180 protein-coding genes, 1 tRNA gene and 7 pseudogenes (1 of these 188 running past the window's edge) are annotated in these 230,686 nt (G+C 68.8%); 98 read left to right on the forward strand and 90 right to left on the reverse strand.

The genetic code is table 11. From position 1 onward, the window contains the following. Positions 1-71 precede the first annotated feature (71 nt). From QH948_RS00310 to QH948_RS00320, 3 genes are all read left to right on the forward strand, one after another. A tRNA-Ala gene (locus QH948_RS00310) sits at positions 72-144 on the forward strand. Positions 145-291: 147 nt separating this feature from the next. Continuing rightward, complete coding sequence (locus QH948_RS00315) at positions 292-1,494, forward strand: tyrosine-type recombinase/integrase (RefSeq protein ID WP_498371059.1); 1,203 nt, start codon at positions 292-294, stop codon at positions 1,492-1,494. A 71-nt stretch (positions 1,495-1,565) separates the two neighbouring features. Then, a complete protein-coding gene (locus QH948_RS00320; RefSeq protein ID WP_281145006.1) occupies positions 1,566-1,796 on the forward strand; it encodes a helix-turn-helix domain-containing protein in 231 nt (76 codons plus the stop codon). Between the two features lie 37 nt (positions 1,797-1,833). Here the strand turns inward: QH948_RS00320 and QH948_RS00325 are convergent, their stop codons facing one another. Genes QH948_RS00325 through mobF form a run of 3 tightly spaced genes read right to left on the reverse strand, consistent with a single transcriptional unit; the run spans position 1,834 to position 3,487 of the window. Beyond that, entirely contained in the window at positions 1,834-2,691 is an 858-nt protein-coding gene (locus tag QH948_RS00325; protein ID WP_281145007.1) for a nucleotidyl transferase AbiEii/AbiGii toxin family protein, read from the reverse strand. Further along, positions 2,688-2,828 (reverse strand): hypothetical protein, encoded by a 141-nt coding sequence (locus QH948_RS00330; RefSeq protein ID WP_281145008.1) that lies wholly within the window; start codon positions 2,826-2,828, stop codon positions 2,688-2,690. Before QH948_RS00330 ends, QH948_RS00325 begins: the two co-directional genes overlap by 4 nt. 5 nt (positions 2,829-2,833) lie before the next feature. Next, positions 2,834-3,487 (reverse strand): MobF family relaxase, encoded by a 654-nt coding sequence (gene mobF / locus QH948_RS00335; protein WP_281145009.1) that lies wholly within the window; start codon positions 3,485-3,487, stop codon positions 2,834-2,836. Between the two features lie 55 nt (positions 3,488-3,542). On the opposite strand from mobF, the pseudogene QH948_RS00340 reads away from it, so the two are divergent. The 3 pseudogenes from QH948_RS00340 to QH948_RS00350 all read left to right on the forward strand — a co-directional run. Next, a pseudogene (locus tag QH948_RS00340) lies at positions 3,543-4,513 on the forward strand (IS3 family transposase); the annotation flags it as partial. A gap of 125 nt (positions 4,514-4,638) precedes the next feature. After that, a pseudogene (locus QH948_RS00345) lies at positions 4,639-5,989 on the forward strand (IS30 family transposase). 1 nt (position 5,990) lies between these two features. Then, positions 5,991-6,308 (forward strand): annotated as a pseudogene (locus QH948_RS00350) (transposase); the annotation flags it as partial. On the opposite strand, the gene QH948_RS00355 reads toward QH948_RS00350, so the two are convergent. The 4 genes and pseudogenes from QH948_RS00355 to QH948_RS00370 all read right to left on the reverse strand — a co-directional run bounded on the left by QH948_RS00355 (position 6,283) and on the right by QH948_RS00370 (position 9,292). Next, a complete protein-coding gene (locus tag QH948_RS00355; RefSeq protein WP_281145010.1) occupies positions 6,283-6,588 on the reverse strand; it encodes a relaxase domain-containing protein in 306 nt (101 codons plus the stop codon). The pseudogene QH948_RS00350 and the gene QH948_RS00355 overlap by 26 nt on opposite strands. Positions 6,589-6,653: 65 nt before the next feature. Further along, a protein-coding gene (locus tag QH948_RS00360; protein WP_438874087.1) for an IS3 family transposase occupies positions 6,654-7,810 on the reverse strand; the annotation gives its coding sequence in 2 pieces (ribosomal slippage) (positions 6,654-7,546 and positions 7,546-7,810; 1,158 coding nt in all). 452 nt (positions 7,811-8,262) lie between these two features. Next, complete coding sequence (locus QH948_RS00365) at positions 8,263-8,811, reverse strand: hypothetical protein (RefSeq protein ID WP_281145011.1); 549 nt, start codon at positions 8,809-8,811, stop codon at positions 8,263-8,265. Between the two features lie 186 nt (positions 8,812-8,997). Next, positions 8,998-9,292 (reverse strand): annotated as a pseudogene (locus tag QH948_RS00370) (type II toxin-antitoxin system HicB family antitoxin). A 550-nt stretch (positions 9,293-9,842) separates the two neighbouring features. Here QH948_RS00370 and QH948_RS00380 point away from each other — a divergent pair. Then, positions 9,843-12,581: an nSTAND1 domain-containing NTPase gene (locus tag QH948_RS00380; protein ID WP_281145012.1), complete on the forward strand. Its 2,739-nt coding sequence runs from the start codon at positions 9,843-9,845 to the stop codon at positions 12,579-12,581. A 406-nt stretch (positions 12,582-12,987) separates the two neighbouring features. On the opposite strand, the gene QH948_RS00385 is transcribed toward QH948_RS00380, so the two are convergent. Further along, positions 12,988-13,611 carry a hypothetical protein gene (locus QH948_RS00385; protein WP_281145013.1) on the reverse strand — a complete coding sequence of 208 codons (624 nt, stop codon included), beginning with the start codon at positions 13,609-13,611 and terminating at the stop codon, positions 12,988-12,990. A gap of 352 nt (positions 13,612-13,963) precedes the next feature. After that, positions 13,964-15,140 (reverse strand): annotated as a pseudogene (locus tag QH948_RS00390) (ISL3 family transposase). Positions 15,141-15,399: 259 nt separating this feature from the next. Here QH948_RS00390 and QH948_RS00395 point away from each other — a divergent pair. Next, positions 15,400-15,651: pseudogene (locus tag QH948_RS00395) on the forward strand (ISL3 family transposase); the annotation flags it as partial. Between the two features lie 203 nt (positions 15,652-15,854). On the opposite strand, the gene QH948_RS00400 reads toward QH948_RS00395, so the two are convergent. The 3 genes from QH948_RS00400 to QH948_RS00410 form a co-directional block, all read right to left on the reverse strand. Then, a complete protein-coding gene (locus QH948_RS00400; RefSeq protein WP_281145014.1) occupies positions 15,855-16,604 on the reverse strand; it encodes a cytochrome P450 in 750 nt (249 codons plus the stop codon). 147 nt (positions 16,605-16,751) lie between these two features. Further along, positions 16,752-17,759 (reverse strand): LacI family DNA-binding transcriptional regulator, encoded by a 1,008-nt coding sequence (locus tag QH948_RS00405; protein WP_281145015.1) that lies wholly within the window; start codon positions 17,757-17,759, stop codon positions 16,752-16,754. A 61-nt stretch (positions 17,760-17,820) separates the two neighbouring features. Further along, positions 17,821-20,082 (reverse strand): alpha-galactosidase, encoded by a 2,262-nt coding sequence (locus QH948_RS00410; protein WP_281145016.1) that lies wholly within the window; start codon positions 20,080-20,082, stop codon positions 17,821-17,823. A 259-nt stretch (positions 20,083-20,341) separates the two neighbouring features. Between QH948_RS00410 and QH948_RS00415 the strand changes: the two genes are divergently transcribed. From QH948_RS00415 to QH948_RS00430, 4 genes are all read left to right on the forward strand, one after another. After that, complete coding sequence (locus tag QH948_RS00415; protein ID WP_281145017.1) at positions 20,342-21,253, forward strand: carbohydrate ABC transporter permease; 912 nt, start codon at positions 20,342-20,344, stop codon at positions 21,251-21,253. A gap of 12 nt (positions 21,254-21,265) precedes the next feature. Beyond that, the gene (locus QH948_RS00420; protein ID WP_281145018.1) at positions 21,266-22,192 is read left to right on the forward strand and encodes a carbohydrate ABC transporter permease; all 927 of its coding nucleotides are present in this window, start codon (positions 21,266-21,268) and stop codon (positions 22,190-22,192) included. Between the two features lie 58 nt (positions 22,193-22,250). Next, a complete protein-coding gene (locus QH948_RS00425) occupies positions 22,251-23,648 on the forward strand; it encodes an ABC transporter substrate-binding protein (protein WP_281145019.1) in 1,398 nt (465 codons plus the stop codon). A 239-nt stretch (positions 23,649-23,887) separates the two neighbouring features. Then, positions 23,888-25,501, forward strand: coding sequence for an alpha-amylase family protein (locus QH948_RS00430; RefSeq protein ID WP_281145020.1), 1,614 nt, complete (start codon positions 23,888-23,890; stop codon positions 25,499-25,501). Positions 25,502-25,625: 124 nt separating this feature from the next. On the opposite strand, the gene QH948_RS00435 is transcribed toward QH948_RS00430, so the two are convergent. The 13 genes from QH948_RS00435 to QH948_RS00495 form a co-directional block, all read right to left on the reverse strand. Beyond that, positions 25,626-25,763, reverse strand: coding sequence for a hypothetical protein (locus QH948_RS00435; RefSeq protein WP_281145021.1), 138 nt, complete (start codon positions 25,761-25,763; stop codon positions 25,626-25,628). 951 nt (positions 25,764-26,714) lie between these two features. Continuing rightward, complete coding sequence (locus QH948_RS00440) at positions 26,715-27,926, reverse strand: McrC family protein (protein ID WP_281145022.1); 1,212 nt, start codon at positions 27,924-27,926, stop codon at positions 26,715-26,717. Further along, positions 27,898-30,240 carry an AAA family ATPase gene (locus QH948_RS00445; protein WP_281145023.1) on the reverse strand — a complete coding sequence of 781 codons (2,343 nt, stop codon included), beginning with the start codon at positions 30,238-30,240 and terminating at the stop codon, positions 27,898-27,900. Before QH948_RS00445 ends, QH948_RS00440 begins: the two co-directional genes overlap by 29 nt. Next, entirely contained in the window at positions 30,237-31,073 is an 837-nt protein-coding gene (locus QH948_RS00450) for a hypothetical protein (RefSeq protein WP_281145024.1), read from the reverse strand. Before QH948_RS00450 ends, QH948_RS00445 begins: the two co-directional genes overlap by 4 nt. Continuing rightward, on the reverse strand, positions 31,070-31,693 hold the full coding sequence (locus tag QH948_RS00455; RefSeq protein WP_281145025.1) for a hypothetical protein: 624 nt from the start codon (positions 31,691-31,693) through the stop codon (positions 31,070-31,072). Before QH948_RS00455 ends, QH948_RS00450 begins: the two co-directional genes overlap by 4 nt. A gap of 131 nt (positions 31,694-31,824) precedes the next feature. After that, the gene (locus QH948_RS00460) at positions 31,825-32,676 is read right to left on the reverse strand and encodes a hypothetical protein (protein WP_281145026.1); all 852 of its coding nucleotides are present in this window, start codon (positions 32,674-32,676) and stop codon (positions 31,825-31,827) included. Continuing rightward, a complete protein-coding gene (locus QH948_RS00465; RefSeq protein WP_281145027.1) occupies positions 32,673-34,994 on the reverse strand; it encodes a DNA methyltransferase in 2,322 nt (773 codons plus the stop codon). The genes QH948_RS00460 and QH948_RS00465 overlap by 4 nt, the downstream gene beginning before the upstream one ends. A 4-nt stretch (positions 34,995-34,998) precedes the next feature. Next, positions 34,999-37,809 carry a DUF8741 domain-containing protein gene (locus tag QH948_RS00470; RefSeq protein ID WP_281145028.1) on the reverse strand — a complete coding sequence of 937 codons (2,811 nt, stop codon included), beginning with the start codon at positions 37,807-37,809 and terminating at the stop codon, positions 34,999-35,001. Next, entirely contained in the window at positions 37,806-42,971 is a 5,166-nt protein-coding gene (locus QH948_RS00475) for a DEAD/DEAH box helicase (protein ID WP_281145029.1), read from the reverse strand. Before QH948_RS00475 ends, QH948_RS00470 begins: the two co-directional genes overlap by 4 nt. A gap of 168 nt (positions 42,972-43,139) precedes the next feature. Continuing rightward, positions 43,140-44,600 (reverse strand): hypothetical protein, encoded by a 1,461-nt coding sequence (locus QH948_RS00480; RefSeq protein ID WP_281145030.1) that lies wholly within the window; start codon positions 44,598-44,600, stop codon positions 43,140-43,142. Then, positions 44,593-45,597 carry a hypothetical protein gene (locus QH948_RS00485; RefSeq protein ID WP_281145031.1) on the reverse strand — a complete coding sequence of 335 codons (1,005 nt, stop codon included), beginning with the start codon at positions 45,595-45,597 and terminating at the stop codon, positions 44,593-44,595. Before QH948_RS00485 ends, QH948_RS00480 begins: the two co-directional genes overlap by 8 nt. 250 nt (positions 45,598-45,847) lie before the next feature. After that, on the reverse strand, positions 45,848-46,570 hold the full coding sequence (locus QH948_RS00490) for an aldo/keto reductase (RefSeq protein WP_281146219.1): 723 nt from the start codon (positions 46,568-46,570) through the stop codon (positions 45,848-45,850). Between the two features lie 6 nt (positions 46,571-46,576). Next, positions 46,577-46,711 (reverse strand): hypothetical protein, encoded by a 135-nt coding sequence (locus QH948_RS00495; protein ID WP_281145032.1) that lies wholly within the window; start codon positions 46,709-46,711, stop codon positions 46,577-46,579. 92 nt (positions 46,712-46,803) lie between these two features. On the opposite strand from QH948_RS00495, the gene QH948_RS00500 reads away from it, so the two are divergent. The 3 genes from QH948_RS00500 to QH948_RS00510 all read left to right on the forward strand — a co-directional run bounded on the left by QH948_RS00500 (position 46,804) and on the right by QH948_RS00510 (position 50,005). Continuing rightward, on the forward strand, positions 46,804-47,754 hold the full coding sequence (locus tag QH948_RS00500; protein ID WP_281145033.1) for a DUF389 domain-containing protein: 951 nt from the start codon (positions 46,804-46,806) through the stop codon (positions 47,752-47,754). A gap of 215 nt (positions 47,755-47,969) precedes the next feature. Continuing rightward, positions 47,970-49,526: an SDR family oxidoreductase gene (locus QH948_RS00505; protein ID WP_281145034.1), complete on the forward strand. Its 1,557-nt coding sequence runs from the start codon at positions 47,970-47,972 to the stop codon at positions 49,524-49,526. Positions 49,527-49,672: 146 nt separating this feature from the next. Beyond that, positions 49,673-50,005, forward strand: coding sequence for a YciI family protein (locus QH948_RS00510; RefSeq protein WP_281145035.1), 333 nt, complete (start codon positions 49,673-49,675; stop codon positions 50,003-50,005). Between the two features lie 350 nt (positions 50,006-50,355). Here QH948_RS00510 and QH948_RS00515 read toward each other — a convergent pair whose 3' ends face one another. From QH948_RS00515 to QH948_RS00540, 6 genes are all read right to left on the reverse strand, one after another. Then, positions 50,356-51,294: a hypothetical protein gene (locus QH948_RS00515; protein WP_281145036.1), complete on the reverse strand. Its 939-nt coding sequence runs from the start codon at positions 51,292-51,294 to the stop codon at positions 50,356-50,358. Between the two features lie 993 nt (positions 51,295-52,287). Further along, positions 52,288-53,484 (reverse strand): MFS transporter, encoded by a 1,197-nt coding sequence (locus QH948_RS00520; RefSeq protein ID WP_281145037.1) that lies wholly within the window; start codon positions 53,482-53,484, stop codon positions 52,288-52,290. Positions 53,485-53,531: 47 nt separating this feature from the next. Beyond that, on the reverse strand, positions 53,532-53,798 hold the full coding sequence (locus QH948_RS00525; RefSeq protein ID WP_348634960.1) for a VOC family protein: 267 nt from the start codon (positions 53,796-53,798) through the stop codon (positions 53,532-53,534). A gap of 228 nt (positions 53,799-54,026) precedes the next feature. After that, positions 54,027-54,239: an anion permease gene (locus QH948_RS00530; RefSeq protein ID WP_281145039.1), complete on the reverse strand. Its 213-nt coding sequence runs from the start codon at positions 54,237-54,239 to the stop codon at positions 54,027-54,029. Positions 54,240-54,290: 51 nt separating this feature from the next. Continuing rightward, positions 54,291-54,719 (reverse strand): SRPBCC family protein, encoded by a 429-nt coding sequence (locus QH948_RS00535; protein WP_281145040.1) that lies wholly within the window; start codon positions 54,717-54,719, stop codon positions 54,291-54,293. Between the two features lie 467 nt (positions 54,720-55,186). Continuing rightward, on the reverse strand, positions 55,187-56,413 hold the full coding sequence (locus QH948_RS00540) for a carbohydrate-binding domain-containing protein (RefSeq protein WP_281145041.1): 1,227 nt from the start codon (positions 56,411-56,413) through the stop codon (positions 55,187-55,189). Positions 56,414-56,710: 297 nt separating this feature from the next. On the opposite strand from QH948_RS00540, the gene QH948_RS00545 reads away from it, so the two are divergent. Continuing rightward, the gene (locus tag QH948_RS00545) at positions 56,711-57,589 is read left to right on the forward strand and encodes a putative ABC transporter permease (RefSeq protein WP_281145042.1); all 879 of its coding nucleotides are present in this window, start codon (positions 56,711-56,713) and stop codon (positions 57,587-57,589) included. A gap of 238 nt (positions 57,590-57,827) precedes the next feature. Here QH948_RS00545 and QH948_RS00550 read toward each other — a convergent pair whose 3' ends face one another. Beyond that, positions 57,828-59,240, reverse strand: coding sequence for a phosphoglucomutase/phosphomannomutase family protein (locus QH948_RS00550; RefSeq protein WP_281145043.1), 1,413 nt, complete (start codon positions 59,238-59,240; stop codon positions 57,828-57,830). Positions 59,241-59,317: 77 nt separating this feature from the next. On the opposite strand from QH948_RS00550, the gene QH948_RS00555 reads away from it, so the two are divergent. From QH948_RS00555 to QH948_RS00565, 3 genes are read left to right on the forward strand one after another with little or no spacing between them, the layout of a single operon-like run. Next, positions 59,318-60,142: a nucleotidyltransferase family protein gene (locus QH948_RS00555; RefSeq protein ID WP_281145044.1), complete on the forward strand. Its 825-nt coding sequence runs from the start codon at positions 59,318-59,320 to the stop codon at positions 60,140-60,142. Then, positions 60,139-61,329 (forward strand): galactokinase family protein, encoded by a 1,191-nt coding sequence (locus QH948_RS00560; protein WP_281145045.1) that lies wholly within the window; start codon positions 60,139-60,141, stop codon positions 61,327-61,329. Before QH948_RS00555 ends, QH948_RS00560 begins: the two co-directional genes overlap by 4 nt. Before the next feature lie 38 nt (positions 61,330-61,367). Continuing rightward, positions 61,368-62,504, forward strand: coding sequence for an ROK family transcriptional regulator (locus QH948_RS00565; protein WP_281145046.1), 1,137 nt, complete (start codon positions 61,368-61,370; stop codon positions 62,502-62,504). A gap of 515 nt (positions 62,505-63,019) precedes the next feature. Here the strand turns inward: QH948_RS00565 and QH948_RS00570 are convergent. From QH948_RS00570 to QH948_RS00585, 4 genes are all read right to left on the reverse strand, one after another. Continuing rightward, positions 63,020-64,240, reverse strand: coding sequence for an NAD(P)/FAD-dependent oxidoreductase (locus QH948_RS00570; RefSeq protein ID WP_281145047.1), 1,221 nt, complete (start codon positions 64,238-64,240; stop codon positions 63,020-63,022). A gap of 346 nt (positions 64,241-64,586) precedes the next feature. Continuing rightward, the gene (iolG, locus tag QH948_RS00575) at positions 64,587-65,582 is read right to left on the reverse strand and encodes an inositol 2-dehydrogenase (protein ID WP_281145048.1); all 996 of its coding nucleotides are present in this window, start codon (positions 65,580-65,582) and stop codon (positions 64,587-64,589) included. A 19-nt stretch (positions 65,583-65,601) separates the two neighbouring features. Continuing rightward, positions 65,602-66,684: a transaldolase family protein gene (locus tag QH948_RS00580; RefSeq protein WP_281145049.1), complete on the reverse strand. Its 1,083-nt coding sequence runs from the start codon at positions 66,682-66,684 to the stop codon at positions 65,602-65,604. A 122-nt stretch (positions 66,685-66,806) separates the two neighbouring features. Further along, positions 66,807-67,550: a GntR family transcriptional regulator gene (locus tag QH948_RS00585; protein WP_281145050.1), complete on the reverse strand. Its 744-nt coding sequence runs from the start codon at positions 67,548-67,550 to the stop codon at positions 66,807-66,809. Positions 67,551-67,707: 157 nt separating this feature from the next. Here QH948_RS00585 and iolC point away from each other — a divergent pair, with 157 nt between their 5' ends. From iolC to QH948_RS00630, 9 genes are all read left to right on the forward strand, one after another. Beyond that, a complete protein-coding gene (iolC, locus tag QH948_RS00590) occupies positions 67,708-68,685 on the forward strand; it encodes a 5-dehydro-2-deoxygluconokinase (RefSeq protein ID WP_281145051.1) in 978 nt (325 codons plus the stop codon). A 31-nt stretch (positions 68,686-68,716) separates the two neighbouring features. After that, on the forward strand, positions 68,717-69,604 hold the full coding sequence (iolB, locus tag QH948_RS00595; protein WP_281145052.1) for a 5-deoxy-glucuronate isomerase: 888 nt from the start codon (positions 68,717-68,719) through the stop codon (positions 69,602-69,604). Between the two features lie 2 nt (positions 69,605-69,606). Further along, positions 69,607-71,493 (forward strand): 3D-(3,5/4)-trihydroxycyclohexane-1,2-dione acylhydrolase (decyclizing), encoded by a 1,887-nt coding sequence (iolD, locus tag QH948_RS00600; protein WP_281145053.1) that lies wholly within the window; start codon positions 69,607-69,609, stop codon positions 71,491-71,493. 89 nt (positions 71,494-71,582) lie between these two features. Beyond that, complete coding sequence (locus tag QH948_RS00605; RefSeq protein WP_281145054.1) at positions 71,583-72,443, forward strand: sugar phosphate isomerase/epimerase family protein; 861 nt, start codon at positions 71,583-71,585, stop codon at positions 72,441-72,443. 219 nt (positions 72,444-72,662) lie between these two features. Continuing rightward, positions 72,663-73,634: a sugar ABC transporter substrate-binding protein gene (locus QH948_RS00610; protein WP_281145055.1), complete on the forward strand. Its 972-nt coding sequence runs from the start codon at positions 72,663-72,665 to the stop codon at positions 73,632-73,634. Positions 73,635-73,720: 86 nt separating this feature from the next. Continuing rightward, positions 73,721-75,229 (forward strand): sugar ABC transporter ATP-binding protein, encoded by a 1,509-nt coding sequence (locus QH948_RS00615; protein WP_281145056.1) that lies wholly within the window; start codon positions 73,721-73,723, stop codon positions 75,227-75,229. After that, entirely contained in the window at positions 75,226-76,230 is a 1,005-nt protein-coding gene (locus QH948_RS00620; protein ID WP_281145057.1) for an ABC transporter permease, read from the forward strand. Before QH948_RS00615 ends, QH948_RS00620 begins: the two co-directional genes overlap by 4 nt. Positions 76,231-76,305: 75 nt before the next feature. After that, positions 76,306-77,319 (forward strand): Gfo/Idh/MocA family protein, encoded by a 1,014-nt coding sequence (locus tag QH948_RS00625; RefSeq protein WP_281145058.1) that lies wholly within the window; start codon positions 76,306-76,308, stop codon positions 77,317-77,319. A gap of 1 nt (position 77,320) precedes the next feature. After that, the gene (locus QH948_RS00630; protein ID WP_281145059.1) at positions 77,321-78,286 is read left to right on the forward strand and encodes a sugar phosphate isomerase/epimerase family protein; all 966 of its coding nucleotides are present in this window, start codon (positions 77,321-77,323) and stop codon (positions 78,284-78,286) included. 38 nt (positions 78,287-78,324) lie between these two features. On the opposite strand, the gene QH948_RS00635 is transcribed toward QH948_RS00630, so the two are convergent. Further along, on the reverse strand, positions 78,325-79,353 hold the full coding sequence (locus tag QH948_RS00635; protein ID WP_281145060.1) for a Gfo/Idh/MocA family protein: 1,029 nt from the start codon (positions 79,351-79,353) through the stop codon (positions 78,325-78,327). Positions 79,354-79,559: 206 nt separating this feature from the next. Between QH948_RS00635 and QH948_RS00640 the strand changes: the two genes are divergently transcribed. From QH948_RS00640 to QH948_RS00655, 4 genes are all read left to right on the forward strand, one after another. Further along, positions 79,560-81,077, forward strand: a complete 1,518-nt coding sequence (locus tag QH948_RS00640) for a CoA-acylating methylmalonate-semialdehyde dehydrogenase (protein ID WP_281145061.1) — start codon at positions 79,560-79,562, stop codon at positions 81,075-81,077. A 569-nt stretch (positions 81,078-81,646) separates the two neighbouring features. Further along, positions 81,647-82,597 carry a prolipoprotein diacylglyceryl transferase gene (gene lgt / locus QH948_RS00645; RefSeq protein WP_281145062.1) on the forward strand — a complete coding sequence of 317 codons (951 nt, stop codon included), beginning with the start codon at positions 81,647-81,649 and terminating at the stop codon, positions 82,595-82,597. Between the two features lie 165 nt (positions 82,598-82,762). After that, positions 82,763-83,134, forward strand: a complete 372-nt coding sequence (locus QH948_RS00650; protein ID WP_281145063.1) for a thiol-disulfide oxidoreductase DCC family protein — start codon at positions 82,763-82,765, stop codon at positions 83,132-83,134. Positions 83,135-83,323: 189 nt separating this feature from the next. Continuing rightward, the gene (locus QH948_RS00655) at positions 83,324-84,457 is read left to right on the forward strand and encodes a zinc-binding dehydrogenase (protein WP_281145064.1); all 1,134 of its coding nucleotides are present in this window, start codon (positions 83,324-83,326) and stop codon (positions 84,455-84,457) included. Positions 84,458-84,601: 144 nt separating this feature from the next. Here QH948_RS00655 and QH948_RS00660 read toward each other — a convergent pair whose 3' ends face one another. Further along, positions 84,602-85,792: an ROK family transcriptional regulator gene (locus tag QH948_RS00660; RefSeq protein WP_281145065.1), complete on the reverse strand. Its 1,191-nt coding sequence runs from the start codon at positions 85,790-85,792 to the stop codon at positions 84,602-84,604. Between the two features lie 146 nt (positions 85,793-85,938). On the opposite strand from QH948_RS00660, the gene xylA reads away from it, so the two are divergent. Continuing rightward, positions 85,939-87,114, forward strand: coding sequence for a xylose isomerase (xylA, locus tag QH948_RS00665; protein WP_281145066.1), 1,176 nt, complete (start codon positions 85,939-85,941; stop codon positions 87,112-87,114). A gap of 438 nt (positions 87,115-87,552) precedes the next feature. Here the strand turns inward: xylA and QH948_RS00670 are convergent, their stop codons facing one another. From QH948_RS00670 to QH948_RS00680, 3 genes are all read right to left on the reverse strand, one after another. Next, positions 87,553-87,885, reverse strand: a complete 333-nt coding sequence (locus QH948_RS00670) for an MGMT family protein (RefSeq protein ID WP_281145067.1) — start codon at positions 87,883-87,885, stop codon at positions 87,553-87,555. Positions 87,886-87,980: 95 nt separating this feature from the next. Further along, positions 87,981-88,724, reverse strand: a complete 744-nt coding sequence (locus QH948_RS00675; RefSeq protein WP_281145068.1) for an SIR2 family NAD-dependent protein deacylase — start codon at positions 88,722-88,724, stop codon at positions 87,981-87,983. A 639-nt stretch (positions 88,725-89,363) separates the two neighbouring features. After that, positions 89,364-90,335, reverse strand: coding sequence for a cation diffusion facilitator family transporter (locus tag QH948_RS00680; RefSeq protein ID WP_281145069.1), 972 nt, complete (start codon positions 90,333-90,335; stop codon positions 89,364-89,366). Positions 90,336-90,672: 337 nt separating this feature from the next. On the opposite strand from QH948_RS00680, the gene QH948_RS00685 reads away from it, so the two are divergent. The 3 genes from QH948_RS00685 to QH948_RS00695 are packed head-to-tail and all read left to right on the forward strand — an operon-like array spanning position 90,673 to position 93,465. Continuing rightward, positions 90,673-90,969 carry a FeoA family protein gene (locus QH948_RS00685; RefSeq protein ID WP_281145070.1) on the forward strand — a complete coding sequence of 99 codons (297 nt, stop codon included), beginning with the start codon at positions 90,673-90,675 and terminating at the stop codon, positions 90,967-90,969. Positions 90,970-91,024: 55 nt separating this feature from the next. Beyond that, positions 91,025-92,890: a ferrous iron transporter B gene (gene feoB, locus QH948_RS00690; protein WP_281146220.1), complete on the forward strand. Its 1,866-nt coding sequence runs from the start codon at positions 91,025-91,027 to the stop codon at positions 92,888-92,890. Further along, positions 92,890-93,465, forward strand: coding sequence for a NifU family protein (locus QH948_RS00695; RefSeq protein WP_281145071.1), 576 nt, complete (start codon positions 92,890-92,892; stop codon positions 93,463-93,465). Before feoB ends, QH948_RS00695 begins: the two co-directional genes overlap by 1 nt. 399 nt (positions 93,466-93,864) lie before the next feature. On the opposite strand, the gene QH948_RS00700 is transcribed toward QH948_RS00695, so the two are convergent. Together QH948_RS00700 and QH948_RS00705 are read right to left on the reverse strand one after the other, a co-directional pair. After that, positions 93,865-94,884 (reverse strand): zinc-binding alcohol dehydrogenase family protein, encoded by a 1,020-nt coding sequence (locus QH948_RS00700; protein ID WP_281145072.1) that lies wholly within the window; start codon positions 94,882-94,884, stop codon positions 93,865-93,867. Between the two features lie 230 nt (positions 94,885-95,114). Then, positions 95,115-96,332 carry a YibE/F family protein gene (locus tag QH948_RS00705; protein WP_281145073.1) on the reverse strand — a complete coding sequence of 406 codons (1,218 nt, stop codon included), beginning with the start codon at positions 96,330-96,332 and terminating at the stop codon, positions 95,115-95,117. 97 nt (positions 96,333-96,429) lie between these two features. On the opposite strand from QH948_RS00705, the gene QH948_RS00710 reads away from it, so the two are divergent. Both QH948_RS00710 and QH948_RS00715 read left to right on the forward strand, forming a co-directional pair. After that, positions 96,430-96,612, forward strand: a complete 183-nt coding sequence (locus tag QH948_RS00710) for a DUF6767 domain-containing protein (RefSeq protein WP_281145074.1) — start codon at positions 96,430-96,432, stop codon at positions 96,610-96,612. Between the two features lie 42 nt (positions 96,613-96,654). After that, positions 96,655-97,554, forward strand: coding sequence for a rhomboid family intramembrane serine protease (locus QH948_RS00715; protein WP_281145075.1), 900 nt, complete (start codon positions 96,655-96,657; stop codon positions 97,552-97,554). 1 nt (position 97,555) lies between these two features. On the opposite strand, the gene QH948_RS00720 is transcribed toward QH948_RS00715, so the two are convergent. Then, a complete protein-coding gene (locus QH948_RS00720; RefSeq protein WP_281145076.1) occupies positions 97,556-98,452 on the reverse strand; it encodes a TIGR01777 family oxidoreductase in 897 nt (298 codons plus the stop codon). Positions 98,453-98,582: 130 nt separating this feature from the next. On the opposite strand from QH948_RS00720, the gene QH948_RS00725 reads away from it, so the two are divergent. Next, positions 98,583-99,599, forward strand: coding sequence for a lactonase family protein (locus tag QH948_RS00725; protein ID WP_281145077.1), 1,017 nt, complete (start codon positions 98,583-98,585; stop codon positions 99,597-99,599). 149 nt (positions 99,600-99,748) lie between these two features. On the opposite strand, the gene QH948_RS14110 is transcribed toward QH948_RS00725, so the two are convergent. Both QH948_RS14110 and QH948_RS00735 read right to left on the reverse strand, forming a co-directional pair. Then, on the reverse strand, positions 99,749-100,216 hold the full coding sequence (locus tag QH948_RS14110) for an alcohol dehydrogenase catalytic domain-containing protein (RefSeq protein ID WP_369076709.1): 468 nt from the start codon (positions 100,214-100,216) through the stop codon (positions 99,749-99,751). A 688-nt stretch (positions 100,217-100,904) separates the two neighbouring features. Then, the gene (locus QH948_RS00735; RefSeq protein ID WP_281145079.1) at positions 100,905-102,320 is read right to left on the reverse strand and encodes an MFS transporter; all 1,416 of its coding nucleotides are present in this window, start codon (positions 102,318-102,320) and stop codon (positions 100,905-100,907) included. A gap of 99 nt (positions 102,321-102,419) precedes the next feature. Between QH948_RS00735 and QH948_RS00740 the strand changes: the two genes are divergently transcribed. The 6 genes from QH948_RS00740 (at position 102,420) to QH948_RS00765 (ending at position 110,001) form a co-directional block, all read left to right on the forward strand. Next, positions 102,420-103,313 carry a helix-turn-helix transcriptional regulator gene (locus QH948_RS00740; RefSeq protein WP_281145080.1) on the forward strand — a complete coding sequence of 298 codons (894 nt, stop codon included), beginning with the start codon at positions 102,420-102,422 and terminating at the stop codon, positions 103,311-103,313. A 296-nt stretch (positions 103,314-103,609) separates the two neighbouring features. Then, positions 103,610-105,235, forward strand: a complete 1,626-nt coding sequence (gene glpA, locus QH948_RS00745; RefSeq protein WP_281145081.1) for an anaerobic glycerol-3-phosphate dehydrogenase subunit GlpA — start codon at positions 103,610-103,612, stop codon at positions 105,233-105,235. Then, entirely contained in the window at positions 105,232-106,542 is a 1,311-nt protein-coding gene (gene glpB / locus QH948_RS00750) for a glycerol-3-phosphate dehydrogenase subunit GlpB (protein WP_281145082.1), read from the forward strand. The genes glpA and glpB overlap by 4 nt, the downstream gene beginning before the upstream one ends. Next, positions 106,539-107,915, forward strand: coding sequence for an anaerobic glycerol-3-phosphate dehydrogenase subunit C (locus tag QH948_RS00755; protein WP_281145083.1), 1,377 nt, complete (start codon positions 106,539-106,541; stop codon positions 107,913-107,915). The genes glpB and QH948_RS00755 overlap by 4 nt, the downstream gene beginning before the upstream one ends. A gap of 176 nt (positions 107,916-108,091) precedes the next feature. After that, entirely contained in the window at positions 108,092-109,072 is a 981-nt protein-coding gene (locus QH948_RS00760) for an AraC family transcriptional regulator (protein ID WP_281145084.1), read from the forward strand. Positions 109,073-109,590: 518 nt separating this feature from the next. Next, a complete protein-coding gene (locus QH948_RS00765) occupies positions 109,591-110,001 on the forward strand; it encodes a hypothetical protein (protein WP_281145085.1) in 411 nt (136 codons plus the stop codon). Positions 110,002-110,344: 343 nt separating this feature from the next. On the opposite strand, the gene QH948_RS00770 is transcribed toward QH948_RS00765, so the two are convergent. After that, on the reverse strand, positions 110,345-111,097 hold the full coding sequence (locus QH948_RS00770; protein WP_281145086.1) for a hypothetical protein: 753 nt from the start codon (positions 111,095-111,097) through the stop codon (positions 110,345-110,347). A gap of 137 nt (positions 111,098-111,234) precedes the next feature. On the opposite strand from QH948_RS00770, the gene QH948_RS00775 reads away from it, so the two are divergent. Both QH948_RS00775 and QH948_RS00780 read left to right on the forward strand, forming a co-directional pair. After that, complete coding sequence (locus QH948_RS00775; protein ID WP_281145087.1) at positions 111,235-112,245, forward strand: serine hydrolase domain-containing protein; 1,011 nt, start codon at positions 111,235-111,237, stop codon at positions 112,243-112,245. 28 nt (positions 112,246-112,273) lie between these two features. Further along, positions 112,274-112,897 (forward strand): hypothetical protein, encoded by a 624-nt coding sequence (locus QH948_RS00780; RefSeq protein WP_281145088.1) that lies wholly within the window; start codon positions 112,274-112,276, stop codon positions 112,895-112,897. Positions 112,898-112,900: 3 nt separating this feature from the next. Here the strand turns inward: QH948_RS00780 and QH948_RS00785 are convergent, their stop codons facing one another. Together QH948_RS00785 and QH948_RS00790 are read right to left on the reverse strand one after the other, a co-directional pair. Then, entirely contained in the window at positions 112,901-113,488 is a 588-nt protein-coding gene (locus QH948_RS00785; protein ID WP_281145089.1) for a hypothetical protein, read from the reverse strand. After that, positions 113,485-114,408, reverse strand: a complete 924-nt coding sequence (locus tag QH948_RS00790; RefSeq protein ID WP_281145090.1) for an EamA family transporter — start codon at positions 114,406-114,408, stop codon at positions 113,485-113,487. Before QH948_RS00790 ends, QH948_RS00785 begins: the two co-directional genes overlap by 4 nt. A 68-nt stretch (positions 114,409-114,476) precedes the next feature. Between QH948_RS00790 and QH948_RS00795 the strand changes: the two genes are divergently transcribed. Together QH948_RS00795 and QH948_RS00800 are read left to right on the forward strand one after the other, a co-directional pair. Beyond that, positions 114,477-115,322 carry a LysR family transcriptional regulator gene (locus QH948_RS00795; RefSeq protein ID WP_281145091.1) on the forward strand — a complete coding sequence of 282 codons (846 nt, stop codon included), beginning with the start codon at positions 114,477-114,479 and terminating at the stop codon, positions 115,320-115,322. 55 nt (positions 115,323-115,377) lie between these two features. Further along, positions 115,378-115,968 (forward strand): 3'-5' exonuclease, encoded by a 591-nt coding sequence (locus QH948_RS00800; protein WP_281145092.1) that lies wholly within the window; start codon positions 115,378-115,380, stop codon positions 115,966-115,968. Between the two features lie 15 nt (positions 115,969-115,983). Here QH948_RS00800 and QH948_RS00805 read toward each other — a convergent pair whose 3' ends face one another. Continuing rightward, entirely contained in the window at positions 115,984-116,580 is a 597-nt protein-coding gene (locus QH948_RS00805) for a GyrI-like domain-containing protein (RefSeq protein ID WP_281145093.1), read from the reverse strand. 95 nt (positions 116,581-116,675) lie between these two features. Between QH948_RS00805 and cls the strand changes: the two genes are divergently transcribed. The 4 genes from cls to QH948_RS00825 all read left to right on the forward strand — a co-directional run bounded on the left by cls (position 116,676) and on the right by QH948_RS00825 (position 121,256). After that, on the forward strand, positions 116,676-118,136 hold the full coding sequence (cls, locus tag QH948_RS00810; RefSeq protein WP_281145094.1) for a cardiolipin synthase: 1,461 nt from the start codon (positions 116,676-116,678) through the stop codon (positions 118,134-118,136). Positions 118,137-118,665: 529 nt separating this feature from the next. Then, positions 118,666-120,069, forward strand: a complete 1,404-nt coding sequence (locus QH948_RS00815) for a M15 family metallopeptidase (RefSeq protein WP_281145095.1) — start codon at positions 118,666-118,668, stop codon at positions 120,067-120,069. 2 nt (positions 120,070-120,071) lie between these two features. After that, positions 120,072-120,701 (forward strand): hypothetical protein, encoded by a 630-nt coding sequence (locus QH948_RS00820; protein WP_281145096.1) that lies wholly within the window; start codon positions 120,072-120,074, stop codon positions 120,699-120,701. A gap of 51 nt (positions 120,702-120,752) precedes the next feature. Next, positions 120,753-121,256 (forward strand): GNAT family N-acetyltransferase, encoded by a 504-nt coding sequence (locus tag QH948_RS00825; RefSeq protein ID WP_281145097.1) that lies wholly within the window; start codon positions 120,753-120,755, stop codon positions 121,254-121,256. On the opposite strand, the gene QH948_RS00830 is transcribed toward QH948_RS00825, so the two are convergent. Further along, on the reverse strand, positions 121,257-122,522 hold the full coding sequence (locus QH948_RS00830; protein ID WP_281145098.1) for a chloride channel protein: 1,266 nt from the start codon (positions 122,520-122,522) through the stop codon (positions 121,257-121,259). It abuts the gene before it with no gap. 103 nt (positions 122,523-122,625) lie between these two features. Then, a complete protein-coding gene (locus tag QH948_RS00835; RefSeq protein ID WP_219082018.1) occupies positions 122,626-122,829 on the reverse strand; it encodes a cold-shock protein in 204 nt (67 codons plus the stop codon). A gap of 272 nt (positions 122,830-123,101) precedes the next feature. Here QH948_RS00835 and QH948_RS00840 point away from each other — a divergent pair, with 272 nt between their 5' ends. From QH948_RS00840 to QH948_RS00860, 5 genes are all read left to right on the forward strand, one after another. After that, positions 123,102-123,746 carry a 4a-hydroxytetrahydrobiopterin dehydratase gene (locus QH948_RS00840; protein WP_281145099.1) on the forward strand — a complete coding sequence of 215 codons (645 nt, stop codon included), beginning with the start codon at positions 123,102-123,104 and terminating at the stop codon, positions 123,744-123,746. A 177-nt stretch (positions 123,747-123,923) separates the two neighbouring features. Next, positions 123,924-124,544 (forward strand): helix-turn-helix domain-containing protein, encoded by a 621-nt coding sequence (locus tag QH948_RS00845; RefSeq protein ID WP_281145100.1) that lies wholly within the window; start codon positions 123,924-123,926, stop codon positions 124,542-124,544. Next, positions 124,541-125,254: an AzlC family ABC transporter permease gene (locus QH948_RS00850; protein WP_281145101.1), complete on the forward strand. Its 714-nt coding sequence runs from the start codon at positions 124,541-124,543 to the stop codon at positions 125,252-125,254. Before QH948_RS00845 ends, QH948_RS00850 begins: the two co-directional genes overlap by 4 nt. 2 nt (positions 125,255-125,256) lie before the next feature. Then, positions 125,257-125,562 (forward strand): AzlD domain-containing protein, encoded by a 306-nt coding sequence (locus tag QH948_RS00855; RefSeq protein ID WP_281146221.1) that lies wholly within the window; start codon positions 125,257-125,259, stop codon positions 125,560-125,562. Positions 125,563-125,611: 49 nt separating this feature from the next. Continuing rightward, positions 125,612-126,604: a zinc-binding dehydrogenase gene (locus tag QH948_RS00860; RefSeq protein WP_281145102.1), complete on the forward strand. Its 993-nt coding sequence runs from the start codon at positions 125,612-125,614 to the stop codon at positions 126,602-126,604. A gap of 154 nt (positions 126,605-126,758) precedes the next feature. Here the strand turns inward: QH948_RS00860 and QH948_RS00865 are convergent, their stop codons facing one another. The 3 genes from QH948_RS00865 to QH948_RS00875 form a co-directional block, all read right to left on the reverse strand. After that, the gene (locus QH948_RS00865; protein ID WP_281145103.1) at positions 126,759-128,150 is read right to left on the reverse strand and encodes an MATE family efflux transporter; all 1,392 of its coding nucleotides are present in this window, start codon (positions 128,148-128,150) and stop codon (positions 126,759-126,761) included. Between the two features lie 268 nt (positions 128,151-128,418). After that, positions 128,419-129,351 carry an aldo/keto reductase gene (locus tag QH948_RS00870; protein ID WP_281145104.1) on the reverse strand — a complete coding sequence of 311 codons (933 nt, stop codon included), beginning with the start codon at positions 129,349-129,351 and terminating at the stop codon, positions 128,419-128,421. Positions 129,352-129,689: 338 nt separating this feature from the next. Beyond that, entirely contained in the window at positions 129,690-129,878 is a 189-nt protein-coding gene (locus QH948_RS00875) for a GNAT family N-acetyltransferase (protein ID WP_348634961.1), read from the reverse strand. Between the two features lie 174 nt (positions 129,879-130,052). Between QH948_RS00875 and QH948_RS00880 the strand changes: the two genes are divergently transcribed. The 9 genes from QH948_RS00880 (at position 130,053) to QH948_RS00920 (ending at position 143,151) form a co-directional block, all read left to right on the forward strand. Further along, entirely contained in the window at positions 130,053-131,405 is a 1,353-nt protein-coding gene (locus QH948_RS00880; protein WP_281145105.1) for a hypothetical protein, read from the forward strand. 33 nt (positions 131,406-131,438) lie between these two features. Next, on the forward strand, positions 131,439-132,698 hold the full coding sequence (locus tag QH948_RS00885) for an MFS transporter (RefSeq protein ID WP_281145106.1): 1,260 nt from the start codon (positions 131,439-131,441) through the stop codon (positions 132,696-132,698). Between the two features lie 13 nt (positions 132,699-132,711). Then, on the forward strand, positions 132,712-133,041 hold the full coding sequence (locus tag QH948_RS00890) for an ArsR/SmtB family transcription factor (RefSeq protein ID WP_281145107.1): 330 nt from the start codon (positions 132,712-132,714) through the stop codon (positions 133,039-133,041). 412 nt (positions 133,042-133,453) lie between these two features. Continuing rightward, entirely contained in the window at positions 133,454-133,675 is a 222-nt protein-coding gene (locus tag QH948_RS00895) for a hypothetical protein (RefSeq protein WP_281145108.1), read from the forward strand. A gap of 266 nt (positions 133,676-133,941) precedes the next feature. Beyond that, complete coding sequence (locus tag QH948_RS00900; RefSeq protein WP_281145109.1) at positions 133,942-134,556, forward strand: hypothetical protein; 615 nt, start codon at positions 133,942-133,944, stop codon at positions 134,554-134,556. A 376-nt stretch (positions 134,557-134,932) separates the two neighbouring features. Further along, positions 134,933-136,909 (forward strand): cytochrome c oxidase assembly protein, encoded by a 1,977-nt coding sequence (locus QH948_RS00905; RefSeq protein ID WP_281145110.1) that lies wholly within the window; start codon positions 134,933-134,935, stop codon positions 136,907-136,909. Between the two features lie 44 nt (positions 136,910-136,953). Further along, positions 136,954-139,164, forward strand: coding sequence for a heavy metal translocating P-type ATPase (locus tag QH948_RS00910; RefSeq protein ID WP_281146223.1), 2,211 nt, complete (start codon positions 136,954-136,956; stop codon positions 139,162-139,164). 131 nt (positions 139,165-139,295) lie between these two features. Beyond that, on the forward strand, positions 139,296-141,569 hold the full coding sequence (locus QH948_RS00915) for a glycosyltransferase family 2 protein (RefSeq protein WP_281145111.1): 2,274 nt from the start codon (positions 139,296-139,298) through the stop codon (positions 141,567-141,569). A gap of 16 nt (positions 141,570-141,585) precedes the next feature. Next, the gene (locus QH948_RS00920) at positions 141,586-143,151 is read left to right on the forward strand and encodes a chitinase (RefSeq protein ID WP_281145112.1); all 1,566 of its coding nucleotides are present in this window, start codon (positions 141,586-141,588) and stop codon (positions 143,149-143,151) included. Between the two features lie 3 nt (positions 143,152-143,154). Here the strand turns inward: QH948_RS00920 and QH948_RS00925 are convergent, their stop codons facing one another. After that, the gene (locus QH948_RS00925) at positions 143,155-145,443 is read right to left on the reverse strand and encodes a putative bifunctional diguanylate cyclase/phosphodiesterase (RefSeq protein ID WP_281145113.1); all 2,289 of its coding nucleotides are present in this window, start codon (positions 145,441-145,443) and stop codon (positions 143,155-143,157) included. A 166-nt stretch (positions 145,444-145,609) separates the two neighbouring features. On the opposite strand from QH948_RS00925, the gene QH948_RS00930 reads away from it, so the two are divergent. Then, positions 145,610-146,431 carry a TSUP family transporter gene (locus QH948_RS00930; RefSeq protein ID WP_281145114.1) on the forward strand — a complete coding sequence of 274 codons (822 nt, stop codon included), beginning with the start codon at positions 145,610-145,612 and terminating at the stop codon, positions 146,429-146,431. A gap of 19 nt (positions 146,432-146,450) precedes the next feature. Here QH948_RS00930 and QH948_RS00935 read toward each other — a convergent pair whose 3' ends face one another. Further along, positions 146,451-147,176, reverse strand: a complete 726-nt coding sequence (locus tag QH948_RS00935) for a FadR/GntR family transcriptional regulator (protein ID WP_281145115.1) — start codon at positions 147,174-147,176, stop codon at positions 146,451-146,453. A gap of 144 nt (positions 147,177-147,320) precedes the next feature. On the opposite strand from QH948_RS00935, the gene QH948_RS00940 reads away from it, so the two are divergent. Genes QH948_RS00940 through QH948_RS00955 form a run of 4 tightly spaced genes read left to right on the forward strand, consistent with a single transcriptional unit; the run spans position 147,321 to position 151,633 of the window. After that, a complete protein-coding gene (locus QH948_RS00940; protein ID WP_281145116.1) occupies positions 147,321-148,520 on the forward strand; it encodes an aminotransferase class V-fold PLP-dependent enzyme in 1,200 nt (399 codons plus the stop codon). A 24-nt stretch (positions 148,521-148,544) separates the two neighbouring features. Further along, positions 148,545-149,846: an ABC transporter substrate-binding protein gene (locus tag QH948_RS00945; RefSeq protein ID WP_281145117.1), complete on the forward strand. Its 1,302-nt coding sequence runs from the start codon at positions 148,545-148,547 to the stop codon at positions 149,844-149,846. A gap of 3 nt (positions 149,847-149,849) precedes the next feature. Then, positions 149,850-150,800 carry a carbohydrate ABC transporter permease gene (locus tag QH948_RS00950; protein ID WP_255555989.1) on the forward strand — a complete coding sequence of 317 codons (951 nt, stop codon included), beginning with the start codon at positions 149,850-149,852 and terminating at the stop codon, positions 150,798-150,800. Continuing rightward, positions 150,797-151,633: a carbohydrate ABC transporter permease gene (locus QH948_RS00955; protein WP_281145118.1), complete on the forward strand. Its 837-nt coding sequence runs from the start codon at positions 150,797-150,799 to the stop codon at positions 151,631-151,633. The genes QH948_RS00950 and QH948_RS00955 overlap by 4 nt, the downstream gene beginning before the upstream one ends. A gap of 22 nt (positions 151,634-151,655) precedes the next feature. Here QH948_RS00955 and QH948_RS00960 read toward each other — a convergent pair whose 3' ends face one another. After that, positions 151,656-152,927 carry an MFS transporter gene (locus QH948_RS00960; protein WP_281145119.1) on the reverse strand — a complete coding sequence of 424 codons (1,272 nt, stop codon included), beginning with the start codon at positions 152,925-152,927 and terminating at the stop codon, positions 151,656-151,658. Positions 152,928-152,995: 68 nt separating this feature from the next. On the opposite strand from QH948_RS00960, the gene QH948_RS00965 reads away from it, so the two are divergent. After that, on the forward strand, positions 152,996-153,598 hold the full coding sequence (locus QH948_RS00965; protein WP_281145120.1) for a helix-turn-helix domain-containing protein: 603 nt from the start codon (positions 152,996-152,998) through the stop codon (positions 153,596-153,598). On the opposite strand, the gene QH948_RS00970 is transcribed toward QH948_RS00965, so the two are convergent. Beyond that, positions 153,574-154,203 (reverse strand): GntR family transcriptional regulator, encoded by a 630-nt coding sequence (locus QH948_RS00970; protein WP_281145121.1) that lies wholly within the window; start codon positions 154,201-154,203, stop codon positions 153,574-153,576. The two genes, QH948_RS00965 and QH948_RS00970, sit on opposite strands and share 25 nt — an antisense overlap. 142 nt (positions 154,204-154,345) lie before the next feature. On the opposite strand from QH948_RS00970, the gene QH948_RS00975 reads away from it, so the two are divergent. The 6 genes from QH948_RS00975 to QH948_RS01000 all read left to right on the forward strand — a co-directional run bounded on the left by QH948_RS00975 (position 154,346) and on the right by QH948_RS01000 (position 161,668). Beyond that, complete coding sequence (locus QH948_RS00975; protein ID WP_281145122.1) at positions 154,346-155,599, forward strand: NRAMP family divalent metal transporter; 1,254 nt, start codon at positions 154,346-154,348, stop codon at positions 155,597-155,599. Positions 155,600-155,601: 2 nt separating this feature from the next. Beyond that, positions 155,602-156,372: a LamB/YcsF family protein gene (locus QH948_RS00980; RefSeq protein ID WP_281145123.1), complete on the forward strand. Its 771-nt coding sequence runs from the start codon at positions 155,602-155,604 to the stop codon at positions 156,370-156,372. Then, on the forward strand, positions 156,369-157,166 hold the full coding sequence (locus QH948_RS00985; protein ID WP_281145124.1) for a putative hydro-lyase: 798 nt from the start codon (positions 156,369-156,371) through the stop codon (positions 157,164-157,166). Before QH948_RS00980 ends, QH948_RS00985 begins: the two co-directional genes overlap by 4 nt. Next, a complete protein-coding gene (locus tag QH948_RS00990; RefSeq protein ID WP_281145125.1) occupies positions 157,163-158,761 on the forward strand; it encodes a 5-oxoprolinase subunit B/C family protein in 1,599 nt (532 codons plus the stop codon). The genes QH948_RS00985 and QH948_RS00990 overlap by 4 nt, the downstream gene beginning before the upstream one ends. A 9-nt stretch (positions 158,762-158,770) precedes the next feature. Beyond that, positions 158,771-160,486: an acetyl/propionyl/methylcrotonyl-CoA carboxylase subunit alpha gene (locus QH948_RS00995; RefSeq protein WP_281145126.1), complete on the forward strand. Its 1,716-nt coding sequence runs from the start codon at positions 158,771-158,773 to the stop codon at positions 160,484-160,486. A gap of 291 nt (positions 160,487-160,777) precedes the next feature. Beyond that, positions 160,778-161,668, forward strand: coding sequence for a GRP family sugar transporter (locus QH948_RS01000; protein WP_281145127.1), 891 nt, complete (start codon positions 160,778-160,780; stop codon positions 161,666-161,668). A 1-nt stretch (position 161,669) separates the two neighbouring features. Here the strand turns inward: QH948_RS01000 and QH948_RS01005 are convergent, their stop codons facing one another. The 7 genes from QH948_RS01005 to QH948_RS01035 are packed head-to-tail and all read right to left on the reverse strand — an operon-like array spanning position 161,670 to position 169,099. After that, positions 161,670-164,312: a LysM peptidoglycan-binding domain-containing protein gene (locus QH948_RS01005; RefSeq protein WP_281145128.1), complete on the reverse strand. Its 2,643-nt coding sequence runs from the start codon at positions 164,310-164,312 to the stop codon at positions 161,670-161,672. A 2-nt stretch (positions 164,313-164,314) separates the two neighbouring features. Continuing rightward, the gene (locus QH948_RS01010) at positions 164,315-164,497 is read right to left on the reverse strand and encodes a hypothetical protein (protein ID WP_281146230.1); all 183 of its coding nucleotides are present in this window, start codon (positions 164,495-164,497) and stop codon (positions 164,315-164,317) included. Positions 164,498-164,522: 25 nt separating this feature from the next. Then, positions 164,523-165,398 carry a type II secretion system F family protein gene (locus QH948_RS01015; RefSeq protein WP_281145129.1) on the reverse strand — a complete coding sequence of 292 codons (876 nt, stop codon included), beginning with the start codon at positions 165,396-165,398 and terminating at the stop codon, positions 164,523-164,525. Further along, positions 165,395-166,255, reverse strand: a complete 861-nt coding sequence (locus QH948_RS01020; protein WP_281145130.1) for a type II secretion system F family protein — start codon at positions 166,253-166,255, stop codon at positions 165,395-165,397. The genes QH948_RS01015 and QH948_RS01020 overlap by 4 nt, the downstream gene beginning before the upstream one ends. Further along, positions 166,246-167,679: a TadA family conjugal transfer-associated ATPase gene (locus QH948_RS01025; protein WP_281145131.1), complete on the reverse strand. Its 1,434-nt coding sequence runs from the start codon at positions 167,677-167,679 to the stop codon at positions 166,246-166,248. Before QH948_RS01025 ends, QH948_RS01020 begins: the two co-directional genes overlap by 10 nt. Then, the gene (locus QH948_RS01030) at positions 167,676-168,470 is read right to left on the reverse strand and encodes a CpaE/TadZ family protein (protein WP_281145132.1); all 795 of its coding nucleotides are present in this window, start codon (positions 168,468-168,470) and stop codon (positions 167,676-167,678) included. Before QH948_RS01030 ends, QH948_RS01025 begins: the two co-directional genes overlap by 4 nt. Continuing rightward, positions 168,470-169,099: an SAF domain-containing protein gene (locus QH948_RS01035; RefSeq protein WP_281145133.1), complete on the reverse strand. Its 630-nt coding sequence runs from the start codon at positions 169,097-169,099 to the stop codon at positions 168,470-168,472. The genes QH948_RS01030 and QH948_RS01035 overlap by 1 nt, the downstream gene beginning before the upstream one ends. 356 nt (positions 169,100-169,455) lie before the next feature. Here QH948_RS01035 and QH948_RS01040 point away from each other — a divergent pair, with 356 nt between their 5' ends. The 4 genes from QH948_RS01040 to QH948_RS01055 all read left to right on the forward strand — a co-directional run bounded on the left by QH948_RS01040 (position 169,456) and on the right by QH948_RS01055 (position 175,025). Next, positions 169,456-170,286 (forward strand): hypothetical protein, encoded by an 831-nt coding sequence (locus tag QH948_RS01040; RefSeq protein ID WP_281145134.1) that lies wholly within the window; start codon positions 169,456-169,458, stop codon positions 170,284-170,286. A gap of 77 nt (positions 170,287-170,363) precedes the next feature. Beyond that, the gene (locus QH948_RS01045) at positions 170,364-172,295 is read left to right on the forward strand and encodes a BCCT family transporter (protein WP_281145135.1); all 1,932 of its coding nucleotides are present in this window, start codon (positions 170,364-170,366) and stop codon (positions 172,293-172,295) included. A 75-nt stretch (positions 172,296-172,370) separates the two neighbouring features. Next, positions 172,371-173,420 carry an NAD(P)-dependent alcohol dehydrogenase gene (locus QH948_RS01050; RefSeq protein WP_281145136.1) on the forward strand — a complete coding sequence of 350 codons (1,050 nt, stop codon included), beginning with the start codon at positions 172,371-172,373 and terminating at the stop codon, positions 173,418-173,420. Positions 173,421-173,711: 291 nt separating this feature from the next. Further along, entirely contained in the window at positions 173,712-175,025 is a 1,314-nt protein-coding gene (locus QH948_RS01055) for an MFS transporter (RefSeq protein ID WP_281145137.1), read from the forward strand. A gap of 1 nt (position 175,026) precedes the next feature. Here QH948_RS01055 and QH948_RS01060 read toward each other — a convergent pair whose 3' ends face one another. After that, positions 175,027-176,004 (reverse strand): ribose-phosphate diphosphokinase, encoded by a 978-nt coding sequence (locus QH948_RS01060; protein WP_281145138.1) that lies wholly within the window; start codon positions 176,002-176,004, stop codon positions 175,027-175,029. A gap of 180 nt (positions 176,005-176,184) precedes the next feature. Here QH948_RS01060 and QH948_RS01065 point away from each other — a divergent pair, with 180 nt between their 5' ends. The 3 genes from QH948_RS01065 (at position 176,185) to QH948_RS01075 (ending at position 180,428) form a co-directional block, all read left to right on the forward strand. Next, positions 176,185-177,525 carry a hemolysin family protein gene (locus QH948_RS01065; protein ID WP_281145139.1) on the forward strand — a complete coding sequence of 447 codons (1,341 nt, stop codon included), beginning with the start codon at positions 176,185-176,187 and terminating at the stop codon, positions 177,523-177,525. Further along, positions 177,522-178,562 (forward strand): CNNM domain-containing protein, encoded by a 1,041-nt coding sequence (locus tag QH948_RS01070; protein ID WP_281145140.1) that lies wholly within the window; start codon positions 177,522-177,524, stop codon positions 178,560-178,562. The genes QH948_RS01065 and QH948_RS01070 overlap by 4 nt, the downstream gene beginning before the upstream one ends. A 156-nt stretch (positions 178,563-178,718) precedes the next feature. Further along, positions 178,719-180,428 (forward strand): long-chain-fatty-acid--CoA ligase, encoded by a 1,710-nt coding sequence (locus QH948_RS01075; RefSeq protein WP_281145141.1) that lies wholly within the window; start codon positions 178,719-178,721, stop codon positions 180,426-180,428. A 64-nt stretch (positions 180,429-180,492) separates the two neighbouring features. On the opposite strand, the gene mmsB is transcribed toward QH948_RS01075, so the two are convergent. From mmsB to chvE, 3 genes are all read right to left on the reverse strand, one after another. Further along, complete coding sequence (gene mmsB / locus QH948_RS01080; protein WP_281145142.1) at positions 180,493-181,668, reverse strand: multiple monosaccharide ABC transporter permease; 1,176 nt, start codon at positions 181,666-181,668, stop codon at positions 180,493-180,495. Then, positions 181,669-183,207 carry a multiple monosaccharide ABC transporter ATP-binding protein gene (mmsA, locus tag QH948_RS01085; RefSeq protein ID WP_281145143.1) on the reverse strand — a complete coding sequence of 513 codons (1,539 nt, stop codon included), beginning with the start codon at positions 183,205-183,207 and terminating at the stop codon, positions 181,669-181,671. Between the two features lie 88 nt (positions 183,208-183,295). Further along, positions 183,296-184,462, reverse strand: a complete 1,167-nt coding sequence (gene chvE / locus QH948_RS01090; protein WP_281145144.1) for a multiple monosaccharide ABC transporter substrate-binding protein — start codon at positions 184,460-184,462, stop codon at positions 183,296-183,298. Positions 184,463-185,777: 1,315 nt separating this feature from the next. On the opposite strand from chvE, the gene QH948_RS01095 reads away from it, so the two are divergent. Then, complete coding sequence (locus QH948_RS01095; RefSeq protein WP_281143793.1) at positions 185,778-186,986, forward strand: IS110 family RNA-guided transposase; 1,209 nt, start codon at positions 185,778-185,780, stop codon at positions 186,984-186,986. An 85-nt stretch (positions 186,987-187,071) separates the two neighbouring features. Here QH948_RS01095 and QH948_RS01100 read toward each other — a convergent pair whose 3' ends face one another. Next, entirely contained in the window at positions 187,072-188,406 is a 1,335-nt protein-coding gene (locus QH948_RS01100) for an MFS transporter (RefSeq protein WP_348634936.1), read from the reverse strand. A gap of 215 nt (positions 188,407-188,621) precedes the next feature. On the opposite strand from QH948_RS01100, the gene QH948_RS01105 reads away from it, so the two are divergent. Beyond that, positions 188,622-189,908: a citrate synthase gene (locus QH948_RS01105; RefSeq protein ID WP_281145145.1), complete on the forward strand. Its 1,287-nt coding sequence runs from the start codon at positions 188,622-188,624 to the stop codon at positions 189,906-189,908. Between the two features lie 527 nt (positions 189,909-190,435). On the opposite strand, the gene QH948_RS01110 is transcribed toward QH948_RS01105, so the two are convergent. Continuing rightward, positions 190,436-190,873, reverse strand: a complete 438-nt coding sequence (locus QH948_RS01110) for a hypothetical protein (RefSeq protein WP_281145146.1) — start codon at positions 190,871-190,873, stop codon at positions 190,436-190,438. A gap of 60 nt (positions 190,874-190,933) precedes the next feature. Here QH948_RS01110 and QH948_RS01115 point away from each other — a divergent pair, with 60 nt between their 5' ends. After that, on the forward strand, positions 190,934-192,100 hold the full coding sequence (locus QH948_RS01115; protein ID WP_281145147.1) for a DUF2207 domain-containing protein: 1,167 nt from the start codon (positions 190,934-190,936) through the stop codon (positions 192,098-192,100). A 157-nt stretch (positions 192,101-192,257) separates the two neighbouring features. Here the strand turns inward: QH948_RS01115 and QH948_RS01120 are convergent, their stop codons facing one another. Continuing rightward, on the reverse strand, positions 192,258-193,457 hold the full coding sequence (locus tag QH948_RS01120) for an NAD(P)-binding domain-containing protein (RefSeq protein ID WP_281145148.1): 1,200 nt from the start codon (positions 193,455-193,457) through the stop codon (positions 192,258-192,260). A 304-nt stretch (positions 193,458-193,761) separates the two neighbouring features. On the opposite strand from QH948_RS01120, the gene QH948_RS01125 reads away from it, so the two are divergent. The 4 genes from QH948_RS01125 (at position 193,762) to QH948_RS01140 (ending at position 198,800) form a co-directional block, all read left to right on the forward strand. Continuing rightward, a complete protein-coding gene (locus tag QH948_RS01125) occupies positions 193,762-195,567 on the forward strand; it encodes a glycosyltransferase family 2 protein (RefSeq protein WP_281145149.1) in 1,806 nt (601 codons plus the stop codon). After that, on the forward strand, positions 195,564-196,298 hold the full coding sequence (locus QH948_RS01130) for an HlyD family efflux transporter periplasmic adaptor subunit (RefSeq protein ID WP_281145150.1): 735 nt from the start codon (positions 195,564-195,566) through the stop codon (positions 196,296-196,298). Before QH948_RS01125 ends, QH948_RS01130 begins: the two co-directional genes overlap by 4 nt. A gap of 1 nt (position 196,299) precedes the next feature. Beyond that, positions 196,300-198,297, forward strand: coding sequence for a glycosyl hydrolase (locus tag QH948_RS01135; protein ID WP_281145151.1), 1,998 nt, complete (start codon positions 196,300-196,302; stop codon positions 198,295-198,297). 98 nt (positions 198,298-198,395) lie between these two features. Then, positions 198,396-198,800 carry a hypothetical protein gene (locus QH948_RS01140; RefSeq protein WP_281145152.1) on the forward strand — a complete coding sequence of 135 codons (405 nt, stop codon included), beginning with the start codon at positions 198,396-198,398 and terminating at the stop codon, positions 198,798-198,800. 35 nt (positions 198,801-198,835) lie between these two features. On the opposite strand, the gene QH948_RS01145 is transcribed toward QH948_RS01140, so the two are convergent. Next, positions 198,836-204,346: an ATP-binding protein gene (locus QH948_RS01145; RefSeq protein ID WP_281145153.1), complete on the reverse strand. Its 5,511-nt coding sequence runs from the start codon at positions 204,344-204,346 to the stop codon at positions 198,836-198,838. 185 nt (positions 204,347-204,531) lie between these two features. On the opposite strand from QH948_RS01145, the gene QH948_RS01150 reads away from it, so the two are divergent. The 4 genes and pseudogenes from QH948_RS01150 to QH948_RS01165 all read left to right on the forward strand — a co-directional run. Next, positions 204,532-205,986: a sensor histidine kinase gene (locus QH948_RS01150; RefSeq protein ID WP_281145154.1), complete on the forward strand. Its 1,455-nt coding sequence runs from the start codon at positions 204,532-204,534 to the stop codon at positions 205,984-205,986. Next, positions 205,983-206,645: a response regulator transcription factor gene (locus tag QH948_RS01155; protein ID WP_281145155.1), complete on the forward strand. Its 663-nt coding sequence runs from the start codon at positions 205,983-205,985 to the stop codon at positions 206,643-206,645. The genes QH948_RS01150 and QH948_RS01155 overlap by 4 nt, the downstream gene beginning before the upstream one ends. 80 nt (positions 206,646-206,725) lie before the next feature. Further along, positions 206,726-207,229 carry a macro domain-containing protein gene (locus QH948_RS01160; protein WP_281145156.1) on the forward strand — a complete coding sequence of 168 codons (504 nt, stop codon included), beginning with the start codon at positions 206,726-206,728 and terminating at the stop codon, positions 207,227-207,229. Between the two features lie 8 nt (positions 207,230-207,237). Further along, a pseudogene (locus QH948_RS01165) lies at positions 207,238-208,076 on the forward strand (KUP/HAK/KT family potassium transporter); the annotation flags it as partial. Positions 208,077-208,251: 175 nt separating this feature from the next. Here QH948_RS01165 and QH948_RS01170 read toward each other — a convergent pair. Beyond that, complete coding sequence (locus QH948_RS01170) at positions 208,252-209,490, reverse strand: MFS transporter (RefSeq protein WP_281145157.1); 1,239 nt, start codon at positions 209,488-209,490, stop codon at positions 208,252-208,254. A 414-nt stretch (positions 209,491-209,904) separates the two neighbouring features. On the opposite strand from QH948_RS01170, the gene QH948_RS01175 reads away from it, so the two are divergent. Further along, positions 209,905-211,662 (forward strand): S8 family serine peptidase, encoded by a 1,758-nt coding sequence (locus tag QH948_RS01175; protein WP_281145158.1) that lies wholly within the window; start codon positions 209,905-209,907, stop codon positions 211,660-211,662. A gap of 77 nt (positions 211,663-211,739) precedes the next feature. Here the strand turns inward: QH948_RS01175 and QH948_RS01180 are convergent, their stop codons facing one another. From QH948_RS01180 to QH948_RS01250, 15 genes are all read right to left on the reverse strand, one after another. Further along, entirely contained in the window at positions 211,740-213,440 is a 1,701-nt protein-coding gene (locus QH948_RS01180; RefSeq protein ID WP_281145159.1) for a fumarate hydratase, read from the reverse strand. 734 nt (positions 213,441-214,174) lie between these two features. Then, on the reverse strand, positions 214,175-214,999 hold the full coding sequence (locus QH948_RS01185) for an NAD(P)H-dependent flavin oxidoreductase (protein ID WP_281145160.1): 825 nt from the start codon (positions 214,997-214,999) through the stop codon (positions 214,175-214,177). A 132-nt stretch (positions 215,000-215,131) separates the two neighbouring features. Continuing rightward, positions 215,132-215,695, reverse strand: a complete 564-nt coding sequence (locus QH948_RS01190; RefSeq protein WP_281145161.1) for a type 4a pilus biogenesis protein PilO — start codon at positions 215,693-215,695, stop codon at positions 215,132-215,134. A gap of 1 nt (position 215,696) precedes the next feature. Next, positions 215,697-216,521: a hypothetical protein gene (locus QH948_RS01195; protein ID WP_281145162.1), complete on the reverse strand. Its 825-nt coding sequence runs from the start codon at positions 216,519-216,521 to the stop codon at positions 215,697-215,699. Continuing rightward, the gene (pilM, locus tag QH948_RS01200) at positions 216,518-217,657 is read right to left on the reverse strand and encodes a type IV pilus assembly protein PilM (RefSeq protein WP_281145163.1); all 1,140 of its coding nucleotides are present in this window, start codon (positions 217,655-217,657) and stop codon (positions 216,518-216,520) included. The genes QH948_RS01195 and pilM overlap by 4 nt, the downstream gene beginning before the upstream one ends. A gap of 31 nt (positions 217,658-217,688) precedes the next feature. After that, a complete protein-coding gene (locus QH948_RS01205) occupies positions 217,689-218,501 on the reverse strand; it encodes a prepilin peptidase (protein ID WP_281145164.1) in 813 nt (270 codons plus the stop codon). Beyond that, complete coding sequence (locus QH948_RS01210; protein ID WP_281145165.1) at positions 218,498-220,297, reverse strand: hypothetical protein; 1,800 nt, start codon at positions 220,295-220,297, stop codon at positions 218,498-218,500. Before QH948_RS01210 ends, QH948_RS01205 begins: the two co-directional genes overlap by 4 nt. Further along, positions 220,297-220,986 carry a PilW family protein gene (locus tag QH948_RS01215; protein ID WP_281145166.1) on the reverse strand — a complete coding sequence of 230 codons (690 nt, stop codon included), beginning with the start codon at positions 220,984-220,986 and terminating at the stop codon, positions 220,297-220,299. Before QH948_RS01215 ends, QH948_RS01210 begins: the two co-directional genes overlap by 1 nt. Continuing rightward, positions 220,983-222,329, reverse strand: coding sequence for a carboxypeptidase regulatory-like domain-containing protein (locus tag QH948_RS01220; RefSeq protein WP_281145167.1), 1,347 nt, complete (start codon positions 222,327-222,329; stop codon positions 220,983-220,985). Before QH948_RS01220 ends, QH948_RS01215 begins: the two co-directional genes overlap by 4 nt. 102 nt (positions 222,330-222,431) lie before the next feature. Further along, on the reverse strand, positions 222,432-222,896 hold the full coding sequence (locus QH948_RS01225) for a type IV pilin protein (protein WP_281145168.1): 465 nt from the start codon (positions 222,894-222,896) through the stop codon (positions 222,432-222,434). A gap of 127 nt (positions 222,897-223,023) precedes the next feature. Next, on the reverse strand, positions 223,024-224,262 hold the full coding sequence (locus QH948_RS01230) for a type II secretion system F family protein (protein ID WP_281145169.1): 1,239 nt from the start codon (positions 224,260-224,262) through the stop codon (positions 223,024-223,026). Next, positions 224,259-225,998 carry a type IV pilus twitching motility protein PilT gene (locus QH948_RS01235; protein ID WP_281145170.1) on the reverse strand — a complete coding sequence of 580 codons (1,740 nt, stop codon included), beginning with the start codon at positions 225,996-225,998 and terminating at the stop codon, positions 224,259-224,261. The genes QH948_RS01230 and QH948_RS01235 overlap by 4 nt, the downstream gene beginning before the upstream one ends. A gap of 54 nt (positions 225,999-226,052) precedes the next feature. Further along, complete coding sequence (locus tag QH948_RS01240) at positions 226,053-227,771, reverse strand: GspE/PulE family protein (protein WP_281145171.1); 1,719 nt, start codon at positions 227,769-227,771, stop codon at positions 226,053-226,055. 257 nt (positions 227,772-228,028) lie between these two features. After that, positions 228,029-228,805 carry an amino acid ABC transporter ATP-binding protein gene (locus tag QH948_RS01245; protein ID WP_438874105.1) on the reverse strand — a complete coding sequence of 259 codons (777 nt, stop codon included), beginning with the start codon at positions 228,803-228,805 and terminating at the stop codon, positions 228,029-228,031. Then, positions 228,802-230,686, reverse strand: partial view of an amino acid ABC transporter substrate-binding protein/permease gene (locus tag QH948_RS01250; protein ID WP_281145172.1) — the 3' portion only. Its footprint extends 302 nt past the window's final position; 1,885 of the gene's 2,187 nt are visible here — the last part of the coding sequence; its start codon lies beyond the right edge, outside the window; its stop codon occupies positions 228,802-228,804. The genes QH948_RS01245 and QH948_RS01250 overlap by 4 nt, the downstream gene beginning before the upstream one ends.

Here is a 230,686-nt window from a genome sequence, read left to right on the forward strand (position 1 = left end):
CGCCTTAGCCATGTGGCGCTCGGGCCCGATGTGCCTGGCAGGCGACGTTCCCCTATACTTCAGGGGTCTTCGGGGCATTAACTCAATTGGTAGAGTGCCACCTTTGCAAGGTGGAAGTTAGGGGTTCGAGTCCCCTATGCTCCACGGCTGAACTCCCTAGTCAAACGCCCTTGACTAGGGAGTTTGCATGTTTGACCCTGGACTCCGGTGCCCTCAGGGGGACACTATGGAGCACACTCGTGGAACGTTCGTGGAACGCCGTAGACCGACCGAGGCGGGGTTCCTATGGTCATGAGACGGTTCGGATCAACCAAACGGCTGCCCAGCGGGCGCTATCGGGCAAGCTTCGTCCACCCCCACGATTCCACGCGCAGGGTCGCTGCCCCGGTGACTTTCACGCACAAGGGCGACGCGGAGCATTGGCTCAGGATGCAGGAGCGGGCCATTGAGCGAGGGGAGTGGCTCGCGCCCGAGGAAGTCGAGGCCCGACGGCCGAAGGTGCGAACTCTTCAGGAGACCTACGACCGGTTCCTAGCCCAGCGCCCGCGGCCGCTGGCCCTGTCCACGCTGACCGCGTATGAGCAGGACTGGCGTCTGCGGATCGTTCCCCACTGGGGGGCTGAGCGTGACGTGAAGACCATCACCCACGACGACGTGTGGCAATGGCGCCAGGGCCCGCTGGCCGCTGAGCGCCGCCGCGACCGGTCGTCGTTGGCCTTGTTCAGTGAGTTGCTGGCTAAGGCGGCGCATTGGGGATGGATCGACAAGAACCCCGCCGCCGGCGTGAGCATCCCGCGCCAGACGAAGGCGATGGAGCAGCGTCACGTGTTCGACCTGGACGACGTCCGACGCTACCTGCAAGCCGCCGAACCCCAGCACGTCGCGATGCTGGCCACGGTGGCCCTGGGCGGGTTGAGATCCGGTGAGGTCCGAGGCCTGCGTCGGATGGACCTCGACCTCGAGGGGCGGCGGATCCTCGTGCGCCAGGCGATCGAGCATGGCAAGGACGGCGACGCCTACCGCGTGGGTGTGAAGGTTTCCAAGACGTCGGCCGGCATCCGCTCGCTGCCCATGTCGACCACCTTGGTGACGATCCTGCGGGATCACCTCACGTTGCATCCGAGGTCGCCGGAGCAACTCGTGTTCACCGTCGCGGATGGCAAGCCGATGGGGCCGGCCGAGGCCGACCGGCGGCACAACAGGGCGCTGGCCAACATGGGGTTGCGGACCCCAGAGGCGGAGCGGCGCCGATTATGGAGGAAGGGGCTCCCGGTACCGAAGGAGGACCACATCACGCTGCACGACCTTCGTGCTTCGTACGCCGCGTGGCTCTTCAGCGAGGGATACACGATCGCGGAAGTCATGCTCTTGCTGGGGTGGAGCGATTCCCGCATGGCGCTGGAGGTCTACAGCCGCGTCTTCCCGCGCCGAGTCGAGAGCGTCGGGCCCAAGCAGGACGAAGCCCTCAAGGGCCTCACAGTGGTCGTGACATGAGGCGCGGTCCGTCTCCTCACGGTGGACGTGCCCGGCTGGGGTTCATAGGGGTATGAGCGAGAGGATCCTTGATGAGCACCCGTAACAGCTCTGCGCGTACGTCAAAGGCCGGGGCCCGGCGTTGGGCCTCCCTGAAGGAGGCGGCCGAGTACATCAGCGTCCACCCCAAGACCCTGACCCGACGCTTCAGCGACGGTTCCCTGATCCGGTACCGCGTCGGACGCCGGGTGATGGTCGATTTGGACGAGCTGGACGAACTCGTGGTCGCGAGCGCCGGCGGCCTCAAGACCCTGGCAGGGTGACCGGAATTGCGGGACTCGGCTTCGTGCCACGGACCGGCTAGATCACGGGCGGCTCGGTGGCGAATATGAGATCAAGGAGTGCTGCGACCAAGGCGACCTGATCGTCGAGCAGCGCCTCCGAGACTGCTTCGAGACGCTGTCTGCGTCGCCAGGCGGCCCATTTGACCTGGCCGACAGCGCCGTAGCCCTCAAGGTGCTGGCTGATGGGTTCAAGGGTGACCTGGCGGTACTGGGTGACGGCTTCCGCAGCCCGGCGCAGTTCGGCGACATCCACACCGGCCTGAGCGAGTTGCACAACGTCGATGTAGTCGCGCCAACGAGTGCTGGTGATACCTCTCTCGAGAATGGTCACGCCCTTCTCTGCGATGGATGTCTCGGCCGCGTAGCCCAGCACTTCGATGGGTTCGCCGATGACGCGGGGAATCTTGACGGGCTGGGGTGGGGGAACCACCGGGTCGCCTGTGGAAACGTCCCAGGTGAGGCTTCCAGCCCAGGATGCGATGGATGCTTGGGCTCGGATGCGGAACCCGGGGTAGTCGCCCTCTTCGCGGATCTCCTGGATCGTGATCGTGTCGGGGTGGATCTCGACTCCGTCGGGCACGTCAGCGGCCGCGGCGTCCCTGACGACGGTGGACAGGTGCTCTGCTGTGACGTCGGCGCTGACCGCGTTGGCGTCGATGTCCTTGGTGGGGCGACGCGCGCCATAGGCGGTGAGCAGGATGCCGCCCTTCAGGATGAAGTCTGGAGCGTGCTCGGTCCGGCTGAGCCGGTCGAGGAGTGATTCAAGGAGATGCCGAGTCAGAAGCTCCTGCGTGGGCGCCGACTGGCCAGTCTTGTCCGCCGTCGAACGAGCTGCAGCTCTCAGCTTCCGCAGCACATCTTGGCCGGTGGTCATGTCAGCGTCTCCAAGGCCGCGATGAGGGGGCCCTGCGAGCGGGGGAGTTGCCTCGCGAGTGCGATGAGGCGGTTGGGCTTGCCTCCGCGGCGTAGCCACTCTTTGAGGGCCTCGAGGGGGAGCTCGTAGCCGATCATGCCCCTCAGTCGGAACGCGTCGACGATGGATCGCTCGGGGGTGTAGAGCCCGATCGTCTGGTCTGTGCCGGGGATGGGTACCTCGTCTCGACCACCTTGTTCGCAATCGCGACGTGGGTGTGGAGGTTCGGATCGCCGGCGCGGGAATCGCGATGTGTGAATGAGGCTGCGATGAAGCCGCGGACATCGATCTGCCGCACACCCGCGTGGCCGGCGCGCGAGTACAACGCCTCGTCCTCCAGGAAGCGCAGCGCGTCGTCGACCGCTGCGTCGTGGGCCCGTTCGATCGCCTCGGCAACGTCACGCGGGGCGATCGCCCAGAGTGCCGAGACCGACTTCACCGGAGTGAACGTCATGTCGAATCCGGCGCACGCAGTCGACGGTTGCCGGCTCAACCGGGACACCTCCGCGGCCAGTTCTGGGGCCGTTGGCAGGCGGCCGATGCGCGCCTCGAACGTCTCCCTCGCGACGTGGTTCACGATGTCGGCTCGGACGTCGGTGGGCACCGTTACCGTTGTCGGCACCCCCTCCGAGACGCGCCATGCTGCGGTGCGCTTCTCCACCTCCAGACGGAACTCGTTGACCGCCCCGTGCACAGGAAAGGACTGGCCGAGGCGGGCAGCCTCGGTGACCATCGCCCTCGTCGCGTCGCTCGGCAATGTGAACCGCCTGAGGTTTCGTGCCGGTTCTTTCTGAGTCAGGAAGGATGGCGCTATGCCAAAGAAGATCGATCCCGCGGTCAAGGAGCGGGCGTTGCGGTTGGTGCGTGAGTACCGGGGCCAGTACCCGTCGTTGACGGCGGCGTGCGCGGCAGTTGCCCGGCAGGAACGCGTCGGCGCGGAGACCGTGCGCAGGTGGGCGGTGCAGGCCGAGATCGACGACCGAGCCCGCCCAGGGACCACCAGCGAGGAACACGAGCAGATCAAGAAGCTGAAGGCGGAGAACGCCAGGCTCCGTGAGGACGTGGCGATCCTGAGAGCTGCAACGACTTTCTTCGTGGGGGAACTCGACCCCCGCAACCGCTGATCGCGGGGTTCATCGACACCATGAGAAGCGAAGGTCACGCGGTCGAGTCGATCTGCCGGGTCCTGTCCGACCAGGGCTGCCAGATCGCCGCGCGCACCTACAGGGCCTGGCGCACCAGGCAACCCTCCGCCAGAACGCTCAGCGACGCGACCGTGGTCGAAGCGATCACACAGATCGCCTACACCCTCGACATGCGCGGTCGGCGGCGGTTGACCGCTGAGGGCCTCTACGGGCGACGCAAGATGCTTGCCTGCCTGCGACGCCATGGGGTGGCCGCGACACCCGGTGCGGTCGACCGCGGGATGCGGCATCTGGGCTTGTCGGGCGTGGTGCGCACCAAGCAGGTCCGCACCACCATCCCGGGCAAGGACGGGCATCGAGCCGGGGACCTGCTCAACCGCAACTTCCGGGCCGCGGCCCCGAACAAGGTGTGGGTCAGCGACTTCACCTACGTGCGCAGCTGGGCCGGGTTCGTCTACACCGCCTTCATCGTCGACGTGTTCTCCCAAAGGATCGTGGCCTGGCACTGCGCTACCACCAAGCACGTCGAGCTGGTCGCCACCCCGCTTCGGATCGCGTTGTGGGACCGTGACCGGCAAGGCCACCCCGTCGGCCCCGACGAGCTGATCTGCCACTCCGACGCCGGCTCCCAGGGCGGAATCAAGTGGTCGTCGCAACACCTCGATGACGGAGGTGTGTGTTGGGTAGTTCCAGGAAGCCGTGGCCACAGCGGCCGGCGGGTGCTCGTCGACAGTGGGGAGCGGACCGGGCGTTGCGGCCGGCGATGCGTTCCCCGGGGCGGCCGGAGCCCTCGCGTGCGGTGCAGCGTGAGTTCTGGAGACTGATCGCCGCCGGCGTCTCGACGGAGGAGGCGGCTGAGCGGGTCGGCGTGTCGACGCCCGTGGGGTCCCGGTGGTTTCGCCACGCTGGCGGGATGAGCCCGATCAGTCTGGCCGAGCCCACCGGCCGCTACCTGTCCTTCGCCGAGCGGGAGGAGATCGCCCTGCTGAAGGTGGAGGGCTACGGCGTGCGTGAGATCGCCTGGGCGATCGGGCGGGACCCGGGGACGATCTCACGGGAGCTGCGCCGTAACGCGGCCACGCGGGCCGGGAAGCATGCCTACCGGGCGAGCGTGGCGCAGTGGAAGGCGCAGCAGGCCGCGAAGCGCCCCAAACCTGCGAAGTTGGCGACCAACCCGCGGTTGCGCGCCTACGTGGAAGACAAGCTCTCCGGGGCGGTCACCGACGCCGACGGGCGACCGATCGCCGGCCCGGACGTACCCTGGGCCGGTCGCCGGCACGGGCGTCGGCAGGACCGCCGTTGGGGCACCGCGTGGTCCCCAGAGCAGATCAGCAACCGGCTCAAGGTCGACTTCCCCGACGATGAGTCCATGCGGGTCAGCCACGAGACCATCTACCAGTCGCTGTACGTCCAGGGCCGCGGCGCGCTGAAGCGGGAGCTGACCGCGTGCCTGCGCACCGGCCGCGCGTTGCGCGAGCCACGCGCCAGGACTGGCCGCAGCGGCCGCACCTTCGTCACCGACGAGGTCAAGATCTCCGCCCGGCCTGCCGAGGCGGACGACCGGGCGGTACCCGGTCACTGGGAGGGCGACCTGATCATCGGGCTGGACAAGTCAGCGATCGGGACGCTTGTGGAGCGCACCAGCAGATACACGATGCTGCTGCACCTGCCCAGGATGGGGGGGGGGCTTCGGCGAGGTCCCGTACGTCAAGAACGGGCCACCCCTGGCAGGTCACGGCGCCCAGGCCGTCCGGGACACGATCACCGCCCAGCTGGGCGACCTGCCCCAGCAGCTGCGCCGGTCGCTGACCTGGGACCAGGGCGGGGAGATGGCCCAGCACGTCCAGCTCAAGATAGACGCTGGCGTCGCGGTCTACTTCTGCGATCCGCACTCACCATGGCAGCGTCCGAGCAACGAGAACACCAACGGCCTGCTGCGCCAGTACTTCCCCAAGGGAACCGACCTATCACGATGGTCCGCCGAGGAGGTTGCAGCCATCGCCCTCACCCTCAACAGACGACCCCGCAAGGTCCTCGGATGGCGAACTCCTGCCGAGGTCTACGCCGAGCAGCTATCCTCCCCACCACAGGCCGGTGTTGCATCGACCCCCTGAACCTGCCCAGTACACCGCGATCCGGTTCACCGAGCATCTGGCCCTGGAGGGGATCTCCCCATCGATCAGCAGCGTCGGCGACGCCTACGATAACGCGCTCATGGAGACCACCAACGGCCTCTACAAGGCCGAGTGCATTCGCACCACGGTGTTCCGCGACGGGCCTTACAAGACCCTCGCGGACGTCGAGTACGCCACCGCCGGCTGGGTCGACTGGTACAACCAGCGACGCCTCCACTCCACCCTCGGCTACCTCACCCCAGCAGAGTACGAGGACACCCATTACGCTGCTCTCAACCAAGAGCTGCTCCCCACATGAGAGCGGCACGAAACCTGGGGCGGTTCAATGCGGACAGGCGGGCCTGCATGTTCGGGTGGAAGCCGGCGCCGAACAGGGCACTCATCTGCTCCGCTGTGACGACGTCACCGACGGAAAGGTCGCCGAGACCCGCGAGCCCACGGCCCCGCCACGACCCAGGCGCCTCGCCGCGTTCCGAGTAGTAGGAGGCCAGCGTCGCGTGGCCCTTCTCCGTCGTGTCGTGCGCAGCAACTTGCCGGGTCAGGTAGTCATACCCCGACCCAGCGGTGAGCTTGTGCAACGACACAACCATGCCCACTAGAACGGGACTGCCCCCAGTTTGCTTGACAGATTTCTAGGGGTGGGTCAGGCGGCCTGTGTGGTCGTGTGATGGACTGCTTCGAACTCTACTGGGGTGAGTTTGCCGAGACGCCGTTGGCGGCGTCGGCGGTGGTAAGACTTCTCGATCCAGGTGATCATGGCCAGCCGCAGCTCGGCCCGGCTGGTCCACGGGTGGCGGTTGAGGACGTTCTTCTGCAGCAGCGCGAAGAAGCTCTCCATGGCGGCATTGTCGGGACTTGAGGCGACCCTGCCCATGGAACCTGTGAGGTCGTGGACCTTCAACTCGGCCACATAGGTGTGGGCTCGGAATTGGCTGCCTCGGTCCGAGTGGACGATGCAACCAGCAACTGGTCCGCGACGTTGGACGGCCATGCGCAGGGCGTTGATCGCGATCCGCTTCTTCATGCGGGTGTCGATCGAGTACCCCACAATGCGGTTGGACCAGACGTCCTTGACCGCACACAGGTACAGCTTGCCCTCGCTGGTGCGGTGCTCGGTGATGTCGGTCAACCACAACCGGTTAGGCCCCTCGGCATGGAACTGGCGCTGCACCAGGTCATCGTGGACCGCCGGCCCGGGCTTCTTCCATGACCCGTTCTTGACCGAGTGGAACGAACGGATCCGCTGCAGCTTGCAGAGCCGGTGGACTCGGTTCTCACCAGCGGTGATGCCCATCTCGGGCAGGTCATCGGCGATGAGGCGATAACCCAGACCAGGGTCTTCGGCATGCAGGTCGATGGCGGCGTTGATCAGGTGTGCATCGTCCCAGTCGCGCTGCGAGACTGGGCAGGCGAGCCACTGGTAGTAGGCCTGCCGCGAGAAGCCCAGCACCCGGCAGGAGACCGCGACCGGCACCCGGAGCGTCCCCTTGGTCTGGGCCAGGTCGGTGACCAAGGGGAACATCATTTTGGGTTGATGTCGCGGGACAGGTAGGCGGCGGCGCGGCGCAGGACTTCGTTCTCCTGCTCCAGCAGCCGGATGCGCTTGTTGGCTTCCCGTAGTTCGGCTGCGGAGCGGTTGTCTGCGGCGGGGGCATCAACACGATCGGCCTTGGCCAGCCAGTTGCGCAGGCAGGACTCACTGATCCCGAAGTCCTTGGCGATCTGGCCGATCGGGGCCTCGCCCTTGCGGGCGACCGCGATCACATCATCGCGGAACTCTTTCGGATGGGGCTTGGGCATGACATGCATCCTCTCACCAGGCCCTCACGGACCTGAGATGTTGATGTCAACCAAACCCGGGGCAGTCCCAACCCCTGACTCGGCTGCTTAACGCGCACAGACCCTCCGAAGGTGCAGTGGGTGTGTGTGACTTCCCAGTCAGGGGGTAGCTGGCAGGCTTCCGGTATGGGGTACGTCGCGGGTCGAGCGGAGCAGATCGCAGGTTTCTTGGTTGCGGAGAGCGTGGGGGCCGAGGCGATCAGACAGGGACCGTCCTCGGCCATGGACTTCGACCTGCGGTGACCGAACGGGGACCGCGACGGTGCCTGCTTGATGCTGGCTGGAGGCCGACGCTCGTGTCACAGGCCTCAAGCTCAGGTGGTCCGATCAAACGCTGAACGACGACTGATGCTTCGACGCCGTCGAGCGTCCGGGCGTCCGAGGAGCGGCAGTTGCGGATGTTCGGCAATTGCTCAGTTCTCTGCCTCTGCGGCAGGAGACTTCAGGGCGGCGTGGTGGCCCTCATCCTCGGCCCGGCGCCACTCGTGAAATGGGGTCAATGAGACCTTGCCGCGCTTCGTTGACAATTTCCCGCTTGCCAACTGACGCACGACGTAGTCCAAGTAGGTGATGCTGATGTCCCACCAATATGGGTCGTGGGGGGAACGGGGTTCGTCCCTCAGGTGAGGGCTGAGAGCGTAGCCCGCTGCACCACCGAGGTAGTTACCCGCGGCTTCCCGCACGGAGTGGCCGACGGCTCCAAGGGCAGGGATGGTGCCGGCGTACCGCCTGCACTCACGGTCGACGCTAGAGATCCGTTCCGAGATCGCCTCGGGATCCGGATCTTGGCGAGCAGCAGCCCAAACCGCAGTACGCAGGTCTTGGATGGCGTCAACGACTGCATCGGTCGCCTCTGCTGTCCGGTCCAAACGCCTGGCCCAAAGATGCTGGCGCGCGGACACGAAGAGGGCGACGAGAGAAACGACGGCCGAGAAGGCCGAGACGGCTAGTGAGAGATCCACGTCTCTAGCGTGCCCCCGGGGACTGACAATCCTCGCAATCGGGGGGTGCGCTGCGCCTCTAAGGGTGGCATGAGCGCGAGTTGCTCATGGCTCCCGAACTCTTCGTAGGTCGTGGTCCCGCCGACACTGACCATCGGCAGGATCGAACGCGCTGGCTGCGGCAGTTGCGGATGTTCCAGAGGTGGCTCAGGAGGCCTCTAGGCGTTGCACGACGTACTGGTTGAGGCTGAGGTGCTCTTCGGCAGCTTGGCTCGCGAGGCGGCGGTGCAGGCTTTCCCCCACCCGGAGGTTGAACTTGCCGAGTAGCTCCGCTCCGACAGCGGTTCGGGGACGGCCTCACCCTTAGCCACGAGGTCGGCCACGGTGTCCACGACCCGGTCAACCAGCCCCTGCAAGGCAGCAGGCTGAGATTCGGCGAGCCACGACAGTGAGGCGAACTCGGCGCAGCTGGCGACGAACTCGTCGTCTTCGACCACGCCAGGCGGTAGCTGTATCGGGGACACGTCGGCCGTCTCGGTGTGGGACATCACTTCGCCTCCATTTTGCTGATCGCGGCCAGCACCTGCCGTACCTGGTAGGGCTTGGCCTGGCCGTTGATGTTCTGGATGTTCACCCGTGGATCATCGGGCCCAAGGGATCTTGAACATCGCGTGCTCCGCCGGTTCTGCGGGGTGGACCGAAGTAGTGCGCGCAGAAACTTGGTGGAGGTCGTCGTAGCGCACGTTCCGTGGTTTCATACGCATATATGCCACGAGCTTGTCGACGGTCCCATAGTTTTCAGTACCCAGGCAATACCACCGTCGAGCCTATGGCGGTCTGTCTTCACGATCCGGAGCACACCAAGAACGGCAGGACGGGGCGTTCACCGCGCGTGGTTGTGCTGGGTCGGACGGACCCGCTACGCATGCCCACCCAAGGCGCCCCTCCGTCCACCCCTCGCTGTAAAGGTGCTGCCGAGGCGAACTCGGGTCGACTCCGCTAGGCTTGCGAGCAGTCGCGCGGGGAGCAATGGAAGGCTGTGCATAGTAATCATGAGGACCACGGTTCAGGATCCAGCTATTATCCTGCTCTCTGACGCAGACTCACAGTCGGCTCGGAACAATGCCTACGGTCACCTCTTTGAATCATTCATGGCCCAGGTCATGCATCTGTATGGATACGGCAGCCCGCGCGTGAGCAATCTCAACGTAACTGCAGAAGGCGCAGAAGTCGACATTGAATTGCTGCATGAAATGAATCAGCAAACTGCGATTGCCGAATGCAAGGCGTACAGCTCGCCGGTCAACATCGACAAATTGACAAGCTTCTATGGGGAACTCACAATTCGACGAATGACGGACCCCGGCACTCAAGGCTACTTCATCGCGACACCTCGATTGACGTCGAACGCGCAAGAAAAGGCTGGTGCGATCTGCGGGAACGATCCGGCATTCCGGGTAGTAACGGCCTCGGACATTTGGGACCTGTTGATTTCACGGAGACAGATCCAGCCAGTCGACATGTCAGATACGCAGACGAGCGACCCGGCCGTCGTGGTGCATGCGAGTGGCGTGTACGCCGCAGCCCTTCAGATCGACCCTGACACAAAAACAGGCTCGCGCGTTCTCGTGAGGGCTACCTCGGGGTCTGTCCATCGTGAGGCCCTCGACCTCCTGGCGGAGCATAGGTATGCCAACTCCCTGCCCGTGGTTGACGTTTTCGAGCACGCCACCACGAAATCCGCTCCAGCCGCCGCCCCACCCCTGATCGTTGAGGTGGCGGGTTCGAAGTCCGACTTCGAGTACCAACTTCCGGCGTCCCCGCGGTATTTCGTGGGACGCCGGATTGCCATAAATGAGCTCGTGGATCACGTAACCCAACATCCCGGACCCTTCGTGTTGAACGCGAAGTCGGGCTGGGGGAAGAGTTCGCTCGCGCTAAAGATTGTCGATAGTGCAGCCCCGGGAATCGGGCTCGTGATCGACTCTCGGACCGCGGTCTCTGGTGGATTTATTCCCGCAGTCCTTCAGCGGGCCTTCGTCAAAGCACAGGATTCTGGAATCCTGAAACTAACCCCCGATGCCACATGGGCTACACTCGCAGGCTCGATCAAGTCGATGGGTGACGCGTCTTGGTTGGACAAGGGTGACGCCCGAATCGTGGTCGTCTTCGATCAATTCGAGAACACCTTCAGGGACGAGGCGCTGACACGAGAATTTCGTGATCTTGCCTTGTGGAATGCCGATGGAAAAGACCGCGTTTCCATTGGTTTTGCATGGAAGACCGACTTTGTTGATTGGACCGAGAGTCACCCATTTCGCCTTCGAGACGAAATTCGCAACTGCTCAACCGTAGTGCATCTGCAGCCATTCGGATCTCAAGAGGTGGATACAATCCTTGGTCGCCTCGAGAAGAGCCTCGAAGTTAAGCTCAGTCGAGAGATTCGGCAGCGGTTGCGCGAGTATAGTCAGGGATTGCCCTGGTTGCTGAAGAAGCTTGCAGGTCACCTTATCCGAGAGATATCGTCTGGCAAGACTCAGGAACAATTGGTAGCCGAGGCGCTCAATGTGCAGAACCTCTTTGAGTCCGATTTGGCCGCCCTCAGTCCGGCTGAACGGGACGCGCTCCTGTTCGTTGCTAGGTTTGCGCCCATCGAAGCTCAAGAAGTCACCGAGAGGCACTCGGGTGCTTTGGTGCAGTCGTTGCTTGACCAACGGCTCGTGGTCCAAGTAGGTGAGAAGCTGGACACGTATTGGGACACCTTCAGAGATTTTGTTGTTAACGGGCGCGTTCCGATCGAAGAGACATACATCATTCGTCAAACCCCGCGCTCCGTCGGTCGACTTATCTCAGAAGTGCTGAAGCGCGGTGGCGACGCAGCAGTTTCGGAGATTTCGCGGGCCTGGGACACGTCGGAGAACGTAGTCTGGAATCTGGGGCGCGAATTGCGTCAATTTGGGCTTGCCGCTTCGGTGCCAAATCGGATTCAATTGATACCTGAACTCCGTCAAGCGGATGACGTGGAACTCGAACTGCGGGGAAGGATTGCCCGCGTCCTGAAGAGACACCGTGCGCATACTGTCTTCGAGGATGTGTGTGAACGTGGCCAAGGAGTTGCTCAGATTCCCGAGTTTGCGAAGGCCCTACGCGCAGTGTTCCCTGCCGTCGAGGGTACAACCAATACGTGGAGTACCTACGCCCGAACATTCGTTGCTTGGTTCGCGTATGCGGGCCTAGCAAGAAGTATAAACCCCAACACTGCAACGGCGGCCATTGAGAGTTCGCAAGGAACCGGAACGCTGCTTGATGGAGCTGCGCGCCGGAAACTTCGCACGATATTCCCCTCCTCTTCTCCTGGGCCAGTGATCAGGTGGATGACGAGCGAGCTGAGTGACGGCAAGGCGACTCCCTACCCGGCCTCTCCGCGCGAGCGCGAGGTGGCAGGGCAAGCTCTAGCGCTTAAGGCCGTGCACATGGGTAGCGACGAAAATCTGCATGCCGTGGAGGGCCTGATAACAGACGGCAAGCTCGACAGTGTGCGACTTCTGGAGTTGTTGCGAACCGTGCCAGGCGGTCAAGACAGTCTCGCAGCTCTGGAAGGAGATCCAGCAGCGTCACCTGCCTCCATTGGCGAGCTGATCGCTGTCGCAAACGATGCTGAGTGGGCAGCGGGGACGGTTCTGGCCGCAGGCAAGGCCTTCAGGGCGTGGGCCAGAGCCGCTGGCATTCAGACTAAAAGGCGGGGGAAGCCATCCAGATCCGAGGAGGCGGAAGCTCTGCCGCTCGCCTGACCTGACTTCCACAACTGGGCCCACCAGAGTTCGTGCCCCGCCAAGGAGTCGCAGATGAGCCTCGGCTGCTCGCACCTGAACCAGGACGAGCCGCCGAGGCCTTCCGTTGACCACCACGCCGCTGGTGGCGCCCAGCCGCTGGCGCCGCTCCGTACGAACCGCGATAAATCAACGCACTGGTGGCAGGCGAGGCTGTCGGGTCAATCAACATTGAGTCGATTGACCCCACTACTGATACTGAGGATCCGCCGGGGGCTATCGTTGTCCCTACGCCATCTTTGATCGCTCCATCGCCGGTGGGATCGCAGTGGCGCGCAGACAGCAGGCGCCCAGCGCCGCCGGACGTGAGAACCGCAAATCCCGAAGTGCAGCTTCCGAGGACGGTCTGGATGCGGGCGCCGCCTCGCTAAGGAGCGGCATCATCCTGACGAGAGGCATACGTCACGGCTTCCGACTGACCATAGCGGAAGCCGATCTCGGACAGTCCGGTGATCTGTGCGAGAAGCGCCTCATCTTCGGGCGAGATGGGTTCGTGGCCGGCCACTTTGAAGGCCAGTTGCGAATTGTCATCGGAAGCGTCAATTCCGACTACTCCCAAGCGCGTCAGAATGTGTGACTTCGAGGCCTCAGCATTCAGAGCCGCGACGGCTTCATCGAGGCCTTGCCTACTCCGGCCACTGACGACTTCATGGATCACCTGAATCCCTGAATCGGCAGCTCGCATCATCCTTGTCGCCAAATCGGGGGGTTCATTTAGCCACCTAACCGTGATGGACGGATGGTCATAATCGGTTTGGATGCCGACTAAGCCTTGGTCGTATCCATCTACGAAGATGGCTTCACTGAGCGCTGGTAGCAATTCCTCAACGGCTCGCTCTGGGGAAGCGAGAACCTTCTCATATGCCGGCTGAATCTGTCTCTTGTTGGGAGATGAAGCTACTGGTGGGGCATCTCCTGGCGGTAGGGGATTCGGCTCTGCCGCCGCTGTAGCACCGCCCATGAAGACGAACGCGCCGAACGCGACGACCACTCCGCCTCGCCTGACACCAGGCAATCTTCTTCTCGCTCTCGACACAATTCGATCCTCCAGATCTACTCTTCGCACCTTGATGGGGGGCGTTCAACTCTCGATGAATCACTCATCGGCGTATCCGACGGGAGCGGAGGAATTGAGCTGAAACTCAATCTGGGCCACGCCGGTCAACTTCTGTAGAGCATCTAGACCGGCGCCCACTGGAGCTTGACTGCCCGGCAGCCTCACCGTGACCCCGCCGCAATCGAGCCACGGATCCAGCCCCACAATTCCGAACTCCTGGAGCAGACGCGAGTCCAGCAACAGTTGAGCCGCAGTATTGAGTTGGTCCCGAGAGTAAACTGGCTCTTCACAGAAGTGAGTGGATCATGGGTCTGAACCCGCCCGCGTCGAGTAGGCATCGGGCGGTGTAGTTGACGATGTTGCGGAACCCTCTGGCTGTCCCGCGGAGGTGTTCCAGCAGGCCGTTGATCGCTTCGCTGGGGCCGTTGGACGTGCCGGGGTGGTCGAAGATCGCGAGGATGTCGTCGCGTCGGCGGTGCAGGGTTTTGCCCAGTGATCTGAGCTCGTTGAGGCCGGCTGGGACTCCGCTCTGGAGGCTGTCGATGAGCCGGGTCATGATCGCCTTGCCCTCGGTGGGGTCGTCGGCTTGGTAGGCGGAGATGACGTCCTGATAGACGCTCCTGGTGGCTTCGAAGGCGGCGTGACGCTCGTCGGTGAGGACTTTCAGGAGGCGGTGCTGCTGTTTCTCGGTGAGCAGCGCGGCGCGGGTCCGGGCGACGCGTCGGATGCCGTAGAGCGGGTCCCCGAAACGGCCACGTTGCCGCAGGGTCTCGTGTTGGATGCGTTGCCGGCACTGGTCGAGTTTGTCGCCGACCAGTGCCACGACATGGTAGGGATCCATCACGGTGACGACGGTGTCGATCGCTTCGACGGCGGCTGACTTGTAGCCGGTGAACCCGTCCATCGCGACCACCTCCACCGAGTCTCGAAACGCCTGTGTCCGGGCCTCGAGCCAGTCCTTGAGCACCTGCTTGGATCGGCCCTCGATCACGGCCAGTAACCGCGATGGGCCGGTTCCGGTCCAAGGCGCGCGTAAGTTCGATGATCACGGTGACGTACTTGTCGCCGCGGCGGGTATGGCGCCACACGTGCTCATCCACCCCGATCGCGGTGACCCCATCCAGCCGGTCTGGGGTGTCGATGAGCAGCTCGGCGCCGGCGGCCAGGATCGCGTCGCGGGAGAGTTTCCCCTTCGACGGAGCTGCGGCCCGGATGTCGTGTCGCCAGATCCGGCGGCATTCCAGGCAGCGGTAGCGGGGAACGACGATCTCCAGGATTGTGGGCTTCCAGCCGTACGGCACGTGCGCCAGGCGCCGTAGTACCGAGTCGTGGCGGACCCCGCGCTCGCCGCAGCCGAGGCATGGCGCGGGCGCGGTGGTGGGCCGGCAGCGCAGGACCGTGTGGTCGGGTTCGACCCGCTGCGCGGTCACGGTCAGCCCGAGACGGTCGAGCCGGCAGAACATGTCAAGGGAAGGTGGGGTAGCGTTTCGGATAAGGGCCCTTGGGTGATCAGATGAGGCGTAGACACCTTCATCCTGCCAACCCGAGGGCCCCCACCCCACCCCGGCCCCACCAACGCTGCCAGGGCCCCGGGTCAGCAGTCGCTCAAACGCTCCCCTTCAACCCACTGCCTTCTGTGAAGAGCCGAGAAACCATCAACTCCGCTGTCCGAAAACACCGCGGCAGCCCAATCGGAGTTACACCGGAAAACGTACAGTCCCCGTCGGCCAACAGATCGAGCCGAGGCGGGCCGTGTTGGCCTGCCGGGTCGTTGAGCCGGATCAGTGGTGCCGGCGGTGCGGCTGCGAGGGAACGCCACGTGGCACCGTGGTGCGTCGTCTGGCGCACGAGCCGTTCGGCTAGCGGCCGACAGTCTTGCTCGTCACCGTGCGTCGCTACCGGTGTGGCGAGTGCGGGCATGTGTGGCGTCAGGACATGAGCAGAGCAGCCTGGCCGCGGGCGAAGTTGTCCCGACGGGTGCGGGCCGTCGCCGAAGCTCATCACCTCGGGCCCGATGCCGCGGGGGAGTGGCCGCACGGGCACAAATCCAGCGGCGCGTCGCCGACGGTGGTCGGGTCGGCGTTGGCTTGGCGGATGAACAGGTCCAGCAGATCGCCCGGTTCGACGGTGTAGGTGTGGCCGCCGTCGGTGAAGCTGAACCCGCGTTGGGCCCGCCGCTAGAGGTGCCCGACGATGGGCTCCAGTCGCAGGATCTCGTGGAGGATGGCGTACCGCTCGGGCTCGTCCGCCTGGACGTAGCGGGCGCGGAGCGCGTCGTCGCGCAGGAGGTGCAGCGTGGCCATCGAGATCAACTCGCGGGTGGTCGCCATGCCCGCGGCGCCGTAGGTGACGCACTCGATGAGGATGGCGGGGATGCCGTAGCCCTCCTTGAGCAGGCGGCTGATGACGTCCTCCTGCGGCGCCTTGCGGCGCTCACGGATGGCGGGGCGCACGTCCCACAGGTAGAACCAGAGCATGGGGACGCTGCCGCGGAGCTGGCGCACAATGCTCGCGATGCGGCCCTCCGGCTCAGACGAGGCCGGGTCGAAGGACGGCTGGTCGAACAGGCGCTCGAGGTGGCGGGCCATGCGGTCGATGCGCGAGTCGGTGAGCCCGATCACCTTCGCCGCGACCTCCGTCGAGTAGCGCAGAGACACGTCGTCAAGCCGGGCGCGCCCGGCCGCCACCATCTCCGCCACCAGAGCGTCGGCCCGCGATTCCATCAACCCCCGGTACCTCGCCGCCACGGTTTTCGGCGCGAAGTAGCGCGCGATCTTGCTGCGCTGGAGACGATGCGGCTCGCCGTCCATGGAGAGGATGGGCTCGTCGGCCATGGTCCCGTCGGGGATGGACTCGGAGTTGAAACCGGCCTGTGCGGTGGCATCGCGTTCACGCAGGATCTGTCGGACGGCCTCGGTGGAGCGCACCCGCCACACCCCGTCGACGCGTTCGACCGGGGTGCATCGGCCTCCCCGGGCTTGACGGAGATGCGACGGCAGGCTGTCTCGGCACTCATGTCTCCAGGCTAGGGCGGCGCCGCAGATTCGGTCGTGGATCCGTGGGTCCCGAGCCGGTCAGCAGCCGCAGGACGCCCGCACGATCAGCTCCGGCGTGAACACCTGGCCCTTCCCGCCTGGGTGGAGCAGCTGCCGGACCGCGGCTTTCGCCATGGCGGCCATCGGGACGCTCGTCGTCGTCAACGGGGGGATGGTGAATTCGGCCTCCGGGGAACCGTCGAAGGACGTGATCGCGATGTCGTCGGGGACGGACCGGCCGAGTCGGTGCAGGCCGGCGATCAGGCCGATGGCCTGCTGGTCCGACATGGCGAACACCGCCGTGCAGTCGGGGAAGTCGCGCACCAGACGCTCCGCCGCCTGGCGGCCACCGGCCGACGACCAGTTGACCCGGATAATGGCGTCGCGTGGTAGTCCCTTCTCAGCGAGGACGTCGCGCCAGGCGCGCTCGCGATCGTCAACGACGGTGTGGCTGTCCGGGGTGTCCGACCCGGCGACCAGGGCGATCCGCCGATGTCCGTGCACCTCGATGAGGTGCCGCACCGCCTCTCGACCGCCCTCGTAGAAGTCGGGCAGAACGGAGGTCGCGTCGATGTCGGGCGGCACCAGGCTCAACCGGACCATCGTGATCTTGTTGCGCAGGATCACCTCGACGGCGGCGGGCTCGGGCGCGGCCGCGGTGATGATGCCCGCGACCAGGTGTCCGCTGAGCGACTCGACCAGCTCGGCGAGATGCCCCGTCGACCCCTGCGCCAACACGAGGTTGACCCCGGCAGCCCGTGCCTCCACCTCGACCGCCTGCGCCAGCGCCGCGAAGTAGGGGTTGCGGACGTCCGGCACCACGAGCCCGACGAGGTCCGAGCGCCCCATGATGAGCGACCGCGCCGCCGCGTTGGGCCGGTACCCCAGCTTGTCAATGGCGTCCAGCACCCGTTGTCGCGTGGACTCGGCCACCGGCCGCGGCCCGTTGTTGACCACGTAGCTGACGACGGCGGAACTCACGCCGGCGAGGCGGGCGACGTCGTCGCGGGTCGCCCCGCGTGTCGTCCGCACCGCTCCGCTCGACATGCTCTCCTCCTCACAGCTGTGGCCAAGCCTAGGGCCGCGGCCCGCGGCGGACGAAACCGCCTCAGTCGACGGCGTCGACGAGGTAGATCAGCGCGTGGTCGGGGTGCACGGACGCCTCCATGAGGCCCGCGGAGGCGAGCAGGCTTCCGGGCAGGACGACCCCGGCCTCCTCGGCCACAGGCACCAGCTTCGGCGGTCGTCCATGGGTGAGGTCGACGGTCTCGGTGGCCATATCGCGCTTGACGCCCCACCAGGCCGGCGGCCGCAGACCGGACGGCACTCGCCCGACGAGGACGGGCGAGACGCGGTAGCGGCGGGCCGGGTCGAGCCCGGGCATCCGGAGCCGTCCTCGCAGGCTCGTGACGTGGGTCGACACCGCGGCGTACGAGTAGATTGCCCGCGAACGGTCCGGGGCGACGACGCCCGTCGCCGTCAGCGAGTCGTCGGGGAAGTCGAGGCGCACGAGGTCACCGCCGTGCAGGAGGTCGCGGTGAGCCTTGTGAAAGGCGATCCACTCACCCAGCTCGGCCAGTTCGTCGTCGGACGCCTGGCGCAGGTCCCACTCGATGCCGAGGTGCCCGAACAGGGCGGTGGCGGCTCGGAAGTTCAGCTCGTGGGTCCGGCCGGTGGTGTGCGAGGTGAGCGAGGCGATGTGCGAGCCCAGCATCTCCGGCGGCAGAAGCTGCTGCGTCCAGCGCATCATGTCCTGTCGCTCCAGTGGGTCGATGCAGTCGGACACCCACACTCGGTCGGTCCGCTGCAGGACGCCGAGGTCGACGCGGGCGCCGCCCGACGAGCACGACTCGATCTCCAGCCCCGGATGGGCGGCCTTGATCTCGTCGATCAACCGGTACACCGCCTCGGTCTGGGCGTGCACCCCGGCCCGCCCGAGCGGGTGGGTGCCGGCGTCAATGAGGTCGCGGTTGTGGTCCCACTTGATGTAGCTGATGTCGTACTCCGCCAGCATCGCGAAGATCTGGTCGCGGATGTGGGCGTAGCACTCGGGGATGCCGAGGTTGATCACCTGCTGGAACCGCGTCTCGACGGGGGTCCGGCCGCCGGTCGCCATGATCCACTCGGGATGCGCGCGAGCGACGTCGGAGTCCTCGTTGACCATCTCGGGCTCGAACCACAGGCCGAACTGCATGTCGAGCTCCTTGACCCGGTTGACCAGCGGGTGGAGCCCGTTCGGCCAGACGTCGCGGGACACCACCCAGTCGCCGAGACCCGCGTGGTCGTCGCGACGGGCGCCGAACCAGCCGTCGTCGAGCACGTAGCGCTCGACGCCGACGGCGGCGGCCTTCTCGGCGAGCTCCAGCAGCGGCTCCAGCGAGTGATCGAAGTAGACGGCCTCCCAGACGTTGATCGTCACGGGGCGCACCGACGACGGGTGCTGCGGCCGCGACCTCAGATAGCGGTGGAACCGGCGGGCCACCTCGTCGAGGCCGACGCCGTAGGACCCGTAGAGCCAGGGGCTGGTGTAGGACTCGCCCTGGGAGAGGACCATCTCGCCGGGGAGGAGGAGCTCTCCGCCGCCGATGACCTGCTCGCCGGTGAAGTTCCGCTCGGCGAGGTGCGTGTGGTTGCCGGACCAGCCGACGTGCACGCCCCACACCTCGCCGTCGGCGAAGCTGAAGCCGGGCACACCCGCGTGCAGGACTGTCGCGGCGTCGGCGCCGGTGCGGCCCTTGCGGCCTTCGCGGACGTGGGAACCCACCGTGAAGGCGCGGCGCTGCGGCACCCGCTCCTTGGCCCATCGGCCCGCCTGGTCCTGGAGCTCGGACGCGACGGTCGGGACGGGGTAGGCGAGGATGAGGTCGTCGACGCGGTAGTCGTCGTCGCCGGTGTTGACCAGCGCCGCCTGGCTGCGCAGCACGCCGCCCGCGGTGAGTTCGAGGGTGAGGGTGAGTTCGAGGCCGGCCGCGTCGTCGCGGGCCACGACGGTGAGGGTGCCCGTGCCCAGCTCGATCAGCGACGGGGCCTCGTCGGACGCTTCGCGCGGCTCGCCGTCGATGAGGAGGGTGTGCGTCACGAACCGTGGCGACCACGCCGAGCCGTCGGGCCGCGAGCCGCTGAGGCCGGGACGGCCGACCCAGCCGGCCCAGTGCTCGGGAAGGATGGCCAGCCGAGTGGGGTCGTCGACCATGCTGGGGGCCGCGGGCATCACGGCGGTGAGCGCGAGGGTGGCGACGTCGTCGAGGGTGAGCTCACCGGGATCCGCGCCCCAGTGGAGGAGCGCGGGGAGGCGGCCGGCTGCGAGGTCGACGACGACGCCGACCCCCTCGGACCGCAGGGTGACGAAGGCGTTGACGGGGTGGCTCATGGGATCCCTCCTGGATCTGGCCGTGCTGTGTGGAGGAGCGGGCCGGCGAGTTAGCGGCACTCCGTTGGCCGCCGGTCGTCTACTCATGTAGACATCATGGTTGCACTTGCCATGGAACAAAATCAAGCGTGAAAGATCCGTCGATAACGAGTTTGTAACGGGGGGTTGCGCTACGGATGTGACGCGCGTAGATTCCATCATGCAAACCAGCACACCCCCGGGCAGAGTCGCCGGGGCCCATCCCAAAGAGGGGAACGTGGTGAGTACAAGAGCAACCGAGCCGGACCTCGTCCCGAACCGCAAGCGCCGCAGCGACCTGCTCACGGCACTGCTGTTCATCGCGCCTGCCGGCGTCGGATTCGTGGTCTTCTACCTCGTGCCGGCCATCCGCGGCTTCTACTTCAGCTTCACGCAGTACAACATCCTGGGGTCGCCGACCTGGATCGGCACCGACAACTTCGAGAAGATCGCCGTCGACCCGCTGTTCTGGAACGCGATGGCCGTGACCATCTGGTACGTCATCCTCAACATCGGCTTCCAGACAGTCATCGCGATCGTGCTGGCGGTGCTCATGCAGCGCCTCACCAAGTCGATCGTCCTGCGCGGCGCGCTGCTGCTGCCGTGGCTGATCTCCAACGTCATCGCCGCGATGCTGTGGTTCTGGCTGCTCGACTACCAGATCGGCCTGTTCAACCAGGTCATCGAGTGGCTGGGCGCCTCCAGGATCGCGTTCTTCGCCGACGAGAGGTGGGCGATCCCCACCATTGCCTTCGTCAACGTGTGGCGGCACATGGGCTACACCGCGCTGCTCGTCTTCGCCGGTATGCAGACGATCCCGAAGTACGTCTACGAGGCCGCGTCCATCGACGGCGCGTCCGAGTGGACGTCGTTCTGGAAGATGACGCTACCGCTGCTGCGTCCGGTGCTGGCGATGATCCTCGTCATCACGGTCACGGGCTCGTTCCAGGTGTTCGACACCGTCGCAGTGACCACGCGAGGGGGACCGATCAACGTCACCCGCGTGATGCAGTACTACATCTACCAGAAGGCCTTCGGAGAAGGTCAGTTCGGCTACGGCTCGGCGCTCGCCGTGATCCTCTTCATCATCCTCGCCGGCCTGGCCGCCATCCAGCTGCGGATGCTGCGCGCCGGCGAATCGGACCTGGCGTAAGGAGTCTGACCCATGACCAGCCACGCTGACACCACCGTCGACGACGCCCCTCAGACGCGTCGCAAGAAGTGGAGCGCCGGGCGCATCGTCGCCTGGGTCGCGATGATCGCCTTCCTGATCCTCACCCTCTTCCCGTTCTACTGGATGCTCCGCACGGCGCTGTCGACCACCCGGTCGCTGCCGTCGGACCCCTCATCCCTGCTGCCGGTCGACTTCACCTTCGGCGCGTTCGAGCGGGTGCTCGGGCTCGCCACGCAGGAGGAGGCCATCGCCGAGGGCGGCTCGGGCGCCTCAGTGAACTTCTGGCTCTACCTGCGCAACTCGATCGTGTACGCCGCCGCCGTCACCGTCGGCCAGGTGTTCTTCTCCGCGATGGCGGCATACGCCTTCGCCCGCCTGCGCTGGCCCGGCCGCAACATCGTCTTCGGGATCTTCCTCGGGGCGCTGCTCGTGCCGCCGATCTTCACCAGCCTGCCCAACTTCATCCTCATCAAGAACATGGGCCTGCTCAACACCTTCCCGGGCATGATCCTCCCGACGTTCCTCATGACCCCCTTCGCGATCTTCTTCCTGCGCCAGTTCTTCCTGGGCATCAACCGGGAGATCGAGGAGTCCGCGTCGCTCGACGGGGCGGGACCCTGGCGGACCTTCTTCCGGATCATCCTGCCGATGAGCACCGCGCCCATCACCACCCTCGGGATCCTCACCTTCATCACCGCATGGAACGACTACTTCTGGCCACTGCTCGTCGGCAACACGGAGGGCACCCGCGTGCTCACGGTCGCGCTCGGCGTGTTCCGGTCCCAGACCCCCGCCGGCTCGCCGGACTGGGCGGGCCTCATGGCCGCCACCCTGGTGGCCGCCATCCCCGTCCTGGCGCTGTTCTTCGCCTTCGCCCGTCGAATCATCGACTCCATCGGCTACTCGGGCAGCAAGTAACCGCCGCCCGACCCCTAGACCCACCCACTCCTCCCCGTCACGAAAGGACACCACCACCATGGCCCGATTCCAGCTCCGCAAAGCCGGCACGGCCCTCGCGGCCCTCACCGCCCTGACCCTGACGCTCACCGCCTGCGGCGGCGACAACGGCACCACTGAGCCGGGCGCCACCGGCGCCGGCGACGCGCTCGACACGTCGGCCGCCTCCGGCGAGATCGACTACTGGCTCTGGGACAACAACCAGAAGGCCGCCTACCAGCAGTGCGCCGACGACTTCAAGGAGGAGTCCGGCATCACCGTCACCATCACGCAGTACGCCTGGGATGACTACTGGACCGGTGTCACCAACGGCTTCGTGGCCGGCACCGCCCCTGACGTCTTCACCAACCACCTGTCGAAGTACCCCGAGTTCGTGTCCCAGGGCCAGCTGGTCCCGCTGGACGCCACCCTTGAGGCCGACGGCGTCGACGTATCGAACTACCAGGAGGGGCTCGCCGATCTGTGGGTCGGCCAGGACGGCCAGCGTTACGGCCTGCCGAAGGACTTCGACACCGTCGCCATCTTCTACAACAAGGCCCTCATCGAGGAGGCCGGCGTCGACGAGGCCGAGCTCGCTAACCTCGACTGGAACCCCCAGGACGGCGGCAGCTACGAGAAGATGATCGCCCACCTGACCGTCGACACCAACGGCGTGCGCGGTGACGAGCCCGGCTTCGACAAGAACAAGGTCGCGGTCTACGGCCTCGGCCTCGACGGCGGCTCGGGTGGCGGCAACGGCCAGACCCAGTGGTCCATGTACACCGGCACCACCGACTGGACGATCACCGACAAGAACCCGTGGGGCACCAAGTACAACTACGACGCCCCGGAGTTCAAGGACACCATCACCTGGATGGGCTCCCTGGTAGAGAAGGGCTACATGCCCAGCATCGAGGCCGTGACCGGCCAGAGCTCCGCCGACATCTTTGGCGCCGGCAAGTACGCCATGATCACCAACGGTTCCTGGATGATCAACCAGATGTTCTCCTACACCGACGTCGAGACCGGCCTCGCGCCGACGCCCACGGGCCCCTCCGGTGAGCGCGCCTCCATGTACAACGGCCTCGCCGACTCCGTGTGGGCCGGCTCGGACAACAAGGCCGCGGCCGTCAAGTGGGTCGAGTACATGGGCTCCGCCGCCTGCCAGGACATCGTCGGTGAGGCCGGCGTCGTGTTCCCGGCGATCCCCTCGGCGACGGACAAGGCTCAGGCCGCCTTTGCCGATCGCGGCATCGACGTTGAGCCCTTCCTCGTCCACGTGAACGACGGCACGACGTTCCTCTTCCCGATCACCGATTACGCGTCGCAGATCACCAACATCATGCAGCCGGCGGTCGACGCGGTGTTCTCGGGCAAGGCTGAGCCGGAGTCGCTGGACGCCGCCAACGAGCAGGTCAACGCCCTGTTCAACGGCTGATCCACTGACCGACGGGGGGCCGGGCGGGCGACCGTCCGGCCCCCGTCTGGTCTGGGTTGAGCAGATGGCACGTGTCGCGGCCGAGCCCACGCTCAGGCGTGCCGGAGCGCCGGAGCGCCGGAGGTCGTGCCGGAACCGGACGAGCCGGCCTGCCCTGTATTGCTGGCGGTGGCGCACCGCGGGGGGACCTCCGCGACTGGTGCCATCTGCTCAACCCATCCCGCCCCACAGGAGGAGCCATGCCAAGCCTGACCGTCCCGACGCCGGACCTGGTCCGGGTCCAGTCCGGACCCCGCGACGCCTGGCGCGCCCCCGCCGCGGCCGGCGTCGCCGTCGACCTCATCCCAACAGCCGACGGAGGACTGGCCGTCCGGCTCGCCACGGCGGGGACGCCGCTCAGCCGAGTGCATCTCCGCTGGCGCCGCGCGCTTCCCGCGGACGCACTCATCCTGGGCGACGCCTGGGAGCGCACCTACGGCGACACCTGCTGGCAGCCGCTGCGCCCCGACGTCGCGCACCCGTGGATGGTGCTCGTGCACTCGCCAGCTGCCGGGTCCACGTGGGGCGCCGGCGTCGACGTCCGCGCCGGATCGTTCGCCTTCTGGACCGTCGACGACGGGGGCGTCTCGCTCTGGCTCGACGTCCGCGCCGGCTCCGCCGCGGTCTTTCTGGGGGACCGCCAGCTGACCGCCGCCGTCGTCCGGTTCGTCGACGGCGGCGACCCCTTCACGGTCCAAGGCGCGTTGGCCGCCGCGCTCTGCCGCGACCCGCGACCCACCGGCCCGCTCGTCGGTGCCAACAACTGGTACTACGCCTACGGCCGCGGCTTCGACGCCGACGCCGTCGTCCGCGACGCCCGCACCATCGCCGACCTCGTCGGCGACCATCCCGTCCGGCCCTTCGGAGTCGTCGACGACGGGTGGAGCATCGACGGCACCGCCGACGGCCTGCCCGCCTCGGGCGGGCCCTGGGACGTCGGCCGCCCGGGTGAGTTCCCAGACATGGCGGAGGTCGCCGCCCGCATCGCCGCGGAGGGAGTGCGACCGGGGATCTGGTTCCGCCCGCTGCAGCACCGCTGGCGGCCCGAGGCCGGCGGCCTGCGCCCCTGGGAGGGCGGCTGGGCCCTCGACCCCAGCCATCCCGCGACGCTCGAGCGGGTCGCCGCCGACGTCCGACGCATCCGCGACTGGGGCTACGACCTCATCAAGCACGACTTCTCCACCTTCGAGGCGCTCGGTCAGTGGGGGCCGACCATGGGCCCGCGTCCCATCGCCGACGGCGTGCACGTCCACGACCGCACCCGGACCACCGCCGAGGTGCTGGTCGACTTCTACCGAGTGATCCGGGGTGCCGCCGGCGACGACGGTGTCGTGCTCGGCTGTAACGTCGTCGGGCACCTCGCTGCGGGCCTCGTCGAGTCGCAGCGCACCGGCGACGACACCTCCGGCCTGGTCTGGGAGCGCACCCGGCGCGTGGGCGTCAACACGCTGGCGTTCCGGCTGGCCCAGCACGGCCGGTTCTTCGCAGTCGACGCGGACTGCGTTCCCAGCACGCCGGCCACCGACTGGGGCAAGAACCGGCAGTTCCTCGACCTGATCGCCCGATCGGGGACGGTGCTGTTCGTCTCGGTCGACCCGGCCACGCGCACCCAACGGGTCGACGCGGATCTCGCCGTCGCGCTGAGACTGGCCCTCGACGGCGGTGCCCCTGGGGGCGTGCGGCCGCTTGACTGGCTGCACACTGCCACCCCGTCCCGCTGGGAGGCCTGCGACCGCACCGTCCACTACGACTGGCTCGCCGACGACGGCGCCGATCCGTTCGACGCGACCGAGTCCGCTGCCCCGTCCGAGTGAGGGAGACCTGCACTGTTCTCGCTGTGGGGCTTCCTGCGTGCATAGGCACAGGAGAGGCCCCCGGTCAAGTCCTCTTGAGTGGTGTATCGAGGCTTTGTCGGGTTCCTCGTGGTCGCGTGGGTTGTCAGGCGGCGAGTGCCGCGTGGCCGGGGTCGTCACTGGTCTCGGTTGCCCACGCCATGTAGAGCCCGCGTGCTCGCGCGACGTAGCCGGCAGCATCCTGGGGGCTGGAGGTGAAGAGCGAGCGGTACAAAACAGTCACACGTCAAGGCCATCGGCCCGTGGTCGAACCCGAGAGCTATGCGAGACGGTGATGCCGTCCCCTCATGTTGCTCGTGCGGGATGGCTCTCACGGCGCTGGAGCTGACATCTCCCTCGTCTTGACCCAAACGGTGCCACCGTGAAGCCCGAACTGGCGCGCCAGCACGATCACGCTGACGCGCTGCGCGCGGGCTGTTCGCATAGCGTCCACTTCCTCGTCCGTGTGCCGTGTTCGAGGTTGGTTCTTTGGTTCGGCCGACGCGCCGGTCAGTGGTTCATCTGACTCCCCGACAGGGTCGGCATCCTCGCAGATGCCTTGATTCCACGCGGATAACGAGCCCCGCGACCCGGGGTCGCCTGATCCCGCAAAGCTCCATTGCGTCCACAACCGAAACCCCTAGTCAGTAGCGGCTGGCTAGGGGTCTCTCCTTCTTGGCTAGGACTGCGGGTCAGGCCACGGTTACTCTGCTAGCCACGAAAGGCGAGCCATGACCAGAGGAGAAGCCGTCACCAGCCGCTCCACTAACCTGAGAAGCTGCAGCTGGACAACTCTCAGCGCTTCACTGGTCCGCGCGGCGTCCTGTAGTCCGATGACCGATGCCGACTGAGGCTGTCTGGCGGCGAGGGTGGTGAACGAGGGGACGCAACCGCGCTGGGAGCCGCCGATCGTCCGCCCGCTGTACGTCACGTCGCGGCGGGCAGCCGAGCTCCTGGAGGTGCCGTACTCGAAGGTGCGCGGGCTATCCTTCGTCATGGAGATGCGCTACTTCGGAGATGAGGGCGGCGCGCCACGGATTCTGCTGTCGTCGATCGACGAGTTCATTCGCCTCCGAGACGAGGGGCAAGATGCCAGGGCAGTGATGGCCGAGCGGAGCGGTTTTCAGGGTTGGCCGCCGTCCCACCGCCAGGTGTACTGGGCGCCACCCCCTAAGCGGCGGAGGCGGCGCTGGTACTAGGGCTTTGTGGTCCCAAGAGCTGGATGAGAGCTGTTGGCAGGGTGGATGTCACGCACGAGGCCGGCGATCTGGGCGAGGAGGTCGGATGGTGACGCGTCGAGGTCGAGGGTGTGCGCGATGATCCGGACGCCCACCTGCTTCACCACGTGTGTCCGCTCATCCTCCGCCCCCTTCGCGTAGACCAGGTGCCCCTCATCGAGCCCGAGAACGGTGCAGTAGGCGAGCAGCTGGTAGAGGTCCGCCTGGGGGAAGCCGCTGGGCTTCTCCGCCTTGTACTTCGCGTCGACCACGAGCCGCGCAACGCCCTGCTCCAGCCAGACGAAGTCGGGCTTGACGGGGACGGTCTCCGCTTCGTCGAGGAAGGCACCGTATTGCAGCTGCGACCGGCCGCCGAAGGGTCGGATCGCCTCCCGCAAGGCGACCGTCACGAAGTCCTCGAAGATCTTCGCCATGTTGAGCAGGTAGCCGGTGACCACGGTGTCGCCCACGCGCTGCTCGAAGGACCGGCCTCCCAGGATCAGCTCGGCGAGCTCAAGCGCGGGAACGTAGCGGGCATTGAGTCGGCTGGGCGTCCAGCTCGGCTGCACCCCGCTATGCAGGCGCGAGACGTCCGCCAGTTGGAGGCGGAGCCGTTGGAGCCCGCCGCGGTGTCGTCGGCCCACACCGGGCAGGGCCAGCAGACGCTGGGCGGCGGCGAGGATGAGCTGATTCTCAGGGATGTCGACGGTGAAGTCGTCGTAGCGCACCTCCAGCGGCACCTCGCGCCCGAAGCGTCGGCGGAGCTGGTCCGCCTCCCGGATGCGACCCCGCAGCACGGGCAGGCTGTCGTCGACGGTCACGTAGCCCTTGAGCAGCCCCTGGTCCACAGCCCGGCGGGCGAGCGCCAGGAAGGCGTCCGCGAGCGCCTCGGGCAGAGCGACGTCCTGGTCCAGGTGGACCAGATCGTCTCGCCAGTGGCTTGGGCGGCGGGCGAAGCCCATCAGGAACACCAGCCGGTTGATGTCGATCTTGGGACGGAGGATCACCTCAAGCCCAGCCACCTCGATGACACCGACCTGGGTGCCCGCAGCCACCTCCCACCAGCCGGACCGATCGGCCCTTGTCATCGTCAGGGCACCGGACGCCTGCAGAGCCTCGGCGGTGCTCCGGCTCAGGTGGACGAGCTGGGGAGGCTCGCCCTCACGAAGGATCAGCGGCCGCGTCGTCATCGTCCGCCTCGACAGGCTTCTTGGATGCGGCGACGCGCGCCAAGATGGCGTCGAGGCCGTAGCGCTTGCGCACATCGATCCCGTCACCGAAGTGGTGCTCCTCCAGCAGAGGCAGGATCGCGGTGCGCCACGCTCGATCCAACCCGCCGTCGGCGTGCACCGCGTCGCGCATCAGGTACGAGGGACCGATCTTGAAGTCTTCATCCTCGATCCGTCGATTCAGTGCGTCGAGCAGATCGGCCACCGTCTCGTCGCGCCCGGTCGCCACCAGCCAACGACGCAGGACATCGCTGGTGGGAGGCTCCGACGGGTGGAGCGGAACGAACGCGAAGCGGCGGCGCATCGCCGCATCGACCAGCGCGATCGACCGGTCGGCAGTGTTCATCGTCCCGATGATGAACACGTTCTCCGGCAGCGTGAAGCCGCTGTCGTCGTCGGTGGCGTAGAGGAGATCGACGTTCTGGCTGCGGTACTCGAGCAGGAAGTACAGCTCGCCGAAGATCTTGGCGAGGTTGCCGCGGTTGATCTCGTCGATGATGAGAAAGTAGGGCGTCGACGGGTTGTCCCGCGCCGCGTCGACCACCTTCCGCAACGGCCCAGGCTTGAGCTTGAAGCCACCCTCTTCCAGCGGTCGGTAGCCCTCGAAGAAGTCCTCGTACGAGTAGGCGGGATGGAACTGGACCAGGCGGACGTTGTCGCCGGCCAGGTGGGCTGCGAGGTGCTGCGCGATGAACGTCTTGCCGGTGCCGGGAGGGCCGTAGAAGATGAGCTGCGGCCGGTCGCGGAGCAGGTCGATGCACTCCTGCAGCCAGGACTTGTCGACGTGCAGGCGCTCGGCAAGCTCATCGGTGGCGTCGGGGAGCACCAGCTCGCGAACCGTCGGCGACGGTACCGGCTCCTCCACCTGGGTTGGAGTGAGCAGCTCCTCGAGCAGCTCGAGCTGCTGGCTCATCTCGACGACGTCGTACTGCACCTGCAGCCGGGACTTGATCTCGGGGGCGAGGTCGCCGTAGTCATGCCTGTCCGGCGACCAGTCGACGTCGCGACGCAGATTCGACAGGCCCCCGGGTGAGGGGGCGTACTCGGCTGGGCCGGTGATCGTGCCCACGTGGAGCTTGCCCTGGCTCGTGGTGACAATCACGTCGCCCAGGCGCATGCGCGTCAGGAAGGCGTGGAACTCGTCGAGTTTCGCGGCCTTTGCCGCATACGAGGTCTGCGAGTAGTCCTCGTCGACGACCTTCTTCAGCTCCGCTCGGCTGATGCCCGCCTCGACCTCGCGGAGCTTGGCGGCTCGCAGGGACGCGAACCCAGCGCCCAGCCAGGTGGGCACCAGGTCGTGACCGTCGACCGAAGATCCCCGCACCAGCCAGGCGCGCCGTGGGAGAGGTTCGAGAACTCCGATGATCTCCAGATACTCGCGGAGGTCCTCGGCGCGGACCCGCTGGGTCTCGTCGGCGTTCCCGGAGGGGCCGAAGATGACGCCCTCGGCTTCGAGGGCCTCGCGCTGTGTAGGTCGAGAATTGTCGGCCCAGCCGAAGCCGGCGACGGGTCTGCCATCCTTCCCGAGCACGCGGTGAGCGGCCTCGGCGCCGCTCCCGTTGGTGAAGTTGCCAACCTTCTGCGGGTTCGTGGACGCGACTGCTGCCAGGTCGCCGTAGGTCGTCCACGTCCCGGCTTCCACCGCCTCCAGGGCGGCCTCGAGAATCACGTAGTAGGGGGGACGTTCATAGCGGGACGAGTCCTGTGGCTCTCGAGCATCAGAAGGCCCGGGATCGACCAGGCCCTGCGCCAGGGCCTCGAGGCGTTCTGCCGCGCCGTTGCGGTGGGCGCCGAAGACAGTCCGCGCGCCGTTGATCGTGTTCTGCAGGTCCTGCAGGAGAGCGGTACGGGGCACGAACTCCGGCTGCCACCGGACGGGCAGATAGTGACGCCCCATGCCCGTTGCGGTGGGGTCGTAGCCGTAACCCCCCATGCACCGGCCCACTGCGATCATGCCCGGGTGCGTCACGAGCGGCATCACGACGATGTCGCCGAGGGAAATCAGGGAGCGGAAAGCCCACAGTTGGCCTGTGGTGGCAGCACGGCTCGGCCGGGACTTGTCCGGGTAGAGCTTGTCGACGACTCCGCGCACCTGTTCGCGGCTGGTGAGATGTGTCATGTCCGGGACGTCGGACCATCCGATGCTGGCGCGGCCGAGCTGGAGGTTCGAGGCTTCCGCCTCCCCCTTGCTACCGGCCCGGACCACCCAGGCGCGTGCGGGGCCCGCATCGCGAGCCGGGGCATCTTGCTCGGATCCACCACCCTGCAGCGTCATGCCAGCTCCTCTTGGAGCGCGGAGCGGTACGGAGTACCCGTGTCGATCGCGACCTGCATCGCGTCATAGACCTCGAGGATCATGTCTTTCGTGCGGAAGGTGCCGTGTGCCGCGACGTCCTTCCGCTTGACGATCGGGAAGCTCTCCATGATGTAGTCGAGATCGTCGCGGGTCACCCCGAATAGTTGAAACAGGGCCGCATCGAGCTCGGCCATGAGTGAAATCCTCAGTGCAGGGTCCCATGGATTCACTTGGGATACTCCGCGGATTTCCATCGCCATAGGCTTCATGGATTCGCTTGTGCAACTCAAGACGACCACCCGTTGGGCGAACCAGTCCCGTAGGGACTCAAGCACAGTCCATGGACATGGCCCCTCGAATCGAGACGGAGGCAGGAGGGGCAGCTGACGGAGATACGTATAGGTCAAGTGAAGTCCTGCGACCTTTTGTCGAGCCATGAAGTCGACGACGAATGAGTTCCATTGCGCGAGTAGAAGGTGTGGAGCTGAAGCGAAGTAGAGAGGGTAAGTGTGACCAACTCCTGCTCTTGGAAGTGCTGCCGAAATGATAGTTCTCTCATTCGTGCTGCTCGTTACGTCAGAAAAACCAGTAAGCCATTCGGGCAACTCTGAATCGACCAGTTCCTCACGAATCCAAACATTGGGAATCGCCTCGCGTTGCGGGTCGAGGTGTTCTTGGTCAGTCAGGTAGCGAGGCTGGTTTTGGCGCTTCGCAGCGGTTGCACTCTTCACAACGTCTGCATCGCGATGATCGTAGGCGGACAGCATCTTCGCCTCGTAGAGGGGGAGCATGCGCTCGACCTGCTGCGTCATGGGTGGACCTCCTGATTCCAAGGCGCGCAATAGGGGGTGCCGGACGCTTCGGCCTCGGCGAGGGCGTCGTAGGCCGCGAGGATCAGTTCCTTGGTGCGGTAGCTGCCGAATGCCGCCTCGTCCTTGCGCTTCACGATCGGGAACGTATCAAGCACGTACGACACGTCGTTGCGGCCAAGGCCGTAGATGTGGAACATCAAGGCGTCTAGCTCTGCCCTGACCCGTGCGCGCTCGTCAGGATCGGCGATCCAGCCGTTCAGCCGGTCGACTCGTAGGTCGATCCACGACGCGAGCGGCCGGTCGAGCGGGACTTGCTCTCCCATCACATCGCTGGGGGCAGGAATGGGCTGCTGTGAAATAGTCCCGAAGGACATCGAGGTACCGCCGAGCTTCTGGCGAGCCACGTAGTCGAGTGCGAATGATGACCAGTATGCCTGCAGCAACCGGTCGCCTGTCGACGGAAGAGCCAGCATCCACTTGTGGCCGTAGCCCTGGCTTGCGGGCACCATCGTGGTGATGACCGTGCGTGCGTCGGTTGCTCGGCACACGTCCCTCCAACCGACGAACCCGGTCTTGTTCCACCGCCCGGCGAGCTTCCGGTCGATCTCCGACTCGGCCACCCAGTAGCGAGGAAGTGGGGCCAGGTGGCGGGCCTTCTCCTCCTCTGTCATCGCACGAGTAGTCCCGTCCGGCTCGTAGGTAGCCCACCGGGTGTCGTAGAGGTGGAGCATCTTGGCTTCATAGAGCGGCATCATTCGCTCCACTCCGGCCGAGGTGTTCTCTCTCTCTCTCTCTCTCTCTCGGCTGCCGCGACTGGGCGTTCGAAGACGTTGCCGTTCAACGTCCAGCCGTCAGCCTCGAGTTCGTCGCGGGTGTGGAAGAGATGCGAGTCATTCGACATGTCGAACATCCTCATAAAGCTGATGCCCCACGGGTTGCCATTCACTGGGTCGTTCTCGTTGATCAGCACAGGCACGCGGCGGTAGATGCCGAGCGTGATCTCGGCGTCGCGGCGGGTGCGGAAGATCGGGCAGGTTCCGGTGTTGGGGTTGAGGAGCTGGATCTCCTCGGGGGTGAGCTCGAAGCGGGCGTCGTCCTTGAGTAGGTCGGACGGGTCGTGCGCGAAGAACGCGAAGTCCGCCTTGGGCACGCGCTCACCGCGCCCTGCGAGGGTCAGCAGGCAGAACTTGAACGATCGGTGCACGCCATCGAACAGAGGCTTGGCGTTCTCGAAGTCATACAGACTGACGAGGGACGCGCGCCGGACCAGGTCCTTGAAGTAGTACTGCGTCGTGGCGTCGGTGGCGATGCCAGTGGGCAGGATCATCCCCATCCGCCCTCGGTCGGCGATGAGATGCCGGCTGCCTTCGGCGAAAACCGCGTAGGTGTTGATGTCACCCCTGCCCGTCAGCGGGAAGCGGCCTGACAGACGAAGGAAGTGCGACTCGCCCCCCGCCCGGCGAAGGGCAGCGCCGTACTCCTCGAAGAGGGCTGGGTCGGTGTCCGCGAGCTTCTTGATCAATCGCTTCCGGGCGGCGGCGTTGGCCGCCGTGGCGATCTCTGGGTCGCGGGAGGCGAAGAACTCCTGCTCCTGGAGCTTCACACGCTCCCATGGAGGGTTGCCGAGAACGACGTCGAAGCCTCCGGTCCAGCCGAGCGCCTCGTCCTGGCCGCCGGGGCGGAACAGGTGGGGAACTCGACGTGCCAGTGGAAGAACCGGTACTCGGTGGCGAGCGCCTGGATCGTGTCGGCCGTGTCGGCTGGGAGGCTCTCGCCCCGCTCGATGGATCGGACGGTGCTGTCTGTGATCGCCTTCGGTGCGCCGGGCAGCTTGGGCCAGACGAAGCTGGCGCACCAGGCGTCGGCTACGAGTCGGAGTCGCTGGACGGCCGGATCGGATTCGAGGGCATGCAGCTTCTGCTGCCGGGCGTGCACGTCGGCCAGTGACGCTGCACCGATACCGGTGATGAGGCTGGCGAGGTCCTGGGCGAGCGTCGGATCGACCGTGGGAGCCGGCGCTGCGAACAGCTCGTCCTGCCCCGCGCGCTCTGCCTTATTCTGCTTCTTCAGTGCGGCGGTGACCTTCTTGTCGTCGCCCTCTAGGACGGCGAACGCGTCGTCGGGAACTCCGCCCGAGATGAGGCCCGGGGTGGTGCCCATCAGCGAGTTGCCCACCTTGATCTGGGCGTCGAGGAACGCAAGCGGACGGCCGGGGTCGAGGGTCTCCAGCCAGAGCGACACCTTCGCGAGCTCGGCGGCGAGCGGGTTGATGTCGACGCCGTAGATGCACCGGCCCACCACGTCGGAGAGAGCCTCGCGGATCCGCTCAGGCGGGGGCTCAGGGTCGCCGGTGCGGATCGTCGCGACGCGCTTGGCGATGCGGCGGGCGGCGGCGACGAGGAAGTGGCCCGAGCCGCACGCTGGGTCGCACACGGTCAGGGACAGGAGCGCCGACTCCGGGTCGGGCTGGCGTTCCGCCCGGTCGAGGACGGGGTCGAGGGCCGAGTCGAGGAGGCACTCGATGAGGGAGGTGGGCGTGTAGTAGGAGCCCGTGGACTTGCGGTCGTTGCCGGCCGAGTTGAGCAGCTCGAACTTGCGACGACCGGCGTCCCACGAGGGGACGTACTCGAGCAGGGTCTCGTAGATCGAGCCGAGCTCCTCCGCGCCGAGGTTGCGGTAGTCGACCACCCGCCTGACGCGCGACCCCGCCTCCTCGATCAGGCTGAGCTGGCGTACCGCGCGCAGCAGCGCCTCGTTGGAGAGCTCCGCGTTGCGGAAGACGTCGAGCGGGCCGGCGTCGTACAGCCCGCCGATGCCGATGAGTCCAAGCTCAGGGCGCCCGTCGACCGAACCGAGGCCGTCCCAGACGAGGTTCAGGGCCCGCCACTGATCCGTGTGCCGGGTGCCGCGACGACGCCGCGCAATGCGGCGGAGTCGGGCGGTGGAGAAGAATTCGACGTAGCGCTGTCTCGTGCTGGGCGCAGCGTCGGGATCGAGCAGCAGTCCGCGGTCCTCGGCCACGAAGGTGAACAGGAGACGGTAGACCACCCGCAGGAGGGCGTGGTTGACGTCCTCGATGCGCAGGGTCCCGTCGGTCAGGCTGTCGCGCAGCGCACCGTTGGCATGATGGGCGAGGAAGCCGGTTCCGAGGGTGGTGATGGCCTCGCGGACGCCATCGCGGAGCTGGTCGAGGGCCCGGGTGCCGGACTCGAGCGACTCGCCCCGCCATGCCTCCAGCCAACAGGACGCGGCACCCTTCTGTGGATCTCGGATCGCCAGGCGGGACTCGTGGCACACGCTGAACAGGACGAGGAAGTCGGCGAAGAGGTCGCCGTCGAAGATGGCCTCCAGGTCGAACTCGACGTAGGACGAGCCGACGAGCGATGTCGAGTCGCGCAGCAGGCGCAGCGTCACACCGTTGGACAGCACCGCCCAGAGGTGCTCGTCGGACCGGTTGAGGAGCTCCTGCACCATCGACTGCGGCGACTGGGAGGCGGCGCCCGCGACCCCCTGCGTGCGGCGGTCCAGCTCGACGCGATGACCCAGCAGGTGGATGGGCACCTGCTCCCACAGGTGCGAGATGCGTGCGCTCTTGCCCTCGACCTGCAGCCCGCCCGCCGGCGTGGTCGAGACGCGCCCGAACCCGAGCTCGCGCAGCAGGATGAGGAGCCACCGCTCGCGCGTGAGGCTTGTCCCGCGGTCGGACTCCGGGAGGCGCTCGGCGGCCTGCCGGTAGGTGGCCCACACGCCGGTCAGATACGCCCAGGCCCTGTTGGCGGCCTCGCGGACGGACTCGCCCGGAGCGAGATGGTAGTCGGCGGAGGACTGCCCGGGCAGAGCGCCGACAGAGATGCGCGACAGCAGTTCGGCAGGGATGAGGCCACCCTGCACGCGGACACCGACGAAGGATTCACCAGCCATGACTTCAGCCCTTCGGGACCGGGACGAACACGTACACACCCAGGACATCCGGCGGGTTATCCGCCCGGACGCCGAGCCCTCGGACCGTCGAGCCCGACGCGGCGCGGACCCGGCGGTGCGACGCACGGATCCGCTCGGCGAGGTCCGCGCCGTGCTGCTCAAGGTGGGGCTGTAGTTCGGGGAGCTTGGCCAGAGCAGAGTCGAGGAACGGCCGCGGATTGGGGACGTTGCCGGTGGGCTGGGCCTCGAGCAGCTCTTCGACGGCCGACTCGTCGAGCCAGTTCAGCTGCCCGCCCGCGGTGGTGAAGGCGAGGGTGGCGACATCCTCGGCGACCGCCGTGCGGTCCCCGGCGCGCGAGGGCAGGGTGAGGTGGAACCGGTACCGCACGAGCAGCAGGGTGGTTCGGACCTCGACGGCGGTGGTGCGGACGACGGCGCAGCGACGCGCGGGGCGGGCCTCCTCTGGGAGACCCGAGTCGAGGGCGGACTCCAGCACGAAGGTCGCGATGGCCTCCACCGCGTCGTCGGTGCGGTGCAGAACGTTCTCGCCCCGGGCGACCGGGAAGTCGTCGACGAACTGGAGGCCCGCCCCGCGGCCGGGCGGCAGGGCGTCGAGCAGCCCGGCGGGCAGCGGTGCCGTGGTCGCGGTGAAACCGGACTGCTGCGGGGTGAGCGTGGACTTCAGTTCCCGCAGCGCCGTCTCCGTGAACGAGCGGACATCCGCGTGGGTTCCCAGGTGGGCCCGGATCTCCGTGACCTCGGCCTGTACCTCATCGGGGTGGATGGAGCGCTGGGCGAACTTGGTGCGGGAGGCCTTCTCGCGCTCGGCGGCGGACTGCCATTCGCGGTCGAGCTCGTCGGTCTTCTGCTGATACTCGATGTCGAGGGTGTCCTGGCGGTGGTCGTCGCCGCGGAGGATCAGCCCCTCCATCAGCGCCTCGAGGACCGCATCGCTGTTGTCCGGCACCGGCACGGAGACGCCGGTCGCCTTGCGGATCGCCAGGTGCTTGCGGAGCAGGACATCGAGGACGATGCCGTCGATGTGGTTGTCGCGGCCGTAGAGGGTCACGGTGCGCACCACATCCCTGCGCTGCCCGAACCGGTCGACGCGGCCCTCGCGCTGTTCGTGGCGCGTCGGGTTCCAGGCCAGGTCGTAGTGCACGACGGCCTGGAACTGCTCCTGCAGGTTGACACCCTCGGAGAGGCAGTCGGTGGCCACGAGGACCGTGGGTCCCTCGCTCGCGGTCAGTTCGGCGATCCGCGCGACCCGCTCGGCTGGCGGAAGGGTGCCGGTGACGGCTCCGACCGTCGTGCCCTTGCCGAGCTTCTTCCTCAGGTGCTCGGCGACATACTCGGCGGTGTCGATGAAACGGCAGAAGACGATGGGCGCGTAGCCGTCGGCGAGGAGCTCCTTCACCTGCGCGGTGATGGCGTCCAACTTCCGGTCGCCCGTGCCCTCGAGCTTCCGCGCGCGGTCGAGGAATCCGCGGAGCCTGCGCTGCTGTGCCGAGCCGGACCCGGCTGCCTGGTCGGCGCCGGGAGTGACGTCGGCGGATTCGAGCGCCTCATCGTCGGCGGCGTCGAGAACCGTTGCGCGGCCCAGGGCGTCCGCCTCGCCGGCGGACTCGCCGGCGAGGGCAGCCGAGCGGGTGGCCAGCGTCTGGGCGGCGGCCCGGGGGGACGAAGCCAGGGCACGCAGGAGGGCGAGCACCGACCACCAGCTGACGCGACGTTCCAGCGCGCCCTGGGCGTTGCGCACGGTCTCCCGGGCGTACGCGAGGACGTCGTCGAACAGGTCCCGGTAGGCGGGGGACAGGTCGTAGGCAGCTTCCTTGGACAGCCGGTCGGACGGGAAGGGGGTGTTCTCGTCGAGGAACTGCCTGATGTCGGCGCGGCGGCGCTGCACGAAATGGCGCGCGAGGAGCTCGCGCCCGCGGGGCTGCTCGAGGTCGATGTCCGCGAGCTGGGGATCCAGGAGGCCGATGAGATTGCGGAACGTGGCGTCCTTGCCGCTGTGTGGGGTCGCGGTCACCAGCAGAAGGTGACGGTCCGGCCTTGCGGCGAGGTCGCGGACCAGGTCGTAGCGCTGGGTCCGTGCCTTCCCTGCCAGACCGCCGTCGGCGACGCAGGTGTGCGCCTCGTCGACGATGACCAGGTCCGGGCAGGTGCGGAGGAACTCGTTGCGGCGGCGGTCCGACTTGATGAAGTCGGTGGAGACGACCGTGACGGGGAATCGCTCGAAGATCGAGTCGCCCGCGATGCACTGACGCTCCAGTCGGCGGACGGTGCTGGCGAGGACGAGTTCGGCCTCCAGCCCGAACTTGGTGAGCAGCTCGTCGGCCCACTGCTCGGCGAGCGCGGGGCTGCAGAGAACAACGAGGCCGCGGGCGTCACCGACGGTGAGCAGCTCGGTCGCGATCAGGGAGGCCTCGACGGTCTTGCCGATGCCGACGTCGTCGGCGATGAGGAGTCGAACGGTGTCCTGCCGCAGTGCCATGAGGAGGGGGACGAGTTGGTAGGCGCGGGGCTCGACGGCGATCGCGGCGAGCGACCGGAACGGGCCGGCGCTGGACCGGAAGCCGATCTGGAGCGCACTGCGGAGAAGGCGGGCGCTCTGGTGGTCGCCCAGGTCGTCAGGGCTGGGCGCGGGGAAGGTCGCCGGGGTGACGTGCTCGATGGCGGGCAACACCCCGGCGATGTCGTCGTCGGTGCCGCCCAGCGGTCGGAGCACCAGGAAGTCGTCCGAACTGTCCGGCAGCACCACCCACTCTCGTCCTCGCGCAGCGACCAGGCTTCCGGCTGCGAATGCTGTCACGCCGTTCTTCCCTCTCCGAAGACGAAGCCGTTCTCCTCCACCAGTGCTGCCCAGTCTGCGTCATGACTGAACCTGATACAGGTGTAGCCGGCGTCCAGCAGGCGTTCCTGGACGGCATCGTCCTCTGCGGCCTTGTCCGGGCGGTCGTGCACGGGGCCGTCGATGAAGATGACCACCCGCTCGGCGGAGTAGGCGAAGTCTGGGCGGCACCCGGCATCGTTGAGGAGTGGCTGTGCCGAGTCGGGGAGCTTGTACTCGCCTTCGACCAGCAGACGGATCCATCGGCGCTCCAGCTCGGAGTCCGCGGCGTCCATCAGAGCATCGGCGTGCTCCCCGCGGGCCTGTCCGGACGAGGACGAGATGGTCCTGCCTGCGGCGAGGTCGAGGAGCAGATCGCGAATCGTGTGCCTGTCGATGGACGCGTGGTCGCTCTGGTTGCCGTAGGACAGCAGGCAGTCGTAGCAGGCGCGCTCACACCGCTCTTCGTCGGACTCCGGGTAGCTGAGGTCCTCACCGGTGTCGGGGTCGAAGTGGGCGATGCTGAGGGCCGTGCGGGCAGCCAGCGCCATGGCGCCCGGCTCGGCCTGCAGCCGGCGCAGGACGCCCGCCCCTCCTTCTGCGGACTCCATGAACAGCATCCGGCCGCGGTGATCCGGGTCGGGCAGGGCCTCGCTGGCCAGCTCCGAATCCTCGAGCTGGAAGGTGGCCTCGATGCCCCGTTCGAGGGCGTAGCGGAGGGTGGCTGCGGCGTCATCTGGGAGCGCCTCGGCGAGGCGGAGAACCAGGATGTTGCGGTGGTCCCGGACGTAGGGAATGACACGGACTGCCCTGGCAAGGTCGGGGTCGTGCTCGCCGTCGTCGGTCTGGGCGTCGTCACCCTTGGACTCGGAGAGCCACTTTCCCTCGACGGGGTCCAGGTAGAAGCCGACTGTGCTGGGGTCCTTGCGGCGGCGGCGCCCACGGTTGGTGACGCGGAGTTCGGCGGAGTCCCCGTATGCAAGGTCCGCCAGTTGTGCCCCGTCGTCGGAGACGATCGCTGCAGCCAGGCTGCCGGAGCGGTTGCCGCGCTCGCTGAACCGGTAGGAGGTCTGCAGCTCGTAGCCAGCGCGACGTCGCTCCTCCTCGTCGGAGGAGATGCGCTCGCGGCGCCTGGTGTAGACGGTGGTGAGTTCCATCAGGCCGTAGGTGGTGGATCCCAGCTCGTTGCCGCAGTTCTCGCAGACGTCGAGCCCGGGCTTCCGGTCGTGGTGGTATCCGCACTCGCTGCATCGGCGAGCCTCGGTGGTGTCGATCACTCCCTGGCCGGTCGGGGACAGCGGGACCTGGACGCGGGTGACCTCGTACCGGGCGCCCTCGTGGTAGATCAGGGCCCCGGGTCCGAACTCGGCGATCGCCAGGAAGCGCGGACGCTGGATGTAGTCGCCGCCGTCGTACTTCCCGACCGCTCCGCGGACCGCGGGGATGTACGCGGCGAGCGGTAGACGCGGGAAGCTGTAGCCGGGCAGGAAACCCTCCGAGGCCAGGTAGCGGTAGGTGTAGAAGTCGGAGTGGTTCGACTCGTCGTCCTCGTTGCGCAGGAGGCGCAGCTGGCTCTCGGCCTCCCGGCGCCGGGCCTGGGCCGCCCGATGCGCGGCCTGGGAGCGGCTGCTCTCCAGCACGATGCGGTTCTGGGTGGCCTGGTCCGCGAGCGCCGCCCGGTAGAGCTTGCGCCACCGGTCGCAGGCCTTGTCGAGGTTGCTGGGGGCCTTGGTGACGATGTCCTCGACCCAGTTCTCCCGCCACCATGCGGTGGCGCGCAGTTCCTCGAGCATCGGGGCGACGATGCTGTGGGTGTGCGCGATCGCGCGTCGGATGGCGTCGGGATCCGCGAAGGCGTGGGCCTTCTCAGGCTGCATCATGAGTGACGGGGCCTGGCCCTCGGTGTCGAGGAGGTCGGTCATCCTTGAGCCGAGCTTCTCCCCGGTCTCGGCGAGCCACACGGCCTGGACGTGGCTGCGGAGGAGCGCTTCGTTCGTCAGATCGAGTCGGGGTGCGGCCACGGATCCCGCGACCATGTCGGCAGGGCGACGGAAGTAGTACTGGTCGTGCGAGTTGCCGGTGGCGCAGTAGGTCAGCACGAGCGCGGGTTGGCCGGAGCGCCCGGCGCGGCCGGAGCGCTGCGCGTAGTTCGCCGGGGTCGGGGGCACGTTGCGCAGGCCGACGGCGTTGAGGCTGGAGATGTCGACGCCCAGCTCCATCGTCGGGGAGCAGTAGAGCAGCGGAAGCGATCCCTCTCGGAACTCCCGCTCGCGGGTCTCCCGCTCCGCGGGTGGAACCTGTGCGGTGTGCTCTCTGGCGGACATGCCGCGCAGCTCGCGTGCGACTCCGTCGTACAGGGTTCTGAAGAATGCGTTGACCCGTCCGCCGGTGTCGGCCACCAGGGTCTTGCGGATCGGGTCGGCCGCGGCGGTGGTCCCGTCGCCGGCCTTCCAGCGAATGGCGGAGGCTCGGAGCCGGTAGCCCCGTCGTCCGTCGCTGTCCACTTCCGTGAGGATCCCGACGCGGCACAGGACGGAGAGGATGTCCTGGATGACCTGCTGGGCCTCGTCGCTGGTGAGCCGATCAGGCTGGGAGGGGAACTGGTTCGGCCGTCGGAGGTAGCGGCCGAGTGCCGAGCGCCCTGTGAGGTGGAGCCCTTGGCGCGCGCGGCCGGGCTGAGAGGGGAAGGCAAACACGGTGCCCACCGGGGCTATTTGCTCGTTGCCCGGCATGCTCCAGGCCCCGGCGAGCTCCTGGGACGACTGGCGCTTGATCTTCTCGAAGCCCGTCTCGGTGAGGCAGTCGACGTCGACGGCGAGTACCTTGCGGAACTCGTCCACGATGAGTCGGCAGAGCTCCTCGCGGTGACCGTCGGCGGCATCTCGAATCGCGGGGTGCTTCGAGTCCCAGAGGCTCTGGTCGGCGGCCACGTCGTCAAGGGACTCGTAGCTGACACGCAGCAGCCCGGTCTGCTCGAGGTTGGGCATGGTGATGCGCCAGCCGCGTTGCAGGTCCAGGTAGAGGCGGTACTCGACGAGCTCGCGCAGGGCGCGGTCGGTGCGGGCCTTCGCGGCGTAGACGGCCTCGGGTGAGGCCGCATAGTCGGCGAAGTCGAGGCCGAGCGCCTTGACCACGTGCGCGGCGACGTCCTCGTGGGTCAAGCCATCGGGCTGTGCCTTCATGGCGGCGAACAGCGCGCCGCGGACCTGGGCGATCTGGACGAAGTCGTTGAGGTGACCGGCCTGCAGGCTGGCGTCCTGTCGGTTGTCGACGAAGGTGAGGAGCTTGCGCGCCTCCTTCGGCAGCTCGTCCTCGGGCACTTCCCGCAGGGCACGCACCATGCTGGAGGAGAGAACAGAGATGGCGGAGCTCCGGCCCTCGGCGTCGAGGGTGGCGAGCTTCGAGAAGTCGCGGCCGCGGGTCTGTTCGTAGCTGACCTGGCAGGACAGGCAGAACGTGAACGGGGCAGGGATGAACGCGGCCGGTGTGCCGCCCGAGTCGACTGCATGGCCGGCGGTGTCGACGGTGACCCGCTGCGGCAGATACCTCACCTTCGTGGAGAGGGGGTGGTTGTCGACGTCGACCCAGGAGTCCGGGAGCCGTCCCTCGGCGATTGGGTCGACTGGCCAGGGGAGCGTGGTGGAGATGTAGAGGTAGCCGTCCTGCGCGGAGTCTTCGGCCACGTCCCGGGAGGCGCGAGGCTGGTAGCTGGTCTCGCCGGCACGAGTCACGGCGCGGACCACGGCGTACTCCTGACCGCATTCGCGGCAGAAGGCCAGCGGGTAGAGCAGCTTCTCCTTCGCCGACGGCACCGCGACCTGGTACTTCGACGTGATGAAGCGGGTGTCCTCGGGCTCCAGGGACACGTAGAGGGTGTCGCCCTTGGAGATGAACTGGTGCAGCCGGAACGCGAAGAGCGGGCGGCCCGTGCGCAGGTGTCGCACCTCCGACCCCTCGAGGAGGCAGCGCTGAATCGCCTCATGGCAGTTGATCAACGGCTCGTCGGTGAGGTCGGAGAGTGCGGGTGCTGCGTGCTCCCTGAGTCGTCGGGGGCTCTGGCGGACGAGCTGGCCGGTGCCCTCCTCGGTGGCGAGTCCGAACGTGGTCTCGATCCAGGCCGCAAGCGGTGAGGCCGCCAACCCGTCGAAGTCGCCGGGGAGCTGACCGGACCGGACGGCGGCGCGGAGGCCCGCGACGTCGTCGTCGCGCCCGGTGGTTGCCTTGGTGAGAGTCTCGCCGATGACGTGCTCGGGGGCGACAGGGGCGCCGAAGATTCGTGTGGCGACCTCCGCGACGGTGCGGCGTTGATCGAGGGATGAACCTCCGCTGGCCATCGTCGCCGAGGTGCCGATGCACTGGAGGTTCGGTGATGCGCAGGCGTCGCGGACCCGACGCACGAGCATCGAGACGTCGGCACCCTGGCGTCCGCGGTACGTGTGCAACTCGTCGAGGACGAGGAACTGGAGCCCCCGGGCCGCCTTCACCAGGCGAGCCCGCTCGTCCGGGCGCGTGAGAACCAACTCGAGCATGACGTAGTTGGTCAGGAGGATGTCGGGCGGGTCCTTCAGGATGCGATCCCGCTCCTCGCCGGACTCCTGCCCCGTGTAGCGGGCGAAGGTGACGGGCTCGTTGCCCTCCCCGTAGCCGTTGAGGAGGAACTTCTCCAGCTCGCCGCGCTGCGAGTTCGCGAGGGCGTTCATGGGGTAGACGATGATCGCCTTGACCCCGGGGGTCTTCGGCTGGCGCAGGACGTGATCGACGATGGGGATGATGTAGGCCAGCGACTTGCCGGAGCCCGTTCCCGTGGTGAGAACGTAGCTCTGGCCCGATTTGGCGACCTCGATGGCCTCGCGCTGGTGCCTGTGGAGCGTGATGGGAGAGGTGCCACGGTCTTCGAGGTGCTGCTTCACGCGGAAGATGGGATCGCATTCCGGGTGGAGGAGCCCGACTCGGACGAGTTCGTCAATGCCGCCCCCGGAGGCGAATGCTGGGTTGAGGGAGATCCAGGGCTCGGGCCACTGTCGATCCGCGTCAAGCTCCCGCTCGTAGTGTTCCTTGAGGCGAACGTCCTTCACGTCGATGGATGAGGTGGTGAATGCGCGGTAGTCCTCGATGACCGTCTCGCGCACTTTGAAAACGTCCAACGCTACCTCCTCGCCGCGTGCTTGCACCCTAGCGGACGTGGCTCCGTGCTGTTGAGAGGAGGCCGTCGTGGAGGGCCGAGGTGCGCTTCGGAACCTCCCAGCTGACTGGTGCGGCCGTCGCCTCGCGCGCGGTGCTGCGTGACCGAGCAAGATTCGGCACCAAGCTGACTAATCGAGGAAGTAGGCGAGTCTCTTGTCATCGGAGTCGATAACTTCGTCCCCAGCTACGCCGAGCGTGAGCGCGAGCTCGACCGAGCCGAGCAGGGCCGTCTCGGGATCGATCGAGAAGGCCTGCCCGAGAAGTTCGAGGTAATCAGCCATACTCGCGTTGAGCCGATCGATGAGCTCTTGGTAGTCGGCAGTAAGGATATCGTCCAGCGCGCGTTGCTCGTCGAGATAGCGGGTCAGGAGTTCAGCTTCCCGGCGGGACAGGGCCGCTGAGACGGACGTGTACATTACCATGCCGACGCTGTTGCCGATAACGGCGCCGAGTATCGGGATGGGGATGAGTGCCTGGCCAAGGAACGACGACAAGCCGCTGACTGCTACTTCCAGAGCAGCCAGCTCGGAGTTCTCGATGAACTCCAGCTCGCTGATCTCGCCCGTTCGGAGCCGGTGCGCCTGTTCAGCGATACGGAAGGCGGCGGTCACAAGGGAACTGGCTACGGCGGCCGGCGTGGCCGTGAAGTTCGTCAGCGAATAGATGGTTAGGCCACGTACGCCTCCCTTGACGAAGCTGAACCCGGTGCCTGCGGCGATCTCGGTCCAGTCGTCTCGCGTGAACTCCTTGAACTGTTTTCCCCCGCGACGCTTCTCGGCAACGGCAAGCACGAATGCAGTCGTTCCCTCGACGGCTGCCGCGACGATCGTTGCTTTGGCGCCCTCCCCGGACTTTGGACGGCTGGCGTTGTAGGCGTCCTCTCGCACCACTTGGTCGGTGGCCTGAAGCGATTGCCTCTCGGCTTGAAGCGTCGAGTCATATGCGCCGCGCTGGACCTCGGGGTACTTGAGCATGGACGGTTCGAGAGAGTCCATGCTGAGTGAGTCGTCGTCAAAGAAGGCTTGGATGCGCTGCCAGTCACGTAGTGACGGTCCATCGCCGGATCTCGTCAGCAGGCTGGTCGCTTCCTCGGGCGTCATGTCATGGAGTGTTCGAACCATGTTGAAGTGATCTGCAGGGATCTGGTACTTCCCACCGTTGGCCACGAAGTCCGGGTACTTCGCAAGGTGTTCCGTGACCGCAGCCAAGCTGAATCGGCCGCCCGCTGCCACGAACTTCTGCTGGATCTCCGTGCCGCTGCGAATGAGGTCTGCCGGCCCGTTGTCGTTCACCCACTCGTAGACGGAGCCCTTTCCGAGGATCCTGCTACGCGCGTTCCCGACACCCACCTCGGCGACCTCGGCGATGAAGCCGTGCATGCCCTTGTCCCCGCCGCGGTTCCTTGTGACCACCTCGAGGTCGATTCTCCTGATCGCTTCATCGATGCTCGCGAGGGCGTCCTGGAGGTTGACGTCCTGCTGGCGGAGGGTCGTCTCGAACCCGTCCACACGGAGTTGATTCAGGTAGCTCACCCACGAGGCGACTGCCTGTTCCTGATTACTCTTCGCGAGTTCCTCGGGATCAATCATCGACCATTTCCTGCTCGGCGAGTTGGCTCAGCAGCGCCGCAGCGGCCTTCGTGTTGTTGACCAGGGTTGCTAGCCGTGACTGGTCGGCGATCGACAGCGACAGGTAGTCGGCACCGAAGAAGGGAAGCGATGCGCCGTAGCTGGTAGAGAGCATCTCGCGCAGGGATTCGGTCCGCTCCAGCAGATTCCGGATCGACTCGCCTGTGGATCTTGCCTGCACTGTCCTGGCTCGTAGCTTTGTCAGCTCAGACTGCTGGGCTTTGCGGGTCTTGTGCTTCTTCACACTGAAGAGTGCGATGGAAGTCAGAACTGAGGCGCCGGCGATCGTCCATCCGATCGGGCCAGCCAGCGCGAGCAACGCGCTGCCTGCGGCCATGCCGCCCCCACCGGCTGTGATTGCCCCACCCCCGAGCCAGGCAAGCGCGGCATTGGAGGCCACTGCCCCAGACAAGGTTGAGATCGCGGTGCCGGTCGAAGCCGTTCCAAAGGTCGTCGCCACCCAGAGCGCCGTGGTTGGGGCGATAGATGCGACCGCCACACCTCCCGCGAGGCCAGCACCGGCTCCAAGGGCCGACTTGCGCGCTGCTTCGAGGTCCATGCGGGCGAACTCTTCGGCGCTCAGAAAGAATGCCCGTTCGACGGCGACTTCGTTGAAGGCAGCCTCGAACGCCTTTGGCGTATTGGCAACGCTGTTCACCAGCACCTCAACGAAGCCGATCAGGTCAAGGGAGCGTTCCCGTTGGCGCAGGAGGGCCAGGCCCGCGTCTTGCATCGTTGTGTACGCGGCGTTGTACTCCTCGATGGCGACTGGGTACGGATCAGGCTTCTTGGTGGTGACCTTGGCGAGGGCATCGCTCGCGCGATCCTTGGTGGAGTCTGCGATGTCGTGGCTCAGTTCAGCGATCTGGGTCGACTTCTCACGAGCGAGCGCCATGATGCCGTGGGCGGCCTTGTCGGCGACTTCCTTGGCGTTGCCCGCGGCCTCAGGTTCACTCATCCCAACCTCCGACTTTTCTGATGCGGTCTATCTGCGAGGAGAGTATCGGTCGCGGCCGACGGAAAGGAGCGCGGCCATGTCGTTGAGCGTTGGATGCGGACGGTCGACGGCTGCTGAGTACGCAGCAGTTGTGGCTGCCGGTGGGCCCTCCCCCGATGGGTGCCGAGCCTCCGCTTCACTCAGGGCACCTCGACAAGCTCGGCGAACCGTGAGGGGCTCGGCGGTCCGTGGTGGGCTCGGCGAACCGGGGCTACTTGCCGCTGTAGACGGGGAAGGCGCTTGAGGCGCCGTAGTCGGCGGCGCGGAGGCCGCGCAGGGTGGTCATGTCGGCGTCGGAGATCGTGAAGTCGACCTCCGCGTTGGAGCGCATGTGGTCCGGGTTGGCCGTCTTCGGCAGCGACACTGTGCCCAGCTGGAGCGTGTAGCGGATGCAGAGCTGGGGGACGGTGACGCCGTAGGTCTCGGCCATCGCGCGGACATCCGAGTTGTCCAGGATCTCGCCGTGCGCGATGGGGGAGTAGGCCTCGACGAGGATGCCCTTGTCGGCGCAGTAGGCGAGCAGGTCGGTGGGCGTGTTGCCCGCGTGCACCAGGAGCTGGTTGACGTGTGGTGCGACGGTGGCGGCCGACAGGATGTTGTCGACGTCCGGCTCGCGGAAGTTGGAGATGCCGATCGCGCGGAGCTTGCCCGCCTGGTGGGCCTCCTCCAGCGCCCGCCACGCCTGGCGGTTGCCGTCGGTGTAGTCGCCGCCGCTGAAGTCGCTCCACGGCTGCGGGCTGTGGATCAGCATCAGGTCGACGTAGTCGAGGCCGAGCTTCGCCAGCGACCCGTCGATCGCGGCCACCGCGCCGTCGTAGTCCTTGATCTCCGCGGCCAGCTTGGTGGAGACGAACAGGTCGTCGCGCCCGACGCCCGCGGTGCGGACGCCCTCGCCGACGCCCCGCTCGTTGCCGTACGCCTGGGCCGTGTCGATGTTCCGTTAGCCGATCTCGACGGCCGCCCGCACCGCCTCGGCGGCGACGGCGTCGTCGATGAACCAGGTGCCGAGCCCCTGCTTGGAATCTCGACGCCGTTGGACAGGGTGTAGGTCTCGCTCAGGATGATCCTGCTTCATCCTCGCCCCGTGAGCTTGCGAGTTCTGCTCGTCGCCGGATACTGATCGCAACCGCTTCCGCGGGGAGCGGTCGAGGCGGGAGACTGAGCGCCATGCTGACTGTGCGCGTCACCGCCGACCATGACCTCGCCGTGCGTCTCCGCGACGAGCTGGACCTTGAACCCACCGTCTGTGACCTCGCGCTGGTGCCGGGCGTCGCGAGCGAGGGGCGCGGGGATCTGCTGTTGTTCGAGATGGCGCGCGAGAATGCGAACAACATCATGCGGCTGCTGCGCCACGCGGGGGTGCCGGCTGTTGGCAGCATCGTGGTGTCCGAGCCGCTCACCGTCGTGTCGGATGCGGGGTCGGCGGCGGAGGCCGCGGCGCCCGGGCATCCGGCCGACGGGGTGCTGTGGGCCCAGCTCGCCGACAAGTCTCGGGAGGACGCCCGCCCGTCGGCCACGTTCTTCGTCTTCCTGCTGCTCGCGACGCTGATCGCCGGGATCGGGCGCGTCCTTGACCAGCCCATCCTCATCATCGGGGCCATGGTCGTCGGCCCGGAGTTCGCCCCGATCGCCGCCATCTGTTACGCCATCGTGCGCCGTCGGCGCGGGATCGCGGGCTTGGCGTTGACGACGCTGTTCGGCGGGTTCGCCGCCTGCGCCGCAGCGGCCTGGGCGGTGTGGGCCGTGGCCTACGCGGCGGGCGTCTTCACCTACGAGCAGGCGACCACAGGGCCCGCCACCGACTTCATCATCTCCCCGGACGGGTGGTCCTTCGTGATCGCGGTGCTGGCGGGGATCGCCGGGGTCGTGTCGCTGACCAGCTCGAAGTCGTCGGCCCTGGTCGGGGTGTTCATCTCGGTCACGACGGTGCCGGCCGTGGGCGCGATCGGGCTCACGCTGGCAGTCGGCGCGTGGGAGGAGGCGCTCGGCGCGGGCTTGCAGCTCGTCGTCAACATTGCCGGCCTGCTCGTGGCGGGCGTAGTCACGCTGTTCGTGCAGCTGCACTTCGGCCACTGGTTGGGCAGGATCACTGCGTCGCGCCGACGGACGAGGCCCTGAGCGTCGGACGAGGTGCACTGACCGGGGCCGCCACCCGCGGACGCCAACGATATTCGCGCGAATACCGTTGGCGTTTGGGAAATAGCGTTGGCGTCTGGCGGCGTCTGGCGGCGTCTGGCGGGGTCTGGCTGGCGGGGGGCTGGCGACGACTCCCGGTCGCCACGAGCCGTCGGCTCCCGACTCTAGTCAACACCCCTGCGTCGTAGCCTGTGCGCATGACGGACCTCAGCGCACCCACGGGACACGAAGAGTCCCTTCGGGCGCTCCCGGCCGACGACGGCAGTACGCCACGCACGCTCGTCCTCGGCGCGACGGGCTACATCGGCGGCCGACTGGTACCCCGGCTGCTGAACGCCGGGTATCGAGTGCGGGTGCTGGCGAGGGACGCGGCGCGCGCGGCATCCTTCCCCTGGGGCGGGGACGTCGGGATCGTTGAGGGTTCCGTCGACGACGCGGATGCCGTGGCCCGCGCGGTCAAGGATGTCGATGTCGTCTACTACCTGATCCACTCGATGGGCGCCGGGCGGGGGTTCGAGGAGACTGACGAACGTGCCGCCGAGGTAGTCGCGCGTGCGGCGGAGGATGCCGAGGTCCGCCGCATCGTCTATCTCGGCGGACTTCATCCCGACGACGTGGAGTTGTCGCCGCATCTGCGCTCGCGGGTTCGGGTGGGCGAGATCTTCCTGGACTCGGGCGTTCCTGCGCTCGTGCTGCAGGCCGGCGTGGTCATCGGGTCCGGGTCGGCGTCGTTCGAGATGATCCGCCACCTCACCGATGTGCTGCCGTTCATGCCGGCACCGAAGTGGGTGCGCAACCGCATCCAACCGATCGCGATCCGCGACGTGCTGCATTACCTGCTCGGCGCGGCCCGGGTCGATCCGGGCGTGAACCGGTCCGTCGACATCGGCGGACCGGACGTGCTGCGCTACGCGGAGATGATGAACGGCTACGCGCGCGAGGCGGGGCTGCCTCGACGGGCGATCGCTGCCCTGCCGGTGCTGACGCCCGGCCTCGCGTCGCACTGGGTGAATCTCGTCACCCCCGTGCCCCGGTCGATCGCCCGCCCCCTTGTCGCGTCGTTGCAGAACGAGTGCGTCATGAAGACCCGCGACATCGACGACCTCATCCCCCCACCCGACGGTGGCCTCACCCCGTATCGCGAGGCCGTGCGCCTCGCGCTGGGGCGGCTGGACGCCGACACCGTCGAGACGAGCTGGCAGGACGCCGAGGTGTTCGGCGCCCCGAGCGACCCGCTGCCCAGCGATCCGGAGTGGGCGGGGCGAACGGTCTTCACGGATGCGCGCCAGCTGGCGACTCCGGCATCCGTCGACCGGCTGTGGACTGTCATCCTCGGGATCGGCGGCGAGAACGGCTGGTACTCGTCACCGTTCCTGTGGGCCGCGCGGGGCCTGATGGATCGACTGGTGGGTGGGGTCGGTCTCCGGCGCGGGCGGCGCAGTCGCACTGATGCCCGAGTGGGCGACGCGATCGATTTCTGGCGAGTCGAGGCAGTGGACAGGACGGACGCGGGGAACCTCCTGCGCCTCCGCGCCGAGATGAAGGTGCCGGGCACCGCGTGGCTGGAGATGCGCGCGGTTCCCGACGTCGACGGCGCACGGTACGAGCAGCGCGCGGTGTTCTTCCCGAAGGGGCTCGTCGGGCGGCTCTACTGGCTGGCCGTGCTCCCGTTCCACGGCGCGATCTTCGCCGGCATGGCGGCGCGGATCACGTCGACGGCCGAGGCGCCGGAAGCCGAGCCCCGCCGGGGGTGACTCGGCTCTCCTTCTCGGCAAGGAACCCGGCGATGGCGGGCTGGTGAGGTCGGGTGCGAGCCCCGCGTGCAGGTCGGCCGCCTGGCGGGCAGCATCAGCGCGTCGCGGCGCCGGTCGAGGCACTTGGCGTCGACTAGCCTGCGGTCATGACCAGGTATCTCGCCATCTATCAGGGGGCTTCGCGCGAAGTAGAGAAGGCCGAGGTGACGGCAGAGCAGAGCGCGGCGTTCCTCGCCGACTGGGCGCGCTGGACGCAGTGCCACGCACCCGCCATCGTCGACAACGGCGCGCCGCTGTTCCGCAAGACGCGGGTGACCCCTGAGGACGACGAGGACTTCACCGACACCAAGGTGGGCTACGCCATCGTCGAGGCGTCGTCGCACGAGGATGCCGTGCGGATCTTCCGAGACCATCCGCACCTGGGGTTGATGAGGGGGAACTGGATCGAGGTCCTGGAGTGTGCGCCGGTTCCGCGGTAATCGTGGGCCCTCTCGACAAGCTCGAGGCGCTTCGACAGGCCTGTGCTGAGCTTGTCGAAGTGCTCAGCGAACCGGAGGGGCTCAGGCGCTTCGACAGGCTCAGCGAACCGGGTCGTTGAGCTTGTCGAAACGCCCTGAGCGCAGCGAAGGGGACTCACCCGACCGCACCGCCTCGCTTCGCTCAGGCCCTTCGACAGGCTCAGGGAACCGGAGGGGCTCAGGCCCTTCGACGGGGCCTGTGCTGAGCTTTGTCGAAGTGCTCAGCGAACCGGGATGGCTCAGCGAACCTGCTCGAGGCGCTTCGACAGGCCTGTGCTGAGCCTGTCGATGTGCTCAACGACCCGAAGTGCTCAGCGAGCCGGGGCAACCTTCGCTGTCTTGGACGACGAGGTCGACACCGTCGTGTAGCCGGGCTTGGAGCCGGTGACGTGGACAGTGAGGGTCTTCCCGGCGGAGTAATTCGTGAGTGTGAAGGTCCTCGCCGTGTGTCCCTTCAGCTTCTTCCCGTCGCGGTACCACTGGTAGGTGAGCCTGCTGCCCCTTCTCCAAGCACCTGCCTTGGCGGTGAGCGTGTTGCCGACCGTCGTGGTGCCCGTGATGGTCGGTGTCGATGACGTCAGCTGCTTCGCCGGCACCACCGTCGTGTCGTGTCCGGCGTAGCTCGGTTCGACCCAGGCCGTTTCGCCCCACGGGAACGCGTTGGCGTGGAAGTCCGTCAGCGCGGCCAGTTTTGCGTCGTCCTTCCAGGGGTTCGCGTCCGGGTCATCGGCCCGCTCGCCCATGCCGTACGGGTTCTCGAAGTTGAGGGACATGCACCAGAAGTTCTGGTCGGTGACGATGCCGCCGTAGGTCTTCACCGCCGCATGATCGCGGCCATCGAGCGGTCGGTGTGGTTGTCGGCTATGTACGCTTCGACGTCGAAGTCCTCGGGGAAGGTGACATCCGCCGGCGACGGGCGCGTTCGGGTAGCTGGAGGAGGCGAGCTTGCCGTCGGTCTGCTTGGCCGGGAAGGACACCTGACCGGACAGGTATGAGGGGAACGTCACGGACACGGCGTGCCCGATCACGCCCGAGCGCAGCTCCTCCGCGCCGACCTGCGTCAGCTCGTTGGCGATGCCGACCACCGAGTTGGCGCCCTGGAGGTACTGGAGCCAGTAGTTGTCGGACCCGACGGTGCCGGTGTCCGGGTCGGCGTAGAAGTAGCCGGCCGACGCGAAGTTCCAGACGCCGTCGTCGTCCTGGGCAGCGCCGTAGTAGTCCCGGAAGATGCCGGTGGCAACGTCGTACACCGCGCGCGGTCACCGCCGTCGCTCGCCTTAGCCCAGTCGGGCAGGGGGATGGCGCCGGTGGTCACTTCGGTGAGCCGCGGGAACGTCGTCACCCGGGAGTCCGTGGAGGCGAAGGGGGCGAAGTCCTGGAACGGGTTCGACGAGTCGACGGTGTAGATCGGGATGTTGTCGTGGCTTGCCGCTCCGCCGCCGATCGATGCCCCCGTCTTCAGCCGCCTGCGCCAGTCTTCGTTGAGGTAGAGGTCGGGCAGGGGGCCGTCGCCGAACGCGGAGATTCGCTCGGAGTTGGCGGCCAGCGGGGCGGCGGAGATGTCGCGCTGCACGAAGCTGCCGGTGCCCAGGTAGCGGTCCGGGTCGAGCGGCGAGGAGTTCACGACCTCGGCGAGGTCGGCGGCCGTCTTGGTCCCGTCGACCTGGGCCAGCACCGGGGTCGCCGAGGTGTCCGGTCCACTTCGGTGCGGCGTCGGTCAGTTCGGTTCCTGCCGGAACGACAGGCTGCGGACAAGGTATCTCAGTGCGCCCGTGGCCTTCAGACTGCCCGGAGCGAGTGAGTCGCCTCGCTTCGCTCGGCGCCCTTCGACGAGCTCAGGGAACCGGTTCGTTGAGCCTGTCGAAACGCCCTGAGCGCAGCGAAGGGGCCTCACCCGACCACACCGCCTCGCTTCGCTCGGCGCCCTTCGACGAGCTCAGGGAACCTGTTCGTTGAGCCTGTCGAAACGCCCTGAGCGCAGCGAAGGGGCCTCACCCGACCACACCGCCTCGCTTCGCTCGGCGCCCTTCGACGAGCTCAGGGAACCGGATCGTTGAGCCTGTCGAAACGCCCTGAGCGCAGCGAAGGGGCCTCACCCGACCACACCGCCTCGCTTCGCTCGGCGCCCTTCGACGAGCTCAGGGAACCGGAGGGGCTCAGGCCCTTCGACGAGCTGGGAACCGGGGCGGCTCAGCCCTTCGACAGGCTCAGGGAACTGGGGAAGGGCTCAGGTATCCGACGGCTCAGGCGGCCGGAGCGGTCAGGCGCCGGTTGAGGAACTCGGACATCAGCAGGCCCAGCGCGACCAGGACCACCAGGTAGAACGGGAAGACCCACAGCCCCGTCCAGGACGACAGGGCGCCGAACAGCGGGGGCATCAGCGTGGAGCCGGTGTAGGCGGCGGCCATCTGGATGCCGATGATCGCCTGCGAGTTCCGCGCGCCGAAGTTCACGGGCGTCGAGTGCACGATCGCGGGATAGATCGGCGCACTGCCGAGGCCGGCGATGACCAGCCCCGCGAGGGTCGGAATGTCGGTCGGCAGGGGCAGCGCGATCAGCACGAGACCCACTCCGACGGCGATGAAGCCGCCGCGGATGAGCGTCCTGTCGCCGAGGTGGTCGGCAAAGAAGCCGCTCAGGAAGCGCCCGGCGGTGATGCCGAGCAGGAAGAGGGCGCCGAAGGTCGCCGCCGTCGCCGGGTCGATGCCGCGCTCGGAGACGAGGTACGTCGACGCCCACAGGATCGTCGTGGTCTCCACCGCGCAGTAGGCGAAGAAGGCCGCAAGGATGAGCCCCACGCCGGGGATGCTGAGCGCGCGCTTCAGCGAGACGTGCTCGCCGGGCGCGTGCGCGGCATCGGCGTCCTCGTGGGCGACCCGCGGTCGGGCCTTGTCGACGCGGGCCCACAGCGGCAGGCTCGCGAGAAGCACGACGGTCAGCGCGATCTGGATGCCGCCGACGCTCTGGTAGGCCGTCGACCAGCCGAGGCCCGCGCTGATCGTCGCGCCCATGATGAACGGGCTGATCGACGCGCCGACGCCCCAGAAGCTGTGCAGCCAGTTCATGTGCCGCGCCGCGTAGTGGAGCGCGACGTAGTTGTTCAGCGCGGCGTCGACGGCGCCCGCGCCGAGGCCGTACGGGACCGCCCACAGGCACAGCATCCAGAACGACCCGGAGAACCCGAAGCCCAGCAGGGCCGAGGCGGTCAGGGCGACGCTTACCGCAGTCACCAGGCCGACGCCGAAGCGCCTTGTCAGGCGTTCGGACAGCAGGCTCGAGACGATCGTGCCCGACGCGATGATCATAGTCACGATGCCGGCGTACGACACGGGGACGCCGAGGTCGCCGTGCATCACCGGCCAGCCAGACCCGATCAGTGCGTCGGGCAGCCCCAGGCTGATGAAGGCGGCGTAGATGATCGCGAGCAGCAGTGCGTACATGGGTCAGGGTCTCCAGGAAGCGGGTGGGTGGTGCTGGGGGCGGTCGGTCAGGCCGTGATCTCGACCAGGTTCCCCTCGGGGTCGGGCACGACGCTCTCGTAGTAGCCGTCGCCGGTGGTGCGGGGCCCGCTGAGGGCGGGGTATCTGTCTCGCCCCAGGCGGGTTGTGAGTGCGTCGACCTCAGAGGCCGAGCCTACCGAGAAGGCCACGTGATTGAACCCCTGGGCGAGGCGACCGCCCGCGTCGTCGAGTTCGGCGCGGCTCATGAGCTCCAGCCGCGCCCCGCCGTCGAGGCTGATGAAGTAGGTCCGCAGGCCCGTGGCCGGGTTGTGGTACCCGGTCCCGGCGACGCCGCCGAATACGTCTCGTAGAAGGCGCGCGCCCGATCCAGGTCGGCCACGTACAGGGCGATGTGTTCGATGTTCGGCATGGGTTCCTCCTCGGAAGCGCCCACGCTACGCATTCAATTGATCGTGTGCACTGATCGGAATGCCCGCAAACGATCAGTGGCTGCGTCAGAACGGCCAGATGAGGGGGACGTATCAGACGGCGACGACGGCGAAGAGGATGGTGAGCGGGAGGCCGAGCTTCCAGTAGTCGCCGAAGTGGTAGCCGGCCAGCTTCAGCACCATCAGGTTTGCCGGGGTGGCGATCGGGGTAGGGAACGACGCCGCGCCGGCGACTGTCAGGGCCATCATGAACGGCTGGACGGAGACGTTGAGGCCCCCTATGAGGCGCGGCTCAGGATGAGCCATAGGTGTTGCTCGGTCGGGAGGGCAAACGACTGGGTCGCCCTTCATGGTGCGTCAGAACTCGATGAGACGTCGGATTATCCGTCGGTATCCGCCGCGGAGCACACGAGCGGCCGCGGGTTGTAGGGCCTGAGGCAGCCAGGGTAGATCGACGGTCTGGTCCCAGTGCATGCGGCTGCCGCCGGTCGTCGGGTCGACGCGGATGTAGACAGCCCCGCGGATGACCTTGCCGAGCTTGACGATCGTCGCGGTCGCGGGCCGGAAGCTCAGTTGGTCGACGCGCATCGGGTCGTCGAATCCGACGGGCCCGACAGATGTCCGCGCCACGAACACCGTCCCGACGGCGAGCTGATCGGCGGCCACTTCCGGCGTGACTCTGGTCAGCGGAATCACGCGGCTGTGGGCGCGCAGGTCGAGCACCCGGCGAAGAACGTCGTCGGGTGGGGCGTCGCATATCAGCTCGATGATGAAACCTGCGCGCATCACGGCACGATATCAAGGCGTCGGCCCTGTCGACGCGACCCTCGGGTGACGGTTGTCCTGCCCCCGGTTCTTGGGCACGGCGTTGGTTCACGCGGGTTGACCCGCCCGTGCACAACTGTGGCCAGAGCTGAAGCAGGCGGCCTTGATCCGAGTGCTCCAGCTTTAGTGGCTCTTCACAGATGGCGGTGGAGTGAAGGGACGCGGTTGACCGGCCCGACTCGCCGGAACTCGATGGGGTCGGGGGCGGGTGGGGGCCCTCGGGTTGGCAGGATGAAGGTGTCTAAGCCACATCTGAAAACCCAAGGGCCCTTGTGCGAAACGCTACCCCACCCTGCCGGACGCAACTCTGCTGTCACCCGTCGAGGTGATCGTCCTGACGGCGCCTGACGCCGAACCTGACCACGCGGCATATCGCGGGCTACCATCTCTCGGCTAAGCCTTCCCGAGGTCTGCCTACCCGCCCTCACCTACCGTCCGCCCGGACCGCCGCCCTGTCCGCCGCCGCCCTGCTGGCCGCCACCCATCATCTGGCTCGACAGCTCGGTGACCTCCTCGCCGTTCACGGTGATCGTGCCGCCGGTCAGGGTGCCCGTCGCGTCGAAGTCGAACGCGGACTGACCCGTGATGTCAATCGTGCCGCCGGTGATGGTCAGGTCACCGTTGCTGTCGATGGCATCCGTGTCGCCGGAGCCCATGGCGATGGCGAGAGTGCCGCCGTTGATGGTGATGCTGAGGCCGTCGGTGATGATCTCCGAGGCCGACGCGTTGATCCCGTCGTCGGAGGCGTTCATGGTGATGTCGCCGTCGTCGATCACGATGACCGGAGCCTCGATCCCCTCGACGGACGACACGATGTTGATGGTGCCGCCGCTGATCTGGATGGCCTGCTCGGCCTTGATCGCGTCGTCCCCGGAGGTGATGGTGATGTCGCCGCCGGTGATGGTGAGCTGCCCCGCGCCGAGGTCGGTGTCGTTGCTGGACTTGAGGCCGTCTCCGGCCGCGTCGATGGTGATCGTGCCGCCGGACATGGTCAGCGAGTCCTTGCCGCGGATCCCGTCGTCGGCGCTGGTCACGTTGATCGTGCCCGCCTCGATCCACAGATCGTCCTTGCCCACGATGCCGTCTGCGAAGTTGGCCGTGACGTTCAACGTTCCGCTGCCGGTGATGTAGAGATCGTCGGACGAGTAGATTGCGCCGTCGATCTCCTCGTCGCTGCGTGTCGCCGCGTCGGTGACGGTATTGACGCTGCCGTCGGACAGTTCCAGGACGGTCGCCTCGGCGTTGTCGATCTGGATCGCGGCGCCGTCGCTGCTGGCGATGGTCACGCCGTCGAGGATGATCCGGACGTAGCCTTCGGTGTCCACGGTCACCTGTCCGGTGGACGTGCCGCTCAGAACGTAGGTTCCGGCCGCGGTGATGGCCAGACCATCGTCGGTGAGCGTGACGTCGGTGGACGGCAGGGTGTCCCAGTCGACATCGGCGGTGGACGCGGTTGACTCCGTGGTCGTCGTCTCGGAACTGGTGGTCGTCTCGGAACTGGTGGTCGTCTCGGAGCTGGTGGTCGTGTCGGTGGTGGTGGCCGTGACCGACGTGTCCGAGGAAGCCTGGCCGGAATCCGCGTCGGTTGCTGCGCATCCAACGACGAAAACGACTGAGGCAAGTAGCCCGGCGATGATCCTTCTGCGGTATTTCATCAGTTCCCTTCCGCTTGCTTTGCGACTGTCTGAAGTACAGTCCAGCGCGCTTCGCTATGTGCTTCCTGTGCGTTCCTTGTGTCCGGCTGCTGAGCTGAAGCGCCTACTGTGGCCGAGCCATCGCGTGCACGGATCTTTGTATGCGCCCGGCGCTGCGTATATGCGCAGCGTTGCGGCTCCTCATAGATTCGTGCCCGCGGAGCCGTTCGGGAAGATCGTCGGTCGGGAGGGCGCGAGGCGACGGCGGGCTCGGCAGTGGTTGAATCGGGCGTAGCTGTCCGCCCGTGGAGGTATCCGATGAGCGCCGTTGAACTTGCCCAGTTGCTCATGCCGCTCGCGTTCCTGCTCACTTATTCGATCCTCGGCTGGATCGTCGAGGTGATCTACTGCGCGGTGACGCTCGGCGTGGTGACCAACCGTGGCTTTCTCGCCGGTCCCTACTGTTCCATCTACGGCTTCGGCGGCCTTGGCATGGTGCTGCTGTTGAGGCCGGTGGCGGACAATCCGGCGCTCGTTTTCCTCGGCACCATGCTGGTCGCGTCAGCGTTAGAACTGGTGACCGGTTGGGCGATGGAGAAGCTCTTTCGGCAACGCTGGTGGGACTACTCCGACCGGCCGTTCAACATCGGCGGGTACATCTGCCTGCAGTTCTCCTTGATGTGGGGCCTGGTCGGGCTGATTCTGATCGACGTGCTGCACCCGCTCGTCGCGGCTTTCCTGGAGTGGCTGAACCCATGGGTGCTGATCGGGTCCGTCGGGGCTCTGACGGTTGTGGTCGTCGTCGACTCGAGCGCGACCATCCAGTCGGCGCTGAAGCTCGATCGGCAGCTGGCGGCCCTCAGCGACGCCTCCGAGCTGCTGCGTTCCTCCACCGACACCATCAGCACGGAACTCGGCGAGCGTGCGTTGCAGATCAAGGGGCGCACCGACGGTCTGGTCGAGCGCACAACAGAGTTGAAGGACCGCGCAACGAGCGAACTCAAGGAGCGCACGGCACAGGAGGTCGAGGAGCTCCGGAGTCGACGCGAAGCTCTGGTCCAGCAGATCAGCGGCACGACGCGCCGCCAGCTGCGTGCCTTCCCCGACCTGCGCTCCGTGCGTCATCCCGCCCAGTTGGAGGACCTGCGGGCCAGGCTCGCTCGTCGCGGCGCCGACGGCCCGGCCGACAAGCAGTGATGAGGTGAGCGCTCCGGGCCAGTGGAGGGGCCCTGAGGGTGCACTTTTCCTTCTATGCGCCGATCCCTGCGCATATGCACAGGGATCGGGCTCCTCGAAGATTTGTGCACGCTCGAGGCGGGCGGGGTTCGGTTGCCGACGGAGTTTCGGACCCTTCGACAGGCTCAGGGATCGACAGGCTCAGGGATCGACAGGCTCAGGGATCGACAGGCTCAGGGATCGACAGGCCCGGCCGGGGCTACGCGCCGAGGCCGTAGTGGGTGGCGATCAGGGCGCTGATCTCCGCCGCGGCCTCGAGGGTCGGCATCTCGCAGAACACACGCAGCACGGGCTCGGTGCCGGAGAAGCGGATGGTGGCCCAGCCGCCGTTTGCGAAGTAGACCTTGCAGCCGTCGTCCCAGCCGATGCGTTCGACGTCGGCGGGGAACTCGGGCAGGTCGTGCTCGACGAAGATCTTCTGCGTGAGGGCCTGGCGGCGGCTCGCGTTGAAGCTGTAGGCGTCCTCGACCATCTCGGCCTGGCCGTAGAGCTGAACCATCTCGCCCCACAGCTCGCTGAGCTTCTTGCCGCTCCTGGCGACCATCTCGACCAGCAGCGAGCCGGCCTGGACCCCGTCCTTGCCGGGGATGTGGCCGCGGACGGTCAGGCCGCCGGAGGACTCGCCGCCGATGACCGCGTCGGTCTCGGCCATCTTCGCGGAGATCCATTTGAAGCCGACGGGGACCTCGTAGCAGACCTGCCCGTGCGCCTCGGCGACGCGGTCGAGCATGTGGGTCGTCGACATGTTGCGCACCGCCGGCCCCTTCCACCCCTTGCTGGAGATCAGGTAGTGGTACAGCAGCACCAGGATCTGATTCGGGTGCAGGAAGTTGCCGAGGTCGTCGATGATCCCGAGGCGGTCGGCGTCGCCGTCGGTCGCGATGCCGAGGTCGGCGCCGCTCTCCATGACGGCCTGCCGCAGCGAGTCGAGAGTGTGCGCGTTGGGGGAGGGCAGGCGGCCGCCGAACAGGGCGTCGTGCCGGGCGTTGATGACGTCGACCTGACAGCGCGCGGTCATGAGGATCGTCTGCAGGCAGGTCTGCGAGACGCCGAACATCGGGTCGAGCACGATGTTCAGGTGGCGGTGCCGGATCGCTTCGAGGTCGAGCTGGTCCATGATCGAGTCGATGTACCAGTTCATCGAGGTCTGGAGCGTCGTCAGCGGGTTGGCGCGGACGTCCTCGACGGCCATGATGTCCTCATCGGCCAGCTGGTTCGCGGCGTCGGCCAGTTCGTTGGTGATCTCGACCTCGGCGTCGCGCCCGCCCTCGGTGAAGATCTTCAGACCGTTGTACAGCGCGGGGTTGTGGCTCGCGGTGACTGCCAGGCCGTAGGCGCACCCCTTGTCGCGGACGGTCCACATGAACATCGGCGTGGGCGCCGGCCGGTCGATCAGGGTGACGGGGACGCCGTTGCCGACGAACACCTCGACGGCCCACTCGGCGGCCTCCTTCGACAGGAAGCGGCGGTCGTAGCCGACGACCACGCCACGCTCGACGACCCCCTCGGCGCGCATGCGGGTGCAGAGCGCCTGCACGACACGCCGCACGTTCGCGCGGGTGAACCCGTCGCCGATGATCTCTCGCCAGCCGCCAGTACCGAAGTGAATCATGGCCCCAACGTAAACCCCGCCGAGGACTTTTGCAAGAGACTTTACGAAGTAACTTGCAATACCTTAGGGTGGCGACCATGAGCACTGAGATTGCACGAGTCCGCACGGCCCTGGTGATGGCCCGCGGACTGGGCACGCGCATGCGGGCCGCCGCGGAGGAGACGCAGCTCGACGCCGCGCAGTCGCGCATGGCTGAGCGCGGCATGAAGGGCATGATCGACGTCGGCCGTCCCTTCCTCGACCACGTCGTGTCGGCCGCCGCCGACGCCGGCGTTACGCGTGTCGTCCTCGTCATCGGCCCCGAACACGACGAGATCCGCAACTACTACGGCACAGTCCCTGCCGACAGGGTGACGTTTGAGTTCGCGGTGCAGGCGGAGCCGCTCGGCACCGGCGACGCGGTTGCCTGCGCCCGGGCGGTCATCGGCGACGAGCCCTTCTTCGTCCTCAACTCCGACAACTACTACCCGGCCTCCGCCCTTGAGCAACTGCAGGGCGTCGACGGCATGGGCCTCGTGGGCTTCGACGCGGCGGCCCTCACGGCGAAGGGCAACATCCCGGCCGAGCGCGTCCGCAGCTTCGCGCTCGTCGAGGTCACCGCGGACGGCCAGCTCGCGTCCATCGTCGAGAAGCCCGACGCCGAGACGTTCGAGCGCCTCGGCGCCGACGCGCCTGTCAGCATGAACTGCTACCGCTTCACCCCCGAGATCTTCGACCACCTGGCCGAGCTGACGCCGTCGGCCCGCGGCGAGTACGAGCTCACCGACGCGGTGCGCGCGGCGCTCTCGTCCGGCGACCGGATCGCGGTCGTTCGTTCCGACGAGCCGGTCCTGGACCTCTCCACGCGCCACGACGTCGCCGGCGTGCAGGCCATCCTGAAGGATCGCGAGGTCCACCTGTGACCCGCTGGTTCTCGCCCGGCCGCATCGAGGTGCTTGGCAAGCACACCGACTACGCGGGCGGCCAGTCGCTCATCATGGCGCTCGACCGCGGGGTCACCGTCGACGTGCGGCCGGCCCCCGCCGGGGTGACCGCGAGCACCGACGCCGTGCGCGGGGCCGTGGAACTGCGCTCCGCCACCGACCTCCCCGACGGCCACTGGGCCAACTACCTGCGCGTCATCCTCGGCCGCCTCGAGCGGAACTTCGGCCGGGTGGCGCCCTGCACGATCGACATCGCCTCGACCCTCCCGCTCGCCTCGGGCATGAGCAGCTCGTCGGCGCTGCTGGTCGCGACGGCGATGGCGCTCGTGCGGTTCAACGGGTTCGACGGGTCGGGCACTTGGACCCGGGAGATCACCAGCCCAGAGGCGCTCTCCACCTACCTCGCGTGCATCGAGAACGGCTCCTCCTTCGGCGACCTCGCCGGTGACAAGGGCGTCGGCACCTTCGGCGGATCCGAGGACCACACGGCGATGGTCTGCTGCCACGAGGACCACGTCACCCGGTTCCGCTTCGGACCCGCCGTCCGTCAGGACGACGTCCGCGTCCCCGACGGCCTGACCTTCGTGGCAGCAACGAGCGGCGTTCTGGCCGAGAAGACGGGCGCCGCGCGGGACGCCTACAACCGCGCTTCGCTGACGGCCCAGGCCGTGACCCGTCGCTGGAACGACGCGACCGGACGCGCCGACGCCCACCTCGGTGCAGCCATCGCGTCGGCTCCCGATGCTGCCGACCGGCTGACCGCGCTGGTCGCCGACGACCAGGTCCTCGCGGACCGCCTCGGGCACTTCCTCGCCGAGTCCGATCGGCTCGTTCCCGGCGCCGCGTCCGCGCTCGCCGCCGGCGACCTGATCTCCCTCGGCGGGATCTGCGACGAGTCGCAGCGCCTTGCCTCGACGCTCCTGCGCAACCAGGTGCCAGAGACGGACCGGCTCGCCGCGCTCGCCCGCTCGCTGGGCGCGCACGCGTCGTCCGCCTTCGGCGCCGGCTTCGGCGGCAGCGTGTGGGCGCTCACGGACGTGGCCGGTGCGAGTGACTTCGCCGCTGACTGGCTGGCCGCCTACCGGGCCGAGTTCCCCCAGCACGCGCTGACCAGCTCGGCGCTGGTGTCGCGACCGTCGGGGCCCCAGGGGGAGATCGTCGCCTGACCTTGTCGGGAGGCGGTAGCGTTCACGGCGGAGGCCCCATGAGCGACGTGACCACGGGTGCGGACGCGTCGACCGTCCGCCACTGGAACGAACGCGCCGTCATCGATGCCATGGAGGGCCGGGCGAACCTGCGGGTCGCGGAGGTGGCGACGCTGACCGGCCTCACGTCGGCCTCGGCCGGCGACGTGCTGCGCGGTCTGCAACGCAAGGGCTGGGTCGAGGAGCTGAGCCCGGAACGCTCCGGCATGGGCCGCCCCGCCCGCTCCTTCCGCCTCCGCGAGCTGCCCGTCAGCGTGCTCGGCGTCGACGTCGGCGGCCACACCGTCCGAGCAGTCCTCCTGCGCCCCGACGGCACCGTCGAGCAGGTCGGCAGAGCCGCCATCCCGGAGCCCCGTGGCACGGTCGAGTCCATGCTCGACGCGGTTCGCCGGGCCACGCAGGGCGTAGACCCCGACGAGGTCTGGATGACCGGGGCGGCCATCTCGGGGGCGATCGATACCACCGGAACGGTCATCCGATCGGTCGCGCTGCCGCACCTCGAGGGGCTCGACGCGCACGCCATCCTCGCCCCCGCGGTACCCGGCCCGCTGCGGATCTACCACGACACTCGGGCGGCGCTCTGGGCCGAGTCGACCGCCGCCGCGCCGCGCCACGTCATGCTGATCCACCTCGGTCGTCGCCCCAGCATCGCCTGGGTCCTCAACGGCGCCGACTATCTCGGCGCGCACGGCACGGCGGGAGACCTCGCGGCCAGCGACCTCATCCAGCCCTGGGAGGGGATCGCGCGTCACGCGGGCCTTCCCGACCCCGTCGGCGCCTCACTCGAGGCGGCAGGCGCGGGGGACAGGGAGGCCGTGTCGTCGGCGCGGGAGTTCTTCCGGCGGATCACGCCGCAGCTTGCGTTCGCGATCGCGCTGGTCGATCCGGCAACGGTCGTCGTCGCGGGGGCGCTGGCCCCTGCGGTGCGCGACCTCGGCGAGGAGTTCCGCGTGGCGGTGTCCGCGCGCGTCCAGGTTCCGCCGGAGATCCGCTTCTCCTCCCTCGACGAGTTTGCGGTGGCGTCCGGCGCGGCGCAGCTGGCGCGGGCCCGCGTCCGGCGTCTCCTGCTTGAGAACCCGGGCGGTGTGGCAGCCGCGCAGCGGTCCAGCCTGGGCGGCAACCTGTCGGTCAGCTGAGTTCCATGGCGGTCCGATCGACAACCTATTAGTGTGGCCAATGGACTAAGTATTGAAGGTTAACGGTTCGCACTAGGCGTCGCATGACGCGCGGCGGATGAGGTTCGGTCTGTCCCGCGCCGGAGGTCGTCGAGAGCCCTCTTGCCTGCACAACTTTGGCTGGAGCCGCAGCACGTCGTATATACGCGGGTGCTGCGGCTCTGGCCACTTTTGTGCGCGGGGGCAACCCCAGTTCGGCCGTCGGCCTGTGCCCGAGCGTCGACCTTGCGGTGCGGGCGCTATTACCACCACCCCACGTCCGGAATTCGTTCAGTGGTCGATTCTGCTCGGTCAGGTGTCGAGAAGCGTTCAAAGGGTGGCGGCCCTCGTCGGGCAGCGACAGCGATGGTTCCAAGCTGTGTGCGGTTTTCGTCGTCGGACCGGGGAGAAGTGGGCAGTGCCCGAAACTCGGGACTGTGGGGTCTTTGGCGGGGAGAGGCGACGGGTGACGGAGGGGTGGCGACGGGCGGACCGGATCAACCCAGCGGGATGCGGCCCTTGAGTTCGGACGCGCGGATGGAGCGGGCCGACGTATCGCCGATCAACCTCTTCGCCTTGTCCGTCGCATCCCACACGTTCCACAGCAGAACTCCGCGGACGTGCCCGTCGAGCAGGTAATAAATGACGCCCGACGACAGGTCCGGGGAGAAGTCCTCGACGGTGGCATACGACGAGTCGATCTCGCCGACGGCCTCGTAGCCGTAGTCGAACAGATCCGACCAGAAGATGGGCGTGTAGGTGTAGGGCTTGAGCGTCCGTCTCCTCGTCGCTGCGACCATGTCGCGACCGGCGCGTGCGCCCTGGTGCTCGGCGTTGTCGACGTGCTCCACGCGGCGCATCTCGAGCAGTGCGTCGGGGTAGTGGGCGACGTCGCCCGCCGCCCAGATGCCGGGCACGCTGGTCGAGAGGTACTCGTCGACGACGATGCCGCCGTCGGTCTTGAGGCCGGCGCACTCGGCGAGCTTGATGTTCGGCGTGACGCCGATGCCGAAGACGACGTAGTCGGCGGTCAGCGTCGTGCCGGCCTCCGTCTCCAGCCGCACACCGCCGTCGGTTGCCGTGCCCGACATGACCCGGGCGCCCGCCTTCACCGTCACGCCGCGCGACCGGAACGTCTCCGTGACCCGCTTGGCCAGGTCCGGCGGGAACAGGTTCGACTGCACCGTCCGGGTCGGGATCACCAGTGTCACCGCAACGTCGTTCGACGCGAGCGCCGCGGCCAGTTCCGCGCCGATGTATCCGCCCCCGACGACCACGGCCTTCGAGCCGGGCCGAGCGACCTCGCGGAGCCGCTGGTAGTCATCGACGGTGCGGTAGTAGAAGACGCGGTCGCCGGGAGGCAGCGTCGGTAGCGTCCGGGGGCTGGCGCCGGTGGCCAGCAGCAGCTGCTCGTAGCCGATCTGCTCCGCGTTCGACAGGCTCACCGCCTGCGACTGCGGATGGAGGCGGGTCGCCGCGACGCCCGTGATCAGCTCGACCCCGTCGTCGTCGCCCAGCAGCCATCCGTCGTCGAGGCTGGTGGAGTCGTCGAGCCACAGGCTCTTGGAGAGGTTCGGCCGGTAGTACGGGCCGTCGGGTTCCCGCCCGACGATCCCGATGCTGGCCGACGGGTCCCGCTCACGGATCGCCTTGGCCGCGGCCGCCGCTGCGACTCCCGCGCCCACGATGAGATGGTCGAATCCCTTGCTGTGTGCCATTGATGCTCGCCTCCGCCTTCCCCGTGCCCATCGACAGTGTCGCCCTTCGACGGTTCATGCCTGTGCGCTCGTCGTCGTGCGACGGTCTGCCGATGTCCCGCGTGGCGCTGGTTTGCCCCGGGTGTCCGCCGTGGGGCTTGCTCTGGGCGATCCGCCCGTCGACCTATGGATGCCGTGGGCGATTTTCGTGTCCGGACCGGGGAGAAGCGGGCACTGCACGATTTTCGGACGGTGGTGGCTGGGGATGACGAGGCCGGGGGACGACGAGGCCGGGGAACGCCGAGGCCGGGCGACGGAATGTTCCGTCGCCCGGCCCGCGCGTGTGCCGAACTCGATCGTTGCAGTGTCAGCCCTCGATCCTGACTGCCCTGCCGGAGGCAGCCGACTCGCCGGCCGCCTGCGCGATGACAAGGGCCGCGACGCCGTCGGAGACCGTCGGGGAGACGGGCGCGCCGTCGACGATCGCGTCGATGAACGCCGTCAGCTCGTTGCGGTAGGCGGCCGCGTAGCGCTGCAGGAAGAAGTTCTGGTACGGATCCTGCGATCCGGAGAACTCCGCCTTGTTGAGGTGCAGCGTCGTGTCGCGCCAGTTGTCCATGGACACCGACCCCTCGGAGCCGTGCACCTCGAGGCGCTGGTCGTAGCCCGTGACGCAGCGACGCTGGTTCGTGATCGACGCGACGGTGCCGTTCTTCCCGCGCAGCAGGATCATGGCAGCGTCGAAGTCGCCGGTGTCCTTCAGTTCGGGTAGCGTCTGCTGACCGAAGGCGACGACCTCCTCGATGTCACCCAGGAAGAAACGGGCCTCGTCGAAGTCGTGGATGCTCATGTCCTTGAACAGGCCGCCGGACACCGCGACGTACGACGCCGGGGGAGCCGATGGGTCGCGCGCGACGATTACGACCTGCTCGACGTCGCCGATCTTCCCGGCGTCGACGAGGTCCTTCGCGCCTCGGATCGACGGGTCGTAGCGGCGCTGGAAGCCGACCATGACCGGCGGGTGCTCGAACGTGGCGAGCTCGGCGTCCAGCGCCTTCGCCTCCTCGACGTCCTTCGCGACGGGCTTCTCCACGAGGACAGCCTTGCCGGAGCGGGTCGCGCCCAGCACATGCTCGGCGTGCAGCGGCGTGGGGGAGCCGACGATGACCGCGTCGACCTCGGTGTCGGCGAACACGTCCGCCGCATCCTTGTAGGCCTTCGCGCCGTAGACGGCGGCCAGGTCCTCGGCGGCAGTGCCCATGGGGTCACACACGGCAACGAGCGTGGCCTTCGGGTGCGACGCGACGGACTCTGCGTGGACGCGGCCGATGCGGCCCGCGCCGATGATGGCTACTCGAAGCATGTCTTGCATTCCTTGTGGGTCAGGGGGCCGGGACGATGATGTCGCGGACCAGGCGGTCGAGGTCGGCGTCGGCCTCGAGGAACTGGCGCAGGGTCTTGCGGGTGGGGCCGAAGTCCTCGAACTCCTCGATGCTCATGCCGTCCTCTTCGTAGGCGCGCAGGAAGTCGGGGATGCGGCTCAGCTGCTCCAGGTAGTACGGGCTGACCGGCTCGTTGATGCGGTCCAGCACCACCTCGTAGTCGGAGGCGTTGATGATGGTCTGCCACTTGAACGGCGGCGACACGACGAGATCGCCACCGACGACCTCGGACCACTGCAGCACGTTGCGGAACGCGGCGGCCAGCACGCGGGAGCGGAAACCGCGCTCCTGGAAGATGGCGTAGGCGCGCTTCATGGCGGCGACGCCGGCCCACTCGAGTGCGGACGGATCGATGAAGATCTTGTCGCGGGCGACGACGTGCTTCAGCCAGTCGTCGAGCCTGCCGACCATGATCGTGACGACGGGGCCCATGCGGGACACGTCGTGGCCGGCGGCCTCACGACGCTGCAGGCCACGCTCGATCGCCTCGGCGGCGCGGACGGCCTGCGGCACGGAGAAGGACACCGTGACGTTGATGCTGACACCGCGGGACGTGGCGTCCTCGATGGCCTCGAGCCCGGTCTTCGTCGCGGGGATCTTCACGACGATGTTGTCGGCGAGGTTGTGGAACTCCTCCGCCTGGTCGGCCAGCGCCTTGGCGTCGCGGTGGAAGCGGGGGTCGGTCTGCACCGAAAGGCGGCCGTTGCGCCCGTTGTGCTCATCGAAGATGGGCTTGAGCAGCGCCGCAGCCTCCTTCGACATGTCCTTGACGGCCTGCCAGCCGATGGCGGACTCGCCCCAGGTCGGGTGGTCCGCGGCGATCTGCTCGATGCGGGGCGCCCACACGTCGAGGTGCTGGCTGATCGTGGTGTACGCGATCACCGGGTTGCACGTGGCTCCGACGCCGCCGAAGGCGATGGACTGACGCAGCTCGTCGAGGTCCGACGAGTCATTCCACAGTGCCGTTGCCGTGCTCTGGGCGGCGGTCAGCAGTGGGCCGGGGGTAAAGGTGATGTCTGGCATTCAGAGCTCCTGGTTCCAACGGTTACGGCGACGGTGCCGCGAGTCGATGGACCCAGTTAAGCGCAATGTCTATCCAAGGTCAAGTATTTGTGTGTACATATACCGAGCGAAGCGGCCGGGGCTCAGCTCGTGAACAGCGAGAAGCGGAACGAGTAGCGGCTCGGCCGGTAGACATGGTTGCCCACCTCGACGGCCCGACCCTCAGCCGTGCGGCCGACTCGGTGCATGGTCAGAAGCGGGGCGCCGGCCTCCTCGCCCAGCGTCTTGGCCTCCTCCGCGGTGGCGCCCCGGGCGCCGATCTCCTGCGTGGCCGCCGCGATGGAGATGCCGTGGTCGGCCAGGCACTGGTAGAGGCCCTTGCTGCCGAGGTCCTGCCACGTCGGGGCGATGTCCAACGGGATGAGGTTCTTGAGGATCGCCAGCGGATGGTCGTCGGCGAACCGCAGGCGGCTCACCTCGAGAACGCCCTCGTCGGGGCCGAGCCCGAGTTGCTCCGCCTCGAGCGGTGTGGCCTCGCGCACCTGGTAGTTCAGCACGCGCGTGGTGGGCGCGAAGCCTGCCTCGACAAGGTCCTCGTTCAACGACGACAGCTTCATCGGCCGGTGCACGTGTGGCGGGGTGACCCGCGTGCCGACGCCGCGGCGTCGGGAGAGCAGTCCTTTGTTTGCGAGCTCCTGCAGGGCGCGGCGCGCGGTCGGCCTTGCCACGTCCAGCCGGCTCGCCATCGAGACCTCGTCCTCGATCATGGATCCGGCGGAGAGCTCCCCGGACAGGATCGCTGCCTCGATGGGGGCGGCGATCTGCTCGTACAGGGGTGTGGCCGACGCGCGATCGATCACGATGCGCGGCGCGTAGATGTCTTCCATGGGTCTCCCCCTGCCGGTGGTGCGCGACCGGGGGGCGTCGCTGGCCAGGTCCGGTGCGATCCACACTATACAGGCAATACTCCTTGCATGTCAGTACAAAGAGTTGACCATGTGAGTCCCATTTGGCAGACTGGCGGCGACATAGGAGGTCGTCAAAGTGGATGACTCGCAGGTTCCGCAGGTGCTGGTCGTCGGTCGATGCAGCGTTGACCTGTACCCGTTCGAGGTGGGCGTGCGCCTGGAGGACGTCGCGTCCTTCGGCAAGTACCTCGGCGGCTCCGCGACCAACGTCGCCGTCGCCTGCGCCCGCTACGGGCACCGCGTCACCGCGCTGACGGGAGTGGGGGACGATCCCTTCGGTCGGTTCGTCGTCAACGAGCTCGAGCGCTTCGGGGTCGACGCATCCCACGTCGTCGTGAACCGCCGCTTCAACACCCCCGTCACGTTCTGCGAGATCTTCCCGCCCGAGAACTTCCCCCTCTACTTCTACCGCCAGCCGACGACCCCTGACCTGGAGATTGCGCCGGGGGATCTGCCGGACCTCGACCGCTACGAGATCATCTGGCTGACCGGCACCGGCCTGGCTGTCGAGCCCTCCCGCTCCGCGCACCACGCGATCCTCGCGGCCCGCCGTGACGCGACGGTCGTGCTCGATCTTGACTACCGCGAGCGCTTCTGGATCGGTGAGTCCACGCCTCGCCGCGTCTTCTCCGACGTCCTCGGTTCCGTCGACGTGGCCATCGGCAACGTCGAGGAGTGCCGCATCGCGACGGGGGAGGCGGAGCCTGAGCGGGCAGCAGACGCGCTCCTCGACGCCGGCGTGTCCATCGCCATCGTGAAGCAGGGGGGCTACGGAACCCTGGCGAAGAGCAGCACTGAGCGGGTCTTCGTGCCCGCGACCCACATCGACGTGCTGAACGGCCTCGGGGCGGGCGATGCCTTCGGCGGAGCCGTGTGCCACGGCCTGCTGTCGGGCTGGGAGCTTGGTGAGACAATCGCCTTCGCCTCCGCGGCCGGCGCGATCGTCGCGTCCCGCATCGCCTGCGCCCCCGCCATGCCCACCGACGACGAGGTGCGTGCGCTCATCGCGCAGCATCCGGAGGTCGCAGACGACGTCGAGGTGTGGCGCAGATGACCATCAATGCCCGTGTGACAAGGAGGTTCGCGTGAGCGACAACGACAAGTATGTGTTCAGGGCAGGGAGCACCGAACACGGCAGGTTCGAGACCGACGTCGACCAGGCGCGAGCCGGCTGGCAGTGGTGCGCGATCCGCGTCCTCAGCCTGCGTGCCGGCGAGACGGAGGCCTTTTCCACCGGCGACGACGAGCTGCTGGTCCTGCCGCTCGAGGGCGGGTGCATCGTCGAGGTGGACGGCATCGCCTACGAGCTGGACGGCCGCGCCGAGGTGTGGACGGCCATCACGGACTACCTCTACATCCCGCGCGGCACGGACGTGACCATCTTCTCGGCCCAGGGAGGGAGGTTCGCGCTGCCAGCCTCGCGCGCGACCTCCGACCACCCGGTGCGCTACTGCCCGGCGACCGACGTCGCCACCGGCCTGCGGGGCACGGGCAACTGCTCGCGCCAGGTCAACAACTACGCCCTCGGCAACGCGGTGAGCACCTCGCATCTGCTCGTCTGCGAGGTTCTGACCCCCGGCGGCAACTGGTCGAGCTACCCGCCGCACAAGCACGACGAGCACACCGACGTCGAGCGCGTGCTGGAGGAGATCTACTACTACGAGATCCGGCCGGGTCGAGGCGACGAGCCCGGCATGGCGCTGCAGCGCATCTACCCGTCGCCCGCCGGGGACATCGACGTCTGCACCGAGGTCCACAGCCGCGACGTCGTTGTCATGCCCTACGGGTACCACGGTCCGTCGGTCGCCGCCCCCGGCTACGACCTCTACTACCTCAACGTCATGGCCGGCCCCGCCGAGGACGCCACGTGGCTCATGACTGATGACCCCCACCACACCTGGATCCGGGACACCTGGGACGACGCCGTCGTCGACCCCCGGCTCCCCATGACCCCTCTCAACCCTCAGGAGTGAACATGAGCGAAACCGTGCGACTGACCGTGGGTCAGGCGACGATCCGCTTCCTCGTCAACCAGTTCGTCGAGGTCGACGGAGAATCGAAGCGGCTCATCGCCGGCGCCTACGGCATCTTCGGCCACGGCAACGTGGCAGGCATCGGCCAGGCGCTTCTGCAGAACGAGATCGACCCGACCCCCGACGGCGGCGAGATGCCCTACATCATGGGCCGCAACGAGCAGGGCATGGTCAATGCCGCCGCGGCGTTTGCGAAGCAGACAAACCGCCAGCAGACCTGGATGTGCACCGCCTCCATCGGGCCCGGCTCGCTGAACATGGTCACCGGAGCCGCCGTCGCGACCTCCAACCGGCTGCCCGTCCTCCTGTTCCCCTCGGACCAGTTCGCCAGCCGCAATCCCGACCCGGTGCTGCAGCAGATCGAGGACCCGGTCTCGCTGCTGACCGCTGCGACGGACTGCTTCCGCCCGGTCTCGAAGTTCTTCGACCGCATCACCCGGCCGGAGCAGCTGATCCCGTCCCTCCTGGCGGCCATGCGCGTCCTCACGGACCCGGCGGACACGGGTGCCGTCGTCGTTGCGCTGCCGCAGGACGTGCAGGCCGAGGCGTTCGACTACCCGCAGGAGTTTTTCGCCCCGCGTACCTGGCGGATCCGTCGGCCCGCTCCCGAGCCCGTGGCGATCGAGCGCGCCGCCGAGATCATCCGCGGAGCCGAGCGGCCCCTGGTGGTCGCCGGTGGCGGCGTGGTCTACTCGCTGGCAGACGAACAGCTGCGCGCCTTCGCGTCGGCCACCGGTATCCCCGTCGCTGACACGCAGGCAGGCAAGGGTGCCATCAACTTCGACCACCCCTGCGCGGTCGGCGGTGTCGGCTCCACCGGCGCGAAGTCCGCCAACGTGCTGGCCGAGCAGGCCGACGTCGTTATCGGCATCGGCACCCGCTACTCCGACTTCACCACGGCCTCGCACACGCAGTTCAAGAACCCGGACGTGAAGTTCGTCAACATCAACGTCGCGGCCTTCGACGCCTACAAGAACTCCGCGGAGACCGTCGTCGCCGACGCCCGCGAGGCACTTGTCGCACTCACCGCGGCCCTGGAGGGCCACCGCGTCGCCGACGCGTACTCCCAGGAGATCGAGGAGCTGCGCGACGAGTGGGCCGCCATCACGCACGAGTGCTACCACCTGGGCCACGGCCCGCTGCCCGCGCAGACCGAGGTGTTCGGCGCCCTCAACGAGCTGATGGGCGACGACGACGTGATGATCAACGCCGCGGGCTCCATGCCCGGCGACCTGCAGTGCCTCTGGCAGGCCCGGAAGTCGTCGCAGTACCACGTCGAGTACGCCTTCTCCTGCATGGGCTACGAGATCCCGGCCGCGCTCGGCGTGAAACTCGCCAGGCCGGACTCCGAGGTCGTCGCGATCGTCGGCGACGGGACGTACCAGATGCTCCCGATGGAGCTCGCGACCATCGTCCAGGAGCGTGTCAAGGTCATCTTCGTGCTGCTCCAGAACTACGGCTTCGCGTCCATCGGCGCGCTGTCCGAGTCGCACGGGTCCCAGCGCTTCGGCACCCGCTACCGCAAGGGCGACGACCACACCGCCGACGGCGAGCTGCTGCCCGTCGACATCGCTGCGAACGCTGAGTCCTGGGGCATCACGGTGCTGCGCGTCAGCACCATTGCCGAGTTCAAGGACGCCTACGCACAGGCTGCGGCCTCCCCGACGTCCGTGCTGATCCACATCGAGACAGATCTGATGGGCCCCAACCCGCCCGGCAGCAGCTGGTGGGAGGTCGCGATCTCCGAGGTCTCGCGGCTGGAGTCCACCCAGCGGGCCCGCGAGTGGTACGAGGGCGAGAAGCTCGCCCAGCGCCACTACCTGAACTGACGTCGCGCCGCCGCGACGCCATAGACCGGCCGGGGGTTCCGCGTTCCCCCGGCCACCCTCTCCACCCCTCATCCCAAGGAGAAAACCACATGAAGATCGCCGGAGCCCCCATCTCGTGGGGCGTGTGTGAGGTCCCCGACTGGGGCTACCAGATGTCCCCCGACCGCGTCCTGACCGAGATGCAGGAGATCGGCCTGACGGCCACGGAGTTCGGCCCGCAGGGCTGGCTCCCCGTCGACGCCGTCGAGCGCGCCGAGGTCGTCGGCCGGTTCGGGCTCAAGCCCGTCGGCGCCTTCTTCCTCGCCGTGATGCACGACCCTGGCTTCGACCCGATCCCCCAGGTCAACAAGGAGCTCGACGCGTTCGAGGCCGCCGGTGGAGAGTTCCTCGTCCTGGCAGCCGATTCCGGCCGTGACGGCTACGACGACCGCCCCGTCCTAGATGAGGAGGGCTGGCAGACGCTGTTCGCCAACCTCTCGCGCATCACCGAGGTCTGCGCCGCGCGCGGCGTCACCGCCACGCTCCACCCGCACTGGGGGACCATGGTCCAGAACGTCGACGAGGTCGAGCGCGTGCTCGACAACTCCACCGTCGGGCTCTGCCTCGACACGGGCCACCTGGCCGCCGGCGGCGCCGACGTCGTCGAGCTGGTCCGCCGCTACGCCGACCGCGTCGACATCGTGCACGCCAAGGACGTCGACAAGTCCCTGACCGACAAGCTGCTGCCGGGCGAGCTCACGTGGAGCCAGGGCATCAAGGCCGGCATGTTCACCCCGATCGGCCAGGGTGACATTGACTTCGCGACCATCGTCGGCCTCCTGAACGAGGCCGGCTTCGACGGCTACTGGGTGCTGGAGCAGGACATCATGCTCGACGAGGAGCCGCCGGCCGACGGCGGCCCCGTCGCCAACGCCAAGGCGTCCTTCGAGGCGCTGGCCGCGCTGCCCTGAGCTGGGACCACGATCCGTCGCTGACAAGGGACGTCCCAGGTAGATTCGCCTGGGCCGTCCCTTGTGCGCCTCAGCCAGGAACACCCGCGGCGGGAGCCCGCCGTCGGGTAGATCACAAAGACGATACAAAGTAATCAAATGTATTGACATGGGTTCTCCGACGTTACTAACATGACCGATGTGGTCAAGGGTGACCCGAATCAACTTGGAGGAATTTCGATGAAGAAGACTCTTCTCGCGGCACTGATGAGCACCACGCTCCTGTTCTCCGCGTGCAGCATGGGCGCGAGCGAGGACGGCTCGGGCTCGGCCAGTGGCGACGCGTCCGGCAAGGTCAAGGTCGGCGTGATCCTGAAGACCCTCTCCAGCGAGTACTGGCAGTACGTAGCGGCCGGCGTGAAGCAGGCGGAGAAGGACCTGGACGTCACGGTGTCCCTGCAGGGCCCGGCTTCCGAGACCGCCTACGACGAGCAGAACAGCATGCTCGAGACGATGCTGGCCGACAACTCGATCCAGGCCATGGTCGTCTCGCCGCTGCAGCCCGACTCTGTGGTCTCCGTGCTCGGCGACACCGAGAAGCCCATCGTGTTCGTCGACACCGACGCAGACTTCGAGAAGAAGGTCTCCTACGTCGGCACCGGCAACGAGGCGGCCGCCAAGGCCGGCGGCGAGTACGCGGCCGAGGTCGCGGGCTCCGGCGCAAAGGCCGTCTGGATCGGCGGCGTGCAGGGCAACACCACCTCCGACGAGCGCGAGGCGGGCTTCACCGCGGGCCTCGAGTCCGGCGGAGTGACCGTCACCGTCAAGCAGTACGGCGAGGGCCTCGGCGATAAGGCCGCCTCCATCATGGAGAACGTCCTGACCTCCAGCCCCGACGTCTCGGTCGTCGTCACCAACAACGACGACATGGCTGCTGGCGCCGCCCGCTCCGTCCAGGCCGCGGGCAAGGACATGACGATCGTCGGCTTCGACGGCATCAAGGCCGGCGTGCAGAACGTCATCGACGGCACCGTCACCGCCACCGTCGCCCAGGACCCGTTCAACATGGGCTACAAGTCGGTCGAGGCCGCTGTCAAGGCCGCCAAGGGCGAGACGGTCGAGTCGTTCATCGACACCGGCTCCACGGTCATCACCAAGGAGAACGCCGAGGAGTACCTGACCAAGCTCAACGACCAGCTGGCCGGCTCCTGACCCTTCACCCCTGACAACCGTGACGCGGAGGGCCCGCCAACCAGGGCCCTCCGCGCCCACCCAGAAGTGGCAGTAGGGAATCAATCATGAGTACTCCAGTCGTCGAACTCCGGGACGTGACCAAGCGGTTCCCCGGCGTTGTGGCGCTCCGCGACATGGGCCTGACGGTCGAGCCCGGCGAGGTGCACGGTCTCATCGGCGAGAACGGCGCGGGCAAGTCGACCCTGATCAAGGTGCTGACCGGCGTCTACACGCCGGAGGAGGGCCAGATCATCGTCGAGGGCACCGAGCGCAGGTTCTCGGCCCCCAAGGACTCCCAGGAGGCGGGCATCGCCTGCGTCTACCAGGAGCTCAACATCGTCAAGCAGCTGTCGCTGACGGACAACATCTTCCTCAACCAGTACATCAAGACCGGCTCCGGGCTGCTCGACTACAAGGCCATGCATGCCAAGGCCACCGAGCTGCTGCAGTCGATGAGCATCGACGTCGACGTCACCAAGCCGGCCGCCGTGTTCGGCATGGGCGTCCTGCAGATGGTTGAGATCGCCAAGGCTCTCCTCACCGGGGCCAAGGTCATCATCATGGACGAGCCCACCTCCAGCCTCGGCGAGTCCGAGGTCGAGCAGCTCATCCGGGTGGTGCGCGAGCTCAAGGCGAGCGGCGTGGCGATCGTCTTCGTGTCGCACAAACTCGAGGAGCTGTTCATCCTGTGCGACCGTGTCACGGTCATGCGCGACGGAAAGCACATCATCACCTCACCGATCGAGGAACTCGACAACGACAAGCTGATCCGCGCCATGGTCGGCCGCAGCGTCGACAACCAGTTCCCGAAGGAGGAGACCACACCCGGCGACGTCGCCGTCGAGTTCCGGGACGTCACCTCCGTCGGCACCATCAAGCACATCAGCTTCGAGGCCCGCTACGGCGAGATCCTCGGCTTCGCCGGCCTTGTCGGCGCGGGGCGGACCGAGACGATGCGTGCAATCTTCGGCGACCTGCCCATCGACAGCGGCGAGGTGCTGCTGAACGGCAAGCCGGTCCGCATCTCGTCGCCGCAGGACGCGGTGGGCAAGGGCATCGCCTTCGTCACGGAGGACCGGAAGGGTCAGGGTCTGGTGCTCAACCAGTCGATCTCGACGAACCTGATCCTCGCGTCGCTCGGCCGCGTCAAGAGCGGCATGCTGCTCGACAAGGCGAAGATCCGGCAGGTATCGGCCGACAGCATCGCCTCCATGCGCATCAAGACGCCCGACGCCGAGAACCAGGTATCGAAGCTCAGCGGCGGCAACCAGCAGAAGGTGGTCATCGGCAAGTGGATCAACTCCGACGCCGAGGTCTACCTCTTCGACGAACCCACCAGAGGCATCGACGTCGGTGCCAAGGTCGAGGTCTACAACATCATGAACAGGCTTGCCAGCGAAGGTAAGTGCATCATCATGGTCTCCTCCGAGCTGCCCGAGGTGCTGGGCATGAGCGACCGGGTGGTCGTCATGCGCGGCGGCGAGGTGATGGCCCAGATGCGGCGTGGAGAAGCCGACTTCAACGAGGACGACATCATGAAGGCTGCCTGGGGAGAACGGAAAGAACAACGATGAAGAACAACCCCCGCCTCGCGGCGATCGTTCGGGCGCTGGCACCGCTGCTGGCGCTTGCGATCCTCGTCATCATCATGGCGGCGATCAGCCCCGAGTTCCGCACCGTGAACAACGGCATGAACATCCTGCGCCAGACGGCCGTCAACGGCTTCCTGTCCGCCGGCATGCTCGTGGTCCTGATCACGGCGGGTATCGACCTCTCGGTCGGCGCCAACGCGATCCTGAGCGCCTGCGTCATGGCGATGCTCATGACGACGTTCGGCGTGACCAACCCGGTCCTGCTGCTCCTGTCCGCGCTGATCGTCGGCACGCTCGTCGGCATCGTCAACGGTCTCCTGCTCACCAAGCTGAAGCTGCCGCACCCGTTCGTCTCCACCCTGGGCATGAAGTTCGTGCTGGCAGGTCTGGCGCTGTTCGTGGTCAGCACCCGCACCATCTCCGGCTTCCCCGATGCCGTGACCTGGCTAGGCTCGGCCGACTTCCTGCGCGGCGGCGGATTCAACGGCATCCCGGGCTCGTTCCTGGCGCTGATCATCACGTTCGTCGTCCTGCACATCGTGCTGAACCGCACCGCGCTCGGCCGGGCGATCTACTCGGTCGGCGGCAACCCCGAGGCAACGCGCCTGTCCGGCATCAACACCGACCGGGTCCTGACCACCGTCTACGGCCTGTCCGGATTCGTCAGCGCGCTGGCCGGCATCGTGATCGTCGGCCGCTCCGGCGTCGCGAACCCGTCGGCGGCCATGAGCGGCAACTACGAGACCGACGCGATCGCGGCCTGCATCATCGGCGGCGCCTCGTTCACCGGCGGCAAGGGCACCGTGTGGGGCACCCTGATCGGCTGTCTCATCATCGCGGTGATCCGCAACGGCCTGACGCTCATGAACGCGCAGTCCGACGTGCAGTTCATGGTCATCGGCGCCGTGATCATCGTCGCGGTCTTCATCGATGTGCGCCGCACGGCCTCCGAGGAGCGTCGTCGCCGCCTCGCCGCCGCCTGATCCACCCACCAACAACCTCAGGGGCCAGTCGGATATCCGGCTGGCCCCTTTCCATCACCCCCAGCTGGAGGAGCTGTGAACCACGAACTGAGAGTCGGCATCATCGGCACCGGAGTCATGGGCCAGGACCATGCCCGGATCCTGAGCCGGAAGGTCGCCGGCGCCAGGCTGACGGCCCTGGCCGACGTCAACGAGGCGGGCGCCCGCGCCCTGGCCGGCGAGCTCGGCGTCGGCGACGTCTTCACCGACAGCACAGAGATGCTGGACTCGGGGCTCGTTGACGCCGTCATCATCGCGTCGCCCGACCGGCTGCACGCGGCCACGACGCTCGAGTGCCTGGAGCGGGGGCTGCCGGTGCTGTGCGAGAAGCCGCTCGCGCCCACCGTCGAGGAGGCGGCGCGGGTCGCGCAGGCGCACGCCGCGCTGGACCGGCCGCTGCTGAGCGTCGGGTTCATGCGCCGTTTCGACCCCGGCTACGTCGCGCTCAAGGGCCGCATCGCGTCCGGCGTCGACGGTGCCCTGCTGATGACGCACTCGGTGCACCGCAACGTCGAGGCGTACCCCGGCAGCGACTCCGCCGCGACGATCACCAACTCCGCCGTGCACGAGATCGACATCCTGCCGTGGCTCACCGGCGAGAGGATCGTCGAGGTGCTCTGGGCTGCCGGGCGCACCACGTCGCTGCTCGCTGAGCGACACGACCCGCAGCTGCTGCTGATGCGCGACGCGGGCGGGGTGCTGCACACCGTGGAGGTGCAGGTGCACGCGCAGTACGGCTACGACGTGCGGTGCGAGGCGGTGTGCGAGCGGGCCTCGGTCGAGCTGGCCGGCGCCCCGACGCTGGTCGACGGCGCCCCGCTGGTGGTCAGCTCCGGCCTGAAGCGGACCACCGCGTACCCGGCCGACTGGCGGCCCCGGTTCGCGGAGGCCTACCGTGCGGAGCTCGCCGCCTGGGTCGCGGCATCCTCGGCCGGCACCGTCCCGGCCGAGGCGGCCACCGTCGAGGAGGCGCTGCGCACGACGCGCGTCGCGCTGGCGCTGGTCCAGTCGATGAACGAAGGCGGCTGGGTCGCCGTCGAGGAGGCGTGACATGAGGATCGGGCTGCTGACCGACTCGCTGTCTGCCTACTCCCTCGACGGAGTCCTCGACGCGGCCGAGGCGCTGGGCGTCGCCGACCTGGAGTTCTGCACGGGCGGCTGGTCCGAGGCGCCGCACCTGGACGTGTTCGAGCTGGTCTCCGACGACCGGTTGCGCGGCGAGTTCGAGGCGAGGCTCGCCGACAGGGGCATGCGCATCTCCGCGCTGAACGCCAACGGCAACCAGCTGCACCCGGTCACCGGGCCGCAGGTCGACGCGGTCGTTCGGGCGACGGTCGAGCTGGCGTCGCTGCTCGAGGTGCCCACCGTCGTGCTGATGTCCGGCCTGCCCGGTGGTGCGGCGGGGGAGCGGACGCCGAACTGGATCACCACCTCGTGGCCACCGGAGACCCAGGCGATCCTCGACTACCAGTGGAATGAGGTTGCGCTGCCGTACTGGGCGGGCCTGGCCGAGCTTGGGCGCAGCCGGGCGGTGCGGTTCGCCGTCGAGATGCACGGTCAGCAGCTGGTCTACAACGCGTCGTCGCTGCTCAGGCTGCGCCGCGAGGTGGGCGACATCGTCGGGGCGAACCTGGACCCGTCGCACCCGATGTGGCAGGGCGCGGACCCGCGGCAGCTGGCCAGGGCCCTGACCGGGGCGATCCACCACGTCCACGCCAAGGACGCCCGGCTGCAGCACCCGCAGGTCGACGTCGACGGCGTGCTCGGCACGCAGCCGCCCGAGGAGGCCGGCGAGCGGCCGTGGAACTACGTGACGCTGGGGCGGGGCTACCCCGGCGGTCAGCAGTTCTGGGCGCAGTTCCTGGCTGATCTGCGCGCGGCCGGCTACGACGGCGTGCTGAGCATCGAGCACGAGGACGTGCTCATGGACGCCCTCGAGGGCGTCGAGCAGTCCGTGGCGCTGCTGCGCTCCGTACTGCCATCCAAGCCGCCGAGCTGGCGGCCGGCCGAGATCTGACGTTGAGGCGCCCGCCCGGCGGCGGGCGCCCCGTCGTATCAGAGGATCTCGTCGAGCCTGACGCTGCGGTGCTGCTCGCGCGAGAGCTTGCAGGCCAGCGCGATCCGCAGCGCCTCGACGGCGTCGGCGGCGGTGCAGATGCTCGGCAGCCCGCGCACCGGGTTGCGCAGGAAGTGGTCGAGCTCACGCTCGTAGCAAGGGAGGAACCGTTCGATGAAGTCGTCCCACGGCGCCTCGGGCGGGAACTCGACGCCGTCCTCGGTCGAGCGGAACGGCACCTTGTTGTCGAGGCCGACGTTCGCGGTGCCCTCGGTGCCCATCAGGTCGAGGCGGACCTCGTAGCCCTGGCCGTTGTAGCGTGACGAGTGGACGGTGCCCAGCGTCCCGTCGTCGAAGGTGAGGACGGTGACGGCCTCGGACACGTCGTTCGCTGCCGCGAAGGCGTCGGACCCGCGCGCGGCGCCGACCGAGTAGACCTCGACGACCTCGCGCCCGGTCACCCAGCGCAGGATGTCGAAGTCGTGGACGTTGGCGTCGACGAAGATGCCGCCCGATCCGGGGATGAACTGGTCGGCGGGCGGGTACTGGTCGGCGGTGAGGGCGTGCACGCGGCGCAGCTCGCCGAGCTCGCCGGACTCGAGAAGCTGCTTCGCGCGGGTGTAGCCGACGTCGAGGCGGCGCTGGAAGCCGATGTGGTGCGGCAGGCCCGCGGCCTCCAGCGCGTGCTGCGCGGCGCGGGCCTCGGCGAGGTCGAGCGCGATGGGCTTCTCGCAGTAGGTGGGAATGCCGGTCGCTGCGGCACGGATCAGGAGCTCGGAGTGGGTGTTGGTCGCCGTCGCGATGACGATCGCGTCGAGGCCCAGCGGGTTGGACGGGTCGAAGACGGCGTCCACCGTCGAGCTCACGCAGCCAAGCTCGTCGGCCGCGCGGGAGGCGCGCGCCGAGTCGGCGTCGGCGAGCACGAGTCGCCCGACCAGGTCGTGGTGGGCGAGCAGGCGGGCGTGCATGATGCCGATGCGTCCGATGCCCACCAGAGCGACGGTGCTCGGGGTCAGCGCGGTATCCATACTGGCTCCTTTGTCAGAACATTGATACCCCTCAGGCTAGGTGCCTCTCGCTTGGTCCGTCAAGGAACGTGGGGGTGATCACGATTCCATGGTCGGCACCCCGTTGTCCTGGGTGACTTGACCTGTTATTGTTCTAACAAAGCTTCGCTGATCGGCACACCGGCGCGCCCGGCAGGCGAGGCACCAGAACAAGGAAGGCAAGGGTTATGACCCAGACCACCACGGCGACCCGGACCATCACGCACTGGATCGGCGGCGCCCCCTACACCGGCGACCCTGCCGGCAGGATCCCCGTCGAGAACCCGGCGACCGGTCAGGTCGAGGCGGAGCTGCTCGCCGCCAGCCGCGCGGACCTTGACCATGCGGTCAGCGTCGCCCGCGAGGCGCAGGCGAAGTGGGGACGCGCGTCGCTCGCGAAGCGCACCGCCATCATGTTCAAGATGCGCGAGCTCGTGCTGGCGAACTCCGATGAGCTGGCCCGTTCGATCGTCGCCGAGCACGGCAAGGACTACAGCGACGCGCTCGGCGAGATCCAGCGCGGCCGCGAGACCCTGGACTTCGCCTGCGGCATCAACGCGGCACTCAAGGGCAACCAGTCCTACGACATCTCCTCGGGCGTCGACATCGTGTCGCTGCGGCAGCCGGTCGGCGTCGTCGCGGGCATCGCACCGTTCAACTTCCCGATCATGGTGCCGATGTGGATGCACCCGATCGCGCTGGCCGCTGGCAACGCCTTCATCCTGAAGCCCGCCTCCCCGACGCCCACTGCTTCGATGCTCATCGCACGGCTCTACCAGGAGGCCGGCCTGCCCGACGGCCTGTTCAACGTGGTTGCCGGCGGCCGTGACACCGTCACCGACATCCTCGAGCACCCCGGCATCAACGCCGTCTCCTTCGTCGGCTCGACTCCCGTCGCGCGGATCATCATGGAGAAGGGCACCGCTGCAGGCAAGCGCGTGCAGGCACTCGGCGGCGCGAACAACCACGCCATCGTGATGCCCGACGCCGACCTCGAGTTCGCCGCCCAGCACATCTCTGCCGCCGCCTTCGGCGCGGCGGGTGAGCGGTGCATGGCGCTGCCCGTCGTCGTCGCCGTCGGCGGCATCGGGCCGAAGCTGGCCGAGATGGTCAAGGCTAACGCCGTAAAGATCAAGGTCGGCTACGGCATGGACGAGGGCGTGCAGATGGGCCCGGTCATCTCCCGGGCGGCGCGGCAGCGCATCACCGGCCTGATCGACGACGCCGAGCAGCGTGGCGCCTCCGTCGTGCTCGACGGCCGCGGCCACACCGTCGACGGCTACGAGGACGGCTTCTGGCTCGGCCCGACGATCCTCGACGACGTGCCCCTCGAGGCCCCCGTGTACCACGAGGAGGTCTTCGGCCCGGTCCTCACCGTCGTTCACGCCGACAACTACGCCGAGGCCATCAAGATCGTGAACTCTTCGCCCTTCGGCAACGGCGCGGCGATCTTCACCAACGACGGCGGCGTCGCCCGACGCTTCGAGCTCGACGTCGAGGCGGGGATGGTCGGCATCAACGTCCCGATCCCCACCCCGGTGGCCTACTACTCCTTCGGCGGCTGGAAGGACTCGCTGCTCGGCGACCTCCACATCCACGGCCCGGAGGGACTCCAGTTCGTCACGAAGCTCAAGGCCGTCACCAGCCGGTGGCCCTCGGAGCGCGGAGCCTATGCCGCGACGATGAGCTTCCAGCGCGAGGAGTAGAACGGACGTGTGGGGCGCGGCCGATCCCTCCGCGCCCCACCCTTACGGCCCCGCAGCCGGAAGGTTCTGGAACCCTTCGCTGCGCTCAGGGCGTTTCGACAGGCTCAACGATCCGGTGAGCTGCGCTCAGGGCGTTTCGACAGGCTCAACGATCCGGTGAGCTGCGCTCAGGGCGTTTCGACAGGCTCAACGATCCGGTTCGCTGAGCGCCACCCGGTTCGCTGAGCCTTGCCTCACGCCGCCACACCCACCCGAAAATCGACCAGTGCCCGCTTCTCCCCGGTCTGGTCACGAGAATCGCCCAATGCCTCGCCCATCCCGTGCCGTCGACGCTGGTGCCACCCTCGGAAAAGTGGGCAGTGCCCGCTTCTCCTTGGTCTTGCGACGAGTTTCGTTCACCTCCTCGTCCGGGCAACCACCGTCGTCGCGGGCGCGTACCGTCGATTAGCGAGTAGTGCCCGCTTCTCCCCGGTCCGGCGACGAGAATCGCCCAGCGCCTGCCCTGACCAGTCGCCGACGGGGTGGTCACCGTTGCGGCGTGTGCGAAGCTTGATCCTGTGAATCCCTTGGTGCTGACCTTCCCGGACTTCGACCCCGTCGCCATCAACATCTTCGGGCTGAAGATCCACTGGTACGCGATCATGTACATCCTGGCGTTCGCGATGGCGTACGGGCTGATGCGTGTGCGGCTGAAGAAGGAGCCCTACCGCTCGATCACTCGCCCGAAGGCATGGGGTCCGACCGACATCGAGGACCTGCTCCTGGCTGCGATCGTCGGCGTCCTGGTGGGCGGCCGACTCGGCTACTGCTTCTTCTATCAGCCCGGGAAGTACCTCGCGGCCCCGCTGGAGATCTTCAAGTTGTGGGACGGTGGCATGAGCTTCCACGGCGGCGCGATTGGCGTCGCGCTGGGCATCGCCTGGTACGCGTGGCGGAACCACCGCCCCTTCCTGCAGGTCGCGGACTTCCTGGTCCCCGCTGCGCCCATCGGTCTGGCCGCCGGGCGGTTCGGCAACTTCATCAACGGCGAGCTGTGGGGTCGTGAGGCCCCCGAATGGCTGCCCTGGGCGATGATCTTCCCGACGGGCGGAGACGTGCCGCGCCACCCGTCGCAGCTCTACCAGATGCTGCTCGAGGGCGTGCTGCTCTTCATTCTGCTGTGGATCTACGCGCGGAAGGCGCGCTACCGCGGGCAGGTCGCCGGGTTCTTCCTGGCCGGGTACGGCATCTTCCGCTTCATCGCCGAGTACTGGCGCGAGCCCGACGATTACCTCGGTCTGCTCGGCCTCGGGTTCAGCATGGGGCAATGGTTGTCGATCCCGATGATCGTGATCGGGATCGCGCTGTTCGTGTGGTCGTGGAAGCGGGGCGTGAGCGACGTCGAGGAGCCTGTGGACAACACTGGGGACAGTGGTGGAGACCCCCTGGCGGAAACAGTCGTGGAAACTCCCTCCGAAACCGACGCTGACGGCGTCCCGGAGCCGGAACAGGCCGACGACGATGACGAGTCACGGGGATAGTCGGCCTCAACAGGCCAGTAGTAACCACACCATCCCCAGCTGTGGATAACTCGATTCCATAAGATTCTCAGGTCACGCTCAGGATGGTGTCTGACTAGGGGCTTTGTGTAGCCTCAGAGAGGTCTTGGGTCTGTGGGTAACGGTGTGGATGACGGGAGATGTGCTATGGGGACTGTGGGTGACCCGATGGTCCTCTTCGACGGGGACTGCGGCTTCTGCACGCGTGCGGTGGGGTTCATGACGGGTCGCACGGTCCGGGCGGACGTCTCTGCGGAGCCCCTGCAGCGGGTGGACCTCCCATCGCTCGGCCTCACTGTGGACAAGTGTCTGGAGACGCTGCATGTCGTCGACGAGGGCGCGGTGTTCACCGGGAGCGACGCGATCGCCCGCATCCTTCGTGCGGGGAGGCCCCCTTGGCCGCTCGTGGGACGACTCCTGACGCTGCCCGGAGTGCGGCAGGTGGCCGGCGCGGCCTACGATCTCGTCGCCCGGAACCGCCACCGCCTCCCCGGCGGCAGCACGACCTGCGGACTCTGACCCCTCCCGTCGGGGCTGCGATGAGCACGACACACTTGTCGTCGCTCGAAACTGCCCGTTCCCAGCCCGAATCGCGCGACGGGAAGGAGGATCTGCTCAAACTAAAATGTATAGACATGGACAGTATTTGAGCCTTACAATTGCCTCAGGCGGCGCAGAGTCGCGCCGCACCCAGGCATGGAGGCGCCGATGACCATCGAGATCCCCGAACTGATGAAGGCCGCGGTGTTGCGCGACCCCGCTGCAGGGCTGCGTGTCGAGGAGATCCGCACACCCCGCCCGAAGGAGGGGGAGGTTCTCGTCAAGGTCTCCGCCTGCGGGATGTGCCACTCCGACCTGCACGTCCTCGGGGGTGCCATCGCGTTCCCGATGCCATGTGTGCTCGGCCATGAGGTGGCCGGAGAGGTCGTGGAGGTGGGCCCGCACCATGGACAGCCGACCGTGGCTGTCGGTGACCGCGTCGCCGGAGCCTTCCTGATGCCGTGCGGACGCTGCGAGTCGTGCGCCGCTGGTCGCGACGACCTCTGCGTGCCTTTCTTCACCATGAACCGGCTTCGTGGGCGTCTCTACGACGACACGACGCGCCTGTTCGACGTCGACGGGTCGCCGATCTGGATGTACTCGATGGGTGGCCTCGCTCAGTACTGCGTGATCCCGTCGACGTCGGTGACCGTGCTGCCCGACGGGATCGACCCGGTGGCCGGCGCGATCCTCGGCTGTGCAGCGATGACGGCATACGGGGCGGTGCGCCACGGCGGCGACGTCCGGTTCGGCGACTCCGTCGCTGTCGTCGCCACCGGCGGTGTCGGATCTAACGTGATCCAGATCGCCCGGGCGTTCGGCGCCAGTCAGATCATCGCCATCGACATCGCCGACGACAAACTCGACGATGCGATGCGCCTCGGGGCGACCGCCGCGGTGAACTCCGCCACGTCGGACGCTAGGACGGAGGTCCTCGCGCTGACCGGTGGGCGCGGCGTCGACGTCGCCTTCGAGGTGCTCGGCCGGCCGGAGACCTGGACGACGGCGCTGACGGTGGTCCGCGACGGCGGGCGGATGGTCCCGATCGGGCTGGGCGCCGGAGTCCAGACCGCCGGGGTGGAGATCAACCAGACGGTCCGCCGATCCCAGTCGATCGTCGGGTCGTATGGCGCGCGGACCCGGCACGACCTGCCGCGCGTCGTGGACATGGCCGCGAAGGGCCAGATCGATTACCGCGGGATCGTGAGCCGACGGTTCGCACTCGAGGATGTGGCCGAGGGGTACGCGTTGCTTCGCCACGGGGAGATCCGCGGCCGCGCCGTGATCGACATGTCGCTCTGACCGACCCCCCGGGCCGCGATGAGCACATCCTCCTGCTCGTCGGCGATTTCGGGCTGAAATCGACCGATTTCGGCGACGACAAGTGTGTCGTGCTCATCGCGCCCCACCGGACCGGCGCCGGCGTGGCGGGACCGACGACCCGCGTCAGCGTTCCAGCAGCGGCTCGACCCAGGCGGCGGGGTCGGCATGCACGTGAGCGAGCGCGGCGAGTCCGGCGCCCATCGCCGCCCGCAGCGGTGCCTGCGACACCGACGCCAGCTCGATCTCGGAGTACGTCGACCACAGCACCCTACGATCCAGTTCCGCGGCCAGCAGGGGGTTCAGCCACTCGCCCAGCACTCCGAGGTGGCCGCCGAGGTTCACGGTGGTGAGATCGAGCAGGTTCAGGGCGCCGCCGACGGCGATCCCGAGGGCCTTCGCCGCCCCGTCGATGGCCAGGAGGGCGCGCTCGTCGCCTGTATCCAGCGCGATGCACAGGGCGTCGAGGTCCTTCTGTCCGCTCGCGGCCAGCAGTGCGGGCCTGCCGACGACGGTCTCGAGGCAACCGTCCGCCCCGCAGCCGCAGACCGCCCCGCCGGGCTCCACGCACATGTGGCCGAGTTCGGAGGCCCACCCGTGGCGGCCGGACAGCAGCTGGCCGTCCATCGAGACGGCCGAGCCGATACCGACCTCGCCCGTTAGGTAAAGGAACGACGCGTCGGGCGACTCCTGGATGAGCGTCAGCGAGGAGCAGTCGACGTCGTTGGCCACGCGCAGCGGCACGGGCTCGCCCCGGAAGGTGACGTCCCACATGGACGACGGGTCCAGCCCGTCCCAGCCGAGGTTCGGCGCGCGTACGACGCTGCGCCCGTCCTTCGCGACGAGTGCCGGCACGGCGAGCACGGCCCCGGCCAGCCGGGCCTGATCAGGGGCTTGGCCCAGAAGCCGCCCCGCGAGGCGCGTCGCGATCGCCATGGTCGCCTTGAATCCGAGGTCGAGGGCGTCGATCGCCTCCTTGGCGACGCCGAGCGTCGCCCCGGACAGGTCGACCACCGTGGCGACGATGCGGTCAAGGTTGACCTCGAGCCCGAGCGAGACCACAGTCCCCGCGCTCAGCGACAGGGGGACGGCCGGGCGCCCGCGCAGGCCACCGATGGCTTCGCCCTCGACGACGAGGCGGCCGAGGACGAGGTCGTCGACGAGCCGGGACACCGTCGAGCGGGTCATACCGAGCGCCCCCGCGATGTCGGCACGTGAGACGGAGCCGGACTCCCGGGTGATGCGATCAAGGACCAGAGCCAGGTTCGTGGATCGCACGAACGCCTGCGTCATGCCGGCCTGGGTGTTCGGCGTCATGAGGTCCTCCTGCGTCGGCCGGTCGTGGTGGCGGCGCCACCTCGATGTGGTTGACATTAACGATAACTCGTATAAGTATTAGACAACAACAAAAGACGGGACGAGGTAGTCCCGGATCTGCAGCTAACCCGCAACGAGGAGCGAACATGCGCAAGCCCACCCCCGAGGACAAGTTCTCCTTCGGCCTCTGGACCGTCGGCTGGACCGGCACCGACCCCTTCGGCACCAGCACCCGCCCGGCGCTGGACCCGTGGGAGTACTCCGACAAGCTCGCCGAGCTCGGTGCCTGGGGCATCACGTTCCACGACAACGACGTCTACCCGTTCGACGCGCCGGTCGACGTCGCGAAGGGTCGCGTCGCGCAGCTGCGTGACGCCGCCGCCAAGGCCGGCCTCGTCATCGAGATGGTGACCACCAACACCTTCTCGCACCCCTGCTTCAAGGACGGCGGCCTCACCGCCAACGACCGCTCCGTGCGCCGCTTCGGCCTGCGCAAGGTCCTCAACGCCGTCGATATCGCCGCCGAGTCGGGCGCCACCACCTTCGTGATGTGGGGCGGCCGCGAGGGCGCCGAGTACGACTCCTCGAAGGACCTCTACGCCGCGCTTGACCGCTACAAGGAGGGCCTCGACACCGTCGCGGGCTACATCAAGTCGCAGGGCTACGACCTGAGGATCGGCCTCGAGCCCAAGCCGAACGAGCCCCGCGGTGACATCTTCCTGCCGAGCATCGGCCACGCGCTCGGCCTGATCGCCGAGCTGGAGCACGGCGACATCGTCGGCCTGAACCCGGAGACCGGCCACGAGCAGATGGCCAACCTCAACTACACGCACGGCCTCGCGCAGGCGCTGCACGCTAAGAAGCTGTTCCACATCGACCTCAACGGCCAGAAGGGCCTCAAGTACGACCAGGACCTGTGCTTCGGCCACGGCGACCTGCTCAGCGCCTTCTTCACCGTCGACCTGCTGGTCAACGGGTTCCCGTCCGACCCGGAGGGCTCCCGCTACACCGGCCCGATCCACTTCGACTACAAGCCGTCGCGCACCGAGGGAATGCAGGGGATCTGGGACTCCGCCAAGGCGAACATGGAGACCTACCTGATGCTCGCGGAGAAGGCCCGTGCCTTCCGCGCCGACCCGGCCGTGCGGCAGCTGATGACCGACAACGGCATCTTCGACTCCGCGGTCCCGACGCTGGCCGCCGGCGAGTCCGTCGCCGACTTCCTGGCCGCTGACGAGCCCTTCGACGCCGACGCCGCCGGCGCCCGCGAGTACCGCTTCGTCGAGCTCTACCAGGCCGCGATGCGCCACCTCGTCGGCTGACCGACGCACCACCCGGACGGCCGGCGGCTCACGGGCCGCCGGTCGTCGGTTCCTTTGCGGGTGGGTCCGCGCCGCCGGCTCGGTCGACTGCCGTGGCGGTGCGATGAGCACGACACACTTGTCGTCGCGAGGTCCGCCCCTTTTCAGCCCGATTTCCGCGACGAGCAGCGCGGCGATGCGGACGTCGAAGTCTTGCCGTCGATCCGCGATGGCGTAGATCCCGGGCAGCACTGTGGCGAGCTCGCCGCGGTAGCGGGTGGAATTGAGCGCCCTCGACCACGCGGGTCGCTGGGCGGCGTTGATGACGAGTTCCCGCTCGGCGGCGGCACGGAGGTAGTTCTTCATACCTCTGGTGATGACCGTTCCGATGCCGGGAACTCCAGTAATCTCGGTTGTCCACAGGATGCGCGCGGCCGCCCCGTCGGGATGCGTCGTCGATCAGGCGCTCTCGACGGCTTCGGCAAGGGCCTCGAGGTCCGCGCGACACTCACGCAGGAGACATCGCGAGCGGTCGTGCGCCATGGGCGTGCCCTCCGCGGCCCAGCGGCGGGCCGCCTCGTCGACGAGGTGCGGCGGCAGCGCGCCGCGGGCGTTGGTTACCCGCCACCACGTGACCTGATCGCCGACCTGAGCCATGATCGTCCCCACCCGTCGGGGGCCGGTGCCGACGAGTTCGGCGATGTCGCCGTACGTCGCGACCCGCCCAGGCGGGATCAGCGACACGACGTCGAGGACGGCCTCGACGGTCGCCGCGGCATCCTCGATGAGCACTTCGTCCTTCTCGTCGGCCTCTTGGGCGCTTTTCCGGTCGTTTTCCGCGACGACAAGTGTGTCGAGCTCATCGCGGGGGGAGGGCGAGCGGGTGGTCACTGGACGTCGGGGGTGCCGAGGAGGGCGGGGAGGGTGTCGTCGAGCCGGCCGCGGACCACCTCGTCGGCCTCGTCGTCGAAGGCCGTCTCCGACGCGTTCGCGATGACCCCGAGCGCCCCGTGCTCCAGTGCGAGCGGGAACAGGCCTGCGACGGGGTAGACGCCCAGCGTCGTGCCCACCGCGACGATCGCGTCGCAGTCCTCCACCGCCGCGACGCTCGCCTCCAGCACCGCGGGGTCGAGCACCTCCTCGAACAGGATCACCGTCGCCCGGGTGATGCCGCCGCAGAACGGGCAGCGCGGGTCCTCCTCGCCGGCGCGGACCCGATCCACCATCTCCTCCATCGGCCCCGTCCGGCCGCACATCTCGCACCGCCATGTCCGCATCGAGCCATGCACCTCGTGCACCAGTTCCGGCGACGAGCCCGCGAGCTGGTGCAGCCCGTCGGTGTTCTGCGTCACGATCGCCCGCAGCCTGCCCTCCCTCTCCAGGTCGACGATCGCCCTGTGGGCCCTCGTCGGGCGGGCGGCCCATGCGGCCGGGTCGGCGCGACGGCGCCACGCCGCCTTGCGCACGTCCTCGTCGCGCAGGTACCACGACAGCGTCGACACAAGCTCCGCATAGGGGTCGCGGGTCCACAGACCCTCCGGACCGCGAAAGTCGGGGATGCCGGCCGCGGTCGACAGCCCTGCGCCGCTCAGGATGACGATGCGCTCCGCGTCGTCCAGAGATTTCACCATGCCTCCAGTGTGTCGCGCGTCGGCGGAAGTCGGTAGCCGTCGGGGTCGGTGGGGTCAGGTATCCCGCCTCGCTCCGCTCGGCGCCCTTCGACAGGCTCAGGGAACCGGGTGGGCTCAGGGAACCGGTTCGCCGAGCTTGTCGAGGCGCCTTGAGCGAAGCGAAAGGTCTTGGTGGGGGGCGCCTCGCTTCGGCGCCCTTCGACGGGCTCAGGGAACCGGGTGGGCTCAGGGAACCGGTTCGCCGAGGTTGTCGAGGCGCCTTGAGCGAAGCGAAGGGTCTTGGTGGGGCCCGCCTCGCTCCGCTCGGCGCCCTTCGACGGGCTCAGGGAACCGGGTGGGCTCAGGGAACCGGTTCGCCGAGGTTGTCGAGGCGCCTTGAGCGAAGCGAAAGGTCTTGGTGGGGGGCGCCTCGCTTCGGGGCCCTTCGACAGGCTCAGGGAACCGGGTGGGCTCAGGGAACCGGATCGTTGAGCCTGTCGAAACGCCTTGAGCGCAGCGAAGGGGGCCCGCCTCGCTCCGCTCGGCGCCCTTCGACGGGCTCAGGGAACCGGGGTGGGCTCAGGGAACCGGGGTGGGCTCAGGGAACTGGGTGGGCTCAGGGAGCCGGGTCCTCAGAGACCGCAGTCCGGCGTGGGATGATCATGCCTGCGCGGCGGGGAAGTCGAAGCTGGCAAGCAGCGCCGAGGCCTTCGTCGTCGGCTGCGTGAACTCCAGTGACGCCTCGTCGTCGACCGAGAGCGACAGCGTCACGGCCTCGATCAGCTGATGCTGGGCGATGCGGCGCTCGATGTCGCGCAGTCGGCGCGCGACATCGTGCTCCACATCGTCGCCGGTGAGGTCGACCTCGGCGACCAGGAACAGCCGGTTCGGCCCCACGAACTCGATGTGCAGGTAGGTGACGCGGGAGACCCCGGGCGAGTGCAGGATGGACCAGCCGGCCGCGTTGCGCAGCTCTGCCGGGACGCTCGTTCCGAGCAGGAAGATGAAGTTGCGCTGGATCAACAGCAGGGCGACGATCCCGAGCAGCACGCCGACGAGGATGGAGCCGATGGCGTCCCACATGGCGTTGCCGGTGATCTGGTGCAGGAGAATCGAGCCGCCCGCGATGACAAGACCGACGAGCGCGGCGGCGTCCTCGAAGAACACCGCGCGCAGCGTGGTGTCGGAGGTGTCGAGCACGTAGTCGAAGGTGCCGCGCCCGCGGATCCGTGCCAGCTTCCTCGACTCCATCAGCGCCTGCGTGAACGAGATGCCCTCGAGGATCGCCGCGATGCCGAGGACTGCGTACGCGATGGCGGGACTCTCGACCGGCTGCGGGTCGCGCAGCTCGGAGACGCCGTGGGTGATCGAGACGATCGCCCCGGCGGTAAAGATCCCGAAGGCGGCGATGAGGCTCCAGACAAACGACGCGCGCCCGTAGCCGAAGGGATGCGCGCGGTCCTTGGGCCGCTCGGCCTGCTTGTCAGCCACGAGCAGGAAGATCTCATTGCCGGCATCTGCCCAGGAGTGGGCCGCCTCGGCGACCATGGCGGCCGACCCCGTGATGGCCGCCGCGATGGTCTTGGCGACCGCGACCAACACGTTCGCGATGAAGGCGATGATGACTGTCACGAGCTGTCCCTTTCTGTCCCCGAAGCATCGCTCACAATAGGCTGTCGCGTGATCGACGATTTCGTGGGTGTTCGTAGGTCGCCGCGCGTCGCACCCAGACGACGATTCAATGTGCGGGCCGATTCAACCATCTGAGAGGCGATGCAACGTGCGGTCTCGCCGGCGCGGGATCAGGTTCACGGTTAGCGACACGGCCGAAGCGACCACGTGTATGGAAGGGGGGAATCAATCGTCCTCAACGACGGGTTGACAAGCCCTGGTGATCATTGCTCTCCAATGAGGGGAGGAAAGGACACCCCCCTGAATTGGGAGGTTTGGTGAGTGTTACCTTACCTTCATGACGCTTGTGGAACAGTTCGCCGCCAGGCGATGTACGACACCAGAAGAGCTTGCCGGTGAACAGACCCGCTCCCTTGACGCCCTCGCCGTCGGTGAGGGTTCGACGGTCGTCGGTTTCGAGGGCGACGACGTCGTCGTCCGGCGGCTCTTCGACCTGGGCTTCGTGCCCGGCGTCGAGGTCCTCCGGCTCCGACGCGCTCCGCTCGGCGACCCGATCATGTTCCGCGTCGGCGGATCCGAAATCGTCCTGCGCAAGGCGCAGGCACAGCTGGTGAAGGTGGCGCGTCATGAGTGAGCACTGCGGAACGACGATCACGGCTACCCTCGACGGGGTGGCCCGCGTCGCGCTGGTGGGCAGCCCAAACGCTGGAAAGACCACCCTCTTCAACGCGCTGACCGGGCTCCGCGCCAAGACCGGGAACTACCCGGGGGTGACGGTTGCCCGCTACGAGGGCCGCGTCGAGACCGCCAAAGGCTCGGTCGTCGTGGAGGACCTCCCTGGCACCTACTCACTCGACCCGATCAGCCCTGACGAGGAGATCGTCGCGCAGGTCGTCGAGAACGCCGACGACCTCGACGGCATCCTGGTTGTGCTCGACTCCACCAACCTGACGCGCGGCCTCGGCCTCGTGGCGCAGGTCCAGCAGGCGGGGAGACCCGTCGCCATCGTCCTGACGTTCGTCGACGAGCTGTTGCGTCGTGGCGGCAAGCTCGACCCGGCCGCTCTGTCGCGCGCGCTGGGGCTGAAGGTGCTGCCCGTCATTGCCGGCGAGAAGCGCGGCGTCGCGGCCCTGACCGCCATCATGGGCGATCCGGACAGCTGGACCGCGCCCCCCGTCGCGCCCCCCACCGCCACCGACGAGGTCGTCGGATGGGCCCAGTCGGTGGCGAAGGCCGCGCACTACACGCCCCCGCAGCCCGATTCGCTTACCGGCAAGCTCGACGCCGTACTGCTGCACCCCGTCTGGGGCACTCTCATCTTCTTCGTGACGATGTACCTGTTCTTCCAGACGATCTTCGTGGTGGCGGCGCCGCTGCAGGAGATCTTCGAGGGCGCGATGACGTCACTCGGCGACATGGTGCGGGGATCGATCTCCAACCCGTATCTGGCGAGCTTCGTCGGCGACGCGATCTTCGGCGGCGTCGGCGGCGTGGTGGTCTTCCTGCCACAGATCGCCCTGCTGTTCGTGCTGATATCGCTGCTTGAGGGCTCCGGCTACCTGGCGCGCGCCGCGTACCTTATGGACCGAGTGATGGCGTTGGCCGGGCTCGAGGGTCGCGCGTTCGTCGCGCTGCTCAGCTCCGTGGCCTGCGCCATCCCCGGCATCATGGCCACCCGCACGCTGCCGTCGGCCAAGGACCGCATCGCGACCATGATGGGCGCGCCGCTCATGACCTGCTCCGCGCGTCTGCCCGTGTACATCCTGCTGATCGGCATGCTCGTGCCGAGCGACCTGCGCTGGGGTCCTTTCGGTGCCCAAGGCACGATCATGTTCGGCCTGTACCTGCTGGGCGCCGTCTCAGCCATGATCGCCGCCTGGTTCTTCAGCCGGATCGTCGGCCGTTCCCGCACCCCGATGCCGTTCTACATGGAGATGCCCTCGTACCGGATCCCGCGGATGCGCACCGTGCTGCTGAGCGTCTGGGAGGCCTGTAAGGCGTTCCTGAAGAAGGTCACCTCGATCATCCTGCTCACGACCGTCGTGCTGTGGGTGCTGCTGAACTTCCCGCTGCACAGCGACGCCTCCATGGAGGCCGCCGGCGTCAACAACTCCGATGAGGTCGCCGTCGCCGCGTACACCATCGACAACTCCGCAGCCGCCGCCATCGGCAAGGCCATCGAGCCCGTCTTCGAGCCGCTGGGCTTCGACTGGCGCGTCAACATCGGCGTCCTGTCCTCTCTGGCCGCCCGTGAGGTGTTCGTCGCGACGATGGGCCAGGTCGCTTCCGCGGCCGACCCGGAGGATCCCGCCGCCGCCCTGGAGAACATGACGTACACGTCGGGCCCGAACGAGGGGACCCCGGTGTTCACGCCCCCGACGATCGCCGCTCTGCTGGTGTTCTTCGTCTACGCGATGCAGTGCATGTCGACGCTCGGCGTGATGCGCCGCGAGACGGGCGGCTGGAAGTGGCCGGCCATCGCGTTCGGCTACATGAGCGTCGTCGCGTGGGTGACGGCGTTCGCGGCGCACACCGTCGTCAGCCTGGTGATGTGATGAAGCGCGTCATCCACCCCCAGACCACCCCGGTCGACCCGCGGGCCGTGCGCTGGGTCACCGACACCGACCTCCCCGTCGGCGTCGTGTGGCGCGCGCCCGGCACGCTCGGGCCGCTGATGGAGTACGGAGTGCTTACGAAGGTCTACGTCGAGCGCGGCGGTGTGTGGACGTGGCTCGCGCCCGGCAAGAGCTGGACCGAGCACGGGCCGCGCATCCGCGACGCCGTCGCCTCGGCGCTCGACCTGGACGGCTGGCAGGTCCAGGAGCGGTCGGCCGACGTGCTGGAGACCGTGGCGCGCGACGTCCTCGAGGGCGAGCTGGGGGAGTACATCGCGTCGCATGGCGGGGCCATCCGCGTCATCTCGGCGACGGAGGACACGCTCACGCTGGACTTCGGCGGCGCCTGCGAGGACTGCCCGGCCGCGGGGAGCACCATGCATGACCGCATCGAGTCCGCCGTCAGGGCGCGGTACCCGGAGTTGCAGTCCGTCGCGCGCATCCCGATGGACCCGAAGGCCAAGGGCTTCCTGGGCCTGCCGTCGCCGAGCAGTCGCGTCCGCAGCCGCTGCTGACCGACGCCACCCTTCCTGACGGACGCTACCGCTAGCGACACATGCCACCGCCATGGCGGTGGCATGTGCACCGACGGGTGGCGTCGGTCGGTAAGGGTGGCGTCCGTCAGCAAGGGTGGCGCCTGGCGAAACGCACGACGGTGGGGAGGACTGGCAAGCAGATCGTGGTTTCCGTCGGCCGGCCGACGGAACGCACGATCGACCTCGCGAGGTACTGGGCGGGGCTTCGCCTCGCTGCGCTCGGCGCCCTTCGACAGGCTCAGGGAACCGGGGCGGGCTCAGGGAACCGGGCGGGCTCAGGGAACCGGGGCGGGCTCAGGGAACCGGGCGGGCTCAGGGAACCGGGCGGGCTCAGGGACCGACAGGCTCAGGGACCGACAGGCTCAGGGACCGACAGCCTCAGGGGAGCGGGGTCTCCCAACCCTCGAGGACCAACTTGCCGGCCGTGCGACCTGACTCGATGCGGGCGTGCGCGTCGCGCAGGTTGGCCGCGTTGATGGGGCGCAGGACGGCGGTGGTCGTCGGCTGCACCTGGCCGGCCTCGACGAGGTCTGCGAGCCGGTCGAGGATGAAGTGCTGCTCGATCATGTCCGGCGTCTGGAACAGGGCGCGGGTGAACATCGACTCCCAGTGCCAGCTGATCGACTTCGGCTTCAGCGGCGTCACGTCGGCAGGGCCGTTGTCGATGGCGACGATGTGGCCACCGGCCCTGGTCAGGTCCACATACGCCGGGATCTGGCCCTGCGAGTGCGACGAGAACACCCAGTCGACGCCGCCCGGCGCGACCCGCAAGACCTGCTCGACAAGGTCGCCGCGGTGGTTGACAACGTGGTCTGCGCCGAGTCGTCGCACCCACGCGCCGCGCTCGTCGTCGGAGGCGGTCGCGATGACCTGCACATCGGGCAGCAGGACCTCGGCCAGCTGCAGCATGACTGCCCCGACGCCGCCCGTCGCGCCGATCACCAGCAGGTGACCCGACGACGCGGCCGTGAGGCCGAGCCGGTCGAACAGGCACTCCCACGCCGTCAGGCTCGTCAGGGGCAGGGACGCCGCGTCGGCGAAAGACACGTTGCGGGGCCGCCGTCCGACGATCCGCTCGTCGACGGCCTGGAACTGCTGGTTGCTGCCCGGCCGGTTGGTGACGCCGGCGTAGAACACCTCGTCGCCCGGGGCGAACAGCGTCACCTCGTCCCCGACCGCCTCGACGGTGCCCGCCGCGTCGAAGCCGAGCACGCGGAGCCCGTCGGGCCTGACCTGCAGACGCTGCTTGGTGTCGATCGGGTTGACCGAGACGGCCTCCACCCGGACCAGCAGGTCGTGTGGGCGGAGCTCAGTGCGCTCGACCTGGGCGTCGACCAGTGACGCGGGGTCCGAGGCGGGCAACGAATCGTGGTAGCCGACGGCGGCGTGGGTACTCATGACCCAAGCCTGCCGTGGCCGCCGGGCCTTGTCGAGACGTCCTGAGTAGCCCGGCGAACTGCCCCGTCACCATCCTGCGATGAGCACGACACACTTGTCGTTGGGGATGTGACCGTTCAGGTCGGGCAATTCCGACGATGAGCAGTGTGTCGTGCTCATCGCGACTCGGTGGGCCGGGGGTCGCTGCCGCGTCGCTGAACGGGACCGATGGGGGAGGGTTCGTGTGGCGATCAGGCGGGCGACGGGGCCGAGCTGTGCTTCGGCTCCTCGTCGGGGGTGCGCGCCGGGCCGACGGTGATCGCCGCGATGCCCGTCGTGAGCGGCACGGACAGGATCAGGCCGATCGCCGACGCGAACGTCCGGACCACCTCGCCGGCGAACATCTCCTGGCCCAACAGCGCGATGGTGTCGCGGGCCGTGAAGTAGAGCAGCAGGATGATCGTCAGCGCCGATCCGGCGTAGGCGAACACGATGGTGTAGATCGTCGACGCGATGTGGTCGCGCCCGATCCTCATGCCTGCAGTGAAGACCTGCATGCGCGTCCACTGCGGCGCGGCGGCGCGCAGCTCCCACGCGGCGGAGGCCTGCGTGATGGTGACGTCGTTGAGGACGCCGAGGCCGCCGATGATGATGCCGACCATCAGCAGGTCCTGGAAGTTGATGGCGGGGGCGAGCTGGGAGAGGTCGTACTCGTTCTCGTCGGCGAATCCCGACAGGCGGGCCATCTCGACCGAGATCGCGCCCAGCCCGGTGATTACCGCAAGCCCGAGCAGCGTGCCGGCGAGCGCCGCCGACGTGCGCAGCGATATCCCGTGCGCGATGTAGAGGACGATGAACATGATGACGGTCGACCCGGCAAGCGCGACGGCCATGCCGGGCTTGCCGACGATGACCGCGGGCAGCATGAAGCCCAGCAGGATCCACGCGCCGGCCGCCAGTCCGACCAGCGCAAGCAGGCCGCGGAGCCGCGCGACCGCGACCACCGCGACGACGAACATCACGGCCAGCGCGATCAGCACCGGCAGCCGGTGGACTCCGCTGAAGGAGTAGACCACCTCGCCGTCGCCGGTGGGGACGCGGGCGATCTCGATGATGTCGCCCGGCCGCAGCCCGTTGTTGACGCTGCCGCCGCTGAGCACGACGTCGGCGGTCTCGCCCGCGTAGGCGCCGTCGTTGATGGTCACGTTGGCCGTCTTGCAGGCGGCGCTGTCGATCGCGTCGGCGCACCCGATCGCGACGGAGTTGATCGTCGCGTCCTCGTACGTGACGCCCGGCGCGTCGCCCACCTTCTGCAGCGCCGACGACAGCTCGGTCGACGACGGCCACAACCAGATCATCGCCGCGACCGCGATCACGCCGACGACCGCGAGGAATCCGATCAGCGTCGTGCGGGCGCGCTGGCCGACCGCGACCTCGGGGACGGGTCCGTGGGAGTGTCCGTGAGCCATGGGGACAAACCTATCGGTGGCCCCTGCACGGGCCGCCTCCAGCCGGCGGCCGGCGGACTCGGGAACACCGATCCACAGGCGTACAGTTGAAAGCGAGATGACCGCAGAAACACCCGCCAGGACCCGCCGCCGCCCGGACCCTAAGTGTCCGCTGCGACCCGGCGAGCCCTGCACGCTGTGCCAGTACGACGTGCACGGCCCCGAGGACTGCCCGCTGGTCTACCTGATCATGAACGACCCCGAGGACCGCGAGGCCTGGGCCGAGTCGCGCAGGCACTGACCCCGCCGGGGTTGGTTGGCTCCGCTCGATATCCTGCGGGGCATGGACGACGTCGCCCCGACCTGTTACCGGCACCCGGGAGTCGAGACCCGCATCACGTGTCAGCGGTGCGAGCGACCCATCTGCCCGGAGTGCATGGTCCCAGGCGCCGTCGGCTTCCAGTGCCCCGAATGCGTGAGTCGGGGCCACAAGGAGACGCGCCAGCTGTCGCTGCCCTACGGCGGAGAGCGGTCGACGAACCCCAAGCTGACGACGCTGGTGCTGATCGGCATCAACGCGGCGATCTTCGTCCTCATACAGCTCGCCGGCGCGTCGAACCGGGCGCTGACGAACACGCTCGCGCTGATGCCGGCGAACCGGTGCCAGATCATGGCCGACGGCACCTTCTTCACCAACCAGCAGGCGTGCGAGACGCTCGGCATGACGTGGGGCTACGGGCTGGCCAGCGAGCCGTGGCAGCTCATCACGTCCGGATTCACGCACGTCGAGGCGATGCACATCCTGTTCAACATGGCCGTGCTCTACATGCTCGGCCCGAACCTGGAGGCGATCCTCGGGCGCGCCCGCTTCCTGGCCGTCTACCTCATCGCGCTGATCGGCGGGTCGGCGTCCGTCATGCTGTTCACCGAGCCCTGGACGCAGACGCTGGGTGCCTCCGGCGCGATCTACGGCATCCTCGGCGCCTACCTGATCGCCGCCATCAAGCACCGCGGAGACCCACGCACGATCCTGATGTGGCTGACGATCAACATCGCGTTCTCGTTCATCTTCGCCAACGTCTCCTGGCAGGGGCACATCGGCGGCCTGGTCGCGGGCACCGCGGCCACGGCGATCATCATGCTGCTCCCGAAGGAGTGGCGACGCTACCAGTGGCTCCTGCTCGGGCTCCTGGCCGTGGCGCTGGTGGCTGTCGCCTTCGTGCGCGCCGCTGCCCTGGCCTGAGTCAGGCCAGCGCCCGGCGCAGCGCAGCGGTCACGTCGCGGTCGAGGAACTCGAAGCCCGATCCCTCCAGTCGTGCGGAGCTCACGCGCTGGTCGGTGTTGACGAGTTCGTCGTAGCCCTGGCGCCCGAGCAGCAGCATCGGGCCGACGGCGGGGGTCGGTAGCCATGACGGCCGGTGGGTCGCCGCGCCGACCTCCTTCGCGAACTGCCCCTGCGTCACGGGCTCTGGCCCGACCGCGTTGACGCGACCCGACAGCGACGGCGTCTGGCCGGCGTGGACGTAGGCACGGGCCAGGTCCTCCAGCGAGATCCAGCTCAGCCACGCGTCGCGCCTTGTCAGCGGCCCGCCGAGCCCGAGTCGGAACAGGGGGAGCTGCTGCTGCAGCACGCCGCCGTTGCCGCTCAGCACGATGCCGGTGCGGAGCAGGACCGTGCGGACGCCGGCTGCGGTCGCGTGACGGGACGCGCGCTCCCAGGTGGCGACGACGTCGGCGAGGAACCCGTCCCCACGCGTCGAGCCCTCCGTCAGCAGCTCGCCCGGCCGACGGGGGCCGTAGAAGCCGATCGCGGACGCCTGTACCAGCGTCCGGCTCCCGGGGTCGGCGGCCAGGGCCTCTGCGAGGGTGGTGGTCGCGTCGAGGCGTGAGCGCAGGATGGCGGCCCGGTGCTCGTCGGTGAAGCGACCCCCGATGGTCTCCCCGGACAGGTTCACGACGACGTCGACGCCGTCGAGCGCGCCGTCGGGGAGTGCGTGGGTGGCGGGATCCCAGGCGATCTCGTCGGGGCCGTTGGGTCTGCGCCGCACGAGGCGGACGACGGTGTGGTCGCCGTGGCGCAGCAGCTGGACGAGGCGGGTGCCGACGAGCCCGGAGGATCCGGAGATGAGCCAGGTGGACATGATTCAGCCTCTCACAGGGGACATGCCCAGCGACAGGGGTGGGACGACAGGGATCTGACAACCGTCGCACACTCGCCGCCCCCAGTGTCGGGTGCCACGCGAGCAGCCGAAGCCTGCCTACGATGGCGGTATGAGTGAAGATGCGCTGGTGCTGGTCGGCAACGACAAGGGTGGGACCGTCTCCACGCTCCGCGTGAGCGACGACGCGCTGGAGGTCGTCGCGACCACCGAGGTCGGCGTCGGCTGCTCGACCTTCGCGGTTGACGGTGACCTGGTCTACGTCGCGGTGAAGGAGCCCGCCCCGGCGGTGGTGACGATGCGGCTCGACCGCACCTCCGGCGCCCTGACCGAGGTGGCCCGCCGGCACGTCCCCGACCCGCTGGGCTACGTCGCGATCGTCGGCGGGGCGACCCTGCTGGTCGCTTCGTATCACGGGGGCTGGGCGGCGTCGTACCCCGTCGCCGACGGCGTGATCGGCGAACCCGCGAGCCGCGTCGAGTACCGCAACGCGCACGCCGCCGTCGCGGACCCGACCGGCCAGAACGCCTATGTCGTGTCGCTCGGCTCGGACGTGATCGGGCAGTACTCCATCGGCATGGACTCGGAACTCGTCGAGCTGTCCGAACCCGTGGTCCACGTCACTCCTGGCGTCGGCCCGCGTCATCTGGTGGTCGCGCCGGACGGCCGCAACGCCTACGTGATCACGGAGTTCACCGGTGAGGCCATCCGCTTCGACCGCTCCGAGGGCGGCCGCCTCGAGCGGCGCGAGGAGGTCCCCGTTCACGACGCCACCCGCGGGCTGCGCACGAGCGCGCTCGGCCTCGACCCCAAGGCCGGGCACCTCATCTGGGGCGCCGACATCGCGCTCGCCGCCGACGGCCGCTGGCTCCTGTGCACCGAACGCAGCGAGTCGACGGTGGCCGCCGTCGAGCTCGACGGCGAGGGCAGGCTGAGCGACAAGGTCGTCTTCACCGACACCGAGGCTCAGCCCCGCGGCCTCACCGTCGGCCCCGACGGCACCACGGTGATCGTCGTCGGCGAGGTGTCCGGCCACGCGTCGCTCTACCGCCTGGCCGACAACGGGACCATGGTCCTCTCCGACCGTGTGGAGACCGGCAAGGGCCCGAACTGGGTCCGCTTCGTCTGAGCGGTCCACCCCCTGTGTACAACCCGTGCCAGCGCCGTCCCCAGGCTTTCCACGCTCAGAATCCAGCGCTGTGCACCGCCCATGGGGATAATGCACCGACTTATCCACACACTTGTTCACACCTGCGGATAAGTCTTACACCGATGTAGTTACGCGACTGACGCGCGTTGGTTTTCGGGCCTGGCCCCGGTTCCCTTGAGCCTGGTTCCGGTTCCCTGAGCACTTCGGCAGGCTCGTCGAGGGGGCGATGATCCGGGTCGCGCCCAGCAGCTTCGCGCCCTGGACCGCGGACAGCCCGACCACACCTTCACCGACGACCGCGACGGTGTCGCCGGGGCTGCCCGCCGTCGTGGATGCCGTCGCCGAACGAGCCGCCGTGGAAGCAGTTGGCCGGGAATCCCGCGACGCAGGCCTGGCGGGTCCCGTCGCTGAAAAGTGAAGGGTGCGATGACGAGGTCGCCGACGTGCAGCGCCGTCACCGCGCTGCCGATCTCCTCGACGACGCCGATGAACTTGTGTCCGATGCCGCCCGCCCGGTGCTTGTTGATGCCGCGGTAGTACCAGAGGTCTGACCCGCAGACGCAGCCGCAGACACAACCGCGGACGACGCGGACCAGCGCGTCGGTGGGTTCCTGGAGGGGGGTCGGGGCGCTCGCCGAGGGAGATGGTGCCGTCCTCGTTGAACAGTGTTGCCTTCATGGGGGTTCTCCTTTGGTGGGGTGAGTCGTCTCGTCGGCGCCGGGGTGCCTTCTCAACGCCCTTCGACGGGGGGAACCGGGTCGGGCTCAGGGAACCGGGTCGTTGAGCACTTCGACAGGCTCAGCACAGGCCCCGTCGAAACGCCTCGAGCTTGTCGAGAGGTCGGGGTGGGGTGTCTTGGGGTGGCCGGGTTGAGTCGTTTCGTCGGCGCCGGGGCGCCTTCTCAACGCCCTTCGACGGGCTCAGGGAACCGGGTCGGGCTCAGGGAACCGGGTCGGGCTCAGGGAATCGGGTCGGCTCAGGGAATCGGGTCGGCTCAGGGAACCGGGTCGGCTCAGGGAACCGGGTCGTTGAGCACTTCGACAGGCTCAGCACATGCCCTGCCGAAACGCCTCGAGCTTGTCGAGAGGTGGGACTGGGGTGCCTTGGGGTGGTCGGGTTGAGTCGTGTCGTCGGCGCCGGGGAGCCTCCTCAACGCCCTTCGACGGGCTCAGGGAACCGGGTCGGGCTCAGGGAACCGGGTCGGGCTCAGGGAACCGGGTCGGGCTCAGGGAACCGGGTCGGCTCAGGGAACCGGGTCGGCTCAGGGAACCGGGTCGGGGTGGGTCAGGCCGCGGCGGGTTCGGGGGTCCGCTGCGGCTGGCGGGCGGGGACGATCACGGCCAGGACGACGACCAGGCACAGGGCCAGCATTCCGCTGCCCCAGGTCATGGCGACCGAGACCTGGGCGGTCAGGTCGCCCGCGTGGGCGGAGGCGGCGACGAGGATCGCGAGGCCGGTCGCCATGCCCAGCTGGTGGGCGGTGTTGACCAGGCCGCTGGCGGCGCCGGCATCGCCCGGTTGCACGTTGATGATCCCGTAGCTGGTCAGCGGCGCGAAGGCGAGGCCCTGGCCCAGCCCGATCAGCACCATCGGCAGCGCGACGCCGGTGAGGTAGACGCTCGCGTTGTCGACCTGCGCGAGCCACGCCATGCCGACGAGCGTGAACGCGACGCCGGCCGCCAGCACGGACGCGGAGCCGAACCTCTTCGCGATGTGCGGCACGCCGAGTGCGACGGCGAAGTTCACGATGGTCATCGGCAGGAACCCGAGGCCGGCCTGGAAGGCCGTGAAGCCCAGGACAACCTGCATGAGCTGCGTCGTGAAGAAGAAGAAGCCCATCATCGCGCCCAGGTAGAGGGCGCGGGCCGCGTAGGCGCCCCAGCGACGGTCGTTGAAGAGGCGCAGCGGCATGATCGGCTGCGCGACCCGGCGCTCGTTGGCGACGAGCCCGGCGATCAGCGCGACCGCGGCGACGATGGAGACGATCACAACGGGGTCAACCCAGCCGCGCGTGGCCGACTCGAGGATGCCGAAGACCAGGGCGCCGACGCCGAGCGTCGCGGCGAGCGCGCCGACGACATCGAAGGGGCCGGGCTCGGGACGGGTGTCCGGGAGGTACCGTGGCGCGAGGATCGCCATCGCGATGCCGAGCGGCACGTTGATGAAGAAGCCGGCCCGCCATGAAACCCACTGGGCGGCCGCCCCGCCCACCAGCATGCCGAGGCTGGCGCCGATGCCCGCCGTGGCGGCGTAGGCAGCCACGGCCCGGTCACGCTGCGGGCCTGCGGGAAAGCTGGCCGTCAGCAGCGACAGCGCCGACGGGGCGACGATCGCCGCGCCGATGCCCTGCAGGCCGCGCGCGGCGATGAGCCACCACGACGCGGGCGCCACGCCCACGAGGAACGACGCGGTCACGAAGATCGCGAGACCCGCGACGAACACCCGACGGCGACCCAGGATGTCGCCGAGGCGCGCACCCAGCAGCAGGAGGCCGCCGAACACGAGCGTGTACGCGTCCTGTACCCACGACAACCCCGCAGCGCTCATGTTCAGCGCCTCGCTGATCGCGGGCAGCCCGGTGAAGATCACCGAGTTGTCCAGCAGGATCAGGAAGTAGCTGACCAGGATGATGAAAAGGACGGCGCGCGGGTGCTGCGGGCCCGCCGTCGTCGCTCCCGCCGGGGTTCGTGAAATGCTCATGTATCCAGGAAACGCCCGGTTCACCGAGCCAACCAGACCCGCCGGAGAGGGGTACTGGCAGGGTCTGCCGAGGACGCCCCGGCCGCGTAGCGTTGAAGCATGCCCACCCGACCGAGCCCCGCCACCACCGAACTCCGCGAGTTCCTCGCCTCCCGACGCGCCCGGATCACGCCCGACCAGGCCGGCCTCCCCGTCTACGGAGCCAACCGTCGCGTCACGGGGCTGCGCCGCGAGGAGGTCGCGCTCCTGGCGGGCATCAGCGTCGAGTACTACACGCGACTCGAGCGCGGGATCGTCGGCAGCGTCTCCGAGAGCGTCCTCGACGGGCTGGCCCACGCTCTGAGCCTCGACGAGACCGAGCGCGACCACCTGTTCCGGCTCGTCCACTCGGCGAGCACGCCCCGGCCCCGCAAGAGGCCCGCCGCCCGGCGGCGCGTCCGCCCCACGATCCAGCGGCTCCTCGACCAGCTCCAGAGCCCCGCGTACCTGCGCAACCAGCGGTTCGACATCCTCGCCTGCAACGAGCTCGGGCGCGCGCTGTATGCGCCGATCTACGAGTACGCCGAGGCCCACACGCCCGGCCAGCCGCCCAACACCGCCCGCTTCACATTCCTCGACCGGTCGGCGCCCGAGTTCTTCGTCGACTACGAGAAGGTCGCCGACGACTGCGTCGCCTTCCTGCACATCGAGGCCGGTCGGGACCCGTACGACAAGGACCTCAGTGACCTGATCGGCGAGCTCTCCACCCGCAGCGAGGAGTTCCGGCGGCTCTGGGCCGCGCAGGACGTCCGCTACCACCGCTCCGGGCGGAAGCGGCTCCATCACCCGCTGGTGGGCGTCCTTGAGTTGGACTACGAGGCCCTCGAACTGCCCGGGGACCCCGGTCAGCGGCTCAACGTCTACAGTGCACCGCCGGACTCCGACGCCGAGCGTGCCCTCAGCCTGCTGGCGAGCTGGACGCTGACCCCGTCGGACGACGAGGTCCCGGCCTGACGGGCCCGAAAATGTCATCCGGACGGAGAATCGGCGACCCCTTTTTAAAAACATGCGACTATCCAAAATAATGGCGCCAAAGACGGTGTGGGAAATCGCGTCCATGCAGCGCCGCTGAACGGTTCCCCGCCGACCAGATGTGGGCGTCGTGCGTAGTAACGTGCAGGTCATTGGTTCCGACGGAGTTACCTCGCCGTGCACATCCGCTCAGCGACATGGCTCCCAAGGTGCAGCACTTCTACTCTGGCAGAACGGGTTATTGCGCAGGTGCAAGAGACCCATTCATGGAGGTGGACATGACGGATCTGTCGGTCGACGTCGTCGTTATCGGTGGCGGTGCCACGGGAGCCGGGGTCGCGCGCGATGTGGCGATGCGCGGGCTCTCCGTGGTCCTGGTGGACCGGGCCGATCTGGGGCAGGGAACGACGGGCCGCTACCACGGCCTGCTGCACTCGGGCGGCCGCTACGTGATCTCGGACCCCGAGTCGGCGCGCGAGTGCGCCGAGGAGAACGCGATCATCACCCGCATCCACACGGACGCGGTCGAACAGACGGGCGGCCTGTTCGTCGTCACGCCCGAGGACTCCGAGGAGTACTCCGAGGGCTTCATGGCCGGCGCCGCGAAGGCACACATGCCGGCCGAGGAGATCACGATCGCGCAGGCGCTGTCGCGCGAACCCCGGCTCCACAAGGGCACCAAGCGGGCCTTCGCCGTCCTCGACGGCACCGTCGACGGCTGGGCGATGGTGTGGGGCGCCGTGGAATCCGCCAAGGAACACGGAGCCACCGTGCTGACCTACCACGAGGTCGACAAGATCCACCGCGTCGGCGACCGGGTCACCGCCGTCGAGTGCATCGACCGTAAGGCCGGCGGACGGATCACGATCGACTGCCGCTTCGTCATCAACGCCGGCGGGCCGTGGGCCGGCCGGATCGCGGGCTTCGCGGGCTGCCACGACGTCGACGTCGTCCCCGGCCGCGGCATCATGATCGCGATGAACCACCGCCTCGTGAACTCGGTGGTCAACCGCTGCATCTACCCGGCCGACGGCGACATCCTCGTCCCCGTCCACACCGTCTCCATCATCGGCACCACCGACGTGAAGGCCGACGACCCCGACAACCTGCCCATCCCGCGCAACGAGGTCCAGCAGATGCTCGACTCCGGCGCCGCGATGATCGACGGGTTCCGCGAGGCCCGCGCCGTGCACGCCTGGTCCGGAGCCCGGCCGCTGGTCAAGGACAACCGCGTCAAGGCCACCGACACCCGCCACATGAGCCGCGGCATGTCGGTACTGGACCACCTCGAGCGCGACGACCTGCACGGCCTGCTGACCATCACGGGAGGCAAGCTCACCACCTACCGCCTGATGGCCAAGCGCATCGTCGACATCATGTGCGAGCAGCTCGGCGAGGACCGCCCCTGCACCACGGACCAGGAGCCGGTGCCCACGTCGAGGAAGACGCACAACTACAAGGTGACCCACCGCCTCGAGGAACGCGACCACCATTTCCAGGAGGACCAGATCATCTGCGAGTGCGAGCTGATGAGCAAGCAGATGTTCACTGAGCTGGTCGAGGAGAACCCCGACGCCACGCTCGACGACCTGCGCCGTCGGCTCCGCCTCGGCATGGGCCCATGCCAGGGTGGGTTCTGCTCCACCAGGGCCGCCGGGCTGCTGTGCACCAACGGCATCCAGGACTCCGCCGGCGCCACGCTGGAACTGCGTGAGTTCATGAAGCACCGCTGGATGGGCCTGTGGCCGATCCTGGCCGGCGCCCAGGTGCGCCAGACCGCGCTCGACGAGTGGATCATGCGCGGCACGCTCGACATCGACCACGCGCCGGGCGACGAGAATCCGCCGGAGAGATACCCCGTGGGTGTCCCGACCGACAGCGAGGCCGTGGAGGTGGCCCGATGAGAGACGTCATGGTGATCGGAGCGGGGCTCTCGGGTCTCGTCGCGGCGATCCGGCTGCGCCAGGCGGGCCTGTCGGTCGCGCTCGTCCACAAGGGCCGCGGCGGCCTACAGCTCGGTCAGGGCACCGTCGACGTGCTCGGCTACCGGCCGCAGCGAGTCGCGCGCCCGCTCGACGAACTCGACGAGTTCCTCGCCGACCAGCACCGCGCCAGCGACATCCCCCACCCCTACGCCCACACCGGCGCCGACGCGATCCGCGAGGGCGTCCGCTACCTCGCCGAGCTGGTGGGGGAGGACTACCTCGTCGGTGACGCCGAGGTCAACGTCGCGCTTCCCACCGCCGTCGGTGCGCTGCGACCCACCGCCTACTACCCGCCGTCGATGGCCGACGGCGTCATCAGCCTCGACCCCGCGAAGCCGGGCGCGCTGACGGCCGGGTCCGCGGTGGTGGTCGTCGGCATCCGTGAGTTCAAGGACTTCACGCCCGAACTGATCGCCGGCAACCTGGCGCTGAACGACCTGCCCGGCGGCGGCCGTCTCGAGGCCCGCGCCGACTGGGTCAGCTTCCCCGCGCGCGACGGCGAGGTCGACTCGACGGGCCTGAACATCGCCCGCGCGCTCGACGACCCGGCCCGCCGCGGCGCTCTCGTCGACCAGCTCAAGGCCCTGGTGAGGCCGGGCGAGACCATCGCGCTGCCCGCCGTCCTCGGCCACGAGGACCCTGCGGCCTTCGCGGATCTGCGGGCGCAGGTCGGCTCCCCGATGTTCGAGATCCCGGTGCCGCCGCCCGGCGTGCCGGGCATGCGGCTCAACGACCGGCTCACCCGCATCGCCAAGGAGGCGCGCGTCGAGGTCTTCCTCGGGAGCAACGTGCTGGGCGCCGACTCCGCCGGCGGGGTGCTTCAGGCCGGCGTCGTCGGCACCACCGGCCACGACACGCACCTGAAGGCGCGGGCGTTCCTGCTTGCCGCGGGTGGTTTCGAGTCCGGGACTCTCGAGCTGGACTCCTACCAGAAGGTGTCCGAGACGATCCTCGGTCTCCCGCTGGCCATCCCGGCCGGGGAGCTCATCCACGACACCTGGGCCGGGCAGCAGCCGCTGTTCAGCGTGGGCGTCGCCACCAACGACGACATGGTCGTCGTCGATCCGGCCACCAACAAGCCCGTCTACAGCAACCTGTATGCGGCCGGCGGGGTGCTTGCCGGGGCCCAGCGATGGGACGAGAAGAGCGGCGAGGGCATCGCCGTCGCCAGCGCCGTGCGCGCCGCTGACGCCATCATCAGCAATCTCGCGGGAGGACAGCGATGAGCGACCTGTTGGACACCAACGAGACCCCGGCGAAGGAGCTAGGGCCCAGGCCGGGACTGGCGCCCGGGCAGACGGTGTGGGAACTCCTGGCGGCCGTGAGCCCGCGCATCAAGGACAACCCCAACACCTACGAGGCGCAGCAGCTGAACCGCGTGTCGCTGGACCAGTGCGTCAAGTGCACGATCTGCGAGACGATGTGCCCCGTCGCGAAGGTCACCCCGCTGTTCAGCGGCCCGAAGTTCGTCGGCCCGCAGGCCGAGCGCTTCCGCAACGGCGAGTCGGTCGACCACACGCTCGACTACTGCTCCAGCTGCGGTATCTGCACGCTCAACTGCCCGCAGGACGTGAAGATCGCCGAGATCAACTCCATGGCGCGCGCCGTCATGAAGAAGGACCACATGCCGCTGCGCGACCGGCTGATCACGCAGACCGAGCTCGAGGGTCGCCTGCTGACCCCGTTCGCGCCCGTCGCGAACTGGGCGCTGAAGCAGAAGCCGATCCGCGTCGCCGTCGAGAAGGTCGTCGGCGTGCACCGCGACGCGCCGATGCCCGTCGCCCAGAGCCAGAGCATCAAGGGCTGGCTCAAGCACCGCAAGGGGCCGGCCCCCCGTCGCCCCGGGCAGCCCGACCGCGGCCCAGTCGTGTTCTTCACCGGCTGCGCAGGCACCTACTTCGAGGTGGAGACCTCCAAGAAGACCATCGAGGTGCTCGAGCACCTCGGCTTCGAGGTCCTCGTCCCGAAGCAGGGCTGCTGCGGGCTGGCCGAGCAGTCGAACGGGCTCTTCGACAGCGCACGCAAGCGTGTCGTGAAGCTGTGTGAGCAGCTCAACGCGGCCGGCAAGGAACTGACCGTCATCTCGAGCTCTGGGTCCTGTGCGGGCATGATCAAGCATGAGGCGCACGAGATCATGGGCGTCGATGACCCGGCTGTGCGCAGTGTCGGCACGCGCATGCGTGAGACCAGCGAGTTCCTCCTCGATCTGTTCGACGAGGGTGAGTTGCCCACGGACTTCAAGTCCCTGGAGATGAAGATCCCGTACCACGCGCCGTGCCAGGTCAAGAGCCAGGGCATGGGCATGCCGGCCATCCGGTTGATGGAGCTCGTGCCGGGTATCCGGGTCATCGAGTCCGAGGAGAACTGCTGCGGCATCGCCGGCACCTATGGCCTGAAGAAGGAGAAGTACGACGTCGCCCAGGCGGTCGGCAGGAACCTCTTCGAGAAGGTCAAGGAGCATAACGAGGGTCTGGCGGTGTGTGACACGGAGACCTGTCGTTGGCAGATCCGCAATTCCACCGGCGTTTCGACGGTGCATCCGGTCCACGTGATCCACGCGGCCTACGGGCTCTCGGACGTGTTCAGCCCCGAGGTGTGAGCGGAGGCCCCTATGCCGGTGCCCGCCCCTGCGAGGCGTCGGGCTTCCGTGCTCCCGGCGGCGCTCCGTGGGTATCGGTGACACCTGCGGCATGCCGATGGTCATACGTTGCGTCGCTTGTGGCAATTTCACCGCCGCCTTGACGAAATGCCGCCTTCATACTTAGCTGCACAGGTATGGGGCCGACAGAGGAGATTGAGCAGCCTCCGCTTCTCGACGCCGACGCGCGGCGGAAGAAGTGGGAGGGGCGGCTTGGGACAAAGCGCCTGGTCCGCAGCGATTTCATCATCGAGGACAAGGATGGGGTCCGGTCCTCGATGAAGGGCATCGCCTATCTGCAGAGGGCGAACCTGCAGGTCCAGACCGTCGTGCGCGACAAGCTGGCCGCCCGCGTGGCCGGATTCCCCAACCTGGTGTTCGTGCACGTCACGATGCCCGAGACCACGGTGTTGTGGCCACGTGACGAGTTCTCCTCGGAGACGATGACACTCATCATCCGGATGCGGGGGAACCTGGAGATCGAGTCCGACGGAGGAATTCTGTCCTGGGACCCCGGCATCAGCCTTGTGCGCCCGGGGACCACACCCATCCGGTTCACGACTTCAGGGCCGCGGACCGAGGTGCTCTACGTCAGCATGGACGCCGCCCGGTTCGCCGATTTGGTGCCGGACATGGACGAGCGTCCACCTGGCCGACGCGTCACTCCGGGCACGCTCACGCCGCTGCTGGCCTTCATCGCCAACACCTGCACGATCGTTGACCCGCGGCCCGAGATCGCCGAGGCGCTCGAACCCGTGGCGCTCGAGGTCGTCCGGAGCCTGCTGGTGAGTGCGTTCGGCCGCCGCACGCCCGTCGAGCCGCTCTTCTCTCGGGTGCACCGCTACATCCTCGACCACTTCCATGAGGCCGAGTTGCGCATCGAGCATGTTGCGCGGCATCTCAACGTCGCGGTTCGCACCATCCAGGTCGAGTTGCAGAACGGCGGGACCACGTTCGTCAAGCTCCTGCAGCACGCGCGCACCGTCGCCGCCCTTGAACTCCTGCGATCCGAGCCTTCGGTGACCCGCGCAGACCTGGCTCGCCGCTGCGGCTTCGGCTCACTCTCGTCGCTGCAGCGCGCCCTGCGTTCGGTGTCTGTCACAGACGCCTCCGGGTAGTGCTCGGCGGCCCTCCGTGCACAACTGTGGCCAGAGCCGGAGCACTCGAACATGGACGGGTGCTACGGCTCTGGCCACAGTTGTGTACGTGGATGCGTGCCTGACGTCGTGGGCGCTGATCCACACCCTTGAGGAGGCCTGCTGCGGCGGGCGGGTGACCCCTCTACCGGGTCGACGTCCACCGGCGTCGTCACCTTCACCTATACCTTCTCCCTGCTCTGCCCGGCCGGGAAGCAGAACCACGCCGACATCTGGGTCGCCGCCCCTGAGATCCTCGGCTGCGTCGCGGGAGGCTGAGCCCCGTCGGGCGTGACGTTCGCTCAGCCGGCTCGGTTCCTGGGCACAAAGATGCGCATTTCGGGGCCGCTGCGGCCATGCTGCAGCGCTCCCGGCATAGGCATCTTTGTGCGGAAAGGGTTGGGGGCTTGACGTCGGGTGGGTGCCGGATTGGTCAGCTTGACGCGTCGGGTTACGCTCGACGGGTCCCCGTGCGAGATGCCGGGGCGGAAGGGATCATCGTGAATCGTCGTCTCGTCAGCTGTGCCCTGGCCGTGACCGTCGTCGTCGGCCTCGCGGGATGCTCCGGGGGCTCGAACCAGTCGGTGGCCGACGCGTGTGCCAGCCTGAACGAGCCCCTGTCGGAGGTCGTCACAGTCCTGCAGGACACGTCGAACTCCCTCGACACCGACCCCCAGGGCGCGGTTGACGCCTGGACCCAGCTCGCCGTCACGTTCGGAACGCTGACCGCGACGGTCTCGAACACCGAGGTCAAGGAGGCGCTCGACGCCACCCGCCAGGACGTCGCCGCGGTCCGAGACGTGCTGCAGCAGCTCGTCGACGGGGACACCACCTCCGAGGCGAGCCTGGAGACGGCGAAGGCCGAGATGCAGGAGTCGCTGTCCTCGCTCGCCAGCCTCTGCCAGGCCTAGCGGGGCTTCGACCCTTCGACGAGCTCAGGGCCCTTCGACGAGCTCAGGGAACCGGGTTGGGGTCAGGGAACCGGGTTGGCTCAGGCAACCGGGGAGGCTCAGGGATCTCTGGGCCGCCGAGCTTGTCGAGGCGCCTCGAGCGCAGCGAGAGGGGTTTCGGTGCGAGGGGTTCCCTTCGCTTCGCTCAGGGCCCTTCGACGAGCTCAGGGAACCGGGGAGGCTCAGGGAACCGCAGGCGGCTCGGCTGTTCGGGTCGTTGAGCCTGTCGAAACGCCCTGAGCGGAGCGAAGGGGCCCAGATCGCCGGACTCCACCAGAGGCAGCCGGCCTGCGGCGTGCGTCCGTCAGCCGACCGTCGCCATCGAGTCGAGGACGACCGGCATCGTCTCGGCCATCGCGTTCTCGTCGCTCGTGTAGAGCGTCAGGCTGAAGATAGTCCCGTCCGTGTGCTGCATGTACACGCCCGACATCACCCACGCCGCCGCGTCGCCGTCGGCAGGGTTCGTGGCCTGGTAGCCGACGCCGGTGCCGAACAGCGTGTCGATCTCGAACGTGGAGGCGTCCTCGAGTCCCGACTTGGTGGCGGCCGTCACGAGCGTGTCTCCGACCGGAAGCTCGGTCAGCTTGGGTGCCAGGGTCAGCTCGACGCTGATCACGCCGTCGCTGACGTCGTCGGCGTAGGCGACCAGGTCGACGTTGTCCCACCGCTGGTGGAACTCCTCCAGCGTCTTGCCCTCGGCCTCGGCCTCCGACTGCAACTCCTCGTCGGTCATGGTGGTCAACGCTGAACCGGAGGCGAGGATCGACATGTCCTCGGGGATCGCCAGCGTCAGCCCGAGCATCGGGGCCTCGACGTACCGGTATCCCGCCGGCGCGGCCTCCTCAGTGCCGACGGCGGACGACGACGTCGACGCGGTCGGCAGCGACGCCGACTCCGAGCTTGCTGCGGCCGACGGGGTGACCGCCGAGTTCGCCGACGACGAGGCCGACGAGTCGCCGGTCGTGGCCGTCGAGCAGCCGCTCAGCGCAACCACCACCGTCAGGCTGAGCGCAAGGCCGATCGTCCGGGCCGGGATCGTGGGGGCATGTCGCCGCATCGTGGACCACCTTTCAGCCGCCCAGTCTGTCACCCGCGGCCAACCCCGGCGCCCCCGGAGGTTCGGCTCACAGCGCTTTGACACCCTGCTGACAGCTTCCGGCGGGTTCCGGACCCGGCCTGCCTAGAGTTGGGCATATGACAGCGCAGCAGGCCGCGGTCGACGCGGCGATCACCGAGTCACTGGCCGAGCCCAGCGCCGGGGTCGCGCGCGTGGACGTCGGAGACGAGACGACCCTCGAGACGGCCTGGGGTCTCGCCGACCGGCGCCACGACATTGCGATGGCCCCCACGCACCGCGTGGCCATCGCGAGCGGCGGGAAGGGATTCACCGCCCTGGCCGTGATGAGCCTCATCGTCGACGGCACCCTCACGCTCGACACGACGGCCCGATCGATCCTCGGCGACGACCTCCCCCTCATCGACGACCGGGTCACGGTCAGGCATCTGCTCGCCCACCGTTCGGGTATCGGCGAGTACCTCGACGACGACGCGGACCTCTCCGAGTATCTCCTGCCCGGTCCGATGAGCGGCTACGTCTCCCCGGAGGACTACCTCGGCGTCCTCGACGGCCACGAGTCGATCTTCGAGCCCGACAGCAGGTTCAGCTACTGCAACGGCGGCTTCGTCGTGCTGGCGCTCCTGGCTCAACGCGCCTCCGGCATCGAGTTCCACGAGCTCGTCCGCGAACGCGTGATCAGGCCCGCCGGTCTCACCGCGACCGACTACCTCCGCAGCGACCGGCTTCTCGGCGACGCGGCCGTCGGCTACGTACAGGTCGACGGTGCATGGCGCACCAACGTCTTCCACCTGCCCGTCATCGGCGGCGGCGACGGGGGCATCTACACCACGGCCGCGGACCTGCAGCGCTTCTGGAGGGCGCTCCTGGCGGGGCGGATCGTCCCGGCCGACGCGGTCACGGAGATGACCTCGATGGTCACTCCCCCCGACGAGAGCGGCGAGGGGGTCGGCTATGGCCTGGGCTTCTGGGTGCCTGGCCCAGGCCGGGTCCGGCTCGTCGGGATGGACGCGGGATCGTCGTTTGCCTCGGAGCACGACGTCGCGACCGGCACCACGGCGTCGGTGCTCGCGACGACGGGCATGGGCGCCTGGGGCGTCGGCGAGGCGCTCGGGATCGACAACCTGTAGGTTCGTGACCCCGGACTCAGGAGGACCCATGGGCAGACGCAAGAAGCAGCGCGGCGCGCAGCGGCCCCGCCCCGAGGCGGACTACACGCTTCCCGTGGCGGCGAACGGCACCGTGATGGTGGACGTCAACGACGGGAGACGCGTCGCCTTCGGCCCTGCGGCCGACGAGACCGACGAAGATGCCCGCGCCAACCCCGTCTGCCACGTCTGCGGCCAGCCGGCCCGCCGCGTCGACTATGCGGAACTCGAGCAGTTCGACCCGACCGCCTTCGAGGACCTGCAGGACAACTTCACCGACGACGAGATCTTCACGTGCTGGATCTGCGAGGCGTGCGACAGGTTCGGGTTCCTGATCGGGCACCTCGACCACGACGACGACACCCCTGAGCCCAACGAGGATGACTACTTCGACCCCGAGCTGTCCTGCGCCGCCTGCGGGTCCTACGACGTGCTCGTCGGCGACCCGGCCATGGCGATGAAGCAGGACCGGCCCGGCTTCCTTGCAGCCAGGAAGGAGTTCGGCCCGGCCGCGCTCCTCAATGGCGAGGCCGTCTGGTGCCAGCGATGCGGGGTGATCGGCTACAACCCCGGCCCCGCGGACGGGTTCAGCATCTATGGCGGCCCCGTCGACGGCGCCTGGGCTAGACCGTGACGCTCACCCCCAGACGATGAACCCGGCGCGGGCGGCCGTGAATCCGCGACCGTCGTCGTCGAGGCACGTGATGCCGGTGGAGCGCGACGAGCACGTCAGCGACTCCACCGTCAGCGACTGGCCGTACTCGAGCACCCTGTCCCCGCCGTAGAACGGCCGCCCCTCGGTGCAGCCGGTGGCGGCACCACGGTCGGGCGAGAACGCGACGACGGGGGAATCCGGGCAGTCCCGCAGGTTCGCGACGGGGGCGTCCGACTGGCAGGCCGCAGCGGGCTGAGCCTCGAACGTGTCGATGGCGCAGTGCAGGTTCCCGCTGGGACTGACGAAATAGTACGTGCCGCTCTCGGCGTCCTGGAAGCGCCCACGCGACACCGGGGTGCCGCCGGATCGGGGAGGGGTCGGGCTTGGGGCGGCCGACGGGGTGTCCGGCGACCCGGTATCGGTCGGGACGGGCCCCTCCCAGGACTGCGTGGCAGGAGGCGGAGACGCGGTGGTCGCCACGGACCCGGGAGTGCGGGACGGTGTCGAGCAGCCGACGAGTAGGGCGCATGCCACCACCGCGATGGTGATGATGATGCGTCGCACGCTCATGCGCCGATTGTGCCTCCACCCCGTCGCACTCCCGGGCGACCCGCCACCGAAACAGCGCTGTTGCTCGCCAGAATCAGCGCCATGCCCAGCCACTCGTGGACCTCCAGCGCCTGGCCGAGCAGCAGCCACCCGGCCAGCGCGGCCCACACCGGGCTGACGCTCGACAGCGTGCCGAACAGCTCGGCGGGCACCCGACGGAGCGCTACCAGATCCGCCACGTACGGCACCACCGACGACAGGACGCCGCAGCTGACGGCAAGGAGGATCGCCGCAGGTGTCGGCGGGTGCAGCACGAACCACACCGCGGCGACGGGGAGCCACACCAGCGCCGTGACCAGGCTCGCGGCCGCGGTGCCCTCGAGCCCGGGCAGCCGCTGGCCGACGCTGCGGTTGAGCAAGATGTAGCAGGCCCACGCGGCCGCGGCCGTCAGCCCGAGGGCGACGCCGAGGAGGTCCGTCGTCGGCCCGGGCCGAGTCATCACGACCACCCCCGCGGCTGCGAGCAGCGCGCAGGCCAGGTCGATCCGACGCCGCGATCCGAGCAGCGCGACGGTCAACGGCCCGAGGAACTCGAGGGTGACGGCCAGCGCCAGGCCGATCCGGTCCACGGCCAGGTACAGGGACAGGTTCATCACGCTGAACACCGCCACCAGGCCGAGCACCGGCCCCCACTGTGCGCGAGTCAGTGCGCGCAGTCGGGGCCTGACAAGAGGGACGAGCACCGCGGCGGTGGTCAGCTGGCGGATCGCGACGACGCCCACGGCCCCGATGACCGGGAATGCGTGCGCCCCTGCGGCCGCGCCCACCTGGTTCGACGCCGAGCCGCCGACGAGGGCCGCGATGCCGGCGGCGCGCTGGCGGGAGCTGGCGGTCGCGGCGGCGATCGGGGCCGCCACGGCGGGGGCGGTGGTCGTGGTCACGCGAGAACCGTACGGCCGTGTATCCCATTAGTGAAGTGCATGATTCGTGGGAGCCATACGCTGTGGTTATGGAATGGACTCTGAGGGAGCTGCGGTTCCTGGCCGAGGTCGTGGACGCCGGCACCTTCACCGACGCGGCGGCGCGACTGCACGTCTCCCAGGCGGCCGTCTCGCGCACCATCGCCGGCCTCGAACGGGCCCTCGGGGAGCGGCTGGTCCGGCGGCTCCCGCGTGGTGTCGAGTTGACCGGCGCCGGCCAGCGGCTCCTGCCACAGGCGAGGCGCGTGCTCGCCGAGGCCGACCGCTTCACCGAGTTCGTCGCCACCCGCCACTCGACACTGCGGCTCGGCTACGCCTGGGCCGCGCTCGGCAGCCACACCGCGAAGCTCCAGCGGGGCTGGTCCCGCGACGACATCGACCTCGAGCTCGTGCGGGTCAACACCCCCTCGTCCGGGCTCGTCGAGGGCCTCACCGACGTGGCCGTCACGCGGGTCGCCGTCGACGAGAGGAGGTTCGACTCGGTGGTCGTCGGGCTGGAGCGGAGGCTCGTCGCGTTCGCCTCCGACGACGCGCAGTGGTCGCGACGACGGCAGGTGACGATGGGGGAGATCGCCGAGCGTACCGTCGTGATCGACCCGCGGGTCGGCACCACGGGACCCCTCCTGTGGCCGGGGCGTGAGCCGCGCTTCATCGAGACCTACGAGGTCGACAGCTGGCTCGACGCCATCGCCGCCGGACGGGGCGTCGGCACCACGGCCGAGGCGACGGCCCACCACCACCCACGCCCCGGCGTCGCCTACCGGCCCATCAAGGACGCCTCCCGGATCCCCGTCCGGCTGGCCTGGTGGCGCGGCGACCCGCCGCCCGGGCTCCGCGACCTGGTCCAAGCCGTCACCGCTCTCTACGCCTCCTGACGGCTCACGTGCCTCGGCCCCTTTGCCCCTGAGGCCCTGTGCTTGACTACGCCCTATGCCCTTCGACTACACCGCCATCGACCTCGAGACCGCCAACCCCTTCCGGGGCTCGCCGTGCTCCGTCGGGCTGGTGAAGGTCCGCGGAGGCGTCACGGTCGACGAGCGGCACTGGCTGATGCGCCCGCCGGCGGGGCACGACGAGTTCAGCTCCTGGAACGTGCGGGTGCACGGCATAAGCGCGGGCTCCGTGGCCCGCCTGCCACGGTGGCGCGACTTCCTCCCGCGCGTCGTGGACTTCATCGACGGCGACGTGCTCGTCGCGCACAACGCGTCGTTCGACGCCAGCGTGCTGTGCCAGGCCTGCGAGGTCGACGGGCTGGAGACCCCCGACCTGGAGTACGTCTGCACCAGGGACATGGCGAAGGAGCTGTGGCCGCTGTCCGACTACAAGCTGCCGACCGTGATGAAGGCGGTCGGCAAGGTGATGGTCGGGCACCACGATGCTCTGGCCGACGCCCGCGCGGTGGTCGCGGTGGTCGACGGTATGCGGCGGCAGCTGCAGCACGTGGGCAGCCTGCGGGAACTGGCGGGGGCGCTCGACGTCCAGGTCAAGGAGCTGCGCAGGGCGCGCCTCCGCGTGCGCTGACGGGCCGGACCTCCGTCACCCGGCCGCCGGTCGCACGGGCTGGCGCAGGATGGTCCGCAGCTTCTCCGGCGCGACGCGTCGGGGGTCGCTCAGGTAGATCTCGTGGTGCGGGCCGTTGAACGTGACGCCGAGAGCCGGCATGACCTCGTCGTGCAGGCGCGCCAGCGTCGGGGCCTCGTCGTCGTAGCTGCCGACGTGCAGGATCTGCAGTGCCCTGCCCTCGTGCAGTTCGAGCAGCCGTGCCGCAGGGAGGTCGGGCTTCTTGGCCGCGGCCTTCTTCAGCCCGACCGCCACGTCCTCGTGGCTCACGGCGTCGACTAGTGGGATCAGCATCGTCCAGTCCCAGTCGTCCTTGCGCCCAGCGGCGAACGAGGCGGGGTCATCGCTCGACCACAGTCCCTCGAGCGGCCCGACGACGAAGTCGTCGCCGGTGCGCGCCCGAAACGCGAACTTCACGCCGTAGGCCGTGGCGTAGAGCGCCTCGACGGCTGACGCGTAGGAGTCGGTGGTGTTGGGGTCGCCGTGGCCGTCGACGGCGAGGTAGCGGGTGGGGCGCACGTCCACCTCGGAGAACTCCGCGGTGCCCGCCCGGTACAGGGGACCTTTCTTCACGTCGTGCTTCACCGTCCGAGGATCCCACGGCCCGGGTGTCCAACGGCCGGATCCGGTAGCGTTCTCGACGCCCGACCGCGCGAAAGGGAAGCACCGTGAACGGTGACATGTGGATCAACGTCGTCTGGACCGCCACGCTGCTCATCGACCTGGTGATCCGCATCGTGCTCCTGATGGTGGTGCCGCGCAACCGCAAGCCGACGTCCGCGATGGCCTGGCTGCTGGCGATCATGCTGATCCCGTACCTGGGGACCATCCTGTTCCTCCTTATCGGCTTCTACCATCTGCCGAAGCGTCGTCGCGACGAGCAGAAGCTCGTCGACCGACTGCTCGCGGAGCACGCGGCCGACGTGCCCATCGCCGACCCGGGGTGGCCGCGCTGGTTCCAGCGCGTCGTCGAGCAGAACCGTGCCCTCACGCACCTGCCGGCGGTCGCCGGCAACTCCGCCGTGCTTATCACGGACTACCGGGAGCAGCTCGACGCGATGACGCGCGAGATCGAGAAGGCCACCAGGTTCGTGCACGTCGAGTTCTACATCGCCTCCCTCGACGACACCACGCGCGGTTTCTTCGAGGCCATGGAGAACGCGGTCAAGCGTGGCGTCACAGTGCGCCTGCTGACCGACCACATCGCGTCGCGCAAGCTTCCCGGCGCCAAGCACATGCTGGCCGAGCTCGACCGGATGGGCGTGCAGTGGGCCTGGATGCTGCCCGTGCAGCCGCTGAAGGGCAAGTACCAGCGCCCCGACCTGCGCAATCACCGCAAGCTGTTGGTCGTCGACGGCACCGTCGCTTTCATCGGGTCGCAGAATCTCATCGACCGCACCTACAACTCGAAGAAGAACCACCGTCGCGGCCTCAAATGGGTCGAGCTCGTGGCGCGCGTCGAGGGCCCGACCGTCGCGGCCATCGACGCGGTCTTCTTCACCGACTGGCTCGCCGAGACCGGCGAGGAGCTCATCAGCGAGCACATCGACGCGCCCGAGGTGCCCGCCCAGCCGCAGGACCTGCTCTGCCAGATCGTGCCCAGCGGGCCCGGCTACGAGACCGAGAACAACCTACGGCTGTTCCTCTCGCTGATCCACGGCGCCACCGAGCGGGTCATCATCACCAGCCCGTACTTCGTTCCCGACGAGGCCATGCTCTACGCCATGACCATCGCCAAGCAGCGCGGGCTGGACGTGCAGCTGTTCGTCTCCGAGATCGGCGACCAGGCCATGGTGTTCCACGCGCAGCGCTCCTACTACGAGGAACTGCTCGTCGCCGGCGTGCGGATCTTCCTCTACCCGGGCCCGTACATCCTCCACTCGAAGTTCTTCTCGGTCGACGATGACATTGCCGTCATCGGGTCATCGAACATGGACATCCGCTCGTTCACGCTCAACTGCGAGGTGTCGATGATGGTCCGCGGCGAGTCGTTCGTCGCCGACATGCGCGCGGTCGAGGCCCGGTACCGCGAGATCAGCCGCGAGCTGACGCTGGAGGACTGGCGCAAGGAGCCGCTCCGTCGGACGTTCTGGGACGGCATCGCGCGCCTCGCGTCGGCGCTCAACTGACGTTCACCGGGTTTGTCCTCTCGCTTCGCTCGAGGCACCTCGACAAGCTCGGCGACCCGGGTCCTTGAGCACTTCGACAGGCTCAGCACAGGCCCTGTCGAAAGGCCCTGAGCACTTCGACAGGCTCAGCACAGGCCTTGTCGAAGGGGTTCACCCTGGCCCGATCGTGGTCGGGTTTGTCCTCTCGCTTCGCTCGAGGCACCTCGACAAGCTCGGCGACCCGGGTCCTTGAGCACTTCGACAGGCTCAGCACAGGCCCTGTCGAAAGGCCCTGAGCACTTCGACAGGCTCAGCACAGGCCTTGTCGAAGGGGTTCACCCTGGCCCGATCGTGGCCGGGTCTGACCCCTCGCTTCCCTCGGGGCACCTCGACAAGCTCGGCGACCCGGTTGAGGCTCGGCGACCCGGTTGAGGCTCGGCGACCCGGTTGAGGCTCGGCGACCCGGTTGAGGCTCGGCGACCCGGTTGAGGCTCGGCGGCGCGGTTGAGGGCGCGCAGGGGGGAGCCCCGGCCTTGCTACGGTGACCCGCATGAGAAGTGCGAAGCGGCTAACCGTCGCCTGCCTTGTCAGCGTCGCGCTGGCCGCCTCGACGCTCACCGCGGTCGCGGAGGATGTGCCGAGCCCGGCACCCGACGCCCAGGCGAGCTCGTCCCCGGGCCCCAGCGCAGAGCTCAGCGCCGCACCGTCGGAGTCCGCAGCTCCGCCGGCCCCGCCGTCGGCGAGCGCCTCCCCGAGTGAGGCCCCCGAGCCGGTCGAACCGACGCAGGTTCCGACCGCGGCGACTCCGTCCGAGCAGGCCTCTACCCCGGCGAGCTCGCGGGTGGAGGGGGTCGCGGTCGAGCCGACGCTGACCGTCAAGGCCGACACCACCAAGCCGGTCGGCACCTACGGCTACGCGAGCGGAACGATCTCCCCGGCGGCCCCCGCCGACGTCGTCGTGCAGGCGTACTACTCGGGCGCGTGGCGTGACGTGAACAGCGTCACCGCCGACACGGACGGCACGTTCCGGCTCCGGCTGTTGTACGGGCTCAACACCGTCGGCACGCAGGAGTTCCGCGTCCGCGCGACCTACGACGGCTTCGCCATGACGTCCGATGTCATCGTCTTCACCCGCACCGCGAAGATCACGGTCACGAGCTACGCGAAGACGAAGGTCATCCACTTCGCCAGCTACGTGAAGGGCACCATCAAGGGCGCCTCGAGCAGCACGGTGAAGCTGCAGTACAACAACGGGAAGAAGTGGGTAAACGTCGACTCGGGCAAGGCCGACTCGTCGGGGAAGTTCACCATCGAGCTGTACAAGAAGGTCACGAAGGGGACGCACACGTACCGGCTGCGAATCGACTCGAAGCTCGGCTGGGTCTACTCCGACACCTTCACGCAGAAGCGCATCGCCGGGTGGAAGTCGTCGATCACGAACACCAGGGCCTCCGAGGTGAAGTACACCTACCAGACCGGCTGCCCCGTCGGCACCAGCCAGCTGTCGACCATCTCGATGACGTACTGGAACTACGACGGGAAGATCGCGACCGGCAAGCTGATCGTCCGTCGCGACGTCGCCACGAAGGTCCGGGCGGCGTTCAAGGCCGCCTTCTTCAAGGGCTTCAACATCAACCGGATGAGCAACCCCGACGTGTGGAAGGCCGACGACGTCACGATGATGGCCGCGAACAACACGTCCGCGTTCAACTGCCGCAAGGTCACCGGTAACCCGTACCGCGTCTCGCCGCACTCCTACGGTCGCTCGGTCGACGTCAACACCTATGAGAACCCGTACCGCGTCAACGGCAAGTGGTACCCGTCGTCGAAGTACGGCACGTACCGGCCGAAGGTCCAGGGGCTGCTCCACTCCAACTCCACGCTGGTCAAGGAGCTGAAGCAGCGTGGCTTCGACTGGTACTCCGGCTGGGACTGGCAGCACTTCCAGGGGTGACGATGAGGCGTCTGGTCATGGCCGCAGTGGCGGCGAGCATCGCCCTGGTCGGCTGCCAGGGCGGCGGGGACGTGATGCCCTCGCCGTCGGAGCCTTCCGTCTCGCCGTCGTCCGTCGCTCCCAGCGTTGTGATGACCTCGCCGGCCGCGCCCGAACCGGGCCCGACGCCCACCGTCGACACGTCGTCGCTGCCCAGCGTCAGCGGCTGGAGCCAGCGGCCCCAGTCGGTCGACGAGGAGGCCGCCAGCCCCGACGTCGCGTGGGCGTCGGAGCGCGACGTCGAGGAGATCATGCAGATCTGGGCGTCCTACGCGTGCACGGACCGGTCGCAGCTGCCGACCCCTGGCAGGGTCGTCGAGGGGGCCTTCACCACCCCTGACGGCGCCCCGGCAGTGGTGGAGGTCGTCTCCTTCGACGACGAGTCCGACGCCTCGTCGTTCGTGTCGAGCTACCTGGCCGGTTCCGTCGACTGCGGCGCGACGGCCGTGTCCGACGACGCCGTCGCACGTCCGATCGACGGCGACGTGTGGACGGAGATCGTCACCGCGGCCGGGCCAACGGCGCACGTCACCGTCGTGCAACAGGAGCTGGACGCCGACGAGGTGGCGGCGATCGTCGCCGAGTTCGCCTGAGGCCCTGCGGACACCGTCGGCCCTCGTCGGGGGTGGACCTACGATGAGGCCATGCCAGTCCTCGTCCGACCAGCGGTGCCGCGCGACCTGCCCTCCGTGCAGGCCGTCGAGGAGGCGGCCGACCGGCTGTTGACCGAACTGCTGCACCCCGACCGCTGGGAGCCGGCGCCGACGGGGGCCGAGCGGGCCGCCCAGCCGGGCTTCCTGCTCGTGGCGGAGGAGGTGCTGTCGGCTGGCGTGGTGGGTTTCGTGCACGTGCTCGAGGTCGAGGACGTGGCGCATCTGGAGCAGGTCTCCGTGATGCCGGAGCACGGCAGGCAGCGCATCGGGCACCGGCTGGTCGAGGCGGTCGCCGAGGAGGCGCGACATCGAGGGCACACCCGGCTGACGCTGCGGACCTTCGCCGACGTCCCGTTCAACGCGCCGTTCTACGCGTCGCTGGGGTTCGTGGAGACGGAGCCGGAGACCGACTTCCACCGGGCGCTGGTGGGGGCGGAGCACCTGGTGGGGCTCGACCGGTACGGGCGCCGGATCCAGATGACGCTGGCGCTCTGATCAGGCCTCGGCCTGCAGGCGGGCGCGGGCTCGGCGGCGGTGGCTGAGCCCGTCGATGAGTTCGGCTGTGCCGAGCGCGGCGACCACGCAGACGGTCACGGGGACCAGCAGCGTGAAGCCGGTGCCCGTGAACTCCAGGACGAGGGCCAGCGCTGTCAGTGGAGCGCGCATGGTCGTGGCCAGGAAGCCGGCCGCACCCACGATGGCCAGCGCCGTGACCTGGGGCTGGTCCCAGCCGAGCAGTAAACCGGTGGCAGCCCCGAGTGCGGCGCCGATCGCGATGGAGGGCTGAAGGGTGCCGCCGATGGCGCCCGCGCCGAGCGTCGCCGAGGTGACGAGGTACTTGAGGACGGCCAGCGCGAGGAGCAGCGCGATGGGGCCCGACCCGTCGAACGCGACCTGCGCGATCGCCCGGCCGTTGCCGAGCAGCAGCGGGAACCAGACGGCCAGCAGCCCGACGGCGGCCAGCGTCAGCGGCAGCCAGAGCAGGAGTCGCCACCCCGTCGGCCGGTCTTTCGTGAGGCGTCGCATCAGGAGCGCGAAGCTCGCGCCGATCCAGCCGAGGATCGGGCCGATGGCCAGCGCGACGGCGATCACCCACCACGTCGACGTCGCCTCCGGCACGGTATAGAGGGAGGTGTCGGGAACGAGGGGGCGGGCGACGAGGGTCGCGATGACGTTGACTGTCAGCGCGACGCCCGCCAGGCGCAGGTTGACCCTGGCCAGCAGGATCTCGAGCGCGAAGAGCGTGCCGGCCAGCGGCACGTTGTAGACGGCGGCGAGGCCGGCGCCCGCGGCGGAGGCGATGAGTGGCGCGACCCACCGTCGGTCGACGCCGAGCAGCGCGGCCACGCGGTCGCCCAGCATCGCCGCCAGCTGGCGGGGCGCCACCTCCTTGCCGATCGGGGAGCCGAGCGCGACCCCGATGACCTGGATCAGGGCGTCGAGCGCCGTCCCGAGTACCGGCATGCGGGTGCCTCGCATGGAGTCCCTGATGGACACGAGTGGGGGGCCCCAGCGGCGCAGCGCGTACCAGGCCACGGAGAGGACGACGCCCGCGGAGCTGAGCACGACGAGCGGCAGCCACCGGTTCGACGGGTAGGCGCGGTTGTCGAGGAACGGGCCCGACGCGTGCCCCCACACCAGATCCTCGACGGAGTGGACCACCAAGACCAGCGCGAGGGCACCGAGCCCGGCCGCGACGCCGACGGCGATGGTGGCCAGCGCGAGCCGCGCCCAGGGCTCGTCGCGCAATCGGGTCACCACGTCGTTCACCCTAGAGGGTGGGCGCGCCGCAGAGGCGCCCGGGATAGACCGAGGCGCGGTGGTCTCCGAAGAGACCACCGCGCCTCGGCGGTGTTGGGATCCGTCAGAGGGGACGGATGTTGGTCGCCTGGGGGCCCTTCTTACCGGGACCCACCTCGAACTCAACGCGCTGGTTCTCGAACAGGTCACGACGACCCGACGTAGCGATCTCGCTGTAGTGCGCGAACAGATCGGCGGTGCCGTCATCGGGGGCGATGAAGCCGTATCCCTTATCGCTGTTGAACCACTTGACAGTGCCTTCGGCCACGATGTCATTCCTTGCTTTTGTAACTCTCCGGCGCTCCCATACGTTCAGGAGGTAATGCGTGCCGGCCGCACGCCCGCCGCTCATGGTGGCGCCGGGTCGAAGCTAGTGGGTCTGACGTTGCGGGGCCGCCCATGACGCCCTCGCACAGTCGCGAGCTGGTTGCCCGCGCGGAGCCAGCTTACGCTACCTGCGGGCACGAGCGGGCTTCCGCCCTCGGCGGATCCGATCGATCTGTCCCGACGGTGGACCCACGGTCGGCCTAGCGTGGTCGGATGAGCACACAGACACTGAGGGTCGGGGACGTCGACCTGGCCGACTGGCGGTGGATGCTGGAGGCCCTGTATGCCCGCTTCGAGACGGGTGACTTCTCGGCGGGGGCGGCCTTCGTTGCCGAGGTCGCGAGGATCGCGGACGAGCTGAACCACCATCCGGACGTCGACCTGCGCTACGGACACGTGCAGATCACGTCGACGAGTCACGACGTCGGGGGCGTCACGGATCGCGACATCGAGCTGTGCCGGCGCATCTCCGTCGTGGCGGAGGAGTCGGGGTTCGCGCCGCGTCCGGACAAGCTGCAGGCCCTGGAGGTCGGCCTCGACACGCTGGACCCCGATGCGATCCGGCCGTTCTGGGCGGCGGTGCTGGCCCTCGGCGACGCGGACTCCGACGCGCTCGTGGACCCGGCCGGCGAGCTGCCGGGCCTGTGGTTCCAGGACACCACCTCGACCGACCCGGCGCGGATGCGCTTCCACTTCGACATCACCGTGCCCCCGGATGAGGCACAGAAGCGGGTGGCGGCGGCGCTGAAGGCCGGCGGCCGCCTCGTCGACACCAGCCATGAGCCGTCCTGGACCATCCTCGAGGATGCGGAGGGGAACAAGGTGTGCGTCTGCTCGGCGCTTGGCCGCGACGACTGACGAGCCTCGCTGGAGCCGCCGCCTGGTAGACGCCAACGAAAACACCGCGACGCCAACGATATGCACGGACGCCAACGATTTTCGCGCGGATATCGTTGGCGTCGGTGAATATCGTTGGCGTCTGCAGGTCACCCAAGGCGTCCTGCATAAGGAACGTTCGTGTGATATACCGAACGCATGGATGATGGCTCTGACTACCGCGACGGTGGATCGCACGACGCAAGGCATGGCAGGACGGGCCGTGTCGACGACCCGGTGACGCTGATCGCGGCGAACCTGCGCGCGGAGAGGGTCCGGGCCGAGCTGTCGCTCAGCGCCGTCGCGCGGCGCGCCGGGGTGTCGAAGTCGACGTTGTCGCAGCTGGAGACCGGGTCGGGCAATCCCTCGGTGGAGACTCTCTGGGCCATCGCGACGGCGCTCGGGATCCCGTTGTCCAGGCTGCTGGCCGCGCCACAGGCGACGACACGTGTCGTGCGCGCCGACGAGCGCAGCCCGCTCGCGTCGGACCAGGCCAACTATCTCGCCTCCCTGCTCGCGCCCGGAAACGGCCACGAACGCCGCGACCTGTACGTCATCGAGGTCGAGCCCGGGGCGCCGCGGGAATCCAGGCCGCATCCGCGCGGCTCGGTCGAGCATGCGATCGTCGCCGCGGGTCGCGTGGTCATCGGCGCCGAGGGCGACACCGTCGAGCTCGGGGTCGGGGACTACGTCACCTACCCCGGCGATGTGCCGCACTACTGCGAGGCGCTGGAGCCGGGCAGCTGGCTGGTCCTGATGATGGAGCACCCGGGCGCATGAGCGACACGACGAGGCACAGCTCCACGCGGGAGGCGGTCCGGCAGGGGGTCTGGGTGGGCCTGGCGACGGGCGCGTACGGCATCTCCTTCGGCGCGCTGTCCGTCGCGGCCGGCCTGAGCGTCTGGCAGACGTGCGCGCTCAGCCTTCTGATGTTCACAGGGGGCAGCCAGTTCGCGTTCATCGGCGTCATCGGCGCCGCCGGGGGAGGCCTCGCCGCGACCGCGACCGCGTTCCTGCTGGGCGTCCGCAACTCCCTCTACAGCCTCCAGATGTCGCCGATGCTCCGCCTGAGGGGATGGCGCCGCCTCGCCGGCGCACAGGTCACGATCGACGAGTCCGTCGCCGTCTCCATGGCCCAGCACGACCCCGCCGCGCGGCGCGCAGGCTTCTGGGGCGCGGGCGTCGGCGTGTACGCGTTCTGGAACCTGGCCACGCTCGGCGGGGCGCTGCTGGGCAACGTGCTGGGCGACCCGAAGCAGTGGGGGCTCGACGGTGCCGCCGCCGCGGCGTTCATCGCGCTGTTGTGGCCGCGGCTGAGGGAGCGTCAGGCCCGCGCGATCGGCGTCGTCGCGGCGGTCGTGGCCGCCTTCGCGGTGCCGCTCGCGCCCGCCGGCATCCCGATCCTGGCAGCCGGGGCAGCAGCCGCCGCCGTCGCCTGGTGGGGGTACCGGCCCGCGAGCGCCGACGCGACGGTGAAGGGGATGGTGTGAGCATGTGGTTCTGGGTGATCGCCGCGAGCGTCGCGTGCCTGGCGCAGAAGCTGCTGGGCTACCTCGTGCCGTCGAAGGCGCTGGAGAATGCGCGAGTCGCCTACGCGGCCGGCGGCGTCACCGTCGGCCTGCTGGCTGCGCTGTCCGTCACGCAGACCTTCGCCGACGGCTCGACCCTCGTGCTCGACGCCCGGCTCGCGGCGGTCGTCGTTGCCGCCGTCGCGCTGTGGCTCAGGGCGCCGTTCATCGTCGTCGTTGTGCTCGGGGCACTGACGGCCGCGCTGCTGCGGCTCGCCGGCTGGGGGTGAGTGGCCCGACGGCGCTCGCACGGCCGACCTGCGGGGGCAGGATAGGGACATGAGCACCATGCAGGCACTGCTTCTCTCCAGCCCGTCCGGCCCGTCGGCTCTCGCGTTGGGGAAGGCGACCATCCCCGATCCCATCCCGGGCTTCGTCCGCCTGCGCGTCGAGGCCGTCGGGCTCAACCCCGTCGACGCCGGCCTGACCGGCGGTGGGCATCCCGACTGGTCCTGGCCGCACATCGGCGGGCTGGATGCGGCGGGTGTCGTCGACGAGGTGGGCGAGGGTGTCGACGGCTCCCTCGTCGGTCGGCGGGTGGCCGTGCACAGCGACCTGCGTCGCGACGGGGCGTTCGCGCAGTTCATGCTGGCCGATGCCCGCGCGCTCGCCCGGATCCCTGACGACCTCACCGCCGTGACCGCGGCGGCCCTGCCCTGCGCCGGCATGACCGCCTACCAGTGCGTCGTGCGGCGGCTGCACGTCGCACCCGGGCAGACGGTGCTGGTCACGGGTGGCAACGGTGGGGTCGGCGGGTTTGCGATCCAGCTGGCCAAGGCGGCCGGGGCCCGCGTGATCGCCACCGCGTCGTCGCGCTTCGACCGGCTGGGGGAGCTCGGCGCCGACGCGACGGTCGACTACCGCGCCGACAACGCCTTCGACGAGATCCGCGGGCTGGCGGGCGACGCCGGCATCGACGCGATCATCGACACGGTGAGCCCGGAGAACGCCTCTCGCGAGGTCGCGCTGCTGAACCACACCGGGGGCATCGCGTGCGTCGCGGGGCGCGCCACCTTCGACGCGGTCCCGCCGTTCGGCATCTCGCCGTCGATCCACGAGATCTCGCTGGGCGCGGCCTATGCCGCGGGCAGGCCGGCCCACGTTGCCGACCTCTCGACGATGCTCACCGACCTCCTGGCCCGCGTCGACGCGGGCGCGCTGAACCCGCAGCTGAGCCGCGTCATCGAGCTCGCGCACGTGCCCGACGCGCTCGCGGAGATCGAGCGTCGCCACGTCGCGGGCAAGATCGTCGCGGTCGTGGACCAGGTCTAGGCCCGCCGCGCCGGCTCAGGCCTCCTTCAACCGGCTGGCCTCGCCGGGCGACCCGTGCAAAAAAGTGGCCAGAGCCCCGGCACTCGGAAATAACCGACGTGCTTCGGCCCTGGCCACAGTTATGCGCGGAAGACCCCCGGCGAGGGGCGACGGGTCAGGCCGCGCGCTGCACGTCGCGGGTCGGGGTGAGGCTGTCCACCTCCGACGGGGTCGCCGACTCCCGGATAAGCCGTCGTCGCTGCACGGCCCAGGCGATCGCCACGGGGATCAGCGCGCCCACCCAGGCCAGCGGCGCCGCGATCACCGCGCCGGTCCAGCCGAGCTGCTCGATCAGCACCAGGCCGACCAGGGCTCGGGCGGCGAGCTCCATGAATCCGGCCAGGGTAGGGGTGAGGGTGTCGCCCAGGCCCTGAACCGACTGCCGTAGCAGGAACAGCAGCGACAGGATCACGTACAGCGTGCCGTTGACGACCAGGTACTGGTGCGCCATCGACACGACCTGCTCCTGCGCGTCGCCGACGAACAGGCGGACGAGATTGGTGCCGAAGATCGAGATGGTCGCGCCGAGCACGACGGCCAGCCCCATCGTCAGCCAGGCGGTGCGGAACACGCCGACGCGGATGCGCCACCACTGGCGGGCGCCGCGGTTCTGTGCGACGTAGGTGCTCATCGCGACGCCCACGGAGGCCAGCGGGGTCACGGCGACCTGGTCGACGCGCATCGCCGCGGTGAAGGCGGCCACCGCGTCGGTGCCGAGCTGGTTGATGCCGAACTGCAGGATGGCCGCGCCGATGGCGATGACGGACATCTGGAAGCCCATCGTGAGGCCGAACCGGGCGGCCTCGCCGAGCTCGCGGGACGAGAAGCGCCAGTCCTCACGATGCAGTCGCAGCTCGGGCATCCGCCGCTGGATGAGGATCAGACAGAGGATCACGGAAATGGCCTGAGCGACGATCGTCGCGAGAGCCGCGCCGCCGACGCCCATGTGGAACCAGCCGATGAACGCGACGACCAGCAGGCCGTTGAGGATGCAGGCGACGACCAGGAATGTCAGGGGTGTCCGCGAGTCGCCCAGCGCTCGGATGACTGCGCTCAGGAAGTTGAAGGCGACGGTGGCCACGGCGCCGCTGAAGAGCACGGTGAGGAAGGTCCTCGCGTCGTCCATCAGCGCGGCGGGGGTGCCCATCCACGTGAGCAGCGTGCCGGAGCCGAGCGTGCCGATCAGGAAGATGGCGATCGCGATGCCCACGCTGATGGTCGCGCCGGCGGCGACGGCTCGCCGCATGCGCGGCAGGTTGTGGGCGCCGAACGCCCGGGCGACGGGGATGGCGACGCCCGCCGACGCGCCCATGGCGAAGCCGACGAGCAGGAACTGCAGGCTGCCGGAGGCCCCCACGGCGGCCAAGGCCTCTACGCCGATCATCCGGCCGACGACGATCGAGTCGGTGACGGCGTACAGCTGCTGGAACACGTTGCCCAACAGAAGTGGCAACGTAAACATCACGATCAGGCGGACGGGGGGACCAACCGTCAGGTTGTGGGACATGCAGCACTCTCGCGTGTGGTGGTGAGCGGATGACCTGGTCGGTGGCTCCATCGGCTGGCCAGGCAGGGGAGGTTCCCGGACACTTCGGGCAACCCGAAGGGCGGAACCCTCAAAGCCTACAACACGTGCGCCGACCGGGGCGCCCCCGGGGATCGGACGAGGATGCGGCCGGCCGGGCGGCCGGGCGGCCAGGCGCCGCGGCGGTCCGGGGGGTCGGCGGGTGAGCCGGGGTGGCGGCCCGCGGAACAGGTCAGACCGTCACCGTCGGTCAGGGGAGGAGGTGGCCTGCCGCGCGGAACAGCTCGTACCACTCGACGCGGGTGAGAAGGACGTCGGCGCCCTTGGCCGCCGCGGTCACCCGGTCGGCGCTGGTCGTGCCGAGGACAACCTGCATGTTGGCCGGATGGCGGATGATCCAGGAAGTGGCGATGGCCTCGGCCGGCACGTCGTACTTGGCGGCGAGGCGGTCAATCACGGCGTTCAGCTCCGCGTACTCAGGATTGCCGAGGAAGACACCGGTGAAGAATCCCGCCTGGAACGGAGACCACGCCTGGATCGTGATGTCATGCAGGCGGCAGTAGTCGAGAATGCCGTTGTCACGGTCGATCGCCTGGTCCTCCTTGACCATGTTCATCGCGATCGGCTGGGCGATCATCGGCGCGTGCGTGATGGACAGCTGCAGCTGGTTCGCGACGATGGGCTGCTTCACGTAGCGCTTCAGCAGCTCGATCTGGGCCGGGGTGTGGTTCGAGACGCCGAAGTGGACGACCTTTCCGGCGGCATGCAGGTCGTCGAACGCCCGCGCGACCTCCTCCGGCTCGACGAGGGCGTCAGGGCGGTGGAGGAGGAGCACATCGAGGCGGTCGGTGCGCAGGGCCCTCAGTGAGCCTTCGACCTGGCCGACGATGTGGTCGTAGGAGAAGTCGAAGTGGGAGCCCTTGTTGATGCCGGCCTTGGACTGCAGCGTGATTTGGTCGCGCTCGGCGCTGGTCAGCTGCAGCGCCTCGGCGAAGCGGGACTCGCAGCCGTGGAAGGGCGCCTCGCCGTAGATGTCGGCGTGGTCGAAGAAGTCGATGCCCGCGGCGAGCGAGGCGTCGTAGAGTTCGCGGATCTTCGCGTCCGTCAGGGCCTCGATGCGCATCATTCCGGCGACGACGGCGGGCACCTGCAGATCAGTGGTGCCGAGGGGGAACGTCTTCATTCCTGCTCCTTGAAGTTGTGGCGTAAAACGAACTCTAGCGCCATTGTCTGGCCGAGCCGCGGGTGGGCGTCGGCGTAGGTTTCGCGCCGGTCTCCTGGAGCGAGAGGCCCGCTGGCGCGGTCCCGGGGGCGCCGTTGTATGCGGACCGACGGTGGACGGTCCCCCTGCCGACGACCCGGGATGAGCACGACACACTTGTCGTCGGCGAAATCGCCGTGAATCAGGGCCTTTTGGTTCATGACAAGTGTGTCGTGCTCATCGGTGCACTGGCGGGCTGGGGCGGCCTCGGCTTGGCGAGCCCACTCGACGCCGGGAGCCGGCCACGTAGACGGGGGCAGTCAGGCCCCGTAGACGAGGGGTTCGTAGTCGGGATGCTTCTGGATCCAGGCCTTGATGAACGGGCACAGTGCCATGACCTTGTTGACGCCGTTGTCGCGGACGTCGTCGAGGCCGAACCGCGCGATCGCTCCGCCGACGCCCCGGCCCTCGAAGGCCGGGTTGACCTCGACGTCCGGGCGCGACCACAGGAACTACATGCCTGTGATTTACCCCCAGGTTTGTGCACAACTGTGGATAACTATGTCCGCAGGTGTCCACCGCTGTGGACGAAAGTTCCCCTGCTGGCGAGCGGGCCTTGTGTGATGCCGACGGCGCTGTCAGACTGGCGTCACCTACGGATCCGGCTTGGGGGAGGCGGCGACGTGATGAATCGGCTTGCGGCAATGGTGCCGTTGAGCCTTGTCCTGGTAGTGGCGGGACAGGGCCTGGCCGCCGCGCTCCCGGACCCCGATCCCGCCGACGTGAACACGACCGCGAGCCTCGCCGTCGTGGCCTCAACGCAGACCGTTTCCGCCGGGGAGACGCTCACCTACACCCTCACCGTCGGGTGTGGAGACGCGGCAGGATGCCGCGACGCCGTCCTGACCGACGTGCTCAGTTCCCCGTTGCGGGTCAGCGCCGCTGTGGTGACGGCCGGGCCTGCCGCCGACGTCGTCGTGCAGGGCAACGATGTGGCGGTCTACTGGAAGGTCGATCTGGGTGACGGGACCGTCGGTCTTCCGGCCGGAGAGGGCGCGGAGGTGTCCGTGACGGCGGTCGTCCCGTCCGAGCTATCCACCGATCAGGCCGGTCAGCCTGTGGACAACACCGCCGTGCTGGAGGGGGCGAACTTCCTGGACGCCGGGGCATCAGTGCCGGTCACGCCGGCGGCCCCGCCAGCGGCCCCGCCCACGAGCGAGGAGCCGCAGCCAACAGTCGAACCCACGACCCTCGAGCCGACTCCCGCGCCGGAGCCGGAGACCGAGGTGTCGGCGAGCGCGGACAAGTCCATCGACCCCGACGTGGTGCCCGCCGGGAACTCCACGACGGTGACCATCACGGCGGCCAATACCTCGGTGGCGCCCATCGACCGGCTGTGGATCAGGGAGCCCGCCACCGGCAGCTTCCCCGACGTCTTCACGTTCGACGGCTTCAGCAGGGGCATCGAGTTCCCGGAGGGGGCGACGTCCGGCACGGTCGCCTACACGCTGGCCAACGGCGGAACGGAGTCCGTTCCATTCGACGACGGCGTCATCCCCGCCGATCCTTCCAGAGAGGTCGCGAGCTTCGAGGTGATCTTCCAGGGGCCCATCGCCACGAGCGCCACCGCGACTCTCGCCTACGAGATCACGACCGACGCCGACCTGCCCGTCTCCGCGCTGCCGGTCAGGCACAACAACCGCGTCGCCGTCCACGTCGAAAACCGCGACGCCCAGAGCGAGGCGACAGCGGAGGCCGTCGCGAGCGTGATCCCACGCGCCGAGCCCGTCGAGCGGCCGACCCCGCCGCCGCCGTCGACGACGACGGCGCCGGCCGCGCCGCGCGACCCGGCCGGCGTGCCGCAGGAGGGGCCGGGGATCGGGTCGTCGGGCCAGGTCGTCGCCGAGGTTGGCCCGACGACCAGCCCCCGCGCCGCCGTCGGATGGATCGGGATGGGGGTGTTCCTGACCCTGGCGACGGTCGTCGGAGCGCTGGGGATCGGGGCGCGCAAGCAAGGGCGGCGCCGCTACCGATGATTGCGTGATTGCGAAAGTGTGCAAGAATGCCGCATGCTCCGCGTCCTGCGCTTCCGCACCTTCCGCCATCTGTACGGTGCCCAGATCGTCGCGCTGCTCGGCACCGGGCTGGCGACCGTCGCCCTGGGGCTCCTGGCCTACGACCTGGCCGGCGACCACGCGGGCCAGATCCTCGGCACGGCCCTCGCGATCAAGATGGTCGCCTACGTGTTCGTCGCCCCGGTCGCGACGGCGCTGGTCGCCGCCCTGCCGCGCCGCGCAGTGCTCGTCGGGTCCGACGTGCTCCGCCTCGCGGTGGCGCTGTGCCTGCCCGCCGTGACCGAGGTCTGGCAGGTCTTCGTGCTCGTCTTCGTGCTGCAGGCCGCGTCCGCGACGTTCACCCCCACCTTCCAGTCCGTCATCCCCGACGTGCTGCCCGACGAGGACGACTACACCGAGGCGCTGTCCCTGTCCCGGCTGGCCGGGGACCTGGAGCAGGTCGTCTCTCCAACCCTCGCCGCCGCGATGCTGGTGTTCGTCAGCTCGTCGACCCTCTTCTACGGGACCGCGGTCGGCTTCGCAGGCTCCGCCGCACTGGTCCTCTCGGTGGTCATCCCGCGGGTCGCCGCGCCCGAGGCTGGGCCGACCGTGGCCGGCGGGGCCCCGGCCACGTTCTGGCGCCGGGTCATCCGTGGCGCGGCCCTGTTCGTCGCGACCCCCGCGCTGCGCCCCGTGCTCGCCCTCAACCTCGTCGTCGCGACGGGTGGCGCGTTCGTCATTGTCCAGACGGTCGTCGTCGTGAGGTCCGTCTTCGGGCTGCCGGAGTCTGCGGTGGCCTGGGTGCTCGGCGCGAACGGACTGGGCTCCATGGCCGCCGCGCTCCTGCTGCCGCGGGTGCTGCGGGTCGTGGCCGAGCGGCGCGTGATGCTCGCGGGGGCCGCGGGCATCACGGTCGCAACGGCGCTCATCCCGGCCGCCCTCTCCATCGCGGACCCCGCCTGGGGCGTGGCCGGGGTCTGCATCCTGTGGGTCGTGATCGGACTGGCGTGGGCATCGGCCGAGACGCCGGTCGCCCGCATCATCCGCCGCTCCGTGGGAAGGCCGGATCTGCCGGCCGTCTTCGCGGCGCAGTTCTCCCTGTCCCATGCCTGCTGGCTCGTGACCTACCCCCTCGTCGGCTGGCTCGGATCGGCCAGTCTGACGCTGACGGCCGCCGTGCTGACCGTGATCGCCGGGGCGGCGACCGTCATGGCCGCCGTCGCGTGGCCGAGGGGAGCGACCAGCGTCGCCGCGCTGAGCGCCACAGCGGAGTGAGAACATGGGGACCATGACTCTGCCGCCGGACGCCGACCTCGACAACGCCGCCTCCGTCGCGCGCCTCCTGGCCGACCGCACCAGGCTGGCGATCCTCGCAATGCTCGACGGCGTCGAGATGCCCGTGACGGCGATCGCGGAGGCGCTCGGTCGTCCGGTCCCGGCCGTGTCGCAGCATCTGGCGAAGCTCCGCGGTGGAGCACTGGTAACGTCGCGCCGCGACGGGGTGACCGTGTACTACGGCCAGCCCGACGAGCACATCGCCGCGCTCGTCAGCAACCTCCTGCAGCACAGCGAGCACGTCCTCTACCCGAGCCCGCCCCACCACAGAGAGAACCGATGAAGCTCCTCGCCTAACCGCCAGCCCACCACCGTCGCCGAGGCCAACGACGACGACATCGCGCTGAGCCTCCACCTCGCGCTCGAGACGGCGGACGGGTGGGAGCCGCTGAACGGCAACTACGGCATCTTCTTCGCGCGCGTCTCCGCGACCCCCGGCCCGTTCGGTACCCGCGACGACGTCATCCGCAGCCTGCGCGACCCGCGGGTGTTCGCGCTTGTGGACGGCCGTTTCGGGATCGTCGCGACGCGCACCGCCCGCGGCGGCGGGCCGGACCGTACCGAGCGTTCCGGCGTCCTGTTCGCCCGCACCGTCGACTTCCTGACCTTCGAGGAGGTCGGCCTGGCCCGCCTCACCTCCGATCCCGTCCGCATCATCGCGCCGGAGTACTCGTGTCGAGCATCTTCAATGGTGAGTGGCAGCTGGGACCGGGCACGGGATGTGGTCGCTCGACGAGGAGGGCAACCGCATCTGCGTCTTCCACGCCCGCACGCACCACAAGGGGCTGACCGGCCGCGACACCTTCGTCCGCCGGGTCCACTGGGCCTCCGACGGCCTGCCGGTGCTGGACATGACCGCCGACGAGGAGGTCGCGCCCGGCAACCGCGAGGTGTACGTCAACGTCGTCGTGCGGTGAGAGGCCTCTGAGTGCGCGGGAAGGGGACTGACCCTTCGCTGCGCTCAGGGCGCTTCGACAGGCTCAGCGATCCGGGGTCGCTTCCCTTCGCTGTGGTCAGGGCACCTCGACAGGCTCAGCGATCCGGTGGTGCCCTCGGCGGTTCCGGGGCAGGGGCCCGGGCACAAGAATGCGTGGAGCGGGGGCGCTTGCGCCATATGTGCGCGCACTGGGGCCCTGGGCATTGTTGTGCACGATCTGGTAGGCCCGCGCGGTTATGGTGAGCCATGCCCGACGACCAGCTGTTCCTCCACCGGTTCGCGATCAAGCCCCACCGGCACCTGGATGAGTGGCTGGAGCTGTGGCCGCGCGAGATCGCGCTGCTGCGGCGGCACGGCTACACCGTGCACCAGGCGTATCTGGAGACCGACGCGGAGCCGAAGCTCAGCTGGCTCTACTCGCATCCCGACCCAGCAGCCGGCGCGGCCGCCGTCGCAGCCGATCCGGAGCGTGCGGAACTGGATGCCCTCACCGCGCCGCATGTCTTCCGCAACGTCGTCGTCCGTGAGGTCCGCGCCGAGGTCCTGCGCGACGACCTCGCCTGGCCCGGAACGGTCGTCATGCGGCGCTACTGGATCACCGGCGGCTGGCCGAGCTTTCTGGATGTCTGGCGCGACATCGTCCCCGTGCGTGAGAAGTACGGCTTCGAGTGCCTGTTCGCCGTCGCCGACGAGCCGCACGACACGTTCACCTGGGCCTTCACGTTCGACGGTGAGTGGCCCGACTTCCCAGCGGCCCAGCGGGGCTACTACAGCGACGAGGCACGCGTGCGGCTGCGCGGCGTGTTCGACCACATGGCCGACTACGCGCTCCACCCCGCCCGCCAGCTCCCCGTGGACTGAGGTCGGGCGGCGCCGTCCGCGTCCCCGTCTCGCTCCGCTCGACGCCCTTCGACGAGCTCAGGGAACCGATGTTCCGCCGCGCCCCTCGGTAGACGCCAACGAAATACCCGGACGCCAACGATATTCACGCGAATATCGTTGGCGTCCGTGCATACCGTTGGCGCCTGGGATTTTTCGTTGGCGTCTGCAGAGAGGGGCGGCGGGGAACGGGCCGGTGGGGCGGCAGGGGAACGGGCCGGCGGGGAGGGGCGGAAGCAGGGTGGAGGCAGGGGAGGGTGGCAGGGGCGGGCGGTTACGCGCTCCGGTGAGCTTCACCGCCGGCAGGGCGCCCAGCGGCGAAGCCGCATAGAGTTAGGCCGTTGATAGGAGCATCGCCATGGAATCCCGGCCCCGACTTCCCCGTCGCCTGAGCCTCGCTGGCCTGCTCGCCGTCGTGGTGGCCTTCGCCCTGCCCGTCGCGTTTGTGCTTGCCGCCGGCGCCGCGCCCTACGAGGCCATCGTTCGAGTATTCCCCGGGAACGCGGTCGCGGTGACGACGACGATCCTGCAGGTGATCGCGGAGCTCGCCGGGGTCATCACTGTCGGCGCGCTGGTGCTCGTGCTGTTCCTGCGCGACGCAACCTCCAAGGAGGCGTTCCAGCTGAAGCCGGGCCTCGACCTGGCGATCGCGCGGGTCGCAGCCCCGATCTGGTCGCTGGCCGCCGGCCTGCTGATCATCTTCAACGCGCTCGACACCACCGGCGTGCCGCTCTCGGCCCTCGGCCAGGCCGGCGCCCTCGGCTACGTCTTCGGTGCGGCAAGCAACTCCGGCATGACCATCCTCCGGTTCGGGGCGGCGGCGCTGGTTGCCGTCGCGCTGACGCTCGCCCGCCGCTGGCCGACGCTGCTCATCTCGCTGTGGGCCTCGGCCATCGCGATCCTCGCTCCGCTCGTCACCGGCCAGGTGCTGGTCGGGCCGTCGCACGACCTCGGCGGTGACGCCGCGGTCATCCAGGCCGTCGCGGTGTACCCGCTGCTCGGCGTGCTGGCCGTGTTGGCCATCATGGCCGCCTGTGGTGAACTCCCCGGGCCCGCGACGTGGCGCCGGTTCGTCGGTTGCGCGGCCGTCGCGATCCCCGTCGTCGTGATCGCCGACGGCGTCGTCACCTGGTTCAAACTGGCCGGCACCGGGCTCCTAGCCTCCGCCACCGGCCAGCTGATCGTCACCCGCTGGGTCGCGCTGGCGGTGCTGATCGCCGCCGTCGCATGGCTCTCGGTCGCCCGGCGCCGCGACACCCTGCAGACCGCTGCGCCGTCCGCGCTGGCGCTCGCACTGCTCGCCGTCGGGTCCTGGATCGCGCTCAGCGTCGCCATGACCCGCGAACCCCCGCCGCAGTACTTCGTCCCGACCTCGGTGCAGGAGGTCTTCCTCGGCTTCGACGTCACCGCGGCCCCGACCTGGGCCGTGGTCGCCACCCACTGGCGGCTGAACCTGCTGTTCTTCGCCATCGCCGCGGTGGGCGTCACGCTCTATCTCGTCGGGGTGCGCAGCGCCAACCAACGGGGCGTCAAGTGGCCCGTCGGCCGCACCGTCGCGTGGGTGCTCGGCTGGGTCGTCGTGGTCGTCGCCACCAGCTCCGGGATCGGCAAGTACTCCGGCCCGCACTTCGGCATCCACATGGTCATGCACATGACGCTGTCGATGCTGGTGCCCGTGCTGCTGTCGATGGGCGGTGTAGTGACGCTGACGCTGCGCGCGTCGCGCTCCGACGCGCCCGTTCACTCGCTGCACCACTGGGTCAGCTGGCTGATGCGCTGGGGACTGACCAAGTTCCTGTACAACCCGATCGTCGCGTTCACGCTGTTCATCTCGTCCTACTACGGCCTGTACTTCACCGGGCTGTTCGACTTCCTGATGCGCTTCCACTGGGGCCACCAGCTGATGAACCTGCACTTCCTCGTCGTGGGTTACCTCTACTACTCGCTCATCATCGGCGTCGACCGCGGCCCCAAGCCGCTGCCGCACATCGGCAAGCTCGGCCTCGCCATGGCTGCCATGCCGTTCCACGCATTCTTCGGCGTCATCCTGATGAACACCGGATCGATCATCGCCAAGAGCTACTACGAGTGGCTCACCCTGCCGTGGGCCGACCTCGCCGCGGCCCAGGAACTGGGCGGCGGAGTGGCATGGGTCGGCGGCGAGCTGCCGTCGCTCATCGTCGTGATCGCGCTCGGCTTCCAGTGGGCCAAACAGGACCGACGCGAGGCCGCCCGCAAGGACCGCCACTACGACTCGGGCCTCGACACCGAGTACGAGGACTACAACCGGATGCTCGAGAGGCTCGCCGCCCGCGATCAGGAGGCCAAGCAGTGACCGCGACGCACGAGGATTCGCTCATCGAGCTCGAGATCTCCGGCATGACGTGCGCGGCGTGCGCGAACCGGATCGAGAAGAAGCTCCGCAAGATCGACGGCGTCACCGCCACGGTCAACTACGCCACCAACCGCGCGACCGTCGTCGGGATCGATGACGCCGCCACCGCGATCGCAGCGGTCGAGAAGGCCGGCTACGGGGCGCACGAGCGGGTCGCCGACGACGACATGTGGTCCCGGCGGGCCACCGAGGCGCACATCTCGTCGCTGCGCCGCCGCCTGATCGTCGCCGCCGCGCTCGCCGTGCCGCTCATGGACATCACCATCGTGCTGGCGCTGGCCCCGCACCTGAGGTTCCCCGGGTGGGAGCTCGTCTGCCTCGTGCTGGCGCTGCCGATCGTCACCTGGTGCGCCTGGCCGTTCCACAAGGCAACGTTCCGCAACCTGCGGCACGGCGCAGTCAGCATGGACACGCTGGTCAGCCTGGGCATCATCGCGTCCTTCGGCTGGGCTGTCGCGACGCTGCTGTTCGGCCTCGGGGAGGCCTCCGACAAGGGCTTCTGGCTAGGCTTCGGCGCCACTCCGGAGGGGGCGAACTCCGTCTACCTCGACGTCGCGGCCGGCATGACGACGTTCCAGCTGGCCGGCCGCTACTTCGAAACCCGTTCCCGGCGGAAGGCCGGCGACGTGCTCGGCGCGCTGCACGCCCTTGCCGCGACGTCGGTGCGGCTCCTGCGCGACGGCGTCGAGACCGTCGTGCCCGTCGCCCAGCTCCAGCAGGGTGACACCTTCGTGGTGCTGCCCGGCGAGACCATCGCCACCGACGGCGTCGTCACGGCCGGCGCGGCGGCGGTCGACCAGTCGATGCTCACCGGCGAGCCGGTCCCTGCCTCCGTGCGCGTCGGCGATCAGGTCACGGGCGGCACCGTCTCCACCGATGCACGCCTCGAGGTCCGCGCCACCGCCGTCGGCGCCCACACGCAGCTCGCGCAGATGGCGGCCCTGACCGAGGACGCACAGGCGCGCAAGTCCCAGGTGCAGCGCCTCGTCGACCGCATCATCACCTGGTTCGTCCCGACCATCATCGGTATCGCGGTCCTCACCACCGTCGGCTGGGCGCTCGCCGGCGCGCCGCTGCAGCAGGCCTACGGCATCGGCATCGCCGTGCTGATCATCGCCTGCCCCTGCTCGCTCGGCCTCGCGACCCCCACCGCGCTGATGGTCGGCATCGGCCGCGGCGCCACCCTCGGGGTGCTCATCAAGGGCCACGACGCGCTGGAGGCATCCGGCGCCATCACCACCGTCGTCCTCGACAAGACCGGCACTCTGACGACGGGAAGGATGACCGTCGCGGAGGTGGCCGGCTCCGACTCGTCGCTCGCCCTCGCGGCCGCCGTCGAGAAGGGCTCGGAGCACTCGATCGCCCGCGCGATCGACGCCGAGGCCGAAGCCCGTGGGGTCGACGTCCGCGACGCCACCGACTACCGGGCGCTGCCCGGGCTCGGCGCCAGCGCCGTCGTCGACGGTCGCGACGTCGTGATCGCCAACCGCGCCTACTTTGCCGCGGAGGGGGTCGACCTCCCGGCCGACCTGCAGCAGGCCGTCGACCGCGCCGCCGACCGGGGCGACTCGGTGTCGATCGTCTCCGTCGACGGGGCCCCCGTGGGCGTGGTCGCGCTGGCTGACACCCTCAAGCCCGACGCCAGGCAGGCCATCGCCGCGCTCAAGGCCCAGGGGCTCCGCACCGTCGTGCTCACCGGCGACTCGCAGGCCGCCGGACGTCGGATCGCCGCCGAGCTCGGGGTCGACGACGTCATGGCGGAGGTGCTCCCCGCGCAGAAGGCCGAGGAGATCCGGAGGTTGCAGGAATGCGGCGAGTGCGTCGCGATGGTGGGCGACGGCATCAACGACGCCATCGCGCTCGCCACCGCCGACCTGGGGCTGGGCGTCGTCAACGGCACCGACATCGCTCTGAAGGCCGCCGACATCATCCTCGTCCGCGACGACCTGTCCGTCATCGCCGACGCCGTCGGGCTGTCGCGCCGCACGCTGAAGACCATCAAGGTCAACCTGGTGTGGGCCTTCGCCTACAACATGGCCGCGGTGCCGATCGCGGCCGCCGGCCTGCTCAACCCGCTGATTGCCGCGGGCGCCATGGCGCTGTCCAGCGTCCTGGTCGTGCAGAACTCGCTGCGCCTGCAGAACTACGGCACCAGGCGCACCAGCCCCGACGAGGACTTCGAGCTGATCGGCTGATTCCGCCGGTTGTCAGGTGACAATTGGTCCGGCCAGAGTGAGTTGCGCCGGGTCCGTTGCCCTGGGTTAGCATGGGCCCAACTCGCCGGGGGGGCGTGAGACGGCCATCCGAGCGGGCAAAGGAAGATTACATGGGGCGCACACCGCGTCGGCAGTGGGGAGCTGAGCGCTTCACCGCGCCGATGGCGATCATGCACGACCGCCCGTCGAGCCGGGAGATCCTGCTGAACCGCATCGCGATCATCGTCACGATCTTCGCGTGGCTCATGTACTCCGTCACCACGGTGGTGCGCGAGTTCGTCGAGGGCAGGGCCAACACGCTGAGGTTCATCCTCGAGTCAGCCTCCTACCTCGTCGTCGTCACGGCGCTGACCTTCTCGGCCCTCATGTACCTCCTCGCGCGCCAGGGCGCCCTCTACCGCTTCCGCGACCACGTCCGCGTCCCCCGCGGAGCGCTCGACCGCCACTTTGAGGACTACGACAAGGGCATCACCGTCCTCATCCCGTCGTACCGTGAGGAGCCGGACGTCGTCGCCAAGACCGTCTGGTCGGCGGCGCTGCAGGAGTTCCCCACCAAGCGCGTGGTGCTGCTGATCGACGATCCACCGACCCCCGACAATGACGAGAACGCCGAGTTGCTGCGCCGCGCCCGCGAACTGCCCGCCGTCGTGATGGAGGCGCTGGAGGAGCCGCGCCGTCGCGTCGCCGAGACCCTCGACCGGCTCCGCGACGACCTCGCCAACGCCGGGGGCGCCACCCCCACGCATGCGGCCACCGTCTCCGAGGCCTACCACTTCGCCGCGGACTGGCTGGAAGCCCGCGCGGCCGCCCACCCGCTGGTCGACCACACCGATGCCTTCTATGCGGACCGTGTCCTGATCGGGCTGGCCGGCGACCTGCGGCTGACGACCATTGCGCTCGACGGCGCAGTCGAGGCCGGCGAGTCCCCGGACGCCGACCGCCTGCTCCAGCTCCAGAACCGGCTCGTGTGGATCTTCACCGCGGAGATCGCGTCGTTCGAGCGCAAGCAGTACGTGTCGCTGTCGCACGAGGCCAACAAGGCCATGAACCTCAACTCGTACATCGCGCTGATGGGCCACGACTGGTTGTACCAGCCCACCGGCGACGGTGTCGCCCTCATCCCGTGCGAGCACGGCGAGGAGCCCGACCTCCGGGTCCCCGACACCGAGTACCTGCTGACCCTCGACGCCGACTCGATGCTCCTGCGCGACTACTGCGTGCGGCTCGTGGCGCTGCTGGAGGAGCCGGGCAACGAGCGCGTCGCCGTCACGCAGACGCCCTACTCGTCGTACCGCGGCGCGCCGAGCCGCATCGAGCGGATCGCGGGCGCCACCACCGACATCCAGCACATCCTGCACCAGGGCATGACGTACTACGGGGCGACTTTCTGGGTCGGCGCCAACGCCGTGATCCGCAAGCAGGCGCTGCTCGACATCGCCGAGTACCAGAGCGTCGGCGGCTACGACATCGCCACCTACATCCAGGACCGCACGGTCATTGAGGACACCGAGTCCAGCATCGACCTCGGCACCAAGGGCTGGACGCTCGTGAACTACCCGGAGCGGCTCAGCTACTCGGCGACGCCGCCCGACTTCGGCTCGCTGATCGTCCAGCGCCGCCGCTGGGCCAACGGTGGCCTGCTGATCCTCCCGAAGCTGGCCCGCCAGCTGCGGGAGCGACGCTTCCGCCGGGACCGCATCCTGCACCGCGAGGTGATGCTCCGCGTCAACTACATGGCCTCGATCGCCTGGGCCAGCTTCGGCCTAGTGTTCCTGCTCGGCTACCCCTACGACTCCCGGCTGCTCAGCCCCTGGGTGATCCTCGCCGCCGCGCCCTACTTCATCTGCCAGGCCAGCGACCTGCGCTACTCCGGGCACCGCGCGAGCGACATCTTCCGGATCTACGGCTTCAACCTCGTGCTGCTGGCCGTGAACCTCGCAGGCGTGGTGAAATCCGTGCAGCAGGCGCTGACGAACGAGAAGATCCCCTTCGCCCGCACGCCGAAGGTCCGCAACCGGACGGCCTCGCCCGGCCTGTACATCCTGGTGCCGTACCTGATCGTCGGCTTCTCGGTGTTCACCCTGGTGCGGGACATCTTCGCGCAGAACTGGGGCAACGCGATCTTCGCCGGGTTCAACGGCGCCCTGTGCCTGTGGGCGATCATCGCCTACATCGGCGTCAGGAACTCCGTCGTCGACGTGGTCGTGGGAGCCGTCGACTGGCTGTTCGTCCCTAAGAGGAGGAAGAAGCTGGCCCCTGTGCCGGTCGGCCCGCGCGAGGGGGCCGCCGTCGACTGGCGGGGCATTCTCTACCACGGCGACCGCAGGCTCGGTCGCGACGTGGCGCGCAAGAACGACATCCGCCGTCGAGTGAGCCCCCGCTAGGGCCCGAGAGGAATCCATGTCCACGAGATACTCCGGCCGTCGCCTCTCCCCGGTGCGGCTCGTCGTGCTGCTGGCCGTCGTCGCGGCGCTGATATCCGGTCTCGTCTACGCCTACTCCTGGACCCGCGACGCCCTGGGCTCCCGGGGGGACGCGCACTGGTTCTCGGCCTACGTGGACGTCACCGCGACCCCCACCTACACCTTCGAGGCTGCCACAGAACCGCATCAGAAGATCGCGACGCTCGGCTTCGTCGTCGCCAGCTCCCCGACGACGTGCGAGGCGAGCTGGGGGACGTACTACTCGCTCGACGGGGCCGACGGCGACCTCGACCTGACGCGTCGCATCGCGCGGCTCACCCGTGCCGGCGGGGACGTCATCGTCTCCCTCGGCGGGGCCGCGAACAGCGAGCTCGCGCTCGTCTGCGACTCGGTGGCGGACCTGCAGGCGCAGTACCGGTCGGTCGTCGACACCTACTCGCTGGAGACCCTCGACTTCGACATCGAGGGCACGGCCCTGGATGACACCGCGGCCAACCAGCGGCGCGCGGAGGCCGTCGCGGCCCTCCAGCAGGAGCGCGCAGCCGCCGGCGACGACCCGCTGAAGGTCTGGGTCACGCTCCCGGTCTCGGCCGACGGGCTACCCGCCTCCGCGGTCGCCGTCGTCACGGCCTTCCTCGACGCCGGGGTCGACCTGGCGGGCGTCAACGCGATGACGATGGACTTCGGCGGCGGCGACGCGGCGAAGAACCAGGCCGACGTGGCCATCGCCGCGCTGCGGCGCACGCATGACCAGCTGGTCGCCATCTACGCCGACCGCGGCGAGTCACTGGGCGACAGGGAGGCGTGGGCCCGGATCGGGGCGACGCCGATGATCGGCCAGAACGACGTGGTCAGCGAGGTCTTCAGCCTGGACAACGCCCGCGCGCTGAACGAGTTCGCCACGGAGGTGGGGCTCGGCCGGATGTCGATGTGGTCCGCCAACCGTGACCGCACCTGCTCCGACGCCTACGCCGACGTCTCTGTCGTATCCGACTCGTGCAGCGGCGTTGAGCAGGACGGCGAGTCGTTCGGCGCCATCCTGGCGAAGGGGTTCACCAGCAGTGGGGATGCGCCGTCGCCGACCCCGAGCGCATCCGCATCCGCGACGGCCCGCGCCGACCAGGTGGTCGACGACCCGAGTACCAGCCCGTACCCGGTGTGGGCCGAGGAGTCGTCCTACCCGCAGGGCACCCGGATCGTCTGGCGGCGCAACGTCTACGAGGCGAAGTGGTGGACCCAGGGGGACCAGCCCGACGACCCGACGGTTGCCGCCAGCGACACCCCGTGGCGGCTGATCGGGCCGGTGCTGGAGGGCGAGTCCCCGTCCCCCGAGGCGACGCTGCCCGCCGACTTCTTCCCGACGTGGGACGCCGCCACGGTCTACGAGGAGGGCGACGAGGTGATGCTTGACGGCGGCGCCTACCGGGCCAGGTGGTGGACGCAGGGGGACAATCCCGTTTCGGGGCAGGTCAACCCCGGCACCTCTCCATGGGAGAAGCTGACGAGCGCGGAGATCACCAAGCTCCTCAAGACTGAGGGCTAAGGATCACGCGCCGGCCGACTGCGTCAGCCGCGTGCACTCCGGGCACGTCGTGCCGTAGTTCCTGAACCTGTCGGCCAGCGCCGAGGCGCTCATGGGGGCGCCGAAGTAGTAGCCCTGCACGAAGGGCACACCGACGTCGACGAGCGCGCGCAGCTGCGCCTCCTCCGCTACGCCTTCGACGACCATCCGGATCCCGAGGCCGTCGCACAGGGTCGACAGCGCGGCGAGCACCTGTCGCGACTTCTCGTCGCCCATGTCGTGCACGAGCGAGCGGTCGACCTTCAGCACGCTCAGCGGGTAGTCGACGACAGATTGCAGCGTGCTCTGCGCAACGCCGAAGTCGTCGAGAGCGATCTGCAGGCGGTTGCTGTGGTTCAGCTCCTCGAGCTCCTCGAACGTCGATTCGAGCGCCCGGTGCAGCGACGTCTCGCTCAGCTCCAGCGTCACGGTGACGTCCGTGGCGTCGAGGAAGTGGCCCAGCGCGGTGCGGAAGGTCGCGTCGGTGATCTGCTCGACGTCGACGTTGAAGTGCAGGTCCAGCGGGAAGCGACCGGCGGCGCCGAACTCCTCCAGATCGGCGAGCGCGCGCGACAGCACCGCGGTGCTCAGGTCGGTCACCAGACCCAGCCTCCGGGCCTCGTGCACGACGATGTCGGCGGGGATCGCGCCCAGCTTCGGGTGCGTGACCCGCACCAGCGCCTCGATCGCCACCACCTGCTCGACGCGGGTGTCGATGATCGGCTGGTAGGCCAGGTCGATGCCGCCCGACGTGATCGCCTGAGTGATCGCGTTCAGCAGCTCGTCAATGTCGTGGACCTGGAATCCGGGGCAGGCGGCGTCGCGCGGTGCCGCCGGTGCCAGGTTGCCGCGCGACTCGTACATGCGCGCGTCGGCGAACTGCATGAGCTCCGCGACGTCCGGCGACCTCGACTCGGTGAAGGCGAGCCCGAAGGAGGCGTTGACCAGCACGAGCGCATCCTCGGCCAGAACCGGGGTGCTGACGACGGTGGCGATGTTCTCGGCGGTGCGCTGGGCGGCCTGGGCATCGTGCAGCCCGACGAGGAGGACGACGAACTCGTCGCCGCCGACCCGCGAGGCGATGTCGTCGGGAGCCAGCACCAACTGGAGGCGCTCGGCGACGGTCTGCAGGACGAGGTTGCCGACACCGTGGCCGTGCGAGTCGTTGATGGCCTTGAACCCGTCAAGATCGAGATACATGATCGCGATGCCGGAGCCGTCCAGGTGCTCCAGGGACGTCAGCGACTCGGTGAACCCGCGGTAGTTGAGCAGGCCCGTGAGGGGATCGCGGGTGGCGGCGCGGTGCAGCTTCGCGCGCTCCGTGCCGGCATCGGCGGTGGACTGTGCGATGTTGGCGAACGCTTCGACGAGCTCGCGGTCCTCGGCTCTCAGCGGGGGCTGGAAGTGGGTGCGGTGCGCCTGGAGGAACCCTCCGGGCAGGGGCACGGCGATGGGTGCCTCCGGATCGCTGGTCAGCGTGATGACCCGGTGGGGCAGCGCCTCCTCCAGGAACTCCGCTGCCTGCTCCGCGACGGGGACCTCGCTCGGCCAGGGCAGCGCCTTCGCCGCCTTGACGAGCCCGCGGAGCCGCGACTCGACGCGCGTGTACTCGAAGTAGGTGCCGAGCGTCAGCGCGATGAGGCTGACGAGCAGCGATCCCAGCAGCTTCGCCTGAACGCCGCTGGTCGTCGGCGCGGCGGTTCCCACGACCAGCGCGATGCCATGACCGCCCAGCGTCGCCGCGGTCACGAGCAGCCACATCGTCAGCGCCCGCGACCAGGTGATGGCCCGGGCGGCGCTGAGCAGGGGGGTCCCGGCCAAGAACCCCAGACGCAGCGACGAGATCACGAGCCGCGTGAGGAACAACGCCGCCGTCGGCAAGGTTGAGAGGATGATCAGCGGCGCGGCCTGGGCATCGAGGATGGTCCAGCACGAGGCCATCACGACGCCGCCCAACACCATGTTCGCCGTCACCTCGAGCGCCCGGGCGGGGCTGCGTAGTCGCACGAGGGTGCCGAGCGCCGACCCGAAGAGCCACAAGGTGATGACCGCACCCAGGTTGGTGGGCGAGGCGTTGATGAGGAAGATCGCCGGGGCGGCGGTCAGGGCCAGCATCTGGTCGCGGTTGGAGGCACGCATGACGACCGCGTTGGCGATGGCCGTCGCGATGACCAGCATCACGGCCCACACCGGGCGGGAGAAGGGGGCGAAGGCGAGCGTGCACCAAGTGAGGCAGGTCGCGACGACGGCGGCGCTGATGACCAGCGAGAGCACCCGCGCGAGCGTGTGCCGGGGCCCGGGCGCGGGGCTCTCCAGCGGTGACGTTTCAGGGGTTCCCGGAGGCATGCCTGTGAGCCTATCCGCCTTGCCGGGTGGCCGCCCCTCGGGACCAGGTCGGCGCCGTTGGGGCGGTTCGCCGACGGGCGGTTAGGCTCGCCCGGTGACTCTGCTCGACGCCTGGTTCCCCGCTGACATGGGCTGGCAGACGCTCCTGCTTGTCCTGGCGGTCGCGTTCGCGGCAGGCTGGGTCGACGCGGTCGTCGGAGGCGGAGGGCTGCTGCAGCTGCCCGCCCTGCTGCTCGTGCCCGGCCTGGCCCCGGTACAGGCCCTCGCGACGAACAAGCTGGCGTCCATCTTCGGCACCGCCACCTCGAGCCTCACGTTCTACCGCAGGGTCGGCCCCGACCTGCGCACCGCGCTGCCGATGGCTGGGCTGGCGATGCTGGCGAGCGTGGGCGGCGCGGCCGTCGCGTCGTCACTTCCGGCGGAGGTGTTCAAGCCGATCATCGTGCTGGTGCTGATCGCCGTCGCGACGTTCGTCGCCGTCCGGCCCCACCTCGGCGCGGCCACCGCGCTGCGCTTCCATGGTGCCCGGCACCTCCTCGCAGCCTGCGGGTTGGGCGTGGTGATCGGCTTCTACGACGGCGTGCTCGGCCCCGGGACCGGCACCTTCCTGGTCATCTCGCTCGTCAGCGTCATCGGGTATAACTTCGTCGCGGCCAGCGCGACGGCGAAGATCGTCAACTACGCCACGAACCTCGGCGCCCTGCTGCTGTTCATCCCGACCGGCGCCGTCGTCTGGGGGCTCGGCCTGCTGCTCGCCGTCGCCAACATGTCCGGCAGCTACCTCGGATCCCGCACGGCCATCGCCAAGGGCGCGGGCTTCGTCCGCACCGTGTTCCTGGTGGTGGTGGCCGCGCTGATCCTCAAGCTCGGCTGGGACGTGTGGGTGGAGACGGGATCCCGGATCGTCGGGTCGTAGCCCGTCGGCACCCGAGCTCTCAGTGCACTCGGCTCTGATCGGCGTCGTCTGAGCCCTCGACAGTGGGGACGGGCTGCAGCCCGCTCAGCCAGACGAAGGTGGCGCGGACGTGCTGCATCGCCAGGAACCGCGCGGTCTCGGGGTCGCGTGCGGCGATGGCGAGGGCCAGTTCGCGGTGGGCGGCGTCGCTGATGGCCTTCATCTCGTGGCCGTGGCTGCCCTCGTCGAAGATCCGGTAGTCGCGACCACGTCGCCGCACGATGCTCAGCAGCTGCGCGATCATCTCGTCCTTCGCCCCGCTGATGATGAGCTGGTGGAAGTCGGCGTCGAGCTGCTGCGCGAGGTCCGACGGCTCGGTGCGCGTCAGCTCGTCGGCCAGCTCGATAAGCCGGGCGCACTCCGCATCGGTCAGCCGCGCCGCCGCCAGCGCTGCGACGTGCCCCTCGAGGACCTCCCGCAGGGGCAGAAGCTCCAGGAACCTGTTGAGGGGAAGGAGGGGGAACACCATCTCGAGTCCGGACATGATGCTCTGCGCACTCATGTCCGAGACGGTGGCGCTGCTGCCGCCGGACGTGGTCAGCGCGCCGGCGACCGCGAGCATCTTCTGTGCCTCGCGGAGTGAGCTGCGCGACACCCCGAACCGCTCGCAGAGCTCGGCCTCGCTCGGGAGTCTGTCCCCGGAGCCGATCTCCCCGGAGGCGATCATCCGGGCAAGCCCCAGGCGTGCGGTCTCGACGGCGCTCATAGTTTCCTCCATGCCCTATTGCCCCAGTGTCGACCATACGGGCAAATCGATCGATTGTCAGACAATTATGTAACGGTTTGGTCAAAACCCTTCCACGTTGAATGCTCCAGGGTCTAGGAATTGTCGGACAAGGAGGTTCAATTCATGGCATATCCCTCGGTGCTCGATCCGGAGCTGCGCTGGACGCTGGACCCGTGCGTCAAGCACCTGAACCACGGCTCCTTCGGCGCGGTCCCCGTCGCCGTGCAGGAGGAGCAGAACCGCCTGCGCGCCATCGCAGAGTGGAACCCCGTGCGGTGGTTCGCGAGCATGCCCCCCCGGGTGGCGGCTGCGCGGGAGGAGCTGGCCGACCTGGTGCGCGTCGACCGCGGGCACCTGGCGCTGGTCCAGAACGCTTCGGCCGGGGCCTCGGTCGTGTACCAATCGCTGATGACGGCCGGCGCGGTTGATGTGCTGCTCACCGATCATGGCTACGGTGCCGTCACCATGGGTGCTCAGCGACTGGTCGCACGGACGGGTGGCACCGCGACCGAGGTCGCCATCCCCCTGGACGCGCCAGCTGACGACGTCTTCGCCCTGATCACCGCGGCGATGGATGAGCACCGGCCGCGCCTCCTGGTGATCGACCAGATCACCTCGGCCACCGCGAGGGAGTTCCCCGTAGACGAGATCTGCCGGGCCGCCCGCGAGCGCGGCGTCCTGACGCTCGTCGACGGCGCGCACGCCCCCGGCGTGCTGGCCGACCCGGTGTGCCGCGAGGCCGACTACTGGGTCGGGAACCTCCACAAGTTCGTCTGCGCGCCGCGCGGGGCGGCTCTGCTGGTCACCAGGGGCGACGGACAGGAGCTCTTCCCCCTGATCGACTCGTGGGGAGCCCAGCTGCCCTTCCCGCAGCGGTTCGACCACACCGGGACGATGGACCTGACCCCCTGGCTCGTCGCGCCATTCGCCTGGCGACACCTCGACTCCACCGTCGGCTGGTCCGAGATCCGTCGCCGCTCCCGCGAGACCCTCGACGAGGGGATCCGGATCGTTTCCGCCGCTCTCGAGGGGCTCGTCGATGAGTCGGTGCCCGACGTCGGCCAGCCCGTCGGCCCGCTGCGGCTCCTCGCACTGCCGGGGACTCTCGGATCGACCCACGACGAGGCCGACGCCCTGCGCGTCCCGTTCGGCGACGCCACCGGCATAGCGATGGCCTTCACCGAGTTCGGAGGGAAGGGCTACCTCCGCCTGTCGGCGCACCTCTACAACGGTCTCGACGACTACCAGTACCTGGCCGCGGTGGGAATCCCCCTGCTTCACCGCTGGTCGCAGGAATCAGCCAGGGGAAGCCACACGGCCTGACAACCAACCACACAAGGAGGATCCATGCGCACGAAGATCACGACCGCCGTCGCGGCGGTATCGGCTCTCGCTCTGGCGCTGACCGGCTGCGCTGGCGGCGGCGGAACGGACGGCGCGGACGGGGGTGAGGTGACCCTGCAGATGGTGGAGTCGCTCACCAACCCGACCCGCACCGAACTGCTCAAGACCATGCTGGCCGACTTCGAGGAGGCCAACCCCGGGATCAAGGTCCAGCTCGTGTCTCCGCCGACCGAGCAGGCCGACCAGAAGATCCAGCAGATGCTCCAGTCCGGCTCGGGCGTCGACGTGCTGGAGGTGCGCGACCTCACCGTCGGCCCGTTCAGCAACAACGGCTGGCTCTACGACATGGCGGGCGACCTGGAGAGCTGGGACGGCTACGAGAACCTGACCGATCAGGCGAAGTCGTTCACCATCGACTCGGAGGGCAAGGGCTACTTCGTTCCCTACGGCTTCTATGGCCTCAGCCTCTTCTACCGCACCGACCTGGTGAAGGAGGCCGGTTTCGACGGCGCCCCGAAGACCTGGGACGAGCTCGTCGAGCAGGCAACGGCCATCCAGGACCCGGCTCAGAACCGCTACGGCTACGCCTTCCGCGGCGGAGCCAACTCCATCGGCCAGGTGATGAGCATCCTCGAGGCCTACAACGCCGACAACCTCGACGCGGAGAACGCGTACAAGGTCACCAGCGGCGACTCGATTTTCTCCACCCCCGAGTCCCAGACCGCGATCGACAAGTACATCGAGCTGTTCAAGACCGGTTCGCCCGAGTCGTCGGTCGCGTGGGGCTACGCGGAGATGGTGCAGGCCTTCACCAACGGCTCCACCGCGTTCCTCCTGCAGGACCCCGAGGTCATCGGCGTGGTCAACGACTCGTCGCTGACCGAGGACCAGTGGAGCGTGGCGCCGAACCTCGTCGGCCCGACGGGGAAGGCCGCCTGGCCCATGGCCACCGCGGGCTGGGGCGTCGCGGAGGCGTCCGAGCACAAGGAGGAGGCGGTGAAGCTGGTCGAGTGGCTCTCCGGAGACGCATCCACCACGTTCGCCAAGGAGAACTCGCTGGTCCCCATCCTCGCCGAGGCGGCCGACGACGAGTTCTTCAAGACCGGCCCCTGGGCCGCCTACGTGGAGATGACCTCCGCCCCCGACACCTACCTGTCGGTGGTCGAGCCCCGCGGCTCCTCCTGGTGGACCGAGTGGAGCCAGCGCTCCGAGTCCGACCTGCAGCAGGTCCTCCTCGGCAAGATGTCGACGGCCGACCTGCTGAGCGGCTGGGACCAGTACTGGACCGAAAAGTGGGAGGCCTGAGCCTTGTCATCGCTGAGCGGTGAGACCGCAGGCGGGGTGGGTGCCCGACGCACCCGCCCCGCCGGGCGGCGGCGCGAGTTCAACGGGCGCACGGCGCTGACGATGCTGGCCTTCCTGGCTCCGGCCTTCGTGTTCGTGTTGGTGTTCACGTACTACCCCCTGCTCGTGGGCGGCCAGATGGCGTTTCGGCAGTGGTCCCTGTGGGACCTGACCAGCACACCCTTCATCGGGTGGGGCAACTTCCAGACGCTCATGGCGGATCCGGCCTTCACACGGGTGATGTGGAACTCGGTCATCTGGGTCGTCGGGTCGTTGGTGCCGCAGTTCATCATCGGGTTCCTCATCGCTCTGGCCCTGCGGAAGAAGTTCCGGTTCCGCGGCCTGTACCAGGCCGTCGTCTTCTACCCATGGGCCGTGTCCGGCTTCCTGATCGGCATCCTGTTCCGCTGGATGTTCAACTCCGAGTTCGGCGTCGTCAACGACCTGTTGATGCGGTTCGGGATCGTGGAGGCGCCCGTCCCTTGGCTCGCCGACCCGGACCTGGCGCTGGTGGCGGTCATCGTCGCGAACGTCTGGTACGGCGTCACGTTCTTCTCGATCATGATCCTCGCCGCCCTCCAGTCCGTGCCCGACGAGCTGTACGAGGCGGCCGCGCTCGACGGTGCCGGTCGCGCCAGGATGCTGTTCCAGATCACCATCCCGACCATCCGGACCACCCTCGTACTGACGGTCCTGCTGCGCGTGATCTGGATCTTCAACTTCCCCGACATCATCTACGCCATGACCGGCGGCGGGCCCGCCGACCAGACGCAGATTGCCACGACCTGGATGATCAAGTTCACCCAGCAGGGTGAGTACGGCCTGGCGTCGGCGCTCGGGTTCATCACCATGGGAGTCCTCGTCGTGTTCACCGGCCTGTACCTCGCGCTGCTCACGAGGGAGAAGAAGTCATGATCAACAGGGACCCGAAGTGGCTGACCTACCTGCGGATCCTCGGCCTCGGCGTGTGGATGATCATCACGCTGTTCCCGCTCTACTGGATCCTGCTGACGTCGCTCAAGCCGGCGAACCAGATCGCCGAATACCCGGTCCGGTACTGGCCGCGCGAGTTCTCCCTGGAGAACTACGCCAGCCTCTTCAACAAGTCGCAGTTCGGCAGCTACCTGCTCAACAGCATCGTCGTCTCGGCCGCGGCCGGCGTCGTCGGCACGGCGATCGCGCTGCTCAGCGCGTATGTGCTCTCGCGCTTCACGTTCCGCGGCAAGGGTGCGGTCATGCTGGCGTTCCTCGTGACGCAGATGATCCCGGCCTTCATCGCGCTCGGCCCGCTCTACCAGATGTTCACGAACCTCGGACTCGTCGACAGCCGGTTCGGGCTCGTGCTGATCTACATCGCGATGACCATCCCCTTCTCGTCGATCATGCTGCGCGGCTTCTTCGACAACGTGCCCGACTCCCTGGAGGAGGCGGCCATGGTCGACGGCTGCAGCCGGTTCGGGGCGCTGTGGCGAGTGATCGTCCCGGTGATGACGCCCGGCATCATCGCGACGTTCATCTTCAACTTCGTCAACTGCTGGAACGAGCTCTTCCTGGCCGTGACGCTGATCAACACCGACAGCCACAAGACGATCCCCACGGCGCTGAACAGCTTCATCTCGAGCTTCAACATCGAGTGGGGGCCGATGTCCGCGGCCGCGGTGCTGACCATCCTGCCGACGATGGTGCTGTTCGCCTTCGCGAGCCGCTGGATCGTCGCCGGCCTGACACAGGGCGCCACCAAGGGCTGAGGCCGGGCCCGGCGCGGGCGGATCAGCCCGCGTCGGCCGCCAGTTCGTAGTGCCGCACCAGGCTGCCCGGGACGGTGCGCCAGACGAGGGCCGTCGCGACCAGCATCACCGCGACGACGCCGAGCAGCACCGTCGGGATGCCCCACAGCGTCGCGGCCGCGCCGCCCATCAGGGCTCCCAGCGGCATGGACCCGAACGCGACCATCCGGCCCGCGCCGGTCACCTTGCCGAGGAGGTCCGGCGGCACCATCCGCGGTCGCAGCGACGAGCTGACCACATTGCCGATGACGCCGAGCGGCCCGACGAACAGCAGGAAGAGCGCCAGTCCCCAGATCGTCGGCCAGAGCAGCGGAATCAGGTTGAGCACCGCGTTGCCGCCCCAGCACACCACCATCACCCGCATCTCCGGCCAGCGGGCGAGCAGCTTCCCCGCGACCAGGCTGCCCGCGATCGCGCCGACAGGCATCGCCACGACGACCAGCGACCACTGCGTCTCGGTGAGTCCGCCGGCGGACCCCTCGCCGACCATCCACAGCAGGATGACGGCCGAGAACGCGCTCGAGGCGAAGTTCCACATGCCCGACGAGATGGCCAGCGGCCGCAGCACCGGGTGCCGGAACGTGACGGAGATGCCCTCGACCAGCTCGCGGCGCAGGTCGGGGAGGACGTCGGGCCTGGCCTCGGCGACGAACCGGCCGCGCAGGCAGGTCAGCAGGACGAGGACGGCCACGCCCACCAGCACGCCCGGCACGCCGATGGCCCACGTGGCGCCGAGGCCGACGAGCAGGCCTGCGAGCGGAGGTCCGGCGAAGGTGTTCGTCGCGGCCTCGACGGCGAACAGCCGGGAGTTGGCCGCCTGGAGCGCGGTCGGTTCGCGCCCGACGAGGGCCGGGACCTGGGCCGCCGCGGACAGGTCCGTGAAGACCTCGGTGAAGCCGTAGGCCAGCGCCAGCCCTATCAGCCACCAGACCGTCAGCGACCCCGTCGCCGCGACGACGCCCACGAGGCCGAGCAGTCCGGCGCGCAGGCCGAGCGCCGCCATCATGGTCACCCGGCGGTCCCAGCGGTCGACGAAGACCCCGGCCAGCGGGGCGCCGACGAGCCAGGGGAGCCAGACGGCCGCGGTGAGCAGGCCGACGATGAACGGGTCGCGGGTCAGCGCGATCGCCAGCAGCGGCACCCCCGTCTGGACGATGCCGTCGGCGAGGTTCGCCAGGCCGACGGCGCCCAGGTGGGCGCGGAAGGGGGCGCCGAGCCGGGCTGGCGTCGTCGCGGATGCAGCTGTCGTCGTCATGTCGATCCCCTAGACTTGGTCGCAGAAGAAACTATGCAAAGCTTTCTATGCAAAGGTAACTCTGCACCATGTCCGAGGTCAATAGCCCCCGCAGATACGTCGACTCCGACACTCTCAAGGCGTTCTCGCATCCGCTCCGGATGCGGATGTACGACTACCTGAAGGACCACGGGTCGGCGACCGCGTCGATGCTGGCGCGCGCGCTGGGGGAGAGCTCCGGGCAGACGAGCTACCACCTGCGCCAGCTGGAGCGCCACGGGCTGGTGTCCGAGGATACGGAGCGTGGCAGCGCGCGCGAACGCTGGTGGCGGCCGGAGGGCTTCTCCTACGGCCTCGAGAGCATCGTCGACGACGAGTCGAAGCTCGCCGCGGCCGTGACGCTCCAGCACTGGTCGCGTCGGGCCGCCGAACTCCAGGTCGCCTGGGCCGACGCCGTCGACGGCGAGGACGAGGCATGGTCGGAGGCCGCGATCAACGCGGAGGCGTCGCTCTCGCTCACCGCCGACGAACTGGCGGCGCTCACGCAGCGCCTGCAGGCTGCCCTCGACGAGGCCGTCGAGGAGGTGGCCGCCACCCGTGACAAGGAGGCCGCCGGCCAGCGCCGCGTGAAGGTGTTCATCCACGCGTTCCCGCTCGCGGCCGAGGATCAGCCCAGCGTCGTCAGCAGGTAGGCCAGGGAGTCGGCGAGATACGCGTCGAGCTCCGCGGCCGCGGCCGCGCCGCCGGCTGCCTCGAAGGTCGCCAGGAGGGCGCGGTTGCGTGGCGCGAAGGGCCCGTGCAGTTCCTCGGGGCTCTTCAGCTCGAGGAAGGCGAGTCGGAGCTCGGCTGAGAGGTCCTGGAACAGGCGGATGAGCCGGGGGCTGTCGGCGAGCGCGACGATCGCCGCGTGGAAGACCATGTTGGCCGTGCCGACGGCCTGCCAGTCGCCCCGCCGCAGCGCGGACTCCGCGTCCAGCACGGCTAGCCGCATGGCGTCGACCTGCGGGTGGTCGACCGTCGCGGTCGCCAGCGCCCTGGTCTCGATCCAGCGCCGCACGCGGTAGATGTCGGCCACGTCTGAGCGGCGCGGGCTGGCGACGAACACCCCGCGGTTGGGCAGATGCTCGACAAGCCGCTGCTCCTGCAGGACCCGGAAGGCCTCGCGCAGGGTGTTGCGCGACACGTTCTCCGCCTTGGCAAGGGACTCCTCCGAGAGGCGGGTGCCGGGGGCGAAGTCCCCGGAGATGATGCGCTGTCGCAGGGAGTCGGCCACGGTTGCGCGGCGGTGGGGACGCATGGGCGAATCCTAGGCCGAGTGTCCGGATGATGGTCGCAACAAGCATGAAACATCGCAGAACTAGCTTGTTGAACAATCCGACGGGCATCGACTCGCGGGCAGTCGTGGCAACGGGCCGCGGCGTGAGAGATCGGGAGGCGCCATGTCGCAGACCAGCACCACCACGGCCAAGGAGTTCGCCAAGTCCCGGCGCGGACCCGTCCTCGGCGCGATCTTCTTGATGGCCACCTCGGCCATCGGACCCGGGTTCATCACCCAGACCGCGACCTTCACCGCACAGCTCGGCGCAGCCTTCGCGTTCGCGATCCTGGTGTCGGTGCTCATCGACTTCGCGCTGCAGATGAACGTCTGGCGCATCATCACCGTCGCGGGCAAGCGCGCCGGAGACCTGGCCAACCAGGCGGTGCCCTACTCGGGTTACGTGCTCGCGGTGCTCATCGTCATGGGCGGCCTCGCCTTCAACATCGGCAACATCGCCGGCGGCGGGCTCGGCCTGAACGCGCTGCTGGGCATCGACCCGAAGATCGGCGGCGCCATCACTGCCCTGCTCGCGATCGGCATCTTCCTGTTCAGGAAGGCCGGCCCCGTCGTCGACGCGGTCGTGATGGTGCTCGGAGTGGTGATGATCGTCATGACGGTGATCGTCGCGGTGATCTCCGCGCCGCCTATCGGAGAGGCGCTCAAGCAGACCTTCGTCCCAGACACCCTGAACTTCGCCACGATCACCACCATCGTCGGCGGCACCGTCGGCGGCTACATCACCTACGCCGGCGCCCACCGCTATCTCGACTCCGGCCTGACCGGCCCTGAGCACGTCACGTCGGTCCACCGCGCATCCTTCACCGGCATCCTCGTCACCGGCGTCATGCGCTACGTGCTGTTCCTCGCGATCCTCGGCGTCGTCGCGTCCGGCGTTGTCCTCGACACCTCCACCTCCGCCGCCAACCCGGCCGGCCAGGCGTTCGGCGCGGTGCTCGGAACCGCGGGCCTGCGCATCTTCGGCCTGATCTTCTGGGCTGCGGCGCTCACGTCCGTGATCGGCGCCGCGTACACGTCGGCGACGTTCATCTCGACGTTCTCGAAGAAGCTCGGCACCGGCCGGCCCCTGCAGTGGGCGACGGTGGTCTTCATTGTGTTCTCGCTGCTGGTCTACCTCGCCCTGGGCGCCGCGCCTGCCGCGATCCTCGTGTTCGTCGGCGGCTTCAACGGCCTGATCCTGCCGATCGGCATGACGATCTTCATGTACATCGGGGTCTTCCGCCAGAAGGACATCCTCGGCGGCTACCAGTACCCCGTGTGGCTGCTCGTCGTCGGCATCCTCGCCACGGCGCTGAGCTGGTACATGGGTATCAACTCGGTCGGCCCGATCTTCAAGTTCATCGGCATCGGGGCGTGACCATGGGACGGATCGACCTCAACTCGGACCTCGGGGAGAACGTCCCCGACCGCATCGTCGGCGACGACGAGGCGATGCTCGACCTCGTCACCAGCGCCAACGTGTCGTGCGGCTTCCACGCGGGCAGCCCCGAGGGCATCCGCGCGACGCTCGCGGCCGCCGTCGCGAAGGGCGTCACCATCGGCGCCCACCCCGGCTACCGCGACTACGAGGGCTTCGGCCGGCTCGCGATGGACGTCGACTCGGCGACGCTGCAGGCGCAGGTCGAGTACCAGCTCGGCGCGCTCATCGCGATGGCCATGGCCGTCGGCGGCCGCGTCGTCTACGTGAAGCCGCACGGCGCGCTCTACAACACCATCGCGCGCGACGAGCGCCAGGCCCGCGCCGTCGTCGCGGCCGTCCGCGCCGTCGACCCGTCGCTGGTGCTGCTCGGCCTCGCCGGTGGCGTCGTGCTCGACGTCGCGGAGGCCGCCGGGCTGGCGACCGCGGCGGAGGCGTTCGCGGACCGCGCCTACACGCCGACGGGGGAGCTGGTGTCGCGGACGCAGCCCGGGTCGGTGCTGCACGACGCCGACCTCGTCGCCCGGCGCATGCTGCGGCTCGCTACGGAGGGTGTCGTCGAGGCGATCGACGGCGCCACCGTCGCGGTGCGTGCCGACTCCATCTGCGTGCACGGCGACAGCGACGGGGCCATCGCGATGGCCGCCGCGACCAGGACGCTGCTCTCGGCTGAGGGAGTCGAGATCGCGCCCTTCGCCGGGGTCTCCGCATGAGCGTCGCGACCGAGGCGCAGCTCGCTCAGGCGCGGGCGGCCCGCGCGTCGTACCGGGCGGGCACGGCCGCGCCGACGAGCGGCGTCGCGCACGGCCTGACGCAGGCCAACCTCATCTCGGTGCCCGCGGACTGGGCGTTCGACGTCCTGCTCTACGCGCAGCGCAACCCCCGCCCGTGCCCGGTGCTCGAGGTGCTCGAGCCGGGCCAGTGGGAGTCGCGGCTCGCGCCCGGCTCCGACATCCGCACCGACATCCCCCGCTACCGCACCTGGCGCGACGGGGAGCTGGTCGCCGAGACCGACGACGCGCTGGCCGCCTGGGAGGAGCACCCCGACCTGGTCTCGTTCCTGATCGGCTGCTCGTTCACGTTCGAGGCCGGCCTCGTCGACGCCGGCATCCCCGTGCGCCACCAGGAGCTCGGCCGCAACGTGCCGATGTACCGCACCAACCGCGCCTGTGCCCCGGCCGGCCGGCTGTCGGGCCAGCTGGTCGTGTCCATGCGGCCCATCCCGGCGGACCGGGTCGCCGACGCCGTCACCATCTCGGGCCGCTACCCGGCCGTGCACGGCGCGCCCGTGCACGTCGGGCACCCCGAAGCGCTCGGCATCGCCGACCTGATGGCCCCCGACTACGGCGACGCGCCCGTCGTCCGCGACGGCGAGATCCCCGTCTTCTGGGCCTGCGGCGTCACGCCGCAGGCGGCGATCTTCGCGTCGCGCCCGCCGTTCGCCGTCACGCACGCCCCCGGCTACATGTTCATCACCGACGTCCCGGACTCGGAGTACCTCGCGTGAGACGCGTGCTGCGCGCCTCGGACCGCGCGCTGCTGGTGGAGGAGGCCGACCTCGGCACGTCGATGCGGGTGCACGCAGCGCTGGCAGCTGAGCTGGAGTCGGGGGGACTGGTCGGCGTCGAGGAGCTGATCCCGGCCGCGCGCACGATCCTCATCCCGTTCGACCCGTCGCGGGTCGACGAGGCCACGCTGCGACGACGTCTGCTGGACGTCCGTCCCGCCGACGAGCGCGCCGCGCGGGCGGAGGTCGTCACCATCCCCGTCCACTACGACGGGCAGGACCTCGACGAGGTCGCCGAGCTGCTCGGCGTCTCCGCCCGCGAGGTCGTCGCCCGCCACACCGCCGCCACCTGGCGCGTCGCGTTCACCGGGTTCGCGCCCGGCTTCGGGTACCTCGTCGGCGACGACCCGTTCTTCGACGTGCCCCGTCGTACGACGCCCCGCACCCGCATCCCGGCCGGCTCGGTCGGGCTGGCCGGCGACTACTCGGGCGTCTACCCGCGCGAGAGCCCCGGCGGCTGGCAGCTGATCGGCCGCACGGACGAGACCATGTTCGACCTGCTCCGCGAGCCCCCGGCGCTGTTCGTGCCGGGGCATGAGGTGAGGTTCACCGTCGCCGAGCGGGAGTCGGTGGCGCTGTCCGCCGCTTCGGATGTCGCGTCGACGGCCGGCGTCGCGGGTCATGCGGTCGAGGTCGTCCGGCCGGGGCTGCAGCTGCTGGTGGAAGACCTTGGACGGCCGGGCAACGCGGCGCTGGGGGTGTCCGCCTCTGGTGCGGCCGACCGCCGCGCCCTCCGCGACGCCAACCGCGCCGTCGGGAACCGGGCCGACTCGGCCGTCCTCGAGCAGGCGGGCGGCGGCGCGGTGCTGCGGTTCCGCGGCGACACCGTCGTGGCGATCGCCGGGGCACCGGCCGACGCGCAGCTCCGCCCCGTCGAGGGCGATCCGGTTCCGGTCCCGACGGGCGTCGCCGTCGCGGTGGCCGACGGTGACGAGCTGCATCTGCGTGGGCTGGCCGCCGGGCTGCGGGTCGCGATCGCCGTCCGCGGCGGATTCGCGCTAGCCCCCGCGCTGGGCAGCGTCGCCGTCGACACCCTCGGCGGCATCGGCCCCCTCGACCTGCCTGGCCTCGGGCTGTCGGCCGGAGACGTCGTCCCCGCGTCGGGCCCGGCCGCCGCTCCCGGCTCCGTCGACCCGCACGTCCCGGCGCGGGAGGACCTGCCGCGGGCGGGCGACGTGGTCGAGCTGCGCATCGTGCTCGGGCCGCGCGACGACTGGTTCACCCCCGACGCGCTGGCGACGCTCACCACTCAGGAGTGGTCCGTCACGGCCCGCTCGGACCGCGTCGGGGTGCGCCTGCAGGGCGATGTCGCGCTCGAGCGCTCCCGCGACGGCGAGCTGCCGAGCGAGGGCGCCGTCACGGGGGCCATCCAGGTGCCGCCGGACGGTCAGCCGGTACTGTTCCTCCCGGATCACCCGCTGACGGGCGGGTATCCCATCATCGGAGCGGTGGTCGACCGGGATCTCGACCTCGCCGGCCAGCTCCCGCCCGGCGCCCGTATCCGCTTCCGCGTCGTCGACGCGGCCATCGACTGAGGAGAACACGTGAAGAGAGTCCTCGTTGCCAACCGTGGCGAGATCGCAGTGCGCGTCATCCGCGCCGCCGCCGAGGCGGGCTACGTCTCCATCGTGGTGTACGCGGACCAGGATGCCGACGCGATGCACGTGCGGCTCGCCGACGAGGCGTACGCGCTGGGCGGCGCGACGCCCGCCGACTCCTACCTGAACATCGCGCGCATCCTCGAGGTCGCGCGCGAGGCGCGCGCCGACGCCGTGCACCCGGGCTACGGGTTCCTCTCCGAGAGTGCCGAGTTCGCGCGCGCCGTCGAGGAGGCCGGGCTGACGTGGATCGGCCCGGCTCCCGAGAGCATCGAGCAGCTGGGCGACAAGATCACCGCGCGGCGCATCGCGACCAGCGTCGGCGCCCCGCTCGTCGCGGGCACCGACTCGCCGCTGGGCTCGGCCCGCGAGGCCGTCGCCTTCGCCGAGGAGCACGGGCTGCCCATCGCGATCAAGGCCGCGTTCGGCGGCGGCGGCCGCGGGCTCAAGGTCGCCCGCGAGCTTGCCGACGTCGCGGAGGCGTTCACGTCGGCGTCCCGCGAGGCCGAGGTCGCGTTCGGCCGTGGGGAGTGCTTCGTCGAGCGGTTCCTCGACAGCCCCCGCCACGTCGAGGCCCAGGTCCTCGGCGACGGCCGCGGCACCGTCGTCGTGGTCGGTGACCGCGACTGCTCGCTGCAGCGCCGCAACCAGAAGCTCGTCGAGGAGGCGCCCGCTCCGGGGCTGACCCCCGAGCAGCGCGACCGGATCCACACCGCCGCCCGCGACATCTGCGCCGCCGTCAACTACCGCGGCGCCGGCACCGTCGAGTTCCTGATGGGCGCGGACGGCGTCATCTCGTTCCTGGAGGTCAACACCCGACTGCAGGTCGAGCACCCCGTGACCGAGGAGGTCACCGGCGTCGATCTGGTGCGCGAGCAGTTCCGCATCGCCGCCGGCGAGCCGATGACCGTCGCCGCTACTCCCGAGCCGCGCGGCCACGCGATCGAGCTGCGCATCAACGCGGAGGATCCCGGTCGCGGCTTCCTGCCCAGCCCCGGCCACATCGTCGGGCTGCGCATCCCCGCCGGCCCTGGCGTCCGCTGGGACGCGGGCGTCGAGGCAGGCGACGACGTGCAGGCCGCCTTCGACTCGCTGATGGGCAAGCTGATCGTGCACGCGGACGACCGTCCGGCCGCCCTGGTCCGCGCGCGTCGCGCGCTGCGGGAACTGCAGGTCGACGGCGTCGCCAGCGTCGCGCCGTTCGCGGCCGCGGCCCTGGCCGACGAGGCCTTCGCCACCGACACCTTCGCCGTCCACACGCAGTGGATCGAGCGCGACCTGATGCCCCGGCTGGAGGCGCAGCCCCGCGCGCTGGCCGCGTCCGATCCGGAGCTCACCCGCTTCCCGCTGGAGATCGACGGCCGCCGGGTGATGGTCGGGATCCCCGGTGCCCTCCTCGCCGGCCTGTCCGCCGGCGCCCCCGGCGCGCAGTCGGCCGCTCCGGAGACCGACCCGGCCATCCTCGAGGCCGACACTCCCGGGGCGCTGGTCCGCTGGCTCGTCGACGACGGCGCGTCGGTCACGGCCGGCCAGCAGGTCGCCGTCATCGACGCCATGAAGATGGAGTCGCCGGTGGTCGCCCACCGCGACGGCACCCTGACCATCCGTGTCCAGCCGGGCGCCATCGTCGCCATCGGCGAGGACCTCGCCGCCATCGGCTGAGGCAGGGGCGCCGCCACCTCTCCGCGCTCGGCTGTCGTGCACAACGATGCCCAGGTGGGGGTACGTGTTCCTATGTTCCACGGCTCGGGATATGGGCATCGTTGTGCACGGGATGGGCGCGGGTCTGACGCCTCGCTTCGCTCGGCGCCCCTCGACAGGCTCGGGAACCGGTCTGGCGCGGGGATCCGGGCCGACCGACGCCGGATTCCGTCGGTCGCAAGCCGGGCACTAGGCTTTGTTGCGTTTGGCTACTGACGCGCGGCGAAGCGGCGCGCATCCCGAAGGACCCCGATGCTGCCGTACCTGATCGCCGCGAGCCCGTCACTGCTGTTCGGCACGTTCTCGCTGATCCTGGGCCGCTGGCAGGGCGACGATCGCCAGAAGGTCTTCGGCATCTTTGCCGGCGCCTTCCTCACGGCCCTGGTTGCCACGCCGTTCCTCGGGGCCAAGTGGTCGCCGCAGATCGTCATCATCTCGTTCATCTCCGGCGTCAGCGCCTTCATCGGCATCCGGGACCAGACGCGGTGCCTGCGGGTGCTCGGCGTGTCCCGGACGATGCCGATCTCCACCGGTCTGCAGCTCGTCGCCGCCTCGCTCGCCGGCGTCGTCCTGATGGGCGAGTGGCGCGGGGCCGGGGCCATGCCCGTCGGCCTCGTCGCCATCGCGATGCTCGTGGCGGGCGTCTGGCTGACGTCGCGACGCGAGAAGGGCGCCGAGGGAGACCAGCTCGACTGGCGGCTCGGCGCCCGGCTGCTCGCCACCTCCACCGTCGGCCTGGTCGGCTTCCTGGTGATCGTGCAGTACTTCGGCATCAGCGGCCGCGACGCGATGCTGCCGCAGGCGGTCGGCTACGGACTTGCCGCACTGGTCCTGACGAGCCCCCGGATCATGCGCGACGGCGACGGCCGCGACACCCGCTGGAGCCGCGCCACCATCCCGTTCATGGTCGCGGGCGTGCTGTGGGCCATCGCGATCCTCGTGCTGATGATCACCAGCTCCATGGTCGGCGTCGCCACCGGGTTCACGCTCGCGCAGCTCGGCGTCATCCTGTCCACGCTCGGCGGCATCTGGTGGCTGGGGGAACACCGCACCCGCAGGGAGCTCATCTGGACGCTGGCGGGCCTCGCGCTCGTGGTGGCTGGGGCATTCGTCGTCGGCTACGCCAAGTCGCTGGACGTCTGACTCAACCTGCCGACGCGACCGCCCGCTCCCGTTCGAGCACGAGGCTGATCCTGAGGGCCAGGTGAGGGGCGAGATCGCGGCCTGCCGCTCGTGCCGCGCGGGTCACGGCCAGCACCGCTGACCTCGCCTCGTCGCCGCGCCCGGCGAGCGCGAGCCCGTCGATCTCCCGCACGGCGACCTCGTCGTCCCTGGGTGCCGCGAGTCGGCCGCGGCCCGCGGCCCACAGCGCGAGGACGGCGTCGCCCCGCTGGATGGCGCGGTCGGCCAGCGTGCACGACGCGTCGACGACCATCGCGACCATGTCGGCACGGAGCGTCTCGGCCCACGGCCACTGGAAGGCCGCGGTGCCCAGCGGCTGGCCGCGCACGAGCCGTAGCGCCGACCTGAGGGCCGCGTCAGGCGACCCCTGGACGCCCGCGCCGAGCAGGGCCTGGAACTGCTCCCAGTCGGAGCTGACCCGCGGGTCGAGCGAGATGTGACCCGAGTACGCGTCGGGCAGGTAGGGCGTGCCGTCCGGGTCGGCGCCCAGCCACGTCCTCAGCCGGCTCATGTTGGAGCGTCGCGTCCCCTCGGCGACGAGCAGGTCCGACGCCATGGTCGAGGCGCGGGAGCCGGGATGGGCCAGCAGCCAGGCGGCGTACTCGATGCACGAGGTGCGGGCGCGGCTCGGCGGAGGACCGGCCGCGTCGACGAGGTCGACGTCGCCGAGCAGCATCACCTGCGGGTGCCCAGGGGAGGCGGGCTGACCGGTCATGGCGGGCTCCTCGCTCGGGTCGATGGGCTGGGTTCTGGGATGGCCCCACCAGGGGGCGGGGAGTGTTCGGGGGGAGCCCGTGGCCTCGAACAGGTCGATCAGAGCCCGTCTGGCCGGCCCGCTGACGAGCTGGGGGGTGAACTCCAGGTCTCCCCAGCGGGCAAGGTCGGATCCCGCCTCGACGGTGGTCGACGGCCCGTTGGGCAGCGGTGGATCGCCGGTCAACAGCACCTGCACGCCCACCTCTCCCAGCGCCAGCGCGTCGGCGACGGCGTCGGGCTGGGTGCCTGTGAGCGGGCGCTCGAAGACGAACACCACCGGCGCCCACGCCTGGCCGACGTCCGGATCCGACGACACCTCGCCCAGCGTCCGCGAGCGCAGGGCCAGTCGACGCTCGGAGCAGAGTCGGGACAGCCGCGTGATCGCGTCGTAGGGTGAGGCCACCGCCTCGATGCGGGGATCGTCGAGGGCCTCGGCCCACGCGGTGTCACCCGTCACAATCAGCTGAACCTCGTCCGACCAGGGCGCGCACGACAGGCCCGTCACCAGCGCGGCCAGCAGGGCCTCGGCCTGAGGGCCGGTCAGCCGGGTGGCGCGCTCGACCGCGAGGTCGAGGAGCACCTGCGCGCCGTCGTCGTCCCAGCCGAGGACGACGGTGGTGGGCGTGATCCCCCGCATCGGCCCCGGCTCATGCTGTTCGGCCCGCTGCGACAGGGCCGTCCAGAACCGGGCCACCTGGTCCGGGATGGGCACGAGCCGACGCCCGACCGCCCGGCCGAGCAGCTGCGCACGCCGACGGGTGGCGAGGCCGCCGAGCACCGCGGCCGCCAGCGCCGCGCCGATCGCGGCCACCTGCCCGGCCGAGGGCTTCGCTGCGGTGTCCGCCCCCGGTCCGGTCGGGAGGGACGCCTCCGCGGTGGCTGATGACACGGGAACCTCGTCTGCGGCATTGCGCGTCTCGACAGATTCGACGCTCAGGGTCCCGGTATCAGCCGGGTCGGCGACCGCCCGGGCTGAGTCATGAGGCTCCTGTGCCGCAGCCGGTGGCTCCGCGCCGACCGGCGCCTCCTCCGCAGCCGCATCGGTAGGTTCCTCGACCACCTCGGGGAGGCGCAGCACCCAGCCGACCTGGATCTCGTCCGGGTCCGCGACCAGCTCCCGGTTCGCCTCGTGGATCTCCGGCCACCGGAGCGGGTCGCCGAGGGCCTGCTCCGCGATGCCCCAGAGGGTGTCGCCGCGCTGGACCACCACCCTGGTCTCGGCGGTGCCGGCGGCCCTGGCCGCGTCGGGTCGCTCGGGCAGGCGGAGCCGGGTCCCCGGCTCGAGCCGTGCAGTCGCGTCGAGGCCCGGATTGGCCTCCACGATCTCCCGCCAGCGGTCCCCGGAGCCGAGCTGCTGCTCGGCGATGTCCCACAGCTCCTCCCCGGCCCCGACGACATGGGTGCTGCTCTCGTCCGGCGACTCGTCCGGGTCCGACTTCTCGGCGGCCGGATCCCTCGTCCCTGGGGCGGGGGGTGTAGCCGTCCCCGGATCCGCCGAGGCCGCGACCACGGGGGAGGCCGCTGCCGCGACGAGCAGGGCCGCGACCGTCGGCCGCAGCCAGCCCGTGCCCGGCAACGTGACAGCGAGCCGTCGCCGACTCAGCAGCGAGGCCGCCTCCAGCACGACCGCGGCGGTGAGGTATGCCCACGCAGCCCAGCCCAGCAGCCCGAGCACCGCCACTAGCAGCCCGGCGTCCGGAGGCCCCGAGACAACTCGAGGCCAGTCGACCGCGAGCAGCGGGCGCGGGTCGGCGAAGCGCGCCAGGAACCACGGCACGCCGACGAGCACCGCGGCCAGGGCGGCGAGGGACGCGAGGGCGCGCACGGTCGTGCGGACGGGGGCGGGCACGGTCAGCCGGGCAGGTTGTCGGTGACGTAGGCGGTGATGACCGTGACGATCACAAGGGCGATGCCGGCGGCACCGGCCAGCAGGATCGCGTTCTCGGTGCTCTGGCTGAGGCCGCGCTCGTCGGGCGGCGGTGACGGCCTCGTGAGCTGGATCAGTGCGCCGATGAGTGCGTGGATGGTTGGCATGGTCGTGTCCTCTCGGTGTGAATGGTCAGGTGGTCAGGAGGTTCATGAGGGCGGGCGCCAGGAGCGCGACGCCGAGCAGCAGCGCGGGCAGGGTCATCCAGAGAGACATCGACTCGCTCGTCTCCTGCGCCTCGACCTTCTGGCGGGCGAGGTGGGCGTCGCGGAGCTCTCGGACCCGCGCGCGGAGCACGTCCGCGAGGCCGGTGCCCTGCTCCTCCAGCTGCATGATGTCGGCGAAGTCGGTGAGCTCGGGCATGTCCCACTCGACGGCGACGCGCCGCAGCTCGCCCCAGGGCTGGGTCTGCTCGAGCCGCGCCCGCTCGAGGCCGGCGCTGATACGTCGAAAGAGCGGGCTGTCGGACACCGCGGCCGCGTTGGCGGCGGCCTGGGCGGCGGAGGCGTTGGCGAGGCGCTCGAGCACGACGAGGTCGAAGAACGTGTGGACTGCGTCCGTCGCGGCCCTCCGCTCGCGGTGGGCGCCGCCGCGCAGCCGCACGTCGGCGACGAAGAACCCGACGAGGCCGCCCAGGAGCGACAGGGCCAGAGGCAGGACGCCGGGCGATCGGCCGAAGGCGAGCTGCACCCCCGCCCACAGCCCGGGGAGCAGGATGCCGATGGCCGTCCACACCAGCTTCTCGGCGAAGAAGTCCCCGACGCTGCGGCCCTGAAGGTTCAGCAGCCGCAGCTGGCCTGCGGACACCGGGATCCGCAGGCCGCGCCGCACCGACTCGGCTAGTCCCTCCAGGCCATCCGCACCGTCGGCCACCACCGGCACGGCCGGGGGCGGGTCGAGCAGCGCCAGCGCGTCCCCCAGCGCAACTGTGCGGCGCAGTGAGCCTCGCAGCACCAGGTAGAGGCCCAGCCCGACGGACATCCCGGCGGCGACGATCAGGGCGGTCATGGCTGGCTCCTCAGGAACCGCGGGGCCGGGGGCGGCACCGTCTTGCGACGGAGCATGACCAGGCAGCAGAGGTAGGTGGCGGCGAGCGCCGCCGCGAGCAGGCTGCCCATCGGGGTCGTGTACGGCGCGAAGAACTGCGGGCTCATGAACACCGCCATCGCGAGCACCACGAGCGTGATGACCGTGACCTGACGGACGACGGCGCGTGGCTTGGCGCGCTCCGCGGCGACCTCCCGCAGCGCCCGCAGGCGGTCCTGCAGCGAGTCCGTCAGCGCCCCGAGCGTCACCCGCGCGCCGCCCCCGCCCCTGGCAGCGGCCACCGAGAGGGCCGCGAGGACCGCGTCGGCATCGGCCAGGTTGAGCTCGTCGGCCATCGCGAACAGCGCATCGCGCATGGTCCACCGCTGGTCGAGGCGCGCGACGAGCCGCGCTACTGGCTCCTTCAGGACGTCCGGGGCCTGGGCGCGGGTCGCGACGATCGCGTCGCGCACGGACTTGCCCGACGTGAGTGAGGTGCTGACGAGCCGGACCCAACGGTCGAGCCCCGCCAGGACGTCGATCTCCGGCTGGGCGGGCTGCGTGAGGAGGCCGGGCACGACGATCAGGACGGCGGGCAACAGCACCGCGGCCAGCGGCCATCCGCTGACGGCCGCGGCCAGCGGCCCGAGCGCAAGGGCCGCCACAATCCAGGCCTGGCGACCGCGGGACATGGTTCTCCACCGTTCCAGCCCGGTTACCCACAGGCCTGTGGACGGTCCTGTGGACAACTCGCGCTCGCGGCGGCGCAGCCCCGCGACGATCAGCACGATCCCGAGACAGAGCGCGGCGCCGGCCGCCGCCGCGACACTCACCCCCATGATCCGGCCCTCATGAACGGCGCGAGTTCGTCGGACATCGCCGCCTCAGGTGCGAACACCTCGGGGGAGGTCTCGGTGGCCTTCCGGTAGACGAGGTGCGTCGACGGCCTGCCTGACTCGATCGCACCGGTGAGCTGCCGTACCTCGGACACGAACCGTGACCTCGTGCCTCCCCGCCAGGCCTCGTCGCGCAGGGTGACGTGGACGATGAAGTCGATGTGGTGGGCGATCTGGCGCATGGCGTCGTCGATGCTGAGCACCCGGCCCTGGGCCACGCGGGAGGCGAGCCGGTCGATGGTTGAGGAGGCCGAATGCGAGTGCGTCGTACTCAACGTCCCCGCTCCTGACTGCATAGCTTCGAACATCGCCCCCGCCTCCTCGCCGCGCACCTCGCCGACGACCAGCCGCGTGAGGTTCTGGCGCAGCGCCTCCGGGATCAGGTCCGCGACGGTGTAGGACCCGAGGGCGGTGCCCCCCGAGTTCTCGCCCATCCCGACCCTGGCCTGCAGCGCCAGCACGTTCGGACGGTTGGCGAGCAGGTGGGTGAGCAGTTCGTAGTCCGTCTCAAGCGTCCCGAACCTCTCGTTGGGGTGGATGGCGGCGATCAGCGCCCGCAGCAGCGTCGTCTTGCCCGCGCCCTGGTCGCCGGAGATCACGATGGAGCGGCGGGCCAGAACCGCGGCCTGCAGCAGCCGGGCGACGGAGGCGGGCAGCATGCCATCCTCGGCGAGGTCGGCGAGGGTGACGTCGGTCAGCAGGTGCTGTCTGATGACGATGCTCGGGCGGAACGACAGGCCGAATCCGATGGCGTGCAGCCGGAACCGGTTGCCCAGCGCCAGCGTCATCGTGGGGTGCAGGTCGTCGAACGGCCGTGGGGGAGCAGCCGTCTCCCCGAGGAAGCGGATGGCCTCGATCAGCTCCTCGTCGCTGTCGGCCACCGGAGGATGCGCGACCCGTCGACCGTCCGAGTGCTGCACCCACACGTTGTCGTGCCCGTTGATCTCGATGTTCTCCGCGGTCTGCAGCTCGAAGAGGGGCTGCAGCCGGCCGTAGCCGAAGATGGCGTTCTCGACGGCGTCCGCATGCCGGTTCTCGAGGTCGATGGGCCACAGCGCCTCGCCCCGCTCACTCAGGGCCTGGGCGTGTGCGTGGACCACCGAGCGGATGATCGCGCGGCCGCGCACGCGGCGGTCCTCCTCCGGCATCGGCCGCCCGTGGTCGCTCAGCCAGGCGTCCGCCGCCCTTGCGATGGCGTCGGCGGCCTCGCGGCGCAGCGGCACCACCAGCGCCCAGTCGACCTCGGGCACATCGCCGAGGACGGTGACGGTCGGGGTGAGGCCGGGCGACGGGACGGCGACCGGGTCGTAGGTGACGCCCAGCTGGTGCAGGGCCCCTGCCAGGGAGCCGATCTCGTCGACACTCATGCCGGGACCATTCCCGAGGCGCGGTCCCGGCCCCTCGCGAGGCGCTCCGAGATGACCCTGGCGTCGTCGCGGAGCGCGCCGAGCAGCCGTGACGAGGAGAAATGGCGGGGCTCGTCCTCGCCGTCGCTCAGGACGGCCGCGGCGCGCGGATCCCACGGCGGCCGGGCCCACACCGGGACGCCGAACTGGGCGGCGATCTCCCCGCTCGAGTAGGGCCGGTCCGGGCCGACGACGGCGAGCCCCAGACCGACGGCGACCGGCAGCGAGGCCAGCTGGTCCGACAGCGTTGCGAGATGGATCCGCAGGCCGGCGAGCGACCGCAGCGACGACCGCACGCACACCACGACGGCGTCCGCCGAGGTGAGGAGCGCCAACGGGAGGCCGTGGTGGGTCACGCGGCCCGCGTCGACGATGACGTCGACGCCGCGCCTGTCGAGCGAGGCGAAGGCCTCGCCCAGCGGTCCCCAGACGTGTTCGAACAGGCGGGCCGTGCCGGCGGACGTGAAGCCTGGCAGGTGGCGACGCTGGGCGTGGCCGTCCTGGTTGAGCGGTACGCAGTGGCGCAGCAGGTCCGACTCCAGCGCTCCCGCCTCCCGGTACACCTGAGCAAGCCCCACCAGCGACCGGCCTCCGGCGTCGAGACCGCGGAGATATCCGGCGAGCACGGCCTGCGACGGGTCTCGGTCGCAGTCGGCGAGCAGCACGTCGCGCGGCCAGCTGAGCGTGAGCCCCAACGCTGTCGTCGTCGCGCCGGGCGAGCCAACCGGGGAACAGAGGACGAGGACGGCCATCACGCCACCCCGGTCATGACGACGGCCACCAGGTCGGTGGCCGCGAGCCGGGCCACCGTCGCGGCATCCGCGTCGGCCACGCGGATGTCGAGGGTGACGGTCACGCCGTCATCGAGGAACACGGGCGACGAGGCGGCCGTGGCCTCGACGGCCGTGGTGTCCGCCTCGGCGAGCGACACGACCAGCAGCTCCGTGCCGGGGACCACCTCCGAGGCGGGCAGCCGGCCCGGCGTGAGTTTGAGTCCCACCAGCCCCTGACCGTCGGGCAGCGGGTCGTCCCCGACGTGCCCGGGCTGCGGAAACGCGCCCGCAGGGAGGTCTGTGAGGGCGCGCTGGCCGACCAGCTCGTCGAGGCGTTCACCGTCGAGCGCCTCGGTCGCCAGGGTCTCGGGGACCTCGACCACCGTCAGCGACTCGCGCCCGATGACCTGGCCGCGTGTGACGTCACCCGCCATCGCGACCACGCTGCGGTGGTGAGTGTTGGCCGCGTACAGGCTGGCGGCTGCAATGCCACCCAGGACGACGAGCAGGACCCCCAGCGCGATCAGCCGCGGGCTGCGCTGGGCTCGCAGCTGGACCCCGTCCGGCCTCGCCGGCGCGGGTGTGGGTGGCCGCTGGGGTCTGTGCATCGTCGCTCCTCCCTTGGAGGCGAGAATCTACGTCCCGCAACGGGTCATTGCGCGGCCCTGCCGACAGCTGTTGACAACTTCCGGCATCCGGACGGCGAGACCGATGGCCGACATCGGGGTGCGCGGACGTCGGCATCGGCGCGGGGTCGGCGAGTAGTGCCCGGCCGGCGAGGCTCCACTGCGCTCGGGGTCGGACGTCCGCAGGCGCACGTCCGCCGAGCCGGTCGCGCAGCTGTTTCCTGATGATCACGGTCCACCTCCGTAGCAAGAATGGCTAGTCAGCCCCGTCCAACTTGACTTTCTGAGAATCCTGAGAGAATCTTGGTCCTCATCAACGACAGTCAGTAGGAGCAACCTTGCGCAGATGGATCGCAGCGGCCGCAGCGGCTCTCGCCGTCGCCGTCGGATCCGTCACCGCACTGTCAGCACAGGCGCTGCCCGTCGCTCCGGAGCCCGTCGCGCCCATCACCGGCATCCCCGCGCCCTGCGTCACCACGCACGCGTTCCCCGCCGACGACTCCATCTCCAGCATCAAGAAGAAGCTGACGAAGTACTACGGCTTCGAGCTGACCGGCCCCGGCTGGACCGAGGCGAACCGCGAGTCCATCCGCATCGTGTGGGAGACCATCGACGCGATGGAGTGCACGTCCTACATCGACGACCTGCAGGACAAGGTCGACGGCAACGTCGGGCTGAACGCGACCTCAATCAGCGGCTACGCCTGGGGCGACTGGAGCCTCACGAAGACCGGCTATGTCTCGTTCGACTTCACGAAGTTCAAGCAGGCCATCGCGTCGGGCGACGAGGGTCGCCTGACCCGGCTCGTGGCCCATGAGCTGGCGCACGTGCTGAACTCCGACCGCTTTTCCAGCCCCGCCTACTGGAAGAAGTTCCTGGCTCTTTATGCGCAGGAAGGCCGCTTCTCGGACTACGCAGGCTCGTCTGTCACGGAGACCTGGGCTGATGTCGTCGGCTACTACGTCGGCCGCTGCGCGCTCAACAACCCCTATGACACGGGCCGCCACGACGCGTACTACGACTTCGTGAAGGAGTACGTCTTCGACGGCAAGGAGTTCGGCCCCGCCGCGGGCACGACCTCCGACTGCAGCGTCCCCGACGAGGACGCAGAGACCCCCATGCCCGGCGCCGCCGACGGTTCGTGGCTCGAGGGGCTCTCCGGCGAGTAGCCGACCCCGCCTCGTCCGCGCGACGGGGTACCACCCGGCAGCGGGGCGAACAGCTGTGTGTCGATCCAAGGAGACGCATGTCCCCCCACTCTGGCAACGCCACACCCGGCCGCAACCGAGCCCGGGCCAAGGAGTTCCTGAGGGAGGTGAACTACCCCCACTCGATGCACCCGGCGCTCGTTCCGGGCGTCTCGATCGAGGACCAGCGCGTCCGCTACGGCGTCGACAGACGGCTCTTCGTTGTCGTCGGCTCGCTGATCGTCGCCTTCATCGTGTGGGGCATCGCGGCGCCGACGGTCGTGCTGGACACGTCCAGTGCGGCGCTGGGCTGGGTCATGACGAACCTCGGCTGGGTGTTCAACTCGCTCGCCGCGGTACTGATGGTCTTCCTGATCGTTCTCGCCTGCACCCGGTACGGCCGCATCCCGCTCGGACTCGACGGTGACAAGGCCGAATACTCGACAGCGTCGTGGACGGCGATGCTGTTCGCCGCGGGCATCGGCATCGGCATCATTTTCTTCGGCACGTACGAGCCGCTGTCGCACTACCTGTCGCCGCTGCCCGGCGCCTACGAGGCGGCCTCCGACGAGGCGCTGCGCGGCGCGCTGGTGACCTCCGCCTTCCACTGGGGCATCAATGCCTGGGCGATCTACGCCGTCGTCGGCCTCTCCGTGGCCTACGCGTCGTACCGCCGCGGCCGCGTCCCGCTCATGAGCTCCGTGCTGGCGCCGCTGTTCGGTGATCGGGGCAGGACCACCAGCCTGCCGTCGCGCATCATCGACGGGTTGGCGATCATCGCCACGCTGTTCGGCACCGCCGCGTCGCTGGGCATCGGCGCGATGCAGATCGCGCACGGCACCGAGATCGTCACCGGGATCGGCACCACGGGCAACACCCTGGCGATGATGATCATCGTCCTGCTCACGATCGGCACGATCATCTCGGCCGTGTCGGGCATCGCCAAGGGCATCCGGATGCTCTCCAACATCAACATGATCCTCGCCGTCGGGCTGGCCATCTTCGTGTTCGTCGCCGGCCCCACCGCACTGCTCGCCAACCTCATCCCCGGCGTCATCACCGACTACATCGGCTCCCTGCCGTCGATGCTCAGCGCCAATATGGCCGACGGCGCCGCCACCGAGGAGTTCCTGTCGAGCTGGACGACGTTCTACTGGGCGTGGTGGGTCAGCTGGGCGCCCTTCGTCGGCGTCTTCGTCGCCAAGATCTCCCGTGGCCGAACCATCCGCCAGTTCGTGCTCGGCGTGCTGTTCATCCCCTCGACCATCATCGTGGTGGCCTTCGTGGTGCTCGGTGGCACCGCGATCTGGGTGCAGCGCACATCGGGCACGCTCGCCCCTGATGGCACGGCTGCCAGCCTCCCGGCGCCCGAGTCGTCGATCTTCTCCGTCCTGGCCGAGCTGCCCGGCGGGGCCATCGTCGCCCCGATCGTCGTGCTGATGCTCGCCGTGTTCTTCATCACCTCGGCCGACTCGGCGTCGCTGGTTAACTCGCAGTTCTCGCAGCGCGGGAACCCCGAGCCGAACCGGCTGATCACCGCCTTCTGGGCCGTGTGCATGGCCGGCATCGCGGTGGTCATCCTGATGTTCGGGGGGGCGAACGCGCTGCAGGGGCTGCAGAACCTCGTCGTGGTCGCGGCGTTGCCGTTCGCGGTGGTGCTGGTCGTGATGTGCGTCGCGATGGTCAGGGAGCTCCGCACCGACCCGCTGGCGATCCGCGACCAGTACGCCCGCATCGCAGTGACTGAGGCCGTCCGGCACGGCGTCGACGAGTACGGCGACGACTTCGCGTTGGCGGTCGAGCAGACCGACGTCGAGTCGTCCTACTCGGTGGCCGCGCACTTCGACTCCACCGCCCAGGAGCTGACCGAGTGGTACCAGCGCACGGACGAGGACGGCAACCCCGTCGGCTACGACTACGCGACCGGCGAGTATCTCGACGAGGATCCAGGCGACGGGCCAGCGGAGGGCGACGGGAAGGATAAGGCCTAGCCGGAGCTTGTTGCGGCGGCAGGCGGCCCGATGGCCTAGTCTTGGGAGACCCGAGATTTCCACTGGAGGAACTCCATGCCTGAGGTTGCCGCCTACGCCGTCGACTCGCCCGACGGTCGCTTTCACCCGACCACCATCACCCGTCGCGAACCCGGCCCCACTGACGTGTTCTTTGAGATCCGCTACGCCGGGATCTGCCACTCCGACATCCACACGGCCCGCGGCGAGTGGGGGCGCACCGACTACCCGCTGGTCCCCGGCCACGAGATCGCCGGTGTCGTCATGAAGGTGGGCTCGGAGGTCACGAAGTTCCAACCCGGCGACCGCGTCGGTGTCGGCTGCTTCGTCTACTCGTGCGGAGAATGCGATCCTTGCCAGCGGGGCGAGGAGCAGTTCTGCACCTCCCGCCCGGGAACCGTGTGGACCTACGGCGGCCGCGACTGGGACGGCGTCCCGACCGCCGGCGGCTACTCGAAGGGCATCACCGTCGATCAGGACTACCTGATGAGGGTGCCCGAGACCATGGCACTGGAGCACGCCGCTCCGCTGATGTGCGCCGGCATCACCACCTACAACCCGCTCAAGCGCTGGGGCGCCGGTCCCGGCAAGCGCGTCGGCATCGTAGGACTCGGCGGGCTAGGCCACATGGGCGTGCAGTTCGCCGCCGCGCTGGGCGCCGAGACCATCGTGCTCAGCCGCACGCTGGCCAAGCGTGACGACAGTCTGCGCCTCGGCGCGACGGACCACGTGTCGACGCAGGACGCCGACCGCATGAAGCAGCTACGCGGCAGTTTCGACATCATCTTGTCGACCATCTCCGACGGCATCGACCTCGACAAGATCCTCGGCCTGCTCAAGGCCCACGGCGTGCTGATCAACGTCGGGCTCCCCGAGAACCCGACGACGTTCTCGATCGGCACGCTGACCGGTCAGGCGCGCATTCTCGCCGGGTCGAACATCGGCGGCATCGCGGAGACCCAGCAGATGCTCGACTTCTGCGCGCAGCACAGCCTCGCGCCGATGATCGAGGTCATCGGGGCGGACCGGATCAATGAGGCCTACGACAACGTCGTGGCGTCGAAGGTGCGCTACCGCTACGTGATCGACGTCGCCACCATCGGCTGATCGCAGACGGCGGGGCGCTCCCAGCCCGTCGGCCACCTCCGGTCTGCCCACCCCGTCGGCCACCTCCGGTCGGCCCCATGGCAGACGCCAACGGTATTCACGGACGCCAACGGTATTCACGCGAATATCGTTGGCGTCTGTGCATTACGTTGGCGTCCCGGTTTTTTCGTTGGCGTCTGCGGGTGGGGCGACGGGGCGGCAGCCGACAGTGCGACGGGGGGTGACCGGACGACAGCGCGACGGTAGGCGCGGGGGACAGCGAGGGCGTAGGGTGACCGCGGAGGTCGCACGTTGAACAGCTTCGCGCACAGCCGGATGGCATGGGTCGTGTGGGGGATCGGCGTCTTCGCGTATGCCGTGGCCGTGATGCACCGCGGGGCGCTCGGCGTCGCCGGGCTCGAGGCCGCCGCCCATTTCGGCACCACGGCGGGCGTCGTGTCGACGTTCGTCGTCCTGCAGCTCGCCGTCTACGCCGTGGCGCAGGTGCCCGTCGGTGCCATGCTCGACCGATTCGGTTCCCGCGCGGTCATCACCACCGGGTCGCTCATCACGGGCGTCGCCCAGGTGCTCCTCGCCGTCGTCGACGACCTGCCGCTCGCCTACGTCGCCCGCGTCCTGCTCGGCATCGGCGACGCCTGCATCTTCAACTCCGTACTCCGGCTGCTGCCACGCTGGTTCACGCCCCGCGCGGTACCCGTCCTGTCGCAGGTGACGGGCATGGCCGGGGCGGTCGGCCAGATCGCCGCCGTCGGTCTGGTCCTGCCGCTCATCCAGCACCTCGGCTGGACTCAGGGGCTCCTCGTCGCGACGATCAGCAGTGCGCTGGCCGCCTCCATGGCGCTGCTGGGCATCCGCAACGCGCCGCCGGGGCAGGAGTCGAGCACCGTCGCCGACTCCTGGCGTGAGATGCCCCGCCAGGTGGCGGGCGTCCTGAAGCACCCGGCGACGCAGCTCGGGTTCTGGATCCACTTCACCTGTGGCTTCACCTACAACACCTTCGTGTTCATGTGGGGGATGCCGTATCTGGTGATCTCGCAGGGCCTGACGCAGCCCCTCGCCGGCGTGCTGTTCACGCTGCTGTCGGTCGCCGGCATGGTCGCGGGCCCCATCATCGGGACGCTGACGGCGCGCCACCCGCTGCGTCGCAGCACACTCGCCCTCCTGGTCGTCGGCGCCCTCGTCGTCACCTGGACAGCGGTGCTGCTGTGGCCTGGCCGGGCGCCGCTGGCGCTGCTGGTCCTCCTGGTCCTCGTCATAGCCGTCGGCGGCCCGGGCACGGGCATCGGGTTCGACTTCCCCCGCACCTCCCTGCCGCACACGCGGCTCGGAGCCGCGAACGGCGTTGTCATCGCGGGCTCGTTCACCGGAAGCACCGTCCTGATCCTGCTGATGGGCGTCTTCCTCGATCTCATCTCCGGAGGCCGCAGCAGCTACACGGCCGACGAGCTCCGGCTCGCCTGGACACTCCAGGCTCCGTTCTTCATCGTCGGCGTCGCGGGCATCCTGACCACCCGGAATGCGCTGCGCCGGCGCATGGCCGACGACGGCGTGATCGTGCCGACGTGGCGCGAGGTGGCGGATCGGATCCGTCGATACCGCTCCTGACTCAGAAGAGTCCTTCCGCCTCCGGGCGCGCATAGGAGGGGTCGACGTCGTTGAACAGCCGGCTGACCGACCGGCCGCGGTGGATCCGTCCGATCGCCTGGGCGAACAGCCGCGCGACGCTCAGCGTCGTCAGGCCGGGGAAGTCCTGGGGCGTCGGAACGGTGTCGGTGGTCACGACCTCCGAGATGCGGGCGTGCGACGTGAGCTTCTCGACGGCGTTGCCGGCGAACAGCCCATGCGTGCAGGCGACCGAGATCTCCTCGCAGCCGAAGTCGCCCAGGCGGTTCACGATCTCGACGATCGACCCGCCGGTAGCGATCTCGTCGTCCAGCACGATGGCGCGCTTGCCGGCAACGTCGCCGACGATCGACTCGATGACCACGCGGTCGTCGGCGAGTCGCTGCTTCGAACCGGCCGCCACCGGCAGACCGAGCTTCCGTGCGAGCAGGGTCGCCTGCTTGGCGTTGCCGAGGTCGGGGGAGACGATGACGCTGTTGCGCAGGTCCCGCTGCCGGAAGTGCTCGGCCAACACTCCCAGCGCAGTCAGGTGGTCGACGGGCACGGAGAAGAAGCCGTGCACCTGCGGGGCGTGCAGCGCCATCGTGAGCACTCGGTCGACGCCGGCGGTGCTCAGCAGGTCCGCCACGAGACGACCGCCCAGCGAGATACGGGCCGCGTCCTTCTTGTCGGAACGCGCGTACGCGTAGTGCGGCATCACGGCGGTGATCTGGCCGGCCGACGCCCCGCGGGCCGCGTCGATCATCAGCAGCAGCTCCATCAGGTGCTCCTGCGTCGGGGGGACCAGCGGCTGCACGATGTAGACGTCGCGCTGGCGGCAGTTGGTCAGCAGTTGTGCCTGGAGGCAGTCGTTGCTGAAGCGGGAGATCTTCGCGGGAGATCGGCTGATGCCCAGGTGGTCGCAGATGTCGTCGGCTAGCTGTGGATGGGCGGATCCGGAGAATACGACGATGTTCTTCACGGCCGGTTTCCCTTTCCTGGGGGTCGCCTGAAGCCTACCGACGATCGGATTCGCCGTCAGCGGATGGTCCGACGGGCGTTCCGCTTGGGACCTCGTGCGTCGGCCTGACATACTTTCCGGCATGCCTAGTACCACTGACTCGGAGGGCCATAAACGCAGCTCTGAGATGAGGGCCGCCTCGTGAGCCCTGTCGTCTCGCTGCTCGTCGGGATCGCGGTCGTCCTGCTGATCACCGCCGCCACCGCCTATTTCGTCGCCCAGGAGTTCGCCTACGTCGCCGTCGACAGGTCCCGGCTCGGGAGCCGCGCCGCGTCCGGCGACCAGCGGGCGGCCGCCACCCTGGACATCACCCGCCGCACCTCGTTTATGCTCTCCGGAGCCCAGTTGGGGATCACTGTCACCGGACTGCTGGTCGGGTATGTCGCAGAGCCGCTGATCGGCCAGGCCATCGGTCACCTGATCTCGGGCGGTGCGCTCACCGCCGCGTCCGTCGCCATCGGCGGTTTCGTCGCCATCGCATTCTCCACGTTCGTGCAGATGCTGATCGGCGAGCTTTTCCCCAAGAACTACGCCATCGCCCGGTCCGGTCCCGTCGCGGACGCGCTCACACCGTCGACGCGCGTCTACCTCGCCGTCTTCGGGCCCGTGATCTGGGTGTTCGACAAGGCCGCGGAGCTGCTGCTCCGTGCGCTGCGCATCGAGCCGGTGCACGACGTCGAGTCGGCGGTCTCGGCCACGGACCTCGAGCGCGTCGTCGCCGACTCACGCGCCAGCGGCACCCTGCCCGACGACATCGGCGCCGTCATCGACCGCATCATCGACTTCCCCCGCCGCGACGTGGAGCACGCCATGGTCCCGCGGGTGAAGGTCGGCTTCATGCGGGCCTCCGACACCGTCGCCGACGTCCGGGCCGCGATGGCCACCGGCCACACCCGCTACCCCGTCCTCGACGACCGCGACCAGGTCGTCGGCGTCGTCGAACTGGTTGACGTGCTCGACCGGCCTGCCGACAGCACCGTCCGCATCACGACGGTCACCCGCACCGCGCTGCTGGTGCCGGCAGTCATGTCGTTGCCCGACGCTCAGGTCGCCCTGCGCGACGCCGGCCTCGACCTCGCGTGCGTCATCGACGAGTTCGGCAGCTTCGTCGGCATCGTCACGCTGGAGGACCTCGTGGAGGAGATCGTCGGGGAGCTCGTCGACGAGCACGACATCGATCCGGTGCCGTTCGACGACGAGTGGGAACTCGCCGGCGACACCCCCGTCGACGAGGCCGAGCGCCGCATCGGCTTCAAGCTGCCCGAGGGAGACTACGAGACGATCTCCGGCCTGGTCATCCATCAGGTCGGCGACCTGCCCGACGCCGGGCAGCGCGTCGAGCTGCACCTCGCGCCGACGCCCGCGCAGCTCGCCCTCGACCCCGACGCCCCCGAGCGCGTCGTGACCTTCGAGGTACTGGAGGTGACCCGCCACGTGCCGTCGCGGGTGCGGATCGTCCAGGGAGAGGAGGTTGCCCGATGATCGTTCTCGAGACGAACGGCTGGACCGTCACCTGGATCACGGTCCTAATCATCTTCCTTAGCGCCTGCTTCGTCGCGGCCGAGTTCGCCATGATGGCCGCGAAGCCGCACCGACTGGAGGAGCGCGCGACGACCGCGGCGGGTCGGGCCGCGCTCAAGAACTCGCACGAGCTGACGCTGGTGCTCGCAGGCGCCCAGCTCGGCATCACCGTCTGCACGCTGGCGTTGGGCGCCATCACGAAGCCCGCGGTGCACCACGCGCTGATGCCGCTCCTGGAGCGGGGCATGTCGACGGTGGTCGCCGACGTGGTCGCGTTCGTGCTCGCGTTGGTCATCGTCACGTTCCTGCACCTCGTCGTCGGTGAGATGGCCCCGAAGTCGTGGGCCATCGCGCACCCGGAGCGGTCGTCGGTGTTGCTCGCTCTCCCGCTGCGCGGCTACATGTGGCTGACGCGCCCCGTCCTGAAGGCGATGAACGTCGCGGCGAACTGGATGGTGCGTCGGGCCGGCGCGGAGCCGACCGATGAGCTCACGCAGGGCCAGGACGCGGCCGGGCTCAGGCACCTTGTCGAGCACTCCGCGAACGTCGGGGCCCTCGACGGCGCCTATCAGGGCTCGCTGGCCTCGGTGCTGGCGCTCAGGGAGACGACGGTGCGGGAGATGCTGCCCGCGTCGCAGGTGCTGGCAGCCGTGCCCGTCGACGCGACACTGGCCGACGTGCAGGCCACCACCCGGGCCACCCGCCACCTGCGGGTGCTCGTCCGCGACGGTGAGACCACCGTCGGGGTGGTGCACGTGCGCGACACCCTCCTGGAGCCCGACCTGTCCCGCCCTGCGACCGAGCTGATGCGTGACCCGGTCAAGCTGCCTGCCGACACGGGCCTCGCGTCGGCGCTCGCCACCATCCGCGCGGAGCGCACGCAGCTGGCGATCGTGACCGACGGTGACGTCGAACTGGGCGTGCTCACGTTCGAGGACGTGCTGCCCGGCCTGATGCCGTCGGCGCTCCTCGGCGACGCGGCGGTTGCCGCCCACTGAGTCGCGATGAGCACGACACACTGCTCATCGTCGGAACTGGCCGATGTGTTCGGTCACATTCGCGACGACAAGTGTGTCGTGCTCATCGCCGGATGGTGACGCGGCAGTGCACCTGAATGAACTCCGTCACATCACTGGTCCTGACAGGATGGGTCCATGACCATTGACGACGAAATGCCCCAACCCTGGGTGCGTCACTACCAGCCCGGGGTGCCTGCACAGATCGAGTTGCCGACCGACTCCCTCGTGAGCCTCTACGAGCGCTCCGTGCGGGAGGCGGCAGACTCGATCGCCCTCGACTTCTTCGGCAGGACGACGACGTACGCCGAGTTGGGCGATCAGATCGAGCGCGCCGCTGAGGGGCTCCGACGCCTCGGCGTCAAGACCGGAGACCGCGTCGCGCTGATCCTGCCGAACTGCCCCCAGCATGTCGTCGCGTTCTACGCGGTGCAGCGGCTCGGCGCGATCGTCGTCGAGCACAACCCGCTCTACACCGCCCGCGAGCTGCGCCACCTCTTCGAGGACCACGGCGCCCGCGTCGTCATCGCCTGGGATGCGGCCGTGTCCAAGCTACGCGAGCAACCCGCCGACGTGCAGCTCGACCACATCGTCGCGGTCAACCTCCTCAAGGCGTTCCCGACGGTGAAGCGCCTGGCGCTGCAGCTGCCCCTGAAGAAGCTCAGGGCGACCCGCGCGAAGCTCACGCAGCCTGCCCCCGGCACCATGTCCTGGGAGAAGCTGCTCAGCGCGCCGCGCATCGCGGCCGACCACCCCCGCCCCTCCGTGGACGACCTGGCCGTCATCCAGTACACCTCCGGCACGACGGGGCAGCCGAAGGGGGCGATGCTCACGCACTCGAACCTCTTCGCCAACGCGCGCCAGGGCGAGGCGTGGATGCACGGAGCCGAGTACCGCAAGGAGGTCTTCTACGCGATCCTGCCGATGTTCCACGCGTTCGGCATGACGCTGTTCATGACCTACGGCGTCCTCAAGCAGGCCCGCCTGGTGCTGTTCCCGTCGTTCGACGTCGACATGGTCCTCGACACGGCGAAGAAGACCCCGCCGACGGTGTACTGCGCAGTCCCGCCCATCTACGAGGCCACCGCCAAGAGGGCCAAGGAACGCGGGATCTCGCTGCGCTCGGCCAAGTACTGCATCTCGGGCGCCATGGCGCTGCAGGACGACATCGTCGAGCTGTGGGAGTCCGTCTCCGGCGGCCTGCTCGTCGAGGGCTACGGCATGACGGAAGCCTCCCCGGTGTGCCTCGGCAACCCGTTCGCCGACACGCGCCGCACGGGCACGATCGGCGTACCGTTCCCGAGCACGTGGATGAAGGTTGTCGACCCCGACGACCCCACCGTCGAGGTCCTGCAGGGGGAGCGCGGCGAGCTGCTGATCCACGGCCCGCAGGTGTTCCAGGGCTACTGGATGAACGACGAGGAGACCACCAGGACGCTGCTGCCCGGCGGCTGGCTGCGCACCGGCGACGTGGTCACGGTCGACGAGGACGGCTTCACGACCATCGTCGACCGCGTGAAGGAGCTCATCATCACCGGCGGCTTCAACGTCTCGCCGTCGGAGGTCGAGCAGGTGCTGCTCGCGCACCCGAAGGTCAAGGCCGCGGCGGTCGTCGGCCTGCCCAACGAGGAGGTCGGCGGCGAGCGCGTCATCGCGGCCATCCACCCCGAGGAGGGCTCCGACGTGACCTACGCCGAGCTCCGCGCCTGGTGCAAGGAGCGACTGACCGGCTACAAGACGCCCCGCGAGTTCTACGTGGTGGGCGAGCTGCCCAAGTCGATGCTCGGCAAGGTGCTGCGCGCGCAGGTGAAGGAGCAGCTCGGCGCCCTCACCCCGCTGCCGCACTGACCCGACGACAGACGAAGGGGCGCCCCGTGGCCGAAGCCACGGGGCGCCCCTTCGTTGTGCGGGATCAGGCCTTGGCGCTGACCGCGCGACGCTTGTTCCACACGTCGAACGCGACCGCGAGCAGGAGCACGAGGCCCTTGACGATCTGCTGCATGTACTGCTGGAAGCCCAGCAGCTGCATGCCGTTCGACATGACGGCCATCACCAGGCCACCGACCATGGCGCCGATGACGGTGCCGACACCACCGGTGACGGCGGCGCCACCGATGAAGCAGGCGGCGATGGCGTCGAGCTCGACGCCGTTGCCGGCGGCCGGCTGCGCGCCGTTGGTACGCGACGAGAACACGATGCCGGCGATGCCGGTCAGCAGGCCCATGTTCACGTACACCTGGAAGATGCGGCGCTTGACCTTGACGCCCGACAGCATGGCGGCGTTGAGGTTGCCGCCGATCGCGAAGACGTGGCGACCGTAGATCGTCGACTTCGACACGAACGAGTAGATCAGCACGAGCGCGGCGAGGATGATCAGCACGATCGGGAAGCCACGGCTCGTCGACAGCTTCCACATGAAGAACATGACGACGGCGGCGACAACGACGATCTTGATGATGAACAGCGGCATCGACTCGACGACCTGGTCGTAGCGGATGCGGGCGCGGCGGCTGCTCCACTGGGTCCAGGCGTAGCCGACGCAGCCGACGACACCGATCAGGATGGTGAACAGGTCGAACCCGTTACCGCCTAACAGGCCGTTCAGGAAGCCGCTGGCGATCATCTGGTACTCGGGCGTCATGGGCGACAGCGAGACGTTGTTCAGGACCAGGAAGGTCATGCCGCGGAACAGGAGCATGCCCGACAGGGTCACGATGAAGCCCGGGATGCCGACGTAGGCGACCCAGAAGCCGTGCCAGATGCCGATCACGATGCCGACGGCGAGGCCGGCGATGACGCCCACCCACCACGGCATGCTCTGCTTGATGACCAGCGTTGCGGAGACGGCGCCCACGAGGGCCATCACCGAGCCGACCGACAGGTCGATGTGCCCGACTACGATCACGAACAGCATGCCGATCGCGAGGATCAGGATGTAGGAGTACTGCAGCACCAGGTTCGACACGTTGTTGGGGGCGAGCAGTGTGCCCCCGGTCACGATCGTGAACAGGACCACGATGGCCACGAACGCGAACACGATGCCGCTCTGGCGGAGGTTCTTGGAGAAGATGTCCTTGATGGCGTTCATTTAGGCGACTTCCCTCTCTTTGGTCATGAGCTTCATGAGGCTCTCCTGGGTTGCCTCGCCCTTCGGCTGCTGTCCGGTGATCCGGCCGAAGGCGAGGGTGTAGATGCGGTCGCAGATGCCGAGCAGTTCCGGCAGCTCCGATGAGATGACCACGACGGCCTTCCCGGCGTCGGCCAGCTGGTTGATGATCGTGTAGATCTCGTACTTGGCGCCGACGTCGATGCCGCGGGTGGGTTCGTCGAGGATCAGTACCTCGGGCTCGGTCATCATCCACTTGCTGAGGACGACCTTCTGCTGGTTGCCGCCGGACAGCTGCCCGACGATGCTCATCACCGAAGGCGTCTTGATCCGCATGGACTTGCGGTAGCTCTCGGCGATGCGGATCTCCTCGTTGGAGTTGACCGCGACGCCCTTGGTGATCTTCGGGAGCGACGCGGCGGAGATGTTGCGGCGGATGTCCTCGATCAGGTTCAGGCCGTAGCGCTTGCGGTCCTCCGTCGCGTAGGCGACGCCTGCGTTGATGGCCTGATCGACGCTGGTGAAGTCGACCTCCTTGCCGTGCAGAAACATCTTCCCGTCGACCTTCCGGCCGTAGGACTGCCCGAACACGCTCATGGCAAGCTCGGTGCGTCCGGCGCCCATCAGGCCGGCGATGCCGACGATCTCGCCAGCGTGGACGTTGAAGCTCGCGGCGTCAGAGACTTTGCGGCCCGCCTGCGTGGGGTGCATGACTGTCCAGTTCTCGACCCTCAGGATCTCTCCGCCGATCTTCGGCTCGTGATCCGGGTAGAGGTGCTCGAGATCACGACCGACCATGCCCTTGATGATGCGTTCCTGCGTCATGTCGGGCCCGCGCTCGATGGTCTCGATCGTGGAGCCGTCGCGGATGACCGTCGTGGAGTCGGCGATCGCCGTGATCTCGTTGAGCTTGTGGGAGATCATGATCGACGTGATCCCCTGCTCCTTGAGGTGCCGCAGCAGGTCGAGCAGGTGCGCGGAGTCGGAGTCGTTGAGGGCCGCGGTGGGCTCGTCGAGGATGAGCAGCTTCACGCGCTTGGAGAGGGCCTTGGCGATCTCCACGAGCTGCTGCTTGCCGACGCCGATCTGGTTGATCGGCGTGACCGGGTTCTCGTCCAGGCCTACGCGGGCGAGCAGCTTTGACGCCTCCGCGTTGGTCTTGTGCCAGTCGATGCGGCCGTTCGTCTTCTGCTCGTTGCCGAGGAAGATGTTCTCGGCGATCGACAGCAGCGGGACGAGCGCAAGCTCCTGGTGGATGATGACGATGCCTGCGTGCTCGGAGTCGTTGATCGACCCGAACTGGCACAGCTCGCCTTCGAAGTAGATCTCGCCCTCGTACGTGCCTGCGGGGTAGACGCCGGAGAGCACCTTCATGAGGGTGGACTTGCCCGCGCCGTTCTCGCCGCAGATCGCGTGGATCTCACCACGCCGGACCTTGAGCGTCACGTCGGAGAGAGCCTTGACACCCGGGAAGGTCTTGGTGATGTCGCGCATCTCCAGGATGAGGTTGGTGTCGTCCATGGGTTCCTGCCTTTCTCTGATGGGCCGTTGGCGCGGATGGCCCGGCTCCGGCAAGCGGAGACCGGGCCATCCGTGTCTGTCGGTCAGATCAGGCGACGCCTGCGTCGATCTGGTCCTGGGTCCAGTAACCGGTGTCGACGAGGGCCTCGGTGATGTTGTCAGCCGTCACGGTGACGACGTCCAGGAGGTAGGAGGGAACAACCTTCACGCCGTTGTCGTAGTCGGTGGTGTTGTTGGCCTCGGGGTCATTGCCGGCGAGGAGGTCCTTGGCGGCAGTGACGGCCTGCTCGGCGAGCGTGCGGGTGTCCTTGAAGATGGTCGAGAACTGCACGCCGTCCTGGATGAGCTTGACGGAGGCGATCTCCGCGTCCTGGCCGGTGACGACGGGGAAGCCGTCGCCGATGGTGCCGGAGTAGCCGTTGTTCTGCAGGGCGGTGATGATGCCACGGGAGAGGCCGTCGTACGGGGAGAGGACGCCGTCGAGCTTGGTGTCACCCTGGTAGTTGGCGGTCAGCAGATCCTCCATGCGCTTCTGGGCAGTCTCCTGCTGCCAGCGCAGGATGGCGGCCTGATCGAACTCGGTCTGCGTCGACGGAACGACCAGGACCCCGGAGTCGATGTAGGGCTGCAGGACGCTCATCGCGCCCTCCCAGAAGAAGGTGGCATTGTTGTCATCGGGCGAGCCGGCGAAGAGCTCGACGTTGAAGGGGCCCTTCTCGCCGGTGTCGTTGCCGTCGGCGTCGAGGATGCCGAGGCCGTTCAGCAGGGAGCTGCCCTGGGCAACGCCCACCTTGAAGTTGTCGAACGAGACGTAGAAGTCGACGTTCTTGCTATCACGGATCAAACGGTCGTACGCGATGACCTTGATGCCCTGCGAGGCGGCGGTCTCCAGCTGGGTGGCGAGCGCGGTGCCGTCGATGGCGGCGACGATCAGGACGTTTGCGCCCTGGGTGATCATCTGGTCGATCTGCTGGCCCTGGGTCGGGATGTCGTCGTTGGCGTACTGCAGGTCGACGGTGAAGCCCGCGTCCTCCAGCTGCTGCTTCACAGCATTGCCGTCGGCGATCCAGCGCTCCGAGGTCTGCGTGGGCATCGCCACGCCGACGCGGCCGCCCTCGGTTGCCGCCGCGGAGGTTTCGCCCCCCGTGGCGCTGGTGGTCGACGTGCTGGTGCCGGCGCCGCCGCCGGAGCAGGCAGCGAGCGACAGGGAGAGCGCAATGCCCGCCGCAGCCGCAACGATCTTCCTGAACTTCATTGTTCCTCCTGAGAACATAACGGATGTGCGAGGAGAGGGATGTGAACGTTCACATTGTGTGGTATACGAAACCCCTCTTACCCCTTTGTGTGCGTGGACCCCAGGGTCTCGATGCTGAGATGGAGAGGTCGATGCGCCTACAACAGGTAGTATGTTTTGTTAGCCGCGGCAGGTCAAGCTGGATTGGTTGCGAAATGATAACGATCACATCGACGTGAGTTCCCCCGTTCACGGGGCCAGCACATCACACTGACGAGGCCACTTGCTGAGCGTGGTCCCGGTGGGTTCTCTGAGCCTGCTCCGGTTCCCTGAGCCTGCTCCGGTTCCCTGAGCCTGCTCCGGTTCCCTGAGCTCGTCGAAGGGCGCCGAGCGGAGCGAGGTGCGTGACTGGGCGACACTGGGACCCTTCGACAGGCTCAGGGCGTTTCGACAGGCTCAACGACCCGGTTCCCTGAGCCTGGCCCGGTTCCCTGAGCCCGCTCCGGTTCCCTGAGCCTGGCCCGGTTCCCTGAGCCCGTCGAAGGGCGCCGAGCGGAGCGAGGTGCGTGACTGGGCGACACTGGGACCCTTCGACAGGCTCAGGGCGTTTCGACAGGCTCAACGACCCGGTTCCCTGAGCCTGTTCCGGTTCCCTGAGCCTGGCCCGGTTCCCTGAGCCTGGCCCGGTTCCCTGAGCCTGGCCCGGTTCCCTGAGCTCGTCGAAGGGCGCCGAGCGGAGCGAGGTGCGTGACTGGGCGACACTGGGACCCTTCGACAGGCTCAGGGCGTTTCGACAGGCTCAACGACCCGGTTCCCTGAGCCTGTTCCGGTTCCCTGAGCCTGCTCCGGTTCCCTGAGCCTGGCCCGGTTCCCTGAGCTCGTCGAAGGGCGCCGAGCGGAGCGAGGTGCGTGACTGGGCGACACTGGGACCCTTCGACAGGCTCAGGGCGTTTCGACAGGCTCAACGACCCGGTTCCCTGAGCCCGCTCCGGTTCCCTGAGCCTGGCCCGGTTCCCTGAGCCTGGCCCGGTTCCCTGAGCTCGTCGAAGGGCGCCGAGCGGAGCGAGGTGCGTGACTGGGCGACACTGGGACCCTTCGACGCTGATACTTGTTAGGTCCTCGTCTCGGCGGGGTGTGGCTCTCCCTTCGACTGACTTCGTGTCTTGGGTTTGATCTGTCCACTCCGCCCGGGGCGGGGACACATTCTCGGAGTCCTGCCCGGGGACCCGTGGCATGTCTTGATAGGAGCCTGGGGCTTGATTGGCAAGCCGCCGTCAGCGTCCTGACTGCCTGGTCCCCGAGCAGGTGTCACCCCCCTTGAAAGGCGACACCTCACATGATGCCAACCCATCCATCCACAGTGGTAGCGGGAGTCGATACCCATCTCGCCACCCACCACGTCGCGGTCCTCGACCACACCACCGGGGCACTCCTCGGCGACCTGGAGATCGAGACCAGTCTCACCGGGTACCGCCAGCTGCTGGACTTCGTCACTTCGTTCGGGACGGTCGCACTGGTCGGGGTCGAGGGAACCTCGTCGTATGGGGCGGGCCTGTCCCGGTTCCTGACCCGGGCCGGGATCGCAGTGCGTGAGGTGATCCGCCCGAAACGCGCCGCCCGCAGACTCCATGGCAAGACCGACCCGTTGGACGCGATCCTGGCCGCCCGCACCCTCCTGACCGGCGAGACCCTCCCCCTGCCGAAACCCGGCACCGGCAATGTTGAAGCGATCCGGGTCCTCCTGACGGCGCGGGAGTCCGCGGTCAAGGCCCGCACCCAGGCCATCGTCCAACTCAAAAGCCTGCTCGTGACCGCCCCGGACCAGGTCCGCGACACCTACCGCCGACTCACTGGGAAGGCCCTCCACGCGAAGCTGGCCGCCTGCCGACCCCACGGCCCCGTCGACCAGTCCTCCACCATGACCGCGCTGCGGTCCCTGGCGCGACGGATCCGTGACCTCGACGACGAGATCAACCTCCTCAACCCCCAGCTGCAGACCCTGGTCGCCCAGACAGCACCCGGCGTCCTCGATCTCGTCGGGGTCGGGGTGATCTCCGCCGCCCAACTGCTGGTCACCGTCGGCGACGACCCGACCCGGATCCACTCGAAGGCAGCGTTCGCGAAACTCTGCGGCGTCGCCCCGATCCCCGCCTCCTCCGGCAAAACCCACCGGATGCGCCTCAACCGCGGCGGAGACCGACGCGCGAACCGGGCCCTACACACCATCGCCCTGGCCAGAGCCCGCATCGATCCTGACACGATCGCCTACCTCGCGAAGAAACAAGCAGAAGGCAAAACCCGCCGCGAAGCGACCCGCTGCCTCAAGCGCTACATCTCCCACCTGATCATCACCGCGATCTGGACCCCACCCGTGGTCCCACCCATCAACGACCTCAGACCCCTCCGCCACGCCAAAGGCCTCACCACCACCCAAGCCGGCCACGCACTCGGCGTCTGGCCAGCCCGCATCTCCGGCATCGAACGCGGAACACTGCGCAACGACACCCTCACCACCCGCTACAGAGAATGGCTCACAACCGCTTGACACCACATAGGAGCATCAGGCTCAGGGCGTTTCGACAGGCTCAACGACCCGGTTCCGTCGGCGCGTGAGGGTGGCGTCATCCAGCTCAGCCGACCGTCCGGTCGTGCTTCGGAGGCTCCTTGACGAACAGTGCGACGATCAGGCCCGCGAACAGGACCACGACCACGCCCAGAATGCCCCAGTGCTGCGACGTCGCCTCGCTGGAGGTGGTCACCGAGGCGCCGACAGCGATGGCCACGCCGAACAGGGCAGGGGCGAGGAAGCTCACAGCCCGCCCGGTCGTGGCGTAGAGGCCGAAGATCTCGCCGCTCATGCCCTCGGGGATCAGGCGGGTGAGGAAGCTGCGGCTGGCCGACTGCGCTGGGCCGACGAACAGGCACATCAGCAGGCCGAGGATCCAGAACACCGGCTTGCCGCCGTCGTGCCACCAGAAGATGCCCAACCCGAACATCACCAGGCATGTCAGCGACACGAGGATGACGGGCTTGGGGCCGAGCTTGTCGTCGACCAGGCCGAACAGCATGGTGGCGATGCCGGCGACGACATTGGCGGCCACGCCGAAGATCACGACCTCGCTGAACTCGAAGCCGAACGTGCCCTGCGCGAGGACGCCGCCGAAGGCGAACACGCCCGCGAGTCCGTCGCGGAAGAGCGCGGAGGCGAGCAGGAAGAACACCGTGTTGGGGGCGGAGCTCCACAGGCGGCGGATCGAGGCGAAGAGCTCGCGGTAGGAGCCGACGATGCCGAGCGACGGCGCGGGCGCCTCGGACCGCGGGCGGTCCTTCAGCGCGACGAAGATCGGGATGGTGAACACCAGCGTCCAGGCGCCGCAGATCAGCATCGCGGCGCGGACGTCGTCGGCGGGGAAATCGGAGCCCAGCACTGCGATGATGACGAGCAGGATCGTGATGCCGCCCAGGTAGCCCATGCCCCACCCCAGCCCGCTGACGCGGCCCACGTTGTAACGGGTGCTGACCTGGTCGATCGAGGCGTAGTAGTTGACGGCGGCGATCTCGGAGACGACATTGCCGGCGCCCAGCAGCACCGCGCCGAGCAGGAAGTACTCGGGGGCCGGGGCGACGAACCACATGGCGGCGCAGATGGCGGCGAGCAGCCACGTCTGCCAGCGCAGGTTGAACATGCGGCGGCCGCTGCGGTCGGAGCCCTGTCCGAGGACTGGGGCGAGCACGGCGATGAGCAGTCCCGAGATGCCGGTGGCCCACGCCAGCTTCATCGACACCTCGTCGGTCTCGCCGAAAGCGGAACTGGTGAGGTAGACCGCGAACACGAACGTCGTGATGACGGTGTTGAACGGCTGGGTCCCCCAGTCCCACAGCGACCAGGCGAAGACCTTGCGTCGGGGAGCGGGGGTGGTCTTGAGAGCTCCGGGGCCCGCCTCGGGAGCGTGGATGTCGGTCACGCGCCAACCGTAACGGGTCACCCCGCGCGACGGCGTCAACGACGGCGGCGGGCATGGTAGCTCCCGAGTGACGAGGCGGCCAGGGGATTCCCGGACGGGTTAGGAAACCCCCGCGCGTCCGGATGCAGGGCTGTATGGTAGGGGTCGCCAATCAGCCGACAAGAACCATGGTCGGGTGCCAACGACAGCCGCCCGGCCTTATAGAAAGGCGCAGCATGACCGACTCCGGAGTCCTGAAGTACGGGGACCACGAACTCGACCTGCCGGTCGTCAAGGCCACGGACGGAAACGACGGACTGGACATCGGCAAGCTCCTGTCCACGACCGGCGTGACCACGCTGGACCCCGGTTTCGTGAACACCGCCTCGTGCACCTCCGAGATCACCTTCATCGACGGCGACGAGGGCATTCTCCGCTACCGCGGATACCCGATCGAGCAGCTGGCAGAGAAGTCGACCTTCATCGAGGTCGCGTACCTCCTCATCTACGGCGAGCTGCCGACGGCCGAGGAGTTGGAGAGCTTCACGTCGAAGCTGACCCGTCGCATGCTGCTGGACGAGCGGATGCGCGAGCTGTTCCGGTGCTTCCCGCGCGGCGCGCACCCGATGGGTGTCCTCGCCGCCGGCGTGATGGCGCTCGGGGCGTTCAACCGCGACTACCTCGATCCGCACAATCCGGAACATGTCGAGGAGGCAAGCTTCCGCCTGCTGGGCTCGATGCCGACGCTGGCCGCCTACGCGTACAAGTCGAGCGTCGGCGAGCCGTTCCTCTACCCGCAGACTGGGCTCGGCTATGTCGAGAACTATCTGCGCCTGTCCTTCGGATACCCGACCGAGGACTACGAGATCAAGCCCGAGGTTGTCCGCGCGTTCGAGACGCTGTTCATCCTCCACGCCGACCACGAGCAGAACGCATCCACCTCGACCGTCCGCCTCGTCGGGTCCGCCGACGCGAACATCTACGCTTCGGTCAGCTCCGGCGTCAACGCGCTGTCCGGCCCGCTGCACGGTGGCGCGAACCAGGCAGTGCTCGAGATGCTGCGCAAGATCAGCTCCTACGGCATGGACATCAAGGAGTTCGTTGCCAAGGTCAAGGACAAGGAGTCCGGCGTCAAGCTGATGGGCTTCGGGCACCGCGTCTACAAGAACTACGACCCGCGCGCCAAGATCATCAAGGGGCACGCCGACACGCTGCTTCGCCAGTCTGGCAAGAACAACCACCTCCTCGAGATGGCTCTTGAGCTGGAGGACACGGCGCTGCACGACGATTACTTCATCAGCCGCAAGCTGTACCCGAACGTCGACTTCTACACCGGCCTGATCTACGAGGCGATGGGCTTCCCGGCGCAGCACTTCACCGCCCTGTTCGCGCTCGGCCGCCTGCCTGGCTGGATCGCCCAGTGGCGCGAGGAGCACGACAACCCGAAGCGCAAGATCGGCCGCCCGCGCCAGATCTACACGGGGCCGGCGCGTCGCGACTACCTGCCGCTGGCCGAACGCTGACGCCGTCGAACTGTCCCCGGCGGCCGATCACCCGGCGCCCGGCTGGCGGCTAGGCGCCAACGTTATTTCCGCGACGCCAACGGTATTAACCGACGCCAACGATATTCGCGCGAATATCGTTGGCGTCGGGTCATTTCGTTGGCGTCTGCCGAGGGTAGATTGAGGCTGCCTGTTTCGGGGCGGAGACAGGGATGCGCAAGGAGCTCGTGGGGACGGTGCTGCTGAGCCTCGTCCTGCTGGTCAGTCCGCTGGTTGCCAGTGTCCTGGTTGCCGGGCGGCTGCTGCGCAGCGTGCCGGTGGGGACCGGGCTCGTCGTGGCGACGTCGCCCGTGCTGCTGCGGGAGTCGAGCGACGGCCGGGGCCAGGCCGGGCTCGTCGAGGCAGGCGGCCTGGTGGCCCACACCGGAGTTAGCTCCGGGGACTGGCTGCAGGTGATCAGCGGAGGCCGAATCTACTGGGTCACGAGGCGGAACACGACAGAGGCCGCCGGCTGGGGGAGTTGCCCCGGGATGAGTCTCGGTGGGGTGTCATTTCCCGGCGGGACGCGTGCGGCCCTCCACCCGTGCGGTACTCGCCGTCGACGGCTCGGCGCCCGGCAGCTTCGCCCAGGTGACCCTCTGGGTGCGACGACGGGCAGTGCCATGCGCCTTCTCGCTGGCGCGGACGGAGTCCGGCAGCGTCGGCCCGGGGTCGGCGGCGAACCGTGGCCTCCCGTCGGGCGTCTTCACCGTCGATCCGGGTCGGCGAGCGTGCCCCCGGGCCAGGGCCCGCTGCGTGCGCTGGGGGATAGTGCCGGAGCCGTCGGCCTCCGGAGGTTCCGCTTCGCTCCAGGCGCAGGCCGCCAGCCGCGTCGTCGTGAACTTCTCGGCGCTGAGATGCCGCTCCGGGCAGGGCCTGCTGCGGGCGAGCCGGCCGAACTCGTCCTGGTGCGTCGCCCTCTCGAACAGGATGACCAGGGAGGCCATCGAGCACGGCGCGAACCTGTTGGGGGTGCGGGCGTGAGCCGCTGAGGCCACAATGGGCGGATGAACTCCATGGATCTCGGATTCATCGTCATCGCGGTCCTCGTCAGTGCACTGCTCTTGATGCTCGGCGCTTTCAGCCGGAGGTTCTTCCACGACCGCATCTACGTCGGTGTCACGCCGGGGCTCACCCCGGTGGGCGGCCAGGCCGTGCGAGAGGAGCGGGTCCAGCCGGGGCCGGAGTACGCCGGAACGGTCGCAGTCGCGTTCAGCCCTCCCCGCGGCCTGACCCCCGGGTTGGTTGGCACGATCGTCGACGGGGTGGCGGAGATGCGCGACATCACGGCCACGATCGTCGACCTGGCCCGCCGCGGACATGTGGTGATCCGCGCCGTCGACGCGGACTCCCGCCGCGTCGACGATCCGCGGAAGAAGGCCCGCGACTGGGAGGTCAGCTACGCCGACAGCCCTCCCCCCGGCGACCCGTTGGAGCCGTTCGAGAAGCAACTGCTGCGTTCGCTGTTGGGCAAGGGTCGCACGGCCACCCGGGGGCCGGCCAGTGTGTCGTCGTGGGCGAAGCACCATCGCGAGGAGGTCCGACAGCTTCGCGACCACCTCTACGCCCAGACGGTGCGGCGGGGCTGGTACGTGAAGGACCCACGGCCGCGTCGCGGTGGTTGCCTGCCGATCCTCGGCATCGTGCTGGTGGTGCTGTGGTGCATCGCCATGCTGCTGACCGGGTTCAGCTGGTTCAAGCTCGCTGCGGCGGTGCTCCTGATCGGATCTGCGATCTTCGCGAGGGTGAAGTTCCGGCGCCGCGAGCCCCGCACGGCGCTCGGCACCGCAGTGCGGATCCAGGCGCTCGGCTTCAAGCAGTACCTCGCAACCGCGGAGGCGAAGCAATTCAGCTTCGAGGAGGCCGCCGGCATCTTCAGTCGCTATCTCCCCTACGCGATCGTGTTCGGCGTCTCCGCGCACTGGGCGAAGGTCTTCGGCGAGGTGCTGGAGGCCCACGGAAACGAGATCGGTGCGGGCGACGCCGCGCTGATGGCTCTCGACGCGATGAGCCAGCTGTCCTGGTTCGACGCGGCAGGTGCCGGTCTCGACCTGCTGGACATCGGCGATGCGTTCGACGGTTTCGACATCGGTGACGCCATCGATGGGATCGGGGACCTCGCCGACGGCGTCGGCGATTTCATCTCGGGCCTGGACTTCCTCGACTTCGGCTAGTCGCGGGTCGACTCGTCGCATTGCCTCCCCGTCGGTCGCCCGCTTCCTGCAGACGCCAACGATATTCCCGCGACGCCAACGATCTACACGGACGCCAACGATATTGGCGTGTTTCTCGTTGGCGTCTGTGCATTTCGTTGGCGTCTGCGGTTGGGGGTCAGGGGCGTGGGGTGGCAGCGAGCTGGTCGCGGACGGCGAGGGCAGCGACGCGGCCGGCCCGCGTAGCACCGATCGTCGAGGCGGAGGGACCGTAGCCGACGAAGTGGACCCGCCCGTCGCGTGCCGCCGTGGTGAACGTGTGAGGGTCGCGAGGCGCGATCAGCTGGATGCCGCCCTCGGGTCCCCGCAGCCGCAGCGGTGCCAGGTGGTTGATGCTGGGCCTGAATCCCGTGGCCCAGATGATGTCGTCGACCTTCTCGAAAGAGCCGCCGGCCCAGCGGACCCCGCCGGGCTCGACCTGCCGGAACATGCCCCGTCGCCGCGCGTAGTAGCCGAGCTCGTCCGCCCGTCGCTCCTGCGGCCTCAGCACGAGGCCGGTCACGCTGACCACCGACCGCGGTGCCAGCCCGCGCGCCACCCGGTCCTCGACGAGCGCGACGGCCTCCCGCCCCGCGTCGGGGTTGAAGTCGTCGGTGCGCCACGCCGGCCCCCGGCGGGTGGTCCAGACGATGTCGGTGGCGACGTCGGCCAGTTCGCCGATGAACTGGACCGCCGAGGCGCCGCCGCCGACGACCAGGACCCGCCTGCCCGCGAACCGCGCCGGGCCCGGGTAGCTCGCGGTGTGGAACTGGCCGCCGCGGAAGCTGTGGACCCCGGGGTAGTACGGCAGGAAGGGCGTGTCCCACGTGCCGGTGGCGTTGATGATCGACCGGGTCAGCCAGTCACCGTGGTCGGTGATCACGCGAAGTCGCGACGTCGGGGCGGTAGTGGCGGTTGGGGAGGACCCCTCGCTGCGCTCGGGGCGCTTCGACAAGCTCAGCGAACCGGGTTGGCTCAGCGAACCGGGTTGGCTCAGCGAACCGGGTTGGCTCAGCGAACCGGGTTCCGAGACCACATCGCGGACGGCCACCGGGCGTTCCAGCGGCAGGTCGAAGCGTCGTTCGTAGTCGGCGAAGTAGCTCGGTAGCGTCTCGTTCGCCCGCGCGGACGGGTCGAAGTCGGGCACCGGCATGCCGGGCAGATCCGCGACTCCGTGCACATCGTGCATCGTCAGCGAGTCCCAGCGGTGCTGCCACGCGCCGCCCGGGTGCGCGTTGGCGTCGAGGACGACGAAGTCGATGGCGAGCCGCCGCAGGTGCCAGGCAGCCGACAGGCCGGCCTGACCGGCGCCGATGACCATCGCATCCACTTCGCGCATGGGGCTCCTTGTTTCGACGTCGTGGTGGATCCGAGGCGCGGCGAGCCGTCACCCGGAGGTGGATCGTGGCTCTCGTCGGCCGGCCGACGGAAACCACGATGCACCTCCGGTCCGTCGACCGTACTACTCCGGGTCGGGGCAGAGTCACCCCTGAAGGAGGAGAAGTCAAGGGGGTGTCCACCGCCGTGAAACGCCCCCTCGCCATGCGCGCCCTGCGCGTGCACCATGGGGGTGTCAATCAGCGGTGCTTTGGCCCGCCGAACGACGTGGCCGAGGTCCACCGCCCGATGATCGGAGGTGGCCGATGGCCTCCCTGGTACACGACTACGCGTCGGTCGACGCGTTCGACGACGCGACGAGACGGGCCGCGACCCGCGAGACCTACTCGCCCGTCATGATCCTGCTGACGACGATCGCGACGATCGGCATCCTGTTCTACGGCTGGTTCCTCTTCAGCCCCGGACACCGCGGCGACGTGCTGCCCTGGCTGCTGGTCATCGTCTCCGAGACCATCCTGGTTATGCACGCGTTGGCGGGCATGTGGACGATTCTGGCGGGGCGGGAACGCCGCGACTGGACCTACTACGCCACCCGCAGTGCCCTCTACGACCCCAGCGACCCGCGTGTCCTCGCCAATCCCGACGACCCCACCGCCTGGCCTCTTCGGCTGGCGGGCCGGATCATCGACGTCGACGTGCTGATCACCGTCTACGGCGAGCCGCTCGACGTGATCCGCCGCACCGCGGAGGCCGCCGTGGCCGTCCGCGGCCGACACAAGACGTGGATCCTCGACGACGGTCGCTCCGACGAGGTGCAGGCGCTGGCGTCCGAACTCGGCTGCCGCTACGTGCGACGCATGAGCTCCAGCGGAGCGAAGGCGGGCAATGTCAACAACGCGCTCACCATCGCCAAGGGTGAGTTCTTCGTCATCCTCGACGCCGACTTCGTACCCCTGCCCGGCCTCCTGGAGGAGACTCTGCCGTTCTTCGAGGACTCGACGGTCGCGTTCGTCCAGACCCCGCAGACGTACGGCAACCTGCACAACTTCATCTCCCGCGGCGCCGGCTACATGCAGACGATGTTCTACCGCTTTGTGCAGCCCGGCCGGAACTCTTTCAACGCCGCCTTCTGCGTGGGTACCAACGTGGTGTTCCGCCGCGCGGCCGTCGACGACATCGGCGGCATCTACACCGACTCGAAGTCCGAGGATGTGTGGACCTCCCTCACGCTGCACGGGCGCGGCTGGAGGTCGATCTTCCTGCCCGTCACGCTGGCGATCGGCGACGCCCCCGACACGATCGAGGGCTACTCGAAGCAGCAGCTCCGCTGGGCCACCGGCGGCTTCGAGATCCTGCTCACCAGCAATCCGCTGATCACCAGGCGGCGGCTCTCGCTCGACCAGCGGCTCATGTACTTCGTCACGGCCACGCACTACCTCACCGGCATCGTCCCCGGCCTGATGTTGTTCGTGCCGGCGCTGGAGATCTTCTTCGACCTCCGGCCGGTGTCGATGGACATCGGCATCTGGCAGTGGTTCATGGCCTACGCGGGCTTCTACCTATTGCAGGTGGTCCTGGCGTTCTTCACGCTCGGCTCCTTCCGCTGGGAGGTGCTGATGCTCTCGGCCGCGTCCTTCCCGATCTACATGTTGGCGTTCTTCAACGTGGTGATCGGCCGCGACCAGGCCTGGAGCGTCACGGGCGCGAAGAAGGGCGCCGCGTCGCCGTTCAACTTCATCTTCGTGCAGGTGACCACGTTCGTGTTCCTGCTGGCGACCACCTGCGTCGGCATCTGGCGCGACCTCCTCAACTCCCAGCTCACCATCGCGACCGTGTGGTGCGGCATAAACACCGTGATCCTCGGGGCGTTCATCCTTGTCGCGTTCGACGAGTCCCGCCGCCTCCACCGCGGTACGGCCGAGTCCGAGTCGATGGACGCCAAGTCCGTCGCCCTCAGCGAGTTCCTCGGTGCCCCCGAGCCCCGCAGCACCCCGTACACCCGGGTCCGCGCCGAGCTGGCCGCTCGCGCCGTAGAGCTCGACGAGGTGGCCCCCAGCCGCGCCCTGAACACCTACGTCTCCGTGCCTCTCGTGAAGGAGCCCGTGAAATGACCTGGACAAACCGACTCAGACTCGCAGCCACCCTGCTCGTGACCCTCGTGGTCATCGCGGCGCTGGTGGTCATCTTCAACCAGCGCCAGCACACCATCGCGTCGACGTCGGCGACGATCGTCGCGCCCAGCGTGACCGTCGCGTCGAACTACGACGGCACGGTCATCCGCAGCTACGTCGACGTCGGCAGCGACGTGACGAAGGGCGAGAAGCTGTTCGAGGTCAGCAGCGTCTCGCTGCAGCAGGACCTGGCAAACGACGTGAAGATCGCCGACTCCGACGCCCTTCGCGTCGACGAGGAGACCGGGACCCTGACCTACCTCGCGACCACAGACGGGACCGTCACGCAGATCGACGCGGAGCCTGGGAGCTACCTCGGCGCGACCCAGCCGCTGGCCGTCATCACGGGCGAGAGCGGCCGCGTCGTCGAGGCGCAGTACACGCTCACCCCAGGCCAGTACGGCCTGATCGATCGGGGCGCGACCGTGGAGCTGTCGCTGCCGGACGACTCCACCGTGATGGGTGAGGTCGACTCGGCGGTCGTCGAGACCGTCGAGGGCAAGGCCGTCGTCACGGTGCGCGTCACCAGCGAAGAGCTCAACGACCGCGACCTCCACCTCGTCGCGACCGATGGGGCCCCCGTCAGCGCCGTCATTCAGCTCCGCGACGAGGGGGTCTTCGCCGGCCCCACCGACGCGCTGCGCTCCTTCGTGCGGAAGGTGGGCCTGTGACATGGGCGCATTCGACACCCCGATCGGCCGACGCGCGGCGCTCGGCATCCTCGGCTCCGGCGCGGCGGCGGGCCTGGCCGCCTGCGGCTCCGGCCCGCCGACGCCCAAGTCCGCGTCCGTGCCCAGCAGCGTGAGCGGTGACGCCGTGACGGCCCTGCTCGCCGCGGTCCCGAAGCGCACCATCAAGGACCTGAACGCCAAGCGCCTGGCCGACGGCCTCACCCCGCCGACCAACCGCTGGTTCTCCGGCCTGGTCTTCGGCGACGACCCGCAGGCGGTGTTCCCGATGCCCATCGGATTCGCGGTCGCCGAGACCGGTTTCGAGATCTGGCTGCCCCAGGTCAGCGCCAACGGCACGTCCATCATTGGCGCCCGCGCCGGCGGGCTGACCTGCGTGATCGACTCGGCGAGCGTCTCCGCGATGGTCATCGGCTACGACGTGGCCTCCGTCGCCGTCGAGCTTCGCGATGGCGAGGACGCGCTGGCCGAGTTGAGGCTCGTCCAGGGCTCGCCGACCGTCAGCCTGACCGCCCGCCGCGACCTCACCGTGGCCGCGCCCGTCGTCTACGAACGGGCCGGCGATGCGTGGCAGGTGACGGTCGAGGGCACGCTCTACGGGCTCGTCGGAGCCGACTCGGTGAACGGCACGTCCGCCACGATCGCCTCGGGCAGCACCGTCACCTGGTTCGCGGCACCCCCCGGCGGATCGGTCGCGGACCTCGCCGAGAAGGTGGCCCCCGTCACCGCGACCGGCGTGACGTGGGAGCTCGCCGACGACGACGTGACCACCACGCTGCGCTTCGACGGCGGCCCCACGCTGCTGACCGCCCTGCCGCACCACTCCCTGGTCGACGCCGGCGAGCAGTTCGGCGCCTACGACACCGTCCTCGGCGAGGCCGGATTGTTCTCCGTCGAGACGCTTCGATGGACGTCGAAGCGCTGGCCGATCGAGCCTTCCCTCGACCTGTCGGGGCTGGGCTCCGACGACAGGAAGGCGCTGGCCGAGCAGGTGGCGGCCGACGTCGCCGCGGCCCCGACCTATCCCACCGACACCTACTTCGGCGGCAAGGCCCTCTACCGGGAGGCGATGCTGCTGCAGATTGCCACGGCGGTCGGGGCCGACGACGCGGCCGCCACGATCACCGGCCGCCTGACCGATGCGCTCACCACCTGGACCGAGCCCGCGGGTGCGGACCGGCGCGCGACGCAGTGCTTCGTCTACGACGAGGACAACAGGGGCATGGTCGGTCTGGAGCCGTCCTTCGGGTCCGACGAGTTCAACGACCACCACTTCCACTACGGCTACTTCCTGTACGCCGCCGGGGTGCTGTGCGCGGACAACCCGGATCTGACGGCCAAGCTCTCCCCGGTCCTGGACCTGGTGGCTGCCGACATAGCCTCCCCGACGGACACGGGCGACTTCCCCCAGTTCAGGCCCTTCGACGTCTACGCGTCGCACTCCTGGGCCTCCGGGACGGCGCCCTTCGCCGACGGGAACAACCAGGAGTCCAGCTCCGAGGGGGTCAACGCCTGGGCCGGGCTCGCGCTGTGGGCGAGGGCCCGCGGCGACGAGGGGCTCGAGCAGCAGGCGGTCTGGATGCACGCGCTCGAGTCGGCCGGTGCCCTGGCGTACTGGCTCCAGCCCGAGACGCGCGCGGGGTTCGACCACACCGTCGTCGGGATCGGGTGGGGCGGCAAGCGCGACTACCTCACCTGGTTCTCCCCCGACCCCGCCGCCATCCTCGCGATCCAGGTGCTGCCTGCCAGTCCGAGTCACGGCTATCTCGCCGCGGCCCCGGACAAGGTGCCGGCCGCCGTCACCGAGGCGCTGCAGGGGGAGGCCTACGGTCGCCAGTACACCGACTGGGTGCTCCTGTACTCCGCGCTCGCGGGGGGCGACGGGGCCGCGTCGGCCGTCGACCAGATCGCCGCCGTGACCGACAAGCTGGACGACGGCCTGACGCTGAGTTACCTGCGCGCCTTCCTGCTGACCCGCTGAGATCCTCCGCCCGTCGTCGCGTGAGAAAGGCCCGACCCTGCGATTCCCATGCCCGGGTGGTTCAATTGGCTCCGCGAATCTGACAGCTGAAGGAGCACATGAGCGTGGCGGGACTGACCGGTGGGATCCAGGAATGGCGCAGGAACCTGAACGACGAGGACCGCGTCACCATCCAGCGGGAGCTCGTGAGGCTCCAGGTGAAGACCCTCGCCCAGCCGAACAGCGGCAGGTTCATCAACTGCAAGAACGCCGCCGGCCGCACGGTGCTCAAGATCTACCCCGACCGCATCGCCTTCGCGCCCGGCTGCGCCGAGACCGAGAAGATGGCCACCGAGGGTCTTCCCCTGTCGGCGTTCGCCGTCAAGGAGAGGGAGAAGGCCGCCAAGGTCGCCGCCAAGCCGAAGACGAAGGCCGCGCTTGAGATCCAGGTCGAGTCCCCGGGCGTGTGCCAGACGTGCTTCCTGCAGCTGCCCGTCAACGGGCGTTGCGCCTGCGACGAGTGACCCCGTCGGCGTCCCAGCCGATGCCCGGCCACGGATCAGACCAGGGGCTGCTCGATGGTCGAGATGATCGCGGGGCGCAGCTCCGACGGGGAGATGACGCGGTCGACGGAGCCGACCTCCACCGCGCGGTGGATGCTGTGCACGCCGTCGAACCCGGCGGCCACCTCCGAGATCTTCTCGGCCCGCACGGCCGCCCGCACGTCGGCGAGCTCCAGCTGCAGCTCGCCACGGCCCTCCGGCGAGGCTGAGCGGAGTCTGGCGTCGAGCTCGGCGACCCGGGGGTCGGAAGAGACGCGCTTGTCGACGTCGCGCGCGAACACCACGGCCGCGGCCGGGGCGCCGCCGATCACGGAGGCATAGGAGCCCTCGATCGCCAGGACGGTCATGTTCTCGTTCAGTCGCTTGGAGAACACGACGAAGGCGCCGCCGTGGTAGCGCGAGATCACCACGAAGACGATGCGTCCCTGGAAGTTGACGATCGCGCGGCCGATCTCGGCGCCGTACTCCAACTGCAGGTTCCGCATCGACTCCGGGGACCCGTCGAAGCCCGACAGGTTCGCCAGCACCACAAGCGGCCGGTTGCCCGACGCGGCGTTGATCGCGCGCGCTGCCTTCTTCGATGACCGTGGAAACAGTGTGCCGGCCGTGAATGTGTCCGGCCCGTCGGTGGGCGGGAAGCCCGTGCGGGTCACGGGTGTCGACTCGATGCCGAGCACGCTGACCGAGTGCCCGCCGATCCTCCCGTCCATCACAACGGCGGTCTCCGCGTCGGCCATCCCGGCCCAGCGCTCGACCTGCGGGTGGTCCTGGTCGCACACCGACGCGATGACCGTGCGGATGTCGAAGGCCTTTTTGCGGTCCGGGTTGTGCTCGGCCGAGAAGATCTGACCCACCGTCGAGAAGTCGGATCCGGGGGCGTGGTGCGGGAAGTCGCTCACGTCGCGGTCGGACGGATCCGCCGTCGCAGCGACGCGAGGAGCATCCTCGCCCGGCGCGACGTAGGTGTGGTCGTAGTGGCCGAGCAGGATGCCCATCGCGGCGCCCAGGTTCGGCGCCCAGTACTGGGCCTGGCCGTTGGGGCCCATCACGCGGTCGTACCCGCCGATGCCGAAGTTGTCCTCCGCGCTCACCCCGCCGGAGAAGTCCAGCGACTGCTTACCCGTCAGCACCATGGCCGAGTCCGGGGTCATCACGAGGATGCCGCGGGTGTGCATCAGCATGGTCGCCTCGGCATTCCAGTACGGCTGCGCGCCGACGTTGATGCCCGCGACGACGACGTTGATCTCGCCGCCCGCCTGCGTGAACTCGACGATCCGGCGCAGCGCGGCCCCGACCCAGTCCATGTTCTCCGTGCCCGAGTCCATCGAGATCCTGGCGCCCGAGCTGAGCGTGAACCATTCGACGGGAATCCGCTCGGCCTCGGCGAGATCGAGAGCGGCCATGATACGGGAGCATTCCGGCTCCGCGACGGCGCCGAGCCCCTTCGTCGGATCGCCGGACAGCACGATGCGGCGCACGCCCTGCGGGTGCAGCGCCGTCGGCGTAGTGACGTCGGCGACGATGATGCCGGCGGTGTTGAGGCCGGGGGCGCGGTCGACGGGCACGAGGGTGCCACCGCCGTCGAGGTCGAGTTCCTGCAACGAGCCGCCGGCGCCGGTCAGCGTGCCAACCAGCTCGTACGGGTACACCAGCCCGCGGCGTCGGGCGCGCAGCACCTTGCCCGCGTAGTCGTCGAGCGGCTTCAACGGCTCGGCGGGCGGCGGGGTGACCGAGGCGGTGACACCGGCGCCGGGCTGCGAGTGGAAGCGCACGGCGAGCGGCGTCAGGGTGCCGTCGGGCTGCACGAAGCGGCCCTGACACAGCACCTCCTCGATGCCCGCCCCGTCGGACAGGGGCGTGATCTTGTTCTGCAACGGAACGACGTCGTCGAGCGACAGATCGACCTCCGGCCACACGTCGATCCAGACATGGTTCATGTCCAGCTGGCTGCCGGCCTTGCCGCGAGAGGTCCGGGTGCGGCGGATGGCCTCCAGGCAGTGCGCGACCGCCCGTTCGGCGTGCGGCAGGCCCAGCAGCGTGCCGTCGGCGTCTCGGACGGCGGCGAGCTGGCGCACCTGGGCCATGGCGACCAGGCGTCGGTCCTGCGGGTTGGAGCGTGCGACGCACTCGAACAGCCACACGTCCTCGGGAGACGGCAGGCGCGTCGTCTCGAACTCCGACAGCCGCCACAGGTCGAGGCGGCGGCCGGCCATCGGGTGCGTGCCGCGCACGCGCGGGTCCTCGACGAGCGCGCCGTCCTCGAACCGGAACGTGTAGTAGTCGACATCGCCGTTGCACACGCCGATCGCGACGCGGGCGATATTCGGCCCCCACGCCCACGACGACAGCGTGTCGGTCAGGTCGGCAGCCAACGCATCGGCGTCAGACTCGTCGGCGCCGGTCACGTACAGCTCGACGACCCCGTCCGTGTCGTCATCACGACCATCGAGCGCGTCAGACACCAGCGACTCGAGTGGTCCTCCCGCATCCAGCTCGCCGACGGTGCCGGCGGTCGTGATGAACCGGCGCGGCCTGCCCTCCAGCGTGTAGGCGGCCGTCACGACGGCGCGGCCGCCGGTGGAGGAACGGACCACGTCGCGCAGCCCGTACTCGGCGTAGTACTTCTGCAGCAGCACCTCCAGCATCGGCAGGGTGGCCGGAATGCCGTTGTCGAGGGCCCGCGCGAGGTAGGTCGCCGTCCACTCATGCACGCCGGCGAGCCTGCGGATGCGCTCCTGGTAGTCGGGGGCGTCGACGTCGGCGGCCAGCGCGGCCACCTCGTCGCCGAAGCCGGCCAGCACCTCGGCGCGCTCGGCGTCGACCTGGGGCTGGTCGAACCAGCGGAACCGGACGGAGCGCGACATGTCGCCGATCGCGGGGAAGCGCAGCTGCGTGACCCGCAGCAGGCGCTCGAGCACCGCCCGTGCCCGGCCGGAGCGGCCGTTCTCGGGCGACGCCTCGCCGAGCCACCGCTCCAGGACGCCCAGCACGACGGGGACGCCGTCGGCGACGCGCTTCTGCGCGAGGAAGATCCGGAACACGGCCTCCTCCAGCTCCGGGGTGCGGTCCAGCGACTCCACCTGGTAGTGACGCAGCACGCGTCCCAGGCGGGCGACGAAGCTCTCCGGCAGCCCGGCGCGGTCGGCGTCGAGCGTTGTCAGGTAGCTGTGGAAGTACTCGCGGTCCGAGTGGATCCGCAGCTCGGTGGGGTCCTGCTCGCCGAAGGGACGGTTCCGGGTCAGCTCCGCGAGGTCGGCGAACAGGTCGACCAGCGCGATCTCACCGTCGACGATGACCCCGCGGGCCTCCTCGGGCGCCTCGGCCCGGGCGGCGAGGTAGGCCGCGAGCGGTCTGTCGGCGGGATCGACGTCGAAACCGAGCAGCGCGGCGGACAGGCTGGAGCGCAGCGCCGCCAGCCGCGCGTCCGATGCCGCCGCAGGCGGGGCCTCCGGCAGGTCGACGGTGGCCGCCGAGGCCTGCTCCGGCTGTTCGTCGCCCGACTCGATGGGCTCGAGGCGTGCGAGCGGGGCCATGGTCTCGACCTGCGAGCCGGTCATGACCTGGAGCTCCTTCACCCGGGCGGTGAAGGGGGCGGGGATCGCGGTCTCCATCTTCATGGACTCGAGCACGACGACGGGGGAGCCTGCCTCCACGATCGCACCGACGGCCACGGGGGTCGCGACGACCAGGGCCGGGGCGGGCGAGCGCAGCACGCCGCCCTCGTCCCGGGAGACGCGGTGCGTGACCCCGTCGACCTCGATCAGGTGCACGGGGCCGTGCGCCGCGTGGACGATGCGGTGCTTCTCGCCGTTCACCACGACGCGGCCGTGCACGTCGTCCAACCGGGTGACCGTGGCCTCCACGCACGTGCCGTCGACGACGACGCGGTACCGGCCGGGGGCGGTGCCGAACGTGGTGACGGTGTGTACCTGGCCGCGGAGCTTCAGGTCACCCGTGATGCCGGAGGCGTGCTGCGTCTGGGGCCGCCCTCCGCGGGCGGTGGACAGCAGGCGCTCGGCCTCGGCGCGGGTGGCCTCCTCGTAGGACTCGATGGCGGCGACAACCAGCGCGATGCCGGCGTGCTCGTCGGCGACGAGGCCTCCCTCGGCGCGGACCCGGTCGATCCAGCCGGTGTCGGCCCACTCCACGGGGGCGCCGCGGCGCGACGTGTCGGCGGGGGCCGACGCCGGGCCGACGACCTCGGGGCGGGCCAGCAGTTCGAGCACGAAGCTCTTGTTCGTGGCCCCACCCTCGATGACGACGGTGGTCTCGCGCATGGCGCGGCGCAGGCGGCCCAGCGCCTCGGAACGGGTGCGGCCGAACGCGATGATCTTGGCGATCATGGAGTCGAAGTCGGCGGGGATGGTGTCGCCCTCGGCGACGCCCGTGTCGACGCGGATGCCGGGGCCGGCCGGCAGGTCGAGGCGGGTGATGAGGCCGGGCGCCGGCGCGAAGTCGCGGTCGGGGTCCTCCGCGTTCAGGCGGGCCTCGACCGCGTGGCCGAACTCGGTCGGACGGTCGGTCAGCAGCCCCCCGCCCGCGACGTGCAACTGCGCCTTGACAAGGTCGAACTCATTGGTGACCTCGGTGATGGGGTGCTCGACCTGCAGGCGAGTGTTGACCTCGAGGAACGCAAAGAGGCGGTCCGCCGGATGGTAGAGGAACTCGACGGTCGCGGCCCCGCGGTAGCCCACCGACAGGGCCAGTCGCTCGGCCGACTCCTTCACCTGGGCCGTCTGCTCGGCCGTCAGGAGCGGGGAGGCGGACTCCTCGATGATCTTCTGGTTGCGGCGCTGGACCGTGCAGTCGCGCACGCCGAGCGCCCAGGCGGTCTCGCCGTCGGAGATGAGCTGAACCTCGACGTGGCGCGCGCCGGTGACGAGCTTCTCCAGGAAGACGATGCCGGACCCGAAGGCGCGCTCTGCCTCGTCGCGCGTGCGCTGGTAAGCGTCCTCGAGGTCCGCCGCGGTGTCGACGCGGCGGATCCCGCGACCGCCGCCGCCGGCCGTTGCCTTCAGCATCAGGGGGTAGCCGATGCGGTCCGCCGCCGCCAGGGCCTCGTCGAGCGTGTCGACTCCGCCGCGGGACCACGGCGCGACGGGCACTCCGACCTCCTCGGCGAGCAGCTTGGAGCCGATCTTGTCGCCAAGGCGGCGCATGGCCTCGCCCGAGGGGCCGACGAACGTGATGCCGAGGTTCTCGACCAGGTCGGCGAAGGCCGCGTCCTCGGCGACGAACCCCCAGCCCACCCACACGGCGTCCGCGCGGGCCTCGAGCAGCACCCGGGCCAGGAGGTCATGGTTCAGGTACGGCCGCTCGGAGGCCGGGCCCAGTGGGTATGCCTCGTCGGCCTCGCGCGCGAACATCGCCGAGCGCTCCTGGTCGGTGTACAGCGCGATGGTGACCAGTGGCTCGGCCTCGGGGTGCTCGGCGTTGAGATCGCGGACCGCGTGGATGAGCCGCATGGCGGACTCGCCACGGTTGACGATGGCAATGCGCCGGAGCATCTGACCTCCTGGGAGCCGGGCGGCCCGGGAATACACGGACCTTAGGTACAGATTTCCCCATCGGCGGGTGATCGGGGCGGAGGTCGACGGCCAATGTCGGCTGGTGATGTTTGTGGAGGTCCGACAACCTGACTGTGGGAACCGCTGCACTGGTCGCTCAGGGCGAACGCCCTACGATGGGCGGCATGCCGATGTCCCCTCCCGTCCCGAGGAGAACTTCGCTGCGCGCCCGCATCATGCTGCCGATGATCCTGCTGGCCGCCCTGGCGCTGGTGCTGGCCGGCGTCGTCTCGGCGTCCATCCAGCACAACGCGATCATCAGCGGCATCGACGACCAGTTGGAGGGCACCCGCGACGAGCTGCGCGTGCTCGCGACCCAGGGCGTCGACCCGTCGACCGGCCAGCCGTTCACGACCCCGTCCGCTCTGCTGCGCAGCTACCTGGCCCGCTCGGCGGTGGTCGACGCGGCGGGCGAGATGGCGATCGTCGACGGGAAGGTCGCGTGGGTGTCGTCGAGCGATGTGCCCGTGCGGCCCGAGAACGACGCCCAGCTCGTCGAGGAGGTCAAGGTCCTCGCCGAGGACGACGAAAGCGTCATCCGCACCCTCGCCACCGACTCGGCCCGCTACCGCGCGCTCGTCGTGCCCGTGCAGTTCCCCGGGTCGACGGGGGCGCTTGTGACGGTCTACGACCTCGGGCTCGCCGAGGCCGGACTGCGGCAGACCATGCTCGTCTACTCCCTGACCGGCCTCATCACGCTGCTGCTCGTCGCCCTGGCGTCGTGGCGGGTGGTGGGCACGGTCCTCAGGCCCATCGAGGAGCTGCGCCGCACCACAGAGGCCATCGGCGAGCGCGACCTCGCGACCCGTGTCCCCGTGACCGGGCACGATGAGCTGGCCCGGCTGTCCAGCACGGTCAACCTCATGCTCGACCGCGTCCAGCGGGCCGTCGAGGGGCAGCGGAACCTCCTCGACGACGTCGGGCACGAGCTGCGCACGCCCATCACCGTCGTGCGTGGGCACCTGGAGCTCGTCGACGCCTCGGACCCCGACGACGTCGCCCAGACCCGCGACCTAGCGCTCGACGAGCTCGACCGGATGGGGGTGCTCGTCAACGATCTCCTGATGCTGGCGAAGTCCACGGAGTCCGACTTCGTGAACCCGACCTGGACCGACCTGGCTGTGCTGACCGATCAGGTCGCCGAGAAGGCCCGCGCGCTCGGCCCCCGCGCGTGGCGGCTGGAGTCGGTCGCGGACGCTGAGGCATGGCTGGATCCGCTGCGCATCACGCAGGCGTGGCTGCAGCTGGCGGCCAATGCGGTGAAGTACTCGGCGGAGGGATCGCCGGTCTCGATCGGCTCGCGTCTCCACCGCGGGGAGGTCCACCTCTGGGTTGCCGACGAGGGGATCGGCATCGCGCCCGAAGAGCTGCACCGGGTGCGTGAGCGCTTCGGCCGCGCCCGCAACGCTCCCGACCAGCAGCACGGCGCCGGGCTCGGGCTCAGCATCGTCGAGTCGATCGTCGGTGCGCACGGGGGGCGTCTCGACATCGAATCGGAGGCGGGGGCCGGGTCCACCTTCACGCTCGTACTCCCGCTCGGACCTGCGGTAGACCCGACGACAAGGGACGATGAGGCATGAGCACAGTGCTGATCATCGAGGATGAGGCCCGGATCGCCGCGTTCATCGCGAAGGGACTGCGGTCCGCCGGGTTCACGTCGCATCAGACCGGATCGGGGATCGAGGGCGCAGTGCTCGCCGTACACGGGGACTTCGACCTGGTCGTCCTCGACGTCGGGCTGCCCGACATCGACGGGTTCGAGGTGCTGGAGCGGATCCGTGGGCAAGGCGTGAAGGTGCCCGTCATCATGCTGACGGCGCGCACGTCGGTCGCCGACCGCGTCGCGGGACTCGAGGGCGGCGCCGACGACTACATGCCGAAGCCATTCTCGTTCGAGGAACTGCTGGCCCGCATCCGGCTCAGGCTCCGCACCGAGGCGCCGACGGCTGCCGAGCCGACGCAGCTCAGCCACGACGGGTTGACGCTCGACCTGCGGACGCGCCGGGCCGAGGTCAATGGCCGCTCCATCGACCTGTCGGCGCGGGAGTTCACCTTGGCGGAGACGTTCCTGCGGAACCCGGGCCAGGTGCTGAGTCGCGAGCAGCTGCTCAGCAACGTGTGGGGATATGACTTCGACGCGGGCAGCAACGTCGTCGACGTGTACGTGCGGTACCTGCGGAGGAAGCTGGGCCGCGAGCGGTTCGAGACGGTCCGTGGGATGGGGTACCGGCTCGTCTGACCTAGCCACACGGCGACCGGGATGGATCTTTCGGCCGCTCGGCCAGCTCCGGCGGCCGCTCCCGGGTGGATGATGTGGCCATGAAGGTCACCGTGGAGCAGGGCGACATCACCGCCCAGCGGGTCGACGCGATCGTCAACGCCGCCAACAATGCGATGCGCGGGGGAGGAGGCGTCGACGGCGCCATCCACCGTGTCGGTGGGCCGGCGGTCCTCGCCGACTGCATCCGCCGGTTTCCTGGAGGCCTGGCCACCGGTGACGCCGGCTGGACCTCCGCGGGGGACCTGCCCGCCCGCTGGGTGATCCACACCGTCGGACCAGTGCACGGGCACGGCAGCCGCGACCAGCTGCTGTCGTGCTACCGGCGGGCGTTGGAGATTGCCGACGAACTCGGCGCCCACAGCGTCGCGTTCCCCCTGATCAGCGCCGGGGTCTACGGCTGGCCGAAGGCAGACGCCGTCGCCGCCGCGATCGAGGGCATCGTCTCGTCGGGCAGTGCCGTCGACGAGGCGAGGATCGTCGCGCACGACGGTGCCACCTACGCGATGGTCGGTTCCGCGCTCGACGCCGCGGGTCTGAGGTGAGCGGCGCGGTGGCGGTCGCCGCACGGCACGGCGCCACCGTGCCCCCGTCGAAATCCACCTCGCTGCCGCTCGCGTTTGCGGCGCTCGGCATCGTGTTCGGCGACATCGGAACCAGTCCCCTGTACGCGCTGCAGACGGTTTTCTCCATCGAGCACAACACCGTCGCCCCCACTCCGCTCGACGTGTACGGCGTCATCTCCTTGATGTTCTGGTCCGTGATGTTCGTCGTGTCGATCAAGTACGTGCTGCTCGTCATGCGCGCCGACAACGACGGCGAGGGAGGCATCCTCGCCCTGGTCGCGCTGCTCCGGCGCTGCCTGGAGGGCCGGACGCGCCTGCTGGGAGCGGTGACGCTGATGGGGATCGTCGGCGCGGCCCTGTTCTACGGTGACTCCGTTATCACGCCCGCCATCTCCGTTCTGTCGGCCATGGAGGGACTTGAGCTCGTCGCGCCGGCCGCGGGGCAATTCGTCCTATCCGGCGCGATTGCCGTCCTGACGTGCCTGTTCCTGATCCAGCGCCACGGCACGCACGTTGTCGGCCGGGCATTCCGTCCGGTGATGTCGCTGTGGTTCCTGACCATCGCGGTTCTTGGGATCTCCAAGAACGTCGCGCATCCACAGATCCTCGGCGCCGTGTCACCGCACTTCGCTGCTCAGTTCGTGCTGGGTCGGCCGTGGGTCGCGTTCATCGCGCTCGGCGCCATCGTCTTGTGCATCACGAAGCCGAGGCGTTGTACGCCGACATGGGCCACTTCGGGCGTCGGCCCATCCGGCTGGCCTGGTTTGCAGCGGTGCTCCCGTGCCTGCTGCTCAACTACTTCGGCCAGGGCGCCATGATCCTGAGCCCTGGGGCATTCTTGTGCGCGCTCTGGAGGCATGTGCCCACCTTCGTGCGCGGAGGGGGTTCGCCGGAGTGTCGCGCATAACTGTGGCCCTGGCCCCAGCACGCGTCGTATATCCGAGTGCTCCGGCTCCACCCACTTTTGTGCCCGACGGTGGCGGGTGTGAGGCGGCGGAGGGTCAGTGGATGTCAGCCGGGAGGTGGCGGCTGATGCGCCACAAGGGGACGGCACTGACCAGGCCGAGCAGGACCATGACCCACAGGATCGTCGTGATCCCCAGGGCGGTGCTCAGCCAGCCGGCGGCGAGCGCGCTGATCGGCATGGCGCCCCAGACGATGAACCGCACCGACGCGTTCATCCGGCTCAGCAGCGGGAGCGGGCAGAGTCGCTGGCGCAGCGACACCTGCGTGATGTTGTAGATCAGCACCGCGATGTTGCCGAGGAAACCGAGCGTGAAGATGATCCCCATCGCCAGAGGGCGGCTGTCGGCGGCGAGCAGCGCGAGCGGATAGGCCAGGAGCATCACCGTCGCGCCGAGTGCTGAGAAGCGCACGACATCCGCGGTCCCGTACTTGGCGGTCAGGCGCCCCGAGAGTGAGGCGCCGACGAGCCCGCCCGCGGCCCCGACTGCCATGGACAGGCCGTACTGGAATGACGTCATGCCGATCAGGCGCAGCACCACCAGCGGCACCAGCGTCATGGCGAACGTGTAGGCGACGCTGCTCAGCAGGTTGGCCAACGTGATGCGGCTGATCGGCGCGCTGTGCACTACATAGCTCAGCCCCTCGCGGATCTCCGCCCACAGGTTCCGTTCGCGCGTCGGGGGCCGACGCAGCGACTTCTCCTTGTCATGCGTCGCGATCAGGAAGATCGAGCTGATGAGATAGCCGACGCCGACTGCACCCAGCAGCACCGGCGCGGCGAGGACCTTCAGGAGCAGGCCGCCGATCGACGGGCCCGCCAGCCGCGCCAGCTGCACGCTGGCCTCCATCCGGGAGTTGGCCCGTCCGATGCGGTGCACGCCGACGAGGATCGGGATGAAGCTCTGGTAGGCGACGTCGAAGAACACCGTCGCCAGCCCGACGACCGCCGCGACGATGTACAGGTGCCAGAGCTGGAGCGAGCCGGTGAAGTAGAGCACCGGCACCGCGCTGACCGCGATGGCGCGGGTGAGGTTCGCGGCGATCAGCGTCGGGCGCTTCAACCAGCGATCGACCCAGGCGCCGGCCGGCAGCCCGAGGACCAGGAAGGCCGCCGTCGATGCCGCGTTCAGATAGCCGAGCTGTGCCTCGGAGGCGTGCAGCAGTTGGACCGAGATGATCGGCAGTGCGATCGTGCCGAGCTGGACGGCGAACTGGGCGAGCGACTCGCCCGTCCAGAACCGGTTGAAGTTGGGGTCCAGGCCGGCCTTGAACACGCTGCTCCTTCTCGTACCCCGAAACGGGCACGGCGGACGAGTCTACGCCCGGCCATCGCGACGCCGCGCACCGGCTCCCGGCGCTGGCCCGCCGCGCGTGGGCCGGCACGTCCACGGTGCCCCATGCAGACGCCAACGAAATACTCAGACGCCAACGATATTCGCGCGAATATCGTTGGCGTCGGTGAACATCGTTGGCGTCTGGGAAATAGCGTTGGCGTCCGTAGATTTCGTTGGCGTTGCGGAGTGAGGCGGGCGGGATTCAGGAGAGGGGAAGCGGAAGACTGGCGGGGCCTCGGGTGTGGATTGCCGTCTCACAACGGGTCGGGTCTCGTCTGGCGGCGAGAGAGGCCGATAGTTTCCTGCTGAGATCGGGGGCGTCCGTGCGACCGACTCACGTGAGAAAGGTTCCCCATGGAACGTGCGAGTAAGTGGATCGCCCTCCTGTCCGTCGGAGCGCTGCTCGCGGGCGTTGCCGCGACACCCGCCGCGGCGGCCCCCGCCACCGAGGACTACGTCGTCCTGACCAAGAAGGCCGGCTTCAGCGCCCAAGGCCTCGCCGACCTTGCCCAGCTGCAGGGTCAGCTCGTGCGGGAGCATCGGTCGCTGACCGACGCTCAGGCTGATGCGCTGCGGGGTGAATCGGACGTTCTCGCTGTCGTGGCCGACGTGAAGACACAGTGGATCGAGCCCTCCACGGTGAGCGCCCAGGCCAGTACCTCCACCAAGACGCCGTGGGGCCTCGACCGGATCGACCAGCGCTCCAAGACGCGCGACGGGAAGTTCAACACCAAGACCTATCCCGGCGACGGGACCGTCGCGATTGTCATCGACTCAGGCGTCACGGCCGTCGGTAGCCAGTTCGGCGACCGGCTCCTCGGCGGCTACGACTGGGTGGACGGAGACAGTGATGCCAGCGACTGCGACGGCCATGGCACCCACGTCGCCGGGACGATCGCCAGCCGTGACTACGGCGTAGCCACCGCCAGCTACATCCTGCCGCTGCGTGTCCTGGACTGCTCCGGCGCCGGGTACGCATCGGACGTGCTCGCGTCGCTCCTTCTCGTCTCACTCATGGTCGAGGATGAGCCCTCGCTGGTTGGGCACCTCGTCGTGAACCTCTCGCTCTCGGGGGACGTCGCCCAGGTCGGGGAGGATACGGCCCAGAACATCGAGGACGCTATCGCCGACCTGGTAGTGGCAGGGGTCCCGGTGGTGGTCGCGGCAGGCAACGGGGTGAGGGTTGGTGAGGGCTACAAGGGCATTCCAACTCGTAGCGTCACCCCCGCGCGTGCTTCAGACCCTGTCGTGGTGGGCGCGACAACCGAGGACGACAAACGTGCTGAGTTCTCGAACTATGGTGCTTCCGTCGACATCTTCGCACCCGGAGTGGGCATCACCAGCATCCTCCCGTCGGGGGATGCGAAGCCGATGGACGGCACCTCCATGGCCGCGCCGCACGTCACCGGCACCATCCTCCGCTCGATCGACCGGAAGGAGGCGTCGGCCGCCAGCGTCGTGAAGCGCGTTCTGTCCGAGGCCACCACGGGCGCGGTGAAGGACCTCAAGGGGTCGAAGGACCGGCTCGTGTACGTCCCGACGAAGCCGAACACCCCGACGTCGGTGAAGGCGACCCGCAGCGACTCCAAGCACACCGTAAAGCTGACCTGGAAGGCGCCGACCGCTGTCGATGGCTTCGCCGTCACCGGGTACGTCGTCGAGCGCGCCGGTAAGAAGGTCACGCTGAAGAACACCGCCCGCTCCTACACGTGGAAGTCGATCAAGCCGGGCACCAAGACGACGGTGTCCGTCCGCGCGATCAGCGCCAAGGGGACGGGCGCGGCGAAGTCCGTGACCGCCACCATGCTGGCGCTGCCGGGCAAGCCGAAGAGCGTCAAGGCCACGTCGGGGTCGAAGAAGGACCAGTCCGTCTCGATCATCGCGACCTGGAAGAAGCCCACCACCGGCGGCGGGAAGATCTCCGGCTACCTCGTGACCGCGGAGCGCAAGTCGGACGGCAAGAAGAAGACCATCACGGTCTCCTCCTCCGCCCGCAAGGCCACCGTCAAGGGCCTCAAGAAGGGCAAGGGCTACGTGGTCACCGTCAAGGCGAAGAACGCGGCCGGCAAGGGTTCGTCGTCGAAGAAGTCGTCGAAGGCCATCGCCCGCTGACACTGTCAGCTGTCACAGACGGGTCGGGCCCCCTCCGCTTCAGGAGGGGGCCCGACCTTTTCGGTTTCAATGCCAGATCAGATGCCGGGGCGCTTCTGGATCGTGGTGGCCAGCGGCTTGTTGACCTCGGCGAAGAAGTCGTTGCCCTTGTCGTCGACGACGATGAACGCCGGGAAGTCCTCGACGTCGATCTTCCAGATCGCCTCCATGCCCAGCTCGGGGTATTCGACCTGCTCCACCTTCTTGATGCAGTCCTGCGCCAGGCGGGCGGCGGGGCCACCGATCGAGCCGAGGTAGAAGCCGCCGTGCGCGTGGCAGGCGTCGGTGACGGCCTGGGAGCGGTTGCCCTTCGCCAGCATCACCATCGAGCCGCCCGCGGCCTGGAACTGGTCGACGTAGGAGTCCATCCGGCCGGCGGTCGTCGGGCCGAACGAACCCGACGCCATGCCCTCGGGCGTTTTGGCCGGCCCGGCGTAGTAGACGGGGTGGTCCTTGAGGTACTGCGGCATCTCCTCGCCGTTGTCGAGGCGCTCCTTGATCTTGGCGTGCGCGATGTCGCGGGCCACGATCAGCGACCCGGTCAGCGAGACGCGGGTCTTCACGGGGAAGCGGCTCAGCTCGGCGAGCACGTCGGCCATCGGCCGGTCGAGGTCGATCTTCACGGCCGCGCCCTTGCCGGTGCCGGAGACACCGTCGGTCTCCGCATCGAGCTCGTCGGCGACGACCTCCGGCATGAAGCGCGCAGGCTCGGTCTCGAGCTGCTCGATGAAAACGCCCTCGGGGGTGATCTTGCCCTTGCACTGGCGATCCGCCGAGCAGCTGACGGCGATCGCGACCGGCAGCGATGCGCCGTGGCGCGGCAGGCGGACGACGCGCACGTCGTGGCAGAAGTACTTGCCACCGAACTGCGCGCCGATGCCCAGCTTGCGGGTCAGCTCGAGGACCTTCTCCTCCAGCTCGAGGTCGCGGAAGCCGTTGGCGGCCATCGAGCCCTCGGTCGGGAGCTCGTCGAGGTACTTCGCGGAGGCGTACTTGGCCGTCTTCAGCGCGAACTCCGCCGACGTGCCGCCGACGACGATCGACAGGTGGTACGGCGGGCACGCGGCCGTGCCCAGGCCGCGGATCTTCTGCTCCAGGAACGTCATCATGGAGTCGGGGTTCAGGATCGCCTTGGTCTCCTGGAACAGGTAGCTCTTGTTCGCGGAGCCGCCGCCCTTGGCCATGAACAGGAACTTGTACGAGTTCTCGTGCCCGTCGGCGGTGTCGGCGTACAGCTCGATCTGCGCCGGCAGGTTGGAGCCGGTGTTCTGCTCGTCCCACATGGTCAGCGGCGCGTTCTGCGAGTAGCGCAGGTTCAGCTTGGTGTAGGCGTTGAACACGCCCTGCGACAGCGGACGCTCGTCGGTGCCCTCGCTGAGCACCTGCTGGCCGCGCTTGCCCATGATGATCGCGGTGCCGGTGTCCTGGCACATCGGCAGCACGCCGCCGGCTGCGATGTTGGCGTTCTTGAGCAGGTCGAGGGCCACGAACTTGTCGTTGGCGGAGGCCTCGTCGTCGTCGAGGATGTTGCGCAGCTGCTGCAGGTGCGCGGGGCGCAGGTAGTGCGCGATGTCGTGCATCGCGGTCTCGGCGAGCAGCGTCAACGCCTCGGGGGCGACCTTGAGGAACGTTCGCCCCTCCGGCCCCTCGACGACCTCGACGCCCTCGGTGGTCAGGCGCCGGTACGGCGTCTTGTCCTCGCCGATGGGCAGCATGTCAACGTAGCGAAACTCCGGCATGGTCCTTCTTCCTCGAATGCTTCGAGGTCAGTTTCTCAAACCGGATCGGGGTGTCAGCGAGCGGGGCGGGGCAAGGGCTGGAGGGCGCTGACGAGCCGTTTTACGCGTGAAATGGCTGTCGAAAAGAACGTGGTTTCGGTGGTTCCCTGAGCTTGTCCTTCGGTTCCCTGAGCTTGTCCTTCGGTTCCCTAAGCTTGTCCTTGGGTTCCCTGAGCTTGTCTGTCGGTTCCCTGAGCTTGTCTGTCGGTTCCCTGAGCTTGTCGAAGGGCGCCGAGCGGAGCGAGGCGGCGGTTCAGTGGGGACCCTTCGCTTCGCTCAGGGCGTTTCGACAGGCTCAACGACCCGGGATGGCGATTCGACAGGCTCAACGACCCGGGATGGCGTTTCGACAGGCCTGTGCTGAGCTTGTCTGTCGGTTCCCTGAGCTTGTCGAAGGGCGCCGAGCGGAGCGAGGCGGCGGTTCAGTGGGGACCCTTCGCTTCGCTCAGGGCGTTTCGACAGGCTCAACGACCCGGGATGGCGTTTCGACAGGCTCAACGACCCGGGATGGCGTTTCGACAGGCTCAACGATCCTGGATGGCGTCTCGACAGGCTCAACGAGCCGGGGCTGCGTTTCGACAGGCCTGTGCTGAGCTTGTTCTCCGGCTCCCTGAGCTTGTCTGTCGGTTCCCTGAGCTTGTCGAAGGGCGCCGAGCGGAGCGAGGCGGCGGTTCAGTGGGGACCCTTCGCTTCGCTCAGGGCGTTTCGACAGGCTCAACGACCCGGGATGGCGTTTCGATAGGCTCAACGACCCGGGATGGCGTTTCGATAGGCTCAACGACCCGGGATGGCGTTTCGACAGGCTCAACGACCCCGGCGAGGTGACGGACGACGTCGGCGGCGGGGCCGGTGGGGGCGCTGCGCCAGCCGGTCCCGGCCCACAGGTGCAGCCGGTCGGCATCTCCCGCCGCACCCGCGGCCTGCCTCAGCGCGCGGGCGAGGTGATGCGGGGCCGGGTAGCCGACGATCCCGTCCGGGTGCCGGCTGACGAACCCGCTGCGCAGCGCGCGGGCCGGTCGACCGGTGAAGGCCTGGGTGAACACCGTCTCGACGAACGACGGGTCGCCCAGCGCCCGCCGGTGCGTGGGCGAGGTGCCCGCCTCGTCCGTTCGGAGCAACAGGGTTCCCACGGCGACCGACTGCGCGCCAACGTCCAACAGCGCGCGCACCGCCTGTGGGCCGTCGACACCGCCCGTCGCGACGACCGACAGGTCCACCTCCCGCAGCACGCGTCGGAGAAGCGTGGCCGTAGGTATGGGCCCGGGTATGCGGACGGGGTCGAGCGTGGCGGAGTGGCCGCCGGCGGATGACCCCTGCACGACGAGTCCGTCCACTCCCGCGTCGCGGGCCAAGCTCGCCTCGGCCGGCGTCGTCACCGTCGCAAACACCCGTGACCCGGCGCGACGCAGCGCAGCGATGTCCCCAGGTTCGGGAAGCCCGAACGTCAGCGACACCACCGGCACGGGGTGGGCGAGCAGCCAGGCAAGCTTCTCGCCCTGCAGGGCGCGCAGCGCGGCCATCCCGGGGCGGTAGGATGAGCAAATCCTCCTTCTCATCGGCCGAAATCGCCCATGTGAACGCTCGCACGCTCGACGGCAAGTGTGTCGTGCTCATCGCGGCCCCGGGGAGGCGACCGACGGGGGTCGGGGGAGTCAGGAGGGGAGGAGGACCCAGGTGGTGCCGGACAGCTGGAGGGTGCCGTCCTCCTGGCCGTTGAACTGGGTCGAGGCGATGGTGACGATCCGCTTGGACTTCTGCAGGTTCGTGACGAAGGCCTCCAGCTGCGTGCGGGTGCCGTTGGCGGTCATCGTGAGCGGCACCGCGACGAGCGAGCTGTTCGGCGGGGCCGTGATCGTCAGGCCGGTCGGCGGCGTGTAGGCGGCGGCGGCGTCGAAGCTCAGTGTCCGCACGTCGACATCGGCCGACGTGGCGGCGTCGTCGATCTGGTTGATGAGCTCCTGCTGCGACCGGGCGGCGGGGATCGCCTGCTGCAGCGTCGACAGGTCGTCCCGGTAGCCGTCCATGTTCGCCATGTCGGCCGCCAGTTCACTGTTCTTCGCCTGCTGGGCGTCGTTGAGCTGGCGAATGCTCTCGGTCTGCGTGTTGGCCTGATCGATGCGGGCCAGCTGCGGCTGGATGCCGATTGCCCATCCCCCGAAGAGGATCGCGACGGCGAGGACGCCGATGATGATGAGGCTGAGGCGGTGCTTGTCCATGTCACTTCCCTTCGGTCGTGCCGTCGATGGTCGTGTCGTCGGTCTCGGTCGGCTCCTGGTTTGCGCCGGTCGCGACGTCCTGCAGCTGCTGGTGGAGGTCGGCCATCAGGTCCTCGTCGAGGTCCTTGACCCGTGACGTCCCGCCGAGCGCCTCGCTGCCGAGCTGAACGACGCCCGTGATGACGTAGCCCACCTCGTCGGAAGCGGAGACCGCGTCGACGGTGGCGCTCTGGAACCCGGTGAGCTCGCTCAGCGCGTTGAGCAGCGGGGTGGGGGAGTCGAACCTGTCCGCGTTCGCGGTGAAGGAGATCTGGATCACGCCCTGGGCGTCGAGGCCGCCGTTGTCGGACACGCTCCCGTCGTCGTTCCCCAGGCCCCGCACCGCGACGTCCTCGGTCACGAGCGTGACCTCGTCCGGCAGCACCGTGTCGAGCTCAGTCATCAGTCGCGCCCAGTTGGCCTCGGCGAACAGCGCCTCGGGCAACGCGAACTCGTAGTCGGCGAGGCTTCGCTTGACCGAGATCAGCTCGCTGTACTCATTCTGCTGCTGCACGAGCAGCTGGCCCCGGGTGCGCTCGTCGTCGAGCGTCGTCTCGGCCTTGAGGGCGAGCATCGACATGGCCAGGATTGCCATCACCACCGCGACGATCAGCGCCAGCAGCCCGTAGATGAGCGCCCGGATGGTGCGGGCGCTCCGGCGACGCGCCTCGACAATCGGCGGCACCAGGTCGACGCGGACCACGCCCATCACGGGGGTGCTGACGACGGCCCCGACGGGGAGGTCCTCCTGCCCGGCCTCGGGGCCGGTGGCAAGTCCTGCGCTCATTTCCTCGCTCCTCGTTTCGCGGCGGCCTTCTCCTTGGCGGTCGGGGCGGACCGGCCCGACTTCCTCGACGTCGGCGCCTGTGTCTGGGTCGCCGGACGCGCCTTCGCGCCCAGCGCGACGCCCAGGGGGGCCGCGAGCTCGAGTGCCCAGCGCTCCATCTCGGAGTCGCGCAGACGGCGCGCCATCTGGAACGCGCCCAGCGGGTTGCCGTAGCTCACCTCGACCCCCAGCGCCTTCGACAGGACGAGCGGGAGCCCCATGAGGCGGCTGCCGCCGCCGGTGAGGACCACCGTCTCGACGGGCGACTCGGGGTGCGAGTTCGACCAGTACGTGAAGGTGTTGCGCACCGATGTGATGAGGCCTGCGATGTTCTCGCGGAGCACGGTCTCGGCGTCGATGTCGCGGGCTGTGGTCGCCCCGCCCTGTAGTCCGCGGGAGATCTTGTCCTGCTCCGCCTCGGCGAAGCTGATGCCGAGCGCCCGCTCGATGCTGCGGGACACGTCGTCGCCGCCGCTCGGCACGAGGCGGACGAAGCCCGGCGTCCCGGCGCGGGAGATGACGACGGTGGTGCTGGAGGCGCCGACGTTGACGATCGCGTGGGTGCCCGGGTGGGGCGCCGGCAGCGCGCGGAGCAGCGAGAACCCGGAGAAGTCGATCGCGTCGATCTGCCGGCCGGAGTCCTCGATGGCCGTCACCGTCGTCTCGAGGCTGCTGCGGACCGTCGCGACTAGGAGCCCCTCCTGCCGGTATTCGCCGTTCTCGTGCACGTCGCGCAGCGGCAGGAAGTCGAGGATGGCGTCGTCGAGGTCGATCGGGACCTGCCCCTCGACCGCGAACCGCAGGCTCGTGCGGCGGCTGGTGCCCAGCAGGGCCGGCAGCGAGACCTCGCGCACGACGACCTTGCGGTTGCTGACGGCGAAGGCGACCTTACGGGTCGTGAACCCGCCGACCTTCCACAGGTCCTTCAGCGCGCGGATCGCGCGCGTCTGGTCGACGATCTCGCCGTCGTGGACGGTCCCCTCGGGGATCGGGATCGACGCGAACCGGCTGATCGCCGGCCGGGCTGTATACGGCGACTCGACCTGCACAGCGCGCAGCGACGTGCGGCTGAGGTCGAGTGCGACTACTGCTGCCATGTGGTCCTCCGGAGTGGGTGTGCCGTGCGCATCAGGCGAGTCCTGTCGCTGTCAGGTAGAGGTCGGCGAGCGGACGCCCGGCCCAGATGCCGAGGGCGGCGCCCAGCAGCATGAAGGGGCCGAACGGCAGCGCCGTCTTGCGGGTGGCCCGGCTGCCGGCCATCAGCGCGACGCCGACGAGCCCGCCGATCAGGAAGGCGGCGAAGGCGCCGACGAGCAGCTCGGCCCAGCCGAGCCAGGCCACCAGCATGCCCAGCGCGCCGGCGAGCTTCACATCGCCGAGCCCCATCCCGCCGGGGCGGAGCAGTGCGAGCGCCAGGTAGAAGCCGCCGAGCGCGATCCCGCCGATCAGCGCCGCGACCAGTCGCGCATAATCCCCGGTCAGCACGGAGGCGAGGATCAGCAGCGCGACGGTGACGGCGTACGACGGCAGCACGATGGCGTCGGGCAGGCGGTGATGGTCCACGTCGATCAGGGCGAGCGCGATGGCCACCGCGGTCCAGTACAGCAGCACGGGCAGCAATGCGGCGGGGTAGCTTCCCGCGTACGCGCCCCAGACGACGACCCCGAAGGCCGCCGCGGTGCAGCCCTCGACCGCCGGGTAGCGCGCCGAGATCGGCTCGTGGCAGTGGCGGCAGTGGGCGCGCAGCACCAGCCACGACAGGATCGGCACGTTGTCGTACCAGGCGATGTCGGCTCCGCAGCCCGGGCACGCGGAGCCGGGGCTGACGATGCTCTCGCCGCGCGGCACGCGCCAGATCACGACGTTGAGGAACGAGCCGATCAGGGCGCCGAGGACGACGGCCAGCGGGATGCCCACGACGGGTGGGAACAGGTCGCTCATGACGCCGACCCGTCGGCCGCGAAGACGGCCTTGCTCTCGACCCAGCTCGTCACGCCGTAGGTGGTGGTGACGGGGTTGAGAAACTTGGGCGGGGCGTAGAACTTGAACCGGTCGTCGTAGCGGTAGTCCTTGGCGTAGCCGTTGTTGATGGCCCCGGTGTAGCTGCTCGTCGTCGCGACAGTGCCGCGGTACTTCTGCGCGATCGCGCCGAGCACGGTCAGGGTGCCGCGGTTGCCGCCCTTGTCATAGTTCTGCACCTGGAACGTGTGCGCGACCGACAGGATGGCCGCCTCGATCGTGCGGTTCTTCGCCGTCAGCACGGCGCCGTCGGAGCTGTTGAGCGGGTTGTACACCCACACGGCGTTGTTGCCGACCAGACCGAGGATGTCCTCCTGGTCGTTGACGTAGGTGATGTCCCCGGTGATGAAGACGTAGTTCTCGGCGGCCAGCGTCGCGGCCCCGTTGAACTCGCCACTGACGAAGATGTCGCCCGCTCGGCAACCGTAGGTGGTGGTGGTCGGCGGGATCTCGTTCTTGGCGGGGAAGGAGATCTTGTTGGTGACGGTGCCGAAGCTCCAGCCGGGGCGGTCGGAGACCTTGCTCGTGGTGCACGTGAAGTTGGTCGGATTGGTGCTGGAGGACCAGTAGTTGACGTCGCTGGTGACCGACGGGACGTTCTGCACGTACATCACGTTGTTCTCCGGAACCGTGATGGTGGCGCCAGCCGAAGACTGCAGCGCGGAGATGGTCCCGCACTCGGCAGGCGACGTGCCCGTGGTGGAGTTCGCGTCCCCGATCCGGGTCTTCTTCGTGAATGGCGACTTGATGTTGACGGTGCCGTTCGCGTAGAAGGTGAACTGCGTCGGGCCTGTGTACAGGCACCCGGGCCGCGGGACCTCGGTAGCGACCAGGTCGGTGCGGGTCTCCTTCTTGAGTTCCGAGTTGGTGGCCGGCATGCCCACGACGCCGCCGCTGTAGCTGGGATAGCCGGCCAGCTCGAACGTCGGTTTGGTGCAGGTGTTGCCGCTGGAGTTCCTCGCCGAGTAGTAGGGCGAGCGGGAGTCGGCGGTGGTCACGGTGCCCTCGAACCTCGACCCGCAGGCTCGGATGGTGTCGTTGCTGTGTACCGGGCCCTGAAGGTCGTCGGCCGCGCCGAACGAGATCTCGTTGCAGGTCGAACCCACGGTGCGTCCGGCCCAGCTGTACTTGAGCGTCGTCATGGTGGCGTCAGTGAAGCAGGAGATGGTCGACGTGCCCGCGACGGACGGGTCCTGTGCCTCGTAGTCGGTGAAGTACAGGTAGTCGATGAACCCCTGCTGCTTCAGGTCTGCCGTCACGGTGCGGGTCGCGTCGCCCACCCTGCCCGTGGCGCGCACGCGGATGCGGCCGGTCGTCGCGTACTTGGAGTTGTCGACCTCGTAGCGGAACTGCGCGCGTTGGGTGCTGCCGCTCACGTTGGCCCAGGTCCCCGTGGCGCCGATTCCGAAGGCCTTGTTCGTCTCGCTGGGCAGCGTCACGGTGCTCGTCGCGCTGAAGGAGGAGGCGGGGTTCCCGAAGCGGTAGTAGCTGGTGTCGGCGGACAGGCGGCTTTGGTAGTCGTCGACCCCGGCGTAGGCGGCGGCCAGGGCCGCGTTCCAGTTGGCGTCGGCGCGGGCCTGTTTCATGCCGTTGACCGTGGTCACCACCAGCAGTGACATCAGCATCGCCAGCACCAGCCCGACGCCCATGACGGTGATCATCGCGGCGCCGCATTCACCCTCGCGGGGCTCGGGGAAACCGGGAAGGGTGTCGTCCATCACTTGACCTCCACTCGGGCGACGCCCAGGTTGGGCAGCCCCACCAGGTTCTGCAGCTTGACGGGGGCTGTGCGGCCGGAGCCGTTCGCCTGAACGTTCATGGTCACCTGCACCGCGGCGATGTTGCGGATCTGCGCCGTCGTCAGACTGGCACCAGCCGACGGGGTCAGCTGGTCGCCGTTCTTGTCGTAGTAGCGGAACAGGGGGCTGGCGCTGTCGGCGGGCAGCAGCGAGCGCGCGACGGTGCGGGAGTAGCTGGCGGTCGTGGCGAACTGCCAGTACGTCGTGTACACGTGCGTCGCGGCCCAGCGGGTCTCCACCAGCTCGTTCTTGGCGTTGCGGGAGAACTGGATGCGCCAGGGCGCCGGGTCGGTGGTCGAGCCGGCGTCGATGAAGGAGTTGATGATCATCTTCTCGGCGCCCGCGTAGTCGAAGACGGGGTTGTTGATGCTGTTGCCGTACACGGGGATCTCGGTGCCCGCCCTGATGACGCGGGTGACCTCGTTCATGGCAGTCGAGGCCAGCCTGCTGCTCGCGACGGCGCCCTGCTGGTCGGTCACCGACCTGGTCGACGTGACGAACATCGCCACGACGAGCGTCAGCAGCAGACCGGAGACGCCCATCGCGACCATCAGCTCGACCAGGGTGAGTCCCTCGTCCTCGCGGTGCATCCGGCGCAGCAGGCTCATGATGTGGTCCTCGGGTCGAGCGTGATCCTGCCGGAGGTGACCGACCCGTTCGAGGTCACCGAGATGCCGCTGGTGATCTTCGTGGTCTTCGCCCCGGAGCTCGCCCCGCGGTAGAGCTCCCAGGTCCCGAAGGGGAGCGCGAGCGTCGGGCTGGCGCTGCCCGACAGCACGGTGCCGAACGTGTAGGTCATGTAGGTCGACCCCACGGTCGTCGTCGCGGCGGCGCAGCCGGGGTCCCCGTCGCCGCCTCCGACGTAGACGGCCGTCACGTAGCTCCCGCTGCCGTTGGGGGAGGAGAGCTTGACGGTGCCCATCGCGACGGCCGCCGTCACTGTCGTGCCGCGGAGGCCGGCGACCGGATCGGGGCGGACGCCGGAGGTGGTGGACGTCGCCGTCCACTGCCCGGGATCGGTGGCCAGGCAGCTGGTCGCCGCGTTCTCCGGGGTCTCGGCGTAGGGGCCGGCCAGGAGGCTGTACCCGGACGAGATGGGGTAGGCGGCCAGGGACTTGGGGTTGGCCGTGGTGGTCGACGTGAAGAGCGAGGAGCCGTAGGTCGAGACCAGCGAGGTGGTCAGGTTCGTAGGCAGCGTCGCCGAGCCCCCCGCATACGTGGTGGTGAAGGTGACGGCCCGGTCGTAGGCGAAGCTCAGGCGCGAGGCCCCGCCGGCCGTGACCTCGACGGTCGCGGTGGGCGTGCTCAGCTGCTGCTCGTTGACGTAGCCCGACTTGCTGACGGAGGCGGTGAAGGAGCCGGCCGGCACCTTGAGGAGGTAGGCGCAGCCGTCGCTGTCGGTGGTGGTGGACGCGACGGTGGAGCTGGAGGTGGTGAGGTTCACGGTGGCACCACTCACGCCGGAGCCCGAGGCGTCGATGACGCCCACCAGGACGGTGCCGAGCGTCGGGTCGTTGATCTTGGTGCGCGGCGTGAGCGTGGAGTCGCTGTAGACGGGCTGCGCGCTGGCGGACATGTTGTCCCAGGTGACCTCGACCGTGAACTCCTTGTAGCGGATGGAGCCCGTCGTGTCGCCGGCCTGGCAGGTGGCGCTCACGCCGCTGCTGAAGGCCCAGGAGGTGCTGACGGCCACGTGGAATGTGTCGCCGTTCAGCTCGACGTCGCGGGTCGAGTTGACGATGTCGAACACGCTGGCGCGGGAGCGCTCGATGTCGACCTGCTGAGCCGCCAGATTGGCCGCGACGATGCGGGCCCTCGTGTCGCGCGACAGGGTCATGCCCGAGGTCATGACGTAGAGGAAGCCGGTGGCGATCATCGCGAAGATCATCATCGCGACGACCACCTCGACGAGCGTGAAACCGCCGTCGTCGAAGCGCTGCAGTCGTCGCATGGCGGGCCTCCGTCCGTCGGGTGGGGTGGGGTGGGGTGTGGAAACGTCGTGCCCGCGCGGTGGGGGGACCGCGCAGGCACGACGTGGATCAGGGGGTCCGGATCACGGGGCGGGGGTCTTGGCGGCCCAGTCGCCGAGCCCGGTGGTGGAGTCGTAGGTGTACTCCTCATCCGTGACGTTGGCGTTCGAGCCGACGATCTCGTAGGTCTGAGCATCGTCGTCGACGTCGACGCTGAGCGTGTTGTCGGGCGAAACGACAACGTCGGCGAGCTCGGCGGAGCCATTCTTGATCTTGCCAGGTGCGTCCGGGGACGTACTCTCGGCGTAGGTGAGGCCCTTGACCGTGCCGTTGTTGGCGGAGGTGGCAGTCTCCAGTGCGAGGACGGCGTTCTTGACGTCCGACTCGACCGACGACTTCCAGGCGCCCTCGCGCATGTTCAGGAAGATCGGGATGGCGACGGCAGCGAGGATGCCGATGATGATGACGACGACCAGGAGTTCGATCAGGGTGAAGCCCTTTTCGCCCTCCTCCTTCTTCGCCAGTGCGTTAGAAACGAAGTTCAGCACGTGAGTTCCCTTTCGCGGGATGTGGGGGGTTTGTCGGCCTCGGGGGATGTGGCCGATGACCGAGACCTTATAGGTGGTTCTCGGAAGATTTCAACTGCGTTCGGAAAAGTTCTGTAACGATATGGTTTCAGAGGTTCTGGATGGACTGGAAGATCATGAACATGGGCAGGTAGAGGGCGACGATCATGAAGCCGAGCAGGGCGCCCATGAAGACGAGCATCAGCGGCTCCAACAGGGCTGTGAGCTGGGATGACATCGTCTCGACCTCGTCGTCGTAGAAGTCGGCGGTCTTCTCGAGCATGGCGTCGATGGACCCCGATTCCTCGCCGATCCCGACCATTTGCACGAGCATTTCGGGAAAGATCTCGGCCTCGGCCAGGGACGCGCCGATGGAGTGCCCCTGTCTGACGTTCTCCTGGACGATATCCAGGGATGAGGAAACCACGTAATTGCCGCTCGTGGCGCCAACGATCGACAGCGACTGCATCAAGGGGACGCCCGAGGCCAGCATGGTCGCGAAGTTTCGCGTGAACCTCGTCAGCGCGATCTTCCTATTCAGTTTTCCGAAGACGGGAACCTTCAGTTTCACGGGGTCGAGTACCTTGCGCACGGCGTCGGTGTTCTTGTTGCGCGCCCACCAGATGGAGAAGATGATGCCGACCACCAGAGCGACAGGCACCACCACCGGCATGGCGTGCGACAGGTCGACGAGCAGTTGCGTCGGCGCCGGCAGCGAGCTGCCCAGGTCAGCGAACATCGCCTCGAAGACCGGGACGATGAAGATCAGCATGGCCGCGACGCCCACCAGCGCGATGATCAGCACCACGATCGGGTAGGTGAGCGCAGCCTTGACCTTGCTGCGGAGCCTGGTCTCGGCCTCGAAGTTGTCGGCGACCATGATGAGCGACTTGTCCAGGAAGCCGCCGGTCTCGCCTGCGCGCACCAGATGCACCATGATCGGCGGGATCACGAGCGGGAAGTCCTCCAGCGCATCCGAGAGCGCGACGCCGCTCTCCACCTTGGCCGAGACCTCCGTGAGCGTCGTGCGCAGCCGGGTGTTGTCCACCTGATCCTTGACGATCGTGAGCGCCCGCAGGATGGAGACGCCGGCCGAGACCATGGTGGAGAGCTGCCGGGTCAGCAGGGCGAGGTCCTTGAGGGAGGGCCCGCGCTCCAGCGCCGGGATGGTGATCTCCTTCTGCAGGCCGGTGCCGGCGCCCTTCTGGGTCAACACGTCGGGGATGACGCCGCGGCCCTTGAGCTGCTGGATGGCCTGTGCCTCCGAGGACGCGTCGAGCACGCCCTTGACCTTGTTCCCATCCCGGTCCAGACCCTTGTAGGTCCACTTCTCCATGGTGACGGTCATGAGGCGCCCATTCCCCCGGCCACCTGGCGCGTTCCCTCGATCAGCATCGGGTCGACGTCACGGCCGAGGCCGCGGTTGCGGACAAGCTGCTCGAACTCGGCCGTCTCCTGCGCCAGATCGAGGGCCTGGGCGTGCGTGATGTCGCCGGACAGCACCAGCCGGGCCAGGTCCTGATCGAGCGTGTGCATGCCCTGCGCGCTGCCGGCCTGCAGGGCGGTGCGCATCTGGTGGGTCTTGCCCGCGCGGATGAGGCTCGCGATGGCGGGGTTGGTGAACATGACCTCGGTTGCGACGGTGCGGCCCTTGCCACCCGCACGGCGGATCAGGGTCTGCACGACGATCGCGCGCACCGTGGCCGCGAGCTGTGTGCGGACCTGCGCCTGCTGGTGCGACGGATACACGTCGATGATGCGGTCGATGGTCTGTGCCACGTCCTGCGTGTGCAGCGTTGCGAAGACGAGGTGGCCGGTCTCGGCGGCGGTCAGCGCCGTCGAAATGGTCTCCAGGTCGCGAAGCTCGCCGACGAGGATGATGTCGGGGTCCTGGCGCAGCGCGTGCTTCAGCGCATGGGAGAAGTCGTGCGTGTCGGCCCCGACCTCGCGCTGGTTGATGATGCCGCGCTTGTGGTGGTGCAGGAACTCGACCGGGTCCTCGACCGTGACGATGTGCGACGCGCGGCTCGCGTTGGCCTTGTCGATGATGGCCGCGAGCGTCGTGGACTTGCCCGAGCCGGTGGGGCCGCAGACGAGCACGAGCCCGCGGGGCAGGTGCGCGAGGTCGACCAGCTCCGACGGCAGGCCGAGCTGGGCCACCGACTTGATCTCGGTGGGGATGATGCGCAGGGCCGCGCCGAGGCCGCGCTGGTCCTGGAAGATGTTCACGCGGAAGCGGGCGACGTCGCCGACGGAGAAGGCGAGGTCGAGCTCGAGGTCCTTCTCGAAGGCCTGCAGCATCTCGGCCGGGACGAAGCTCTCGATCACGCGGCGGATCCGCTCGCGCGACCAGCTCGTGGTCCCCGCGACCGACTTCAGCTCGCCGTCGATGCGGATGACGGGTGTCGACTCGGCGCACAGGTGCAGGTCCGAGGCCCCCTCGGTGAGAACCGCGCGGATCGAGGTGACGAACTCGGCGTCGACATCCGCGATCTGGCGACGCAGGATCGGGTCGACCTCTCCCGCGCGGGCCGCCAGCCCGCTGACGGGCTCCTTCACCGGCGCAAGGTACGCGGGCAGACGCATCGCCTCGTCGGCGTCGTCGGCGGGTAGTGACCTGGCGGCGCGCGGCGCCGGGGCCGCGGGGGGAGGCCACTCGACAGCTGCGACCCCGGCCGGGGCCGACCAGGACGAGGGGGCTGGAGCGGCTGGCGGCGCCGTGTCCTGGAGGGCCGGGGCCGCCCAGTCCGAGGTCGGCTTCGGGGACGGCGACGTGCCGGTCGACGACACCGACCACTCGGTGTTCGCCCTCGGCGCGGACCAGCTCGAGGTCGCCCAGTCGGACGCGGAGGATGCGGACCGGCCGGGTGTCGAGGATGCGGACCGGTCGGGCGCCGCCCACGGGGAGTCGCCGGCGCCGTCCGGCTCCGAAGGCGACGACCGGCGCGCGGCGGTGGGAGGCAGGGTCACACCGGGGACGCCGTCGAGGTAGGACCTCAGGTCAGGATCGACATCCTTGCCGGCGAACAGTTCGTCGAACCGCGTCGGCGCCGCGGGGGGGAAGTACCCGTCTTCTGGGGTCACAGTGTCCTTCTTTCTGCGTCTCCCCCAAGACGATGTTGATCATTTCCCCGACGCTCACAGCGTCACTCGCAGGATCTCTTCGATGGACGTTTGGCCGAGCAGCACCTTCGCCCAGCCATCCATCCGGAGCCTCGTCATGCCGGCCCGCTCGGCATGCTCGGCGATCTCCGCGGCGGGCGCGTTCTGCGACGCCAGCCGTTCGATCTCTTCGTCGACCGCCATCACCTCGTGCAGCGCGATGCGGCCCCGGTAGCCCGTCTCGGAGCACTCCGGGCAGCCGATCGGCCGGTAGACCGTCGGCAGCGGGTCCGTCAGCGGCGCTCCGACGATGCGCAGCTCCTCCGCGGTGGCCGTCGACGCCTTCCTGCACCTGGCGCACAGCCGCCGGGCGAGGCGCTGGGCGATGACGGAATCGAGTGCCGAGCCGACCAGGAACGGCTCGACCCCCATCTCGATCAGTCGGGTCACCGAGCTCGGCGCGTCGTTGGTGTGCAGCGTGGACAGGACGAGGTGGCCCGTCAGCGACGACTCGATGGCGATCTTCGCCGTTTCCTCGTCGCGGATCTCGCCCAGCAGGATGATGTCCGGGTCGGAGCGGAGGATCGAGCGCAGCGCCGCGGCGAACGTCATGCCGGCCTTCGGGTTCACCTGGACCTGGTTGATCCCTGGCATCCGGTACTCGACGGGATCCTCGACCGTGATCACGTTGACCGTGGGCTTCGAGATCGCGGCCAGCGTCGTGTACAGCGTGGTCGACTTGCCGGAGCCCGTCGGGCCGGTGACGAGGATCATGCCGTATGGCTTGGAGAAGCTCGAGGAGTAGACCTCCATGTTGCGGTCCAGCATCGCCAGATCGCTCAGCTGAAGGCTGGCAACGGGCGAGTCGAGGACACGGGCGACGACCTTCTCGCCCCACACGGTCGGCAGCGAGGCGACGCGCAGGTCGATCGTGCGGCCGCTGTGGTTGACGGAGATGCGGCCGTCCTGCGGCCTGCGACGCTCGCCGATGTCGAGGTCCGCCATGACCTTCAAGCGGCTGATGACGCCGGGGATCATGGAGCGGGGGACGGACTGTACCGTCTTGAGCACGCCGTCGATGCGGTAGCGCACGCGCAGCTCGTCGCGCATCGGCTCGATGTGGATGTCGGAGGCGCGGTCGGTGATCGCCTGCCCGATGATCAGGTTCACCAGCCGGATGATCGGGGCCTCGTCGACGCCCTCGTCGACGTCCTGGCTCCACTGGTCCGTCTCCGCGTCGGCCCCGGCGAACGCGGAGGCCAGTTCCTCGACCTCGGAGTCGACGCGGTGGTAGCGGTCGATGGCCGCCATGATCGCATCCGGCTCGGCGACGACCGGCGCGACGGGCTCGCGGAGGACGGCCGCGACGTCGTCGAGGACGATGACGTTCTCGGGATCGGCCATCGCGACCATGATGCGGTCACCGGCGCGCGCGATCGGCAGGGCGATGTGGCGTCGCGCCATCGCGTCGGGAACGAGGGAGACGACCGATGCGTCGACGGCGAACTCGGTGAGGTCGACGAAGGCCAGCCCGAGGCGGGCGGCCAGCGCGACGGCCCGCTCGCGCGGATTCTCCGGCTCGGGAGCGCGCTTGGGGGAGAAGTAGGCGCCCAGCCACTCCATCGAGTCGCGGCCCTCGACGTGGCCGTCGCGGCGCGGGGAGCCGGGGTCAGCCTCCGGCCTGGCTTGCGAAGCTGCTGCGGCGGGTCCCCTGCCAGGATCGACCGGCGGAACGCTGTCTTGCGTCTGATGCACGCGCGTTCCTTCCTGGGACGCCGACGGCAGAGGCGGACCGCTGACGAGGGACGTGGGCGAGAAACTGCCCGGAGCCCCCTCAGGCCGCGTTCACCGAAGTGGGACGGTTGTGAGAGCTTCGTGGAACGTGCTCTCGGTGGAAATCTTGGAGCACCCGAGAAGCGCCTGTCAACCGTTTTATTTCGCTCTTAGCGAAATCCGACGCGACGGGCCCGAGATGACCTCATGCCGAGGTAGTGCTTCTCGGGTTCGCCGCCTCAGAGCACCTTGGACAGGAAGTCCTGTGTTCGCGGCTCCTGGGGATTCGCCAAGATCTCCCGCGGGTCGCCCTCCTCCACGATCACGCCGTCGGCCATGAACATCAGGCGGTGTCCGACCTCGCGGGCGAAGCCCATTTCGTGCGTTACCACCACCATGGTCATTCCCTCCTTGGCCAGCTGCTGCATGACGTCGAGCACCTCGCCGACCATCTCGGGGTCGAGCGCGGAGGTGGGCTCGTCGAACAGCATGATGTCGGGCTGCATCGCCAGCGCGCGGGCGATGGCCACGCGCTGCTTCTGGCCGCCTGACAGCTGGGCTGGGCGGGAGTCGGCCTTCTCGGACAGCTTGACCCGTTCGAGCAGGTCCCGGCCCAGCTTCTCGGCCTCGGCCGGCGACTGCTTCTTCAGCATGATCGGGGCCAGCGTGATGTTCTCCAGCGCGGTCTTGTGCGGGAACAGGTTGAAGTGCTGGAAGACCATGCCGATCTTCTGGCGCACGACGTTGATGTCGGTGCCCTTGGCCGTCAGGTCGGCACCCTCGACGACGACTCGGCCGGAGGTGACCTCCTCCAGCAGGTTGAGGCAGCGCAGGAACGTCGACTTGCCCGACCCGGACGGGCCGATGATCGCGACGACCTCGCCCTTGCGGATCGTGGTGTCGATGCCCTTGAGGACCTCGTTGGATCCGAACGACTTGTGCAGGTCCTCCACCTCGACGATGACGTCGCCGGTCGGCGCGGCGGCCGGGGTGGTCTGCTCCGCTGTGGTGCTCACTTGTTGATCCTCCTGTCGAGCGCGTTGCTCAGTTTCGTCAACGCGAAGATGACGACGAAGTAGATGGCGCCGATGATCAGCCACATCTCGAAGCTGCGGAAGGTCCGCGCGATGATCTGCTGGCCCTGGTAGGTCAGCTCGGCCAGGCCGAGCACGGCCAGGAGCGAAGTGTCCTTCAGGGTGATGACGAACTGGTTGATTGCCGACGGGGTCATGATCTTCAGCGCCTGCGGCACGATGATCTTGCGCATCGACTGCATCCAGTTCAGGCCGAGCGAGCGCGACGCCTCCATCTGGCCCGTGTCGACGTTCTGGATGCCGCCGCGCACGATCTCGGTCATGTAGGCGCCTGCGTTGAGCGACAGCGTCAGCACGCCAGCCACGAACACGTCGATCTTCAGCCCCGTCGCGGCGGGCAGGCCGAAGTAGAAGAAGAACGCCTGCACCAGCAGAGGCGTGCCGCGGAAGACGTCGACGTAGATGCTGCCGAGCAGCTTCAGGATCCAGACCCCGCTCACCTTGAAGAAGCCGAAGATGACGCCGAGCACGGTGGCGAAGAGCAGCGACAGCGCGGTCGCAGCCAGGGTCATGCCAAGACCCCGCATCAGGGCGGGCCAGCTCTGCGCCAGCAGCCCCCAGAAGGACAGTGACGTCGAGCCGTCCCCGGTGTCGCCGGTGGCGAGGTACTTGTCCATGATCTGCTGGTAGGTGCCGTCCTCCTTCATGGACTGCAGCCCGACGTTGAACGCCTTGAGGAGGTCCTCGTTCTGGTCTTTCAGGACGGCGAAGCCGTAGCTGGAGCCCTGTTCCTTGGGCGTGACGATCTTCAGCCCGTTGCCCTGCGAGATGCCGTAGGCGAGCACGGGGTAGTCGTCGAACACGGCCGCGGCGTTGCCGGTCTGGACCTCGGAGTACATGGTGTCGGCCTTGTCGAGAGCCTTGACGGTGAAGCCATACTCGTCGGCGATCGACTGTGCGAAAGCGAGCCCCTCCGCTCCGGTCTTCGCGACGACCGTCTTGCCCTCGAGGTCCGCGTATCCGGTGATGGAGTCGTCGTCGGCCGCGACCGCCATCTGCACGCCCGAGTCGAAGTACGGGTCGGAGAAGTCGAAGATCTTCTTGCGCTCGTCCGTGATGGACATGCCGGCGATGACGCCGTCGGCCTGGCCCGCCTGGACCGCCTGGAGGGCGGCGTCGAAGCCCAGCGCCTTCACCTCGACGTCGAAGCCCTGGCGCTCGGCGACCTCCTTCATGAGGTCGACGTCGATGCCGGTCATGTTGCCGGAGGCGTCGCGGAACTCGAACGGGGCGAAGGTGGTGTCGGTGGCGATGACGAATGCCTCGCCCTTGACGCCTTCGACCTGCTGGCTGCTGTCCTCGGGGGCGTTGTCGCCGAGGTACTGCACAAGGATGTCGTGGTAGGTGCCGTCGGCGCGGAGCTCGGCGAGCCCGGAGTTGAAGGCCTCGAGCAGGTCCGCGTTCTCGCCCTTGAGGACGGCGAAGCCGTAGTTGGAGCCCTGTTCCTTGGGCGTGACGATCTTCAGCCCGTTGCCCTGCGAGATGCCGTAGGCGAGCACGGGGTAGTCGTCGAAGACGGCCGCCGCGTTGCCGGTGGTCACCTCGGAGTACATGGTGTCGGCCTTGTCGAGGGCCTTGACGGTGAAGCCGTACTGGTCCGCGATGGACTCCGCGAACGTCAGGCCCTCCGCGCCGGTCTTCGCGACGACGGTCTGGCCCTTGAGGTCGGCATAGCTCGTGATGTCAGAGCCGTCCTTGACGGCCATCTGCACGCCGGAGCTGAAGTACGGGTCGGAGAAGTCGAAGATCTTCTTGCGCTCGTCCGTGATGGACATGCCGGCGATGACGCCGTCGGCCTGCCGC

Source organism: Tessaracoccus lacteus (assembly GCF_029917005.1).
In the GTDB taxonomy this organism is placed as follows: Bacteria; Actinomycetota; Actinomycetes; order Propionibacteriales; family Propionibacteriaceae; genus Arachnia; species Arachnia lactea.

Bases quoted from the DNA above. Each gene is read 5' to 3' on its own strand.
- QH948_RS00675 (WP_281145068.1), bottom strand. From the start codon at position 88,724: ATGGTGAAATCTCTGGACGACGCGGAGCGCATCGTCATCCTGAGCGGC.
- QH948_RS00715 (WP_281145075.1), top strand. From the start codon at position 96,655: ATGGACGACGTCGCCCCGACCTGTTACCGGCACCCGGGAGTCGAGACC.
- QH948_RS00695 (WP_281145071.1), top strand. From the start codon at position 92,890: ATGAAGCGCGTCATCCACCCCCAGACCACCCCGGTCGACCCGCGGGCC.
- QH948_RS00915 (WP_281145111.1), top strand. From the start codon at position 139,296: ATGGGGCGCACACCGCGTCGGCAGTGGGGAGCTGAGCGCTTCACCGCG.
- QH948_RS00725 (WP_281145077.1), top strand. From the start codon at position 98,583: ATGAGTGAAGATGCGCTGGTGCTGGTCGGCAACGACAAGGGTGGGACC.
- QH948_RS00815 (WP_281145095.1), top strand. From the start codon at position 118,666: ATGAGAAGTGCGAAGCGGCTAACCGTCGCCTGCCTTGTCAGCGTCGCG.
- QH948_RS00605 (WP_281145054.1), top strand. From the start codon at position 71,583: ATGAAGATCGCCGGAGCCCCCATCTCGTGGGGCGTGTGTGAGGTCCCC.
- QH948_RS00825 (WP_281145097.1), top strand. From the start codon at position 120,753: ATGCCAGTCCTCGTCCGACCAGCGGTGCCGCGCGACCTGCCCTCCGTG.
- QH948_RS00500 (WP_281145033.1), top strand. From the start codon at position 46,804: ATGCTGACTGTGCGCGTCACCGCCGACCATGACCTCGCCGTGCGTCTC.
- QH948_RS01150 (WP_281145154.1), top strand. From the start codon at position 204,532: ATGCCGATGTCCCCTCCCGTCCCGAGGAGAACTTCGCTGCGCGCCCGC.
- QH948_RS01120 (WP_281145148.1), bottom strand. From the start codon at position 193,457: ATGCGCGAAGTGGATGCGATGGTCATCGGCGCCGGTCAGGCCGGCCTG.
- QH948_RS00845 (WP_281145100.1), top strand. From the start codon at position 123,924: ATGGATGATGGCTCTGACTACCGCGACGGTGGATCGCACGACGCAAGG.
- QH948_RS00905 (WP_281145110.1), top strand. From the start codon at position 134,933: ATGGAATCCCGGCCCCGACTTCCCCGTCGCCTGAGCCTCGCTGGCCTG.
- QH948_RS01045 (WP_281145135.1), top strand. From the start codon at position 170,364: ATGTCCCCCCACTCTGGCAACGCCACACCCGGCCGCAACCGAGCCCGG.
- QH948_RS00800 (WP_281145092.1), top strand. From the start codon at position 115,378: ATGCCCTTCGACTACACCGCCATCGACCTCGAGACCGCCAACCCCTTC.
- QH948_RS00840 (WP_281145099.1), top strand. From the start codon at position 123,102: ATGAGCACACAGACACTGAGGGTCGGGGACGTCGACCTGGCCGACTGG.
- QH948_RS00610 (WP_281145055.1), top strand. From the start codon at position 72,663: ATGAAGAAGACTCTTCTCGCGGCACTGATGAGCACCACGCTCCTGTTC.
- QH948_RS00405 (WP_281145015.1), bottom strand. From the start codon at position 17,759: ATGTCGAGCGGAGCGGTGCGGACGACACGCGGGGCGACCCGCGACGAC.
- QH948_RS00960 (WP_281145119.1), bottom strand. From the start codon at position 152,927: ATGACGACGACAGCTGCATCCGCGACGACGCCAGCCCGGCTCGGCGCC.
- QH948_RS01015 (WP_281145129.1), bottom strand. From the start codon at position 165,398: ATGACCGCCCTGATCGTCGCCGCCGGGATGTCCGTCGGGCTGGGCCTC.
- QH948_RS01135 (WP_281145151.1), top strand. From the start codon at position 196,300: ATGGGCGCATTCGACACCCCGATCGGCCGACGCGCGGCGCTCGGCATC.
- QH948_RS00865 (WP_281145103.1), bottom strand. From the start codon at position 128,150: ATGTCCCACAACCTGACGGTTGGTCCCCCCGTCCGCCTGATCGTGATG.
- chvE (WP_281145144.1), bottom strand. From the start codon at position 184,462: ATGAAGTTCAGGAAGATCGTTGCGGCTGCGGCGGGCATTGCGCTCTCC.
- QH948_RS00615 (WP_281145056.1), top strand. From the start codon at position 73,721: ATGAGTACTCCAGTCGTCGAACTCCGGGACGTGACCAAGCGGTTCCCC.
- QH948_RS00740 (WP_281145080.1), top strand. From the start codon at position 102,420: ATGCCCACCCGACCGAGCCCCGCCACCACCGAACTCCGCGAGTTCCTC.
- QH948_RS01115 (WP_281145147.1), top strand. From the start codon at position 190,934: ATGAACTCCATGGATCTCGGATTCATCGTCATCGCGGTCCTCGTCAGT.
- QH948_RS00770 (WP_281145086.1), bottom strand. From the start codon at position 111,097: ATGCGGCGACATGCCCCCACGATCCCGGCCCGGACGATCGGCCTTGCG.
- QH948_RS00650 (WP_281145063.1), top strand. From the start codon at position 82,763: ATGGGGACTGTGGGTGACCCGATGGTCCTCTTCGACGGGGACTGCGGC.
- QH948_RS00585 (WP_281145050.1), bottom strand. From the start codon at position 67,550: ATGGAAGACATCTACGCGCCGCGCATCGTGATCGATCGCGCGTCGGCC.
- QH948_RS01180 (WP_281145159.1), bottom strand. From the start codon at position 213,440: ATGCCGGAGTTTCGCTACGTTGACATGCTGCCCATCGGCGAGGACAAG.
- QH948_RS01130 (WP_281145150.1), top strand. From the start codon at position 195,564: ATGACCTGGACAAACCGACTCAGACTCGCAGCCACCCTGCTCGTGACC.
- QH948_RS01210 (WP_281145165.1), bottom strand. From the start codon at position 220,297: ATGGACGACACCCTTCCCGGTTTCCCCGAGCCCCGCGAGGGTGAATGC.
- QH948_RS00945 (WP_281145117.1), top strand. From the start codon at position 148,545: ATGCGCACGAAGATCACGACCGCCGTCGCGGCGGTATCGGCTCTCGCT.
- QH948_RS00535 (WP_281145040.1), bottom strand. From the start codon at position 54,719: ATGCGCGCAGGTTTCATCATCGAGCTGATATGCGACGCCCCACCCGAC.
- mmsA (WP_281145143.1), bottom strand. From the start codon at position 183,207: ATGGACGACACCAACCTCATCCTGGAGATGCGCGACATCACCAAGACC.
- QH948_RS00910 (WP_281146223.1), top strand. From the start codon at position 136,954: ATGACGTGCGCGGCGTGCGCGAACCGGATCGAGAAGAAGCTCCGCAAG.
- QH948_RS00380 (WP_281145012.1), top strand. From the start codon at position 9,843: ATGAGGACCACGGTTCAGGATCCAGCTATTATCCTGCTCTCTGACGCA.
- QH948_RS01190 (WP_281145161.1), bottom strand. From the start codon at position 215,695: ATGGACAAGCACCGCCTCAGCCTCATCATCATCGGCGTCCTCGCCGTC.
- QH948_RS01030 (WP_281145132.1), bottom strand. From the start codon at position 168,470: ATGGCCGTCCTCGTCCTCTGTTCCCCGGTTGGCTCGCCCGGCGCGACG.
- QH948_RS00465 (WP_281145027.1), bottom strand. From the start codon at position 34,994: ATGGCTGGTGAATCCTTCGTCGGTGTCCGCGTGCAGGGTGGCCTCATC.
- QH948_RS00425 (WP_281145019.1), top strand. From the start codon at position 22,251: ATGGCCCGATTCCAGCTCCGCAAAGCCGGCACGGCCCTCGCGGCCCTC.
- glpA (WP_281145081.1), top strand. From the start codon at position 103,610: ATGACGGATCTGTCGGTCGACGTCGTCGTTATCGGTGGCGGTGCCACG.
- QH948_RS01070 (WP_281145140.1), top strand. From the start codon at position 177,522: ATGATCGTTCTCGAGACGAACGGCTGGACCGTCACCTGGATCACGGTC.
- QH948_RS00635 (WP_281145060.1), bottom strand. From the start codon at position 79,353: ATGGATACCGCGCTGACCCCGAGCACCGTCGCTCTGGTGGGCATCGGA.
- QH948_RS00520 (WP_281145037.1), bottom strand. From the start codon at position 53,484: ATGTACGCACTGCTGCTCGCGATCATCTACGCCGCCTTCATCAGCCTG.
- QH948_RS00940 (WP_281145116.1), top strand. From the start codon at position 147,321: ATGGCATATCCCTCGGTGCTCGATCCGGAGCTGCGCTGGACGCTGGAC.
- QH948_RS00755 (WP_281145083.1), top strand. From the start codon at position 106,539: ATGAGCGACCTGTTGGACACCAACGAGACCCCGGCGAAGGAGCTAGGG.
- QH948_RS00855 (WP_281146221.1), top strand. From the start codon at position 125,257: ATGTGGTTCTGGGTGATCGCCGCGAGCGTCGCGTGCCTGGCGCAGAAG.
- QH948_RS00885 (WP_281145106.1), top strand. From the start codon at position 131,439: ATGCTCCGCGTCCTGCGCTTCCGCACCTTCCGCCATCTGTACGGTGCC.
- QH948_RS01215 (WP_281145166.1), bottom strand. From the start codon at position 220,986: ATGAGCCTGCTGCGCCGGATGCACCGCGAGGACGAGGGACTCACCCTG.
- QH948_RS01050 (WP_281145136.1), top strand. From the start codon at position 172,371: ATGCCTGAGGTTGCCGCCTACGCCGTCGACTCGCCCGACGGTCGCTTT.
- QH948_RS00900 (WP_281145109.1), top strand. From the start codon at position 133,942: ATGCCCGACGACCAGCTGTTCCTCCACCGGTTCGCGATCAAGCCCCAC.
- QH948_RS01155 (WP_281145155.1), top strand. From the start codon at position 205,983: ATGAGCACAGTGCTGATCATCGAGGATGAGGCCCGGATCGCCGCGTTC.
- QH948_RS00505 (WP_281145034.1), top strand. From the start codon at position 47,970: ATGACGGACCTCAGCGCACCCACGGGACACGAAGAGTCCCTTCGGGCG.
- QH948_RS00325 (WP_281145007.1), bottom strand. From the start codon at position 2,691: ATGACCACCGGCCAAGATGTGCTGCGGAAGCTGAGAGCTGCAGCTCGT.
- QH948_RS01140 (WP_281145152.1), top strand. From the start codon at position 198,396: ATGAGCGTGGCGGGACTGACCGGTGGGATCCAGGAATGGCGCAGGAAC.
- QH948_RS01230 (WP_281145169.1), bottom strand. From the start codon at position 224,262: ATGACCGTCACCATGGAGAAGTGGACCTACAAGGGTCTGGACCGGGAT.
- QH948_RS00510 (WP_281145035.1), top strand. From the start codon at position 49,673: ATGACCAGGTATCTCGCCATCTATCAGGGGGCTTCGCGCGAAGTAGAG.
- QH948_RS00920 (WP_281145112.1), top strand. From the start codon at position 141,586: ATGTCCACGAGATACTCCGGCCGTCGCCTCTCCCCGGTGCGGCTCGTC.
- QH948_RS00820 (WP_281145096.1), top strand. From the start codon at position 120,072: ATGAGGCGTCTGGTCATGGCCGCAGTGGCGGCGAGCATCGCCCTGGTC.
- QH948_RS01220 (WP_281145167.1), bottom strand. From the start codon at position 222,329: ATGCGACGACTGCAGCGCTTCGACGACGGCGGTTTCACGCTCGTCGAG.
- QH948_RS00890 (WP_281145107.1), top strand. From the start codon at position 132,712: ATGACTCTGCCGCCGGACGCCGACCTCGACAACGCCGCCTCCGTCGCG.
- QH948_RS00315 (WP_498371059.1), top strand. From the start codon at position 292: ATGAGACGGTTCGGATCAACCAAACGGCTGCCCAGCGGGCGCTATCGG.
- QH948_RS00955 (WP_281145118.1), top strand. From the start codon at position 150,797: ATGATCAACAGGGACCCGAAGTGGCTGACCTACCTGCGGATCCTCGGC.
- QH948_RS01160 (WP_281145156.1), top strand. From the start codon at position 206,726: ATGAAGGTCACCGTGGAGCAGGGCGACATCACCGCCCAGCGGGTCGAC.
- QH948_RS00985 (WP_281145124.1), top strand. From the start codon at position 156,369: ATGAGCGTCGCGACCGAGGCGCAGCTCGCTCAGGCGCGGGCGGCCCGC.
- xylA (WP_281145066.1), top strand. From the start codon at position 85,939: ATGCGCAAGCCCACCCCCGAGGACAAGTTCTCCTTCGGCCTCTGGACC.
- QH948_RS00655 (WP_281145064.1), top strand. From the start codon at position 83,324: ATGACCATCGAGATCCCCGAACTGATGAAGGCCGCGGTGTTGCGCGAC.
- QH948_RS00735 (WP_281145079.1), bottom strand. From the start codon at position 102,320: ATGAGCATTTCACGAACCCCGGCGGGAGCGACGACGGCGGGCCCGCAG.
- QH948_RS00330 (WP_281145008.1), bottom strand. From the start codon at position 2,828: ATGATCGGCTACGAGCTCCCCCTCGAGGCCCTCAAAGAGTGGCTACGC.
- QH948_RS00485 (WP_281145031.1), bottom strand. From the start codon at position 45,597: ATGAGTGAACCTGAGGCCGCGGGCAACGCCAAGGAAGTCGCCGACAAG.
- QH948_RS00660 (WP_281145065.1), bottom strand. From the start codon at position 85,792: ATGACGCCGAACACCCAGGCCGGCATGACGCAGGCGTTCGTGCGATCC.
- QH948_RS01195 (WP_281145162.1), bottom strand. From the start codon at position 216,521: ATGAGCGCAGGACTTGCCACCGGCCCCGAGGCCGGGCAGGAGGACCTC.
- QH948_RS00540 (WP_281145041.1), bottom strand. From the start codon at position 56,413: ATGAAATACCGCAGAAGGATCATCGCCGGGCTACTTGCCTCAGTCGTT.
- QH948_RS00975 (WP_281145122.1), top strand. From the start codon at position 154,346: ATGTCGCAGACCAGCACCACCACGGCCAAGGAGTTCGCCAAGTCCCGG.
- QH948_RS00550 (WP_281145043.1), bottom strand. From the start codon at position 59,240: ATGATTCACTTCGGTACTGGCGGCTGGCGAGAGATCATCGGCGACGGG.
- QH948_RS00775 (WP_281145087.1), top strand. From the start codon at position 111,235: ATGACAGCGCAGCAGGCCGCGGTCGACGCGGCGATCACCGAGTCACTG.
- QH948_RS00430 (WP_281145020.1), top strand. From the start codon at position 23,888: ATGCCAAGCCTGACCGTCCCGACGCCGGACCTGGTCCGGGTCCAGTCC.
- QH948_RS00450 (WP_281145024.1), bottom strand. From the start codon at position 31,073: ATGACGCAGCAGGTCGAGCGCATGCTCCCCCTCTACGAGGCGAAGATG.
- QH948_RS01110 (WP_281145146.1), bottom strand. From the start codon at position 190,873: ATGGCCTCCCTGGTCATCCTGTTCGAGAGGGCGACGCACCAGGACGAG.
- QH948_RS00580 (WP_281145049.1), bottom strand. From the start codon at position 66,684: ATGCCAGACATCACCTTTACCCCCGGCCCACTGCTGACCGCCGCCCAG.
- QH948_RS00440 (WP_281145022.1), bottom strand. From the start codon at position 27,926: ATGACGACGCGGCCGCTGATCCTTCGTGAGGGCGAGCCTCCCCAGCTC.
- pilM (WP_281145163.1), bottom strand. From the start codon at position 217,657: ATGGCAGCAGTAGTCGCACTCGACCTCAGCCGCACGTCGCTGCGCGCT.
- QH948_RS00785 (WP_281145089.1), bottom strand. From the start codon at position 113,488: ATGAGCGTGCGACGCATCATCATCACCATCGCGGTGGTGGCATGCGCC.
- QH948_RS01145 (WP_281145153.1), bottom strand. From the start codon at position 204,346: ATGCTCCGGCGCATTGCCATCGTCAACCGTGGCGAGTCCGCCATGCGG.
- QH948_RS01000 (WP_281145127.1), top strand. From the start codon at position 160,778: ATGCTGCCGTACCTGATCGCCGCGAGCCCGTCACTGCTGTTCGGCACG.
- mmsB (WP_281145142.1), bottom strand. From the start codon at position 181,668: ATGAACGCCATCAAGGACATCTTCTCCAAGAACCTCCGCCAGAGCGGC.
- QH948_RS00570 (WP_281145047.1), bottom strand. From the start codon at position 64,240: ATGGCACACAGCAAGGGATTCGACCATCTCATCGTGGGCGCGGGAGTC.
- QH948_RS01020 (WP_281145130.1), bottom strand. From the start codon at position 166,255: ATGGGGGTGAGTGTCGCGGCGGCGGCCGGCGCCGCGCTCTGTCTCGGG.
- QH948_RS01205 (WP_281145164.1), bottom strand. From the start codon at position 218,501: ATGAGCGACCTGTTCCCACCCGTCGTGGGCATCCCGCTGGCCGTCGTC.
- QH948_RS00860 (WP_281145102.1), top strand. From the start codon at position 125,612: ATGAGCACCATGCAGGCACTGCTTCTCTCCAGCCCGTCCGGCCCGTCG.
- QH948_RS00700 (WP_281145072.1), bottom strand. From the start codon at position 94,884: ATGAGTACCCACGCCGCCGTCGGCTACCACGATTCGTTGCCCGCCTCG.
- QH948_RS01125 (WP_281145149.1), top strand. From the start codon at position 193,762: ATGGCCTCCCTGGTACACGACTACGCGTCGGTCGACGCGTTCGACGAC.
- QH948_RS01185 (WP_281145160.1), bottom strand. From the start codon at position 214,999: ATGGCCGCGCTGCGCGCCCTGCAGGGCGAGAAGCTTGCCTGGCTGCTC.
- QH948_RS00530 (WP_281145039.1), bottom strand. From the start codon at position 54,239: ATGGCTCATCCTGAGCCGCGCCTCATAGGGGGCCTCAACGTCTCCGTC.
- QH948_RS00445 (WP_281145023.1), bottom strand. From the start codon at position 30,240: ATGACGCTGCAGGGTGGTGGATCCGAGCAAGATGCCCCGGCTCGCGAT.
- QH948_RS00705 (WP_281145073.1), bottom strand. From the start codon at position 96,332: ATGGCTCACGGACACTCCCACGGACCCGTCCCCGAGGTCGCGGTCGGC.
- QH948_RS01025 (WP_281145131.1), bottom strand. From the start codon at position 167,679: ATGAGTGTCGACGAGATCGGCTCCCTGGCAGGGGCCCTGCACCAGCTG.
- QH948_RS00555 (WP_281145044.1), top strand. From the start codon at position 59,318: ATGAGCACTGAGATTGCACGAGTCCGCACGGCCCTGGTGATGGCCCGC.
- QH948_RS00710 (WP_281145074.1), top strand. From the start codon at position 96,430: ATGACCGCAGAAACACCCGCCAGGACCCGCCGCCGCCCGGACCCTAAG.
- QH948_RS00870 (WP_281145104.1), bottom strand. From the start codon at position 129,351: ATGAAGACGTTCCCCCTCGGCACCACTGATCTGCAGGTGCCCGCCGTC.
- QH948_RS00545 (WP_281145042.1), top strand. From the start codon at position 56,711: ATGAGCGCCGTTGAACTTGCCCAGTTGCTCATGCCGCTCGCGTTCCTG.
- QH948_RS01175 (WP_281145158.1), top strand. From the start codon at position 209,905: ATGGAACGTGCGAGTAAGTGGATCGCCCTCCTGTCCGTCGGAGCGCTG.
- QH948_RS00720 (WP_281145076.1), bottom strand. From the start codon at position 98,452: ATGTCCACCTGGCTCATCTCCGGATCCTCCGGGCTCGTCGGCACCCGC.
- QH948_RS00685 (WP_281145070.1), top strand. From the start codon at position 90,673: ATGACGCTTGTGGAACAGTTCGCCGCCAGGCGATGTACGACACCAGAA.
- QH948_RS00780 (WP_281145088.1), top strand. From the start codon at position 112,274: ATGGGCAGACGCAAGAAGCAGCGCGGCGCGCAGCGGCCCCGCCCCGAG.
- QH948_RS00850 (WP_281145101.1), top strand. From the start codon at position 124,541: ATGAGCGACACGACGAGGCACAGCTCCACGCGGGAGGCGGTCCGGCAG.
- QH948_RS00795 (WP_281145091.1), top strand. From the start codon at position 114,477: ATGGAATGGACTCTGAGGGAGCTGCGGTTCCTGGCCGAGGTCGTGGAC.
- QH948_RS01075 (WP_281145141.1), top strand. From the start codon at position 178,719: ATGACCATTGACGACGAAATGCCCCAACCCTGGGTGCGTCACTACCAG.
- iolG (WP_281145048.1), bottom strand. From the start codon at position 65,582: ATGCTTCGAGTAGCCATCATCGGCGCGGGCCGCATCGGCCGCGTCCAC.
- QH948_RS00565 (WP_281145046.1), top strand. From the start codon at position 61,368: ATGAGCGACGTGACCACGGGTGCGGACGCGTCGACCGTCCGCCACTGG.
- QH948_RS00640 (WP_281145061.1), top strand. From the start codon at position 79,560: ATGACCCAGACCACCACGGCGACCCGGACCATCACGCACTGGATCGGC.
- QH948_RS01095 (WP_281143793.1), top strand. From the start codon at position 185,778: ATGATGCCAACCCATCCATCCACAGTGGTAGCGGGAGTCGATACCCAT.
- iolD (WP_281145053.1), top strand. From the start codon at position 69,607: ATGAGCGAAACCGTGCGACTGACCGTGGGTCAGGCGACGATCCGCTTC.
- QH948_RS00620 (WP_281145057.1), top strand. From the start codon at position 75,226: ATGAAGAACAACCCCCGCCTCGCGGCGATCGTTCGGGCGCTGGCACCG.
- QH948_RS01010 (WP_281146230.1), bottom strand. From the start codon at position 164,497: ATGCCAACCATCCACGCACTCATCGGCGCACTGATCCAGCTCACGAGG.
- glpB (WP_281145082.1), top strand. From the start codon at position 105,232: ATGAGAGACGTCATGGTGATCGGAGCGGGGCTCTCGGGTCTCGTCGCG.
- QH948_RS00420 (WP_281145018.1), top strand. From the start codon at position 21,266: ATGACCAGCCACGCTGACACCACCGTCGACGACGCCCCTCAGACGCGT.
- QH948_RS01105 (WP_281145145.1), top strand. From the start codon at position 188,622: ATGACCGACTCCGGAGTCCTGAAGTACGGGGACCACGAACTCGACCTG.
- QH948_RS01035 (WP_281145133.1), bottom strand. From the start codon at position 169,099: ATGCACAGACCCCAGCGGCCACCCACACCCGCGCCGGCGAGGCCGGAC.
- QH948_RS00935 (WP_281145115.1), bottom strand. From the start codon at position 147,176: ATGAGCGCCGTCGAGACCGCACGCCTGGGGCTTGCCCGGATGATCGCC.
- QH948_RS00980 (WP_281145123.1), top strand. From the start codon at position 155,602: ATGGGACGGATCGACCTCAACTCGGACCTCGGGGAGAACGTCCCCGAC.
- QH948_RS00410 (WP_281145016.1), bottom strand. From the start codon at position 20,082: ATGAGCCACCCCGTCAACGCCTTCGTCACCCTGCGGTCCGAGGGGGTC.
- QH948_RS00320 (WP_281145006.1), top strand. From the start codon at position 1,566: ATGAGCACCCGTAACAGCTCTGCGCGTACGTCAAAGGCCGGGGCCCGG.
- QH948_RS00495 (WP_281145032.1), bottom strand. From the start codon at position 46,711: ATGAAGCAGGATCATCCTGAGCGAGACCTACACCCTGTCCAACGGCGT.
- QH948_RS00630 (WP_281145059.1), top strand. From the start codon at position 77,321: ATGAGGATCGGGCTGCTGACCGACTCGCTGTCTGCCTACTCCCTCGAC.
- QH948_RS00760 (WP_281145084.1), top strand. From the start codon at position 108,092: ATGGGGCCGACAGAGGAGATTGAGCAGCCTCCGCTTCTCGACGCCGAC.
- QH948_RS00965 (WP_281145120.1), top strand. From the start codon at position 152,996: ATGTCCGAGGTCAATAGCCCCCGCAGATACGTCGACTCCGACACTCTC.
- QH948_RS00970 (WP_281145121.1), bottom strand. From the start codon at position 154,203: ATGCGTCCCCACCGCCGCGCAACCGTGGCCGACTCCCTGCGACAGCGC.
- QH948_RS00480 (WP_281145030.1), bottom strand. From the start codon at position 44,600: ATGATTGATCCCGAGGAACTCGCGAAGAGTAATCAGGAACAGGCAGTC.